The organism is Priestia sp. TRM10 (assembly GCF_057808375.1).
Genome location: NZ_JBJZOT010000015.1, coordinates 515,850 through 746,535 on the forward strand (window position 1 = coordinate 515,850; position 230,686 = coordinate 746,535).

Annotated in this window: 233 protein-coding genes (2 of these 233 only partly in view); 21 read left to right on the forward strand and 212 right to left on the reverse strand. The window is 37.9% G+C overall.

The annotated features are described in order from the left end of the window. The 10 genes from ACK3CR_RS19395 to ACK3CR_RS19440 form a co-directional block, all read right to left on the reverse strand. On the reverse strand, positions 1-103 hold the start of the coding sequence (locus ACK3CR_RS19395) for a nucleotidyltransferase domain-containing protein (protein WP_488975968.1). The gene continues 1,139 nt to the left of window position 1, outside the view; the window shows 103 of its 1,242 coding nt (coding positions 1-103); it begins with the start codon at positions 101-103; the stop codon falls past the left edge of the window. 16 nt (positions 104-119) lie between these two features. After that, positions 120-1,916, reverse strand: a complete 1,797-nt coding sequence (locus ACK3CR_RS19400) for an ABC transporter ATP-binding protein (protein ID WP_488975969.1) — start codon at positions 1,914-1,916, stop codon at positions 120-122. Positions 1,917-2,020: 104 nt separating this feature from the next. Continuing rightward, complete coding sequence (locus ACK3CR_RS19405) at positions 2,021-2,476, reverse strand: lasso peptide biosynthesis B2 protein (RefSeq protein WP_061805271.1); 456 nt, start codon at positions 2,474-2,476, stop codon at positions 2,021-2,023. A gap of 13 nt (positions 2,477-2,489) precedes the next feature. Beyond that, entirely contained in the window at positions 2,490-2,771 is a 282-nt protein-coding gene (locus ACK3CR_RS19410; protein WP_488975970.1) for a lasso peptide biosynthesis PqqD family chaperone, read from the reverse strand. Beyond that, positions 2,768-3,697, reverse strand: coding sequence for an aldolase (locus ACK3CR_RS19415; protein WP_430107449.1), 930 nt, complete (start codon positions 3,695-3,697; stop codon positions 2,768-2,770). Before ACK3CR_RS19415 ends, ACK3CR_RS19410 begins: the two co-directional genes overlap by 4 nt. 87 nt (positions 3,698-3,784) lie before the next feature. Further along, complete coding sequence (locus ACK3CR_RS19420; protein ID WP_019392002.1) at positions 3,785-3,922, reverse strand: paeninodin family lasso peptide; 138 nt, start codon at positions 3,920-3,922, stop codon at positions 3,785-3,787. A gap of 14 nt (positions 3,923-3,936) precedes the next feature. Further along, a complete protein-coding gene (locus ACK3CR_RS19425; RefSeq protein WP_488975971.1) occupies positions 3,937-5,874 on the reverse strand; it encodes an asparagine synthase-related protein in 1,938 nt (645 codons plus the stop codon). A 630-nt stretch (positions 5,875-6,504) separates the two neighbouring features. Continuing rightward, on the reverse strand, positions 6,505-8,010 hold the full coding sequence (gene galT, locus ACK3CR_RS19430) for a UDP-glucose--hexose-1-phosphate uridylyltransferase (RefSeq protein WP_488975972.1): 1,506 nt from the start codon (positions 8,008-8,010) through the stop codon (positions 6,505-6,507). A 33-nt stretch (positions 8,011-8,043) separates the two neighbouring features. Then, positions 8,044-9,225: a galactokinase gene (locus tag ACK3CR_RS19435; protein ID WP_410914687.1), complete on the reverse strand. Its 1,182-nt coding sequence runs from the start codon at positions 9,223-9,225 to the stop codon at positions 8,044-8,046. A 184-nt stretch (positions 9,226-9,409) separates the two neighbouring features. After that, a complete protein-coding gene (locus ACK3CR_RS19440) occupies positions 9,410-10,396 on the reverse strand; it encodes a LacI family DNA-binding transcriptional regulator (protein WP_488975973.1) in 987 nt (328 codons plus the stop codon). A gap of 315 nt (positions 10,397-10,711) precedes the next feature. Between ACK3CR_RS19440 and melB the strand changes: the two genes are divergently transcribed. Both melB and ACK3CR_RS19450 read left to right on the forward strand, forming a co-directional pair. After that, positions 10,712-12,109: a melibiose:sodium transporter MelB gene (gene melB / locus ACK3CR_RS19445; protein ID WP_488975974.1), complete on the forward strand. Its 1,398-nt coding sequence runs from the start codon at positions 10,712-10,714 to the stop codon at positions 12,107-12,109. Positions 12,110-12,140: 31 nt separating this feature from the next. Continuing rightward, entirely contained in the window at positions 12,141-14,363 is a 2,223-nt protein-coding gene (locus tag ACK3CR_RS19450) for an alpha-galactosidase (RefSeq protein WP_488976209.1), read from the forward strand. Between the two features lie 21 nt (positions 14,364-14,384). On the opposite strand, the gene ACK3CR_RS19455 is transcribed toward ACK3CR_RS19450, so the two are convergent. From ACK3CR_RS19455 to ACK3CR_RS19545, 19 genes are all read right to left on the reverse strand, one after another. After that, positions 14,385-15,251, reverse strand: a complete 867-nt coding sequence (locus ACK3CR_RS19455; RefSeq protein ID WP_410914690.1) for an AraC family transcriptional regulator — start codon at positions 15,249-15,251, stop codon at positions 14,385-14,387. 109 nt (positions 15,252-15,360) lie between these two features. Then, positions 15,361-16,275, reverse strand: a complete 915-nt coding sequence (locus ACK3CR_RS19460) for an endonuclease I family protein (protein WP_488975975.1) — start codon at positions 16,273-16,275, stop codon at positions 15,361-15,363. Between the two features lie 148 nt (positions 16,276-16,423). After that, positions 16,424-17,686: a SulP family inorganic anion transporter gene (locus ACK3CR_RS19465; RefSeq protein WP_488975976.1), complete on the reverse strand. Its 1,263-nt coding sequence runs from the start codon at positions 17,684-17,686 to the stop codon at positions 16,424-16,426. Between the two features lie 653 nt (positions 17,687-18,339). Further along, the gene (locus ACK3CR_RS19470; protein ID WP_488975977.1) at positions 18,340-19,671 is read right to left on the reverse strand and encodes a WD40/YVTN/BNR-like repeat-containing protein; all 1,332 of its coding nucleotides are present in this window, start codon (positions 19,669-19,671) and stop codon (positions 18,340-18,342) included. A 135-nt stretch (positions 19,672-19,806) separates the two neighbouring features. After that, entirely contained in the window at positions 19,807-20,262 is a 456-nt protein-coding gene (locus ACK3CR_RS19475; RefSeq protein ID WP_488975978.1) for an SMI1/KNR4 family protein, read from the reverse strand. 28 nt (positions 20,263-20,290) lie between these two features. Beyond that, positions 20,291-21,100: a hypothetical protein gene (locus ACK3CR_RS19480; protein WP_488975979.1), complete on the reverse strand. Its 810-nt coding sequence runs from the start codon at positions 21,098-21,100 to the stop codon at positions 20,291-20,293. Between the two features lie 14 nt (positions 21,101-21,114). Then, positions 21,115-21,360, reverse strand: coding sequence for a hypothetical protein (locus ACK3CR_RS19485; RefSeq protein ID WP_488975980.1), 246 nt, complete (start codon positions 21,358-21,360; stop codon positions 21,115-21,117). 250 nt (positions 21,361-21,610) lie between these two features. Continuing rightward, the gene (locus ACK3CR_RS19490; protein WP_488975981.1) at positions 21,611-21,871 is read right to left on the reverse strand and encodes a hypothetical protein; all 261 of its coding nucleotides are present in this window, start codon (positions 21,869-21,871) and stop codon (positions 21,611-21,613) included. A gap of 55 nt (positions 21,872-21,926) precedes the next feature. Beyond that, complete coding sequence (locus ACK3CR_RS19495; RefSeq protein ID WP_488976211.1) at positions 21,927-22,442, reverse strand: SecY-interacting protein Syd; 516 nt, start codon at positions 22,440-22,442, stop codon at positions 21,927-21,929. Between the two features lie 100 nt (positions 22,443-22,542). After that, positions 22,543-23,031: a YxiF family protein gene (locus tag ACK3CR_RS19500; protein ID WP_488975982.1), complete on the reverse strand. Its 489-nt coding sequence runs from the start codon at positions 23,029-23,031 to the stop codon at positions 22,543-22,545. A 50-nt stretch (positions 23,032-23,081) separates the two neighbouring features. Then, on the reverse strand, positions 23,082-23,630 hold the full coding sequence (locus tag ACK3CR_RS19505; RefSeq protein WP_488975983.1) for a SecY-interacting protein Syd: 549 nt from the start codon (positions 23,628-23,630) through the stop codon (positions 23,082-23,084). Between the two features lie 247 nt (positions 23,631-23,877). Further along, positions 23,878-24,528: an SMI1/KNR4 family protein gene (locus ACK3CR_RS19510; protein ID WP_488975984.1), complete on the reverse strand. Its 651-nt coding sequence runs from the start codon at positions 24,526-24,528 to the stop codon at positions 23,878-23,880. Between the two features lie 107 nt (positions 24,529-24,635). After that, on the reverse strand, positions 24,636-25,001 hold the full coding sequence (locus ACK3CR_RS19515) for a suppressor of fused domain protein (RefSeq protein ID WP_488975985.1): 366 nt from the start codon (positions 24,999-25,001) through the stop codon (positions 24,636-24,638). Beyond that, complete coding sequence (locus tag ACK3CR_RS19520) at positions 25,002-25,205, reverse strand: hypothetical protein (protein WP_488975987.1); 204 nt, start codon at positions 25,203-25,205, stop codon at positions 25,002-25,004. A 178-nt stretch (positions 25,206-25,383) separates the two neighbouring features. Continuing rightward, positions 25,384-25,806, reverse strand: coding sequence for a hypothetical protein (locus ACK3CR_RS19525; RefSeq protein WP_488975988.1), 423 nt, complete (start codon positions 25,804-25,806; stop codon positions 25,384-25,386). Between the two features lie 11 nt (positions 25,807-25,817). Continuing rightward, positions 25,818-26,234, reverse strand: a complete 417-nt coding sequence (locus ACK3CR_RS19530; RefSeq protein ID WP_488975989.1) for a tetratricopeptide repeat protein — start codon at positions 26,232-26,234, stop codon at positions 25,818-25,820. A gap of 867 nt (positions 26,235-27,101) precedes the next feature. Beyond that, positions 27,102-27,575, reverse strand: coding sequence for an SMI1/KNR4 family protein (locus ACK3CR_RS19535; protein WP_488975990.1), 474 nt, complete (start codon positions 27,573-27,575; stop codon positions 27,102-27,104). 23 nt (positions 27,576-27,598) lie between these two features. Beyond that, positions 27,599-28,936 (reverse strand): HNH endonuclease, encoded by a 1,338-nt coding sequence (locus ACK3CR_RS19540; protein WP_488975991.1) that lies wholly within the window; start codon positions 28,934-28,936, stop codon positions 27,599-27,601. After that, complete coding sequence (locus ACK3CR_RS19545) at positions 28,933-29,337, reverse strand: hypothetical protein (protein WP_111925326.1); 405 nt, start codon at positions 29,335-29,337, stop codon at positions 28,933-28,935. The genes ACK3CR_RS19540 and ACK3CR_RS19545 overlap by 4 nt, the downstream gene beginning before the upstream one ends. Positions 29,338-29,872: 535 nt before the next feature. Here ACK3CR_RS19545 and ACK3CR_RS19550 point away from each other — a divergent pair. Both ACK3CR_RS19550 and ACK3CR_RS19555 read left to right on the forward strand, forming a co-directional pair. Then, a complete protein-coding gene (locus tag ACK3CR_RS19550) occupies positions 29,873-30,349 on the forward strand; it encodes a DUF2975 domain-containing protein (RefSeq protein WP_488975992.1) in 477 nt (158 codons plus the stop codon). Between the two features lie 10 nt (positions 30,350-30,359). After that, the gene (locus tag ACK3CR_RS19555; protein WP_111925324.1) at positions 30,360-30,581 is read left to right on the forward strand and encodes a helix-turn-helix domain-containing protein; all 222 of its coding nucleotides are present in this window, start codon (positions 30,360-30,362) and stop codon (positions 30,579-30,581) included. Positions 30,582-30,630: 49 nt separating this feature from the next. On the opposite strand, the gene ACK3CR_RS19560 is transcribed toward ACK3CR_RS19555, so the two are convergent. The 6 genes from ACK3CR_RS19560 to ACK3CR_RS19585 all read right to left on the reverse strand — a co-directional run bounded on the left by ACK3CR_RS19560 (position 30,631) and on the right by ACK3CR_RS19585 (position 34,238). Further along, a complete protein-coding gene (locus ACK3CR_RS19560) occupies positions 30,631-30,876 on the reverse strand; it encodes a hypothetical protein (protein ID WP_488975993.1) in 246 nt (81 codons plus the stop codon). Between the two features lie 101 nt (positions 30,877-30,977). Further along, positions 30,978-31,271, reverse strand: coding sequence for a hypothetical protein (locus ACK3CR_RS19565; protein WP_410915160.1), 294 nt, complete (start codon positions 31,269-31,271; stop codon positions 30,978-30,980). Between the two features lie 169 nt (positions 31,272-31,440). Beyond that, entirely contained in the window at positions 31,441-32,412 is a 972-nt protein-coding gene (gene rfbB / locus ACK3CR_RS19570) for a dTDP-glucose 4,6-dehydratase (protein WP_488975994.1), read from the reverse strand. A gap of 48 nt (positions 32,413-32,460) precedes the next feature. After that, positions 32,461-33,255 carry an Imm47 family immunity protein gene (imm47, locus tag ACK3CR_RS19575; protein WP_488975995.1) on the reverse strand — a complete coding sequence of 265 codons (795 nt, stop codon included), beginning with the start codon at positions 33,253-33,255 and terminating at the stop codon, positions 32,461-32,463. An 86-nt stretch (positions 33,256-33,341) separates the two neighbouring features. Then, positions 33,342-33,794: an SMI1/KNR4 family protein gene (locus ACK3CR_RS19580; protein WP_488975996.1), complete on the reverse strand. Its 453-nt coding sequence runs from the start codon at positions 33,792-33,794 to the stop codon at positions 33,342-33,344. An 18-nt stretch (positions 33,795-33,812) separates the two neighbouring features. Continuing rightward, positions 33,813-34,238: an SMI1/KNR4 family protein gene (locus ACK3CR_RS19585; protein WP_488976212.1), complete on the reverse strand. Its 426-nt coding sequence runs from the start codon at positions 34,236-34,238 to the stop codon at positions 33,813-33,815. A 227-nt stretch (positions 34,239-34,465) separates the two neighbouring features. On the opposite strand from ACK3CR_RS19585, the gene ACK3CR_RS19590 reads away from it, so the two are divergent. Next, positions 34,466-35,818 carry a glycosyltransferase family 2 protein gene (locus ACK3CR_RS19590; protein WP_488975997.1) on the forward strand — a complete coding sequence of 451 codons (1,353 nt, stop codon included), beginning with the start codon at positions 34,466-34,468 and terminating at the stop codon, positions 35,816-35,818. A gap of 344 nt (positions 35,819-36,162) precedes the next feature. Further along, entirely contained in the window at positions 36,163-37,314 is a 1,152-nt protein-coding gene (locus tag ACK3CR_RS19595; RefSeq protein ID WP_488975998.1) for a flagellin N-terminal helical domain-containing protein, read from the forward strand. A gap of 88 nt (positions 37,315-37,402) precedes the next feature. On the opposite strand, the gene wecB (ACK3CR_RS19600) is transcribed toward ACK3CR_RS19595, so the two are convergent. Continuing rightward, entirely contained in the window at positions 37,403-38,494 is a 1,092-nt protein-coding gene (gene wecB / locus ACK3CR_RS19600; RefSeq protein ID WP_488975999.1) for a non-hydrolyzing UDP-N-acetylglucosamine 2-epimerase, read from the reverse strand. A gap of 288 nt (positions 38,495-38,782) precedes the next feature. On the opposite strand from wecB (ACK3CR_RS19600), the gene ACK3CR_RS19605 reads away from it, so the two are divergent. After that, positions 38,783-39,982, forward strand: coding sequence for an O-antigen ligase family protein (locus ACK3CR_RS19605; protein WP_488976000.1), 1,200 nt, complete (start codon positions 38,783-38,785; stop codon positions 39,980-39,982). Between the two features lie 440 nt (positions 39,983-40,422). Here ACK3CR_RS19605 and ACK3CR_RS19610 read toward each other — a convergent pair whose 3' ends face one another. The 25 genes from ACK3CR_RS19610 to ACK3CR_RS19730 all read right to left on the reverse strand — a co-directional run bounded on the left by ACK3CR_RS19610 (position 40,423) and on the right by ACK3CR_RS19730 (position 65,314). Beyond that, positions 40,423-41,649, reverse strand: coding sequence for a nucleotide sugar dehydrogenase (locus ACK3CR_RS19610; protein WP_488976001.1), 1,227 nt, complete (start codon positions 41,647-41,649; stop codon positions 40,423-40,425). Beyond that, positions 41,636-42,877 carry a lipopolysaccharide biosynthesis protein gene (locus tag ACK3CR_RS19615; RefSeq protein ID WP_488976002.1) on the reverse strand — a complete coding sequence of 414 codons (1,242 nt, stop codon included), beginning with the start codon at positions 42,875-42,877 and terminating at the stop codon, positions 41,636-41,638. The genes ACK3CR_RS19610 and ACK3CR_RS19615 overlap by 14 nt, the downstream gene beginning before the upstream one ends. A gap of 119 nt (positions 42,878-42,996) precedes the next feature. Further along, positions 42,997-44,208: a glycosyltransferase family 4 protein gene (locus tag ACK3CR_RS19620; protein ID WP_488976003.1), complete on the reverse strand. Its 1,212-nt coding sequence runs from the start codon at positions 44,206-44,208 to the stop codon at positions 42,997-42,999. Between the two features lie 48 nt (positions 44,209-44,256). Further along, positions 44,257-45,333, reverse strand: coding sequence for a glycosyltransferase family protein (locus ACK3CR_RS19625; protein WP_488976004.1), 1,077 nt, complete (start codon positions 45,331-45,333; stop codon positions 44,257-44,259). Next, the gene (gene wecB / locus ACK3CR_RS19630) at positions 45,323-46,459 is read right to left on the reverse strand and encodes a non-hydrolyzing UDP-N-acetylglucosamine 2-epimerase (RefSeq protein ID WP_488976005.1); all 1,137 of its coding nucleotides are present in this window, start codon (positions 46,457-46,459) and stop codon (positions 45,323-45,325) included. Before wecB (ACK3CR_RS19630) ends, ACK3CR_RS19625 begins: the two co-directional genes overlap by 11 nt. Positions 46,460-46,467: 8 nt before the next feature. Beyond that, positions 46,468-47,577 (reverse strand): capsular polysaccharide biosynthesis protein CapF, encoded by a 1,110-nt coding sequence (locus ACK3CR_RS19635; RefSeq protein ID WP_488976006.1) that lies wholly within the window; start codon positions 47,575-47,577, stop codon positions 46,468-46,470. Continuing rightward, positions 47,577-48,596, reverse strand: a complete 1,020-nt coding sequence (locus ACK3CR_RS19640; RefSeq protein ID WP_488976007.1) for a polysaccharide biosynthesis protein — start codon at positions 48,594-48,596, stop codon at positions 47,577-47,579. The genes ACK3CR_RS19635 and ACK3CR_RS19640 overlap by 1 nt, the downstream gene beginning before the upstream one ends. Before the next feature lie 4 nt (positions 48,597-48,600). After that, a complete protein-coding gene (locus ACK3CR_RS19645) occupies positions 48,601-49,836 on the reverse strand; it encodes a glycosyltransferase family 4 protein (protein ID WP_488976008.1) in 1,236 nt (411 codons plus the stop codon). Beyond that, positions 49,836-50,717: an NAD-dependent epimerase/dehydratase family protein gene (locus ACK3CR_RS19650; protein ID WP_488976009.1), complete on the reverse strand. Its 882-nt coding sequence runs from the start codon at positions 50,715-50,717 to the stop codon at positions 49,836-49,838. The genes ACK3CR_RS19645 and ACK3CR_RS19650 overlap by 1 nt, the downstream gene beginning before the upstream one ends. Then, positions 50,714-51,373 (reverse strand): sugar transferase, encoded by a 660-nt coding sequence (locus ACK3CR_RS19655; protein ID WP_488976010.1) that lies wholly within the window; start codon positions 51,371-51,373, stop codon positions 50,714-50,716. Before ACK3CR_RS19655 ends, ACK3CR_RS19650 begins: the two co-directional genes overlap by 4 nt. Continuing rightward, complete coding sequence (locus ACK3CR_RS19660) at positions 51,363-52,193, reverse strand: formyltransferase family protein (protein ID WP_488976011.1); 831 nt, start codon at positions 52,191-52,193, stop codon at positions 51,363-51,365. The genes ACK3CR_RS19655 and ACK3CR_RS19660 overlap by 11 nt, the downstream gene beginning before the upstream one ends. A 24-nt stretch (positions 52,194-52,217) precedes the next feature. Beyond that, positions 52,218-52,898 carry a PIG-L deacetylase family protein gene (locus tag ACK3CR_RS19665; RefSeq protein ID WP_488976012.1) on the reverse strand — a complete coding sequence of 227 codons (681 nt, stop codon included), beginning with the start codon at positions 52,896-52,898 and terminating at the stop codon, positions 52,218-52,220. Positions 52,899-52,998: 100 nt separating this feature from the next. Further along, positions 52,999-54,819 (reverse strand): polysaccharide biosynthesis protein, encoded by a 1,821-nt coding sequence (locus ACK3CR_RS19670; protein ID WP_488976013.1) that lies wholly within the window; start codon positions 54,817-54,819, stop codon positions 52,999-53,001. 31 nt (positions 54,820-54,850) lie between these two features. Further along, a complete protein-coding gene (locus ACK3CR_RS19675) occupies positions 54,851-54,994 on the reverse strand; it encodes a hypothetical protein (protein ID WP_192800079.1) in 144 nt (47 codons plus the stop codon). Positions 54,995-55,029: 35 nt separating this feature from the next. Then, positions 55,030-55,794: a tyrosine-protein phosphatase gene (locus ACK3CR_RS19680; protein WP_488976014.1), complete on the reverse strand. Its 765-nt coding sequence runs from the start codon at positions 55,792-55,794 to the stop codon at positions 55,030-55,032. A 584-nt stretch (positions 55,795-56,378) separates the two neighbouring features. After that, positions 56,379-56,873, reverse strand: a complete 495-nt coding sequence (locus tag ACK3CR_RS19685; RefSeq protein ID WP_488976015.1) for a competence protein ComK — start codon at positions 56,871-56,873, stop codon at positions 56,379-56,381. Positions 56,874-57,019: 146 nt separating this feature from the next. After that, a complete protein-coding gene (locus ACK3CR_RS19690) occupies positions 57,020-57,265 on the reverse strand; it encodes a hypothetical protein (RefSeq protein ID WP_488976016.1) in 246 nt (81 codons plus the stop codon). A 166-nt stretch (positions 57,266-57,431) separates the two neighbouring features. Beyond that, positions 57,432-58,535 (reverse strand): ABC transporter ATP-binding protein, encoded by a 1,104-nt coding sequence (locus ACK3CR_RS19695; protein ID WP_488976017.1) that lies wholly within the window; start codon positions 58,533-58,535, stop codon positions 57,432-57,434. A gap of 32 nt (positions 58,536-58,567) precedes the next feature. Next, positions 58,568-59,386, reverse strand: a complete 819-nt coding sequence (locus tag ACK3CR_RS19700; protein WP_488976213.1) for a carbohydrate ABC transporter permease — start codon at positions 59,384-59,386, stop codon at positions 58,568-58,570. Positions 59,387-59,388: 2 nt separating this feature from the next. Further along, complete coding sequence (locus ACK3CR_RS19705; protein WP_328122546.1) at positions 59,389-60,252, reverse strand: carbohydrate ABC transporter permease; 864 nt, start codon at positions 60,250-60,252, stop codon at positions 59,389-59,391. Between the two features lie 14 nt (positions 60,253-60,266). After that, positions 60,267-61,499 (reverse strand): ABC transporter substrate-binding protein, encoded by a 1,233-nt coding sequence (locus ACK3CR_RS19710; RefSeq protein WP_488976018.1) that lies wholly within the window; start codon positions 61,497-61,499, stop codon positions 60,267-60,269. Positions 61,500-61,531: 32 nt separating this feature from the next. Continuing rightward, on the reverse strand, positions 61,532-62,500 hold the full coding sequence (locus ACK3CR_RS19715) for a sugar phosphate isomerase/epimerase family protein (RefSeq protein ID WP_488976019.1): 969 nt from the start codon (positions 62,498-62,500) through the stop codon (positions 61,532-61,534). A 1-nt stretch (position 62,501) separates the two neighbouring features. Then, positions 62,502-63,515: a Gfo/Idh/MocA family protein gene (locus ACK3CR_RS19720; RefSeq protein WP_488976020.1), complete on the reverse strand. Its 1,014-nt coding sequence runs from the start codon at positions 63,513-63,515 to the stop codon at positions 62,502-62,504. Between the two features lie 12 nt (positions 63,516-63,527). Then, complete coding sequence (locus tag ACK3CR_RS19725) at positions 63,528-64,553, reverse strand: Gfo/Idh/MocA family protein (RefSeq protein ID WP_488976214.1); 1,026 nt, start codon at positions 64,551-64,553, stop codon at positions 63,528-63,530. A gap of 35 nt (positions 64,554-64,588) precedes the next feature. Continuing rightward, positions 64,589-65,314, reverse strand: a complete 726-nt coding sequence (locus tag ACK3CR_RS19730) for a ThuA domain-containing protein (RefSeq protein WP_488976021.1) — start codon at positions 65,312-65,314, stop codon at positions 64,589-64,591. A 186-nt stretch (positions 65,315-65,500) separates the two neighbouring features. Here ACK3CR_RS19730 and ACK3CR_RS19735 point away from each other — a divergent pair, with 186 nt between their 5' ends. Beyond that, complete coding sequence (locus ACK3CR_RS19735) at positions 65,501-66,415, forward strand: helix-turn-helix domain-containing protein (protein WP_488976022.1); 915 nt, start codon at positions 65,501-65,503, stop codon at positions 66,413-66,415. 67 nt (positions 66,416-66,482) lie between these two features. Here the strand turns inward: ACK3CR_RS19735 and ACK3CR_RS19740 are convergent, their stop codons facing one another. Both ACK3CR_RS19740 and ACK3CR_RS19745 read right to left on the reverse strand, forming a co-directional pair. Continuing rightward, complete coding sequence (locus ACK3CR_RS19740) at positions 66,483-66,641, reverse strand: YjcZ family sporulation protein (RefSeq protein WP_488976023.1); 159 nt, start codon at positions 66,639-66,641, stop codon at positions 66,483-66,485. 148 nt (positions 66,642-66,789) lie between these two features. Continuing rightward, positions 66,790-67,611: an SGNH/GDSL hydrolase family protein gene (locus tag ACK3CR_RS19745; RefSeq protein WP_243518425.1), complete on the reverse strand. Its 822-nt coding sequence runs from the start codon at positions 67,609-67,611 to the stop codon at positions 66,790-66,792. A gap of 293 nt (positions 67,612-67,904) precedes the next feature. On the opposite strand from ACK3CR_RS19745, the gene ACK3CR_RS19750 reads away from it, so the two are divergent. Continuing rightward, a complete protein-coding gene (locus ACK3CR_RS19750; RefSeq protein ID WP_328122538.1) occupies positions 67,905-68,588 on the forward strand; it encodes a glycoside hydrolase family 25 protein in 684 nt (227 codons plus the stop codon). Between the two features lie 42 nt (positions 68,589-68,630). Here ACK3CR_RS19750 and ACK3CR_RS19755 read toward each other — a convergent pair whose 3' ends face one another. The 6 genes from ACK3CR_RS19755 to ACK3CR_RS19780 form a co-directional block, all read right to left on the reverse strand. Then, complete coding sequence (locus ACK3CR_RS19755; RefSeq protein ID WP_488976024.1) at positions 68,631-68,894, reverse strand: hypothetical protein; 264 nt, start codon at positions 68,892-68,894, stop codon at positions 68,631-68,633. A gap of 239 nt (positions 68,895-69,133) precedes the next feature. Beyond that, positions 69,134-69,895 carry a class II aldolase/adducin family protein gene (locus ACK3CR_RS19760; protein ID WP_430107555.1) on the reverse strand — a complete coding sequence of 254 codons (762 nt, stop codon included), beginning with the start codon at positions 69,893-69,895 and terminating at the stop codon, positions 69,134-69,136. Between the two features lie 76 nt (positions 69,896-69,971). Further along, a complete protein-coding gene (gene speB, locus ACK3CR_RS19765; RefSeq protein ID WP_488976025.1) occupies positions 69,972-70,976 on the reverse strand; it encodes an agmatinase in 1,005 nt (334 codons plus the stop codon). A gap of 92 nt (positions 70,977-71,068) precedes the next feature. Beyond that, a complete protein-coding gene (locus ACK3CR_RS19770; protein ID WP_328122206.1) occupies positions 71,069-72,460 on the reverse strand; it encodes a sodium:solute symporter family protein in 1,392 nt (463 codons plus the stop codon). A 135-nt stretch (positions 72,461-72,595) separates the two neighbouring features. Beyond that, complete coding sequence (locus ACK3CR_RS19775; protein ID WP_410914419.1) at positions 72,596-73,924, reverse strand: aspartate aminotransferase family protein; 1,329 nt, start codon at positions 73,922-73,924, stop codon at positions 72,596-72,598. 91 nt (positions 73,925-74,015) lie between these two features. Further along, on the reverse strand, positions 74,016-75,422 hold the full coding sequence (locus ACK3CR_RS19780; RefSeq protein WP_410914420.1) for a sigma-54 interaction domain-containing protein: 1,407 nt from the start codon (positions 75,420-75,422) through the stop codon (positions 74,016-74,018). Positions 75,423-75,803: 381 nt separating this feature from the next. On the opposite strand from ACK3CR_RS19780, the gene ACK3CR_RS19785 reads away from it, so the two are divergent. Next, entirely contained in the window at positions 75,804-76,337 is a 534-nt protein-coding gene (locus ACK3CR_RS19785) for a DinB family protein (protein WP_410914426.1), read from the forward strand. Between the two features lie 93 nt (positions 76,338-76,430). On the opposite strand, the gene glnA is transcribed toward ACK3CR_RS19785, so the two are convergent. From glnA to hflX, 4 genes are all read right to left on the reverse strand, one after another. Further along, positions 76,431-77,765 carry a type I glutamate--ammonia ligase gene (gene glnA, locus ACK3CR_RS19790; protein ID WP_243518400.1) on the reverse strand — a complete coding sequence of 445 codons (1,335 nt, stop codon included), beginning with the start codon at positions 77,763-77,765 and terminating at the stop codon, positions 76,431-76,433. A gap of 74 nt (positions 77,766-77,839) precedes the next feature. Continuing rightward, on the reverse strand, positions 77,840-78,241 hold the full coding sequence (locus ACK3CR_RS19795; RefSeq protein WP_019391935.1) for a MerR family transcriptional regulator: 402 nt from the start codon (positions 78,239-78,241) through the stop codon (positions 77,840-77,842). A 221-nt stretch (positions 78,242-78,462) separates the two neighbouring features. Continuing rightward, positions 78,463-79,731, reverse strand: a complete 1,269-nt coding sequence (locus ACK3CR_RS19800) for a methionine gamma-lyase family protein (RefSeq protein ID WP_488976026.1) — start codon at positions 79,729-79,731, stop codon at positions 78,463-78,465. Between the two features lies 1 nt (position 79,732). After that, on the reverse strand, positions 79,733-80,995 hold the full coding sequence (hflX, locus tag ACK3CR_RS19805; RefSeq protein ID WP_488976027.1) for a GTPase HflX: 1,263 nt from the start codon (positions 80,993-80,995) through the stop codon (positions 79,733-79,735). A 185-nt stretch (positions 80,996-81,180) separates the two neighbouring features. Here hflX and ACK3CR_RS19810 point away from each other — a divergent pair, with 185 nt between their 5' ends. Beyond that, on the forward strand, positions 81,181-81,801 hold the full coding sequence (locus ACK3CR_RS19810; protein ID WP_243518390.1) for a trimeric intracellular cation channel family protein: 621 nt from the start codon (positions 81,181-81,183) through the stop codon (positions 81,799-81,801). A gap of 14 nt (positions 81,802-81,815) precedes the next feature. Here the strand turns inward: ACK3CR_RS19810 and spoVK are convergent, their stop codons facing one another. Further along, positions 81,816-82,775 (reverse strand): stage V sporulation protein K, encoded by a 960-nt coding sequence (spoVK, locus tag ACK3CR_RS19815; protein ID WP_019391931.1) that lies wholly within the window; start codon positions 82,773-82,775, stop codon positions 81,816-81,818. 180 nt (positions 82,776-82,955) lie between these two features. On the opposite strand from spoVK, the gene ACK3CR_RS19820 reads away from it, so the two are divergent. Further along, positions 82,956-83,129 carry a Fur-regulated basic protein FbpA gene (locus tag ACK3CR_RS19820; RefSeq protein ID WP_328122211.1) on the forward strand — a complete coding sequence of 58 codons (174 nt, stop codon included), beginning with the start codon at positions 82,956-82,958 and terminating at the stop codon, positions 83,127-83,129. A 70-nt stretch (positions 83,130-83,199) separates the two neighbouring features. Here ACK3CR_RS19820 and hfq read toward each other — a convergent pair whose 3' ends face one another. The 3 genes from hfq to ACK3CR_RS19835 form a co-directional block, all read right to left on the reverse strand. Next, positions 83,200-83,424: an RNA chaperone Hfq gene (hfq, locus tag ACK3CR_RS19825; RefSeq protein ID WP_019391929.1), complete on the reverse strand. Its 225-nt coding sequence runs from the start codon at positions 83,422-83,424 to the stop codon at positions 83,200-83,202. A gap of 50 nt (positions 83,425-83,474) precedes the next feature. Further along, entirely contained in the window at positions 83,475-84,407 is a 933-nt protein-coding gene (gene miaA / locus ACK3CR_RS19830) for a tRNA (adenosine(37)-N6)-dimethylallyltransferase MiaA (RefSeq protein WP_488976215.1), read from the reverse strand. Between the two features lie 135 nt (positions 84,408-84,542). Continuing rightward, positions 84,543-85,598: a DctP family TRAP transporter solute-binding subunit gene (locus ACK3CR_RS19835; RefSeq protein WP_243518385.1), complete on the reverse strand. Its 1,056-nt coding sequence runs from the start codon at positions 85,596-85,598 to the stop codon at positions 84,543-84,545. Between the two features lie 98 nt (positions 85,599-85,696). On the opposite strand from ACK3CR_RS19835, the gene ACK3CR_RS19840 reads away from it, so the two are divergent. From ACK3CR_RS19840 to dctP, 3 genes are all read left to right on the forward strand, one after another. After that, complete coding sequence (locus ACK3CR_RS19840) at positions 85,697-87,274, forward strand: ATP-binding protein (protein ID WP_488976028.1); 1,578 nt, start codon at positions 85,697-85,699, stop codon at positions 87,272-87,274. A 15-nt stretch (positions 87,275-87,289) separates the two neighbouring features. Next, the gene (locus ACK3CR_RS19845) at positions 87,290-87,988 is read left to right on the forward strand and encodes a response regulator (protein ID WP_488976030.1); all 699 of its coding nucleotides are present in this window, start codon (positions 87,290-87,292) and stop codon (positions 87,986-87,988) included. Positions 87,989-88,278: 290 nt separating this feature from the next. After that, positions 88,279-89,556: a C4-dicarboxylate transporter DctP gene (gene dctP, locus ACK3CR_RS19850; protein WP_268584048.1), complete on the forward strand. Its 1,278-nt coding sequence runs from the start codon at positions 88,279-88,281 to the stop codon at positions 89,554-89,556. A 37-nt stretch (positions 89,557-89,593) separates the two neighbouring features. Here dctP and ACK3CR_RS19855 read toward each other — a convergent pair whose 3' ends face one another. The 20 genes from ACK3CR_RS19855 to ACK3CR_RS19950 all read right to left on the reverse strand — a co-directional run bounded on the left by ACK3CR_RS19855 (position 89,594) and on the right by ACK3CR_RS19950 (position 108,707). Continuing rightward, positions 89,594-89,803 (reverse strand): hypothetical protein, encoded by a 210-nt coding sequence (locus tag ACK3CR_RS19855; protein ID WP_328122215.1) that lies wholly within the window; start codon positions 89,801-89,803, stop codon positions 89,594-89,596. Between the two features lie 129 nt (positions 89,804-89,932). Next, a complete protein-coding gene (locus tag ACK3CR_RS19860; protein WP_419182608.1) occupies positions 89,933-91,249 on the reverse strand; it encodes an MFS transporter in 1,317 nt (438 codons plus the stop codon). A 446-nt stretch (positions 91,250-91,695) separates the two neighbouring features. Then, a complete protein-coding gene (locus tag ACK3CR_RS19865; RefSeq protein WP_328122217.1) occupies positions 91,696-92,136 on the reverse strand; it encodes a Fur family transcriptional regulator in 441 nt (146 codons plus the stop codon). Positions 92,137-92,204: 68 nt separating this feature from the next. After that, positions 92,205-92,507, reverse strand: coding sequence for a cytochrome aa3 quinol oxidase subunit IV (qoxD, locus tag ACK3CR_RS19870; protein WP_243518378.1), 303 nt, complete (start codon positions 92,505-92,507; stop codon positions 92,205-92,207). Further along, positions 92,507-93,121, reverse strand: coding sequence for a cytochrome aa3 quinol oxidase subunit III (gene qoxC / locus ACK3CR_RS19875; protein ID WP_061801629.1), 615 nt, complete (start codon positions 93,119-93,121; stop codon positions 92,507-92,509). Before qoxC ends, qoxD begins: the two co-directional genes overlap by 1 nt. Before the next feature lie 4 nt (positions 93,122-93,125). Next, positions 93,126-95,099 (reverse strand): cytochrome aa3 quinol oxidase subunit I, encoded by a 1,974-nt coding sequence (gene qoxB / locus ACK3CR_RS19880; protein ID WP_488976216.1) that lies wholly within the window; start codon positions 95,097-95,099, stop codon positions 93,126-93,128. 17 nt (positions 95,100-95,116) lie between these two features. Then, positions 95,117-96,079 carry a cytochrome aa3 quinol oxidase subunit II gene (gene qoxA, locus ACK3CR_RS19885; RefSeq protein WP_243518375.1) on the reverse strand — a complete coding sequence of 321 codons (963 nt, stop codon included), beginning with the start codon at positions 96,077-96,079 and terminating at the stop codon, positions 95,117-95,119. A 302-nt stretch (positions 96,080-96,381) separates the two neighbouring features. Continuing rightward, positions 96,382-96,849 carry a VOC family protein gene (locus ACK3CR_RS19890; protein ID WP_328122218.1) on the reverse strand — a complete coding sequence of 156 codons (468 nt, stop codon included), beginning with the start codon at positions 96,847-96,849 and terminating at the stop codon, positions 96,382-96,384. A 388-nt stretch (positions 96,850-97,237) separates the two neighbouring features. Then, on the reverse strand, positions 97,238-97,462 hold the full coding sequence (locus ACK3CR_RS19895; protein ID WP_061801634.1) for a hypothetical protein: 225 nt from the start codon (positions 97,460-97,462) through the stop codon (positions 97,238-97,240). 211 nt (positions 97,463-97,673) lie between these two features. After that, positions 97,674-99,050: an LLM class flavin-dependent oxidoreductase gene (locus ACK3CR_RS19900; protein ID WP_488976033.1), complete on the reverse strand. Its 1,377-nt coding sequence runs from the start codon at positions 99,048-99,050 to the stop codon at positions 97,674-97,676. Positions 99,051-99,082: 32 nt separating this feature from the next. Then, entirely contained in the window at positions 99,083-99,622 is a 540-nt protein-coding gene (resA, locus tag ACK3CR_RS19905; protein ID WP_488976034.1) for a thiol-disulfide oxidoreductase ResA, read from the reverse strand. An 8-nt stretch (positions 99,623-99,630) separates the two neighbouring features. Continuing rightward, positions 99,631-100,029 (reverse strand): hypothetical protein, encoded by a 399-nt coding sequence (locus tag ACK3CR_RS19910; RefSeq protein ID WP_488976035.1) that lies wholly within the window; start codon positions 100,027-100,029, stop codon positions 99,631-99,633. A gap of 49 nt (positions 100,030-100,078) precedes the next feature. Continuing rightward, on the reverse strand, positions 100,079-100,849 hold the full coding sequence (locus ACK3CR_RS19915; RefSeq protein WP_488976036.1) for an ABC transporter permease: 771 nt from the start codon (positions 100,847-100,849) through the stop codon (positions 100,079-100,081). A gap of 17 nt (positions 100,850-100,866) precedes the next feature. After that, entirely contained in the window at positions 100,867-101,925 is a 1,059-nt protein-coding gene (locus tag ACK3CR_RS19920) for an ABC transporter substrate-binding protein (RefSeq protein WP_488976037.1), read from the reverse strand. 27 nt (positions 101,926-101,952) lie between these two features. Continuing rightward, entirely contained in the window at positions 101,953-102,819 is an 867-nt protein-coding gene (locus ACK3CR_RS19925) for an ABC transporter ATP-binding protein (protein ID WP_488976038.1), read from the reverse strand. Positions 102,820-102,983: 164 nt separating this feature from the next. Continuing rightward, positions 102,984-104,177 (reverse strand): acyl-CoA dehydrogenase family protein, encoded by a 1,194-nt coding sequence (locus tag ACK3CR_RS19930; RefSeq protein WP_328122225.1) that lies wholly within the window; start codon positions 104,175-104,177, stop codon positions 102,984-102,986. 28 nt (positions 104,178-104,205) lie between these two features. Beyond that, on the reverse strand, positions 104,206-105,465 hold the full coding sequence (locus ACK3CR_RS19935) for an acyl-CoA dehydrogenase family protein (RefSeq protein WP_488976039.1): 1,260 nt from the start codon (positions 105,463-105,465) through the stop codon (positions 104,206-104,208). Positions 105,466-105,654: 189 nt separating this feature from the next. Then, a complete protein-coding gene (locus tag ACK3CR_RS19940; protein ID WP_488976040.1) occupies positions 105,655-107,037 on the reverse strand; it encodes an LLM class flavin-dependent oxidoreductase in 1,383 nt (460 codons plus the stop codon). Between the two features lie 98 nt (positions 107,038-107,135). Further along, complete coding sequence (gene ssuD / locus ACK3CR_RS19945; protein WP_488976041.1) at positions 107,136-108,287, reverse strand: FMNH2-dependent alkanesulfonate monooxygenase; 1,152 nt, start codon at positions 108,285-108,287, stop codon at positions 107,136-107,138. Positions 108,288-108,584: 297 nt separating this feature from the next. Next, a complete protein-coding gene (locus ACK3CR_RS19950) occupies positions 108,585-108,707 on the reverse strand; it encodes a hypothetical protein (RefSeq protein ID WP_276517233.1) in 123 nt (40 codons plus the stop codon). 148 nt (positions 108,708-108,855) lie between these two features. Here ACK3CR_RS19950 and ACK3CR_RS19955 point away from each other — a divergent pair, with 148 nt between their 5' ends. Next, positions 108,856-109,476 (forward strand): LysE family translocator, encoded by a 621-nt coding sequence (locus ACK3CR_RS19955; protein WP_243518350.1) that lies wholly within the window; start codon positions 108,856-108,858, stop codon positions 109,474-109,476. Positions 109,477-109,539: 63 nt separating this feature from the next. Here the strand turns inward: ACK3CR_RS19955 and ACK3CR_RS19960 are convergent, their stop codons facing one another. Both ACK3CR_RS19960 and ACK3CR_RS19965 read right to left on the reverse strand, forming a co-directional pair. Next, positions 109,540-110,277, reverse strand: a complete 738-nt coding sequence (locus ACK3CR_RS19960) for a hypothetical protein (protein ID WP_430237473.1) — start codon at positions 110,275-110,277, stop codon at positions 109,540-109,542. Positions 110,278-110,390: 113 nt separating this feature from the next. Beyond that, positions 110,391-111,491, reverse strand: a complete 1,101-nt coding sequence (locus ACK3CR_RS19965) for a peptidoglycan-binding protein (protein ID WP_488976044.1) — start codon at positions 111,489-111,491, stop codon at positions 110,391-110,393. A gap of 695 nt (positions 111,492-112,186) precedes the next feature. On the opposite strand from ACK3CR_RS19965, the gene ACK3CR_RS19970 reads away from it, so the two are divergent. Continuing rightward, the gene (locus tag ACK3CR_RS19970; protein WP_243518344.1) at positions 112,187-113,557 is read left to right on the forward strand and encodes an amino acid permease; all 1,371 of its coding nucleotides are present in this window, start codon (positions 112,187-112,189) and stop codon (positions 113,555-113,557) included. A gap of 44 nt (positions 113,558-113,601) precedes the next feature. Here ACK3CR_RS19970 and mutL read toward each other — a convergent pair whose 3' ends face one another. Together mutL and mutS are read right to left on the reverse strand one after the other, a co-directional pair. Continuing rightward, a complete protein-coding gene (gene mutL, locus ACK3CR_RS19975; protein ID WP_488976045.1) occupies positions 113,602-115,476 on the reverse strand; it encodes a DNA mismatch repair endonuclease MutL in 1,875 nt (624 codons plus the stop codon). 43 nt (positions 115,477-115,519) lie between these two features. Continuing rightward, complete coding sequence (gene mutS, locus ACK3CR_RS19980; protein ID WP_488976217.1) at positions 115,520-118,204, reverse strand: DNA mismatch repair protein MutS; 2,685 nt, start codon at positions 118,202-118,204, stop codon at positions 115,520-115,522. 238 nt (positions 118,205-118,442) lie between these two features. Between mutS and ACK3CR_RS19985 the strand changes: the two genes are divergently transcribed. Both ACK3CR_RS19985 and ACK3CR_RS19990 read left to right on the forward strand, forming a co-directional pair. After that, positions 118,443-118,985 (forward strand): outer spore coat protein CotE, encoded by a 543-nt coding sequence (locus ACK3CR_RS19985; RefSeq protein WP_243518340.1) that lies wholly within the window; start codon positions 118,443-118,445, stop codon positions 118,983-118,985. Between the two features lie 407 nt (positions 118,986-119,392). Further along, complete coding sequence (locus ACK3CR_RS19990) at positions 119,393-119,884, forward strand: hypothetical protein (protein ID WP_243518338.1); 492 nt, start codon at positions 119,393-119,395, stop codon at positions 119,882-119,884. Between the two features lie 124 nt (positions 119,885-120,008). Here the strand turns inward: ACK3CR_RS19990 and ACK3CR_RS19995 are convergent, their stop codons facing one another. Beyond that, the gene (locus ACK3CR_RS19995) at positions 120,009-121,514 is read right to left on the reverse strand and encodes a DHA2 family efflux MFS transporter permease subunit (RefSeq protein ID WP_430237486.1); all 1,506 of its coding nucleotides are present in this window, start codon (positions 121,512-121,514) and stop codon (positions 120,009-120,011) included. A gap of 222 nt (positions 121,515-121,736) precedes the next feature. On the opposite strand from ACK3CR_RS19995, the gene ACK3CR_RS20000 reads away from it, so the two are divergent. After that, complete coding sequence (locus ACK3CR_RS20000; RefSeq protein ID WP_243518333.1) at positions 121,737-122,327, forward strand: TetR/AcrR family transcriptional regulator; 591 nt, start codon at positions 121,737-121,739, stop codon at positions 122,325-122,327. Positions 122,328-122,477: 150 nt separating this feature from the next. On the opposite strand, the gene ACK3CR_RS20005 is transcribed toward ACK3CR_RS20000, so the two are convergent. The 6 genes from ACK3CR_RS20005 to ACK3CR_RS20030 form a co-directional block, all read right to left on the reverse strand. Further along, on the reverse strand, positions 122,478-122,807 hold the full coding sequence (locus tag ACK3CR_RS20005; protein ID WP_019391898.1) for a hypothetical protein: 330 nt from the start codon (positions 122,805-122,807) through the stop codon (positions 122,478-122,480). A gap of 146 nt (positions 122,808-122,953) precedes the next feature. After that, positions 122,954-123,763 carry a VLRF1 family aeRF1-type release factor gene (locus ACK3CR_RS20010; protein ID WP_243518331.1) on the reverse strand — a complete coding sequence of 270 codons (810 nt, stop codon included), beginning with the start codon at positions 123,761-123,763 and terminating at the stop codon, positions 122,954-122,956. A gap of 133 nt (positions 123,764-123,896) precedes the next feature. Beyond that, on the reverse strand, positions 123,897-125,330 hold the full coding sequence (locus ACK3CR_RS20015) for a GntP family permease (RefSeq protein WP_243518329.1): 1,434 nt from the start codon (positions 125,328-125,330) through the stop codon (positions 123,897-123,899). 76 nt (positions 125,331-125,406) lie between these two features. Next, the gene (locus ACK3CR_RS20020; RefSeq protein WP_268583528.1) at positions 125,407-126,498 is read right to left on the reverse strand and encodes a citrate synthase/methylcitrate synthase; all 1,092 of its coding nucleotides are present in this window, start codon (positions 126,496-126,498) and stop codon (positions 125,407-125,409) included. A gap of 55 nt (positions 126,499-126,553) precedes the next feature. Continuing rightward, positions 126,554-127,231: a 3-oxoacid CoA-transferase subunit B gene (locus tag ACK3CR_RS20025; protein WP_243518325.1), complete on the reverse strand. Its 678-nt coding sequence runs from the start codon at positions 127,229-127,231 to the stop codon at positions 126,554-126,556. Continuing rightward, positions 127,232-127,933: a CoA transferase subunit A gene (locus ACK3CR_RS20030; RefSeq protein ID WP_488976046.1), complete on the reverse strand. Its 702-nt coding sequence runs from the start codon at positions 127,931-127,933 to the stop codon at positions 127,232-127,234. It lies immediately after the preceding gene. Between the two features lie 204 nt (positions 127,934-128,137). On the opposite strand from ACK3CR_RS20030, the gene ACK3CR_RS20035 reads away from it, so the two are divergent. Then, positions 128,138-129,061 (forward strand): LysR family transcriptional regulator, encoded by a 924-nt coding sequence (locus ACK3CR_RS20035; RefSeq protein ID WP_419182609.1) that lies wholly within the window; start codon positions 128,138-128,140, stop codon positions 129,059-129,061. A gap of 88 nt (positions 129,062-129,149) precedes the next feature. Here the strand turns inward: ACK3CR_RS20035 and ACK3CR_RS20040 are convergent, their stop codons facing one another. The 104 genes from ACK3CR_RS20040 to smc all read right to left on the reverse strand — a co-directional run. Continuing rightward, positions 129,150-129,374, reverse strand: a complete 225-nt coding sequence (locus ACK3CR_RS20040) for a hypothetical protein (RefSeq protein ID WP_328122235.1) — start codon at positions 129,372-129,374, stop codon at positions 129,150-129,152. Between the two features lie 178 nt (positions 129,375-129,552). Continuing rightward, positions 129,553-130,752 carry a NupC/NupG family nucleoside CNT transporter gene (locus tag ACK3CR_RS20045; protein WP_243518319.1) on the reverse strand — a complete coding sequence of 400 codons (1,200 nt, stop codon included), beginning with the start codon at positions 130,750-130,752 and terminating at the stop codon, positions 129,553-129,555. 235 nt (positions 130,753-130,987) lie between these two features. Beyond that, positions 130,988-132,391, reverse strand: coding sequence for a branched-chain amino acid transporter BcaP (gene bcaP, locus ACK3CR_RS20050; protein ID WP_328122236.1), 1,404 nt, complete (start codon positions 132,389-132,391; stop codon positions 130,988-130,990). 280 nt (positions 132,392-132,671) lie between these two features. Then, positions 132,672-133,100 carry a YlbF/YmcA family competence regulator gene (locus ACK3CR_RS20055; protein ID WP_040056629.1) on the reverse strand — a complete coding sequence of 143 codons (429 nt, stop codon included), beginning with the start codon at positions 133,098-133,100 and terminating at the stop codon, positions 132,672-132,674. 1 nt (position 133,101) lies between these two features. Beyond that, positions 133,102-134,646, reverse strand: a complete 1,545-nt coding sequence (miaB, locus tag ACK3CR_RS20060; RefSeq protein WP_488976048.1) for a tRNA (N6-isopentenyl adenosine(37)-C2)-methylthiotransferase MiaB — start codon at positions 134,644-134,646, stop codon at positions 133,102-133,104. 179 nt (positions 134,647-134,825) lie between these two features. Next, entirely contained in the window at positions 134,826-135,749 is a 924-nt protein-coding gene (locus ACK3CR_RS20065) for a dipeptidase (protein WP_488976049.1), read from the reverse strand. Between the two features lie 109 nt (positions 135,750-135,858). Further along, a complete protein-coding gene (spoVS, locus tag ACK3CR_RS20070) occupies positions 135,859-136,119 on the reverse strand; it encodes a stage V sporulation protein SpoVS (RefSeq protein ID WP_019391885.1) in 261 nt (86 codons plus the stop codon). 176 nt (positions 136,120-136,295) lie between these two features. Beyond that, a complete protein-coding gene (locus tag ACK3CR_RS20075; RefSeq protein ID WP_019391884.1) occupies positions 136,296-137,090 on the reverse strand; it encodes a TIGR00282 family metallophosphoesterase in 795 nt (264 codons plus the stop codon). Positions 137,091-137,182: 92 nt separating this feature from the next. Next, complete coding sequence (gene rny / locus ACK3CR_RS20080) at positions 137,183-138,742, reverse strand: ribonuclease Y (protein ID WP_061801667.1); 1,560 nt, start codon at positions 138,740-138,742, stop codon at positions 137,183-137,185. A 470-nt stretch (positions 138,743-139,212) separates the two neighbouring features. Then, entirely contained in the window at positions 139,213-140,250 is a 1,038-nt protein-coding gene (gene recA / locus ACK3CR_RS20085) for a recombinase RecA (RefSeq protein WP_276517232.1), read from the reverse strand. 205 nt (positions 140,251-140,455) lie between these two features. Further along, entirely contained in the window at positions 140,456-141,697 is a 1,242-nt protein-coding gene (locus tag ACK3CR_RS20090) for a competence/damage-inducible protein A (RefSeq protein ID WP_488976050.1), read from the reverse strand. A 67-nt stretch (positions 141,698-141,764) separates the two neighbouring features. Beyond that, positions 141,765-142,343, reverse strand: coding sequence for a CDP-diacylglycerol--glycerol-3-phosphate 3-phosphatidyltransferase (pgsA, locus tag ACK3CR_RS20095; protein ID WP_019391880.1), 579 nt, complete (start codon positions 142,341-142,343; stop codon positions 141,765-141,767). A gap of 49 nt (positions 142,344-142,392) precedes the next feature. Further along, a complete protein-coding gene (locus tag ACK3CR_RS20100; RefSeq protein WP_488976051.1) occupies positions 142,393-143,343 on the reverse strand; it encodes a helix-turn-helix domain-containing protein in 951 nt (316 codons plus the stop codon). 12 nt (positions 143,344-143,355) lie between these two features. Beyond that, positions 143,356-144,147, reverse strand: a complete 792-nt coding sequence (locus tag ACK3CR_RS20105) for a YmfK family protein (RefSeq protein ID WP_019391878.1) — start codon at positions 144,145-144,147, stop codon at positions 143,356-143,358. A 163-nt stretch (positions 144,148-144,310) separates the two neighbouring features. Further along, positions 144,311-144,571, reverse strand: coding sequence for a DUF3243 domain-containing protein (locus ACK3CR_RS20110; RefSeq protein ID WP_243518301.1), 261 nt, complete (start codon positions 144,569-144,571; stop codon positions 144,311-144,313). A gap of 55 nt (positions 144,572-144,626) precedes the next feature. Then, complete coding sequence (ymfI, locus tag ACK3CR_RS20115) at positions 144,627-145,343, reverse strand: elongation factor P 5-aminopentanone reductase (RefSeq protein WP_276517231.1); 717 nt, start codon at positions 145,341-145,343, stop codon at positions 144,627-144,629. A 64-nt stretch (positions 145,344-145,407) separates the two neighbouring features. Next, positions 145,408-146,691: an EF-P 5-aminopentanol modification-associated protein YfmH gene (yfmH, locus tag ACK3CR_RS20120; protein ID WP_328122239.1), complete on the reverse strand. Its 1,284-nt coding sequence runs from the start codon at positions 146,689-146,691 to the stop codon at positions 145,408-145,410. 1 nt (position 146,692) lies between these two features. After that, entirely contained in the window at positions 146,693-147,964 is a 1,272-nt protein-coding gene (gene yfmF / locus ACK3CR_RS20125) for an EF-P 5-aminopentanol modification-associated protein YfmF (protein WP_410914222.1), read from the reverse strand. A 171-nt stretch (positions 147,965-148,135) separates the two neighbouring features. Then, entirely contained in the window at positions 148,136-148,861 is a 726-nt protein-coding gene (locus ACK3CR_RS20130; RefSeq protein WP_061801674.1) for a GntR family transcriptional regulator, read from the reverse strand. Between the two features lie 101 nt (positions 148,862-148,962). Further along, entirely contained in the window at positions 148,963-151,323 is a 2,361-nt protein-coding gene (locus ACK3CR_RS20135; protein ID WP_488976052.1) for a DNA translocase FtsK, read from the reverse strand. Positions 151,324-151,505: 182 nt separating this feature from the next. Then, positions 151,506-151,721 (reverse strand): YlzJ-like family protein, encoded by a 216-nt coding sequence (locus ACK3CR_RS20140; RefSeq protein WP_328122241.1) that lies wholly within the window; start codon positions 151,719-151,721, stop codon positions 151,506-151,508. Continuing rightward, positions 151,718-152,455 carry a ClpP family protease gene (locus ACK3CR_RS20145; protein WP_243518284.1) on the reverse strand — a complete coding sequence of 246 codons (738 nt, stop codon included), beginning with the start codon at positions 152,453-152,455 and terminating at the stop codon, positions 151,718-151,720. Before ACK3CR_RS20145 ends, ACK3CR_RS20140 begins: the two co-directional genes overlap by 4 nt. Before the next feature lie 123 nt (positions 152,456-152,578). Then, on the reverse strand, positions 152,579-153,454 hold the full coding sequence (dapA, locus tag ACK3CR_RS20150) for a 4-hydroxy-tetrahydrodipicolinate synthase (RefSeq protein ID WP_243518282.1): 876 nt from the start codon (positions 153,452-153,454) through the stop codon (positions 152,579-152,581). Next, positions 153,451-154,701, reverse strand: coding sequence for an aspartate kinase (gene dapG / locus ACK3CR_RS20155; RefSeq protein WP_328122242.1), 1,251 nt, complete (start codon positions 154,699-154,701; stop codon positions 153,451-153,453). Before dapG ends, dapA begins: the two co-directional genes overlap by 4 nt. Positions 154,702-154,733: 32 nt before the next feature. Next, complete coding sequence (asd, locus tag ACK3CR_RS20160; protein WP_243518280.1) at positions 154,734-155,777, reverse strand: aspartate-semialdehyde dehydrogenase; 1,044 nt, start codon at positions 155,775-155,777, stop codon at positions 154,734-154,736. A 186-nt stretch (positions 155,778-155,963) separates the two neighbouring features. Continuing rightward, positions 155,964-156,560 carry a dipicolinate synthase subunit B gene (locus ACK3CR_RS20165; RefSeq protein WP_019391866.1) on the reverse strand — a complete coding sequence of 199 codons (597 nt, stop codon included), beginning with the start codon at positions 156,558-156,560 and terminating at the stop codon, positions 155,964-155,966. After that, positions 156,557-157,459, reverse strand: a complete 903-nt coding sequence (gene dpaA, locus ACK3CR_RS20170) for a dipicolinic acid synthetase subunit A (protein ID WP_019391865.1) — start codon at positions 157,457-157,459, stop codon at positions 156,557-156,559. Before dpaA ends, ACK3CR_RS20165 begins: the two co-directional genes overlap by 4 nt. Positions 157,460-157,572: 113 nt before the next feature. Beyond that, positions 157,573-157,839 (reverse strand): YlmC/YmxH family sporulation protein, encoded by a 267-nt coding sequence (locus ACK3CR_RS20175; RefSeq protein ID WP_019391864.1) that lies wholly within the window; start codon positions 157,837-157,839, stop codon positions 157,573-157,575. Positions 157,840-157,908: 69 nt separating this feature from the next. Further along, positions 157,909-159,147 carry a M16 family metallopeptidase gene (locus ACK3CR_RS20180; RefSeq protein ID WP_040056637.1) on the reverse strand — a complete coding sequence of 413 codons (1,239 nt, stop codon included), beginning with the start codon at positions 159,145-159,147 and terminating at the stop codon, positions 157,909-157,911. A gap of 13 nt (positions 159,148-159,160) precedes the next feature. Further along, positions 159,161-160,150 (reverse strand): polysaccharide deacetylase family protein, encoded by a 990-nt coding sequence (locus tag ACK3CR_RS20185; RefSeq protein ID WP_328122244.1) that lies wholly within the window; start codon positions 160,148-160,150, stop codon positions 159,161-159,163. A 129-nt stretch (positions 160,151-160,279) separates the two neighbouring features. Then, on the reverse strand, positions 160,280-162,400 hold the full coding sequence (gene pnp, locus ACK3CR_RS20190; RefSeq protein WP_243518278.1) for a polyribonucleotide nucleotidyltransferase: 2,121 nt from the start codon (positions 162,398-162,400) through the stop codon (positions 160,280-160,282). 152 nt (positions 162,401-162,552) lie between these two features. After that, positions 162,553-162,822, reverse strand: coding sequence for a 30S ribosomal protein S15 (gene rpsO / locus ACK3CR_RS20195; protein WP_019391860.1), 270 nt, complete (start codon positions 162,820-162,822; stop codon positions 162,553-162,555). 137 nt (positions 162,823-162,959) lie between these two features. Next, positions 162,960-163,916 (reverse strand): bifunctional riboflavin kinase/FAD synthetase, encoded by a 957-nt coding sequence (gene ribF, locus ACK3CR_RS20200; RefSeq protein ID WP_048896865.1) that lies wholly within the window; start codon positions 163,914-163,916, stop codon positions 162,960-162,962. 28 nt (positions 163,917-163,944) lie between these two features. After that, positions 163,945-164,853: a tRNA pseudouridine(55) synthase TruB gene (gene truB, locus ACK3CR_RS20205; protein WP_243518277.1), complete on the reverse strand. Its 909-nt coding sequence runs from the start codon at positions 164,851-164,853 to the stop codon at positions 163,945-163,947. 62 nt (positions 164,854-164,915) lie between these two features. Further along, positions 164,916-165,275, reverse strand: coding sequence for a 30S ribosome-binding factor RbfA (gene rbfA / locus ACK3CR_RS20210; protein ID WP_019391857.1), 360 nt, complete (start codon positions 165,273-165,275; stop codon positions 164,916-164,918). A gap of 17 nt (positions 165,276-165,292) precedes the next feature. Next, a complete protein-coding gene (locus tag ACK3CR_RS20215) occupies positions 165,293-165,571 on the reverse strand; it encodes a DUF503 domain-containing protein (RefSeq protein ID WP_243518275.1) in 279 nt (92 codons plus the stop codon). Beyond that, positions 165,568-167,634, reverse strand: a complete 2,067-nt coding sequence (gene infB, locus ACK3CR_RS20220; protein ID WP_243518273.1) for a translation initiation factor IF-2 — start codon at positions 167,632-167,634, stop codon at positions 165,568-165,570. The genes ACK3CR_RS20215 and infB overlap by 4 nt, the downstream gene beginning before the upstream one ends. Positions 167,635-167,654: 20 nt before the next feature. Next, positions 167,655-167,957: a YlxQ family RNA-binding protein gene (locus ACK3CR_RS20225; protein ID WP_488976053.1), complete on the reverse strand. Its 303-nt coding sequence runs from the start codon at positions 167,955-167,957 to the stop codon at positions 167,655-167,657. Next, entirely contained in the window at positions 167,954-168,235 is a 282-nt protein-coding gene (gene rnpM, locus ACK3CR_RS20230; RefSeq protein ID WP_243518267.1) for an RNase P modulator RnpM, read from the reverse strand. The genes ACK3CR_RS20225 and rnpM overlap by 4 nt, the downstream gene beginning before the upstream one ends. A 15-nt stretch (positions 168,236-168,250) precedes the next feature. Beyond that, positions 168,251-169,360, reverse strand: coding sequence for a transcription termination factor NusA (gene nusA, locus ACK3CR_RS20235; protein ID WP_019391852.1), 1,110 nt, complete (start codon positions 169,358-169,360; stop codon positions 168,251-168,253). A gap of 39 nt (positions 169,361-169,399) precedes the next feature. Continuing rightward, complete coding sequence (gene rimP, locus ACK3CR_RS20240; protein WP_019391851.1) at positions 169,400-169,870, reverse strand: ribosome maturation factor RimP; 471 nt, start codon at positions 169,868-169,870, stop codon at positions 169,400-169,402. A 317-nt stretch (positions 169,871-170,187) separates the two neighbouring features. After that, positions 170,188-174,501, reverse strand: coding sequence for a PolC-type DNA polymerase III (locus tag ACK3CR_RS20245; protein WP_488976054.1), 4,314 nt, complete (start codon positions 174,499-174,501; stop codon positions 170,188-170,190). A 96-nt stretch (positions 174,502-174,597) separates the two neighbouring features. Next, positions 174,598-176,295 (reverse strand): proline--tRNA ligase, encoded by a 1,698-nt coding sequence (locus tag ACK3CR_RS20250; protein WP_488976055.1) that lies wholly within the window; start codon positions 176,293-176,295, stop codon positions 174,598-174,600. An 84-nt stretch (positions 176,296-176,379) separates the two neighbouring features. Further along, a complete protein-coding gene (gene rseP, locus ACK3CR_RS20255; protein ID WP_243518259.1) occupies positions 176,380-177,645 on the reverse strand; it encodes an RIP metalloprotease RseP in 1,266 nt (421 codons plus the stop codon). A 15-nt stretch (positions 177,646-177,660) separates the two neighbouring features. Further along, positions 177,661-178,803, reverse strand: coding sequence for a 1-deoxy-D-xylulose-5-phosphate reductoisomerase (gene dxr, locus ACK3CR_RS20260; RefSeq protein ID WP_243518257.1), 1,143 nt, complete (start codon positions 178,801-178,803; stop codon positions 177,661-177,663). A gap of 18 nt (positions 178,804-178,821) precedes the next feature. Continuing rightward, a complete protein-coding gene (locus ACK3CR_RS20265; RefSeq protein ID WP_488976056.1) occupies positions 178,822-179,604 on the reverse strand; it encodes a phosphatidate cytidylyltransferase in 783 nt (260 codons plus the stop codon). Continuing rightward, the gene (gene uppS / locus ACK3CR_RS20270; protein WP_243520742.1) at positions 179,601-180,311 is read right to left on the reverse strand and encodes an undecaprenyl pyrophosphate synthase; all 711 of its coding nucleotides are present in this window, start codon (positions 180,309-180,311) and stop codon (positions 179,601-179,603) included. Before uppS ends, ACK3CR_RS20265 begins: the two co-directional genes overlap by 4 nt. A 237-nt stretch (positions 180,312-180,548) precedes the next feature. Then, on the reverse strand, positions 180,549-181,106 hold the full coding sequence (gene frr / locus ACK3CR_RS20275) for a ribosome recycling factor (RefSeq protein ID WP_061801696.1): 558 nt from the start codon (positions 181,104-181,106) through the stop codon (positions 180,549-180,551). Beyond that, positions 181,106-181,831 carry a UMP kinase gene (pyrH, locus tag ACK3CR_RS20280; RefSeq protein WP_061801697.1) on the reverse strand — a complete coding sequence of 242 codons (726 nt, stop codon included), beginning with the start codon at positions 181,829-181,831 and terminating at the stop codon, positions 181,106-181,108. The genes frr and pyrH overlap by 1 nt, the downstream gene beginning before the upstream one ends. 113 nt (positions 181,832-181,944) lie before the next feature. Further along, positions 181,945-182,826 carry a translation elongation factor Ts gene (gene tsf, locus ACK3CR_RS20285; protein WP_111925221.1) on the reverse strand — a complete coding sequence of 294 codons (882 nt, stop codon included), beginning with the start codon at positions 182,824-182,826 and terminating at the stop codon, positions 181,945-181,947. An 88-nt stretch (positions 182,827-182,914) separates the two neighbouring features. After that, complete coding sequence (rpsB, locus tag ACK3CR_RS20290; protein ID WP_019391841.1) at positions 182,915-183,634, reverse strand: 30S ribosomal protein S2; 720 nt, start codon at positions 183,632-183,634, stop codon at positions 182,915-182,917. A 148-nt stretch (positions 183,635-183,782) separates the two neighbouring features. Then, the gene (locus ACK3CR_RS20295) at positions 183,783-184,268 is read right to left on the reverse strand and encodes a hypothetical protein (protein ID WP_243518255.1); all 486 of its coding nucleotides are present in this window, start codon (positions 184,266-184,268) and stop codon (positions 183,783-183,785) included. Between the two features lie 55 nt (positions 184,269-184,323). Further along, positions 184,324-185,091 carry a FliA/WhiG family RNA polymerase sigma factor gene (locus tag ACK3CR_RS20300; protein WP_243518253.1) on the reverse strand — a complete coding sequence of 256 codons (768 nt, stop codon included), beginning with the start codon at positions 185,089-185,091 and terminating at the stop codon, positions 184,324-184,326. A 111-nt stretch (positions 185,092-185,202) separates the two neighbouring features. Next, the gene (locus ACK3CR_RS20305) at positions 185,203-185,658 is read right to left on the reverse strand and encodes a chemotaxis protein CheD (RefSeq protein WP_430238035.1); all 456 of its coding nucleotides are present in this window, start codon (positions 185,656-185,658) and stop codon (positions 185,203-185,205) included. A 166-nt stretch (positions 185,659-185,824) separates the two neighbouring features. After that, positions 185,825-186,226 carry a chemotaxis protein CheW gene (locus ACK3CR_RS20310; protein ID WP_488976057.1) on the reverse strand — a complete coding sequence of 134 codons (402 nt, stop codon included), beginning with the start codon at positions 186,224-186,226 and terminating at the stop codon, positions 185,825-185,827. Continuing rightward, on the reverse strand, positions 186,223-188,118 hold the full coding sequence (locus ACK3CR_RS20315; RefSeq protein ID WP_488976058.1) for a chemotaxis protein CheA: 1,896 nt from the start codon (positions 188,116-188,118) through the stop codon (positions 186,223-186,225). Before ACK3CR_RS20315 ends, ACK3CR_RS20310 begins: the two co-directional genes overlap by 4 nt. A 53-nt stretch (positions 188,119-188,171) precedes the next feature. Further along, the gene (locus tag ACK3CR_RS20320) at positions 188,172-189,032 is read right to left on the reverse strand and encodes a MinD/ParA family protein (protein ID WP_488976059.1); all 861 of its coding nucleotides are present in this window, start codon (positions 189,030-189,032) and stop codon (positions 188,172-188,174) included. Positions 189,033-189,034: 2 nt separating this feature from the next. After that, the gene (gene flhF, locus ACK3CR_RS20325; protein ID WP_243518247.1) at positions 189,035-190,120 is read right to left on the reverse strand and encodes a flagellar biosynthesis GTPase FlhF; all 1,086 of its coding nucleotides are present in this window, start codon (positions 190,118-190,120) and stop codon (positions 189,035-189,037) included. Then, positions 190,120-192,156, reverse strand: coding sequence for a flagellar biosynthesis protein FlhA (gene flhA, locus ACK3CR_RS20330; protein ID WP_243518245.1), 2,037 nt, complete (start codon positions 192,154-192,156; stop codon positions 190,120-190,122). The genes flhF and flhA overlap by 1 nt, the downstream gene beginning before the upstream one ends. A gap of 29 nt (positions 192,157-192,185) precedes the next feature. Continuing rightward, complete coding sequence (gene flhB, locus ACK3CR_RS20335; protein ID WP_243518243.1) at positions 192,186-193,262, reverse strand: flagellar biosynthesis protein FlhB; 1,077 nt, start codon at positions 193,260-193,262, stop codon at positions 192,186-192,188. Continuing rightward, a complete protein-coding gene (gene fliR / locus ACK3CR_RS20340) occupies positions 193,262-194,038 on the reverse strand; it encodes a flagellar biosynthetic protein FliR (RefSeq protein ID WP_243518241.1) in 777 nt (258 codons plus the stop codon). Before fliR ends, flhB begins: the two co-directional genes overlap by 1 nt. Positions 194,039-194,043: 5 nt before the next feature. Next, positions 194,044-194,313 carry a flagellar biosynthesis protein FliQ gene (fliQ, locus tag ACK3CR_RS20345; RefSeq protein WP_019391829.1) on the reverse strand — a complete coding sequence of 90 codons (270 nt, stop codon included), beginning with the start codon at positions 194,311-194,313 and terminating at the stop codon, positions 194,044-194,046. Positions 194,314-194,322: 9 nt separating this feature from the next. After that, entirely contained in the window at positions 194,323-194,991 is a 669-nt protein-coding gene (gene fliP / locus ACK3CR_RS20350; RefSeq protein ID WP_243518239.1) for a flagellar type III secretion system pore protein FliP, read from the reverse strand. Further along, the gene (locus tag ACK3CR_RS20355) at positions 194,984-195,604 is read right to left on the reverse strand and encodes a flagellar biosynthetic protein FliO (RefSeq protein WP_243520737.1); all 621 of its coding nucleotides are present in this window, start codon (positions 195,602-195,604) and stop codon (positions 194,984-194,986) included. The genes fliP and ACK3CR_RS20355 overlap by 8 nt, the downstream gene beginning before the upstream one ends. A gap of 69 nt (positions 195,605-195,673) precedes the next feature. Beyond that, positions 195,674-196,036: a response regulator gene (locus ACK3CR_RS20360; protein WP_061801711.1), complete on the reverse strand. Its 363-nt coding sequence runs from the start codon at positions 196,034-196,036 to the stop codon at positions 195,674-195,676. A 29-nt stretch (positions 196,037-196,065) separates the two neighbouring features. Beyond that, positions 196,066-197,232: a flagellar motor switch phosphatase FliY gene (gene fliY / locus ACK3CR_RS20365; protein WP_243518237.1), complete on the reverse strand. Its 1,167-nt coding sequence runs from the start codon at positions 197,230-197,232 to the stop codon at positions 196,066-196,068. Further along, positions 197,222-198,220: a flagellar motor switch protein FliM gene (gene fliM, locus ACK3CR_RS20370; RefSeq protein WP_480380499.1), complete on the reverse strand. Its 999-nt coding sequence runs from the start codon at positions 198,218-198,220 to the stop codon at positions 197,222-197,224. The genes fliY and fliM overlap by 11 nt, the downstream gene beginning before the upstream one ends. 32 nt (positions 198,221-198,252) lie before the next feature. Beyond that, positions 198,253-198,678 (reverse strand): flagellar basal body-associated protein FliL, encoded by a 426-nt coding sequence (gene fliL / locus ACK3CR_RS20375; protein WP_480380500.1) that lies wholly within the window; start codon positions 198,676-198,678, stop codon positions 198,253-198,255. Next, a complete protein-coding gene (locus ACK3CR_RS20380) occupies positions 198,678-198,893 on the reverse strand; it encodes a flagellar FlbD family protein (protein ID WP_243518229.1) in 216 nt (71 codons plus the stop codon). Before ACK3CR_RS20380 ends, fliL begins: the two co-directional genes overlap by 1 nt. Before the next feature lie 24 nt (positions 198,894-198,917). After that, complete coding sequence (gene flgG / locus ACK3CR_RS20385; RefSeq protein WP_488976060.1) at positions 198,918-199,721, reverse strand: flagellar basal body rod protein FlgG; 804 nt, start codon at positions 199,719-199,721, stop codon at positions 198,918-198,920. A gap of 21 nt (positions 199,722-199,742) precedes the next feature. After that, entirely contained in the window at positions 199,743-200,369 is a 627-nt protein-coding gene (locus ACK3CR_RS20390) for a flagellar hook capping FlgD N-terminal domain-containing protein (protein ID WP_488976061.1), read from the reverse strand. Then, positions 200,370-201,596: a flagellar hook-length control protein FliK gene (locus tag ACK3CR_RS20395; protein WP_488976062.1), complete on the reverse strand. Its 1,227-nt coding sequence runs from the start codon at positions 201,594-201,596 to the stop codon at positions 200,370-200,372. 12 nt (positions 201,597-201,608) lie between these two features. Then, positions 201,609-202,202 (reverse strand): MotE family protein, encoded by a 594-nt coding sequence (locus ACK3CR_RS20400; protein ID WP_430237541.1) that lies wholly within the window; start codon positions 202,200-202,202, stop codon positions 201,609-201,611. 10 nt (positions 202,203-202,212) lie between these two features. Continuing rightward, positions 202,213-202,659, reverse strand: a complete 447-nt coding sequence (fliJ, locus tag ACK3CR_RS20405) for a flagellar export protein FliJ (RefSeq protein WP_243518215.1) — start codon at positions 202,657-202,659, stop codon at positions 202,213-202,215. Between the two features lie 14 nt (positions 202,660-202,673). Beyond that, complete coding sequence (gene fliI, locus ACK3CR_RS20410) at positions 202,674-203,975, reverse strand: flagellar protein export ATPase FliI (protein ID WP_243518212.1); 1,302 nt, start codon at positions 203,973-203,975, stop codon at positions 202,674-202,676. After that, positions 203,972-204,748 carry a flagellar assembly protein FliH gene (gene fliH, locus ACK3CR_RS20415; protein ID WP_410914220.1) on the reverse strand — a complete coding sequence of 259 codons (777 nt, stop codon included), beginning with the start codon at positions 204,746-204,748 and terminating at the stop codon, positions 203,972-203,974. The genes fliI and fliH overlap by 4 nt, the downstream gene beginning before the upstream one ends. After that, positions 204,741-205,751: a flagellar motor switch protein FliG gene (gene fliG / locus ACK3CR_RS20420; protein WP_372440002.1), complete on the reverse strand. Its 1,011-nt coding sequence runs from the start codon at positions 205,749-205,751 to the stop codon at positions 204,741-204,743. Before fliG ends, fliH begins: the two co-directional genes overlap by 8 nt. Positions 205,752-205,772: 21 nt before the next feature. After that, complete coding sequence (gene fliF, locus ACK3CR_RS20425; protein WP_488976063.1) at positions 205,773-207,377, reverse strand: flagellar basal-body MS-ring/collar protein FliF; 1,605 nt, start codon at positions 207,375-207,377, stop codon at positions 205,773-205,775. 71 nt (positions 207,378-207,448) lie between these two features. After that, the gene (fliE, locus tag ACK3CR_RS20430; protein WP_243518206.1) at positions 207,449-207,742 is read right to left on the reverse strand and encodes a flagellar hook-basal body complex protein FliE; all 294 of its coding nucleotides are present in this window, start codon (positions 207,740-207,742) and stop codon (positions 207,449-207,451) included. A 9-nt stretch (positions 207,743-207,751) separates the two neighbouring features. After that, positions 207,752-208,198 carry a flagellar basal body rod protein FlgC gene (flgC, locus tag ACK3CR_RS20435; protein WP_243518204.1) on the reverse strand — a complete coding sequence of 149 codons (447 nt, stop codon included), beginning with the start codon at positions 208,196-208,198 and terminating at the stop codon, positions 207,752-207,754. A gap of 2 nt (positions 208,199-208,200) precedes the next feature. After that, on the reverse strand, positions 208,201-208,590 hold the full coding sequence (gene flgB / locus ACK3CR_RS20440; protein ID WP_488976064.1) for a flagellar basal body rod protein FlgB: 390 nt from the start codon (positions 208,588-208,590) through the stop codon (positions 208,201-208,203). A 330-nt stretch (positions 208,591-208,920) separates the two neighbouring features. Beyond that, positions 208,921-209,700, reverse strand: coding sequence for a GTP-sensing pleiotropic transcriptional regulator CodY (codY, locus tag ACK3CR_RS20445; protein WP_243518200.1), 780 nt, complete (start codon positions 209,698-209,700; stop codon positions 208,921-208,923). Between the two features lie 99 nt (positions 209,701-209,799). Further along, positions 209,800-211,203: an ATP-dependent protease ATPase subunit HslU gene (gene hslU / locus ACK3CR_RS20450; protein ID WP_243518196.1), complete on the reverse strand. Its 1,404-nt coding sequence runs from the start codon at positions 211,201-211,203 to the stop codon at positions 209,800-209,802. Positions 211,204-211,218: 15 nt separating this feature from the next. Further along, positions 211,219-211,761, reverse strand: a complete 543-nt coding sequence (gene hslV / locus ACK3CR_RS20455) for an ATP-dependent protease subunit HslV (RefSeq protein WP_019391807.1) — start codon at positions 211,759-211,761, stop codon at positions 211,219-211,221. 64 nt (positions 211,762-211,825) lie between these two features. Next, positions 211,826-212,728, reverse strand: a complete 903-nt coding sequence (xerC, locus tag ACK3CR_RS20460; protein ID WP_243518193.1) for a tyrosine recombinase XerC — start codon at positions 212,726-212,728, stop codon at positions 211,826-211,828. Between the two features lie 60 nt (positions 212,729-212,788). After that, on the reverse strand, positions 212,789-214,096 hold the full coding sequence (trmFO, locus tag ACK3CR_RS20465; RefSeq protein ID WP_243518190.1) for an FADH(2)-oxidizing methylenetetrahydrofolate--tRNA-(uracil(54)-C(5))-methyltransferase TrmFO: 1,308 nt from the start codon (positions 214,094-214,096) through the stop codon (positions 212,789-212,791). A gap of 81 nt (positions 214,097-214,177) precedes the next feature. Further along, positions 214,178-216,256, reverse strand: a complete 2,079-nt coding sequence (topA, locus tag ACK3CR_RS20470; RefSeq protein ID WP_243518187.1) for a type I DNA topoisomerase — start codon at positions 216,254-216,256, stop codon at positions 214,178-214,180. 67 nt (positions 216,257-216,323) lie between these two features. Continuing rightward, on the reverse strand, positions 216,324-217,211 hold the full coding sequence (dprA, locus tag ACK3CR_RS20475; RefSeq protein WP_488976065.1) for a DNA-processing protein DprA: 888 nt from the start codon (positions 217,209-217,211) through the stop codon (positions 216,324-216,326). 78 nt (positions 217,212-217,289) lie between these two features. Beyond that, positions 217,290-218,219 (reverse strand): succinate--CoA ligase subunit alpha, encoded by a 930-nt coding sequence (gene sucD, locus ACK3CR_RS20480; RefSeq protein WP_019391802.1) that lies wholly within the window; start codon positions 218,217-218,219, stop codon positions 217,290-217,292. An 18-nt stretch (positions 218,220-218,237) separates the two neighbouring features. Beyond that, entirely contained in the window at positions 218,238-219,398 is a 1,161-nt protein-coding gene (sucC, locus tag ACK3CR_RS20485; RefSeq protein WP_019391801.1) for an ADP-forming succinate--CoA ligase subunit beta, read from the reverse strand. A 134-nt stretch (positions 219,399-219,532) separates the two neighbouring features. Beyond that, positions 219,533-219,805, reverse strand: a complete 273-nt coding sequence (locus ACK3CR_RS20490; RefSeq protein ID WP_243520735.1) for an EscU/YscU/HrcU family type III secretion system export apparatus switch protein — start codon at positions 219,803-219,805, stop codon at positions 219,533-219,535. Then, the gene (locus tag ACK3CR_RS20495) at positions 219,805-221,349 is read right to left on the reverse strand and encodes a hypothetical protein (RefSeq protein WP_488976066.1); all 1,545 of its coding nucleotides are present in this window, start codon (positions 221,347-221,349) and stop codon (positions 219,805-219,807) included. The genes ACK3CR_RS20490 and ACK3CR_RS20495 overlap by 1 nt, the downstream gene beginning before the upstream one ends. 9 nt (positions 221,350-221,358) lie before the next feature. Then, complete coding sequence (rnhB, locus tag ACK3CR_RS20500; RefSeq protein WP_480380507.1) at positions 221,359-222,132, reverse strand: ribonuclease HII; 774 nt, start codon at positions 222,130-222,132, stop codon at positions 221,359-221,361. Positions 222,133-222,198: 66 nt separating this feature from the next. Beyond that, positions 222,199-223,071 (reverse strand): ribosome biogenesis GTPase YlqF, encoded by an 873-nt coding sequence (ylqF, locus tag ACK3CR_RS20505; RefSeq protein ID WP_243518175.1) that lies wholly within the window; start codon positions 223,069-223,071, stop codon positions 222,199-222,201. Between the two features lie 16 nt (positions 223,072-223,087). Continuing rightward, entirely contained in the window at positions 223,088-223,645 is a 558-nt protein-coding gene (lepB, locus tag ACK3CR_RS20510; RefSeq protein WP_040056674.1) for a signal peptidase I, read from the reverse strand. 149 nt (positions 223,646-223,794) lie between these two features. Beyond that, positions 223,795-224,139, reverse strand: coding sequence for a 50S ribosomal protein L19 (rplS, locus tag ACK3CR_RS20515; RefSeq protein ID WP_019391795.1), 345 nt, complete (start codon positions 224,137-224,139; stop codon positions 223,795-223,797). Between the two features lie 139 nt (positions 224,140-224,278). After that, entirely contained in the window at positions 224,279-225,022 is a 744-nt protein-coding gene (trmD, locus tag ACK3CR_RS20520) for a tRNA (guanosine(37)-N1)-methyltransferase TrmD (RefSeq protein WP_061801740.1), read from the reverse strand. Continuing rightward, positions 225,022-225,534 carry a ribosome maturation factor RimM gene (rimM, locus tag ACK3CR_RS20525; protein WP_243518168.1) on the reverse strand — a complete coding sequence of 171 codons (513 nt, stop codon included), beginning with the start codon at positions 225,532-225,534 and terminating at the stop codon, positions 225,022-225,024. The genes trmD and rimM overlap by 1 nt, the downstream gene beginning before the upstream one ends. A 12-nt stretch (positions 225,535-225,546) precedes the next feature. After that, on the reverse strand, positions 225,547-225,933 hold the full coding sequence (locus ACK3CR_RS20530) for a YlqD family protein (RefSeq protein WP_040056676.1): 387 nt from the start codon (positions 225,931-225,933) through the stop codon (positions 225,547-225,549). A gap of 74 nt (positions 225,934-226,007) precedes the next feature. Next, the gene (gene rpsP, locus ACK3CR_RS20535; RefSeq protein ID WP_019391791.1) at positions 226,008-226,280 is read right to left on the reverse strand and encodes a 30S ribosomal protein S16; all 273 of its coding nucleotides are present in this window, start codon (positions 226,278-226,280) and stop codon (positions 226,008-226,010) included. Between the two features lie 83 nt (positions 226,281-226,363). After that, the gene (gene ffh, locus ACK3CR_RS20540; RefSeq protein ID WP_061801742.1) at positions 226,364-227,704 is read right to left on the reverse strand and encodes a signal recognition particle protein; all 1,341 of its coding nucleotides are present in this window, start codon (positions 227,702-227,704) and stop codon (positions 226,364-226,366) included. A 13-nt stretch (positions 227,705-227,717) separates the two neighbouring features. Then, entirely contained in the window at positions 227,718-228,044 is a 327-nt protein-coding gene (locus ACK3CR_RS20545; protein WP_026009511.1) for a putative DNA-binding protein, read from the reverse strand. Positions 228,045-228,138: 94 nt separating this feature from the next. Beyond that, positions 228,139-229,137 carry a signal recognition particle-docking protein FtsY gene (ftsY, locus tag ACK3CR_RS20550; RefSeq protein ID WP_488976067.1) on the reverse strand — a complete coding sequence of 333 codons (999 nt, stop codon included), beginning with the start codon at positions 229,135-229,137 and terminating at the stop codon, positions 228,139-228,141. Between the two features lie 20 nt (positions 229,138-229,157). Next, positions 229,158-230,686, reverse strand: partial view of a chromosome segregation protein SMC gene (smc, locus tag ACK3CR_RS20555; protein WP_488976068.1) — the 3' portion only. The gene runs 2,032 nt beyond the window's last position; 1,529 of the gene's 3,561 nt are visible here — the last part of the coding sequence; its start codon lies off the right edge, out of view — the gene reads right to left on this strand; it ends in the stop codon at positions 229,158-229,160.

The following is a 230,686-nucleotide window of genomic DNA, read 5'->3' on the forward strand; positions in this document are numbered from 1 at the left end:
TTTGTTCTAGAACTAGACTTTCTTCTCGATGATTTAAAATAGTTAACATCACTTTTAGTTCTCTTGGCAGCAATGATAAATCAAGCTCACCGTTTCTTTGCATACCTTTCACCATCCCTTTATTGAACAGCTTGCGCCTGACTTTGAAGAAGCTCACTAAATAAATGTCCCCTCTCCTTTGACAGCTGTGTGTAACTTCCTTGCTGAACAAGTTTTCCTTTTTCTAAGACAACAACAGCATCTGCATTACGAATCGTTGATAAACGATGGGCAATAATAATGACGGTCATCCTCCCTTTTAATTCTTCAACTGCTTTGCTTACTTTTGCTTCATTTCGCACATCGAGCGCACTTGTTGCCTCATCAAGAATAAGAATAGATGGTTTCTTTAACAAGGCCCTTGCTAGGACTAGGCGCTGTCGTTCTCCACCTGAAAGTCTTACCCCTCTGTCTCCAATCACTGTATCAAGCCCATAAGGCAATTCTTTCACAAACTCATACCCTTGCGAAAATTGAAGTGCTTCCCACATTTCTTCATCACTTGCTGTATTTTTTACCATGAGCAAGTTTTCCCGGATTGACGTATTAAATAAAAACGGATCTTGTGAAACATAGCTAATCGAGTTGCGAAGTGCAAAAAGATTCTCTTCTGTAAGAGGAGATCCATCAATTAATACTTCTCCCTTTTCTGGAATGTTCAGCCCCATTAACAAATCAATTAACGTACTCTTCCCTGCCCCCGAAGGTCCTACAATAGCCGTAATTTGGTTTTGTAGGATATGTAAATTGATATTATCTAACACAAATTCTTCTTTTGTTTTGTTATAACGAAATGACACGTTCCGACATTGAAATGAGCCCTTGATGATAGCTTTACCTGCTCTTTCATCGCTAACCGCTACTTCTTCTTGTTCTTTTTTGCATTCCTGTAAAAGCTCTCGAATTAAACGACAGGAAGGAATACTTGCTGCAATTTGCTCTATGTTTGACTGAATGCTTGTAAACTTTGGCCAAAGGCGTGAGAAAATTAAAATAAGAAGTAACACCTGATCCTGCTGAGCACCAAAAGACTTTAAAGAAACAAAGATAAAGAGGGCGATAAGACAGGCTGATGATAGTTTATAAATAAGCTGTGAATCAGATTTTAATTTCATATAGTTGATTTGTTCTTCACTCATTTTCTCCGTTAAAGACTGAAGCCAGTTCACATGATTACGTTCTAATGTATTGCTTTTAATATCTTTGATTCCGTTGATTTGATCCGTAATGCCCGCCATATAACTTTCACCAAGCTTTGATGTTTGCTTGCCAAGCTTGTTTGATCGTTTAATTAAGCTTTTTGAGCAGTATCCAATCATAAGACCGCACGCTAAAATAAACAAAGTTAATCCAGCAGAGAGCCAGAGCGCAATACAAATTTGAATAACGGTAAAAATAAGATGAGATAAAAGCTGAAGAAAATAATTAATCGCCCCAAGTACACGGGCAAGCTCTGCCGTTAGTAAATTAATTAAGTCCGATTTCCGTTTTCGTAAGAAAAAACTCCATTTTGAATTTAACAGAGAACTGTAAATGTCCAATCGCAAATGCCTGCTAAAATTTTCACGAATGCGAGCATCACGAATTGACAAATAACGCTGTAAAAAAGTTTGTCCCACAACAATAAAAAGATATAGACCTAACACAAGGGGCAAATAAAACGATTCGGGAATACGAGTAAGAAAATGAAAAAGCTCCATAATCTTCCCTGAGACATTTTCAACTTGCACGAAGCCTCCAAGACTAATAAGTGGAATAAGGAGCAATATTCCTGCTCCTTCAAGCAAGCTAACAAGCGCACGCCCCACAACATTCACATACAAACCTTTTCCTGAGAAATGATGCATTCTTTTAATATAGTAAAGAAAGGCATTCACTTTGTTCACCTCACCATTTTCTAGAGGTTTTTTTATTTTTTATAAAAAAATGCTAAACATTGTTTAACATGTTCCGATACTTATAAATGCAGCAGGAATTTTCACTATTCACTAATGATTCTTGAAAACTTTCCAACAATCGTGAAATTCTCCATTGTTTCTGCTCCTGTTACATATTTTGGACCGCTGCGCAGCCACGCATGAGCAATTAAGCGTCCATCTTTGTCTTTTCCCGTACCTAAATATAGCGTACTTTCAATCTTTCGTCGCTGGAGCATTTTCATTGCGGCAATTGCTTTCACTAAGCATTCACTTTCCCAAAAAGTATACTTGCTCATTTTATGAACAGCATAGGAAATATCGCGTAGCATAGGCTCATTTGAGGGATTTTCAATCATTCCCGTTTCTTCCATGTACTCACCTAGCGTTGGAGCTACTTTAGCAAATGGCCGGCTCTTTAAAAACCGTCCATAGCCTAAATAAAAGAAAGCTTCTAAAAGTAAAAGCTGCTGCTCCCATTCTAGCTTTGAGAATGTTTTTAATTTATGGATTAGTTTCACTCTCTTCACTCCTTTACATGACTTTAATCAGGTTTTCGTTCTGTAAATGTGAAAGAAAAGATAAAACATGATTTTCGCACTGCTCTCTTTGCACGTCATATTTATTTAGAAGTTTTTCAATAAGCTCTTCAACTAAGATTGCTTCACTTATTTCATCCCAGATGGCTCCACCAATGTTACCTAAGTTATAGTACTTGCCGTTTTCAATATTTAGCATGACTTTTTCTTGATCCATATCACTTTCGATATTTCCTTCACCTTGAACAACATGATGTTTTAGAGATAATGTGCTCACTCTTTTTCCTCCTCTTGGATCACTTTTAAAATTTCATCTACAAGCCTTGGTGCTGTAAATCCTTCTGATGGTCGCCTAAGTTCAAAAATCGGTGTTCTTTTCCCTACTTCCATCGAATGTTTGAAATGCCATTCGGCTAACTTAAGTCTGTCAATTAAGAAATCACGATACGTATGCTGAAGTAAAACGCGGAACTTCTCCAACGTTCCAATTTTTTCAAACCTGATTTTACTTGTGTTTCCTTTTGCAAGTTCAAAAACGCCACCGAGTGGGATGGGCTTATCGTAAAAACTTTCTTTTACAGGGACTGCATACTTTGTCTCCCTTTCAAACAGGGATTGATAGCCACTTGAATTGATTCCAAATCCAACTAAACTTTCTTCCCAAAGTTTCTGATGTGGATAAGAAGGATAAGCGATTGGCACTCGCTCTTTTGATAGGCGTACAGGAATGACATCATCGCTTAGTAACTTGTAGCCTTTTTGGATAAAAGCTGCTGCTAAAGTTGACTTCCCTGCTCCGGAATGTCCAACAAATGCATAAGCTTTCCCATTAATCTCTATTGCACTTCCATGAAGAGGCATGACTTTACGCTGCATAAGTAAGATGCCCATACACGAACCAAGAAGATAAAGCCTTACTTTACGTTCATCAACCCCTTCAAAAGGCACAACCGTAATTTCTCTTCCCTTCGTAATACAAAAGAAAGCGTTTTTTTGTGACTCAAATATAACAGAATCCCCATCAACAACAACTCGGCTCCGATCTTCTCGTTGCACCCATGTTTCTGGTAAAGAACCTTTTTTAATCCATATATCTATTGAATCTTCCCCAAACTCTCCAGAAGGTAATTCAGGAAGATGAACTTCACTCCATATGTTTAGTCCAAAAGCGTTATAAGCATAAACTGTTTGCGTTATACTCATTATCTTCACTCCGCTCATCACAAATTTTGAAAACCCTTATACACCTTACAGTGTATAAGGGTAATGAACGTATAATTTCATATCCAATTAACTATCATGATGCATTGCGTCCTCTGGATCTGGATCTGGTTGCACTGCATCAGGATAGCTTAGCCCAGGTCCTGCCATTGTTTTGTTTACATCCAACACTTCTACTTCAGGCTTTTCCCATTGTTTTTTCTCCACGATGTCACCCCCTTTCAAAAGTTTTTTTGAAGGAATCGATAGAGAATCAAGCTTCTCATTAAAATTCGAAAATCATTTCGAAATACTTGGTCAGCTGAAGGTTCATGGCGTATGTTTTCTAACGATTCCTTTAAAAGGTCTATATTTAAATACTCTGATAGATAGTCGTCCTTTAAAGCTCTTTCTAATTCTCCTATAAACACATTCCACTGTGGAAGCATCCTTTGAATTCCATCTGCACCTTGAATCCCTCGCGTTCGTTGGTTTAGTCGAACATCATCTGGAAGATAGCCTTTCATTGCTCTTCTAATGAGTGACCGATCTTGTCCATTTTGAACAAATTGACTTTCTGGAACTGATAAGCAAAAACGTACAACGCGTAGATCATTTGTTGGATCTCTATCCCATATGCCGTATCGAAGTGATAGCTTTGTTGTATATGCTCCGTTGAGAGCCCAATAGTATGGACGCTGAAATTGAATTTTTCGTATTTCATATGGAGTTTTTTGAATTAACCCATTTTTTTGAATATCATGTGAAGCTAATTTATTATAAACGTTAAACCGACTCGCTAATTTTTCATTAATCATTCCTCGAAAAGGTACTTCTTTGTTTTTAGATAAAGCTCCGCTTAGCTTTGGAAACACTTTACGCCCAACAACACGAAGTACTCTTGACCTTTTTGCCCCAAGATTTTTACTATACATCCGAACTTCTTGGCTGAATTTTCTTAATTGAAGTTTTCGTAATAGCATTGCTTGATAATCAAGAGCATGTCCCCACGAAACCGTCCAGTTTCCACGCTGTCCATTCAATATCACACCTATTCCTTGCTGTGATGCTTGTTCAAAAATCCCCTTCGCCCAAAAGCTATTTTCATAGAATTTATACGGCGTTTCTAACACGTCAAGCCAATCATCAATTTCAGAAAAAGAGCTTTTCTCTGGAAAGCTTAAGTAGTTGTCTCTAATGTTGCCAACATAGTTCACTGTTGACTTTATGGAAGGCCTTTCATCAGCTATTCGGCTTTTCGGTGACCAGTCTTCAAAATCATCGATAGGGACATAGCTATATGTATGCAATGATTTGTTTTGTACTCGTAGCTCTCGTGCTGCGATACTTGCAACAGAACCTGAATCCAATCCTCCACTCAGATGAGCTCCAACGTTAAGATGTGTTCGCAATCGGGATTTTACTGCTCCCTTAAAAACCTCAAGAAAAGCTTCTTCATATTCCTCATTTGATGAGAGCTTTAATTTCTTCCCCATGTCAAGCGTGTAATATGGGGTAAGCTTCACTCTTCCTTTTTCTACTGTTATGCTATGTGAAGGAGGAAGCTGTCTAATATTTTCATAGACGCTTGAAGAAGAATCTGTTGACTCAAACGTAACCGGTATAGCCAAAAACTCGGCTAGCCACGCTTCATTTAACCTTTTTGAAACAAAAGGAAGCGTAAAAAGCGGGTTAATAGCGGTACAAAAGGCGAAAGTTTTCTCATTATTGAAAAAATAAAGTGTGCGACACCCCGAAAAATCGCGAGCCCCAAACAGTTTTCCTTTTTTCTCATCCCAAATCATAAACGTAAAATCACCAACGAGAAACTTTGGCATCTCTTCTCCCCACTTAGAATAAGCATGTAGAAGAAGTTCGCTATCTTTCATAGAAACTCTATATTTTATATCTATTCCTAATCTATTAAATAATTCGTCTCGATTGTCGATGATAGCATCTGCTGTAATAGCGAGCTTTCGTTCACTATCATAAAATGGTAGTTTCTCTCCAATAGATTCCTCTGTAATCCATTGAGCATGACAACCAAAGAAAAGACTATCTTTTTTCCATGTTCCAATGTCATCAGCACGATATCTTTTTAACTCTTCCATCATTGCCTGACAGTGTTCTACACGAATTTCACTTTGATTCCATTCATATATGCCTACTATCGCGCTCATGTTTTCTCCTCTCGCAGTGCTAAAAACTTCTACTAGCTCTACTTCTTGTCTACCTTTTCACAATAAGGGTATAAAGTCTTAATAAAAAACAGAAATCACCTATGTATATGGATATATTAGCACAATTTTTCGTTTTTGAGTTAAATAAATGTAAGAATTATTCAATAAAATCCATTTTATGTAATTTATTACCTTTAATTAACTTTCTTTAAATATCTTTTTTCTTTCCCAGACAATGTAAATTACTATTTTTTCAGATAATATGTTATATTAACTAACATAATGTTAATATTATTAATAAACAGATACATCTCCTTGTTTATTCGACAAATAAAGGAGAATAAAAAATCATTTTTTGTTATTTTATAAACCTTTAGAACTATAAATAAGTCTATTTTTTTACAAATTACGACATTTCTTATTTTTCCGTATTTCCTTACTCTTTCATAATCGTTTATATATATTAAAATTGTAATGAAAGCGATATCAATATACATTTCATAAAAACGCTATTTTTATATAATATTTTCAAAGCACCTTTCTTTTATTTTTTGTAGAAAAAGCGATTATTCTTTTTCTCTCCCATTAATTCTTAATGCAAGCTGTAAACGACAAAAAAGACTTCGCTCATCACGAAGTCTTTTCCTCTAAAAGTCCAATAAAATTCCCGAATGCCTCTCTTCCTTCTCTCTCTTGTTTAAATACCCCTGCATCTTCAAGAACACGCAGAAACTTCATGCCAACCTCTTTTTGAAGGACTTCTGTTATGTTCTCTTTTGTTAGTTGATCTTTATACGTTTCTTTAATTTCCTCTGCCCAGTGAAGGTGATAAGTAGCAATTTTATTTTGTTCACCTAGTAAAAACTGAGCTACTTCTTGAAGCTCTTTTTCAAGACGAGCGGGTAACACCGCAAGGCCCATTACTTCAATTAAGCCAATATTCTCTTTTTTGATATGATGAACATCTTCATGGGGATGAAAGATGCCAAGTGGGTAATCTTCTGTTGTTCGATTGTTCCGTAAAACAAGATCTATTTCAAACTGACCGTCTCTCATTCTCGCAATTGGTGTAACCGTATTATGTGGAGTGTCTCCTGTATAGGCTTCTATGCTAACCCTAGGATCACTATAATTTTTCCATGTTTCGAGAACAAGGGAAGAAGCTCGAACAAGCTCTTCTCGCTCTTTGCTTCGAAGACGAATGACAGACATTGGCCAGTTCACAATTGCTCCGTGAACGTTCGGAAACTCTTTTAGTGTAAATACATGATTTTCTTTCGCTTTTGCCATTGAGAATTCATAGTTTCCACCTTGATAATGATCATGCGTTAGGATAGAACCCCCTACAATCGGAAGATCTGCATTTGATCCGATAAAATAGTGAGGAAACTTTTCCACAAATTCTAGCAATCTTGTAAATGTGCTCTTGCTTATTTTCATATCACGATGCTCACTTGATAGAACAATGCAGTGTTCGTTGTAGTACACGTATGGTGAATATTGAAGTAACCATTCTTCATTCCTTAAATTCATTCGAATCATTCGGTGATTCGAACGTGCTGGATGACCAATTCTTCCTTCATATCCTTCATTTTCAATACAAAGCAGGCATTTTGGATACGGATATTCCGTTTGTTTTTTTTGTTTTTCAGCAGCAATTTGCTTTGGATCTTTTTCTGGCTTAGACAAGTTAATGGTAATGTCTAACTCTCCATAATCTGTGCCCACTTTATAAGCGATATTTTTGGCAATTCGCTTTGTTTGAATATAGTTGCTGTTTTGACTAAGTGTATAAAAGTAGTTTGTAGCGTGTTCTGGATCGTTTTTATAGTGTTCATAAAAAGTACGATTAACGTCTGAAGGTCTTGGCAAGAACACGTTCATAATGTCACTGCTTAACATTTCTTTTTGGTCTAACATGTCTGAAATGATCCTATTTTCAACAGCATATCCTACAAGTTTTTCGACTAAGTCTGGAATCTCTCCTTCCTCTGTCTCTTGTACATGCTCGGGGAACATATCAAAACCTAAAAGGGACAGTACCCTATTTCTTGCATAGATACGGTCTTCAGATTCGATTAAGTTTACCGTGAATGCTTTTTCAACTAGGCTTTGTATGACGCTAAAAATATTCACTTTTTTCACTCCTGTCTTCATAAATTACAGCACTTAGTGCAGCACTTCTTGCGTAATTTCCTTTGTTCCTTCTCCGATATTCGCCACATAAAAAGTTGCCTCATATCCTATTTTCCTGGCATATTCTTCGCCTACTACTCTAATAAATTCTTCTGTCTTATCTTCTGCGACAATCGCAATTGCACAGCCGCCAAACCCTGCTCCAGTCATTCTTGCTCCAACTGTTCCGTCTCTTTTCCACGCAGCTTCTACTAATGTATCAAGCTCAATTCCTGTTACTTCATAGTCATCACGCAAAGAGCGGTGTGATTCATTCATATAAGATCCAAACGAGGCTAATCCATCATGTTCTAACGCTTGAAAAGCGCGTAAAATTCGTTGATTTTCATACACAGCATGTTTGGCTCTTTTCTCTAACACCCTATCATTTATAAGATGACGATGTTGTTCAAACTCAGTTTCCATTAAATCGCCAAGCGACCCAATTGAAAGACTTTTCTGCAGCCTATAGAGAGCGCTTTCACATTCACTCCGACGTTCATTATATTTAGAATCCGCAAGCTCTCTTCGTTTGTTTGTGTTCATAATAATAATTTGATGATTTTCTAGATTTAAAGGCATGTATTTGTATGTTAATGTACTGCAGTCAAGCAAAATGCCGCAGTCCTTCTTTCCCATTCCAACCGCAAACTGATCCATAATTCCACTTTGAACACCAATAAACTCGTTTTCTACTTTTTTCCCAAGTGACACAAGTTCTAGGCGTTCTATATGAAGCTGAAACATTTCGCTTACAATAACGCCAATAAGCATTTCAAGCGAAGCTGAAGAAGACAAACCTGCTCCATTTGGAATATTTCCGTAAATCATAATATCTAAGCCAGACGGAAGCGTCCATCCTCCTTGCCTGATATAGTGAATCATTCCTTTAGGGTAGTTCCCCCACCCATCGCTCTCTTCATAATGAAGCTCATCAAGCGAAAAAGTAATGGTTCCTTGTTCCGGAAAGTTAAGCGAATACAATCTCACTTCACGATCCTCTCTCTTTCTAGCAACTCCATAAGTACCAAACGTAATGGCACACGGAAAAACGTGCCCACCATTGTAGTCTGTATGTTCACCAATTAAATTAATTCTTCCTGGTGAAAAAAATAGACGCCCATCTCTTCCTTGAAAAAGCTCATCAAATTTATTTAATAGCTCCTCTGTTTTCACTTTTTCTCCCCCCAATAGCTCTTCCCTTTATCATCTAGCATTTTCACTATTATTCTTACCAGCATTTTATAATGTCAGAATTCTCCTTCATTTTAAGTTAAAAAGTAAAAAAGAGCAATATTTTTACTAAAAGTTTTACTAAAAACATAGAAAAAAGCTTGGAATATTTCTATTCCAAGCTTTTTTACTTTGTGCTTTCACGAATGTTTAATGCGGTTGAGAGCACGTCCTTTTTCGGGACCTCTCTTCCTTCAAGTCTTTCCATTAATGAATCGACGGCTGTTTCGCCCATAAGTTCTGTAAAGACTTTAACAGTGCTTAATGGAGGATAAACATGTTTGGATACGCTAAAATCATTCACTCCAATGATACTAACGGTTCCCGGAACTGGAATTCCCTCTTCATGCAGTGCCTTTAATGCTCCAAATGCCATTGAATCATTTCCAAGGAAAAAGGCTGTTGGGAGATTTTCTTTATGGTCTCTAATCGCTTTTTTCATGAGAGCATAACCATCATTTACAGAGAAGTTTCCAATGTAAACAAATGATGAATCATAATGACCTTTCTCTGTTAAAAAACGCTCGAAACTGAGAGTTCTTGGGTCTTGAATAAGCGCTGTTTGATCTCGATATGATTCCATTCCACCAATATAACCGATACGTGTATGTCCATGATCTAAAAAATACTGCAAAGCCTTCTCAGTTGCTCTTTCAAGATTGCTTATCACTGAATCAAACATATCCTCATCTGGTGAGCAGTCCACAAAAACAAGATGTGATGATCTCTCCTTAAGCTTTTCGGCTTGAGATAAACTAAACTTCCCAATCGCAATAATACCGTCTATCTCTTCTGATTCTTTCAGGTTGTCCATTGACACTTTCATAAGCTCAATATTGTGAACCTCACACGCTTTTTCTACACCTAAGTTTATCGCGTGATAATAAAGGTCATCAAGCTCCTCTTCTTCTGTATACCAGCTTACAACCGCAAATTTGTATGCTTGAGCGAGCTTGCGTCCGCCTTTCTTTTTGTACTGAAGTTCTTTTGCTGCTTGAAATACCTTTTCTTTCGTTTCTTCACTAACAGAGAGAGATTTATCATAGTTCAATACGCGTGAAACGGTGGCAATGGAAACACCTACTCGTTTCGCTATGTCTTTGATCGTCGCCATTTTTTGCTCCTTTTGTCTTGGTTAAAATAAACGCTACACTTCTTCTTCATTTATCATACCACATTGCTATTTTAACTAATTTTTTTACTTTAAAAAAAGAAAAATTTTCTATATAGCTGTTAAAAAATGCAGAAAAAAAATCTTCTCTTTTTCCCTTTTCCTCTACTATTCCCTCTATATATCTAACATTTTGACTGATAGTTAAAACATAATACCCTACTTTTCTACTTCTTCTGCACCTATACTAAATGCACGCACTACAATTCTCTCTCACATATGACACGTTATGTAAGGGATTACAAAGGGGTATGGGGAATGGAAAAACTATCTGCAAAAGCAAAGTATTCATTTGGGGTAGGAGCAATCGGAAAAGATGCTGTTGTAAACTTAGTCGGAATTTATCTCATGTTTTACATTACAGACGTATTAGGGCTTTCGCCTGCATTTGTTGGAACGCTATTTTTCATTGCTCGGATATGGTATGCAACAAACGATCCTGTCATGGGAATGATTGTTGACAATACGCACTCACGCTTCGGAAAATTCCGGCCATGGATTGTGATTGGAACGCTTGTCAACTCCGTTATTTTTGTTCTCTTATTTACAAACTTCGGCCTCTCTACAACAGAGCTTTATGTGTATATTTCAATTGCCTACCTCCTCTACGGCATGACATATACCATCATGGACATTCCGTATTGGTCGTGGTTACCAAGCTTAACAAATGATCCTCGCGAACGAGAGGAAGTCTCTGTCATTCCACGATTTTTTGCGAGTCTTGCTGGTATGTTAATTGGAACGTTTGGCCTTTATATGATTGATTTCTTTGATCGCTCCTTCGGCGGCAGTGGAGATCGTCAAACAGGTTTTACTGTTTCTGCAATTGTAATCGCTATCATCTTTATTGTAACAATTGCCGTTACTGTTTTTAACGTTCCTGAAAAACCAACGAATAGGAATGCACCACGAATTAAATTCAAACAGATTGGAAAGCTTCTTGCCAAAAATGATCAGCTTGTCGCTTTTATTGGGATCTTACTTTCTTTTAATCTCGCCATGCAAATTGTAAACGGTGTCACTATTTACTATTTTAAATATGTTACAGGAGCAGAACACTTATTTTCCATTTTCAACTTTATGATTACAGCAGAAATGCTCTCTCTCCTGCTCTTCCCAAGGCTTGTGAAAGCATTCAATCGTACCAAAGTGTTTACACTCGCATGCAGTCTTGTTGGAATAGGACTCGTCACCATTTTAGCTGGTGGATACATTGCACCGCAAAGTCCAGCATTCATTATTGTTGGCAGCTTTCTTTTAAAATTTGGTTCAGGTCTTTCCCTTGGGATTACAACCGTTTCAATTGCAGATGTGATTGACTATGGTGAGCTTAAATTTGGAATTCGCTCAGAAAGTATTATTGTCTCTACCCAAACATTTCTGATGAAAGCCGCTCAAGCAGTCTCAGGACTTCTTACTGGTGTTGGTCTTTCTCTTGTTGGCTATGTGCCAGACGCTGTCCAAACTCCTGGAACTGTAATGGGACTTCGCATTTTAATGATTGCGATTCCGCTCATTTTTGCTGCTCTTAGTCTCTTTATTTATCTTAAAGCTTATAAGCTAAAAGGCTCTTACTTAAACCTGATTGTGAGCGATCTAAAAGAAAAAAACGCAAATAATGAGAAAAATGAAGAAAACATTCAAAACATTCATTAAAAATCACGCTTAATAGGAAAGGATGATTATGATGACGATTATTTATAATGAAGAAAAGAAAGAGTTTCACCTTTACAATAACGAAATGAGCTATATTATGAAAGTGCTTCAAAACAACCAGCTTGGGCAGCTTTATTTTGGGAAAAGAGTACCGCACAGAGATTCTTTTGACTATTTAGTCGAAATGCAGCATCGCCCAATGTCCGCTTATCCGTTCCAAGGCAACTTATATTTCTCTCTTGATCATCTTAAACAAGAGTATCCATCTTACGGAACGTCTGATTTTAGGCACCCTGCTGTTGAAATTCAGCAAAGAAACGGCAGCTGCATTACGAACTTTGAATATAAAACACATGAAATCTATCGCGGGAAACCAAAACTAGCAAATTTGCCTGCGACGTATACAGAACATGATGATGAAGCAACAACGCTTCAAATCACACTACTAGATTCCGTGGTTTCCGTTGAATTAGTTTTGCTTTATACGATTTTTGAAGGAGAAAATGCGATTGCGAGAAGCGCTCGTTTTAAAAATATCGGAACAGAAAGCGTTGACCTTACAACAGCGATGAGCGCCAATCTTGATTTGCCAGATGATGACTATGAATGGATTCAGCTTTCAGGTGCTTGGGGACGCGAGCGTCATATTAAAAATCGAAAGCTTCAGCAAGGAATACAGTCTGTTGGGAGCATCAGAGGAAACTCAAGCCTTCAACATAACCCGTTTATAGCACTCAAACGTCCACACTCAGATGAATTTCAAGGAGAAGTGATAGGATTTAGCTTAGTTTATAGCGGCAACTTTTTAGCACAAGCAGAAGTTGATACACATGGACAAACAAGAGTTATGATGGGCATTCACCCGCATGGTTTTACATGGCACTTAGAAAAAGACGAAGAGTTTCAAACACCAGAAGCCGTAATCGTCTATAGTGATAAAGGGATAAACGGCATGAGTCAAACTTATCACCGTTTGTACAGAACCCGTCTTGTGCGCGGAGAGTGGCGTGATAAAACGAGACCTGTTCTTATTAACAATTGGGAAGCTACTTATTTTGATTTTGATGAAGAGAAAATTTTAGAGTTTGCGGAGGCTGCAAAAGAAGACGGAATCGAGCTTTTTGTGCTTGATGACGGCTGGTTTGGGGAACGAAATGATGACAAACGAGGACTTGGGGACTGGGTTGAAAACCGCGAAAAGCTACCAAGTGGGATTTCTGGATTAGCCAAAAGAATTGAAGAGATTGGCATGAAGTTTGGACTGTGGTTTGAGCCTGAAATGGTTAATAAAAACAGCAACTTATACAGAGAACATCCAGAGTGGATCATTGAAACTCCAGAGCGCAGAGCTTCTCACGGACGAAATCAGTTTGTGCTTGATTTTTCTCGGAAAGAAGTTGTCGATCATATTTATGAGATGATGGCAAACATTCTTAAAGAAGGATCTGTCTCATATGTAAAATGGGATATGAACCGTTCAATGACTGAAGTATATTCAAAAGCGTATGACTCTAAAAGACAAGGTGAGATTTTCCACCGCTATATTTTAGGCGTGTATGATTTATATGAGCGATTAACATCCTCATTTCCACACGTTTTATTTGAATCATGCGCAAGCGGTGGCGGACGATTTGATCCAGGTATGCTTTACTATGCTCCGCAAACATGGACAAGTGATGATACAGATGCCATTGAACGGTTAAAAATTCAATATGGAACATCGCTTGTTTATCCATTATCAAGCATGGGCGCTCACGTTTCTGCTGTGCCAAATGAGCAAGCATTCCGCACAACACCTCTTGAAACAAGAGCAAATGTGGCCTACTTTGGCTCGTTTGGATATGAATTAGATGTTACAAAGCTGTCAGAAGAAGAGCGAGATGAAATGAAAAAGCAAGTTGCCTTTTTCAAACAATATCGTCATCTTCTCTCACAAGGAACGTTTTATCGCTTGCTTAGCCCGTTTGAAGGCAATTTCACAGCTTGGATGGTTGTGTCAGAGGATAAGAAAGAAGCAATTGTTGGCTATTATAAAATATTAAATGAAGTAAACGGCAGATTCCGCAGACTTCCTTTAAAAGGACTAGATCCTCATAAGATTTATGAGATCGAAAAACTGAACGAGAACTTTAGCGGCTCCGAATTGATGAATATCGGACTCGTCACCTCGGATGCTTCGGCTGGTCAAGATCTCCAAGGAAATGAACCGCCAAGCGATTTTAGTTCGGTCCTCTATGTATTAAAAGCTGAATAATAAAAAAGGACTACGCACTTTTTAGCGTAGTCCTTCTCTTTTCTCCCTTGTGTTCATCCCTTCCAGCCGCTCACGCTCTCTGTACTTTGTAGGTGAAACACCTTTCTCTCTTTTAAACGCTTTTGAAAAAACTAGCGGATCACTATAGCCGCATGACTCTGCAATCTGCTCGATGGATAAATCCGTAAGCGCTAGAAGCTCAACGGCTCTTGTTAGACGAAACTGTGCTAAATATTGTTGAATCGACACTCCCGTTCTTTTACGAAACAGCGTTGTTAAGTAGCTTCTATTTAAGGAAACATAATGCGCAATGTCTGTTACTTTAATTTTCTCGTTATAGTGCGTTTGAATAAATTCAATTGACTTTGTAATATAGTCATTTTCCTTTGACGTTTCTTCTTTATAGAAGTCTGATGAACTGTTTGCAATAAGAGAGAAAAATAGATAAAGTAAACTTTGAATCCGATACTCATCCCTCACATCGAGCTTCTTGTACTGAAGCATATCCATCACAACTTCTTCTAATTCTATGAGACTAGAGGATTGAAAAAACAGCTTGTCAGCGCCAAGTCCAATATTGCGCAGATGTTCCATACTGTTTGTTCCATCAAATCCAATCCATATATATGTCCAAGGATCTTTCTCATCTGCTTCATATCTTGTTAACACATCAGGCAATATTAAAAAACCTTGCCCTTTTCCAAGCGTATACTTCTCTTCGCCAACATAGTAATAGCCTTTTCCTGATAGAATAAAATGAATAATATAGTTCGGACGTACAGCAGGACCAAAATGATGAAGAGGCTCACATACCCCATAGCCGCAAAAAAGAAGATGAAAATCTTGAAATTTCTTATCCGGTATTTTTAACACGTACGATGTCTCCATTTCCAGCACCTCTTACTACTCATTATACTTTTCGTTATAAAAAAGATAGCATAGCATTCTCACAATCTCCTACCTTTTTTTAAAAGTATAAAGGGTGCCATCACCCTCCTTACATCAAGCCCAATGCAAAATCGATCTTACTCACATATTGCGGGAAATCAATTAAAGGATTACGATTTCCTTGTTTCTCCCAAATCGCTCGATTGCGGTGTTTTTCGTATAGAGAGACTTCATCATCTCTATGCCATTTTACGAGCATCGTAATATCTTCTCCTTTGTAGTTACGAATCTCTCCTGGATATCTTAATAAGAAATAAAGAGTAGCTCTGGCAGCTTCTCCTTTGCCGCTCTCAGGCTCAAATTTGTTTTCTTCATACTTTCCGCACGTTTCTCTAATGGTTTTCGTGCTTGCTTCTGGAGAATAGTCAGCAAAATCGTAAAAAGGATGGTTCGATCTTGAGGAGTTACACTTAGGCTCGCATGCAAAAAGATGATGCAAATCTCCTCTCATTGGATTTCCTTTATCAAACCATGATTGTGGCACAACATGCTCACAATTGTATTTGTTCTCTTTTTCAATCGACTCTTTCATCACCTCAAGCGTCTTTTCGTCTTTTTTATCGTTTGTTACCAGTGTGTTATATGCCTTTTCTCTTCTTAAGAAAGTCTTATAATCTTCTTTTATCACTTCTTCTGGATTTTGCTGTTGGCCGGAATAGATACTTTTAAGCTTTCCGTTTTCTTGAAGGTCTGCCCATGAATAAAGATAATTTCTCGTCTCCGTGCTGTACGGAAGCTTAGTATGATGCGTACGTGTCACAAGATCGTTTAACTTTGTAAAAAGCTCTTTACTACTCGTTTGCTCAAAATCGATTCCGCTATAATAGCTCTGGATGTCCTCACGGTCTTTCGCTTCATCATAATACTCGTTTTTGTCTTCTATTTTTCTTTGATTTTCTTTTAATTCGGCGATAAAAGCATTCATCTCTACACTTTTATCCATATCTTCCATTTTTCTATTCATTACAGCATCTCTCCTTTTATATTGAAATCTTCTTTACTAATTCATTCTTGGAAACAACTCTTTTCTCCTTTCTTCAACACTATAAAGTGAAGAATTACCCATATTTAAAAAAAGCCTGAATTCAACATGTGAATTCAGGCTTTTTCTCTTATAGAGCATTGTTTACTTGTTTTTGATACGCTTTTACTTTGCTTATGAGATAAAACAAGAGTGATAATCCTAACCCTGCCCCAATTCCGATTGTTAAGTTTGTAAACACTGTTAGAAGAAACGTTACGACGAGCACAAGGGAATGACTTGATTTTTCTTTGACAATCTCTGTAAACTGTTCTTTTTTACTAATACTCCATGCTACAACCATTAAGACAGGTGCCAAACTAGCAAGAGAAACAAATGAAGCATATGGAGCAAGTAACACCACAACAATTAAAACGAACACTGCGTGTGTTGCCCCTGCAATTGGAGAAGATGCACCATTTTTAATATTTGTTACGGTTCGAGCAATCTCTCCCGCTGCTGGAATGCCTTGAAATATCGGCGCAACCATGTTTACTACGCCTTGACCAATTAACTCTTTTCGACTATTATGCTTCACGCCTGTCATCTCGTCTGCTACGCGAGCCGTTAATAACGACTGCAGTCCAACAAGAACCGCGATAATAAAAGAAGATGGAAGAAGCATCATCACTTTGTCAACTGTAATCTCAGGCAGCTGTGGCATCGGAATCTGACTCGGAATTTTTCCGTAGATTGACCCAATTGTTTCAACTTTTCCAGAAAAGAAGAGAGATGAAACAACGCTTGAAATAATAATCGCTAACAGATACGAAAGCTTCCCAACCTTAGGGAACAAGCGTGGTATTGCTAACACAATCCCTAAGCAAATGAGCGCTGTTAAAATGCTGTAAGAACTTAAAAACTGGAGGTTCCCTACTATTTCTTTCATATTTAAATGAAAATACTCAGATTTCTCAATGTCGTGTAGTCCTAAAAAGTTTGGAATTTGACCGGCGAAGATAATGACCGCGATTCCTGATTGAAACCCGATGATGGTGGCTTTCGGGAAATATTGAATTAAGCTACCAACTTTACATAGCCCAAAGATGATGAGCAAGATTCCTGACATAAACCCCGCAATAAGCAAATTCTCAAACCCAAACTGCAACACGATTCCTAGTAAAACTGGAACAAAAGCACCAGTGGGTCCTCCAATTTGGAATCTACATCCCCCTAAAAGAGCGATCAGTATTCCTGCTACAATTGTTGTATAAAGGCCTGTGGCAGGATCTGTCCCAGATGCAATCGCAAATCCTAATCCTAAAGGAATAGCAATAATACCAACAACAATTCCTGATAGCACATCTTTTTGTAAGTTGCGTAAGGAATATCCTCTGAATGCTTTTAAATTCATGAACTCACATAACCTCCGTTTTTAAGTATCGATTATTTTCCTTTTCATCAAAATCTAGTTTTCTATGTCAAGATGGGACTCTGTGGGCATCTAATCTTCTTTTTTTATGATTTATTCCTTAGATGCTCCCCATACTAAATTTCGTTCTCCAAGCAAATGGTGTATATAAACGGCGATGTTCTGATCTTTGTTATTTCATTAACAGTAATTTTAAATTCTTTTAACATTATCAACATAAAATTTACAAAATTTTTAAAAAACTTAAGAAACAGCAAACTTTCGCTTCTTTTGAAGTTACCTCTATCTTAAATGAGCTAAATTATAATGAAATGACATAAAGATGAGAATTTGATGAGGATTTTTTAACCTATTTCTTATTTTTTAATTTTAAAAATGAGGGAAAAGGAAAAGAGATTATGTTTATTTTTGTTAATTTAATTAAAAATAAAGTAATGATAAATAATAAACTTAAATAAATCCTTTTAATGGAACGCTTCATTTTTATTCTAAGAAGAATATAAAAAAACCAGTAGCTCTAATGTGAGAGCTACTGGTTTTAACGTATCTATAGTAGATGTAATTCTTATCCTACAGTTCAGTTTTTAGACTAAATTTACGTATCAAATGTATAAAAGATAAGTGACTATCTCATGCTATTTCTCTTCTGATGATAATCTTGATTTTTCACTATCAAGGACTTGATCAGGATCTACTAGATTAGCAAAGCTCCATGTCTTCCCTTTGTCGATTGAAATAAACCTCGCTAGAACGTTCCCTCCTTGATAATCTCCACTCGGCCCTTGATTCACAAGTAACGTTCCTTGTGAGCCGTCAAAAGTTGGTGGCTCAGCAACAACGAAGATACCTTGATACTCGGGAGGCATTGGCAATTCAACTTCACTCCATGTTTTTCCTCCGTCCCCTGTTCGAAATAGATAAGGACTTCCCTCTTTGTTCAATTCATTTTTTGTACCAAATGAAAGGAATCCTAGCTTATCATTAATAAATGTTCCATCTGTTACATGATTGCTGACGTCAGGAACAGAGCCAGCTTTTTTCCACGTTGCTCCACCATCATTTGTTTTAAAAACCGTATGTGCTTCAAACCCCATTGTTCTGTCATAGGTAAGGATCAGATAGCCATCCTTTTTAGACGTAAAGCCAATTGTTCTAAGTCGTACAGACGCAAACTCTTCTGAAATGCGGCTCGTCTTCCACGTCTTTCCTTTATTATTAGAGTAGAGAATACTTACTTGTTCAGCTTCCATACCATCTTCTACAAAAACAAAGGCTGTTTTCTCTGATGAAATAACAAAACTTCCTTCAATCAACGTATCCTTTGAACCACTGTAGTCCCCTTGAAATAATTGATCAACCTCAAGCGGAACCTTCACCCAACTTTTTCCGCCATTATAGGTAACTTGTAATTTGTCCTGCTCAAGCGTATAGTTCATATCACTGTTTTCTACCTTTATGCCTGCTTCCTTTTGATACTGTTTTTCTACTACAGGGAGTCCTGCTACAGCGCCTGAGGTTTCTTCAATTTTTGTAAGCTCGTATGTGTTGTCTCCCCTTTTCTTAAGTCTCATCGTCCAGTGAATATCCCGAATCGTTCCATCCTTCTCCATGCCGCCCCAATTATGAAAAATACTCCACGTTTTATTTTTTGGTTTAATCCAAAAGGTAACCGCTACGGCTGCCTCCTCATTGTCACCTGCAAGCAGTTGAAATTCATCAAAACGTACATCTTCAAGCTTTTTCCATGAAGGAGCTTTACTTTCTTTGTACGGATTAAGAAGATCTGACAGGAACATGTAAGCAGCATCTTCTGCACCTAATTCTTTACTTTCATGATCAATCGAAATTGACATCGGAAGGTCTTTGTTGAAGTCTGGTTCGGACAACTTTAAGAAAAGAAAGAGTCCTATTGCTAAAAGAAGTATGCATGTTGTAATGGCTATGAGCCACTTTTTGCTTTTTATCATGTTAGAGCTCCTTTACTACATTTCCCATCTCATTCTAACACTTATTTCCACTTTAGTAATCTATTAAAAAATCATCGGCTGTTAGATTATAAAAAAAGAGTATTGAAAGCTAATTTCAATACTCTTTCTATCAAGCTAATCTTTCTCAAATTCCGATCCTATAATATCTTCAAAATAATCCGTATCCTTATTCATCTTCTCAAGAAACTCTCCAAAAGAATCGGCTATTTTTGTTCCTAAATAATATACGGGAGATTGCTTCTTATTCCCAAGATCAATTGTTAAATAAACGCCTTCATTCACTTCATAAAAAACAAGCTCGTCTTCTTCCTCATATATATCATCTAAATCTGGATCATACTCATAAATTCCTTCCCGAAATCGAATATCTGCTACAGAATGAGGATCTAGCATTCTATTGAATGAATTTTTATTATTTACATCCAAGAAGCCGTATCCAACTTTCTGATAAAAAGCTCTTAGCTCGGCTGGAAAAGCAAAGCCTAATCGTTCTTCCGCTTCTTTAATATCATTTTCTGTTAGCTTATAAAATTTGTGATTGCCATTTTTTAATATCGAAAAATCAAACATCCTGTTCCCTACCTTTAAAATAACCTTCTTATAAAAGTTCTGTTTCCAACCTATAAATTATCAACTCACTTCGGACCTCAAACTGATGATGACTTAGCACAAAGATGAAGAAATTAGAGTGTTTTTTTACTATTCGACATCTCGCAAATATCATATTTAAATGCGAGTGCAGCATAAAAGATTGCGTTTGATGCTGAATTAAGAGATCAGCTTCTCGAACAAAAACAACTACATTCTCTAAGGTTATTACTTCATGAGGATTAGATGCTGACCATATGATTTTTTCACCATTATTGGGGTTGTATAAAGCATATTCCTTTTCCCTCCACCCCTTGTAAATAACTTCATGATTATTATGGTTATATGTTACAATTCGAGCCTCCTTTGTTTCAAACCATAGTTGATAAAGATCAGCATAATGTTGTTTAACTTCAGATCTATCCGTGTGCTTAAGAATATTACTTTCAGTATCGAAAATAAAAAAGTCACCACTAAGCGTGACAAATATCACCTTTTCCCCTTCCCACTCATAAAGTTTCAAGAAATTCGGTAAATCTCTAACGTGTGTGTATATCTTAACTTTAAAAGAGTTCAACTCAATATGTATCAATGCATTGTTGTAAGAATCATACAAAATTAGCTCATTTGTTTTTAAATTTTTATAAGAAGAATATATCTCCATATTATCAACTATGGGGATTTCTTTTAATGGATTCAGATTATGATCAAACACCGTTATTCCCTCACTATGGTTGTTCACTACAATTTTTTCTTGGAAAACATCGATATAGTAAATATCCTCATCGAAAGTATGCTTTCTTACTTCACTTATATTCATTCTGTTTCTCCTATTTATTCAAAATCATCAAATGTAAAATTATCGATTCTCTCCCAATCTGATTTAATTCCTTCTATTGATTCTATTAAATTTTTGACCATTTCAATTGAGATACTTCTGCCCTCTTCATATATGGCTAGTTTTGCTCCCATTGAAAGCAGTTTTTCGTAACATTGCACTAAAAACATTAATTCATCTCTATCGTAATAATCACATTGGATTACAGGCTTTCCTAAACTTATACATTGTTTAATTTCCATTATTGATTTAGATGTCTTCTCCCTCAAGAATGGAATATATGTATTTACGTTTGAATCATGACAAACTACTAGATTAATTGTTGTAATGGCAATCAGTCCTTTCTATTATTACATTACAAATTCAATACTACCTTTATTTTGACAAATCATATTCCAAATACTCCTCATCCCAAAAGAGTACATGGTCATCGATATGCACATGCCATTCTGCATCCCAAATCACACAGCGTATTTGTGAAAGTAATGAAGACTAATGTTGAACACCTTCCCACATAGCCTCTTCACTGTTATCAGGGAGCTGGGTTGAACCTTCGAAAATAACGTTCTCTTCTGTTGGATTTTCCGGCTCATAAACGTAAAAGTTTGTCCAATTATATCTTTCACCTGTACTGATATATTTTTCAATTTCCTGATCAACCGAATAATCCAAAATTAATTTATGGATAGCTTCTTGCTCATCATCTGTGAGTTTTTGTTTACGTTGTGCAGTGTAATAAATGGATACACTCATTTTGTGACCTCCTTTTTAGAGAATCCCTATATTCTAGTCTCTTATATACAAGATACTACTTTTTCAACCTTAAGTTCCTTATTAATTCTTCAATATTGCTTGCAATATTGGAGAATGTCCCTCGCTCATAGTCTTCTAATTGCACAAGTCCACTGCTATTTTCAATTACAACGAGTAGCCCATTCCCCTCAATTCCAATCGGGACTTTCTCTAGACAATCTTCATGGTTTTTCTTATATCCTTTCACAGACTCTCCAAAGGAAACCATTTCAGCATCTGGTAGCACTGCTTCTAAGCAAATATAGTAGTCTTTGAAAAAACCATCTAAGTCCACAAACCAATAGGAATTAAAATACTCAACAAGTGATGGATGAAACTTTATATTTAATTCATCTTCTAATTTCTTAAAGTCTTGTGTAACAGTCATTTCTATAGGTTTCCATGAAATATACCCTTCATCATCTATTTCACCTTTATAAATGATTAAATCGTTATTCGTAACAGGTGTTTTCCTTAAAAAGTCCAAACCTTTATCAGCTGCTTCTCTTCTCATTTCAAAATATGTCTTCATCGCTTCTTTTATTGACAAAGTTAACATCCTTTACTAGAACCTCTTAAAAGTAACAAGTCTAACGGCTTATAGCCAATCAGAATCCTCATATCTCTTATTTTCATGATAGCCCCCAAGTGCTAAATTCATAAAAGTATTCCGTTCGTTCTATACACAAACCAAAACTGAAGTCTTCTGCAACTAGTATGAAATCTCCATATCCAATCGAAAACTTTGTTGACTCAAGAATCATGTGTAAGTTACTAAATATTTCGTTCATACTAATTAGTACTGCTTCTATTTCGTTTTCTCTAAAAAATAAGAGCCTGCCTCTTTTTGGGATTACTCTAATAGTATGAATAGTTTCATTTAACAAGTCGATTAATTTTTGAATGTTTTCTTTATAGTCATCTCCTTGCAATTTGATTTTATTTTTCTTTGTCTTAAGCAAAGAAAATACTTTCTTACAAAAGGCATCATTATGTTCAACGTCTAAAAAAGGTTCCTCTGTAAACGTTATGTAGCTCAACTCTTGGAGTAAATTCTTCCGTCTGCTTTTTCTTTTTAGCAACTCCATTTTTGTTGTTTTTTCATTACTCAAATTAATCACCTTTCCTATAATTCTCCTATTTAGATTTGTTTTCTATTGTCTTGTCCCTCTCATTCTAATAGTGCCTCCCCCTTTAGTTGCATGCCACAGATAAGCTGATCAAGACTATCTGCTATGACTTCATACTTTCCTGTCTCACAATCTTCTATCTTAACGTTTCCGTTACTATTATCAATCACTATTAAGAAACCATTTTCACAGTCCAAGCCCAATGGAATATACTGCAGTTTATCTTCGTGAGCTTCTTTATAACTTATTAGTTGCGAAACAAAATCTTCTAGTTCAATGCCGGGCAAAACAGGTTCTAATATAATATTATATTTTTTATAAAATCCTGCTAATTCTGCAAACCAGTACGAATTAAAGTAACGTTTTATAGACTCATGCAAACTACCATCTAGCACTTTCTCTATATCGGCAAAGTCATGGCCTATATCCTTTTCGACTGGTTTCCAGCATATATACTCATCTTGATCCATTTCTCCTTCATATATAAAGGGAATAACCCTATCATCCCAAGGCACTTTTGGAAGTGAATGGTTAAAATCATGCCAGACATTAATGAGTTGAGTGAAGTACCTTTTCAGTTCATCTTTCACTGTAATTCTCCTTTTTCTATTTGCTTTGTTATAAAAAGTTGGGTAATTATTCTCTTATTACTAATTATAAATTTATTTTAAAACATCGTAACCATCTAAAGGGATTTACTTATTAGTAATTAAAAAAGCACTTGTTGTCTTTAATAAACAATTAAGTGCTTGCAATTCGCTCATATGTTAAATTTAATAATCTCCTTAAGTTTTCATAAGCTCTATATACCTTTGGACAATTATGATTTGCTTTTAACTATTTTTCATCGTTAGGCTCTATATTTAGCACTCTACCAATGGGTCCTAATTTCTCAATTCGTTTCTTTGCCTTACCATATGGGAATTTCTCTGCTAATATATAAGGAGTTTTTTTTGAACCCTTTAATAGATTTAATGCTGAAATCTCTAGTCCTAATACGTTCTTTATTTCTATTAAATCTTTTAAGCCTCCATTAGGAGTTTTTGCTAACACTATGTTACAAGTATCAGGTGGCTCAATTATTACTTCCTGCTCTGTTTCACTCACACAACCATTATTCACCCATTTGTTAAAATCCAGAGTAACTATAGTTGCATGACTCGGGTTCATATCCCCAGAATCACTAACTAACACCTCTTCTTCGTCTTCATTTTGAAGCATTAAGAAAACATTCCCTCCACCATCATCACCGATAGAGATATATCCAGTTGCACATTCATCTACTTCCCAAGTCTCGTTTCTCTCCTCCAGATCTTCTGTTCCATAAATAAACAAGCTATCATCCGTTAAAAAGCCATTTGTATATCTTAATAAATCTTTATAGACGTTTGGTAAGGTAATTTTCATAAGATTTTCTACTTCTCGAATTTCAGCCTCACTTGCTGCTTTATTTTTAATCAAGCCTGCAACCGTGGATAAATTAATCATTTTATAAATCTCCTTACAGCTCTCGTTAAATTTATAATGGATATCAGTATCGTAACCTTCAGTTCTTTTTCTAGAGATTATGGCGAGCTTTATATCAGTATTATTCCTCAAACAGAAGATATCCTTGTAACATTAAATGGATCAACATCTCTTTCTTCTAACAAATCCTCAAATTTCTCCGCTCCATACTTTATAAAATATTCATACTCTGATTGGGAAATGAAAAATGCTAACAGGATTCTACCATCCTTATTCTCGGTCTCAATATGAACGTCGCTATATTCTTTTGGGAAAGCAAAGGGTTCTGTGAAGTAAACTGCGCTTTTATTATACTTTTGGACAAAGTCTTTATCCACGCTTTCAATGCCACCTATAGCTACTCCTCTTCCCATTCCTACTTGGTTACTGATACAGTAAAATAATGCATTGGTCAGAATATATCCTGTACGATTAAATGCTCCATTAATCACCATTTAAACCTCAATATTATTTCCTACTATATCTTCGTAATTACTAAATCCAAGTGTATTATAAACCAAGCATTCTTCAAATACATTTTCATACTTCAAAACTTGAATACCTGGCATTTGTCCATTACTTTTAAATATTTCTCGGTCAATCGGCTCTCCTAAAAATTTTTCATAATGGTTGTAGTAGAGTTCTCCGTAGTTAATCATTCTTTTTTACTCCTTTATAGGTTCCTCTTTCATTTTGAAGTATCTACATTATCTAGTAGGTTTTAATATTTAAAAATAAAAAGCACTTAATATCTATTATAGATAATTAAGTGCTGCTACTAACACGATGAATAGGTTACTGACAAACCTCTCCATTTTATTCAACTAACCTATATTATTAGCTTTTAAAAAATTGGAGATATTTGGTGTGCTTTGGACTCCCAAAACATCTTCCTTCCGATTTTCTATTGGCAATGCTAAAAAATTCTTTTGCCGTCTCTAAATCACCTAATTCAAAAGCAACTCTTCCTGAAATAAATTCCTTACCACCTGAATCTATACGGTCAAATCCAGTTAAAAATATTTTTTCTGCCCATTCCTTTGCTTTTTCAAAATCATTTACTATAAAATAAGTATGAATAATATCCTTTACTAAATGATAACTTTCTTCACTATAAATACCTTTGGGTTCAGGTATTAAGTCCCAAGCTTTTTCTAGCGACAAAATAGAATCCATATGGTTACCATTATTAAATTGTTCATTACTCTGATTCACAAGACTTTCAAACTTTTCTTTTATAGGGGGTTGTAAAACAGCCATCTTTATCCTCCTCAAATCATATCTATTATCAATTGAAAATACTTGTCGTCTTCATCAAAAAACAGCTTATAGCCTTCTAACATGTAAGCTCTTAATAGATACTCTTTAGCTTTATCAAGCTCTCCACATTCAAACAAACTTTCTCCAAGTCTTAGTAAAATAAATGGATTTGAAGGTCCATCTGGACAGTTTAGGGCATTATAAAGGTGATTTTTTGCTAATTCATAGTCACCGTTATAAAAATAACTGTCGCCTAATGCTGTATAAATCCATGTACTTGTTTCCCATTCGTTTTTCGGCAATGGGACCAAATTCAAAGCCTCTGTATAGCTCTCTATTGCTTTATCAACTTGACCTTTTTCAATAAGAGAGTTTCCAACATTACATAATTGTACAATTTGATCATATAACTGATCGTCCAGTTCCACTATTAATTCCCTCCAATGATTACTTAGTAGGTGGCAAGTAAGTCTCCTTTAACTTTGCACCCGCAGATCTGTTCAACCTATAATGGTCTAATACATAATTATTAGAGTCTAACATCCCTTCCCTTACCTCTGGAGACTTTGCTCCATAATATTCTCCTGGATTGTTCCACTTATAGATTTATTTTGATCTATCCTAACCATTAAAGCTATTTACTTATTTAGTAATCAAAAAAAGCACTTGTTGTCTTGGATAAACAATCAAGTACTTTAAGTTCGTACATATTCTAAATTTAATAATATCCTTAATTTTATATAACTTTAATACATTTTTTAATAGTACAATATATTGTTAACTTGCTAATATTAATTATATTTCACTAATTGGTTCTATATTTAACACTGTAACAATGGACCCTAAATTTCCAATTAGTCCCTTTATCTTACTGGAAGCTTTATTGGAAGGGAAATCCCCTTATTAATATATAAGGAGGATTCCTTAAACCTTCTAGTAAATCTGTTGCTGAAGTCTCCAGCTTTAATTACGCTCTTTATGATTTGTCATACCAGTTTTAAGAGATATTCTCTTGTAATCGATGTCTAAACTCATAACCTCTTTTATTCATATAAATAAAATGCAGAACTCTGTATTTTGTCTTACAAAGCTCTCCACTATTACATTACAATGTACAAACAAAGTAGTAATGCTAGTCATACATTTGAGTTATTATTATTATTTTTATCTTTTTACTTATTATCCACGTTTATCTTACACATGGAATTTAAGAAGATATAGATAAAATTTGAATATATATTTAAAAGAAGGCATTATTTTTATCTTGAGGAAACAGTATGTTCTAATTAGATATATTACTCTTCTAGCATAGTCACAAATTCGTCTACACTATTTGCAATCTTTTCTGTGACAGGTTCAAACTCCCCTGAACCCTCATTATACCAAATACAAATTGTTGGACTTTTTTCATTATCCCTATAATCTAGACACACAAAGTTTCCAGCAAACAAAGCGGCAAATGGGACTAATTCAGCTCCTGTAGAATCTTCATCTGAAATAATTCTTTCATCTAATTGACTAAATACAACTTTTATGTCGTACATACCTCTGTCATTTTCACGAGGATTATCTAGTAAACATAAAAAACGATCAACTACATATTCATTAGACTTATATTTAAAAAATCTAGTTATTGGAATAGCACCATTATTTTTTGATAAAAAATGTATAAAGTCTGCTGGAAATTTAATTTCAAAATTATCTTCTACCCGTGTAATCAATTTCTCATCTGGAATAGGGAGAACTACACTATCATTTTGAATTTTCATAGTCATTTCACCTCTAGATTAATTTAATGTCGCGGAGCATCTGCCCAATGTCCTTTGGTTCTTCCTCCATTATGTTTAGTAATATTATGAATACCAAATGGGACAAGTTCCATTTCTCCATCTTTTTCTTTATGATGCCATGTTGTGCCTTCAGGCTGTATTTTATTAGGTAATCTCTCATTTAACCAGTTAAACTGTTCTCTGTCTGTTGCTAACCATAATCTCTCTGGAAGAACATCTTTAGATAATACCACACCTGCTCCTTTAAAATCGGCATATCCAAATTTTAATCCCTTTACTTTTTGTACCTCAATAGTAGGTATATCAGGATATAGCCCTAAAGCCCTCTCTTTTATTATCTTTCTTCGTCCTGCTGATATTTTACCAATAAAGTCATCTTGCCAAGACCAGGGTTTATTTGATTTAACTAATTCTCCATAAATAAGAGCATAATCATCAAGAACATCTTCAAATTTCTTGTTACCTTTAACAAACTCTTCTATACTCTCTAAATCTGGCTTTCTCGCTCTATCAATTCCTTTGGTACCTTCCCTAGTTCCTTTACTACCAGATTCTCTAACTTTCACCGCAAACTGCTGCCCAAGCTCCTTCAACGATCTCTTCTCAGGAACTATCATTCTAGCACCCATTCCCGTATCCGCAACACGCACACCTACAGGAACTTTTACATTACCAATATTCTCTCGAACTCGCTTAACCGCTTCTTTCCCTTTAACTATGTACTCCTTAGCCGACCGAAATCGCCCCTTCATACTATTCCACGCACCAGAAAAGAAGTCCTTAAAAACAGCAGGGTTAACGGCTTTTCTTCCACTTTTTATTTTACCAAGGGCTGAAGCTTCCTGTCCAATCTTTGCCGTTTTGGCCATCTTTCCGCCTTTAGCAACAACGCCAATGGCTTTTCCTGGCGAGAAGTTGAGGATTGTCATAACCCCAGCTTCAGCACGCTGGCCTCCTGTAATTTTTTCACCTGTTTGTGGGTCATACTCGCCGAACGTGCGCTGAAGATCGTACCAGCCTGAGAATTCTCCAACTGTCCGTCCTAGCTTTGCTTGCCATGATTGATCAAGCTGTCTTACGTCTGCCGCTGTTTTCTTTACAAATGCTTGAGAGTCATCTAATAAATCTTTATATTTTTTAATAGAGCCTTCAAACTTCTCTTGAAGATGATTAATATTACCGCCGCCAACACCGGCAATATCAGCGGCTATGCTTCCCATCCCCCACTTTAATTTACTTAGGGCAAAGCTACATTTCATTTCTGCTGTCCCAATTCCACTTGCTAATTCATCAAGCTTGTCTGGATCAACTTCAATTGTATATCCACCATTTTGTGTCATGCAAGATTACCTGCCTTTTCTCTGAGCTGAGCGGCTTTCCTCTCGATTTCAATGATAAGATTTTGGCCATCAACACGGGCTTCACCAGCCACTGTGCGAAGCTGATTTTGATAATCATCATAGGCTTCTTTTTTCTTTCCTTGCCAATCAACCGCATGCGCATTATAAGCTTTCGCATTTTCTTGAGGAGCTTGGTTAAAGTCTTCAAGCGCTTTTCTTACATTATTCGCATAGCTATCTAATGCTTCTGCTTGAGCCAAATATTTAGCCCGAAGAAGTTGACGCTCCGCTTCTTCCTTTGCGTCTTCCAATTTATCTTTGACATCATTAGCTGTGTCTTTAGTCTTATCCCAAGCATCACTCGCTACATTTTTCACGCCGCCCCATACATCGTAGCCCAATCGATCCTCTCCTTCCTTTTTCCTCAAATCCTTTTCTTTTCCAACTACTATTTTAAAGGAATATATGGAAAATTTGGATAGGAAGAAGGATTGCTTTTTTCAAGCCATGAAGACCTTTATACCTAATAAGAACAAACGTTCCAAGATTCAAAAGAACTAGTTTCTACTTCTCTATTAAAACTTCTGTTATATCTTATAGGAGAGATATGTATGTCACTTATAGCTATTAACGAACAAAGTCCCACTCTCTAATCCCCTTACCATTATTGATAAAGGGGCTTAACAAACATTATTAAAAAGATATAAAAACTCAAAATCTCAGACAGATTAGTTTTTTCGCAAAATGAACTAATAAGTTAATGTAATAGTTTTATAAAGCATTTCTTTATAATAAAAAATACTTTTTATCTTTAGCTAAAACCACAGATGAATATAAACAGCAATAAAAATATAATCATAATCATTAATTATTTATTGTATTTCGATAAATAATATGTTAAATTCAAATGGATAATAAATCAGTGAGGTGTTTTTTATGAAACGAGGTTCAACCATCTTTTTAAAAATAGCTGTTTTTCTGATTGGAACTCCAGCTCTTTCCCTATGTATATTTGGCTTATATTACTTAGCTAAGCATCCAGCAAATCCAGAGTATGCTCATATACTCTATCCCATTGTAATTATTATGTATGTATCAGCGATTCCATTTTTCGTTGCGTTGTATCAGGCATTCCGACTTCTAAACTACATTGATAAGAATAAGGCATTTTCTGAGATTTCGGTAAGAGCCCTACAGAGAATAAAATACTGTGCCATCACAATTAGTATCTTGTATGTAGTAATGCTGCCATTTGTTTATTTCGTAGCAGAGCTAGACGATGCCCCAGGTCTTATCCTAATTGGAATGGTCCCTATCTTTGCTTCACTAGTCATCGCATTCTTTGCGGCTGTTCTTCAAAAGCTTTTACAAGAAGCCATCGATATAAAATCAGAAAATGACTTAACGGTCTGAGGTGAACATAATGGCGATTATAATCAATATTGATGTAATGTTAGCGAAAAGAAAAATGAGTGTAACAGAACTTTCAGAGCGGGTTGGCATCACGATGGCTAACCTTTCTATCTTGAAAAATGGAAAGGCAAAAGCGGTTCGATTATCAACCTTAGAGGCGATTTGTAAGGCTCTAGATTGTCAGCCTGGAGACCTTTTGGAATACAGAGCTGACGAAGACACTGAGGGATAAGAACTTGCCCACCATAAAAAAAGAACACCTATCAAAGGGTGTTCTTTTTTTATTCTTCTTTCTCATCTTCTTTTGGCTTTTGGATCTTTTTTCTCTTTACCTTTGGTTTATTTACATACGCTTCGACTTGCTCTTGCAAACCTCCAAAAAGCTCTTGAAGCATTCTTTTTTGATCACCGGATAAGTGTTCCTTCACTTTTCTTGGATCAAGGTTGTTTTTCCTTAATACATCATTAACTAACGAATCCACTAGTGAGTCAGGAATGCCTTTCTGTTCGTCAGATGAGTTATCCATTCTACGTGCCCTCCTTCCACCATAACCTTTAATATTAGTCTATGTGGAAGGCTTGGCATATGAGCTAGCCCTAACATAAGAATACTAGAGCATTCCATTCATTAGTCTAGATGTTGAATTTCTCGTGGAGCACCGTTCTTTCCATACCGTCTATCTTTCTCTTTAAGTTCCGCAGCGTGAGATGTACGCTCATGACGAAAATGAACGAGAACAAGCGCGATTAACAAAATTAAAAATACAAAAAATCCATAAAGAAGCGAACGCTCTAACCAGTGAATCATAAAATTTGTTTTATTGATGTGAGCTGGGAGCTTCACCGCAAAAGATAAAGAAAATGAAAATAAGGATGCTATAAAACCGACCATAACGGGAACAAGCAGGATTGACTTTTTCATGATGCCCTCATTTCTATAAAGTATTTTATTTCTATATCGACCAATCTTTTTTCTTTTATAGATTTTAATAACAAAATATCTTTCCAATATATTTACGAATTTGAGGACAACATAGTTTCAGGGCTAATTGTTCTATGAAATCTTTACCATGCAGTTGTAAACCACCCTGCTAGTTATTTTTAATCTTTCGCCACCACTTTTCATTCTCTACATACCACTCGATTGTTTCTTCCAATCCTTTCTCAAAGATGTATGTAGATTCCCACCCCAATTCTCTTTCCATTTTTGTTGCATCAATTGCATAGCGGCGATCATGACCAAGTCTGTCTTCCACAAACAGAATAAGTTCTCTTGAAACGCCTAGTTTCTCCAGGATAAAATGCACAATTTCGTTATTCGTTTTTTCATTACCTCCGCCAATATTATAAACTTCCCCATCCACCCCTTTATGGATAACAAGATCAATTGCCCTGCAATGGTCTCGAACGTGTAACCAATCTCGAACATTCTTTCCATCTCCATAGACTGGTAGCCGTTCTCCTTTCATTGCATTTGTAATCATCAATGGAATAAGTTTTTCCGGAAACTGATATGGCCCATAATTATTTGAACACCTTGTAATATTTACATTCAGTCCATATGTTTTATGATAAGCACTTACAAGCATATCCGCCCCTGCTTTACTAGCCGCATACGGACTGTTTGGAGCAAGTGGCGTTTCTTCTGTGAAGTAACCCGTTTCTCCTAATGATCCATACACTTCATCTGTAGAAATTTGAACGTATTTTTTAATCCTGTTCTCTCTTGCAATGTCTAACAGCGTTTGAGTTCCTAAGACATTGCTTTTGATAAAAACATCTGACTCTGTAATACTACGATCAACGTGTGATTCTGCTACGAAATTTACGATAACATCAATTTCATGTCCTTTTACAACTTTACCAAGAAGTTCCCGATTATTGATATCTCCCTTTATAAATGTGTAATGCTCATGATGATGAACTTCTTTTAAGTTATCTAAATTCCCCGCATATGTAAGAGCATCATAATTAACAATGAAATACGCTGGATAAGTTTCTATCATATAATGAATAAAGTTACTGCCAATAAATCCTGCTCCGCCTGTGACTAAAATGTTCATGAGGACCTAACTCCTTTTTTAAATTCTTTATATAAATTTTTTCATAAGCTAAAGGGTTCCCTCCACACTATGCCCGTAGAAATATTTCCGACCTCTTTCCCAGCTTCTTTTTGATAGCGCATCTATGTAATCTGTAAGCTGTTGAAATACTCCTTCATCTATTAATGTTTTGTATTGAACAGGACATTTCGTACCGCTCCACACTGATAACAAAATGGGGATACTCTCCATCTTTACCGGTGTATTCTGTTCTCTAACAGTAAATGCTCTTTGGATAAGATTCTTTGTTAGGTCTCCTAGAAAAACAGGTTCTCTATTATAATAGTAGAAAGTCGGTAAAAGAGTGTTCATCCACTCCGTATAATAAGAGCCAGTTTCATCAACAGTAGCGTTCCAATCAAGATTCTGAGTGTAGTCCATCATATGATCTAAACTATCTCGAATCACTTCTTCCACAACTGTATCATCCCACTCTTCTAGGAGAGCTAAAAGATACGGAACAACTCCAGGAGATAGCGTCTCTCTTGCACATGAGGCAAAAACATAAGCATTATCCTCTGACACTCGGGAGAGAAAGTTCAAGTTCTCTACTTTTTGTAAATCCTCATGAGTACAAACGGAACAGAACACATGGATACATAAGTTTAAAACCTCTTCATTTTTAGTGCTGTTCATAAGATGAATTAAGGCATGTTTTAAAGAAAAATCTCCGCTCTTAAATAATTGGATTAAAGAAATTAATCCCTCTTCTTCTGTTAAGGACGCTCTAATATTTTGAGCCTCTTCAGCAGAAGGAGCTGGCCCATACCATATGCTTTTAATTAATTCATTAACCGTTACCAAGATTTCTTCCCCTCACTTCTAATTTCTTTGATTACTTCTATTATACTAATAAAAAAGCTCAGCAATCTCCTGCTGAACTTTCCCCGTCAATCTTCATGTGTATACAAGCCCTCTACAAAGCTTTTAAAATCCGGAGCTAATTCTAAAATAAAAGGATCCACAGCTGCTTCTAAATCAATGTAGATGATTGGTGGATTTTCATTTCTCTCTCTGTAATCCATCGCAATCCACCAGTGTCCGTCACCTTCTAACAACACGATGTTTTCCGGCAACTCCCACTCTTCGATATAGTAAGAACTTGATAAAATCCCTTCTTCATCAATCCCCGCAATCGATGTTACACTTACATGATCGTCCGCCCATCCTGTTGGTACTGATGTTGGAAAAGAATCATAAATGATGGAACCTCCATTGTGGATTTTACATAGCTCAATATAAGAATCCGGAAGTTTTATGCCGATCTTTTTCTCAGCTTCTATTACTTCTCTGTCTGTGACAGGTGCTTTTGTTTCGTATTCTGTATCCCAAATGTTTTTCATGTTGGTCCTCCCTAATGTTTACTCGGATAAATTAAGGCAAAATGCAGAAAAGTTATCAGAGAGAAAAAACAAGTTCTCTTTTTCTCTATCATGAACCCAAAAGTAAACTTTCCCAAAATACTCCCCACTAACTCCTAATAGAATCTCATTCCCACCTGGATCATTCGTAATCGAAAGAAACTCATCTGGAATTTCTCCTTCTAATATTTCAAACACCCTGCCTAAATCATTCAAATGATAACATTTATTAACCAAGCTTTCTCCTTCATCATCTGAAATTTTAAAGGTAGATCTTTTAGGATATCCTCCATTGTATTGTAGCAAAAAGTCCACATATTGTTGTGGCAGTATTATGTTACAGGTTCCCGCAAATTTCTCTATATCTCGTAAAGCTATTTTTGGACCTTGATGATTTATAACATATAAGAGCTTTCTAATTAAAATAAGGCTATACGCTCTATCTCTCCCCTTATTTTAATGTTTCCACTCTTAAAAACTGTTCTATTATTTGTGGATAAATTGACGTTCCTTGATGAGATTACCCCTTATAGTATAAATGTTTTGTTTTACCTAAAAATAACATGATTTTAGAACTATAAAAAGATAGTCTTTCACCTTCAATAAAGGTACAATACTGTTTATGCAAATCTATAGATAGTTGAGGAAACCATATGCAACCGAATTTAACGCCTATAAGGTCTAGTTTTAATCCAAAGAAAAATCGGTTTTATTTGACGGTGAATACAAAGTTTTGGGTCAGCCATGTGATATCAATCGCATGGACTATTTTTGCTGTTTATCTTTCATTGCCATGGGTAAAAGACTTATCACATATTGTGTCTCTCCCTGTAGCTATTTTTGTAATTGGAGGGATTGCTTATGTACCAGGTTATATGAATGCCTTTCTTATTGTTAGTTTATTATTAGATCGGCAACCCCGGTTAAGAAATGAATCTCCATCTGACGCAGTAACCTTACTTGTAGCCGCATATAATGAAGAAAAGTCTATTTTTAATACTTTACGATATGTCGCAAATCAAGATTATCAAGGGAGAATTCATGTTATTGTTATCAATAACAATTCAACAGACCATACAGATGAAGAAATTATGAGAGCCCAAAAGGAATTAAAGATGGATATTACTATCCTTCATGAAGCAAAGCCTGGTAAATTTCATGCTTTAAACAGAGGGTTAGAAGAAGTTCAAACACCGTATGTTATTACATTAGATGCGGATACACTGCTTCATCCGTCATCTGTTCGATACTTGGTAGCACGCATCAAAAGCAGTCCTTCTGAAGTTTGTGCTGTAGCAGGCTCAATGCTTGTCCGCAACAGCCGTGAAACCATTTGGACAAGATTACAAGAATGGGACTACTTTTTAGGAATTGCTTCAATTAAGAGATTACAAGGTTTATATCAAGGAACCCTTGTTGCACAAGGGGCTTTTAGTTTGTACAAAACAGAGGCCGTACGGGAAGTTCATGGCTGGCCTGACGCAATTGGCGAAGATATTGTCTTAACATGGAGACTTCTACATAAGCGTTGGAAAGTATACTTCGAGCCGTTTGCTGTCGCTTTTACAGATGCTCCTACTACTCTTGGTCATTTCGCAAAACAGCGCTCAAGATGGGCAAGAGGAATGATTGAAGGGTTAAAGGAAATTAAACCATGGAGTCAACCACAAATTTATACAAAGTATCTTACAGGAATTAACTTCACCATGCCGTATTTGGACTTTGTGTACACATTTTGCTGGATTCCAGGACTAGTTCTGGCGCTCTTTGGCCTCTTTTGGATTGTAGGTCCGCTTACCCTATTAGTCCTCCCCCTAACGCTGGTTAGTTATAGTTTACTTTATATCTACCAGAAGAATTATGTCTTCAAACATCTTAATTTAAGAGTAAGAAAAAATAAACTTGCTTTCATTTTATTTGTTCTTTTCTATCAAATGATCATGTCTCCAGTATCTGTCTGGGGATATATGCAGGAAGTGTTTAAGTTGAAGCGAGTGTGGAAGTAGCTTTTCTTTCATCTCTCATTGTATAGACTAAAACAAAAAGTAATTGCTATTATAACTTTTAACTATAAAAAAGTAAGAACCCACGAAGCCTTCTCTAAAAATGTGAGAAGGCTTTTTTATGCTTTTTAAAATAAAGTAAGGCAGGGTTTTAAAAAATTCTCAATGAAAATATGGATTTTCTTTCAAAAAAAGCTTAACATCTTCCTTTTCCTTCCGATATAAATAATGAAAAGATAGTACATAATTACTATCATTTTATCCTTTCTCTATAACCAAAAGAGCTATATATGGGCACAAGGACGTGCCCGCCAAAATAATAGATCTATTACATGGAGGTAGTAGTAATGAGAATTAATCACAATATCGCAGCACTTAACACGTACAACAAATTAGGTGTAAACAACAACGCAATGTCTAAAAACATGGAGAAACTTTCTTCTGGTCTTCGCATCAACCGTGCAGGAGATGACGCAGCAGGTCTTTCTATTTCCGAAAAAATGCGTGCTCAAATCCGTGGTTTAGATCAAGCATCTAAAAATGCACAAGATGGAATTTCTCTTATTCAAACTGCTGAAGGTGGAATGAACGAAACTCATGACATTCTTCAACGTATGAATGAATTAGCTACACAAGCAGCTAATGGTACACTTGAGCCAGATGATAGAAAAGCAATCAGTGATGAGTTAGGTCAATTAACTGAAGAAGTAGACCGTATTGCAAGTTCTGCTAACTTCAATGGTAAACATCTTCTTGATGGAAACTTTGGTTCTCAATTAGATACAGCATCTACTCTTAAGTTAGACAATAATACTACTGTTAACAATGGTGTAACAAGTATTGATGTTAGTGGTGCAGCAGCAAACTCTACGTTTACATTAAATCAAGATGTAGATGGAGGAGGGGCTGCAATACCTGGAACTTATGTATTGAGTGATGACAAGGGTAACACTCAGAAGTTAACGTTAGAAGATGGAAAAGCTGGAACTCTAAACTTTGATCATTTCGGAGTTAAAGTATCGCTAGATGGCACTCAAGATCCTGACAGCGCAACTGCTGCAGATGCACTAGAAGGTATGACAATTAAAACTACAGATAGCCAACAAATTAGTATTCAAATTGGAGCTAATACTAGTGATGGTGAAAGATTAGGAATTTCAATTGGTGATATGACTTCTAAAGGTTTAGGAATTGATAACCTTAGCGTAAATACAGAAGATGATGCTAGAAATGCAATGGATACAATTAAAAAAGCAGTTACGACAGTATCTTCTGAACGTTCTAAACTAGGTGCATACCAAAACCGTCTAGAGCATTCTATCAATAACTTAAACACAACTTCTGAAAACTTAACGTCTGCAGAATCTCGCATCCGTGATGTTGACATGGCGAAAGAAATGATGGAGCAAACAAAGAACTCTATCCTTGCTCAAGCTTCTCAAGCAATGCTTACACAAGCGAATCAACAGCCACAGAACGTACTTCAAATGCTTCGATAAAACAGAAAGGTATCCTTTTACGGATACCTTTTTTATGTTTGGACCACAAAAAAGACCTACTTTTGTAAAATAGGTCTCTTTGTTTCAATCAGTTTTCTAAAATATCAGCTATACGCTTACTTGCAAATCCATCACCATAAGGATTGCTTGCTTGACTCATCTTCTTATATTCTTCTTCATCTTCAAGGAGTAATTTGAAGTGACTATAAATATTTTCTTCATTTGTGCCAACTAATTTAAGAGTACCAGCAGCAACACCTTCAGGACGTTCTGTTGTATCACGCATAACTAATACTGGCTTCCCTAGACTAGGCGCTTCCTCTTGGATACCACCACTATCGGTTAAAATCAAATAAGATTGAGCAAGGAAGTTATGGAAGTCTAAGACTTCTAAAGGCTCAATAATCCTTACTCTGTTGCTTTCTCCAAGAATCTCCTTAGCAGCTTCTCGTACTACAGGATTCATATGAATTGGATAGATTACTTTAATATCTTCATGCTCATCTACAATTCTCTTAATTGCTTTAAACATGTTTCTCATAGGTTCTCCAAGGTTCTCTCTTCTATGAGCAGTTATCATAATTAGTCTACCATCTTTAGCCCATTGGAGTTGTTCATGAGAGTACGCCTCATTTACCGTTGTTCTGAGGGCATCAATTGCCGTATTTCCTGTCACAAAGATACTTGATGGGTCTTTACCTTCTTTAAGAAGATTTTCTTTTGACATTTCTGTTGGTGCAAAGTTGTATTTTGCAACAATTCCTACTGCTTGACGATTGAACTCTTCAGGATATGGTGAGTAAATATTATAAGTACGCAAACCAGCTTCTACATGACCAACTGGAATTTGCAGATAGAAACATGCTAGAGACGTAACAAATGTAGTTGATGTATCCCCGTGAACCAATACTACATCTGGTTTTACCTCTTCTAATATCTCTTTCATTTTTTCTAAGATGTTGATTGTTACATCAAATAGTGTTTGCTTTTGTTTCATAATAGAAAGATCATAGTCAGGTACTACGTCAAAGGCATTTAACACTTGGTCTAACATCTCTCTATGTTGACCTGTCACACAGACAATAGTTTCTAAACTATCTCTTGTTTTTAGTTCTTTAACTAGAGGACACATCTTTATCGCTTCGGGGCGTGTGCCGAAGACTAGCATTACTTTTTTCATAATAATTCACCAATCCTATCAATTACTTATATTAATTTCTATATAGAAGTTTAATCGTAATATACTATATAAAAAACTTTTCTATCGTAGCTTGTTTACATATTACCTAAAAAATCTTTTGTAAATCTTGTAAGAAAAGTAATGATCTTAATTTATTCATAATAATCTGTATATAGATTACATATTTTAAATCAAAAATTCGTAAAAACCTAAACTTTAGACGTAATTATCTGGTATAATTTATCTGACATAATTCATGTTTTAAAATTTATTTAGGTGGTTAAAGAAATGAAAGCCTGGTTGTTAGTGATTTACTTTTTTTCGGAAGGTTTATATTTTGGTACAAGAGCCTTAATGAATAATAACCTTTCTACTTCTTCTAATTTTGCATATATTAACCTTGTCTTTACATGTATATCTATTAGTTTATTAATTATTCAACTAGCTAATAGAAAAAAGCAGCATCTTTATGAGTTCACAGTCTCCAGCCTTATTATGTTTTCTACTATTGCTTCTCTATCAATTGGATTACTGATTAGCCTGTTGAGATATAACTTTGCTTCTTTTTCTACTCAACAATCCCTATACTTTCTAATGTTCACTATCCCTGCAGTAATTATAGGAGGGATAGTGAAGAGAGAAGATTTATTAGAAGCATTTTCTAAGGTGAAATACCTCAATATTTACTTATCAATATGTTTTATAATAGCCTTGAGACATAACCTAGGTGGAGAATCACAAATGTTTCATAACTTTGGGGGAGCCTCTCATCTTACTATAGGGTATACAATGTCTTCCCTCTTTGCATTTAATATGATTTGTTTTATGATTTACAAAAGGTTGTTAATTAAACTTTTCTATCTGCTTCTTATGATTTTTAATGTTTCGATAATATTATTCTCTGGCTCTCGAGGGGCTTTAGTAAGTGTATCAGTCATACTGTTAATTATTTTCGTCTACTACGTGATTAAAAAGAGAAAACTATTTCAAGGAATAATATTAATTGTTGCCTCTTGGTCAGTAATTCCTGTAATCATTACCAATCAAAATTTCTATTCAGCAATTGAAAGAATTGGAGTAGGTTTCAGTTCTGAAGGGGATCAATCTACTGATGAGAGAAAGTCCTTCTATAAAATAGTGCTAGATGATTTTTCAACTAGTCCTTTATTTGGAAACGGTATAGGATCTTTCTCTGAACATCTTGGTAAATACTACTACCCCCATAATATTTTTCTTGAATTATTAAATGACTTTGGAATCTTAGGAGTAATAATTGGAATTGTTCTATTACTTATTATACTAAGAAAAGCTATCTCACTTTTTACAGAAGATTATAGACTTCATCTAATAACGCTATTATTCCTTGGTATGATTACTCAACTTCTATTTTCAGGAAGTTATCTTGTTTCCTCACAGTTATGGGTACTCATTAGTATACTTTTAACCACTCAATTTAAAGCCTGGCAAGCCAATTCAAAAACCTCATAAGAAGAACTGTATTATTTTTTAAAAATTAATTTATATTGTGCCCTTAGTTAACATATCCAAGGTTATTATATTGAGACATAAATGCCTCTTAATATGGATTTACGATTTCATTGCTCACTTCACTTTATAAGGTTCTCCTATTTGTAATTAAGAGATAACTAAACAAATAAGTGAACCTTATACAATTATCCTGAAGCTTCTGAATCTAAAGAAGGACTTGAACTCAAGTATAGAAAGAAATATATAGTATATAAAGGGTATAGTTAAATAAAAAGCAAGATTATTATCTCATCCTAATTCAACCTTACTAATTTCCTTATTTATAGAAAGTTAGTAACTATACCCTTGTTCTTCTTACATACGATAACTAAATTTATTATCCAGTAAAGCTGTAGAAATTCCCTTTATACTCTCTCTATCCTTTTAAATATAAGTAAAGCCTAAAGCTTATATACCCCTTCTAGATTACATACATTTTTTGTATCAAGTATAAATTTATTTCCAATCATATCTATATTATCCTTAATATGACTATGTCCTACCATAATGACTAAGATTTCTATATCGTTTAAAAACTCTAAGAAATCCATATACTGCTGTGGCAATATCTCTTTTCTTACATGAGGATCATATACTTTTATATCATTTACTAAGTGGTTATTTAACTCTTCCACTAATTGCAAAGTAGGACTCTCTCTTATATCATCTACATCTTCTTTATATGTTAAACCATATAAACCAATCTTAGAAATATCTTTTATATGCTTCTCTTGCATTAAATCTTTAATACGTTTTATTACATGAGTAGGCATTGAATCATTAACGGACCTTGCTGTTAAAATTAACTTTGTTAAATCCGGATAATCTCCTACTAGAAACCATGGGTCTACAGAGATACAATGCCCCCCTACTCCAGGCCCAGGTTGCATTATATTTACACGTGGATGTTTATTGGCTAATTTAATAACTTCGTATACATCTATATTATCCTCTCTACAAATCTTCGCTAGTTCATTTGCAAAAGCAATATTAATATCCCTGTAAGTATTTTCAACAACTTTAGACATCTCTGCAGAACGTATATCTGTTACGGAAATCTCAGATTTGCAAAAGTTAGAGTATAATCCTTTTATTTTATTCCCAACCTCTTTACTATCCGCCCCAATAGTTCTTGCATTATGTTGTAATTCATAGATCATATTACCTGGGATAATTCGTTCTGGAGCATGTAAGATATGAATGTCTTTTCCAATAGTATATCCTCGTTCTTCGACTGCCGGGCGAATATACTTATTAATCGTACCTGGTGAAATAGTAGACTCAATAATTAGGAATGATTCCTTTTCACATACGTCCAATATATTACTTATAGCAGCAATTACATATTGAGGATCTAGCTTTTTATCATTCTTATTATAAGGAGTTGGGACTGCTATGATATAAGTATTGGTTCTCTGATATTGTGTAGTGAACTCAATACCATTTGAAATAGCATCTTGGAATAATTCTTCCAATCCTTCCTCCTCAAATGAAAGTACTCCTTCATTTAATTTCTTTACTAAATTGTCATCATAATCTGTTCCTATTACTCTCATTCCTGATTTTGCAAACATAAGAGCTGTAGGCAAACCTATATAGCCAAGCCCTATTACGTTAATTACTTGCATAATTTTCATCCTTTGCTTTATATTGTTTTAAACTAGTTGTTGTTATCCATATCATTAATAAAATTCTCGTGAAATTAACAATTACTAGAGAATAACAAAAACCTAATAATCCATAGCTTGACATACCTAGTAATCCGAGGATTATATATTGCACGAAGTATATACCCTGTATAATTAATTGCCATTTCTCATCACAAAACTTTAACAGGGTAGGCTGGATAGTGTTCCCTAACATAAAAAGCGCCGCTGCTAAGTTTGCAATGTAGAAATACTTTATAGCACTATCTACCAATGATGGGTAGAGAAATCTAGTCACAGGGATACCTACAAGGAGTATACATATATAACACAGGACAGTGAGGAGAGAAAAAAAACCGACTCTACTATAAAACTGTTTAATGGTTAACTCACTTTCTTTTGAATAATATGTAAGTAAAACCCCGGTTACTGGTATAGTTATAATTCCTACTGTTTTACCTAGAAAAGATGCTACATTATAAATAGCAACTTCCTCTGCCCCTAAAACTGGATATATGTAGAACCTATCCATATAAGTTATAATCGTAGATAATATAGCTGCTGAGAATATATAGAGATACTTCCTTAGAGTTTTCTTAAATAAAGGAGTGATTTTAAAATTATCCCTCAGTATCGAGGCAGTAAACAAAATATAGATACAAGGGAGCAATTCTCCTAGAATAAAAGTAAATACCCATATTCCTGTTAAATTAGTGATAAAAAGACCAACTACATACCCAATAACACCTAGTATACTTACAATTAGATTCTTTTTATAATCTATCAATATCCTATAACTAACAGAGTAATATGCTCTAAATAGTAAAAAAACAGTTATTAACACACAGCCTACAGTTAAGATATTAAATGTTTTATAAATTATAACAGCTAAAGTAGATACCATTAGTATGTTGATGACTAATAAAACAGAGAATATAACATTATAATCCCCGGTAATTTCCTTCTTCTGATATTCAGAATCCAGTAGAATACGTGTATTGTTTAAAGGGTTTCCTAAAGATACCCCTACGACATTAACGATTCCCATCATTATTAGTAGCAATCCATAGTCTCTATGTGAAAGAAACGTACTTAAGTACGGATAAACAAAGATTTGGGTAGTTATAGTTAAAATCATGGTAGCTATAATATTTAATGCAAAATCTTTAAATATACTACCTTTTATATTACTGATATATTTCTTAATCATGGATTTGCTCCCATTTCACTTCTTTAATTTCATTCTTACAGTCGTAACCTAGTAACTTATCCTTTATATAAATCTGATAATCTTACTTCCAAGAATATCTTATTACTAGACAATGAAGTCTAATAGGATAATTTTGATTCCTCTTTCTGTTTAAATCTATTTACTTGTTCTTCAATAACGTCGAGATATTTTTGGGCAATATTGCTATAGTTATAGTTTTCTTTGACATATTTAGAGGCATTATCTCTATATACTCTATACTTCTCATCAGAAGTTTCCGCGTAGTCTATTATCTTTTTTCTAAAATCCTCCACATTACCAGCTATAAAAGTTTCTCCATTACCGTATCTTAATCTATCTATATTAATGTTATTATCTTCAGATATTACAGGGAGCCCGCAGGCTTGTGCATCATAAAAGCTGAGACTACATTGTTTAGGGAATATAGATAAGTCAGCGGATTGATAAAATTGAGCAAGATTTGTATATTTTTGAGTTGGAAAACGTATTATTGTGTTTTCTGACTTGGATAGAATTTCCTCAACTCTCTCTCCATACTCTCCATTAGTATTTCCTACTATCATTACTACTATATTTTTATTAGTATCAAATCTCTTTCTAAGTGTCTCCGCTAGAAATATTCCTCCTTTCTCTTCATCAAGCTTGCCAGTATATAAGACTACAAAATCTCCTTCCTTTATGCCTTGTTCCTTTCTAAATCTTTTTCTTACTGTTTCACTAGGATGAAACAACAACACGTCCGATCCTACTGAAATCCAGGGCGATTGCTTTAATGGAATATTTAAAAACTTCTCCACATAAGAATCATCTTGTGTTCTAATAACTGGTATATTATTTTTAACAATTGTAGGAGTAAATGCATTTCTATATATAAGTCTAAATATATTACTAAATCTATTTTTTGAGGCCATTGCAAGCATATGACTATCCATTACAAGAGGATAGGTTAGGCGTTTAAATCTTAACAAATACCTCATTGCTGTAAGTGTATCATTACCATGAAGATATAAGACATCGGGTTTTAATCTATCTACTACTCTAAATATTTCTCTAGTAAAAATGGCTCTACCACTAAAGAATCCTTTGTTATCTATCCTTAGAATATCTACTCCTGTATCTTCCTTATATTTTTTATCTCGTTTATCTATGTCTTCTTTCCCGAAGAAACTTGTTAAGCTTGCTGGGGAACTCTCCATCTTTGAAGTTACAATGGTAACTTTATGTCCTTGTTGTACCATATATTTAGGTAAAATATTTATCTGATATCCAGCGTCTGGATGAAAGAAATCTTCTATATGAACAATATTCATTCCCTGATACCTGCCTTAAAAATATTAGTCTTGATTACAATGCGTATCCTATAACTTATTGATAAAATCTTTTATCCTAGCATTAAATACCTTATTGTCTTCCTTAACTGTTCTTACAAATCTACTACAATTATTTCTAAACTCATTCCAATCTATCGATTTAAAATAATTAAATAATTTAGTACATGCATCCTTATCTTCTAAATCTAAAGTATAACCAAAGCCATATTCAGAAGTGATTTTTTCCATGTATGTATTTGAACATACAATAATAGGCATATTTAATTTAGCAGCATAATAGAGCTTATTAGAAAGAGCATAATCCAGTAACGGTGAATTATTTCCGTAAAAGTTATAAATAATATCCGTATCGTAATAATACTCTAAGGTCTTTTCAGGAGGAAAATGATCAATTAACTTGACATTATGCACATTATTATCTTCACAAAACTTTCTTAAACTTAAAGCATCTGTACCAATAAATTGAAGAATGAATCTTGGATCATTTTTAAATTTTAGTATCATCTTTTTATTTTGTTCATGAAACCTTATTAACCCTATATAAGATATAGTAATCTCTTCTTGATTCCTGTCTCTATCTCGAAATTTTTTCAAGATGTCTTCATGAATCTTTATATCATTATGCACCATGGTATAATTATAATTAGGAAGAAAGTTTTGGTATCCTCGTGATGATATAATTGAATTTGCTGAATACTTAACCAACTTCTTTACAAGGGAAAAAAACAACCAATTTTTTTCCCTTGTATAGTCCCTTATATCTACAATATATCGATTTTTATAGATACTTAGTAAAGTATTTTGCAATAAAATACCTCCAATAGTTTGTAAAACCACTATACCATCATAATTATTCTCTTTAATAATTCTTGAAGCATATTTACGAAATTTCAGATACCCTATTGCTTTTTTTACCTTTCCTTGTTGTTCGTCCATACTATATCTAAAAGCATAAACTTTATTAGCATCTATATTCTCTTCAATCCCATGTCTATCCCAATATATTATGTCGTAGTCACAATCCATCAATTCTGTGTATTTCGAGATATATGGACACAAATAAAGATTCCCTAGCGTAATGAAACATATTCTCTTATTTCTCATATTGCTTATTCCACACTACTCTGTTTACATAATCAGTATAAGATAAGATAATTCTTAACACCTTTTCAGACACATTAGGCATACTATAATCGTTTACTAACCTAAAAAACTTACTCTTCTGTTCCTCTAATATATGTAAACCTTGCAATATTCTATCCTCACTAACCCCTACTAACATGACTGATGCTTCTTCCATGGCTTCTGGTCTTTCATGAGCTTGTCTAATATTAAGAGCATTTAGCCCCAATATAGAAGACTCTTCACTAATTGTTCCACTATCACTTAATACTGCTTTAGCATTTAATTGAAGTTTTATATAATCGTTAAAACCTAAAGGATTAAGTATTTTTATAAGTGGATGAAATTTTACTTTCTGTGAACTAATCATATTTCTTGTTCTCGGATGTGTGCTTACAATTACAGGCATTTCATATTTCTGAGCTACTTTGTTTAAACTTTCCACTAAACTTAAAAAATTATCTAATGAATTAATATTCTCTTCACGATGAGCAGACACCACAAAGTATTCTTTACTGTTTAGGTTTAATTGATGTAATATCTTCGATTTCTCAATGTCTTCCTTTCTTGAATTAAGTACCTCGTACATCGGACTTCCTGTTTTAATAACTCTATCAGCAGGTATCCCTTCTTTAAGAAGATATTCCCTTGCGATATCACTATATGTTAGATTGATATCTGCAATATGATCTACAATCTTCCTATTTGTCTCCTCCGGCACTCTTTGATCGAAGCATCTATTTCCAGCTTCCATATGAAAGATCGGGATCTGGCGTCTCTTAGCAGCAATTGCACATAAGCAACTGTTAGTATCACCCAACACTAGAAATGCTTCAGGTTGTACCTTTTCCATTATCGGATCAATTTTAACTAATATATTACCAATAGTTTCAACTGCAGAACCTGTTGCTGCATTCAAAAAGTAATCTGGCTTCTTCAACTTAAAATCATTAAAAAATACTTCATTTAGTTCATAATCGTAATTCTGTCCAGTATGAACCAAAACATGTTCAATAGCATCTGATTCTTCCAGTTTATTTATTACAGCTGAAAGTCGAATGATTTCTGGTCTAGTCCCAACAACTGTCATTACCTTTAATCTCTTCATAACTTTATTTATACCTCCAAATAATAAGTATCAGGTTTTTCTGGATCAAATAGTTCGTTAGCCCACATAACTGTGACCATATCCGTATCTCCAAGATTTTCTATGTTATGGGTATAGCCAGTTGGTATATCAAGAACTTCCAATTTATCCCCACTAACAAAATACTTAATCACTTTATCTGAATCAATCTTTCTAAAACGAATAACACCTTTCCCACTCACCACTAAAAATTTCTCCGTCTTAGTATGATGCCAATGATTACCTTTATTGATACCAGGCTTAGATATATTGATAGATACTTGTCCTCTATCTATTGTTTTAATAAACTCCGTAAATGACCCTCTATTATCCTCATTCATCTTCAATTCATAACTAAATTGGTCTTCAGGTAAATAACTCAGATAAGTGCTATATAGATTCTTTACAAATGGTTCAGAGACATCTGGTATAGTACGTTCTAAACGACTTTCTTTAAATGAATAAATTAAATTAGCAATCTCCCCAAGGGTAGCGCTATACACTTTACTTACTTCGCAAAACTTACCTGACTCATTTTCTTTACCTCTTAAAGCATTAATTAATTCTCCAATTACATCATCAATATAAATTAAGTTTAATTTAACTTCTGGGTCATTTACGTGAATTGGTAAGTCATTTGCTATATTATGACAAAAAGTTGCCACTACACTATTATAATTAGGTTTACACCATTTCCCAAAGACATTTGGGAAACGATAAATAAGAATTTTAGAGGATGTATCCTTATTATGTTTAAAAATAAGATCTTCGCTCATTTTTTTACTGTGACCATATGGATTATCTAACCCCGCTTGAATAGACGAGGACAACATTATCGGACAATTATTATTATGTTTGTTTAATGTATCCAACAATAAAGAAGTGAAATTAGTATTGCCCTCAATGAATTCCTTCTCATCCTTTGGACGATTTACCCCAGCAAGGTGAAATACAAAATCAGCTTTCATACAATACTTATCTAATAAGGACTTGTCTGTTTCTCTATTATACTCAAAAATCTCTGTGTAACCCTGATTTCTCAATTCTGCTATAAGGTTTCTACCAATAAATCCTTTAGAACCCGTAACTAGTATGTTCATTATTGATTCCAACCTTTCAATTCTTCCCTTACATAATCAAGCATTAGTAATTTATCCTTAATTTGTTCTATATTTAGGATTTGGGTATTATGGGAATTATATTCATCTTCTGAAGACAGCTTTTGGTCACCTTCTACAAAATATTTATCATAATTTAAATCCCTTTTATCAGCAGGCACTCTATAGAATCCTCCTAAGTCTTTCGCTACTACATGCTCTTCCCTAGTTAACAGTGTTTCATACAACTTTTCTCCATGCCTTGTCCCAATAACCTTTATCTCATTATTAGCATTGAATAACTCTTTAATTGCCTGAGCCAAGTCTCCAATAGTTGAGGCAGGAGATTTTTGAACCATAATATCTCCTGCTTCTGCATTTTCAAATGCAAATACTACTAGTTCTACTGCTTCCTCAAGGCTCATTAAAAACCTAGTCATATGTGGATCAGTTACTGTTAAAGGTTGACCACTTTTTATTTGTTCAATAAACAAGGGAATTACAGATCCACGAGATGCCATAACATTTCCATAACGAGTTCCACAGATAAGAGTTCGATTTGAGTCTGTTGTTTTCGACTTAGCGACAAAAACTTTTTCCATCATTGCTTTGGATATCCCCATTGCGTTAATTGGATAAGCTGCTTTGTCGGTAGAGAGACAAATTACCTTCTCTACGCTACTCTCTATAGCCGCTGTCAAAACGTTCTCCGTTCCTAATACATTTGTTTTTACAGCTTCTAGTGGAAAGAACTCACATGATGGAACCTGTTTAAGCGCAGCTGCATGAAAAATATAATCCACGCCATACATAGCATTTTTAACACTTGCTAAATCCCTTACATCTCCTAAATAGAATTTAAGTTTCTCACTCTTATATGTTTTCCGCATGTCATCCTGCTTCTTTTCATCCCGTGAGAAAATTCTAATTTCTTTTATATCCGTATCTAAAAATCGTTTCATTACTGCATTCCCAAAGGAACCAGTACCACCCGTAATTAGTAGAGTTTTATCTTTAAACATTATTTCAGTCCTCCAATATTCTTTGCATCATATCTACGTATTTTTTGGTACACTGATCCCTTGTGTACTTTTCAAGAAATACATCCCTGCAATTTTGACCCATTATCTTCCTTTTATTTTCATCATGATAAAGGTCCTCAATAACTTCAACTAATCTTTCTACATCTCCTGATTCTAGTGAATATCCTGCCTTATTCTCCTCTAAGTCTCTAGCTATATCAGAATTCCCCCCTATAATACTAATTACAGGTTTTCCTGCCATCATATAGCTATAAGTTTTACTTGGTACAGCTAATCCAGTTAATCCTTCTGCTAAACTGACAATAAAAGAATCACTAATATTCAGGGCATATTGAAAGTCCATTCCATGTAAAAAATCAAAAATTTTCACATTGGTAAGGTTCTCATTTTCTACAATATTTTTAAGATTGTCCATTTTATTACCATGACCAGCAAAGATAAACTTTATATGTTTATTTTTTTTGAATCTTCTTATAGAGTCAATTATAGTCTCTAAATCCTGACAAACACCCATATTTCCAAAATAAGATACTATTAAGTCTCCTTCCTTTTTAAGAGACTTTAATACTTTATTTTCTGGGAATACTGTTTCATTATTTTCCCCTTTATCTTCGTACCAATTAGGGATAACTTCAACTTGTTCACTAGATAAAGCTTCTCTATGTGTCAGTAAGTACTGCTTCATTTCAGTAGAAAGGGAAACAACCTTATTAACATGTTTGAAAACCCTTTTGTTTATGAAATTCATAACTTTACCTATAATGCTACCTCTAGAAATAGTATTGGTAACGTAGGCCATTTCAGGATAAACATCATAACTTACAAAAATGACCTTCACTCTAAAAAATTTCATAGCCATTGCTGCAATAAAGGGGAGGATAGGTGGGTTTGAATAAACAATTATTGATTTATACTGTCTCAACCTTCCAAAACGTAGTGCCACAGCAAAGGTGAAAGAAAAATAATTTATTAATCTTCCTATAAAGTTACTACGCTTTAATTGAAGATACTTTAAACGTTTAATTTTAACATCTTTATACGTCTCTTCCTTCGGTATTTCCCTATCTATATTATACTCTTGAGGATAACCTACTAATGCCTCTACTTTAAATCCTGCTTTACTAAGAGCCACAGCTGTATCAAAAGGTAGTGTAGCAGATGATACATACTCAGGATAGAAATATTGACATAAAAATAAAATATCCTTTTGCTTTTTCATCAATAAAGCTCCCTACCTTCAGTTTGCGTAATTGATTCTTTAAACGATGATGTTTCATAATTTAATGATTTACCGTTTATTAAAGTGCTTGGTCCTCCATTCATATCCTTGCTGTATACGAATGTTCCAAATACCTTTCCAAATGTCCCAGATACTTTTATTGCCAATGAGATACACCAATTAAATATTGGAATAATCAAAATGTATTTATTGTATACTTGTGCTACATTTTTCACTAGTTCAGTTGTATTCACATATTCCTGATTTTGAGGAAAGAACAAACCCTCAGCATCATAATCAATTAATAACCTTATAAATTCTGATAAATTGTTAATAAAAATCATACTACGTTCATTTTTCAATCTAGGAAACAGAGGAATCTTCCGAGCAACAGCAGCCAGTCTCTCATAATTCCCTGGACATTCTTTCCCATACACAATCGGAGGACGAAGAATAGCTACACGAAACATATCACTTGAGACATGTTCTAGAAGAAGTTCCTCAGCTTCATATTTTGATTTGGCATAAGGAGTTTTTGGATTTGGCAGAGTATTCTCATCTATATATCCAACTCCCCCTCCATATACACCCATGGTGCTTAGAAATATGAATTGTTTAACTCCCTCTTTTTTCGCTTTAATTGCTAGCTCTAAAGTTAAATCACGATTAATAGAAAAATATCTATCTGTATCACTTTCTCTAACATGAACAATAGCTGCAGCATGGAAGACTACATCATATCGTGAGAAATCTTTCTTTTTCCATTCCTCATCCCGTACACTCACCGTATCTACAGCATACTTTTCAGGAAATTTTGAAATCCACTTTTGAAAAGAAGTACCTATGTATCCTCTAGTTCCCGTCACAAGTATTTTTTTCATTTTGAGCTATTCTCCTCTTTAGTTGCAGCCACCTCTGTAACCTTTTTATTGATATTGATCATATGGTTATTTAAATACTTATCTTCTCCAAACAGTATAACTCCCACAGTTCTTAAAATAATTCTAATATCAAGCCACAAACTAAAATTCCCCACATAATAGACGTCAAATTTGTATCTAGTATTTAGAGAGATATGAATATTTCCACTGACTTGGGCTAGGCCTGTTAAACCAGGTCGCATGTTTAACCTTTTCTCTATCTCACTTGTGTAATCAGCAAGAGATGCAATTCTTTCAGGTCTTGGTCCAACTAAACTCATTTCCCCTTTTAGTACATTGAGTAGCTGCGGAATTTCATCTAGTTTACTTCTTCTAAGAAATCTCCCTACTCCGGTAACTCTATCATCATCTTTCATAACTTCTTTTCCCTTTATCATCGTTTCAGATCCTGGCTTCATAGTACGAAACTTATACACCTTAAATATTTTCTTATGAAGGCCTGGTCTTTCTTGTAAGAAGAAGATTGGACCTGGAGAGGTAACTTTTACTATAACAGCAATTACAATCCACAAAGGTAAGAAGGTTATAATTACGAATAATGAAATCATAATATCGATTAGTCGTTTAATTCCTAATTGAAGTTCTTTAACATTCATTTTTTTCTTCTACCTCATATTTAATAGGAGTTAAATATCCATCTTTTAATTTGATTTCGCCTTGGTCCTTATCTACCTTTGCCGACCATATCCTAATAATGTTATTATCTTTACTATAAAATGCTCCAGGATAAGGACTAGTAACAGCTCTTACCATTCTATCCGCTTCTATCATACTCATACTCTCCAATATTTCCCCATCGGCTTCTTTTCTTCCCGGCCATTCAGTAGCCTTTGTATTATCTTGTTTAATAAGTTTAACTTCATTATTTACAATACTATTCCAATGTTCCTCTATAAGTTCCACGTGCATATTATTCACTTTATAATAAAGATCTGTAGCATTAATATCATTGGGTAGATTAATAGTCCCTTGCCCAATAATATCTCCTGTATCTACACCTTGGTCTAGTTTAAACATAGTAACACCAGTTTTCTCTAATCCTTTAATAATAGCCCATGGAATTGCAGCTCTTCCTCTACCTACAGGTAATAGAGTAGGGTGCATACCAATACATCCATACTTAGGTGCCTCAAGAACCTGTTTCTTAGCAATTTGAGACCAACCAATAATGAACAACCAATCTATCTCTTTCTCTTTCAAAGCGTTTATAACTTCTGAGTCATTAATATTATTAATCTTTAATAACGGTACATTATGCTCAGAAGAAATGTCGTCTAGATAAATTCTCCCCGATTTATTTTTTGCTTTTTCATCTTTAAGGGTAATTAAAAGTTCTAAAGTTCCATCGATTCTAAAAATTTCTTCAATACAACTTAACCCTAATTGAACACACGTAGCAAAAGCTATTTTTTTCATTCTCAGTTTCTCCCCTTCAGATGACTATAGACCTCGTCTAAATGCACTTTCAAATGCTTCTGCATACATCATTCCGGCTTCGCCACCTCTATACGCTGCTAGTCCTTTAATTGCCTCATAACTTCTAGGATGTGGATAGTCTCGCATAACTCCTCGGTACTGGGATAAGGCATCAATTTTCTTTCCAACACCTATTTCCCCAACTTCTACAAACACATTTGGCGAAAACTGATTCATTGCTTTATTTAATCCCCATTCTGTTGAGGAAGGAACCTCCATAAATAAGAGTTCCTTTAAAGGTTTAACATCATCTCTACGTTGAAAAAGTCTTGATGCTGCCTGACAAGCCAACGATGTATGCAAATGGTCATTATTTAAATCTGCTGGATGATGTGTAAATACTACTTCTGCTTGAGTTTCTACCATCGCCTGTTCAATGAACTTTACTACCTCCAAATGAGGTACTGTATTAAATTCAATATTAGGAAATTGCCCTGTAATAATTTTATCTACCCCAAGAATATCTAAAGAATTATTTACATCTTCATTCAACTCTTCTGTACTTGGACGATAATTTCTAGCATTAACATCCCCTGATAATATACATACATTTACAGAGTGACCCTCCTGAGCAAGCTTATACATAGTAGCACCTGCTCCTAATACTTCATCGTCTGGGTGCGCAATAACAATTAAATATGACATATGTCTTACCTCTCTTGTATTAGTCTTATATTAATTAACTTTTTATTATTTCTAGTAACATTTCTAATGAAATTAAACTATTAAAAAATGAAGTTTTCTCTTAAGTAGCACTCTTAACCAATTCAGCCTCTGTTCTATTAGCTAAGTTAAGTACATATTCTCGAATATAATTTGACTCATAACTGTCATGTTCCTGAATTAGTATTCTCACCTTGGAATAGTCAAAATCGACTGACTTACCAACAAATATTTTTGGAAAAACAGCCTCGCTATGAACTTCATTCTCTCCAAGAAGCTCTTCATACATCTTTTCCCCAGGTCGAATCCCTGCATATTTAATTCCAATCTCTTCTTCTGTATAACCAGAAAGCTTAATCAAGTTCTTTGCCAAATCCACAATCTTAACAGGCTCACCCATATCAAGGACGAAGATTTCTCCACCATAAGCTAAAGCTCCTGCCTGCATGACAAGTCTTGATGCTTCCGGAATTGTCATAAAGTAACGCGTCATATCTGGATGTGTTACAGTAACTGGACCACCAGCACGAATTTGCTTTTTGAAGAGCGGAATCACGCTACCGCGACTTCCAAGCACGTTCCCAAAGCGCACTGCAACGAACTTCGTTTCACTACGTTTATCAAGATTTTGAATAATCATTTCAGCAATCCGTTTTGTTGAACCCATTACGTTTGTTGGGTTTACGGCTTTGTCAGATGAAATTAAGACGAACGTTTTTACTCCTGCCATATCTGCAGATTCAGCTACATTCTTTGTCCCAATTACGTTATTTTTCACAGCTTCTTTTGGGTTGTACTCCATTAATGGAACATGTTTATGTGCTGCAGCATGATAGACAACATCAGGACGATGTTCTTGCATGACTTGCATAATACGCTCACGATCTTGTATATCAGCAATAACTGGAATAATTTCAAATTCTCGCCCATGTTTATTTCGTAATTCCATATCAATTGCGTAAATGGAGTTCTCACCATGACCAAGAAGAAGAAGTTTTTTCGGGCCAAATTTACAAACTTGTCTGCAGATTTCAGAACCGATGGAACCGCCAGCACCAGTGACAAGAATTGTTTTACCTTTAATTTTTTTCGAAATACTATTAATATCAAGCTCAACAGGGTCTCGTCCTAGTAAGTCCTCTACTTGGACATCACGGAACTGATTAACAGAGACTTTTCCTGTAATAATATCTTCGATCATTGGCATAACTTTTGTTTTTGCTTTTGTTTTGATGCATTCTTGATATATCTTTTGAACTTCGCTTTTCCCTAAGGACGGAATAGCCAGGACAATATGTTTAATATTGTTCTTTTCCACGATTGCTGGAATATCTTCTGTTGTTCCTGCAACAGGAACTCCGTAAATATCGAGTTTTTGTTTTGCAAGATCGTCATCAACAAAGGCAACTGGGTGAAGCTCGCTTTCTGGATTTTTCAAGAGCTGTCGAACAAGCATTGTTCCTGCTGCTCCCGCCCCAACAATTAGTGCACTTTCTTGTAATGCGTTTGCTTTAATAAGCCGATGTCTTGTGACACGCCAAGAAAGTCTTGATCCCCCAATAAGACAAATATGTAGTAACCACGTGATGAATAAAACACGAACATAAATATTTCCGTTCACGACAAGCTGCACAACCGCTGCTGTTGCCACAGATAACGTTACTGATTTAAAAATCGTCATTACTTCTCCAATGCTCGCATATTCCCATACTTTATGATATAAGCGGTAAATAAATGCGAAAACATGGTGACTAATAAGAAGTGCTAAAGAACTGACAAGCAATACTTTTAATGTAAAAATGCTGAAATAAGGATTTAAAATATAATAGCCAATGTAAATCGAAAACAACACAATTAAGGAATCTAATCCAATTAACAGCGCCAGTCTTTTAGAATAACTCAAAATATCCCCTTCTTTTCTGTTTTTTGTTCAATTAACTCTGTTTTTCTTGTAATCTCTTTTCTATAACTTCATTAATAATTTTCTGAATATCCATTAGTTTGTCTACTGGCGCATCTTGATAGATATAGCGTACCGTCTTTTTTACTGTCTTTGGTAAACTATTAAAGTTTGGCATCGTTCTCTCCACTTTCATCATAAAATGTTTTATTACTAGAATATCCCTAAAAACCTCTTCCTCTTAACCTCTCTCGGCTCGTCCCCATAAATAGTCTTTCCTTCTAATAAAAGCTCTGTATTTTCTCTAAAGAAATAAAGAAGGTCATGACTAAATTCCCTCTCAATCACATCTAGTGACTCCTGTAATCGGAAGGATCTTGTTGTTGTGTTATGGGCATCTGACGCAATGAAGTGTGTTAAGTTCGCTTCTATTAAACTCTTAGAAAATTTCTGAATCTTTTTACCAAAATGACCTGTAGTGCTTCCTGCTGTGACTTGTGTTAATGTACCCTTTTTCACAAGGTTATGTAGTAAATTTGGATTTTCGATGATCTCTGCATTCCGTTCTGGGTGAACAATAATCGGAGTAAAGCCTTTAACATGAATATCAAACAATAACTTTTCCGTATACCGAGGAACATGACTAGATGGTAGTTCAATGAACAGATATTTCCCTTCATTTAAAGGAAGAATCTCATCTTTTTCAATATCTTCAAGTATTTCACCATAAATACGGGTTTCTTGTCCTGGTAAGATTGTTAGAGGAACATCTTCCTGTTGAAGTAAATCGTTTAGTTTCTTTACTTTTAAAAGTATGTCTTCTTTAGGGTTATGATATCTTCCATTTTTGTGATGTGGAGTTGCGATGATTCTCGTGATGCCTTCACGAATGGCTTCTCGCGCCATTTCGAGTGATGCCGCTTCGTTTTCTGCTCCATCGTCAACGCCATATAAAATATGACAATGAATGTCTAACAATAAATTCACTCCTCTGGCGTTTTTTGACATAAAAAAGGAATATTTATACCGTCATTTCCAACTTTAATCATTATAGCATTACAAAATCCCCAGAGAAAGAGGTAATTTTTGTCGAAAATTCACCATTTTTTCTGGGGTAGTTCTTTTAATCTATTCTATTTTTTAAAAATATTAATTCCTTTTCTCTCTATTATAATTCTTATTAATCTTTATGGATAGCGCTTTCTTTATCTCTATGGATAGGGTTGTAGGCTTTTTTACGTTACTAAAAATAACTAGTGAACAATATGTTAAAAATGTTCATATAGTTCTTATCGACTATTCTCTTTTATTTTTCACAGAACTTTAAAACTTTTTTATTTTGTTTCACTTTTTTTAATTATAAAATTTAAAAGGTGCCATTTTTCTTATCAAAAGTGTACATATCTTTTACAAAAGACTTATACTTTACTATTTTTAGTCCTAGTCTCCGTCTATAAAAAAAGGAAGACTCTCCCGAAGTCTTCCGCCACATTTTCTACTCTTAACAACTACCTTACACTTTCTTCACTCCTACTGTGCTACACTCCCTAGAAAGAAACGTTTTAAGGTGAAAAGTATCCAGAATCGTTCCCCCGTTCTGTGAAAAAGTTCAAACAGGTTTGTGCTCGCTCGAACTGCTGCCGAAGCACAATGTATGAATTTGGAACGGAGATGTAGACACCGCTTTTTAACTGAATTGCTGGATGATTTGTTCCTTCATAGTTGTTAATAATTTTAGCAATATGTAAAACCGAGAACCAAGAACAGTCCATAAATCGTTCAGGAGCTCCTGTTGGCATTAAGCATATTCTTCGATGCGGACAAACAAGGATTGGTGTTTTGCGTTGATACCCTAATAATTTGGTTGCAGCGATTCTTCTCCCCGCATACGTTGATCCTGCAAAAAGACAAGCATCTTCAATAATCTTCTTCGGCGTATCATGACATTTATACGCTTCACCTCCTTCATATACGATAGACTGATACGACGAATTTGCGTAAGGCAGTATCGCTTGGGTATTTTGATTCACAAAACTATCAATCTTGTTAAAAACCATTGTTTATTCCCCCTTTAAATTAACATTTCAAGGAAATTATACCTAATAAACTGGTAATTTAAAAGTTAAGTTTTTACGGAGGATTTTTACAATACTTTAACGAGAATCTGTTGAAGTTACACGTTCCTTATGTTATTTATGACTCTCTAGGAGATAGCTCCTTCCGTCAGAAAAAGCACGAGAGCAACGACAAGTCCGCCTCCATTTAGCACTGCCCCACTCACTACAGATGGCCACTTTTGCGAAAGAACAGCAAACACAAGTCCAAGCACCGAAAGCGCTCCAAATATCCCAACCACAAGACCTATGTTTACGCCTGGACCTCGCAGTAGAAGAAATAATGTGATATTAAAAAGAGAAACAGCAATTGAAGCGACTCCAAGCTTATTCATCTTTCCTTCTCCTTTCTTTTTTCCCTTCACCTATCCTTTCCCTTCACAGAAAGTTAACAATCGTCTTTCCGAAATTCCATTTTAAAAATTAGGAAGAATGGAGCATAGACACGCCATCAATAAAAAAGAAGCTTTTACTCCTCTAAGAGTAAAAGCTTCTTTTTTGTTATGGAAGGGAAATCCGAAGTTCAGTTTCCGCGTCAAAGAAATGGGCTTTGTTCATGTCTAGAGCTAATTTGATCAATTGTCCATGTTTCACTTCTGTTCTAGCATCAACACGTGCTACAAACCTTTGCTCATCGATGTGTGAATAGACCATTGTTTCCGCTCCCATCAATTCTGCTACTTCTACTGTGCTATTAATCACTGTATCTTGTGAAGATTCGATAAAGAGAGGCTCGTCATGAAAGTCTTCGGGACGCACGCCTAAGATCATTTCCTTGCCAACATACGCTTTCTCACGCAACGTTTTCATCTTTCCTTCTGTTACGCCAATACGGGTTGTACCAACGTGGAAGACGCCTTCTTCTAATGTCCCTCTAAAGAAGTTCATCGCAGGAGAACCAATAAATCCTCCCACAAAAACATTAGCGGGATTCTCATACACTTCTTTTGGTGCCCCAACTTGCTGAATAATGCCGTCTTTCATGACAACAAGACGAGTTGCCATTGTCATGGCTTCTGTTTGGTCATGTGTTACATAAATCGTTGTGGTTTGTAAGCGCTGATGCAGCTTGGCAATTTCAGAACGCATTTGAACACGCAGTTTGGCATCTAAGTTGGATAGTGGCTCGTCCATCAAGAATACTTTAGCATCTCGAACAATAGCACGTCCCAATGCAACCCGTTGCCGCTGTCCTCCTGAAAGAGCTTTTGGTTTACGATCTAAATATTCTTCTAATCCAAGAATACGAGCCGCTTCCTTTACACGACAATCAATCTCTGTTTTCGAGAACTTGCGCAGTTTTAAACCAAATGCCATATTGCCGTAAACGCTCATATGTGGATATAAAGCATAATTTTGAAAAACCATTGCAATGTCACGGTCTTTTGGCGCTACGTCGTTGACACGTTTTCCATCAATATAAAAATCACCTTTTGAGATTTCTTCAAGCCCTGCAATCATGCGAAGCGTTGTTGACTTTCCACATCCAGATGGGCCAACAAAGACAATAAATTCTTTATCACCAATCTCAAGATTGAAGTCCTCTACTGCTGTAATGTTTTTATCGTACATTTTATAAATATGATTCAAACTTAACTTAGCCATATTTTTCTCCTTCCTAAATCAAGATCGTTCCTTTACTTTATCGCTCCTCTTGTGACACCGTTGATAATCCACTTTTGCGCAACTAGATAAACAATCAACATCGGCAGGAGCGCTAATAAATAGGAAGCAAAAGCTAAATTGTAATTTGTGCTGAATTCAGACTGAAAGATATATTGAGCGAGCGGCAGTGTTGCATCGCTTGGATCTGATAGTATAACGAGCGGCAACATAAAATCGTTCCACGCAGCTAAACAAGTTAGGATCGCAACTGTTGCATTCATTGGCGCTAATAGGGGGAATACAACTTTCCAAAAGACGCCCCATGAACTTGCTCCATCGATAATTGCTGCTTCTTCTAGAGCAATCGGAATGGACTTGATATACCCAACATACAAGAATACATTAAATGAAAGCTGATACACAATATAAAGAAAAATTAAGCCAACTAAGTTGTCCATATTCCAAATTGCTGTTTGCCTTACAATCGGCAGCATAATGATTGGAAAGGGAACAAACATTGCGCTAATAAAATAGTAGAAAAGCGCTTTAAAATACTTTTTATGCATGTTCCGAGCAATTGCGTAGGAAACAAGTGAGTTTGTTAGAACTGTAAACACAACAACGAAAAAGGTAACAAGAAAACTGTTTTTAAAAGCTTGAAAAAAGTTCGTTGCTTCTATGGCATCAGCGAAGTTTTGAAATCTCCATTCTTGCGGCAGAGATAGTAATGGGTTAGACATCTCCCCTGGTGATTTCAAAGCAATATTGATTGTTAAATACAGGGGTAGAAAGATAGCAAATGTTCCGATAATAAGCAGTATCGTAACCAATACATTTTTCTTTTTCTTAATCACTACAAGTCAACCTCCCTTTTCTGAAGGACACGTAGTTGGAAAACGGATATCGCAACAATAATAATGAAGTAAATCACTGCATTCGCTGATTGGTAGGCAAATTCTCCTCCGCCAAATCCACCTCGGTAAATAAGCAGAGAGATTGATTCCGTCGATTGCCCAGGCCCTCCTCCTGTTAATGCAACAATATGATCAAACACCATTAGAAATCCTTTCATGGAAAGAACCATATTGATTGTGAAGAAAGGAGCGATTAATGGAAACGTGATGCTAAAAAATCTTCTCCACGGACCTGTCCCATCAATTGCGGCTGCTTCATAAATATCGCCTGGTACTGTTTGTAAGCCCGCTAGATATAAGATCGTATTAAAAGCAGTTGCTTGCCAAACCGCCATAAAGACAATGCCAAGCCATGCCGTCGTTGGATTTCCTAAGATGCTTTGTGATAGAGATTCGATTCCCGTGAACGTAGCAATCTGAGGCAAAAATTGTGTAAAGATGAACTTAAAAATAAAACCGACAATAAGAATGCTTAAAATGTTAGGAATAAAGTAGATCGCTCTAAGTGTTTTTTGAAAGTAAACATTTGCATTAAGACCTAGGGCAATAATGAGACTTAAGATATTGACTAAAATGGTCCCAACAATGGCAAATTGAAAAGTGAAGCCGTAGGCGTGTAGGGCACGAAAGTCTTGGAATACGTTGAAGTAATTTTTCAACCCAACAAACTCCCACTCCCCATATCCTCTCCAATTCGTAAAGCTATAAAAGATTCCTTGAAGTGCTGGATACGTATGAAATACGAAAAACAGCAGCAACGCTGGTATTGTCATAAAGTAAAAAATGCGGCCTCGATGGAGCATAACTCTCCCTCCCTTTATCGTCTACGTTCAATTTTGTTCCACTCGTTGTCCATCTTCTTCAAAAATACTTCGATATTTTTGCGGTAATAAAACTCCTGAATTAAATTCTCAGCGCCCATTCCGACTGGATAATAGTGATCTGGAAAGCTTGTAATCTTTCCCTTTTCAAAGTTTTCTCGAAAACCTGCTAGCTTAGGATCACTCGGATATAGTCCTTCGAGTACTGAAAAAGCAAATTGCTCTTCCATGTATTGTTCTGATTGCGCTTCTTCTGTCATAAATTCAAGGAACATTCGAGCTTCTTTCGGATGTTTTGAGTCTTTTAAGGTTGAGAGAAGAACATCAACGCCTGAAACGAGTTCGTTTTCTTCCGGGTTGTTACTTACTGGAAGAGGGAAAACGCCTAAATTTGCTTCGGGATTTACTTTGAGCAACTCAGGGATCGCCCAGTTTCCTTGCAGATAAAATAGACCTTGACCATTTGCAAAAGCGTTATTTCCCTCGTTGTACGCCATTCCGTACATGTGCTTATGACCATAGTTTAATAGTTGCTTCGTCTTTTCTGCTGTTTCTTCGTAATCGCTTTCAAAACTTGCATCTCTGTTAGACTTTTTCTCTGCAAAAGAATCCGGCTGCAAGTTCCCGCCAACAGCATTCCATGGAATTAACCCTGTCCATGCGTCTTTTAACGTGAAGTAAATTGGAATTTCACCTTCAGCTTTCGCTTTTTCTAACAAGGCGATAAATTCATCCCATGTTTGAGGGACTTCCCCATTTAGCTCCTTCATTTTATCTTTGTTATAAATAACAGCATTTGCATTTGCAGCATACGGAATTCCGTGAATTCCTTTTGTTTCTGACCCTTCCAACTCTTCTAGCATCTCAATGTAAGCTGGCTGAACTCCGTTTAGTAAAGAACTATTTTCATAGTTTGTCAGAATACCAGCTTGAGCTAATTCACTATAAAGAGCATTCCCCCCTAGAGAGACAATGTCTGGCAGATCATTTTTGACAAGACGCGTTCTCAAAACAGTCTCAGCTTCTGGTGGAGCATAAAGAGAGACATCAATGTTCGGATGTTCCTTTTCAAATTTCTCAATCATCCCTTCATACGTACCGATGCTCTCTGATTTGTTTGAAAAGAACTCTAAGTGTACGACATCGTCTTCCTTTGCCCCACTGCTGCCGCACCCTGTTAAGAGCAGGGTGCAGGCTATGGTGGACATTCCTACTAAAAGTCGCTTCATCCGTCGTTCCTCCTTTTATCAAGCGATAAAAACTACGTCCACCACAATTCAGAAGGGGTTTCTTCAATTAAAATGCTCTTTAAGTTCGCAACAGCCCGCTGGAATCCTTCTTCAACAGACATAATTGGATCTTCATGTTCAATGCTCACAACATAATCATATCCATACGTGCGTAAGGCACTCATCATATCTGACCATTCTTTCACATCATGCCCACATCCAACAGATCTGAATGTCCAAGCACGCGACCGAACTTCACCATATGGCTGCATGTCTGTTAATCCATACATATTGATGTTGTCTTGATCCAAATATGTGTCTTTGGCATGGAAATGGTGAATCGCGTTTTCTTTAGCTAAAATTTTAATCGCTGCTACAGGATCAATTCCTTGCCACCAAAGATGACTCGGATCTAAGTTAGCTCCAATCGCCTTGTTCGTTTCCTCACGTAACTTTAATAATGTATATGGCGTATGAACCAAAAACCCGCCGTGAAGCTCTAAGCCAATTTTCACTCCATGCTCTTCAGCATATTCTCCAATTTCTTTCCAGTATGGAATCAGCTTGTTTTCCCATTGCCACTTTAATACATCTCCATATTCATTTGGCCACGGCGTAACAGGCCAGTTCGGATATTTTGCATCTTCATGATCGCCTGCTGTTCCTGAAAAGCAGTTAACAACCGGAACATCTAGTAATGATGCTAGTTTAATAGTCTTACGAAGCGTTTCATCGGACTCTTTTGCAAAGCCTTTCTCCGGTGAAATCGGATTGCCATGGCAGCTGAACGCACTGATGATGAGATTACGCTCTCTTACTTTCTGGAGATAGTCTTTTCTCTTCCCTTCATCTTCGAGCAGTTCATCTAATGGACAATGATGATTTCCCGGATAATTTCCTGTTCCAATCTCAACAGCGTGAAGTCCCGCTTCTTTTACTTTATCTAGCATCTCTTCGAATGAGAGATGAGCAAACAGTACCGTAAATACACCAAGTTTCATGTTATCTTCCCTCCACTGTACTTTTTTGATAGATTTCATCAATGATAGCTGAGACTTGCAGAGCTCCTTCTGGCTTCACGACGAGCTCTGCCTCTCCCCCGCATGCCTCAATGAAATTTTTAGCCTGACTGAAACTATAATCGTCTTCTCCTTCGATCCAAGGAGAAGTGCTGTTTAGTAACATCCCATTTTTAGAGGTGTAGAGTTCAAATGGAAACACGTTTAATCCTCCATCAACACCTGAGATGCTAACATGTTCTTCATCACTTTTAATATTTGCAGCCCATGACGCTTCTAAGAGTAGTGAAGCTCCGTTTTCAAACTTAAGATAAGCTGTCACATGATCATCAACATCAAATGTCTTATAATCGAATGTCCCCCACTCGTTTAGTCCATTTGGTGTTCTACTAAGTTTGTTGTATACGCTTCCATTAACAGCGATATGCTTTGGATTTCCCATAAGCCAAAGAGCTAAGTCAAGTAGATGGCAGCCATAATCAATTAAGCTTCCTCCGCCTTGCAACTCCTTGTTCGTAAATACGCCCCACCCCGGAACTTTGCGACGACGCATTGCCCTCACGCGAGCTACAAGCGGAGTTCCTACTTCTGACATCATCCGCTTCGCTGCCTGCGCTTCTTTCATAAAGCGGTAATGATAAGCAATAGCAAGCTTCTTTCCAGACTTTTCCCCTGCTTCGATCATGTCCTCACACTCTTTTTTAGAGAGGGCCATTGGCTTTTCACAAAACACATGAACACCGCTATTTAATGCTTCAATCGCATATTGGGCATGAAATTTATTTGGTGTACAAATGCAGACAGCATCAACTTCTTTTAATAAATCCCTATGATCGATAAAGACGTGGGGAATACCATGCTCGTTCGCTACTTCTGTAGCTCTTTCACTGTTAATATCACTTAATCCCCAAATGGTACATTTATCACCTAACGCTTTAAATGCGGGAATATGCCTGTTAACTGCAATTCCTCCTGCACCAATTATGCCTATTTTCAAATCTCTCACCTCTTATATTTCTGTAATCTTCTTTGTTCGACTTGATTTTAGAGCAGCGAGAACAACAGAAAGTGACTTTAATCCTTCTTCTCCTGAGACAGGTGATGATTCGTCTTCTACAATACAATGAATAAAGGCATCAATAACACCAGTACTGCGTTGGCCGCCTTCCTCATTTGTCTGGATTTTTCCTAACTGGTAATTGACCGTTTCTCCATTTGCATATTGAGCAATTAGGGAGTATGTTGGGTCTTCTTCTAGGCGGAGAATGGCTTTTTCACCGTAAATAATTGTTGAGTTGTCTTCTTTCCCCATGTAAGCCCAGCTTGCAGCGAGCGTGCCGATAATGCCGCTCTTTGTTTTTAATACACATACCGCATTGTCATCCGTATCTCCATAGTCTTTTGCATGGTCTTCTACAAATGCTCCAACTTCCGCGAATTCTTCATCTAAAAGATAGCGAAGCAAATCTGTTTTATGAACGCCAAGATCGCCCATCGCTCCAATAATTGCTTCCTCTTTTTTAAAGAACCAGCTTTCTTTTCCCTCGACACTCCATTGAGCTGGTCCACCATGGCCAAAAGCTGTTCGGAAGCTATAAACACGACCAATTTCACCGTTTTTAATAAGCTCGCGCGCTTTTTGATGCGAAGACACAAAACGTTGGTTATGACCAATCATCAGTTTCTTACCGCTTCTCTTCTCTGCTTGGATCATCTCTTCCGCTTCTTCTATAGAAGTTGCCATCGGTTTTTCGCATAGAACATGAAGACCTTGATTTAAAGCAAATATGGAGATTTCCGCGTGTAAATAGTTCGGTGTACAAACGCTTACAGCATCAACAGTGCCGCTTTCAATAAGCTCTTTGTAATCCGTATATGGTTTTGCTCCGTATTCTTCGGCCACTCTATGAACACGTTCTTCATTTTTGTCACAAAGGGCTACAATTTCTACGTTTTTGTTCATTTTATATTCAGGTAAATGACGATGCTGAGCAATACTTCCACATCCAATAACGCCTACTCTTATTTTCTCCATCATTTTAGTCCCCTTTCGTTTTTAAGAATGCTTTGTTAATTTTTAATTGTAATATGTTCAAGCGGTTTCGCGTTCCCGTATAGGGGTCTTTTTCTGTCAACTGGCTTTGCCCACTGAACAGCATTTTTGATCACACGCTGAATTTCTTTATTGTAGTAAGTTGGGTATGTTTCATGTCCTGGTCTAAAGTAAAATACTTTTCCATTTCCGCGTTTATATGTACATCCGCTTCTGAATACTTCGCCGCCTTCAAACCAGCTTGTGAAAATAAGCTCATCTGGTGCTGGAATATCAAAATGCTCTCCGTACATTTCTTCACGCTCGAGCTCAATAAATTCAGAAATTCCTTCTGTAATTGGATGGCTAGGCTCTACTACCCATAAGCGCTCTTTATCATCCGCTTCACGCCATTTTAAGTCGCAGCTTGTGCCCATTAATGTTTTGAAGATTTTAGAGAAATGACCTGAATGGAGAACAATGAGTCCCATTCCATCTAGGACACGCTCTTTTACTTTTTCAACGATTTCATCCTTTACTTCGTCATGCGCTAAATGCCCCCACCATACTAAAACATCTGTCTCTTGTAAGACTTCCTCTGTAAGACCATGTTCCTCCTGATCTAATGTTGCTGTTCTAGTAGGGAATCCTTCTTTTTCTAAAAACGCTGCAATTGTGCCATGAATTCCTTGGGGATAGATTTCCTTTACAACCGGATTTTTCTGTTCATGGCGATTTTCATTCCATACTGTAACTCTTACCATTACGACAACCCCTCTCTTATTGATTTGTCATTAGTATAAAAAAAAGCAGCAGGGAAAAATATGCTGAATCTGGCTCTCTTTATATTCAAAAGTGCTATTGTGTTTCTTTCTTCAAGAAAATCCAACGTAAAAAGCCTGTCCCCTCCCTCTCCAAATGTGTTATATTCTAAAAAAGGAGGAGGTAGCGTGTCTCTAGTACAAAGCAATGATGTTCAAGATTTAGAAGCGGTGAATGAGGAAGTTGTGTATCAAAATCCGCTGCTTTATTTAAAAATATGGGAAATTTATAATCGCACAAGAGATATGAGAACGTTAGAAGAGCACCGCTGGCATTATCATAAAGAAGTCGAACTGCTCGCGATTATAGATGGCTATTTAGGCATTCAAAGTAAAGACCATTATACTGTGCTCGGCCCTGGGGATGTTAGAATTTTTGGAGCCTCTCAACTGCACCGCACCCACCAGCTTTATACGGATAAATTGCGTTACATTGTATTCCAAATTGATCTCCAAAAACACTTTGATCAAAGTACAATGCCTTATCTCTACTGCTTCTCTGAACTTACTCAGCCTTTAGATGTGATGAATTATATTTTTGAAGGAAACGACATGGTAAAAACGGAGTTTCATACTTTAATAACGGAAATTTTCACGGAATCTCAGTCAAAGCTGAACGGTTATGAAATCGCTATCAGTTCAATGATTAAACGAATCATGCTCTTACTTCTTAGACATGATACACGCAACCTTTTAAGCTATACAGAAAAAGCTGCCCTACACCGCCTGCAGCCTGTGCTCTCCTATATAGATCAAAACTTAGAAAACAAGATTACCGTAGAAGAAGCATGTTCACTATTAAACTTAAGCTATCACTATTTCATTAAGTACTTTAAGAAAACGATGGGCAAATCATTTATTGATTATGTAAATTACAAGCGCATCAAAAAAGCAGAACGTTTACTAGTGACAAGTGATCTTAGCATTGAAAATATCGGCTATGACGTTGGTATCCCTAATATGGCTCAATTTTATAAATTGTTCAGAAGATACAATAACTGTTCACCGAAAGAATTTAAAGAACGAATGAGAAATGAAGGATAAAAGATTGTAAATACGTACAAGAACAGACAAACCAGCCTGTTCTCGTGCGTATTTAACATCTAATTTGTTAACAGAAGCCGCCGCCACCACAGCTGCCGCCGCCGTAGCCGCCACCGCCATAGCCACCACCATAGCCATCGCCAACATAAGCAGTACCTACAATGATGAGTAGAATGAATAAAACAACAACTAAAGCAAAGCCTTTTCCAGATCCACCTGAGCTCATTACTTCCACCACCTTCTGTGTTAATGTATGATATCTTATGAAAGCAGTAGTGAAAGTGGACTAGACGATGGCCTTTTCTATTCTTTATTTATTTTCAAAGAATGATATTTAACACCATAAAAAAAAGCTGTCCTGGGACAGCTTACACTTAACTTTCAGTGACCTTTAAACCTCTCTCTTTCAACGGTCCTTCCACTTCTTCAAAAATCTTGCCTGCGATTACTTCCATTCCTTGATCATTTGGATAAAGGTTATCACTAACTCCGTTATACGTTTGAACACCTTTTCTTCCTACATTTGAACTGTTGCTCCATACTTCAGAAAGATCAACAACAGGAAAATCATGCTCTTCCCCAACTGTTTTTACGGCTTCATCAAAAGCTTGGCAACGTTCTCCGGCACTCCACGTTGTTAGAAGGACAACTTGAGGTTTTGAAGTTCCTTCTCCTGTTAGGTCATCAACAAGAAGGTCTAGCTGCTTTTGAAATGTATCAAGGGGGATATTGTTTTTGGCACTGCAGTCGCTTGTCCCAAATTCAATTGAAACAAGATCAGGCTCTTGCTTATTGATCTCTGGAACAGCATCGAGCCCGTGCATAAGCAATGCTTCATGTGCACTATGTCCTTCTAGTGATACTTTGTAGTTCATCTCTTCTTGGATATAATTACTTAACACACTTGCAAACTTTTTGTCTTCTTTTGAAGCATAGTAGCCTGCTGTTAAGCTAGACCCAAGCGGTGAGTATGTAAATTCTTCTCCTTTAAAATCCACTTTCTCATTTTTGTAAGGATGTTCCCCTTCTGTATCTTGCTCAACAAGCGCTGCCATTGCCTTGTCAATCTCTTCTTGACTACTTCCTGCACTTGCTTCTCTTGCAATATTTCTCTCTTTCATTTGCCCTGCCACCATTACACCAATAAAAGCTAGTAAAAGAACAAAAATCAACAGGTTTGTTTTTGAGCTCCCCACTATAAGATCCTCCATTTTTTATAAAATTAAGTTTAATTATACACTATTTTCATAATAATGGATGTTTTTCTCTTATTTTGGAAGGAGGGAATTTTAATAGAGCAAGGATCATTCTAGCAATTGGTATAGCAAGAAAATTAGTATAGTGGTAATATCTTACTTAGCATTCATTACCAAAAGAAAGTAAATAGAGCATTCAGGGATTGGAGTGAAAAACAATAGTTGAAGATATAAACGCAAAAAAACGAAAACGGTTCTTTTCCCCTCTACTTTTTATCATCATTGCAGCACTAGTGCTCGTTTTTTTATGGTATCAAGGGATCTTCATTCCTAACGCTCGTGTCGCAAAGGATTATCCTGTAAGGGGTGTTGATATCTCCGCTTATCAAGGAGAAATCAATTGGAATACATTAGCGAAGCAAGACGTGGACTTTGCTTTCATTAAGTCGACTGAAGGAAGCAGTCATGTTGATCAGTATTTTGAAGATAATTGGAAAGAAGCGAAAGGAACATCATTACGAACTGGCGCTTACCACTTTTTCAGCTTTGACAGTCCTGGTGTAACGCAAGCTCAAAATTTTATTAAGACAGTGCCTCGTGAGGAAGGGTCCTTGCCTCCTGTTATTGATGTTGAGTTTTATGCTGACAAAAAAAAGAATCCTCCAAAGCGCAGTGAAGTCGAAAAAGAACTTCAAACAATGGTAAAAAAACTCGAGGAGCATTATAAACAGCCTGTTATTCTTTATACAACAAAAGAAGCTTATGATTTGTATATTAAGGATAGTTTCAAACAGTGTGATATATGGATAAGAGATGTTTTTACAAAACCTTCGTTATCTGATAAGAGAACGTGGGCGTTTTGGCAATATACAGATCGAGAAAAGTTAGAGGGATATGACGGGGAAGAAAAGTTTATTGATGTTAATGTTTTCAATGGTAGTGAAAAAGAGTTTGAGAAATACGGATTAATAAAATAAAAAAGGACACTGACGAATAAGTATCCTTTAATATTAGAGGTTTTATTTAGATAGTTGATTGATCTTCTCATGTAAATCTTGAATTTGCTTTTCTAACCTTCTTATACGCGCGTCTTCTTCGTCTATTTCTTGTTGTTGTGTAATTTGAACTTCTATTTCCTCTTCAATAGCAAGTTTTGCTGCATATGTGGCAAGGGCATCTCCTACAGTTGAGAAGAGACCTGCAAGTAATTCTATCTTAAGGCTAGAAGCTAGTTTAATTTCTTCCGTCTCTAGCGTAGAACCCGTAGACTGATTATTTATCATACCAAACCTACCCCATCTATAAATTATTAATTATTACTCCTAATGTATTCTAAATGAAGGCAAATGGTTAACTTTCACTTCTACTGGATAACTTACTCTTGTTCCCATAGAAAAAACACCTTTTCGTTATCGTTCGGTCATTTGTATACGATCTTTAACAAAAAGGTGTTTTTTATTTGTCTCACGTCATGGGGGCAGTCCCACTCTTCATATCAAAAGGAATGGGGATAGATTTGATATTAATCCAAGAAATCAGGCTGTTCCTTTTGAAGTTTCTCCCAAAGAGGTTGAAAGCTTAGCCATCCTTCATATTCGGTTCCCGTCTGTTCAGCGGTTAGCATTGCATGTTTTTTGTCAATAGGAATTGGTTTTCCAGCCGCTTCAGCCATTAACTGTGCCTGGCACGAACGTTCCATCGTAATAAACCACCAAGCAGCGGAATCAACGGATTGTCCTACTGTTAATAATCCATGGTTACGCAAAATAACCGCTTTATAATGACCGAGAGCTTTTGCGATCCGTTGTCCCTCTTCAGTCGCATAAACTACACCCGTAAAATCATCGAATAATCCATGGTCATTATAAAATTGACAAGCATCCTGGGTAATCGGATCGAGTAATCGACCTAATGTAGACCATGTTTTTCCGTATACCGAATGAGCATGTGCCGCTGCCACTACATCCGGTCGAGCATTATGGATTTCTGAATGAATAGCAAAGGCGGCTCCATTAAGAGGCTGATCGCCTTCTACAATTTCTCCTTTATGGTTGACAAGCAAAAGGTCGGATACGCGAACTTGACTGAAATGTTTTCCGTACGGATTGACCCAGAAATGATCTGTATATTCTGGATCCCGTACTGTAATATGACCTGCTATCCCCTCATCGAAACCGAATTTGGAAAAGAGACGGAAAGCAGCAACCAGCCGTTCTTTGCGATGTCTGCGCTCTTCTGCTACTGTTTCAAACGTTGGGATCTTTAAATAAGTTGTATTATTCATTATTTTTCTCCTCCTAGAAATAAGTAAAATTTCCATTAGGTGAAGCTCCTGAAGGTTCGTTGAATCAATTGGGCGTTTACCGGTCGCTGGAACGGGATAGTTGACCAGTGGAATACGGCGATATTCCGTCCTGCTGTAAGTGCTCGTTTCGTTTCTTTAAAGCAATCAACGTAATCATTTCATAAATAATTGAAGATGCAGCAACAGCGGTAATTTCGCCGCTGTCGTAAGAAGGTAGAACTTCAACTAAATCAAACCCAACCAAGTTAAGGCCATCTAACCCTCTTACAAACTCTAATCCTTCATAACTAGTAGGACCTCCAACTTCCGGTGTCCCCGTCCCCGGAGCATAAGCGGGGTCGAGAAAATCAATATCATATGAGACAAACACCGGTTTGTCCCCTACCCTTTCGTGAATTCGCTTCATCACATTGTCGAAACCGATTTTCCTTACTTCGTTCATCGTAATCACTTCAAAGCCAAGATCTTTTGCATCTTCAATGTCTTCTGGTCCATATAGCGGTCCCCGCATCCCTACTTGGATTGAATGGGCTACATCAAGCAGTCCTTCTTCAACAGCTCTGCGAAACGGCGTCCCGTGCATATATTTTTCCCCATAATAGTTGTCCCACGTATCACCGTGAGAATCAAAGTGAACAAGGGCAACAGGGCCATACTTTTTAGCAAATGCTCTTAAATGACCGAGTGATATTGAATGATCACCGCCCATCAAAATTGGCGTAATCCTTTTTTCAAGAATTTTGTCTAGTTCTAATTCAATATTTTCATAGGTTCTATGAATGTTGCCAGGAATGACATCAATATCGCCGTAGTCGACTCCCGAACAATAATCGAAGATATTGATATCCTGATCAGGATTGTACGGGCGTAGCAATACTGAAAAATTCCGGATATGCTGCGGTCCAAGACGCTGACCAGTCCTATTAGAGGCTGCAGTATCGAATGGTACTCCTGCAACAATAAAATCAACATCTTCAGTTGTTCTTATTGGTTCTAATCTCATAAATGTACGTGTGCCGCAAAAACGCGGTGATTTAGATGAATCTTTAGGTTTATACATGGTTGTCCTCCTTATTAATATAATTGACTATCAATCATGCATGTTCTGTAACAATATCTGTGTTTCATCTTGAACTAAAAATTTGTAGAGCATCATTTATTTACTTGTTGATAAGATTTTTTATTCACTGTCACCAATGTAAACCCAGCAATTACGATAATGCCGCTAACCATGCCGTATATAATCGGGTTTTTAGATGAAAGACCTTCTATCATTAGCCCTGCCATGACGACAATAGTGCTGACGATAATGGCATAAAACCCTGATTTTGGTTTGACATTTTTTAAAAATAGCGCCGCTACAAAGGGTACAAAAATAGCTCCGGATAGAATCGCATAGGCGACATCTAGTGCTACTAATACGTCTTGTATCCAAATAGCAAGAGTAATGGCTACCACACCAACGCATAAAGTCGTCATCCTGGAAATAAATATGATTTCCTTTTCTGATTTATTTTTATATACAACTTTAATAAAATCATTTGTAATAAGCGTTGAAGATGCAAGTAAGGTTCCGGATGCGGTTGACATCAAAGCTGAACAAACACTTGCCAGAACGAATCCTAATACCCCTGGAGGAAGTACTTCGATAGCGAAGTTCGCAAAGGTGTTTTGAGTATTTCCCATGTTTGGTAATAAAACCATTGCACACATCCCGATAATGCTTCCAGCAATGGCATAAATAATACTGTAAAGTCCGGCATAGACCGATCCTTTCCTAGCGATGGACTGAGAACGAGCCGTAAAGATGCGTTGCCATATATCCTGAGAGACTACCATTCCTAACGTAAATAGTAAAAAGTATTGAAATATATCTCCAAATCCGATAGATAATAAATTAAAATGTGAGGCTGGAAGTTCCGAAAAAAGCTTTCCCATCCCTCCAGCTTCCGAAAGACTGATTGGTAACATAAAAACGAATATTCCGATAGTCATAACAACAAATTGAATAATGTCCGTCAATGTTACACTCCACATGCCTCCAAGGATGGTATAAAGCAAAACAATGCTGCCCCCGACAAGCATAGAAAGAATAAAATTCCAATCCAACAATACACTGATGATGGATCCAATACCAATCACTTGAGTTACGGTTATCATTAAGGTGTAAATGGTAGCAATTAAGGCACTGACATATCTCGTTTCTTTATTGTACTTTTTTCCTAGCAGTTCACTTATGGTCGTAACTTTTATTGAGGAAATCCGTTTGTTGAAAATTGTTCCCAGAGCAATGATACCCAGACCGATCATCGTCACGAACCAAATACCGGAAATTCCGTGTTCATACCCGAGTTGAGCTGTTCCAATGGTCGAAGCTCCCCCAAGAATAACTGCAGATAAACATCCCAGATACATAAACATTCCTAAATTTCTTCCTGCAAGCATAAAGTCTTCTGAAGATTTCGCCTTAATGGAGCCAATAAATCCAGCGATAATCAAAACCGCAAAATACATGAGCATAACACCCGTATCCAATAAATTCATAATTTGCCCCCTTCCATTTAAATTAATGACATTCATTCACATTTTAAAAGCGCTCACAAACTATCACTGCCAACGTTCGTTCGTGATTCTAGTTTCACTGCTGGCATACGAGTAGAGCCCCAACATGTTAACGCTTCAAAAGTTTGTAGGTTGAATGTTCGCCGCTTTTTCGACTTCTATTATGGCCTCACTCAACACTTGGATACCCGTATCAATTTCCTCTTTGGTTACCGTTAATGGAGGAATCATACGAATGACCTCTCCGCTGTTGCCACATAAATAGAATAAAACTCCTTTTTCCAAGCATTTGTTAAGAATCTCCAACAGTGTATGTCCATCTGGTTCTCCTGTATATGAATCAACAATTTCAATACCAATCATAAGACCAACTGAACGAATGCTGCCTATTATAGGATGCTGAGCTTTTAATTCAGTAAGCTTCCTAGTTGCATAATCGCCCATTATTTTGGAGTTAGCGATCAGGTTTTCTTCTTTTAACACTTCAATCGTAGCTAGTGCAGCTGAACAAGCAATTGGGTTTCCGCCAAAGGTTGTTCCATGGCTCCCAATTGGCCACTTTTCCATAAGTTCCTTAGAGGCAACAGTTGCGCTCAGCGGCAGCCCCGATGCTATTCCTTTTGCAATTGCCATAATATCAGGGGTTACGCCAAATGTTTGAGATGCAAACCAATCTCCCGTTCTTCCAAATCCCGTTTGGACCTCATCAAAAATTAACAGGATGCCATGCTCATCACAAACTTCCCGGATTTTTTCCAACCACCCTTTTGGAGGGATAATATATCCCCCTTCTCCAAGTACGGGTTCAATAATCATGCAGGCGACTTCTTCTGGGGTTACTTGGTGCTTAAAAAGTACGTCAAAGTCATTTTCTAGTTTTTTCTTGAAGTATTCTTCCGGATCTTCATGAACTGGACATGCCGTCGGATTGGCATAAGGAACTTGATAAACAAGCCCTGTAGGCTGCAAAAATTTGCGATATTTACTTTTCGAAGTTGTCACGCTCAATGCGCCTAGTGAGCGACCGTGAAAACAACCCATGAATGAAACAACATACGGTCTTTTCGTCACATGTTTTGCTAATTTAATGGCGCCTTCGATCGCTTCTGTTCCGCTATTAGCAAAGAAAAAGCAGTCAAGACCTTTAGGGAGTATCGTTTTTAATTCTTCTGCCAATCTAAGGATAGACTCATACATAATTACTCCAGACGGCCCGTGCATCAAATGATCAGCCGCCTCTTTAATCGCATGTATCACTTTGGGGTGTCGATGTCCTGTGTTTGCTGTCGCGATACCCGAAGTAAAATCTAAATATTTTCTTCCGTCCAGTCCGTAATAATAGCAACCTTCCGCTTTAACAACTGGGAGATTCGGATGATCCTTTGCCATACTTGGAGCAAGCAGATCGGATAAATGATCCATTAAGTGATTCCATGGTTCAGTCATAAAAGGCCTCCTTAAACAAATGTAGGGTAGGTGAATTTTTTTAAAAACACCTACCCTTCCTAATTGCAAGTTTCATGCCAAAGAGGAGTTATTAAATGTTATATTTTTTTAATTTTCTTACAACTGAAGGCTGACTGATCCCTAAAGCATTTGCCATTTCAATGGTGGTTCTATTTTGCTTTTTGGCTTTTAATAACATTTCTTTTTCCACATATTCTAACGCATCCTTAAGCATTAGACCGTCTGCCCGTTGAAAGATTCCTTGTGTCTCTTGATTTCTTATCGATTGCGGCAAGTGTTCTGCAGTAACTAACGTGGTAGGAGAAGTTACCACTAAACGTTCAATCATATTAATTAATTCTCGGATATTTCCTTTCCATTCATATGTCAATAAGCTATGAGTAACAGCTTCATCAAGCTCTTTTGTTCTGTTGTACTTTTTTTCAAATTGCTGAAGAAAATAGGTAATGATAGGGAAAATGTCTTCTGGCCGATCGCGCAACGGAGGGATTGTGATGGGAACGACACTTAAACGAAAATAAAGGTCTTCCCTAAACTCTTTTTCCCTCACTCCTTTTTCCAAGTCTTTGTTCGTTGCTGCAATAAGCCGGCAATCAACCTTTCTCAGCTTTCTACCTCCGACTCGGTAAAATTGTTTCTCCTGAATGAATTTTAATACTTTCACTTGATGGGTGAGAGAAAGTTCCCCTATTTCATCTAAAAATAACGTTCCCCTATCAGCTAGCTCTACCAACCCGACTTTTCCATTACGCGAAGCGCCTGTAAAAGCCCCTGCTTCATAGCCGAAAAATTCAGCTTCAAACAAATGATCGGGAATAGCCCCACAGTTGACTTCTATAAAAGCTCCGTTGTTTCTAGGACTCTTATTATGTATAAATTTAGCTAAATGAGACTTTCCAACCCCAGATTCACCAAGGAGTAGCACATTTACATCAACATCTGAAACTTGTACAGCTGTCGAAAGAACGTTTTGCATTTTTTCACTTTTTGCCACTAGTCCTTCTGTCAGCAGATGTTTGTTTCTGAGCATTTCCAATTCCGTTTTTACGCGTCCCATTTCATCTTCCATGGAATCTAAATATTTCTTAACCTCTATTAACTCCGTGATATCGTGAGAATAGCTGACGACTCGTACGATCTCTCCTTTCGCATCCTTGACAGGGATTCCGGTGACTAATAATTTCTTCCCTTGTTTGGTCGTTTGCACCAATGTTACTTTCTTTTTATCCCGCAAAATAATCGACGTCACATTAGGCGTGAATAAACCTTGTAATTCTAACTCATAAACCGACTGTCCTACCAGTTTTTCCGAATTAACATTATAAATGTCACCCGAACCTTTACTGGCTCTTACAATGATTCCATCCCGATTTGTTACCAGCAAATCATCTTTTAAAGAATTAAGAATTAATTCATTTTCGTTCCAGTCTTTTTGTTTCATGGTCAACACCTTTTCAAATTGATTATAATTATTCATTTTTGAAATATACTCCCTTCAATGCTTATAAACAAAGGGTATTCAAAAATAAATAATTATTTATTTTTGAATAATATTAGCATGCCTACGTGACCTCAACAAGCATTTCTTCAAATAGCTTCAATTATGACTCGTTACAGATCGACTTTTCCTTTACCAGTCCGTTTGTTTCATATTTAACATCGTTCCATTAAAGGGTCAGGAATTTATATGCATTGATAATAATATTAAGCATGAATTTGCGTTTACACCTTCATTTTATTGAAAAAAATAAAAGGTATTATTTGTAAGGTAATCGAAGTTTATTCAGAAGATGTTATTTCATTTAGCATTGTAACGTACTATAAGAAGAAAAAAATTATCAAGAAAGTGGGAGATCAATTGGATACAAAAGAGATATTGAAGCGATTCGAACAGGTGGTTACATATTATATTGAAGAGTTAAGTAAATATTCGCTAGATGAGTTTAGGAGAAAGCCTTCTGAGGATGAATGGTCATTAGGACAAATGTACAATCATTTAATAAAGTGCACTCTTGATCTTCATTTGAAAGCAATTGAGCAATGTGCTAATGGCAATGCTTCCGATGGGGGCCAAAAAACAGAAATAGGCGAATCGATTTTTAAAGAAGGAACGTTTCCTCCAATCAGAGTAAAAGGTCCGGATACACCGGATTTCACGCCGCCAAATCCTACAGGAAAAGAAGAGGTAAAGGAAGGACTTCTTCAAACCAATGAGAAAATGCGGGAGATCGAAAGAAAGCTCTCTGACATCCCGGCAAGCCAGAAAGTTCAGCACCGGGCAATGGGATATTTAAATGCGGAGGAATATTTTCAGCTAATCGAAATGCATTTCCGACACCACTTCCGGCAAAAAGAGCGAATCGATCAGTTTCTTTCAAAAGTAAGTAAGTAAGGTATATAAGATGTTTCATTACACGTTGAGCAATCCATAAAAGAAGCCCTTGATACTCTTCGTATCAAGGGCTTCTATCACTTTATTAATCTCTTAATAAAGCGTCATATATTGGTCACGTTCCCATGGATGTACTTGCGTACGGAACATATCCCACTCGATTTCTTTCGCTTCGATGAAGTGTTCGAATAGGTGTTTTCCTAGGGCATTAACCATTACTTCGTTTGATTTAAGCTCTTCAAGCGCTGCAGCAAGTGTTGCTGGAAGGTCTGAGATGCCTTCTTGTTCACGCTCTGGCTTGTTCATAACGTAGATGTTGCGGTCAATTGGTTTTGGCGGAGTTAGTTTGTTTTTAATTCCGTCAAGACCTGCTGCAAGCATAACAGCGATTGCTAAGTATGGGTTTGCTGCAGGGTCAACGCTACGTACTTCAACACGTGTGCTAAGACCGCGTGATGCTGGGATACGAATTAACGGGCTGCGGTTTTGTGCAGACCAAGCAACATAACATGGTGCTTCATATCCAGGTACAAGACGTTTGTATGAGTTAACTGTTGGGTTTGTTACAGCTGTAAAGCTTGTTGCGTGCTTAACAATTCCTGCGATAAACTGGCGAGCTGTGTCGCTTAGCTGAAGGTCAGCGTCTTTATCGAAGAATGAGTTTTGTCCATTATTAAATAGAGATAAGTTACAGTGCATACCAGAACCGTTAACACCGAAAAGTGGTTTTGGCATAAATGTTGCATGTAGTCCGTGTTTGCGTGCGATTGTTTTGACAACAAGCTTGAACGTTTGGATGTCATCGCATGCTCTTAGGGCATTTGCATATTTGAAGTCGATTTCGTGCTGACCAGGAGCAACCTCATGGTGAGATGCTTCAACCTCAAAGCCCATTTCTTCAAGCTCAAGCACGATATCACGACGGCAGTTTTCACCTAAGTCTGTTGGTGCTAGGTCAAAATATCCGCCTTTATCGTTTAGTTCAAGAGTTGGCTCTCCCTTTTCATCTAACTTGAATAAGAAGAATTCTGGCTCAGGTCCAAGATTGAAATCTGTGAAGCCTAGTTCTTCCATCTCTTTTAAGATGCGCTTCAAGTTGTTACGAGGGTCCCCTTCGAATGGAGTGCCGTCTGGATTGTAGATGTCACAAATAAGACGAGCTACTTTTCCTTTTTCAGATGTCCATGGGAACACTACCCATGTGTCAAGATCCGGATATAAGTACATATCAGATTCTTCAATACGAACAAAGCCTTCAATTGAAGATCCGTCAAACATCATTTTATTATCAAGCGCTTTTTCAAGCTGACTTGAAGGAATTTCAACGTTTTTAATCGTTCCTAGGATATCCGTAAACTGCAAGCGGATATATTTTACGTTCTCTTCGTTCGCCATTTTGAAAATGTCTTCTTTTGTGTACTTTGCCATCATTTATCCTCCCCTGAATAACTAACACTAGTAATTTATTTAGAATACTTCAAAATGAAGTAACCCTTACATTATTAATGGAAAAAGCGTGACATATCCCCTTGATTTAACGCTGTGCGGTTTTGTCTTCCCGCTTGGTGCGTAATTTCAGAGCGCCATAGTTTGCGAAGTTCTTCTTCGCTCATCTCTTGGTCTGGCGTCTTTACTTCTGTTTTTGTATACTTGCCTTTTTCCTTTTGAACTTCGAAAATTTGCTTGATTCCAGCTAAATTGACGCCTCTTTCAATTAGTTCCTTGATTTCAAGAAGCTTATCAACGTCGTTAAATGTGAAAAGACGTCGATTTCCTTCTGTTCTCGCAGGAGCAATAAGATCGTGTTCCTCATAGTAACGAACCTGCCTTGCTGATAGTTCTGTCAATTTCATAACGATACTCATTGGAAATAAAGGCATGTTTCGACGAATATTATCACCCATATTTCGTTCCTCCTTTACTTAACTACCCTTATTGTAGAACATGTGAATTCCTGTGTCAATTATATGTTAGTTTTTCTAACATTATTTTTTATGAATTTTCAGACGCACTGTTTTTCCCCTTTGTTCTAGAGCCCTAGAGCAGCTGAGAACAAAGAGTTATCATCAGCAATTCACGTTATTTTTCTTTTGTATATATTAACTAAATCTTTTTTATGAAAGCGTTACAGAGCTAACAACTCTTTTTCGATTAATGACGTTACAGCGGAAAGAATCGCAATCTTTACGTGCTCATACGTTAGTCCGCCTTGTACATATGCTACAAATGGAGGACGAATCGGTCCGTCCGCCGTTAATTCAAGGCTTGCTCCTTGGATGAACGTACCTGCTGCCATAATCACGTCATCTTCATAGCCAGGCATATAGCTTGGATACGGAGTAACGTGGGAATTAATTGGTGAAGCATATTGAATAGCTTGGCAAAAAGCAACCATTTTGTCTCGCTCATCAAACTGAACAGATTGAATAAGGTCTGTCCGGCTTTCATGCCATTTTGGACTTGTATTCATGCCAAGACGTTCTAGAAGCGCAGATGTGAAAATCGCGCCTTTTAACGCTTGCGCCACAGTGTGTGGCGCCATAAAGAAACCTTGATACATTTCTTGAAGGCTGTATAGTGATGCACCTGCTTCACTGCCAAGTCCTGGTGCTGTCATACGGTATGAGCAAAGCTCAACAAGGTCACAACGACCCGCAATATAGCCACCGATTTTCGCCAAGCCGCCGCCCGGGTTTTTAATAAGCGAGCCTGCCATAAGATCTGCGCCAACATGTGATGGCTCCATTGTTTCAACAAATTCACCGTAACAGTTATCAACAAAAACAATAACATCTGGGTTAATGTTTTTGACGAAAGTAATCATTTCCCGAATTTGTTCTACAGTAAACGACGGACGAATGCCATAACCTTTTGAACGCTGAATGCCAATCATTTTCGTATGTTCATTCATGCTTTCTTTTACAGCTTCGAAATCGACGTTTCCGTCTTCCCCTAGCGGAACGGCATGATAGCCAATATTAAAGTCTTTTAACGAGCCAATGCCTTCTTTGCCTCTGATGCCCACAATTTCTTCAAGTGTATCGTACGGCTTTCCTGTAATATATAAAAGCTCGTCCCCTGGGCGAAGCACACCAAATAGGGCTGTTGAAATGGCATGCGTCCCTGAAATAATTTGCGGACGTACAAGAGCTGCATCTGTTCCGAACACGTCAGCATAAACACGTTCAAGCGCATCTCTTCCAATATCGTCATAACCATATCCTGTTGATGGTGTAAAGTGCACGTCACCAATTTGATGCTCACGGAAACTTTTTAACACGCGATGCTGGTTGTATTGAGCAATTACATCTACTTCCCCGTGTCTTTCCTTAATGAGTGCTTCTACTTCTTCTGCAATGCGTGCTAATTTTGTTCCGTACAACTTTTCTAACATATTACTTTTCTCGCTCCCTCAATGATTCATACAGCGGATGTGTTTTAGCTATATAGCCGCTGCATTCATATACTTCTTTTTCTTCATTAAAATGAAAACCTTCTAAAATACTGTCGCGTTTTAGAGTTGACAGCCACTCTCCTTCACCTGGCGAAAGCTCTACATTGTAGTGCTCCATCGAAGATTTGATAAGATCAAGCGTTTTAGTTTTAAGCTCTTCAATATCCTTAGCGTCAAGCGCTGAGATTAATAAGGACTCTGTTGTAGACGGGATAAATTCCGGATCCACTTCATCCTTCTTATTATAAACGGTTAACATCGGTACGTCTGTAACATTTAACTCTTCTAAGAGTTTATGTACCGTTTTTTCATGTGTTGTGTAATCCGGATTTGAGCTGTCAACAACATGTAAGATAAAATCGGCTTCTGTTACTTCTTCAAGCGTTGAACGGAAAGCAGCAACAAGCGTTGTTGGCAAGTCTTGAATAAATCCAACCGTATCTGTTAGCAAAATATCAAGTCCTGATGGAAGCTGCGTTTTGCGCGTTAGCGGATCAAGCGTTGCAAAAAGCTGGTTCTCCTCAAATGTTCCTGCATTTGTCAACTTGTTAAAAAGCGTTGATTTCCCTGCGTTTGTATAGCCAACAAGTGATACTTGAATCGACTGATTTTCCTTACGACGCGCTCTATAGCGTTTGCGGTGTTCAACAACTGTTTTAAGCTGCTGTTTTAAATCATGAATTCTGCCGCGAATGTGACGTCGGTCTGTTTCAAGCTTTGTTTCCCCAGGTCCGCGCGTTCCGATTCCGGCTCCAAGACGAGATAAATTCACACCTTGCCCTGACAAGCGAGGTAATAAATAGTTGAGCTGTGCAAGCTCAACTTGCAGGTGTCCTTCTTTGGTTGCAGCGCGCTGTGCAAAGATATCTAAAATAAGCTGCGTTCTGTCAATAATCCGAACGCTTAGCATGTCTGTTAAGTTGCGAAGCTGACTTGGTGAAAGCTCGTCATTGAATACAACAAGATCAGGCTCTGTTTCTTCAACAGCTGCGAGCAGTTCTTCAAGCTTTCCTTTTCCAATATATGTAGCAGGATGGACTCGTTCACGCTTTTGCGTTAGCGTCAAAATTACTTCTCCACCAGCCGTTTCTGTTAACGACTCGAGCTCATCTAACGAATGGCCGAAGCGAACTTCGTCATCCCCTGGAAGCTGACAGCCAACAAGTACAGTTTTTTCCTTTTCGTTTCGTTGTAAAGTATGCAAACTTTTTCCTACTTTCTTCTCATATATTCACCTAATTGCTAAATCAATCCTATCATAGCAAAAAGATGCGGGAGTTTACAAAATTTTTAAAGCTTTTATTTTAAAATGCCCGATATCCTCTTGAATAAATAGAGAAATCGGCATACAATTTGAATGATTTCGTATTTATGGGGGTTGAGTCTGGCGTGACGTGGGAAGTGTTAAGCATCATTGGAACAATTGCGTTCGCAATCAGCGGCGCGATTATCGCCATGGAAGAAGAATATGATATTTTAGGCGTTTATATTTTAGGGATTGTTACCGCATTTGGTGGAGGTGCCATCCGAAATGTGCTAATCGGCGTTCCGGTTTCCACGCTTTGGGATCAAAGCATGTATTTCCACATTGCGCTTATTTCGATTACACTGGTCTTTTTATTTCCTAATCATTTATTAAAACACTGGCACAAGTGGGGAAACTTAACGGACGCAATTGGGCTTGCCGCATTTGCCATTCAAGGCGCGCTTTATGCAACAGAGATGAACCACCCTCTTAGCGCGGTTATCGTAGCCGCTGTTTTAACAGGATGTGGTGGCGGACTTGTGCGTGACTTGCTTGCAAGACGAAAGCCGCTTGTACTGCATGATGAGATTTATGCGGTGTGGGCTGTGATGGCTGCGCTTTTCATCGGGCTTAACATTGCAACAACGCCCATCAGCCTCTATGTTCTTCTTGTTGGAATTGTTGGGCTTCGGATGTGCTCTCTTTTTTATAAATGGCGCTTGCCTTTCAGATCGCTTCGCCAAGAAAGAGGAACAGAAATGTAAGAAAAGGTGTCGTCTCAAAACGACACCTTTTCTCCGTCTGATAAAATTAAATCAATACTCTTTAACGTCATCAATTCTTCACGATCGAACTTATTTGTTGTGAGGAGCCGCATGGCTTGTGAGCGAATCGACTTCTCAATCACGTTCCTGACATAGCGTCCATTGCTGAAAGTTTGAAGGCTTGACTGTCCTGTTACGTCGTTTAAATGCTGACGAAGTTTATACAGCGCTTCTTTTGTCAGCTCGTATTGACGTTCTTTTAACATTTTATCCGCAATTTGCAAAAGCTCACTTACTGTATAATCTTTAAAATCAATCACAAGTGGAAATCTCGATTTTAAGCCTGGATTCAGCATTAAGAAGTTATCCATCTCGCGGGAATACCCCGCTAAGATCAGCACAAACTCTTGATGTCTGTCTTCCATATGTTTTACAAGCGTGTCGATGGCTTCTTTTCCAAAGTCTTTCTCTCCGCCTCTGCCAAGTGAATAAGCTTCATCAATAAACAAAATGCCGCCCATTGCTTTTTTTATGAGATCACGCGTCTTTTGCGCCGTATGTCCGATATATTCCCCAACTAAATCTGCCCGCTCTGCTTCAATTAAATGCCCTTTTGAGAGCACCTTCATTTCAAGAAACAGTTTGGCTAGAAGTCTCGCAACTGTTGTTTTCCCTGTGCCTGGATTTCCTTTGAACATCATATGAAGCGCCTGTTTTTCAGCTTTCAAACCGATTTCTTCGCGCCTTTTGCTCACGTAAAGCCATGCGTACACTTCTTTCACGATGCGCTTCATTTCTTCCATACCAACAAGCTTTGCCATCTCTCTTTCGATATCGCGAAGGGCTTCATGTTTTACCTCTTGCTTTACAACAGGGATAAAGGAGGAAGTTTGAGTTCCATGTGTTTTTTGCGTTTCATTATTTAAAACGATGTTAATTTGACCGTTATTTTTTAGCGTAACTGGTCTCTCCAAGAACGTTCACCTCTTTACTTCTTGTGCTGATTCTCACATCTTCAAAAAACCTCTCTTTCTTTCACTTTATGTTAAAAGAAAAAAATCCATGTTAAAAATCTAAAGCTGTTTAGAAATTTGTTAATGTGGGAATAACCTTTTTAGAGAAAATGCTTTCAAGTTGTGAAAGGAATGTCAAATATGAACAAAGTGAAACAAAAAGCGGCAGAAGACCGCAAAAATCAACTAATCACAAAACTATTAAACGTTGGGTTATATAAAAAGTATGGAAAACATCTTTACGAGTTTTCGCTTCAAGAACTTGAAAAAGAGTATCTCAACCAAACGAACCAAAAAATAATCTCTCGCACATAAATAGAAAAAGAGGCAACCTCATGATGAGGTTGCCTCTTTTATGTAAAACATAGGCATGAGCGCCTTGTATTTATTCAAATTCCATTGAAACAGGTTTGTTTGGCGCAAACGTCGAGATCGCATGCTTATAGATAAGCTGCTGTTTGCCTTCCGTTTCTAATAAAACGGTAAAATTATCGAACCCTTTTACAAGGCCGCGAAGTTGAAAACCGTTTAGTAGGAATACTGTTACAAATACGTTGTCTTTGCGAAGCTGATTTAAAAACTGATCTTGAATGTTGATTGACTGTTTCATGATATTGCCTCCTCTTTATCTCTATAAGCTAACTATTTCTCGATTATATCCTATTTTCCTTCTATATAAGCAAAAATTTCAGCAAACTTTTCAGAAGGACGAGCATCTGTCATGTCAAACCACTGTATAGGCAAACGATTGCGGAACCATGTGAGCTGACGTTTTGCATATCGTCTTGAATTGCGCTTTAAGAGCTCAACAGCTTCCTCTAAGCTTGTGCGCCCTTCCGCAAAATCGTACAGCTCTTTATAGCCGATTGCTTGAACAGACTGCGCCTCTTTATTAATTCCTCTTTGGATTAAATCTGAAACCTCTTTTAAAAGTCCCTTACTCATCATAATATCAACGCGCTCGTTGATTCTCGCATATAGTTTCTCTCGCTCCATTGTAAGTCCAATAAAGACTACATCATAAAGAAGCTCATGCTTTTCTTCGTCAACATGCTCACTAAACGGCGTTCCTGTTGTTTCGTATACTTCAAGCGCGCGGATGACCCGTCTTGTGTTATTCATATGAATGCGCTCTGCGCTTAGCGGATCCACTTTTTGGAGCTCACTGTGAAGCACTTCTGCTCCTACGCGACCTAGACGCTCTTCTAGACTCGTGCGAACTGCACTGTTTGCTTTTTCTTTTGTAAACTCGTAGTCGTAAAGTGCCGCTTGAATATAAAGCCCTGTTCCACCTACAATCATCGGCAGCTTTCCTCTACTTGTAATATCGCGCATTTTGTCGCGCACAAGCTTTTGAAATTCGGCAACAGAGAAACTTTCGTCCGGATCCTTAATGTCAATAAGATGATGCACAACACCATCCATCTCCCCTTCCGTAATTTTCGCTGTGCCAATATCCATTCCTCGGTAAATTTGCATCGAGTCTCCTGATATAATCTCAGCGTTCAGCTTTTTTGCGAGCTTTATGCTTAGCTCGGTTTTTCCAACGGCCGTTGGACCGATAATTACGACCACTTTTTCTTTCGCTGTCAAACTCTCACCACTTTTCTGTTCTTCAACCCTTATATCCAATATGACAAGATTTATACGTACATTCACGTTTTTTGTCTCATTTTGTATTCTACGCGGAACGCTCCCCTATATTCAAGAGCCGTTTGGTCCTATGAACTAAAAATTGCCGTCTCTAAGCTTTATCGCTTCCTTTATGAGTGATGGACCGAATTCTTCTTCATATTTCTTATAAAGAGGAGATAGCGCTTTAAGCCATTCTTTGCGCTCTTTTTTCGTTAATGTATGAATCTTCATTGACGAGTTTTTGCGGATATACTGAAGCTGCTCTTTGTTTTTTTCAAGTGCCTCTTTTTCATTCCACGCTGTCGCTTCTTTCATGGCTTCTAAAATAATGTTCTTCGTTTCCTCATCTTGTTCATCCCAAAATGAACGATTAATCATTACTGCGTAAGCAAGATAGCCATGATTTGTGATTGTCATGTTTTGCTGAACATTATAAAATCCTTTTGAATAAATGTTAGACACCGTATTTTCTTCCCCATCAATTTCCTTCCTATTAAGCAAAGAATAGGTATCGTTGAACTGGTGCTGAATACCGTCTGCTCCAAGCATTGTAAACTGAGCATCTAAGACAGGACTTTGCATAATCCGAAATTTTTGTCCGCTCACATCTTCAGGTTTTTTAATCACTTTCTCATTTGTTGTAAGCTGCTTAAAACCGTTAGACCATAGAGCAAGCCCTTTGATATCTGTTCCATCTAATGTTTGTAACAGCTCTTTTCCAATGGGTCCTTCAAGTCCATGTCGAACGGCTTCCTCATTCGGAAAAATGAACGGCAAGTCAAGTACGCCCCATTTTGGTGACAGCATTTGGAGCTTTGAAGTGGCGGGTGCAATCATCTGTACTTTTCCTTCTTCTAATGCTGAGACTTCTTCAATATCTGAATAAAGACTTCCATTTGGAAAAACAGCCACTTTGATTTTACCGTCTGACTTTTCTTCTACAAGTCTAGCAAACCTGTCTACTGCGAGCCCTTTTGGTGTATTTTCGGCAACAACGTGGCTGAACTTAATTAAAACTTGATCCCTTAATCCTTTCTGATCATCATCATAAGGAAGTTCCTTAAAAGGAAAAAGATGATGGAATCCAAACACGATAGCGGTTACAATACCAGTAAACAAAAAAAGGATGAGAAGAATTGTTTTTTTCACATCATCCCTACCTTTCTTTTTAAAGCTTTTTCATACTATTATTATAGGATAAGTTAGCTTATAAAACATATTTATTTTCTACTTGAGAGGATCCTGCCATGCTCAAAAAACTATCAATAAGCTGGAAAATTACAACTCTATCATACGCAATTGTTCTTTTCTCACTTTTAATTGCCGGGATTTTTTTAGTCGGGATTGTTGGTCAAACAAAAGAACAGGAAATTGGGATGCGCTCAATGAACACAGCGAGAACGGTCGCAGAGCTCACAGATGTCGAGGAAATGCTCCGGGAAAAAGAAGGCTGGAAGAAACTGAATCCGATTATTGAACGGCTCAGAATCATCAACGGAGCAGACTATATCGTTGTGATGAATATGGAGCATATCCGCTACTCTCATCCGGCAAATGAGTTGCTAGGAAAAGTATCCAAGGGACGAGATGAAGACGCAGCATTTGCTGAACATATTTATCTATCAAAAGCACGCGGAGAATTAGGAACGTCCTTGAGAGCTTTTGTTCCTATTAAAGACGAGGAGCTTAATCAAATTGGCGTTGTCCTTGTTGGCAAAACACTCCCTAGCACATGGGATATTTTGATGAACTTAAAAAAAGAAATTTTCATTGTTTTATTCATTACCCTACTTTTTGGCGTCATTGGCTCTTTTATGCTTGCACGACATATTAAAAATCAAATGTTCAAGCTTGAGCCACATGAAATTGTCCGCATTCTTGAAGAGCGGACAGCCACATTTCATGCGTTGAATGAAGGGGTAATTGCGATTGATAATAAGGAAGAGATTACGATTTTTAACGAGAAAGCACGCTCCATCTTTAATGTCCAAGGCGAGGTAGTCGGCAAGCTGATTCGTTCAGTATTAAAAGACACTCACCTTCCTGAGATTCTTTATTCAAATCGTCACGTGCATAATCAGGAAATTCAAATGAGCGGCAAGCGGATTTTTAGTAATCGCTTTCCGATTAAAGTAAATGATGAGCGCATTGGAGCTGTGGCAATTTTTCAAGATCGCACAGAAGTGGCCGCGCTTGCTGAAGAATTAACAGGCGTAAAAAACTTCGTCGATGCCCTACGTGTACAAAATCATGAGCATATGAACAAGCTTCATAGCATTGCAGGCCTTATTCAGCTTGGACGTACAGCAGAAGCTCTTCAGTTTGTTTTTCAAATTTCAAAAGAGCAGGAAAAGCTTACAAACTTCCTTAATGAGCATATTCACCATCCTGCTGTGTCAGGGCTGCTCTTAAGCAAAGTAAGCCGCGGCAAAGAGCTTGATATTGACGTTGTGATTGATCCTAACTCATCGCTTACAGACTTTCCCCCAGGTCTTGATTATCACGATTTCGTTATTCTGCTTGGCAACTTAATTGAAAATGCGTTTGATGCTCTTGAAAAAAGCTCACACACCGAGAAGCGAATTGATGTGAGCATTGATGAATCAGAAGGAGTATGCGCGATTCTTGTTGAGGATAATGGAATTGGCATTGAAGATCATGATGTGCCGCTTCTTTTCCACCGACATTTTACAAAAGGAAAAGAAAGCGGTCAAGGCATTGGCTTATACCTTGTAAAACAAGTTGTTGATAAAGGTGACGGAGAGATTACCGTTACTTCAGATGTTGGCTATGGTACAACCTTTTTAATTACCTTTCCACTCTAGGATGGAGGAACAGCAATGACTAAAAATGACGTTTCAGTTCTTATTATTGAAGATGATCCAATGGTACAAGAACTCAATAAAACATTTATTAATAAAGTGCAAGGATTTACAGTCGTTGGAACAGCAAGCAATGGTGAGGAAGGGTTAGAAAAGCTAAAGGAACTGGATCCAGAGCTTGCCCTTCTTGATATTTTTATGCCAAAGCTAAACGGTGTTGCAACACTACAAAAACTGCGAAGCGAAAATTTCACAACAGATATTATCGTTGTTTCTGCTGCAAAAGATGGTGAAACGATCAAAAAAGTGCTCCAAAACGGAGCCATTGATTATATTATGAAGCCATTCACGTTTGAACGCCTTCAGCAAGCGCTTGAAAAATATCGAAACTATCAAAAGCGAATAAACACGGAAAGCACGTTATCACAAGAGCAGCTTGATTCTATTTTATATTCATCATCGAAAAAGGAAAACTTTTCTTCTCTTTTGCCAAAAGGACTTAATGAATTTACGCTCACTGTTATTGTCGATTATTTAAAAAAGCAAAGGGAGCCACACTCAGCTGAAGAAGTTGCCAACGGTGTCGGTATTGCCCGGGTAACAGCCCGACGCTACTTAGATTATTTAGAAAAAACAAAAGCCGTTAAAATTGATATTCAGTACGGAGGCGTTGGTCGCCCTATTAACCGCTACCTTTATGATGAAAATCATTACTAGAAGACGGACCTGTAAGAAAAGAGCTTCAGCATGCTGAAGCTCTTTTGGTTTACCTCAAAGCCATTTCTGTTAGTCTATTTCTCGACAATCTTTCGGGAGATTTCCTTCTCTTATTCATTCTTCGATCATTCGAAAAAAAGAGCGTTTTGCTTTTTTAAGTTTTAAAAGAAAAGGTTAAGACCAAAAAGACCAAAATGTCCGATAAGTTCATAAAATGTTCAAAATTATTTGAAAGCGATATCATTTATTTATAGAGTTGTTGATTAAGGGGACAAAGGGGATGAAAGACGATGAAGAGACTTTTTAAAAATTTAACGTTTCAAGTGCTAACAGCCATCGCGCTGGGTGTGCTTGTTGGGCTTATTTGGCCAAACATCGGAAAAGAACTAAAGCCGCTCGGCGACACGTTCATTAATGCTGTTAAAATGGTTATTGCTCCTATTATCTTTTTAACGATTGTGCTTGGTATCGCAAAAATGGGCGATATGAAGAAAGTTGGAAAAGTTGGCGGAAAAGCATTCATTTATTTTGAAGTTGTCACAACGCTCGCACTTGTAATTGGACTCGTTGTAGTAAACCTTGTAAAGCCTGGAGCAGGTCTTGATTATGATTCACTTGATAAAGGAGACGTTTCAGCATACACAACAGAAAGTGGAGAAGCAAAAGGCATCGACTGGATTGAATTTGTGACTCATATTGTTCCTTCTAATATGGTTGATGCATTTGCAAAAGGTGATATTTTACAAGTTCTCTTCTTCTCTATTCTATTCGGAGTAGGTTTAGCTGCAATTGGAGATAAAGGAAAAGGCATTATTGACTCATTAGATAAACTTTCACTCGTATTCTTTAAAATTATTGGTTATGTGATGCGCGCTGCCCCGATTGGAGCGTTTGGAGCTATTGGTTATACGATCGGGCATTTCGGATTAACATCCCTTCTGCCGCTTGCAAAGCTTATGCTCTCTGTTTACATTACAATGTTCTTATTTATTTTTGTTGTTCTTAATATTATTTGTAAAATGTACGGCTTTAGCTTATGGAATTACTTACGCTTCATTAAAGATGAAATTTTAATTGTACTTGGTACGAGCTCTTCTGAATCTGTGCTTCCTCGTATGATGAATAAAATGGAGCGCTATGGCTGTTCAAAATCTGTTGTTGGTCTTGTTATTCCAACAGGGTATTCTTTTAACCTTGACGGAACGTCGATTTATCTTTCAATGGCTGTTGTCTTTTTAGCGCAAGTGTTTGGTGTGGACTTAACGATTGGTCAACAGCTTATGATTATCCTTATTCTTATGCTAACATCAAAAGGCGCTGCAGGAGTAACAGGAAGTGGATTTATCGTGTTGGCCTCAACACTTGCAGCACTGCAAGTTATTCCACTTGAAGGTCTTGCTCTTCTTCTAGGCGTTGACCGCTTTATGAGTGAAGGACGCGCAATTGTAAACTTAATCGGAAATGGAATTGCAACAATTGTCGTAGCGAAAAGCGAAAATGAGTTTGATCGTGAGAAAAACGTTGAAGCCATTAAAGAAATCGGCAATAAAATTAAGCCAGCAAGCTAAAAAAACCCCCGTTGCTCTTAAAAGCGACGGGGATTTTTTAGCTGCTATAGCTTCCGCTACGGTAGCGACCTTTATAATGGCGATGGCCATATTTTGAATGTCCTCTTTTATAATCACTGCTTGAGTACGAACGTCCTCTGTAGCGATCACTGCTTGAATAACGTCGGCTTGGTCTACGGTGACGACGATCGCTGCTTGAATAGCGACGGTCGCTTCCCATCATACTTTTCAAAAACTTTTTAAACATACTTTTCCCCCCAATTATATGAGATTGTATATCATCATATGCTAAATTCTCTAAATGAACAAGGGGTTTACACGTTAAGTTTTTGTAAAGATTATTTCAATTTTCTTATAAACAAAACACTTCAGCTTTTTAAGCTCTATATTTGCGAACAAATTGGTGAAAAAATAAGCCAAAGAGCACAAGAATAATAAGAGAACCAAGCGCAACTCGGCTTGCTAGGTTTCCGTAATCCGCTAACAGGAGCGTAATTGTCCCATATAAAAATGGACCGATAACAGACGACACTTTTCCTGAAAAAGCGAAAAGACCAAAAAACTGACCGCGTTTTTCTTGAGGCGTAAGTTCAATAATAAACGTGCGCGTTGTTACCCATAGCGAACCAAGTGACACCCCAAAAAGGCTTCCCGCCACCCAAAATAGCGCAGAATTTGTTGCGACAACTGCAAAGGATAGAGCCACGATTAAAATGATACCAACTGCTACAATTGACTTCCATGCTCCCCACTTTTTGCAAATAAATCCGAAGACAAATGAGCCGATAATGCTAGCAACTGTTGAAACAAGATAAAGTAAAATAAATTCCCCTGCTCCAAAACCAACAATTGCGGTTGAGTAAACAGACATCATCGCAACAGCAGTCGCAATTGCATCATTTAAAAAGAAGTACGCAATCATAAAATAAAAGATTGCTTTATAACTTTTCATTTCTTTGAATGTTGCGATGATATCACGGTATCCGCTCCAAAATGAAGCTTTTTCTACCTTTTTCTCCACTTCTTTTTCTTTTGTAAAAAAGATAAAGGGAAGAGAAAACAATAAAAATAAGAGCGCTGTTGGAATGAATGCTTCATGATAATTCCCGCTGCTCACAAATGGATAAATGGATAAGCCAACTAGTGTACCAATATAGCCAACAGCAGTTCCAAATCCGGAAACAACCGCCATGTTTTCTTTTGTACTAATATCAGCTAAAATCGGATCGTAAAACACAAGGCTTGAGTTATAAAAGAACTTGGCAATCACAAAACAAATGATTACAAGAATTAATGAAAGCGGCAGTCCCCCAACCGTTCCACCCCCATCTCCCATAGCTAAAAATCCCATCATCATCGTAAAAAAGACGGAAATAAGTGTAAATGCCGTCACATACTTTTTCTTTTTGCCCGTTCTGTCAATAAGCACCCCGAAAAGCGGGGCAAAAATGACAAGAAAAAAACTAGACACAGCATTTGCATAAGAAATGAACGTGCTTGCAATCTGGTTCATTCGTTCACTGTCTCCCACAACTTCCTGCAGATAAAATGGAAAGAAAATGGTTGTAATATTGGAAGAGAAAATCGTGTTTGCAAAATCGTAAAGCGCCCATGACAAAATCGGCAGCATCATAAAAAGCTTGAAGTTGCTTTTTGGCATCATTTCACTTCGCTTTTTTTCTTCTTGTAGCATACTTCTACCTCTTTCGATTTTTTATAATATATTCGAATTTCTCCCCTTAATTCCCCTTTTGATTCTCATTACTTTGACAATGCTCAACGCAAAAAACTGCTGAGAACATATGCCTCAACAGCCAATAGCTGAAAAAAAACCTAATATATGTATTATATCTTAAATATTCCAAAATGAATATTTAAGTTTCAATTTAGAACATATAGACCTATTTGTTATAAGTCATCTAGTTCTTTAGACTTCCTCCTCCAATTATGAAGTGTATAATAGTGTTTATTCTATGGAAAATATGAGAGAGGATAACTTGTGGATTGTTTTTTACAAAAGAGGTGTTGTTCAATAGCTTTTTGTTTCTTTTTCCTTTTACATACCATAACTATCGTATTTTCATTTAGCTTAACGAAAGCTTCTCTCCTCCTTCTGATGAGAAATAGATATAAACTATACTAGATTACTTTATGCTGTTCACAGTCAGCACAAAGCCCTTCAATTGTAAGGCTAAGGTTTAATGGTGTAAAACCGGCAAACATGTCCGCACATTTCGCAAACATTTCTTCTTCTTTGCTGCTAAAATCAAGGGTAATGCCGCACCTTATACAAGATATTCCATAGCGATACAATTGCCTCGTTACAATCTCATAGCGGGACTGACCAGCCTCTTCTTTAATTTCCCTTACAACGCTAACGTCCTTTAAAAGAGCTAAATTAGTATTAATCGTTTTTTTCGTCACGTTTGGAAACTTTACCGCCATATTTTGAAAAAGACGCTCTGCTGTTATCGGCAGTTTTGTCTGCAACAAATGCCTAATGATGGCTGCTCGCTGAGGCGTTAGTTTGACTCCTTTTTCCTTTAGCTTGTTTTTGTAAAAATTCAGTTCTCCGTTCATTTTCTTCATCATCTCCTTTTTTTAGAGGGGCAAGTAAGGAGATCCCCTACTTGCCTCCCTTTCTATTTTTAGTGCATAGACGTTAAGACCCACACACTTCCCACTACAATAATAATGGCAATGAGACCTGATGCAATCATTTTCCCAATTTGCCAAAGCTTGTGCTCTCCTTCTGAAATATGCATAAACATAAACAACTGAATGGCTGCTTGAATAAACGCAAGCAGGAACACGAGTGCAACAATGGTTTGGACTGATAAATTTGTGTACAACCCAACCCAAACGGCTAGAAACGTTAGCGCAATCGATAATAGAAAACCTAATACGTGTGACCACGGAAAGTGACTATGTTTTTCTGTTTTTTGTTCCATTATTTCACCATCCCTAATAGATAAACGCTTGTGAAAACGAAAATCCATACAAAGTCTAAGAAATGCCAGTACAAGCTTGAAACAAATACTTTTTTCGCTGTATGCGGTGTTAGCCCTCGCTTCATCACTTCAGCGATGATCAGGATCATCCACCCTATTCCAAGCGTTACGTGAAGCCCATGCGTTCCTGTTAACACATAAAAGGAAGACCAGTAGGCATTTGTCCCAATTGTCGCACCTTCATGAACAAGATGGATAAATTCCATCACTTCCATGTATAAAAATCCTCCACCAAATAGAAGTGTCACAAGGAGCCAAATGAGCATTCCTTTCCTATTTCCTTTACGCATTTCATGAATCGCCAATCCACATGTGAAACTGCTTGTTAATAGAATAAGCGTCATCGCGATTGTATTATTAAGATCAAAAAGGTCGCTAGGCAGAGGTCCTCCTGCTGTTCCACCTTCTAACACAAAATAGGCGGAAAAAATCGTAGCAAAAAGCGCAACTTCTGCTCCTAAAAAGATCCAAAATCCAAATATATTTAATCTCCCAATTCCCGATTTATATTCTAAAGGGACGTTTTCTTCTCCAGCGTTACTAACCTGTGCCATTTTCTCACCCTTCCTTATGGAACGGCTGTTCCGCTTCCGTAATTTCTTCAACACTTACATAGTAGCCTTTATCTTCTTCAAAGGAACGAACTGAGCGAACGAGCATACAACCGAGTATTCCCACTGCGCCTAATATTGCCATCCACCATAGTTCAAAAACAAGAGCAAAACCAGCTACAAAGAAAAATCCACACATAATAGGAGCTGTTCCTGTATTGCTCGGCATATGAATAGGCTCATAGTTTCCTTCTTCTTTTTGCCTTCTCTTTGTTTGCTTTTTCGCTCTTTGCTTCATATCCCAGAACGTATCAATATTTTGGACATGAGGGATCTTCGCAAAGTTGTAGTGAGGCGGAATAGACGTTGTTGTTGCCCACTCAAGCGTTCTTCCGTCCCATACGTCTCCTTCTGTTTCTCTAATCGCATAGCGGTGGCTGTAATAAATGTTGTATACAAATACAACGAATCCAAGTCCCATTGCAGCGGCACCAACGCTTGATGCAACGTTTAGACCTGTCCAACCATCTTCAGGAGCGTACGTATACACGCGGCGCGGCATACCATCAAACCCTAGAATGAATTGTGGAAGGAAACATACGTTAAAGCCGATTGTAAACAACCAAAACGCCCATTTTCCAATTCTTTCGTTCATTTTGTAGCCAACCATTTTCGGATACCAGTAAATTAGACCAGCAAAACAAGCAAAGGCAACACCTGCAATTAATGTGTAATGGAAATGTGCAACAAGGAAATACGAGTTATGATACTGAAAATCCGCTGCTGCCATGCCAAGCATAACGCCTGTTACGCCTCCGATTACAAACGTTGGAATAAACGCAAGTGACCAAAGCATTGGTGTTGTAAACTCGATCTTACTTTTATAAAGCGTTCCAAGCCAGTTAAACAGCTTAATTCCGGTTGGAATCGCAATGGCCATTGTTGTAATAGAGAAAATATTGTTAACAGCTGCGCTTCCTCCCATTGTGAAGAAGTGATGCACCCATACAATAAAGCTTAAAAACGAGATGACTACAAGCGAGACAATCATCGTTTTATATCCAAATAGCGTTTTACGTGCGAACGTGGCAATAATCTCTGAGAAAATTCCGAATGCAGGCAACACAACAATGTATACTTCAGGATGTCCCCACATCCAGAACATGTTTGACCAAAGCATCGGATTTCCGCCGTCTGTTAAAGTGAAAAAGTGCGTACCAAACAGGCGGTCAAACGTCATCAATGCAAGCGTAACCGTTAAAATCGGAAATGCGAACACGATAATAAATGACGTAATTAATGTTGTCCATGTAAACATCGGCATGCGAAGCAGCGTCATGCCAGGAGCACGCATTTTAATGATTGTTACGACAAAGTTAATTCCCGTTAAAAGCGTACCAATTCCTGAAACTTGCAGACCGAGTAAATAATAGTTAATACCAGGTCCTGGGCTTCCTTCAATTGCTAGTGGCGCATAGTTTGTCCATCCAGCATCAGGAGAACCTCCAAAAACAAAGGAAATGTTAAACAAAATCGCTCCGCTAAAGAAAGACCAGAAGCTTAAGTTATTCAAAAACGGAAAGGCAACATCTCTTGCCCCAATTTGTAGGGGAACCGCAAAGTTCATTAGCCCAAGTAAAAAAGGCATGGCCATAAATAAAATCATAATGGTTCCATGAGTTGTAAAAATCTCGTTGTAGTGGTGAGATGATAAAAAATCATTGTTTGGAACTGTAAGCTGCGCTCTCATTAATAAAGCGTCAACTCCGCCGCGGAAAAGCATAAGTAAAGCGGCTAAAATGTACATAATTCCAATTCGTTTATGATCAACGGTTGTGATCCACTCTGTCCAAAGCCACTTCCATTTTTTAAAATATGTAAGAACAAACAAAATCCCAATCGTTGTCAGCAAAATCGAAATGTTCGCTCCGAGAATGAGCGGATCATCAAGAATTAAGTGCTCTTTAATAAAATCAAACATCATCTGTTCCTCCTTTCCTAGTGATGAGCGTGCGATCCATGGTTCGAATGCTCATGTTCGTGTGAACCTTCTTCCCTGTCTTCAATCGGTTCTTCAATAAGTCCGTGATCCGCTCTTACTTTCAACGCATATGTTGAGTTAAGACCATGATCAACGAAATCTAAGTGCGTTGATGAAAAAGTGGTTCTCTCTGCTGTATCAGGAAGCATGAGCTTTTGATACGTTTCCTCAGTTAGCTTTGGAGCCGTTTCTTTTGTTTCCTCCACCCAACTGCTATACTCTTCTTCATTCAGCGCCACAAAGTCGAACTGCTGATGAGCCATTCCCTCTCCCGTAAAGTTCGAGTTTCGGCCTTCATATGTACCAACTTCGTCAGCTTGTAGATAAAGGTCATTGACCATGCCAGGCATTCCGTACACTTGCCCGCCAATTTGCGGCACCCAAAAAGAAGCCATTGAATCAGCTGCCGTTATTTTGAATAAAACCGGATGATTTTCAGGTACGTTTACGTAATTGATTGTTTCGATTTCTTCTTCTGGATAGCTAAAAATCCACTTCCAGTCAACGGCCGTTGCATGGATAACAATCGGCTCTTTATGCGCTGTAGATTTCGGTGCTTCTTTTAAATCATAAAGAGCTTTCGCATTTGGAATCGAAAGAGCAATAACAATTAAAAGAGGAATAAGGGTCCAAATGATTTCAAGCTTCGTGCTGCCGTGCAAATTTGGATCATAATCGCGGTCATTGAAGTTTTTTCGATTACGATACTTTATAATCACAAACGTAAATACAGCAAAAATGATGACAACAATAGCAAGCATAAAATAAAGGGAAAAGATAATAAGGTCTTTTTGAATCTCCCCAACCGGTCCCTTAGGATCTAACACGATAAGATCACTGCGAACTCCAAGTACAGTAATAATAACGAGTGAGATTAAACTACTTATTACAATCAACCATGCTTTACGATTTTTGAACATGGAATTTCACCTTCCTTTCTAATGTCTCGAATGAAACAAGCTCGGATTCCATCAAATTGTATAAAAAAAGAAAAGTAAGTGATAGCGATTAAAAGGCCTTTTTTCACTTTTCAATAATTCGACAAACTTCATTCATAAATCGGTAACAACTCTGGATTTAACCCCCATTTAAATCCCTCTAGGGGGGGATATTATTTTCATCTCCACTCTTAAAAACACCTATAAAATGAACTATAAATTTAATTTATCTTTCACTTTATAAATTAAAAAAACTAAGCTTTTTTCATCAAAAAAGATGCCTCTTAAAAAGGCATCTTTTTGGTTTCCTTCCATTCTTTTAAACTCATCATTTTAAAGTTCTCTTTAACGTTATGACTTAGTGGTGAAATCAACTCAATTGAATTTCCATCAGGGTCACTAAAATAAAGAGCGGCATGTGCTTGCGGACTGTTCGGTAAAACGAGCGGCTGTCTGTCTGACCCAAATCCAAACGCTGTTCTTACTTGAATTCCCCTCTCTTTCAGCCAATCTTTAGCAGAATCCATATCTTCCTGATCAATGTGGAGAGCAATGTGGCGAAGGGATGCGTGATATGGAATGTGAACTTGCTCGGTTTCCCAAAGTCCAAGCCAGCTTTCTCCTTTTTTGATCCAAAAGAAAGCTAGTTTCTCTTCACGAAAGGCAATCTCTAAGTCCAGTTTTTTATAAAACTCAATCGATTTTTCAAGATTTGAAACAGGTAAATGTGCTTCATACAATCCTTTAATCATTCAAAACTCCTCCCTTTTATAAAATAGACAGTAAGATTAGCCATACTTAGCACAGCTATGATTAAAAAAAGAGAAAAGATCTCCTGCCCCGTTTAGTTCATCAGCTAATACGCCCATTCTATACAAAAAAAGAACGGATATTGTAATAGAGAGAACGGAAAAAACGGCAACTAAAAAGCCGCTAACACGCCGAGAACGCTTAATCACAGTAAGAAAAAAGAGCACTCCAACTAGCGCAACGATGAGGAAAATCAACAGGGGGCGAAAGAGCGTAATTGTTTCAAATTAAGCTATCATAAAGCACCTCACTTTTTTCAATATGTTAACACAAATTGAAAATTATCACTTTTAAAGAGCTCAAAAAAAGACCTCCAGCAAAACTAGAGGCTTATCGTGCTAATCCATATCTTTTTCTTTCCTTGAACGCACAGGAAAGAATATTATCTATTTTAAATGTCCGCTTTTCATGGCGAAGCAAACACCAAGCTTTTACTTTTGTTTCGTTTATCTCATATACAATGATGGAGCGCTGTGTAATTGAGCCGTTATCCGCCATATAAATAATCTCAAGTGGTTTCTTCGACTCTGAACTTTGTTGTAATAACCGCAGCATAATTGTTCAACTCCTTATGCTTCAATTATAACGAACAAATGTTCTATTATCAACAAAAAGACCTTTTCTCATATAACAGAAGGATGGTGTAAAAAGTCCGCTCTTAAAGAATGGACTTTTTACACCTTCTATTTAAAGAGAACCCTAGGAACTTAGCCTTTTTTCTTATTTATTCATTCTATATAGAGGAAGGCTAGCACAACTTAATTTCTTACTTTGTAGCATTTGGTTGAGTAAAAGCTCCTCTGTACTTTGCAGCAGGATGACGTTCACTAAGGCGATTTTCCCCAAAAAGTTGATGGCGTAAGGTTTCCGGCTGTACGTGTTGTTCACGAGCTAGACCTCTTTTACGAAGAACAGGCATCACAGAACTGATAAATTCCTCATATGACCCTGGGATTGTTACATTAATCACATTCACTCCGTCCACTCCTGCTTCTTGCCAAAGCTCAAGCTGATCTGCAATCGTTTCTGGCGTTCCGACGATGCGTGAATTTCGACTTCGTAATTTGGCTAAGTCTCTTACAGTGGGAGTCCGTCCCTGTGTACTTTGCTTGAGCCATTGAAATGTGCTTTGAACTCCTTCTGTTTTCACATTTTCAAGAGGTGTATCTAAACTGACGTTTCCTAAATCAATGCCCATTCCGCCTGCCATATGAGCAATCATCATGTCATAGTCTATCTTTTGTTCTAATTCTATTTCTTTTTGTCGCGCTTCTTCTTCGGTTTCCCCAATAACAAAAGAAAGGCCCTGATAGAAGCGAATATCATAAGGATCGCGACCATACTGAACGGTAAGGTTTCTTGTCTCTTCAATTAGCATTCGAGCATTGGCAGGATCAGGGGATACAATGAAGACGGCTTCTGCATGTTGAGCCGCAAAATCCCTGCCAGCTGCTGAAGATCCCGCTTGAAAAAGGACGGGCGTGCGCTGGGGCGATGGTGAAACAAGGTGAGGACCTTCTACGTTATAACGTTCGCTAACATGATTAATCTTATGAATTTTCTGCGGATCAGCGTGAATTCCGCTGTCTCTATCTTGTAAAAGAGCGTCCTCCTCCCACGAACCTTCCCATAGCTTATACAGAACATCTACATATTCATCGGCCCATTGATAGCGGTCATCGTGTGAAACCAATCCATCATATCCGAAATTTCGAAAGGCGTTTTCAAGCGAACTTGTGACGATATTCCACGCAATTCTTCCTTTTGAAATATGATCAAGGGTAGAAACACGCCTCGCAAAGTTAAATGGAGGCTCTTGAAGCGGTGCTGCAGTGAAAGCTAGGCCAATCTTCTTCGTATTCACAGCCAAAGCGGATAAAAGAACCATTGGATCGTTGCTTGGAATTTGCAAACCGTTGCTTGCATGGTATTCCCACCCTCCTCGGTGATTCCCATATAATCCAACAACATCTGCAAAAAAGATGGTATCAAACCCACCGTTTTCAAGCTTTTGTGCTAGTGAAACCCATAGCTCTACATCATTAAAGTTTAATTGATGACCTTCCTTATCCCGCCATAAGCCGTGAATAATATGAGAAGCCGTATTCATCACAAAGGCAGAAAACGAAAGTGGTTTAGACATTATTTATCATCTCCATTGTTTAACTTATCGATTTATTTTGGAATAATGTGCTTTACGGAGCTGCGAATACTCTCCACTGTTAGTTCACCAGAAGATTTTTCAACAATTTCTCCCTCTTCGTTGATAAAGAAGGTTACCGGAATATTTAGAATGTCGTACTGATCCACAACTGAACCTGTTCTGTCTAGCAAAATAGGAAAATGCAGTCCGTATTCCTGAACAAAAGGTTTAATAATGACTCTTGGTTCATTTGCGTTAACAGCAAGTACTTCAATTCCCTTATCCTTGTACTCTTTGTAAATATTATTTAAATGAGGCATTTCTTTTTTACAAGGAGGACAGTATGTTGCCCAAAAGTTAAGAATAACTCCTTTTCCTCTAAAATCTGAAAGACTCACTTCGTTACCGTGCAAATCTTGAAGCGTAAAATCAAAAGCTATGTCATTAAGATCCGCACCTTTAGCAACGTTGTGTTCATTCTTAAAAAAATTAACATAAACCGTGTAACCTAGGCCTAGTAATAAAACTAGAATCACCAGACTCATGAGGAGAGAACTACTGAACTTTTTCATTCTATATTTTAAGATACTTCTCCCTCCTCTCCGTTTGTAACAGATAAAAATATCCCTTTCATTTCATGCTGTTCTTTATAATCTACATGTACAATCACTTGTTTTTCTCCTGGTTCTAAAAACTTAGTGTCTAACACATACTTTCCTTCCTCTAGAACATTTGGTGAAACCATACCTAAAGATGCGCCGTTTTCAATAATTTCAAACTGTACATAGGCATCATCAATTTTTTCAGCTCCGTATGTGACAGAGGCTGTTAAACTAGCTGTATTATTAATTGTTAGTTTTGTAGTATCGCTGTTTAAGGAGACCTTTAGTGCTGGAGTCTCTCCCGGACTGTGAGCAATACTAGACTGTGAGCAGCCTACTAATAATAGTGATATAAATAGAATTAGAGTTGTTCTCACATCATAACTCCTTGTCTCACGTACTTTTTCGATTAAGAACATTACCTGTTTATCCTGCTTCATTTTTTAAATTCGTCCAAAATAGAATACGTTTCTTAATTCGCTCAAACGTAATCATAATGATTAAAATAACAAGACTATTAAAAATCAAACCTGATATAACTAAATCATACTGAGTGAAATCGGTATAATACTGAATAAAATACCCCATGCCTGCTTTTGCACCAAACATTTCGGCCGTCATTAAAACTAAAAAACATAAGCTGAGTGACTGTCCGATGCCGTTTAAAATGAGCGGTGAACTTGCTGGAATAATGACTTTAAAAATTAAATCACGTTTTTCAAGACCAATCGTCTTAGCATTGTCCCAATAGTGATTATCGATTAATAACACACCTTGAATCGTTCCTAAAAAGATGGGCCAAAAGGCAGCTATAAATAAAATTGACATAGAAGCCAGTTCAAACGTTGGTAATAACGCGATTGCATAAGGAATAAACAAAGTAAGCGGCAGTGGACTAAATGCATTGAAAAAAGGCGTTAAAATTTTTCTCGGCTTTGGACGCGTTCCAAAAAACAAGCCTCCACTGATTCCTAACACTAGAGCTAATAAAACACTTGGCACTAGTAGTTTCATTGAACTTAAAAATCCTTGAAAAAGTTCAAATATCGCTCTAAAAAAAGCAGCGGCCACAAGATGAGGAGACGGAAAAATAAGTGGACTTAGCCAATCTGTAAAGTTAGTGATATAAATCCATAATCCGATTAAAGCGAAAGCAATGGCTATCGAGTAACTATACGTACTTAAAAACTTTTTCATAGAATGCCTCCTTTAAATTAAGACTGTAAATTCTGCTTATTAAACCGGTTAAGAACCTTTTTATAATAATCATCATTAGGGTTTTCTTTAATAAGTTCATCTATAGCTTCTTCATACATAGACAAATTAAAGTGATCATCTAAATCAATGTTACCCACGTTTTTTATATAGCCAATGTCTTGCATTTTCCCCCATGTATTCACAACTTCCTTTTTATTTGGATCTGCTGAGTTGATCAAATGCTTTTCGTTGACGATTTCGTTCACTCTTTCTTCAGGCAGTTGCTTAAACGTTGGCTTTGATGCTTCTAAGTTTTTCTTCGGATCTTCTAATTTTACTCGCTCTGCTTTTATAAGAGCTTTCATAAACTTTTTGTATGCTACAGCTTTATCACTTGAAATATTTCCTCTGACCGTAACGCGGCAGCAAAGATCATTTTGACTTAAATCATTGCTCCAAAAAATAGGTTTCAGCCCGATTTGTTCTGTTTTAGTCAAATGTCCCGTATTGGAAAGACCAACATCTACCTTCCCAGATTGGACCGCCTCAAGCACATCTGCTACGCTTTTCACTTCAACAAAATCTACATCTTTATGAATATCAATTCCGGCATCATCAAGCGCTGATTTGAAAATAACATCAAGAGTTCCTAGTCTAACCGTCGCTATTTTCTTTCCTTTGAAATCTTCTAATGTTTTATATTTGTTGGCATTTTCTTCTTTCGTTACAACAGGTTGTCCACCTTCCATATGTCCTCCAATGAATGTAAAATCCGCTCCTTGGGCAATGTAGTTCAGCGGTCCTGCTGTACCAAAAGTGAGAGCAATATCAATTTTTTCAGAGTTTAGAGCATCTAACCCTCCACTTGTAAAGGAAATCATTTCAACTTTTAAGTTTTCATCTTTAAAAAACCCTTCAGCTCGAGCAATATCTGCTAAAGGTGCTCCGTATAGCTGACCGTATCCGACTCTTAGTGTGGAACTTTCCTTACCTGACGCTGCATTTTTTTCTCCGCACGCCGCTAACGCTAAAACAGAAATCATCAAAAGCCCTATTATCCAACGTCTGCTTCGCAATCCCTTACCTCCCCTTCTCCTCCTCATTTAAATTCCTGCTCCATACGGCTGAACCGTCTCGTTTTGTTCGAGTTTCTTAAATATTCCATTGTTCATCACGTGTAAAATTTCATTTCTAAATTTAATAAATTCCTGGCTCTCGATTAACATCTTTCGGTCTCTTGGCTTCTTAAAAGGTACGTCAATAACTTCTGCTATTTTGCCCGGAGGACCAGGCGTAAACATAACAATACGATCGGCTAAAATGATGGCTTCCTCTGCGTCATGTGTAACAAATACTACAGTGCGCTGCTGATCGCGATTTACTTGCAGAATAATATCTTGTAATTGAATTCGTGTTACGGGATCTAATGCACCAAAGGGCTCATCCATAAACATTAAATCTGCTCCTAATGATAGAGCCCTTGCAATTGCTGCCCTTTGTCTCATCCCTCCTGACATTTCACCAGGATATTTTTTCCCGGCATGCCCTAACTGTACTAATTCAAGGTATTGCCCAGCTAAGTGTGCCAGTTCTTTTTTAGATTTGGATTTTTTCATCGTTCTTTTCATTGCAAGAATAATATTTTCTTCTGCTGTCAGCCAAGGAAATAGCGAATAGTCTTGAAATACAACCGCACTATCTGGCAACGAAGTTTTCGTTGATACAGAATCAACGAAAACTTCACCACTCTTCGGCTGTGCTAATCCCGTTAACAATCGAAGCAGAGTACTCTTCCCAGAACCGCTAGGACCCATTAATGTAATAAACTCTCCTTTTCTAATAGTGAGATTAATATCTTGTAAAATATCAACTCCTTCATAACTAAAAGAAAGAGATTTAGCTTCAATTTTGGTTTGAAATGCCTTCTGTTTTTCTCTTACCTTGTAAACTTCTTGAATTACTTTTGCCATATTCATCCTCCAACCTTTTTTTATATTTCACGTCATAAAAAAGAACCAGGAACATTACTCTTTACAGCAATGTTTCTGGTTGACCAGTCAACAAAAACCTATAACCCTATCAAAATAGTAGGTTTAATATAATTAATTTTGCTTTGCTTACATTAATCTAATGATCATTTCCCTTCTTCCCAAAGTTCTAGAGGTAAACCTAGCAACTCTTTTCCAATTTGCTCTCGAGCAATGTTATTAGAAGGGGCCATAGGAATTCCTCCGCGTGCATCTCGGTAAATGCGTTCAAAAGTTCCTTCTATATATCCAAAGCCTCCTGCGACATCCATCGCAACTCGTGCTGCAAAATCGGCTAATTCTGTTGCTTGTACTTTTTGCTCTTTTATTTCGGAAGCAAGGGAAAGGGAAGACTCATTTAACGCACGTAATTCATCCAACCGCCTTGCCAAATCGAATTGCCATGCTCTCAAACCTGTAATGCGAATTTTTACTTCAGCTAATTTTTGCCGAATGACTCCATAATCGGCTAGACTCTTGTTGAAATCTCGATGAATTGTTCTTGTTGTGTGGGCAACTGCAGCGTCAAGCGCCCCTTCGGCTACACCTAGCCAAACAGCATTTAATCCTATTGCTACTCCTGTCCCATTTAATACATCTAACCCGTCTGCTGGCAATAGATCTTGGTAACTTACTCTTACATTCTCAAACGTTAATGGACCACTATGATTTCCTCTTACACCAAGTGCTTTCCATGGCTTTGCTATGATTCCGTCCTTGTGGCCGTCTACAATGAATGAGCTATGCTCCTTAGGATCACGGCTACCCGCAGTACGGGTTTGCACAATATAAAAATCTGCCTGCCCTCCACTTGTTGTAAAGGACTTTTGAGCATTAATAATATACTCTGTTCCATTGTCTTTCGCTTGGCTCCTGTTATACCAAACATGACCTCCTGTTGCTTTTTCACTAATGGACAGAGTACCTAAATATCCTCCCCTGATTTTAGGTAACCATCGCTCTTTTTGACTTTGACTACCAAAAATATTAATAGCTTGAACAGCACCAACATGCATAGCATACACGAGACCTGTTGACGCATCTACTTTTCCTATTTCTTCAGCCGCAACCGATAATCCCACATAGCCAAAGTCTAATCCTCCCCACTCTCTAGGAATAGTTACAGAATTCCACCCTTCACGAGCTAAGTAAAGTAAGTTTTCACGAGGAAATTGACCTGTTTTATCAATCATTTCAGCATTAGGTTTTATTTTTTCTTCAATAATAGGCTTTATCATGGCTCTCATTTTCTCAATCGATGATGGTGAATAAACAGGTCTATCTTTTGATATGTTGGTCATTTTTATATCCCTCTGTTTCTATTAGATATTAAAAATACACTTGTTTGATCGGAAGCTCATTACCATTCACTACATAATCACCGATTGCTCGTGCTTTGTAGACCGTTGGATTATGAGAAGCAATCGTACGAATATTGCGCCAGTGGCGGTCAAGATTTGCTGACTGTCTTGTGGCAGAGGCTCCTCCAACTTCAAATAGTCTTGTCGCTGCTTGCAAAGCAATATTGTCTATCATTACTTTCGCTTGTGCAGCTTTTACTGAAGCTTCATGACTTAAAGCATAATCAATATCACCTTCAACAGCTGAAGCTACCGCCTGATCTAATGCTTCAGCAGCTGTAAGTACAATTGCTGAAGCTCCAAAAGCACTGCTCGCTATTTCCCCAATGATTTGCTGAAGCTGTGGATCTTCTGACGGCGTATTCGCAGTTGCAAAACTGAATGTTCTTTTTCTGTTTTGAACCAAAGCTGCCGCATCTGTCACTACGTTTTGCATAATTCCTGTAATAACCGCATGCAAATACAGCTGTAAATAGGAATTAAATGGCGTTTTCTTATCGTACGTGCCGGCGATTTCTTCTTGTTTAACTAAAACGTTGTTGAAACAGGTTGTTCCACTTCCCGTGAGTTTTTGACCAATACCGTCCCAATCATCCTCAAGAATGACGCCCTCACGATTTGTTGGAATAACAACGGATAGAGCCGTTTTATCTATAGCCGAAGCTGTAACAAGAACAAAATCAGCATACAGCGTGCCTGTACTAAAATACTTTGTACCATTTAAGCGATAATCACCTCCATCTCGAGATAATTTTGTTTCAAATACTTTTGTTCCTACATTTTTGGAGGAAAGCTCAGTTGTTGCATTTCCAACAATGTGACCCTGAGCTATTTTTTGTAGCCAGTAATCTCGCTGCTCATCTCTAGGGGCGATAAGTAAATTTTCCACAAAGGAATAGTGGGCGCGAAGACTATGAGCAACGTCTGGATCAGCTTCTGCTAATTTGATAATCACTTCAAAGAGTTCGCGAATACTCGCCCCTCCTCCACCATGTTCAATCGGTAACCGTAAGGCACCTAATCGTGATTGTCTAATAACATCCCATGCAAGATATGGATGTTCTTCACTGTTAGCATCTCTTCGGTCTTTCGCATCTTGAGCAATTATAGAAATTAACTCATTAAGTGCGGGTGTATGAAATCTAACAGGTTCAGTAAACAGATATGAAGATTTTTCACTACTTTTTCCGGCATCAACACTGACGTTTAAATTTCTATAGTTCGTCATATTCTATTTCTCCCTTAGCTTTGATTTACATAGATAGCATATTACTCCAATATGCATTGTTGATCATATAAAAAAACACCCTTTTCCCCCTATCAACAGTGAGAGAACAGATGCCTTTAGTTGCCTAATCGGACCACTATTTAATTTTAAGTTGAAAACTACATTTCACACGCTACTAGCTTCTTAAGCTTATAATTGATAGTTCATATTTCTATATTGAGAACCTACGTGTTCTTCTGACAAGCGTGCCCTTCCTTTACCAAATAATTTCTCCCTTAGCGTTCCTTCTTCGTACTCTGTTTTTACTAACCCACGCTCTTGTAGTTCGGGAATAACAAGCTCAACGAAATCCGCAAATGAACCAGGTGTCACTGTATAAGCTAAGTTAAAGCCGTCAATATCTGTTTCATCAATCCATTCTTCAAATATGTTAGCAATTTGCTGTGGTGTACCAACAGCAATAGGTCCCATTCCACCAATACCAGCGAACTTAGCCAGCTCCTGGACGGTCCACGTTTTATTTGAACTATATTTCGTAAGCGATTCTAACATTGATTGAACAGCTTTTGTTTCTATATACTCAATTTCTTGATGTGAATCCCATTTTGAAAAGTCGACTCCAGACCACCCGCTTAGTAATGAAAGAGCGCCTTCATAGCTTATATAGCTTGAAAGTTCTTCGTACTTCTTCCAAGCTTCTTCTTCTGTTCTTCCAACAATAACGGTAAACAAGGCAAAGACTTTTAAGCTTTGTGGATCTCTTCCTTGCAAGCGGGCTTGTGATCTCAAATCTTTTACATAAGCGGCAATAGAGCTTTTTTCAGGTCCAGAAATAAATGTGCATTCAGCATGCTTAGCAGCAAATTTTCGTCCTTTTGATGATCCCCCTGCTTGATATAAAACAGGAGTTCGTTGCGACGAAGGCTCACATAAATGAATACCAGGAACATTGAAGTATTTACCATGATGGTTAATGGCATGGACTTTGTCGGGATTTGTAAAGACTTTCTTTTCTTTATCCTTGATAACGGCGTTCTCTTCCCAACTGCCTTCCCATAATTTATAGCAAACTTCAACATATTCATCAGCAATGTTATAACGCTCTTCATGCTGAATTTTATGACCTGCATCAATGTTTTTCATTCCACTTTCTAAATAAGAGGTCACAATATTCCAGGCAATTCGCCCATTTGTTAAATGATCCAGCGTTTTCATTCTTCTGGCGAATGTATAGGGATGTTCAAATGTTGTAGAACAAGTAATTCCAAAGCCTAAATGCTCTGTTGCATGTGCCATTGCAGAGACAAGCATCATTGGATCATTGACAGGAACTTGTGTTGCTTCTCGAACGGTGACTGTCTTATCTGCCCCGTAGACGTCATATATTCCAATTACATCCGCTATAAACAGGCCATCAAAACGTCCCTTCTCTAATAATTGTGCTAGCTCGATCCAGTAATTAATATCGTTATATCGATGTGATTCGTCATCTGGATGTGTCCACAGACCAGGAGATTGATGAACAACACAATTCATATCAAAAGCATTTAAATATATTCTACTTTTTTTCATATTTCGGCCCCTTTACTTTTCAATTCTTTACGAATTTGAACCTTTCTCAGTAAAATCATTTAAACAATGTAAAAGTAAATATCACCTGTTTATTTTTTCTATTTACCCACATTTGTTGTTTGCTTCTCTATACTTTCTTTATTTGCAGCAACTCCACCAAATGGACTAATAAAGGTCCGCTCATTTTCATCATAATGATGATTTAGCGATAGTTTTGGAAAGAGCAGCTCTGCCGTACGATACGCTTCTTCTAGGTGAGGGTATCCTGATAAAATGAACGTTTCAATTCCTAAATCAGCATATTCTTTCATTCTCTCAGCTACTGTATCAGCATCTCCTACTAGAGCTGTACCTGCTCCTCCCCTCACTAGACCAACTCCTGCCCACAGATTCGGGCTTACTTCAAGCGAAGATCGATCCCCTTTATGAAGGTCGCTCATTCGTTTTTGACCTTCTGAATCCATTCTTGAAAATGCTCTCTGTGCAGCTTGAATCGTGGCTTCATCTACATGTTCAATGAGCTCTTCAGCAGATTTCCACGCTTCTTCTTCGGTTTTTCTTACAATAACGTGCAGGCGAATGCCAAATCGCAACGTTCTGCCCTTTTTGGCTGCTTTGCTTTTCATCGTTTCAATTTTTTCTTTCACTTTCTCAGGAGGTTCTCCCCATGTTAAATACACATCTACATGATTAGAGGCAACATCCATTGCAGCGGGAGAAGATCCTCCAAAATAAAGAGGCGGATATGGCTTTTGCACCGGAGGATATAGCACTTCTCCGCCTTTGACATTAAGGTAGTTTCCATCAAAATCTACATCTGATCCGTTTAACGCTTCTCTCCAAATTGATAAAAATTCATCTGTTAATTCATAGCGCTCATCATGATTTAAAAACAATCCATCTCCAGCTAGTTCAACAGGGTCTCCTCCTGCGACAACGTTGACTAGCAATCTTCCTTTTGAGAAGCGATCAAATGTAGCAGCCATTCGGGCAGATAAAGTAGGCGATGTTAGTCCTGGACGAACTGCAACAAGAAACTTCAGTTTTTCGGTGACAGGTGCTAGCATTGACGCTGCAATCCATGCGTCTTCACATGATTTTCCTGTTGGTAATAGCACCCCGCTGTATCCTAACGTATCTGCAGCTTGGGCAATCTGTTTGCAGTATGAATAGTTGACTGGACGCGTTCCCTCAGATGTGCCCAGATAACGCCCATCTCCGTGTGTTGGAATAAACCAAAAAATCTCCATTTCCCTCTTCCTTTCTTCTATTAATTTAAGAAATTAGTATGTAAAAAACAAAAGAGGCTCACCAAGCGAACGATATGTTCTTCGCTTAATGAGCCTCTGGATGACCAGACGGAATATTTGTATTAAATGTTATGACCATGATAAGCTAATTATTCCCATTTGTAAAGTATGAATTGAAACTAAATTTTCTTTATCAATTTATGTTCCGTAAGAAGGCTAAGAAGCATTTTCGCTAGCTTACCTTCCTTTCGCAAGCGGAGTGCATCTTTTAACGTATGTTTCATACCCTTTTCTCCATCAAGAACTTTTCGTTTCATCCTCTAGTTCCTTTACTCGTTTTTCGAGCTTCTTCACTTTAGACTGTAGTTCTGTAACAAATATAAAGGCTGCGATGGCAAGTGCAAAACCTGCATACTCCATTTTTATTCCTCCTTAATCCTTATGCTTCGTAATATTTACGGGTAAGAAAAGAAAGGGTTTCAAAATAACCCTTTCCTTCCACCCCTTTGGTATCTAAAATCTGTTATACTATGCTATAAAATAATAACGCGAAAGCGAGGTTACGAGGTTGGACTTATTATCTTTACTTTCATTTCTAGGCGTTGCTGTGCTTCTTACCCTTATGCCTGGGCCTGATAACTTATTTGTGCTTGCCCAAAGCATTGCCAAAGGAAAAAATGCCGGCATTTTTACAACGCTTGGTCTTTGCACAGGACTGCTCGTTCATATTACGGCCGCAACGATTGGACTTTCAGCACTTGTTTATCAATCTTCTCTGGCTTTTTCAATTGTAAAATATGCAGGAGCCGCTTATTTACTTTATTTAGCTTATAAATCGTTCCGTGATAAAAGTACGCATGTGACAATGAATAGCGAGGATTCATTAGAAAACAAATCGCTCTACAAAAAAGGCATCATTATGAACGTTTTGAACCCAAAAGTATCGCTGTTCTTCTTAGCACTTTTTCCGCAGTTTATTAACTACGATAGTTCTGTTACACTGCAAATGCTTCTGTACGGATTTACGTTTTTAGTTCAAGCGTTCGTTATTTTTGCGCTTGTTAGCTTTTTTGCTGAAAGAGTTGGACGCTTTTTACGTAAAAGCCCAAAAATTTCTCGGAAAATTAATGCTTTGCAAGGCTCTTTGTTTACAATCATTGGAGTGAAAATAGCGTTTACTGAAAAATAACACCTTACTAAAAAGCGCCATTCGTTTGTACGAACGGCGCTTTTTATAATCAGCAGCATGCCATTATTTCATCCTATTTAATAGATTAATAGCGATAATTCCCCTCGTATTTTTCTTATCTTTAATAATAAGCGATGCGTGATCTTCATCTTGCCAATAGACGTTAAAAGTGTCTGGCTTTACGTTTTTTCCTTCATTATCTATGTTTATACGAAATGAATAGCGAGGACTCCCTTCTTTCTCATAGTAAACTTTAATACCTTGCTCACCGAAGAAAGAGAGTAGTTTTCCTTCTTGCACAATTTCCACCTTGCTCATATTCATGAGAGATTGACTTATAATAATTGATCTTTCTTTTATATAACGAGGATACACAAAGGCAATAAAGGGAATTGAAAGAACGAGAACAATTGTCAGCGTCACGATAAGGATTTTGTCTCTCTTTCCTTTTTTTACAGCTCGCTCAAGAGGTAGGTCTTCTTTTTTAAGAAAATCGAACTCTTTCTTTTCCCTACTTCTTCTATGTAAAAAAGCACTCCACCAATATATTAAATAGAGATAGCCTATTAAAAGAAAAACAGCGGCGAAAGAACCCTCATGCAGTCTTTCTATAAGGTTTTCTATGTTTTGTCCATTTCCATTCATATGACAAAGTAGAAAAACAGCAATCATAAGAGCGATAAACGAGCGTTTTCTACTTTTTCTCCTAACAAAACTTACGATAACACCCAAAAGTGTAAGAAAAGGTAAGTAGGTTGTAAGCAAGATAACGAGTATCCATAAAAAATGAATGTAGGTCATAATATGTCCCCTCTTTTAAACGATGCAAATAGACACGTGTTCAATCTTATCTTGCCATACTTTATTCTTATAGAACTAAGACGTGAATTTCATATGAAATTCACGTCTTAGTTCTATCCAAATGAACGAAGTGTAAGCTGAGCGATCAAATATAGCATTTCTTGCTGTGACACATCGCCATTTTCAAGCTTTTCTTCCCATACTTCCGGCTTTTGAAGAGGTAGTTTATCTTTTACTTGTTGGAATGTTGTATATAAGTTTTGAATTTGATAGTCTTGGAAATCTCCTGCTCTTTTTGCCATGACCATTGCATCTTGACGTTTGGCTTCATCTTGTGGACGTGCTCCGTTGGTAATTCCACGTTCAATCGCTTCATTCACTTCTTCGCGTGCAGCAGGATCTGCTGGTAACTTACTTTTATCCACTTTTGGTTCCTCCTTTGCCGGGTCTTGTGCTGGCGGTGTTGTTGGTTTTGGCGCCGGTTTCGGTGCTGGGGTTGGCTTTGGTTTTTGAGAAGCTTTATATACTTCATCAAGCTTTGCTAATGTAAGTGCTCCTGCAATACCGTCAGCTGTTAAACCGTATTTTTTTTGAAATGCTTTTACCGCTTGTTCTGTTCCCGCTCCATAATCTCCGTCAACCCCACCTGAACCCACACTAAATCCAAGTGCCTGCAGTTTTCCTTGCAACCCTTTTACGAGCGTCCCGCTATCTCCTCTTTCAAGATAGTTTTTCGGAAGTGGTTGTGAAGGAGCAACAGCTCCACCTGATGGAGGTCTTCTTCCTGCTTGAAGCTGCGAAAGTGTTAATCCAAAGGTATACTGAAAGTGTGGAAGATCTTTAAAAGATCGCCATGCTCCTCCCCATTCAAGTCCAAGCTGCTGACCTAATTTTCCGACTCTATTATAATCATTTCCTGTCCATACCGCGTTTTGGTTTTCATCAAAAATGGCAATATCAAACGCTAACCCATAGTTATGGATCGACTGACCTCCTCTTGCATTTGTGACGATTTTCCCTGGCTTTGTCCGCCCTTGTTCATATAGAGCATTTTGTTCTGTAAAAGTACGAAGTCCTTGTGTAACAGCAATATTAATTCCGTTTCTATATGCAAGTTTGATAAGCTCAATGGCTTTTGCTGCCACTGTAGCATTTACCCCTACTAGCCGCTTTTCCGAGCGCTCTAGCAGATATTCCAAAGTAGTGGCTGGCATATGATTCACTCCCTAGTTGTTTGACAATGTTGCCTTCTCTCTTTCCTACTTAAAAAAGAATGAAGGAAATAGAGCTCTCTATAGCTCAATTCTCATGTCTATTACTACATTCTATTCAAAAATGAGAGAGTCGTGTTATCTAATTTTGGAATATAGTTTTTTAAAAAGAATGAGGAAAATACTATAGGAATAAAAGATTTATAGGCTATAAATGAAAATCCTTTTAAAATTTGTCGAAGAAGAAGGCTTTAGAAAGAGGAAAGTGAATATTTGTAAGGAAAATGTAAAGATGATACGCTATAATAAGTTTATTGAAAGGAGGACAGCATCATCTTTATAAAATAGATGAGAAATCAGAAAGAGACAGATAAATACTATTTCTCATTATCTACCATACATACCTTTACAGCTTCACATCTAATAGATTTACAAAACTTAAATTTTTAGATTATTCAAAATAATCATTCCTTTTACTTAAAACGAAACATTATACCTAGAAATGTAAAAATTGTCATCTTTCAATATCGATTATGATAATGGTATAATATTTTATTGCAGCCATTGATAACTTAATGAGAAAACGAGTGAAATGCACATTAAAAAAGCCAGTAAAAAGGAATCAAACAAATGTAATTAAGATTACGGCGTGCTGACATGGTCAAACGCTATGATGTTACGAGAAAGAGGGGAAACAGATGCAAGAACAGAAACTGGCGAGAGGTTTAAAAAACCGACACGTACAACTAATAGCAATTGGTGGAGCGATTGGAACAGGGCTTTTCCTTGGAGCTGGAAAGTCCATTCACCTTGCAGGTCCATCAATTTTATTTGCTTATATTATTACAGGAATAATCTGCTTTTTAATTATGCGCTCGCTTGGAGAATTACTTCTAACAAATTTAGAGTATCATTCTTTTGTTGATTTTGTACAAGATTATCTAGGAAATATGGCAGCCTTTATTACCGGCTGGACCTACTGGTTTTGCTGGATTTCCATTGCAATGGCAGACTTAACGGCAATTGGACTTTATACACAATATTGGTTCCCAAGCGTTCCGCAATGGGTTCCAGGATTAATTGCGCTTGTGATTTTACTAATTATGAACCTTGCCACTGTCAAACTTTTCGGTGAGATGGAGTTTTGGTTTGCTTTAATTAAAGTTATCGCAATTTTAGCTCTTATTGTGATTGGGCTTTTCATGATTTTAAAAGGCTTCTCTACTGACTCAGGGCCAGCTACATTTGCAAACTTATGGAATCACGGCGGCATGTTCCCTAATGGAATGAGCGGCTTTATCCTTTCTTTCCAAATGGTTGTCTTTGCCTTCGTTGGAATTGAACTTGTTGGTCTTACAGCAGGTGAAACAGAAAACCCGGAAAAAGTTCTTCCAAAAGCTATTAATAATATCCCGCTTCGTATATTAATTTTCTATATTGGAGCACTTATTGTGATTATGAGTATTTATCCATGGAATGCTATTAATCCAGCGGAAAGTCCGTTCGTACAAGTTTTTGTTGCTGTTGGAATTGTAGCAGCTGCAACTATTATTAACTTTGTTGTGTTAACATCTGCTGCTTCTGCATGTAACAGTGCTATCTTCAGTACAAGCCGTATGATGTACTCACTCGCTAAAGATAAAAACGCACCAGAAGCATTAGCAAAACTTACAGCAAATAAAGTTCCTTCAAATGCGCTGTTTTTCTCAGCTATTGTTGTTTTAATTGGCGTTGTTTTGAACTATACAATGCCTGAAGGCGTCTTTACGCTTATTACAAGTATTTCAACTGTTTGCTTTATTTTCATTTGGGGAATCACGGTTATTTGTCATTTGAAATATCGCAAAACAAAACCAGATTTAGCGAAAGTGAATAAATTTAAGCTTCCGCTTTATCCATTTTCAAACTATTTAATTCTTGCTTTTCTTGCCTTTATTATTGTCGTATTGGCACTTGCAGAAGATACAAGAGTCTCGTTATTTGTTACACCTGTTTGGTTTATTTTGCTTATTGTAATTTACAAAGTTCAAGAGGCAAAAATAAAGAAAGATGTAGCAGCGAAAAAATAAAAAGAAAAGGCGTAACCTACTTTAATAGGTTACGCCTTTTTCTTTTACATCACACGCTTAAACATTTTTTCCATCTCATATGTTGAATAATGAACAATAATCGGGCGACCGTGCGGACATGTGAATGGATCACTTGATGCTCTTAAAGACTGTAAAAGCGCAAAAATCTCATCATGACGAAGATGATGATTTGCTTTAATAGATCCTTTACAGCTCATCATAATGGCTGCTTCTTCACGAAGCTTGATGATATCCACTTTTCGCATTGAAAGTACTTGTTCAATCATTTCTTCAATGGTTTCTTTTTCTTCTCCCTTTGGAAACCATTGCGGATGTGAGCGAACGATAAAGCTGTTGTGACCAAACGACTCAATAAAAACGCCAACGCTAGCTAGCGCTTCCCGGTGCTCCTCAATTACAATGGCTTCATTTGCTGAATACTCAAGCGTAATCGGAACAAGCATTTCCTGTACTTCTGGCTCTACTTCACCAAGCTTGTCACGAAAGTATTCGTATTTGATTCGCTCTTGTGCCGCATGCTGGTCAATAATATAAAGACCGTTCTCATTTTGGGCTAAAATGTATGTTCCATGCATTTGACCAATGGGATAAAGTGTTGGAACACGAGAAGAGGATTCTTCTTCCTCTGCTCTTTCTTCCTCTACACGCTCTTTTTCCTCAACAAGATTCTCTTGCTGTGGCTTGAGTGCTTCATTAAACTTTCTTTCTTCCTCCTGTTCAAGCTCGTTTAGCCATGCTAAATCTTCTTTTACAGGCTCTTCGGCTGGAGGCGGCTCTGGTGCTTTTTCGTACGTTACTATCCCCTCTTCTTTTACAGAAGGCGACTCGCTGTAGTCAAATGACATAACGCTTTGTTCACTTTGCGGTTTGGCTTTTGTAACAGGCGCTTTTGTGGCCACTTCTGGGATAAGCTGCTCTTTTTTAAACGCTTTTTTAATGCTCCCCTCAACAAGAGAAAATAGCTCGTCTTCTTTACTTAAGCGAACTTCAAGCTTTGTTGGGTGTACGTTAACATCGACTAAAAGCGGGTCCATCTTAATATTTAAAAATACAATGGGATAGCGACCAATTGGCAAAAGCGTATGATATCCAGCCGTTATGGCTTTTAACAAACCAAAGTTTTTAATATGTCGGCCGTTAATAACCGTCGACATATATGCTCTTGAAGCTCTTGTCACTTCAGGAAGGGCAATATAGCCGTCAACTTCATAATCAAGTGAAGAAGCTTTAATAGGAATCATGTTTTTGGCAATTCGGATTCCGTAAATCGAAGCAAGCACTTGACGTACATCTCCATTTCCATTTGTATGAAGCAGTTTACGATCATGATGCAGGAGTTTAAATGAAATGTGTGGATTCGCAAGAGCAAGACGGTTCATAATATCCGTAATATTGCCAAGCTCTGTGTTGATGGTTTTCATATATTTTAAACGTGCTGGCGTATTAAAAAAGAGATTTGTAATTGTAATATCTGTTCCTTTGCGACTTGAATAGAGCTCATGTGTCACAACTTCCCCACCTCTTAAGTAAAGGTGAGTACCAGCTTCATCTCCACAGCTTGTTTTTAAATCCACTTCTGAAACAGAGGCGATACTTGGTAATGCTTCACCTCGGAAACCTAGCGTTCTAATGCGAAAAAGATCTCCTTCATTTTTAATTTTACTTGTTGCATGACGACGAAAAGCGGTTAAGCAGTCTTCATTTTCAATGCCATCCCCGTTATCAACAATCCGAATTTTTGTTAATCCTGCTTCAACAAGCTCTACTTCAATGACAGTGCTGTTAGCATCAATGGCATTTTCCACAAGCTCTTTTACAACCGACGCTGGCCGTTCGACAACTTCCCCTGCGGCAATTTTATTTGATAGCTCATCAGAGAGCTGCACAATTTGTGCCATCTTTCTCCCTCCTAATATAGAAAAAGAGAGGAAAAGCCCTCTCTTATTTTTTCTTCAGCTGCTTTTGCAGACTATATACCGTATTTAGCGCCTGAAGCGGCGTCATTTCTAGAATATCAAGGTCTTTTAGCTTTCTCAAAATATCTTGCTCTTTTTTCGAAAGTTTTTCTTCTGGTACACTTGCTTTTTCTTCTTGGAAGAATGAAAGCTGTGACGCTTCTTCTTTAATTTCTTCTACTTCTTCCCTTGCTGCACTCACTTCTTTATGTGCAGGTTGTGTATCTTCTATACTTTTTACAGGTGCTTTTGGAACTTCTATACTTTTTACAGGTGCTTTTGGAACTTCAAAGCTGCCTTCTTCAAGATCTTTTAAAATAACTCGAGCTCTGTCTAACAATGGTGCTGGAAGTTCAGCAAGCTCTGCAACATGAATACCATAGCTTTGATCAGCAGCTCCGTCTTTGATTTTATGAAGGAAAACAACTTTTCCATCCTTTTCAATTGCGCTTACATGTACATTATAAAGCTTTTTCAGCTCGTCTTCTAGAACTGTAAGCTCGTGGTAGTGTGTTGAAAACAGCGTTGTTGCGCCAATATATTCATGAATATATTCAACAATCGCTTGAGCGAGCGCCATTCCGTCATATGTAGACGTTCCGCGCCCAATTTCATCAAGTAAAATCAAGCTGTTTTGCGTTGCATTTACGAGTGCATTGCGAGCTTCAAGCATCTCTACCATAAATGTACTTTGACCTGAAATTAAGTCATCTGCTGCTCCAATTCTTGTGAACACTTGGTCAAAGATTGGTAACACTGCTTTATCCGCTGGTACAAAGCAGCCAATTTGAGCCAAAATAGATGTTAACGCAATTTGACGCATATACGTACTTTTACCAGACATATTTGGTCCTGTAATAAGTAAAATAGAGCGGTCATCAGACATATTACAGCTGTTTGGCACATATTCTTGAGAGTTCATCACTTTCTCGACAACAGGGTGACGACCATTTTCAAGCTCTAATGATTGTGAACCAGAAAAGGACGGCTGTACATAATGACGTTCTTCACTCACTTTCGCAAAAGCTTGTAAAACATCAAGTTCGCTCAACGCTTTCGCAAGCTTTTGCAAGCGTGGAATATATTCTTTTACACGTTCGCGAATCTCAAGAAACAGCGTATATTCTAGTTCAACGCTCTTCTCCTGTGCTTCTAGAATTAATGTTTCTTTTTCTTTTAGTTCAGGCGTAATAAAACGCTCCGCATTTGTTAAGGTTTGTTTGCGCTCGTACTGCCCTTCTTTTAAAAGATGCAGATTTGCACGCGTTACTTCAATATAATAGCCAAAAACGCGGTTATAGCCGATTTTTAACGATTTGATGCCTGTTTTTTCACGCTCTCTTCGTTCAAGCGCTGCAATCCATGACTTTCCGTTTTTGCTTGCATCTCGGTATTGATCAAGATCAGCGTTGTAACCGTCAGAAATAATATCTCCGTCTTTAATGGAAAGAGGCGGTTGCTCGACAATGCTTTCTTCGAGCAGAGAAGCTAAATCTTCACAGCGATCTAAGCCATTTAACAGCTCTTCTGCATATGGCTGATCAAGGCGTTTTATCACTTCTTCAATGGCTGGAACGTTGTTTAACGATTTTTTTAACTGTACAAGGTCCCGAGCATTAACGTTTCCAAAGGCAACTCGTCCTGCTAAACGCTCAAGATCGTAAACGTCTTTTAGCAAGTCACGAAGTTCTTCTTTTTCGAAAAACTGTTCCATAAGTGTTGCAACCATTGTATGACGACGCTCAATGTCTGCTTTTTTTAGAAGCGGTCTGTCAATCCACTGTTTTAATAAGCGCCCTCCCATTGCTGTTACTGTTTCATCTAAAAGCCATAGAAGTGAACCTTTCTTACCTTTAGAACGAATCGTCTCTGTTAGCTCTAAATTACGCTTAGAGTAAAAGTCAATTTTCATAAATTGATCAATTTGGTAAAAGAGTGGACGCTGTAAGTGATCAAGTGATCTATTTTGTGTTTTACGCAAGTAGTGGAAAAGACGTGCGCTCGTTTTTACAAGCTTGTCTTGTTGAAGGTGTGATGTTAGTTTCTCAATTTCTTCGTCTGATTCGGTTTCTTCTGAATAGGAAATCGTCACTGTCATACTTTCTTTCAGACGTGCTAAAACACTGCCTGAAAAGTTTTCAGACACGACAATTTCACGAACCATTCTCGTATAAAGTTCACCAACAACCGTATCAACATCTTTTGATAAAAGAGTGACATAGCTTTCACCTGTTGATAAATCTGCAAATGAAAGACCAAACGTCCCGTCCTCAAATTCTGTTAAACTTCCAATATAATTATTTTCTTTCTCACGCAATCCGCTCTCATTCATAAGCGTTCCTGGTGAAATTACTTGCACAACTTCTCGCTTTACAACGCCTTTAGCTGTTTTAGGGTCTTCCACTTGTTCACAAATAGCTACTTTATAGCCTTTTTCAATAAGTCTTTCAATATAGCCGTTTGAAGAATGGTATGGAATGCCACACATTGGAATGCGTTCACTTCCGCCTCCATCGCGGCTTGTTAATGTAATTTCAAGTTCACGAGACGCAGTGAGCGCGTCGTTGAAGAACATTTCATAAAAATCTCCAAGGCGAAAAAATAAAAAGGCATCTTCATGCTCTGCCTTGATTTTTAAATATTGCTGTATCATTGGCGTATACCCTGCCATTGTTATCCCCACATTTCATCTCTTCATTTATTATTATCAAGCCGTATTATAACATAAAAAGCTGAACTTTTTAAAAAGGTATAAACTCCCTAGAATCTATAGAAAGAGACATAACGTTACTTTGTCCTCGCATACAATCTGATGTAGCGCTTTTTTGCTTTCTCTAAAAAAAGTTAGCAAAAGCGTCTCATATAGCGCATAAGCTAGAATGAAAATAGTTGAGGAGGGTTCGCTGAATATGGCAAACTATAGAGAGATTATTACAAAAGCTGTTACAGGCAAAGGCCGAAAGTTTACGCAGTCATCTCATACGTTAACACCACCAAATCGACCAACAAGTATTCTCGGTTGCTGGGTTATCAATCACCAATATAAAGCGAGAAAGCGTGGAAACCTTGTTGAAGTTGATGGAACGTATGATATTAACACATGGTATTCTTATGATGACAATACAAAAACAGAAGTTGTGACAGAGGAAACATCGTATAAAGATACAATTCGTCTTCGCTACCGAGATGCCGAACAAATTAATGATGAAGAGTGCGATGTAATTGTGCGCGTACTTCAGCAGCCAAACTGCCTTGAAGCAACAATCTCACCAAAAGGCCATAAAGTGCTTGTCCAAGTGGAAAGAGAGCTGTTAGCTGAAGTTGTTGGAGAAACAAAGCTCGTTGTTGCTGTGAATCCAGACGGCCTTGAAGATGACGACTTTGATTTAGATGTTGATGATGAAGAGTTTGAAGATTTAGATCCAGATTTCATCCTAGGTGATGAAGAATAAAAAGCAATAAAAGAGCCCGCACATTGCGAGCTCTTTTTTTATTAAGGGGAAATTTTTTAGTTCCTTAAACAAAAGACATCAAAAAAGTAAAGATGATGTTTTAGATTATTTACATACAGTCTTTTTCTAGTTATTTTTCCTCATCCATTCATGAATAAAATCAACCATTTTATCTACAGATGGTGTTTGTGCCCCCCTCTTTGTATTCAGTAAAACTCCAATTTGTCTAAAAACCTGGCTTTTTAACGGTTTAATGGCTATATCTGCAGAACACCTTCTTAATAGTAATTTTGGAAGTAAACTGATTCCTAAATTACTACGTACCCCTCTTTTTCTTAAATTCAATTGCTTCCTAAATATTTATATATAGTATAATATTTACATATTATTGTTTAGGAAGTGATTTTTTGTTTATTGCCATCGTTTTAGCAATCCTTTTTTCCATTCTTTCCGTTGTAAACACGAATAAACTCATTAGTCTAAAAGGTGATTTATCTCTAAAAGGCTTAGCCTTTCAAACGAGAATATTAATGATAACACCTATTGCTGCTCTTATTATTCTTTCCGCTGTGATTTTTAACTTTCATTCCTTATACGGAGAAAGAATTCCTCATGCCCTCCTTGTACTGAGTATGTGGATGTTAATGACGAATACCCTTTTTATTTATAGAAATATAAAAAGTAAAAACTTAAATTTAATAACAACAGTTGTATTAGGAGCTATGAGCCTTTGTGCGGCCATCTACCTTACTCCTTTAGATCGCTATAATACATTATTTAACCGTCACTACTATATAGTCCCATTAACTATTAGTGTAGTATTTATAGCTATTACGTACCTAAATTTAATGAGAATCAGAAAAGTATGTTTACCAAGGAAAATAAAGCAGATTGCTTAGAAAAACATATGTATAATTTTAATGATAAATTAAAAAAAGCTCTCCTCATAGAAGGAGAGCTTTTTGTGTAATTTTCATTTCTAACTGTGGATTGCTTCATATTTATCCAGAAAGTCAAATCACCTTAATTTGTGCTTAACTTCTCTGCTACTGCTTGTTCTGAAGGATTATTAGATTCTACTTCAGAGGCCTGTTTCACTTTCTTAATAAAGAAGGACATTAGCAGGCCAATAATACCAATCCCAATAATCACAAGATAAGCGTCATTCACCCCTTGTATAGAAGCTTCTGTAATAAGCTCTCTTTGAGACAAACCTTTAGTAACAACAGTAGGCATCATATCCTGTAGATGTGACTCTGTACGGGTTGTCATCACTGTTACAAGAAGCGAAGTACCGACAGCACCGGCAACTTGACGAATTGTATTACTTATTGCTGTTCCATGAGCATTTAATTGTTGTGGAAGCTGATTTAAGCCTGCAGTTTGTATCGGCATCATCATTAAAGCCATTCCAATGCGTCGCCCTGTTGACATGAGGATCAAATAAGTATAACTAGTTGAATCCGTTAAGTTGATAAAACCAAGAGTTGTCACAATGGTTACAATCATGCCAATAATAGCTAACCATTTCGCACCAAAGCGATCGAACAGCTTTCCAGTCACTGGCATAAGGAAGCCCATTATAAGCGCACCTGGAAGAAGAAGAAGACCAGACTCAACAGCTGTGTAACCACGCATATCCTGTAGATATAATGGAAGTAACATCATATCTGCATACATAATCATCGTAACTGCAATATTAATGATGGTTGTTAAAGAGAACATATTGTATTTGAACACACGCAAATCAAGCAATGGATTTTGAGATCTTAATTCTTTCCATGAAAAGAGGACAAGAGACAAAATTCCGACAGTTATTGTACTTAGCACTTCTATATGTGACCATCCAAGACTTCCAGCTTGGCTAAACCCATAAAGTAAGGCCCCAAAGCCTATCGTAGAAAGAGCAACACTTAAGATATCAAATTTTGTTTTAATTCGATCAGATACATTACGGAGATAAATGAATCCTAATATGATAACAACAACAGCAAACGGAATCATTCCATAAAACATTGTTTCCCATTTGTAGTTTTCAATAATATATCCAGCAATTGTTGGTCCAATTGCTGGAGCAAAAATAACAGCAAGACCGACCATTCCCATGGCCGCTCCTCTCTTTTCGCGAGGGAAGATCGTCAAAATAACATGTGTAAGCAACGGCATAATGATCCCTGCACCTGCTGCTTGAATCATACGTCCCGTTAACAGGACAGAAAATCCTGATGCTACAGCTGAAACAATTGTCCCGGCTAGAAAGATGAACATGGAAGCTTGAAAAAGCTCGCGTGTTGTAAAACGTTGCATTAAGTATGCAGTAATAGGAATCAAGACACCATTTACTAACATATAACCTGTCGTTAACCACTGAGCTGTTGTAGCTGAAATTTTGAATTCAACCATTAGTTCAGGAGTAGCGACGCTCATGAGTGTTTGGTTTAAGGTGGCAAGAAAAGCACCTAAAACCATAATGAACATAATAGGTCCTTTTTTTATCGAATCGGAAACTATTTTCGTTTGATTATTCAATCCTATCTTATCCTTTCTCATTTTAATATAGACTTTTTTTACAAAGTGTTGAATAATTTACACTGTATAAATTACATTATGAAAAGTAATTATGACAACAGACAATTTTTCAAGAACTGTATATTAGTTATCAGTTCGTTCACTTTGTGTTAATAAACTCCAGAATAATAGACAGAACTTAGCAAAATGTAAATTCCATTTAATAGAGAAAGGTGATTATCGATGAAAGACCATTCAAAAGCCCGGATAGATCCACGAGTTATTCGTACACGTCAGTTAATAAAGGATGCTTTAATTGATCTTCTACAGGAGATGGAAGTTAGCAAAATTAGTGTAAATCGACTTGCAGAACGCGCAACAATTAATCGTGTTACATTTTATCTCCATTATCGTGATATTCAAGACATGTTAGAGAAGATGGCACAGGAAATGGTAGAGGATATTGAGGAAATCATGATGAGTACTGAAAGCTCCCGGGATAACTCTAAAGAAATAGAAGAGTTGAAGCTCCTAGACCTACTAGAGTATATTGCTGACAATGCTAAATTTTATAAAGTCGTTCTTGGTTCTAGACGAACCCCGATTTTTACGGAGCGTTTGTTAAATACCCTTTCAGATATCATAACAAAGCGAACGGAAAATGCTCCCTTCCTTGCTACGAAAGACATTCCTGTAGATATTGCGATCTGGTACAGTTCTTCAGCTCTAATCGGAACCATTGTAAAATGGCTGCATCGAGATATGCCTTATACACCGCAGTTTCTTGCCAAAAAGTTATATATGCTTTTTAAATTAAGAATGGAAGAGATTTGATTGAAAGTTGGTGAGGCAACAAGAGATTGAAAATCAACCATAATATGAATTTAGATATAAAAAAAGAGTTCGCGCACTTAAGTGCACGAACTCTTTTTCACTGTACTTTGAAACTTTACTTCCCTACCCTTTCAGAAGCAATGCTTCTCATTATGAAGATTTGTCATGAAGCTTACGCTGACCAGTTTCACTATGTCCTGTTGGCTTAATAATTAAGCAGATAATGAAAGCAATAAGGGCTGCAACACCTAGAGGAATCACAAAGTATAAATAGGTTCCCCCTCCTTGACTTAATGTCTCATTGTTTGAATAAAAGCGAATCGTAATAATAGCGGATCCTATCAAGCAAACCCCTGGTAAAAGCAAGCGTGAAAAGAACATTTTAAATGGGTTTAGTCGTGCTAGAATATATGAAACAACAATCAAAATAATCCCGCTAACAATTCCTGAAATTAAAAAAGTAAGTGCTGATCCACTCATGGCGCCTCCTCCTTTATCTTTTCGTCGTTTTATTTCTTTTAAAAAATCTAGTTAGACAAGTTCTATGGTTATCTATTCCACCGTTCCATCAAAGTGAAACTTTTTAAGGCATAAATAAAAAAAGGAGGGAAACTCCCTCCTCCTTTTTAAGACGTTTTTAAAAGCTCTTGAACGACTTTATTTTCTTCTTCATTCAGTAAGTTTTTCTCAATCATCTCATCTATTCTCTTATTCATATTTCCTTCAATTGTTTTTGCAATCTCCTTATCTCCTACAAGAAGAATTAAAGACCATTTATTGTCTGCGGCAATTTTGTCGAGTTTGCTTCCCATGCTCTTCCAAAAGCGCTTCTGATTGGCGTTAACACGCTCTTGAAACTCGTCTTTCTGACTTGCTACATTAGCTCCTCCACCCATGTTTATATCCGCTTTTGAAGGTCCTTCATGTAGGCGCCAATCATCTATATCAAGATCGTACTGATAATGCTTAACTCCTTGAACTTTAGAAAGCTTTGTATCAATAATTTTTACTTCTGTTTGCTGAAGCAGCACAATTCCTGTATTTGGGTATGTTTCATAAAGACGCTGAAGCGGCTCTAAGACAGGATGTTCTTCCCAATAAAAGTTTGTTTCAACAGGAATCTGAAGAGACATAACCTCCCAAATCTCGCTGTCGCATGATGCAAAAATCACAAAACTGCGCGGCATCTTCCGTTCTTGATCTCTTATATATCCTTCTACTTTCTCACGGAGAGCACACACTCTTTTTTGCTCTTCTTCATCACTTCTTTTCATGTACTCTTCTAGTCTTTTAAATCCTGTTTTAAGCGCTATTTTATATTCACCGCCTTGCTGATCTTGATCGCGCCGATCTGTGTTAATATACAGCGTGAGGATTTTGTCTGGTGCCTGAGTTTTCACGTGCTCTAGCTTATTAAAAATCTCGTTTAGACTCATCTATCAAAAAACCTCCTTTAATTCAAGACTTAGTATATATATTGCTTTTTTGAGAGAGAGATAAACGTAAAAAAAGGAAATTCCAGTGTGAGAAAAGTCCTGTTTTTACTCACGCTAAATTTCCCTTTTTCGTTTAAACTAGACCTGTTAGCATATAAACTGCAATAATTAAAAACGCAGCAAGTGTTTTAACAACTGTGATTACAAAAATGTCTCCATATGACTGTTTGTGGGTCATTCCTGTTACAGCTAAAAGCGTAATAATTGCTCCGTTGTGTGGAAGAGTATCCATCCCGCCTGAAGCCATTGAGATAACTCTGTGCATAACTTCTAAATCAATATTAGCAGCTTGAGCAACTTGATAATATTTCTCCCCCATAACGCCAAGAACAATACTCATCCCACCTGAGGCAGATCCTGTAACCCCTGCTAAAACGTTTGTTGTTACAGCGCTGTTTACAAGCGGATTTGTGAATGCTTGTGAAATACCGTCACGGATAACTAAAAAGCCAGGAAGAGCAGCAATAACGGCCCCAAATCCATATTCAGAAGCTGTGTTCATTACAGCTAAAAGCGAGCCACTAATTCCTTCTGTAAGACCTTTTTTCATATTTTGGACAACAGGCGTCCAGTTTAGCGCAATTGTTGCAATAATTCCAAGCGCTAACGCAATTTCTACTGACCAAATACCGGTTACTTTTGATAAATCAACTTCGTTATAAGTAGGAAGTCCAATTTTTGAGAAATCAAAACCACCGCTATACCATTTAGGAATCATTTCTGTAAAAAACTTGTTCGATACTCCAACAAGGACAAGTGGTACAAAAGCTAAAACCTTCTTTGCCGTTGTAACAGACTCAACGCTTACTTTGCTTTCTTCTTTTGCAAGCTCAGAGGATGCTGCAAGCTGCTCTTCTGTCAAAGACCCTGAATAGCCCTCTCCACGCTTTGCAGCCTGCTTGCGGCGCCATTCAAGATAAAATAGTGTTGTGAACAAAACGAAAGCGGTTCCAATAAATCCTAAAATAGGAGCAGCATAAATATCTGTTTTGAAGAAGGTTGTTGGAATAACGTTTTGAATTTGCGGTGTTCCAGGGAGCGCGTCCATTGTGAATGTAACGGCTCCAAGCGCAATTGCCGCTGGCAGAAGACGCTTCGGAATATTCGCTTCTCTGAACATGTTGTTTGCAAATGGATAAACAGCAAACACAACTACAAACAAGCTAACGCCGCTGTAAGTAAGAATAGCTCCAAGAAGAACTGTTGCTAAAATGGCTCGCTTTGCTCCAACAAGACTTATAATGGTTTGAGCGATAATGCGCGCAAGCCCTGACATTTCAACTACTTTTCCAAATACGGCTCCAAGTAAGAATACAGGAAAATACTGCTTAATAAAGTCCACCATCTTGACCATAAATACTTCACTAAAAAACGGGAGCACGTAAGTTGGGTTTGTTAAGGCTACTGCTAAAAGAGCAGCAATAGGAGCAAATAAAATAACGCTGTATCCCCTATAAGCCATAAACATGAGTAACCCGAGTGAAAATAGAATGATGACGACATCCATCTCTTTCCCTCCAATACTTTAGAATCTATTATATGAGAGCCGGCAGAGAACGCCTCTGCCGGCTCTTTTCATCCTTTTAAACTGGAACAGGTCCTTTATAAACAGACTGTGGTCGATAAATTCTATTTGATGCCGACTGTTCGAGAATATGTGCTGTCCATCCCACAAATCGGCTTGCTGTGAACGTTGGCGTAAAAAGAGAAGAATGTAGGTCAATGGACTTCATAACAGCGGCTGCAAAGTATTCAACATTTGTGTAAATGCCGCGTCCTGGCTTATATTCCTCTAAAAGAGCAATCGTTGTTTTTTCAACTTCAAGCACAAGATCAAACCAGTTATTTTTACTTGCAACGCTTTGAAGAACGGTTTTCAGAGCTTCAGAACGAGGATCTCTTGTTCTGTAGACACGGTGACCAAATCCCATAATTTTTTCACCTTTATCTAAGCGTGCTCTCACCCATGGTTCAATTTCTTCTTTGCTTGAAATTTCGTCAAGCATTGAAATAACGCCAGAAGGAGCTCCGCCGTGAAGCGGTCCTTTCATTGCACCAATAGCGGCGCAAAGAGCTGACACCATATCAGACTCTGTTGATGTAACAACCCGACTTGAGAACGTTGAGGCATTCATTCCATGCTCAATTGTGAGGATAAAGTAAGCGCTCAATGCTTTAACAAGATCCTCACGCGGCTTTTCTCCTTTAATCATATAAAGGTAGTTCGCTACATGATCAAGTTCGTTGTTCGGATTGATGATTGATAAGTTATTTTGCTTGCGATACCAGTACGCAATAATTGTTGGTGTAATGGCCGTTAGCTTCATTGCCTGATCAATTTTTGGAGGCCACGCATAGTCTTTTGTGCCGAGCGCTGAAATACACGTTCTTAGCACGCTCATAATCTCTGTTTCTTTTGGCAATACTCGTAAAATATTTAAAACGTAATCTGGAATACTTCGATTCTCTTTTAACGCTTTTTTAAATTCGTTCAGCTCTTTTTCATTTGGAAGTGCGTCATTCCAAACAAGGTAAGCTACCTCTTCAAACGAGTAGTTTACAGCTAAATCCTTAGCCATATAGCCTCTGTAGATTAGTTTGCCATTTTCTCCATCAACATGACCAACATACGTTTCAGCTGCCACTACGCCTTCTAACCCCTTTGAATAACTCATGCTTTCATCCCCCTTATATATCAACAAAAGAACTTCCCCTTAAAATTCTCTTGTTTTAATAAGCATCAAGTTTTACTTCATCACTAACTGTTAAGCGGCCTTCTGTGGAATTCACAACCTCTTCAACTGTGTAGCCTTTTGCTACTTCAACAAGTAAAAGCCCAGAGTCTACAACATCAATAACGGCTCTTTCTGTGATAATGCGATCTACAACGCCTTCCCCCGTTAGCGGTAGCTCACATTGAGACAAAATTTTTGATTCGCCGGCTTTATTGACGTGATCCATAATGACAATTGTTTTACGGGCACCGTGCACAAGATCCATTGCGCCTCCCATGCCTTTAATCATTTTCCCTGGAATCATCCAGTTGGCAAGATCTCCTTTTTCAGATACTTCCATACCTCCCAGGATCGCTACGTCAATATGACCACCGCGAATCATAGCAAACGATTCAGCGCTGTTAAAATAAGAAGAACCTGGTATAGCTGTAACTGTTTCTTTACCAGCATTAATTAAATCTGCGTCAACTTCTTCTTCTAAAGGATATGGTCCAATACCTAAAAGGCCGTTTTCAGACTGAAGCACAACTTGTTTGTTATCGCTAATATAATTTGCTACGAGCGTTGGCATCCCAATTCCAAGGTTTACGTAAGAACCATCTGCAATTTCTTTTTCAGCGCGTCTCGCAATCTTCTCACGGACTGCTTTTTTATCTTGAATTCCTTTGCTCATTTAGTTCACCCCCGCTTCTCGTTTTGTTAAGCGTTCAATTCGTTTTTCTTGCTTACCTTGAATAAGTCCTTGAACATAAATGCTCGGTGTATGAATAAAGTTTGGATTTAAAGAGCCAACTTCGCTTAATTTCTCAACTTCAGCAATCGTAACTTTTCCTGCTGCTGCCATTATTGGACTAAAGTTTTGAGCTGTTTTGTTATACACAAGATTTCCCCACTTGTCGCCTTCCTCTGCTCTGACTAAAGTAAAATCTGCTGTGAGCGCTTCTTCAAGCACGTACTTTTTGCCGTTAAACTCACGTATTTCTTTTCCTTCTGCAATTGGGGTACCAACGCCAGCTGGTGTGAAGAAAGCTGGAATACCTGCCCCACCTGCCCGAATCTTTTCAGCAAGCGTTCCTTGTGGTGTTAACTCTACTTCAAGCTCTCCTTGAAGAACTTGGCGCTCAAATTCTTTATTTTCTCCAACATATGAACTAATCATCTTTTTAATTTGTTTATTTTTTAAAAGAACTCCAAGACCATAGTCATCAACACCACAGTTATTCGAAATTACTGTCAAATCTTTTGCTCCTGTTTCAGCAAGAGCTAATATTAGATTTTCAGGAATACCACATAATCCAAATCCGCCCACCATCAGAGTATCTCCATCTTTGATGTCAGAAACGGCTTCTATAAAGGATGAGTAAATCGTTTTCATCACCATCGTTCCTTTCTATAATCTTTTCATATTCAGCGTTTTGGTAGCGCATACATATTTATTTTTTATGGCAGAGAACTCTCAACTTCTTCTTTGTCCAACGTAGGAAATTTTACCTTTCCTTATGTAAGAGTTTACAATTTTCCGATTAATAAGTAAAATAAATAAATGGAATGAATAGTATGAAAATAAAGAATAGGAAGGATGATGGCCGTGGATATCCGCCAGCTGGAGTATTTTGTAGCGGTTGCTGAGCAGGAAAGTTTCACAAAAGCTGCTGCAAACGTACACCTTTCACAGCCTGCTTTAAGTAAAATTGTTAAAAACCTTGAAGAAGAGCTCAAAGTCGAGCTTTTTGATCGCTCGACCCGCAAGCTTAAACTTACAGATGCAGGAGAAATTGTCTATCAAGAAGCGCTCAAACTAACAGCTTCCCTCACAGATTTAACGCTTCGTCTTGATAACCTCATGAATTCCCCAACAGGTACAATCCGCATCGGTATTCCTCCTTTGATTGGCACTCTTTTCTTTCCATCAATCGCAAGGAGCTTTCATAACCAATATCCGAAGATTTCACTTGAACTTGTCGAATTTGGGGCAAAAAAACTTGTCGAATTTGTAGAAGAAGAGAAAGTGGATATTGCCATCATTGTACTGCCTGTAAACAACCCAAAATTTGAAATTCATCCTTTTATCCAAGAAGAGTTTGCTTTCTTTTGTGCTAAAACGCACAAATTCGCCAATAGAACATCCCTCTCTTTAAAGGAGCTATCAGAAGAAAAATTTATTTTGTTCAGCAAACAGTTTACGCTTCATGACCGCATCATATGGGAATGTGTGAATGCAGGTTTTACACCAAGTGTTCCATATGAAAGCTCACAGTGGGATTTAATTAGTGAACTTGTAGCAGAAGAGTTTGGAATTGCCATTCTTCCGCAGTCTATTTATAGTAAGATGAATCATGACAAAATCACGATGGTTCCACTTGTTAACCCCACTCCACTATGGGAACTTGGTTTTGCTGTAAAAAAGAACAGCTACATTTCGTTTGCTAATCGAAAGCTCATTGATTTTCTTGTAAGTTATTCTGAAGATCATAAACTTATCAAAAAAAATCAGCCCATATAATGCTAACAAGTTCTATTGAAATAAAGAAAACAATAAATAAAGTTAGAAGATCAACCAAAGACAAGTCCCTCTATAGAAGGACTTGTCTTTAATATAATGGTTGTTGGTTCTGACAAGGTGGAAATCCATTTATATCTTGAATCATATAAAAATCGTATTGCTTTAAGGCAAATTGCGCTTGATATAAATATTCAATTACAAGAAGCTTATTTCCAGATGTACCGCACAAAACACCTGCAGTCCCTTGCCCATTTGTTAATGAAATCCCAACAGGCTGCCCAATTAAATACCTAATTTTTTGTTGCCATGGCATTGTCACCACTCCTTCAAATACATCGTATTGCATTAGAAAAAATGGGTGCCTGTATATCTAAAATGGGTGAACGAAAAAATCTAGCAATTCGAACTAAACGTACATAAAAAACAAAGCAGTGGCGTAAATTCACGCCACTGCTTTTTATCGTGCTCTATTACTATCAATTTCTCTGGTTTTAATGTACAAATAAACCAACAACCATTGCTGTAAGACAAGAAACAAGAATACCTGCTAAAAGTAAACGCCATGTATATTTCGCAACATATGCTGATTTTTCAGAACCAAATAAAGCTTGTACGCTTCCTAGAATGATTCCGATTGTTGAGAAGTTACAGAATGACACAAGGAACGTTGAAATAACGGCTTGTGAATGCGGTTTTAATGTACCTAATACTTCTTTTAAGTTTGTCATTGCTACAAATTCGTTTGTTGCTAATTTCTCTCCCATAAAGCGAGCGATTTTCAACGCTTCTGTCCATTCTACTCCCATTAAGAAAGCAAGTGGAGCAAAGATAAGTGAGAATAAATATTCAAGTGTAAGACTATCATTGAAAATACCTAGAATTCCGTTGATGCAGGCAATAAGAGCTGTAAAACCAACGAGCATTGCTGCAATGATTAATGCCATCTTTCCACCTGTTAGCATACTAGTTGAGATCACATCAAAGAAGTTTTTACGCTCTGCTTTTGAAGGCTTGTACACAACGTCTTCTTCTTTTGAAACCGTATACGGTACAATTAAGGATGACATGATAAGAGCACCAAGCGCGTTAAGCGGGATTGCAGTTAATACATATTTCGGATCAAGAAGCGTCATGTACGCTCCAAGAACACTTGCACTAACACAAGACATTCCCATCATACACATAGATAGGAGACGTTTGTCACTCATTTTGCTAATTTGGTCACGTGTAACAGCAAGCGCTTCATTGTTGCCCAAGAACATAACTTGTGCAGCGAAAAAGCTTTCAAAACGAGGCGTTCCTGTTAGCTTAGATAGAATCCAACCAATAACATTAATAAGAAGCGGCATAATTCCGAAATACGTTAGAATATCGAAAAATGCAACAATAAAGATAATAGGAAGCAATACACCAATAAAGAACATTGTGCCTGAACCATCTTGTGGCACAAGATCAGGGACGATGAAAGCTACGCCCTCTAGAGCGGAGTCAATAAGGAAAACAAAGAAAGCTGCGACTCCTTTAATGATTGTTCCTCCAATTGTTGTTGTAAGCATAAGCCATGTTACGATGAACTGTAGTACAACCATAACGGCAATTGGCCATAATTTAATCTTTTTACGATCAAGGGAACTAATGTAAGCAAGTGCAAGTACAACTAGAATCCCAATGATGTTAATAAGAACATACATGTTTTTCACTCCTACCTATTTCCTAACGCTGAGACGCGCTATATTTCACATACCCTCTAATAGTAACTAATATCGACTCATTTCGCCATACTAAATTCGGGATATTTCAACTTTTTTAAACTTTTTGCTCCTAATTAGCTATTCTTATTCTTCCGTTCTTTCTTAATATGTTTTTTATTCCTTTTTTTATGAATAAAAAAAGAAGAGGAAACGCTCTCCTCTTCTTTTTTGTGCCTTATTTTTCATTTAGTTTTGAGTTACGGCGTGAATATGCAAAGTAAATGACAACGCCAATTGCAAGCCAGATTAAGAAACGAATGAACGTTTGAGATCCAAGCTGAGAGATTAAAAATCCGCAGAATAGGATAGCTAAAATTGGCACTAAAGGAACAGCTGGGCAGCGGAATCCTCTTGGCATATCTGGACGCGTTTTGCGTAATACAAGAACAGCGATAGAAATTAGGATAAAGGCTGCTAACGTTCCGATATTTACAAGTTTTGCAAGCTCATCAAGTGGAATAAGAGCACCAACTAAAGCTGCAACTGTCCCAAAGAACCAAGTTCCGAAAAATGGTGTTTTATATTTCGGGTGAACTTTAGATAGTTTGGCTGGCATAAGACCATCTCTTGACATTGAAAACATAACGCGCGTTTGACCATAGAGCATAACAAGCATAACCGTTGTCATTCCAAGAACAGCTCCAACGTCGATAATCCCTGCTACCCAGTTTTGTCCTGACATTTGCAATACAAGTGAGATAGGATGATCAATTGCACCTTCAAATCTCATAAACGGTACAACACCTGTCATAATCGCTGTTACGATAACGTAAAGGATTGTACAAACGAAAAGTGACGCCATAATACCTCGTGGTAAGTTTTTCTTTGGGTTCTTTGTTTCTTCTGCTGCAGATGCTACGGCATCGAACCCAATAAAGGCGAAGAAAACAAGTGCTGCTGCTTGGAAAATACCACTAAAACCAAATGGTGCAAATGGCGCCCAGTTTGATGGCTTTACATAGAAGCAAGCAACTGCAATAAATAAGACAACAACTAATACTTTCAGAATTACCATAATGTTGTTAACACGTTTTGATTCTTTTACACCAAGTGAAATTAACAAAGTAATTGCCATAATGATAATAAAAGCAGGAAGATTAAAAAATGTTGTTGCTCCTTCAACAGAGCCAGGTGCTGCTGTTAAAGCAGTCGGTAAATTAATCCCAATTCCACTTAAAAACGATTGAAAGTAGCCTGACCAACCAACAGAAACGGCACTAACCGCAAGCAAATATTCCAAAATTAAATCCCAACCGATAATAAAGGCTAAAAATTCGCCCAATGTTGCATAAGTGTATGTGTATACAGACCCTGATACAGGCACTGTTGATGCAAATTCTGCATATGCTAAAGCAGCAAACAAACATGCAAGTCCCGCAATAACGAACGAAAGCATAAGTCCTGGTCCTGCTGTAAGAGCTCCTGTTCCTGTTAAAACAAAAATTCCTGTTCCAATAATAGCTCCGATTCCAAGCATCGTAAGGTCAAATGCGCCAAGCTCACGCTTTAATCCTTTTCCACTACTCGATGCAGCAATCATATCTTCTATATTCTTTTTTCTTGCTAAACCATTGCCCATCTTTTTTCCCCCTTCTGTTCTCTACAAATGATGAATTCTAATTATTCTATATTTTCTGTAAATTCTGACTCCTTTCGTTTCACCTATCCAAATGAATAGGTCTGAGTAGATTTTAAAATATTTTTTGGGAAAAGTCTATAATTTTCTGAAAAATACTTTTTAAGATTATCTCTTTTTTACATCTATTTCTCTATTTTTGTAAGATACTCTTACACATTTTTTGATTCTTTTTGACAAAAACAAAGGACTCAAGACCTATAAAGGCTTGAGTCCTTCTATTTTAATGACACGTTCCTTTTGAAGATTTCACTTGTGACCCTGTTTCACCGCTAAGTAAATTGCCGTCTGTAGAAATAATGATTTCGTCTGTTACCTTTTTAGAAATCGTTGTCGCAACAAGTTGAAGAAGATCATTTACATCTCCTTGAGAATCTTTAAACTGCTGAATGATCGGCAAGTTATCAAGTTCTTCTTGAAGTGCGTCAATTTTAGCTTCTGTTTTGCGCAATGCTTCTGTTTTTCCGTAGTGTTGGAAATTGACAGCCTGCTTTTGAAGCTGCTTAATTTCGTTAATGGTAAGACGAACTTTCTCATTTTCATTGAGTTTCGCTTCCGCTCGCTTGAAAAAATCTACTTCTTCCGTTTCGGAAATCATTCCAGCAAGCTCGCGCGCACGCAAAAGAATGTCTTCTTTTGAATACTTTTTCATCTTATTTCACCTCAACAATCTCCTCTGCCATCACACCGTCAAGAGACCAAGTTTTCGCTTTTGTAATTTCTACTTTTACAATGCTGCCAATCGTTGACTTTGGTCCTTTAAAGTTAACAAGCTTACTTTTCTCTGTGTAACCAGCTAGAATTTCAGGATTATTTTTACTTTCCCCTTCTACTAATACTTCGACAACCTTGCCTTCATATTCCTTCATTTTCGCTGCAGAAGTTTCATTTACAAGCGCATTTAGACGTTGCAAACGCTCCTTTTTCACACGCATTGGTACGTTATCTTTCATTTTCGCTGCTGGCGTACCTTCACGTGGTGAGTAGATAAATGTATAAGCACTATCAAAGCCTACTTCACGATAGAGAGACATTGTTTCTTCAAACTGCTCGTCTGTTTCATTTGGGAAGCCAACGATAATGTCTGTTGTAAGCGATGCGTTTGGCATTGCTTCTTTAATTTTGCGAACAAGCTCCAAATAGCGCTCGCGGTCGTATTTACGTGCCATTAGTTTCAATACGGCACTGCTTCCAGACTGTACAGGAAGGTGAATATGATCTAGAAGGTTACCGCCTTTGGCAAGTACTTCAATTAAATAATCATCAAAGTCACGAGGATGACTTGTTGTAAAACGAATACGTGGAATATCAATTTTGCGAAGCTCATCCATTAAGTGTCCTAAGCCATATTCCATATCTTCAAAGTCTTTACCATACGCATTTACATTTTGGCCAAGAAGCGTAATTTCTTTATATCCTTGAGCTGCTAACTGACGTACTTCTGCAATAATTTCTTCTGGACGACGACTGCGCTCTTTTCCTCGTGTATATGGCACAATACAGTACGTACAGAACTTATCACAGCCGTACATGATGTTTACCCAACCTTTAATTTGGCCTTTACGTACGCGTGGAAGGTTTTCAATTACATCTCCTTCTTTTGACCATACTTCAACAACCATTGCTTTTGACATATATGCTTCTTTTAAAAGCTGTGGAAGGCGGTGAATGTTGTGTGTTCCGAAAATAAGGTCCATATGTGGGAACGTTTTTAGGATTTTATTTACAACAGATTCTTCTTGTGACATACAGCCACAAACTCCAAGAATAAGATCTGGATTTTGGCGCTTCAGATGCTTCAAATGACCGATTTCACCGAACACTTTGTTTTCTGCGTTTTCACGGATTGCACAGGTGTTCAGTAAAATAACGTCTGCATCTACTTGTTCTTCCGTCGGCTCATAACCTAAAGCCATGAAAATCCCAGCCATCACTTCTGTATCATGTTCGTTCATTTGACAGCCGTACGTGCGGATGTAAAATTTACGTCCCTCACCCATGCCTCTAAATTCTTCTTCAATTTTAAAGTCGTTCTCATATTTAATTTCTTCTTTTCCGCGTTTTTTTGCATCTTTTAAAGATGGCGGAGCATAAACAGATTCAAAGTATTTTGCAAAGTCTGCCGACGTTTTTTCCTTTACGGATTTTTTGTCCGCTGGCGTCGCTTGTTTTCCTTCAAGACGTTGTTGTTCGTTCATAAGTATTCTCCTTTCAAGATAAAGCACGCATCCCTTATAGACACGCGAAAAAGAGAGGCTTCCCTCTCTTTTAAGAAACATGAAAAAGTGGTTAAATTCCTAACATGCTATTAAAAAAGATACCATATTTCATAGGTGTTTACAAAATTTCTTTCTTAGAAAAGGCAATTTCCGTTCTCTTAATATGGAAGATGATCGAAGAAATTTTGATACAAAAAGCGATGAACATGTTCTTCTTTATAATAACGCAAAAGCGTGTTTGCGAGATGATCATACTTTCCTGCTCTGTCTAGGCCTTCTACCGTTTCATCAATACCGTCAAAGTCAGAACCAAATCCTACATTTCGTTCTCCTCCTAAACTGCACACATAATCAAGATGACGGAGCACATCGCTTACTGTTGCCCTTCCTCCTTGGCGCAAAAAATCGGGAACAAAAGTGATGCCAATCATGCTGTTTTTTGAAATAAGCGCTCTAATTTGACTATCATCTAAATTTCGCGGATGTCTACAAAGCGAATAAGCATTAGAATGAGAAGCAATTGGATATGAAGAAAGCTCCATCACGTCCCAAAATCCTTTTTTAGAAAGATGTGATACGTCTGTCCATACTTTATTTTTGTCAAGAAGATTCACAATACGGCAACCAAATGATGACAAACCTGCTCCACGCTCTTCTAGAACGCCGTCTGCAACGGCATTTGAATGGTTCCACGTTAAGCCAACAGAAGAAACACCGAGCCGCAACAAGGTTTTTAGATATGTTTCTTCTACTCCAATTGCATCACATCCTTCAAGCGTTAGCATTGCTCCTATTTCACTTTCTTTTAAAGCTTCAATATCCCTCTTGTTTCGCACATGCTTCATCTTCTCCTGAGCCAAAACTCGCTCATGAAAGATTTCAACCATCTTAAGGGCTACTGTGAAGCGAGCAGACGGCGCGACCCGTTCAGGAATGTAAATTGCAAAAAGTTGCACTTTTACTCCACCTTGCCACAGATCTTTTACGGTAACGTGCAGACTTTTTTCATCTTGGAAAAAAGAAATTTTTTCGTCGCTCCATAGTTTTAATAAAGCGTCGCAATGTGCGTCAAAAACGAGCATTTGATCACTTCCCTTTTCAACTAGAATAACCTGTTGAATATTCAACAGGTTATTTTATATTCCATTATCTATGTTATGGAATGAACGTTTATGAAAAAAATCCATTGTTTTAGCGAGGTTCCACAATAAGCTTAATGGCTGTCCGTTCTTCGCCATCGATTTGAATGTCAGTAAATGCCGGAATACAGATGAGATCAACGCCACTTGGTGCTACAAATCCTCTCGCAATCGCCACGGCTTTTACAGCTTGATTGAGCGCTCCTGCACCAATTGCTTGAATCTCGGCTCCGCCTCGTTCACGCAAAACGCCAGCAAGTGCTCCTGCCACTGAGTTTGGATTTGATTTTGCTGATACTTTTAAGATTTCCATCTTTGAATCCTCCTCATCTTTTACAGTGTATATTGAAGGTTTAGTAGAAAAACTTTAATTTCATTGATACTATATTCACGGTAGCGCATACATATTCCTGCCTATTTCTTTATTTTTTCTAAAAATTTCGAAAACAATTAATGTAAAAAAGTCACAGAAATTCTGCGACTCTTCTTTTATACGAAAAACGGATGATCGTCGTTAATTAAAATGCGCTCAATCTTTTTTGCTTTACCTGTTTTATCTTCAATATCAATTAGAACGGCACTAAGCTGTTTGCGCCCTTCCTCTACTTCAAAGCGAACTGGTAAAGCTGTTTGAAAACGACGTAGAACAGCTTCACGGCTCATTCCTAAAATTCCATCATATGGACCTGTCATTCCAACATCTGAAATATAAGCCGTTCCTTTTGGAAGAACACGGTTATCTGCTGTTTGAACGTGTGTATGTGTACCAACCACAGCTGAAACACGGCCATCTACGTACCAACCAAGCGCTTGCTTTTCACTTGTTGCTTCTCCATGAAAATCAACAAAAATAAGGGACGTACGCTTGCGAGCTTCTTCGATAAGTTCATCGATTTTTTTAAATGGACAATCAATTGGAGGCAAGAACGCGCGACCTTGCAAGTTAATAACCGCGACTTCTGTATTTCGATATGGATAGAAAACAAGCCCTTTTCCTGGCGTTCCTTCTGGAAAGTTTGCAGGACGAACAAGCTGTTTTGCATTGTCAATGAAATCAAAAATCTCGCGCTTATCCCATGCATGGTTTCCTAGTGTAACAACGTGTGCTCCACTATTTAGAAAGCCTCGGTAAATTTTCTCTGTAATTCCTTTACCATGTGCGGCATTTTCTCCGTTTACAATAATCATATTTGGAGAAAACTTTTGCTTTAAGCGCGGCAAATAGTCTTCTATCATTTCTCTTCCTGGAGAGCCTACAACATCTCCGACAAATAAAATCTTCATAATTAAATCCCTTCTACGTTCAAATTCTCATTTTAAGCTGATAGAAATAAGATAGTCTCGGAAACGATGTTTCCGAGACTATCTGGCGTTATTTATTTTGCATATTCAACGGCTCTTGTTTCACGAATAACCGTGACTTTAATGTGACCAGGGTAATCGAGCTCCTCTTCAATTCGCTTGCGAATATCTCGAGCTAAACGATGCGCCTGTAGGTCATCAATCGTATCTGGTTTCACCATGATTCGAACTTCACGACCTGCTTGAATTGCAAATGATTTTTCGACGCCTTCGTAACCTTCTGAAATCTCTTCAAGTCTTTCTAAGCGACGAATATAGTTTTCAAGCGTTTCACTTCTTGCTCCAGGGCGTGCAGCCGAAAGCGCATCAGCAGCTGCTACAAGCACAGCGATAATCGATGTTGGTTCAGCGTCACCGTGGTGAGAAGCGATGGCATTAATGACAACAGGGTGCTCTTTATATTTTGTTGCGAGCTCAACCCCAATCTCAACGTGACTTCCTTCCACTTCATGATCAATCGCTTTTCCAATATCATGAAGCAACCCTGCACGGCGTGCAAGAACGGCATCTTCCCCAAGCTCTGCTGCCATAAGGCCTGCTAGGAAAGCCACTTCCATTGAGTGTTTTAAGACGTTTTGACCATAGCTTGTACGGAACTTCAAGCGTCCTAAAATTTTAATTAAATCTGGATGGAGTCCGTGAACACCAACTTCGAATGTTGTTTGTTCTCCAACTTCTCGAATGTACTCATCAACCTCACGACGAGATTTTTCGACCATTTCCTCAATACGAGCTGGATGGATACGTCCATCTTGAACAAGTTTATCAAGTGCAATTCTTGCTGTTTCACGACGAATAGGATCAAAACCTGATAAAATGACTGCTTCTGGTGTATCATCAATAATAAGATCAATACCTGTTAATGTTTCTAGTGTTCGAATGTTTCGGCCTTCACGTCCGATAATTCGTCCTTTCATTTCGTCGTTTGGCAAGTTAACAACTGATACTGTTGTTTCAGCAACGTGGTCTGCTGCACATCTTTGGAGAGCAAGCGACAGGATTTCTTTTGCTTTCTTGTCCGCTTCTTCTTTTGCTCGATGTTCACTTTCTTTAATCATCACGGCCGCATCATGTGAGAGTTCATTCTCTACGCGGTCAAGAATAATTTGCTTCGCTTCTTCACGCGTTAAGCCTGAAATTCGTTCAAGCTCTGTTTGGTGAGCGGCTAGCATTTCTTCCGCTTTGCTTTCCATTTCTTCTATTTGTTGTTGTCTCTGTGTAAGAGAATGTTCTTTCCCTTCAAGTGCCGTTTCACGCTTGTCTAGCGTCTCGTCTTTTCGGTCAAGGTTCTCTTCTTTTTGCATTAAGCGATTATCTTGTTTTTGAAGCTCTGTTCGGCGAGTTCGAATTTCTTGCTCAGCTTCTGTACGAAGCTTGTGAATTTCGTCTTTCGCTTCTAGCAATGCTTCTTTTTTCAAGGATTCTGCTTCGCGTTTTCCTTCGTCCACAATCTGTTCCGCAGCACTTTTCGCGCCTGCGATCTTCGCCTCTGCAATAGATCTGCGAATAAAATACCCAACAACAATACCGACGATTAAGGTAAGCAAAGCGGAGATGATTGTAATAGTTTCCATCCTTTTCACCTCCTCTTGCTATAAGTAAATTGTCTTGTCGGCATGTACATTTTTCATGTTTCCATATACATACAAAGGCTTGTAAAAAAAAGCCGTCGCTATAAAAAAAGCGACCCGATTTTTGAGTCTTATATCAAAGCGAGCCGAACGGTAAGCAAAGCTTTTGACTCATGTTAACACATGCTCATTGAGTACGTGTCCGTTCTCCTATTCCATTGTAACATCAATTCGCTTTTTTACATAGCAACTGATTCATTACATTAATATAAGATATACATATTAATTGTAAAGGTGGCAAAATTTATTGTCAAGCCTTCCAATTTGTTCAAATTCTTTTCTTTGAAGGGATAAGAGTAATTTTCCACCTAGTTCCATTTTCTCCACTACTCTCTCTTTTTATGCTTAAAAGCTTTTCTACTCTATGTATATCAATATTTTATTATAAAAAAAAGGCTGAAAAAATCAGCCTTTTATTCTGGAACTTCTACTTTTTCTTGCTCTTCTGCCGGTTGTACCATCTCTTCATCTAAACCATGGTGAAGACGAATTTGGTTACGAATCTCAGCAGCAATCTCTTTATTTTCTTTTAAGAACTGTTTCGCATTCTCGCGACCTTGTCCAAGACGTTCTTCGTTGTAAGAGTACCAAGCACCGCTTTTTTGAACGATATCAAGTTCAGAACCGATATCTAAAAGTTCGCCTTCTCTTGACACACCTTCCCCATACATGATATCTACTTCAGCTGTACGGAATGGTGGTGCTACTTTATTTTTTACAACTTTAACTCTTGTTTTGTTTCCGACAACGTCGTTACCTTGTTTAAGCTGTTCTGCACGACGAATTTCAAGACGAACAGAAGAATAGAATTTAAGCGCGCGTCCACCAGGAGTTGTTTCTGGGTTACCGAACATTACGCCCACTTTTTCACGAATTTGGTTGATGAACAAAGCAATTGTGTTAGACTTGTTGATTGCACCTGAAAGCTTACGAAGAGCTTGTGACATTAGACGAGCTTGTAAACCAACGTGTGAGTCACCCATTTCCCCTTCAATCTCTGCTTTTGGTACAAGAGCTGCAACAGAGTCGACAACAACAATATCAACAGCACCGCTTCGTACAAGAGCTTCTGCGATTTCTAACGCTTGCTCACCTGTATCTGGCTGTGATAAAAGAAGTTCATCTACTTTTACACCTAAGTTTCTTGCATAAACTGGATCAAGAGCATGCTCTGCATCGATAAAAGCAGCTTGTCCACCTTCTGCTTGTACTTCTGCAATGGCATGTAGAGCAAACGTTGTTTTACCAGAGCTTTCTGGGCCGTATACTTCTACAATACGTCCACGTGGGTATCCACCTATTCCAAGTGCCACATCCAGCGCAAGTGAACCACTTGGAACGCTGGAAATCTTACGTTCAGTGTCTTCTCCTAATTTCATAATAGAACCTTTACCAAACTGTTTCTCAATTTGCTTTAAAGCCATATCTAATGCAGCTTGACGATCGCTCAATTGATTTCCTCCTTTAGCGCTTTGAAAGCACAATGTATTAAAACTATTGCTAGTATAATAGTCTGTTTTAAAAGCGAGTATCTCCTCTCCCACACGTTATTTTTCGGTGGGAGCTTCTATTACTACTATACATCTTTTTGAGTCATTTGCCAAGGAAAAAGTCGAACATTCATTCGATTTTTTCTCTGTAAAAAACAGCGAGCTTTTATAGCTCACTGTCTTCTTTTAATAAGTAATATGCTCCATAGTTGACGGTTCTTTTGCGAATCCCTTCTCTTGTTCCTTGAAGGTTCAGTTCGTGAACAACCGTTTCTTTCCCTTCGATGGCAAGTCCAACAAAAACATGTCCAACAGGATGCCCTTCAGCTGTGTTTGGACCCGCAACTCCTGTGAAACTAATTCCTACTGATGTATTAAACTTTTCTTTTATTTTCTCAGCCATTTGGCGCGCACATTGTTCACTAATTGCGCCATGTTTTTGAAGAACGTCAGTGTCCACTCCTAAAACATGTTCTTTAATATTATCATGATATGTGACAATGCTGCCTCTCATATGCTCACCAGAACCTGAGATACTTGTCATTCTTTCACTAAACAAGCCGCCTGTTAAGCTTTCAGCACTTGCTAATGTCCAGTTCTTTTCACTAAGCTTTTTGAGCGCTTCAGAAAACAATGTTGTTTGGTCATATCCATAGAAGTATTCGCCAACGCGCTCTTGAATTTTATCTTCAATTTCTTTTAGTAAAGCTAATGCCCCTTCTTCTGTCTCATGCTTAGCTGTTAAGCGAAGCGTAACTTCCCCATCTCCTGCAAGCGGTGCAATTGTTGGATTGCTTTGAGCTTCTAAAAGATCTTCAATTTCCGTCTCGAGCTGTGATTCACCAATCGCAAAAAAGCGCAGCACGCGAGAAATAATTTGATCTTTTACACCAAGGCGGTCTAAGATGTGAGGTTTTGCATAATTTTCAAACATTGGCTTCATTTCTTTTGGTGGTCCTGGGAGCATAATGTACGTTTTACCGTCAGCTTCAATGTACATTCCGGGCGCCATGCCGTGATCATTTAATAACACATCTGAGCCTTCTACAACAAGTGCCTGCTTTTCATTATTCGGTGTCATCACTCGCTTTGTTTTTACAAAATAGTCTTTGATAGAGGCAAGTGACTCCTCGTGTGATACAAGCGATCTTCCTAGTGATTTTGCAACGGTTTCTTTTGTTAAGTCGTCTTTTGTAGGCCCTAATCCGCCTGTGAAAATAAGAAGATCTGCGCGTTCCTTAGCTGCTTCAATCGCAGTTTCTAGACGTTTTGGATTATCTCCTACAACTGTGTGATAATATACATTCACACCTAGTGATGCAAGCTGTTTTGATAAAAATTGAGCGTTTGTGTTTGCGATTTGTCCAAGCAAAAGCTCAGACCCTACACCAATAATTTCTGCATTCATCAAAATCGTCTCCTTTAAATATATGTAAAAGGGATTTTAAACAAATTGTCTAAAATCCCTTTTCCTCTTATTTAGAGTTAATAAACACGTGCTTTCCTTTTACAAAGTAGTCCCATCCTGAAATAACGGTGAAAATAACCGCTATCCAAAGGGCAATCTCTCCAAACGGAATAGAAAGAAGAGAAAACGGTACATTGTGTAGAAGGAGCGCAGCAATTGCTACAATTTGAGCCCATGTTTTAATTTTGCCAAGCTGTCCAGCAGCAGATACTTCTCCTTCACCTGCTAGTAAAAGACGAAGACCTGTTACAGCAAATTCTCGGCTAATGATAACAATAACCATCCACGCCGGAGCAAGCTCAATATCTACAAGAACAATAAGAGCTGCTGAAACGAGGAGTTTATCTGCTAACGGATCTAGAAATTTCCCTAAGTTTGTGACCATGTTAAGCTTACGGGCATAGTAGCCGTCAATCCAATCCGTTGTTGAAGCAATGATAAAAATAATGGCTCCAACAAGATCTACAACAGGTAAGCTTGTCTCCCCAACATGTAGCGTGCCCCAATCAAAGCCCGCTAACATAATAATAAGAAAAATAGGGATTAAAAATATTCGTGCTACAGTAATCTTATTTGGTAAATTCACAGTTGATTCCTCCAGTTATTCGGTACATACCAAGCTCGTATAGAAACGATTATGATTCGCTATTCGCTTCAGATCCATCATATTGAATGAAAACGTTCTGCGTTACGTTTTGCTTCGGATCGCTTGGATATTGAACAACTTCACCATTTACTTTCACTTCAACACCAGGAGCAAAACCAACTCGGATTTTCACCTCTTGTTCATTCGTTAAATCAATGGTTTCTGTTTTGCCCTTTTGAAGCATACTGCTAAAGAAAGAGTTGCCTTTGCCATTTGTTACGCCTACCCATGAAGGAGTTGTAGCCGTAGCCGTTAATTCAAGCTTAAACTCGTCTGCTCCTTCAAGCTTGTATGTGCCTGCATTTGCTGCACCTTCTACAGCTGTAAGCTTGGATTTAGATTCATCTTTATCCGACTCTTTTTCCTCTTCTTTTTTAGCGTCTTCTTTCTTTTCTGCTTCCTTATTATCATCCGTTTTTGTTGATGTTTGCTCACTGTCATCGTTACTATCTTCTTTTTGTGCATCTAATGACTGCTCTGACTGTGATTCGACTTGCGAATCAGTGCTGTTTGCCTGCTCTTTATCGTCTTTGTTGATGTAAAGAGCAATCACCCATCCTAAGACAAGGACACCAACTACAACAGCCGCAATGATGGCTTTTGGCAAGGCATCAAGCACTTTTGAATTTTTAGGAGCTACTTCCTTTGTTCTTGTTTTTACACGAGAAAGCTCTTCTGGAGCGACTTGGTGCTGTGCGGACGGTATGTCAGCCTGATACTGTTCAAACGTCTGTTCAACGTTTAACCCAACAGCTTCACAATACTGCTTAATAAACGCGCGCACGTAAAATTTCCCCGGCATTAAATCATAATTTCCTTCTTCAATTCCTGCCAAGTAACGCTTTTGGATTTTTGTTTCCTTTTGTAAATCTTCAAGCGATAAGCCTTTTTCAATACGTGCTTCTTTTAACCTTTTTCCTAACTCTGTCAATGCTAACACCTACCAATTATGCTAAAAATCAAACATAGAAAAACCATTCCCATCAATGAGGGATGGACCTTCAACGGGTTCGTATGTAATTTCCTCTTCTGGAGAGTTGCGTAATTCAATAATATAGGAAAAATCATCGAGTGTATACTCACTATTTTGCACAAAAATATCTGGATGTTCGATAATTTTTGTCGCATCAAGTCTCATCACTTCTCGCACAAGCTGCCAATGTTTTTCACTTGCCCGTTTTGTTGAAACAATACCGTCTAGAATAAACAAGTTATTTGGACTATATTCATCTTCAATAAGCTGACTTCGAATCGTTTGTTTTAAAAGCGTTGAGGAAACAAAAAGCCATCTCTTGTTCGCACAAACACTTGCAGCTACAATAGATTCTGTTTTCCCTACCCTAGGCATGCCTCTAATCCCAATAAGCTTATGACCTTCTTTTTTAAAAAGCTCTGCCATAAAATCAACAAGCAAACCGAGCTCATCACGCACAAACCGAAACGTTTTCTTATCATCCGCATCGCGCTGAATATAGCGACCATGACGGACAGCAAGTCTATCGCGAAGTTTTGGCTCACGAAGCTTTGTTACCACTATATTATCCATCGTCTTTAAAATAGATTCAAGTCTTTTAATTTGGTCGTTAGAATCACAGCGAAGCAAAAGACCACGGCGCTGATCGTCTACTCCGTTTATCGTCACGATATTTATCGCTAACATCCCTAAAAGAGAGGAAATATCTCCGAGTAAACCAGGACGGTTCTTTTGGATCTGATATTCTAAATACCATTCAATCTTTTCCATTGTCCGTGCTCCTATCTCCATTAATTCTTTCCATTCCTGCCTGTTTCTTTTCTACGTTTATGTATTCTAATATAAATGATTTTGTGGAAATAATAAACCATGAGTATGAATTTATGAACAATATTTTCAAAAATACACAAAAAAAGAGAGGATTACTCCTCTCTTATTTTTGTGACCCGTTATTTTGCACAAGTTTTACCATCATGTTAGCAATTGCGTGTTGCTCATCTTTAGAAGCAACGCTCCAAAGATCTGCTAAAATCTTTTCTTGCTCTGTTTTTGCTTCTACTTGGTTTGCTAAGTAATCGCCAATTTTATAAGCAAATTCTGAGACAACTTCATTATCCATACCTTGGTTTTGAGCATGGTGAAGACGATCTCCTAAAAAGTTTTTCCACGTATCCCAGTTTTCTAAAACAGACATGAGGAACCCTCCTTGTTTGTAGTTTCGTTCCTTAGTTTGTCTGTTTTCTTGGCTTTTATGTATACCATCCACCATTTGCTGAAATAATTTGTCCTGTAATATAGGACGCTTTCTCTGATAATAAAAACTCAGCAACATTTGCCACTTCATCTGGACGGCCCATTCTGCCAAGAGGAATTTCTTCTTCCATCATTCTTTTTTCTTCTTCGTTAAAGTCAGCAACCATTGGTGTATCGATCACACCAGGAGCGATCGCATTAACGCGAATGCCGCTTAGTCCTACTTCTTTTGCCAGCGCCTTTACAAATGCATTTTGAGCTCCTTTTACAGTTGAATAAACGGTTTCACACGAAGCACCTGTTAATCCCCAAATCGATGAAACAAGCACAATGGATCCTTCACGCTTACGAACCATAGAAGGTAGAAGCTCTCGCACAAGACGAAGGGGAGATTGAACGTGAAGCATAAGCATATCGCTTAGTTCTTCATTACTAACATCTGTTAACAAACCATACTGACTTTTCCCGCAGTTGTAGACAAGCGCATCGACTGGAACAACAATTTGTTGTAAAATCTCTGTTACGCCATCTTCTTTACTTAAGTCTCCCCTTACAACGAACACTTCTGTTTTTTTTTCAAGCTCTAAAGCTAAAGCTCGTATACTTTCTTCATTCCGATGATAGTGAAGAACAAGCCGATAATGGTTAGCAAGTGTACGCGCTATTTCTTTTCCTATTCCTCCACTTGCTCCTGTGATAAGTACTGTTTTCACTTTTCTCCTCTTCCTTTCTGTTTGACCTATGAAAGCCCCCATTGAGTATCAATGGGGGCCGTTTTTATGACGGAACAACTTGACAAACGGTAAAGCACTTTTCATCAATTAAATCTTCCGCTACCTTTGTCATATCTTCTGTTGTTAATGCTTCAAGCGTCTCCACAACACGGAATAAATCCATATCATTAAAAGCATAGCGTGTGAACTGATTTGCAATAAATTCAGGTGAATTGAGTGCCTGAAGAAATCCACCAATCTTTTTCTTACAAATGCGCTCAAACTGTTTTTTCTCTATTTCTTCATCTTTAAAGGAAAGCAAAACACTTTGGATTTCTTCAGTCAAGCGATCAGGGTCTTCTGTATCTCCCCCAATAATCGCAAACCCAAATCCGCCCTCTTCTGTGTAGTCATATGAGAAAGTTTCATCGATAAGACCTTCATCATACATTTTCTCATAGTGTGAAGAGCTCTTTCCAAAAAGATAATCAAGAAGCACATTTACGCTTAGTTCATATTTTAAAAGCTCTTCTCCACTTCTATGCGGATTTTTCGCTTTAATTCCAACGAGACATTTAGAAGACTGAACAGACATTTTTAACACTTGTTTCTTCTCTGCTACCTCTTCTGGCTCATTGTCAAAATAACGTTTGATTTCATCTTGATCTTGATAATCTTTTTTAGCTTGATTTTCTCGAACAAACTCCATCACTTTTTCCGGATTTTGTGGACCTACAACAAAAAGAAGCATGTTGCTTGGGTGATAGAACGTATTGTAGCACGTATAAAGGTCATCCTTTGTTATATGGCTAATCGATTCAATTGTTCCTGCGATATCAATTTTAACAGGATGGTTATGATACATGTTTTGGATAACACCGAAATATGCACGCCAGTCTGGATTGTCGTCATACATTGTAATTTCTTGTCCAATGATTCCTTTTTCTTTCTCAACCGTTTTTTCCGTAAAGTATGGTTCTTGCACAAAATCAATTAATGTTTCAAAATTTTCTTCGAAATTATTTGTGCTTGAAAACAAATAAGCTGTTCTTGTGAATGATGTAAATGCATTCGCTGAAGCCCCCTGTTTACTAAAGTTTTGGAAAACATCGCCATCTTCTTTTTCAAAAAGTTTGTGCTCTAGAAAATGAGCAATTCCGTCCGGCACCGTAATTTTTTCGCTCTCTCCTAGCGGTACAAACGTATTGTCAATTGAGCCGTATTTTGTTGTAAACGTTGCAAATGTTTTATTGAACCCTTCTTTTGGAAGAACATACACATCTAATCCACTATCCATTTTTTCGTAGTAAAGTTTTTCATTTAAATTTTCGAATGTAATTTCCTTCATTTTATTCACCACCCTCTCCTTTTAAGAAATAAATTGTATCAAGCTGAACTTTCTGGGCAACAGCAACAACTTCCTCTTTAGTGACAGCTTCAATTCTTTTTAAATATTCATCAATACTAACCTTATTTTCCGTCAGCTCGTTATGATACATAACTTCAACAAGGCCTCTTGCTGTGTCAACTGTTTCTAAGAGTTGGTTGCGTATTACGGCTTTTGTTTGACTTAATGTGTTTTCATCAAAGTCGCCATTTTTCATTGCGTCACTTTGCTCTTTAATAATGGAAACCGCTTTGTCATAGTTTTTCATATCAATTCCTGACATGACCATTAAAAGTCCTTTATGACTCTCAACACGAGACGCTGCATAATAAGCAAGACTTTCTTTTTCCCTTACGTTTGCAAAAAGTTTGGAATGAGAAAAGCCACCGTAAATACCGTTGTATACTTGCAGCGCAAAATAGTCCTCGTCTCCATAAACGATATTTGTTCGATACCCCATGTTTAATTTCCCTTGTTTAACAGGCTGCTTCTCTTCTACAACATTTTCTTTCTCTACAGACATTTGAGCTGGAGGTGAGATTTTACGCGCGCCTCTTTTTTCAAACGAAAAAATATCTTTTGTATACTGAACAACTTCGTCTTCCTGAATATCTCCAATCACATAAAGATCAGCACTATTTTCAGTTAGCATTTTTTTATAGTAGTCGTAAAGACTTCGAGCCGTAATTCCCTCAATATCTTCAAGTCTGCCGTTTACATGAAGATGATATGGTTCATTTTTGCACATTTCTTCTACGAGGCGCAGATTAGCATAGCGCATTTTATCATCAAAAACAGCTTGAATACGCTGTTTTAAAGCACGTTTTTCTTTTGCTACGATATCCTCTTTAAATACTCCATTTTCTAAAAGAGGGGATGTAAGTACATCTCCTAGCAAACGCAGCGATTTTTCAAGCAATGGTGTTTGATCTCTTAAATATTTTTCATTTGCTACATCAACGCGAAACGTCATAACATGATGTTCACCTTTTTTCATCAAATCCACCTGTAAAGAAGCTCCGTACAAGTCTTCTAGATATCCTTGAAGCTCTTTTGAAGATGAAAGGCTAGCTGTTGCACTTTGAAGTACATATGGAAGCAATGCGCGATGTGTAACCGTTTCTTCTTCAAGGGGTGCGCTCAGCTTTAAAAGAATTGTATTTGTTTTATATTTTTCAGTTTTGATTGTATGTAACACTAAGCCGTCAAGCTCATGTTTGTTTTCTGATAAAATTTTCAAATCGTATCCTCCTTCAAAATAAGCAGTCTTTTTTGCTATAGTTCTATTGTGCATCTTGTTTGCCTTTTTTAATCTTCCTTTTAATATAGCGAAAAGAAGACCTCTTTTTCAAGAAAAAAAGCCCTTCCTACCCAAATGTAGGAAGAGCTTCTATTTATGTTATGCCTATACACGTTTTCGCAAAACATGAAAATCAAATTGATCTGCTTTAAAATAGTTGACAGAGTACAAAATCGGCTCGTCATTTTGATCATAATGCATTTGTTTCAAAACAAGCAGCGCCGTTTCTGGATCACACTGCAAAATAGGTGACACTTTGTCGTGATAGCCAAGCGGGACAATTTTAGTAACCGCATAGGAAATAAATTTCCCTGCTCTTTCATGAAGCGCATCTAGCAGCGATTCTCTATTATATACAAACGGCTCTTTAAAATGCTTTTGAAGCACTTTATCAATACAGTAAATAACAGGCTGTCCATCTGCTGTACGAACACGTTCAACTTGAAGAACTTCTTCATCTTCCTCACAGTTAAATCGCTTCATATCATTGTCTGTTAATGCTTGAGTTGTTGAGGAAATAAAAATCGTGCCTGGCGTCATGCCTCCTTGAAGAATCATGTCTGTTACGCTTGAAAGTTGCTCAATTCCAGCGCTAAAAGCTGGTTTTGTATTTACAAACGTTCCAACGCCGTGTCGTCTTGTAATTACGTTTTCTTCCTCTAAAATACGGAGTGCTTCACGAAGCGTTGCTCGGCTTACTCCGAGCTTTTTAGCCAAACTAAACTCTGAAGGAAGCTTTTCTCTCTCTCTATAGGTGCCATCTTCAATTTGGTTTTTTAACTGCTCAATCACTTGCAGATATAGATGCTGACCTTCCGTCTTTATCGACATACTGACGTTCCCCCACTATGTTTACTAAAGAGTGCATGAGTAATTTCCATAACTATAACATTTTTCGACAAAATTATGAATACTTTTTATCCTAATTCTTCTTATCCTAATTCTTCGTCTTGCTCTTTTGAAATCAGAACAGAGCGGGGTTTGCTTCCCTCATAAGGCCCTACAACGCCTCTCACTTCCATTTCATCAATAAGCCTTGCTGCCCTGTTATAGCCAATGCGGAAGCGCCGCTGAAGCATAGAAACGGAAGCCGTTTGCATTTGAGCTACAAGATCGACAGCTTCTGCATAGAGCTCATCTGATGCTTCTTCTTTTACTTCTGCTTCATCGCTTGGAATCATTTCTTCCTGATATTGTGCTTTTTGCTGTTCAATCACAAAGTTCACAACAGATTCAACTTCACTATCAGATAAAAAGGCGCCTTGAACACGTACAGGTTTGGAAGCCCCAACAGGCAAGAATAGCATGTCACCTCGTCCAAGCAATTTCTCCGCTCCGCCTCCATCTAAAATTGTACGTGAGTCTGTTTGAGAAGAAACGCTAAAAGCAATACGGGATGGGATATTCGCTTTAATAACTCCTGTAATAACGTCAACAGACGGACGCTGTGTTGCAATAATAAGATGAATACCAGCAGCACGCGCCATTTGAGCAAGACGTGTAATCGCATCTTCTACATCTGAAGAAGCGACCATCATTAAGTCGGCAAGCTCGTCTACAATAACAACGATATATGGAAGTGTTGGTTGTTTTCCATCTTCATTTTCATTATAACGAAGAATGTGCTCATTATATCCTTCAATATTACGTGTTCCTGTATGAGAGAAAAGCTCATATCTTCTTTCCATTTCACTTACGACCCGTTTCAAAGCTTGAGAAGCTTTCTTAGGATCTGTTACAACTGGGGCTAATAAGTGTGGAATGCCGTTATACACATTAAGCTCTACCATTTTTGGATCAATCATCATCATTTTTACTTCATGTGGTTTTGTACGCATAAGCAAGCTAATGATAATGCCGTTAATACACACACTTTTTCCGCTTCCTGTTGCACCTGCTACAAGTAAGTGAGGCATTTTATTCAGCTCTGCTAGCATCGCTTCACCTGAAATATCACGACCAAGTGCAATCAGCAGCTTAGCTTTTTCATTTTGGTCTGTTGCTTGCAGTACTTCACGAAGAGAAACCATTGAAATTTCATCGTTTGGTACCTCAATACCGACTGCTGATTTCCCTGGAATTGGAGCCTCAATTCGGATGTCTTTTGCTGCTAATGCAAGCGCTAAGTCATCACTTAAGTTCACAATTTTACTTACTTTCACCCCAACGTCTGGATATACTTCATACCGTGTTACCGCTGGTCCAAGGTGAACTTTTGCCACTTTTGCTTTTACTCCAAAGCTTTGGAAAGTTTCCTCAAGCTTACGCGCATTTTTGTAAATTCCTTTATGCTCTTTCTTCTGGCTGCTGTTTTTCGGCATTGTAAGTAAATTGATAGAAGGAAGCTTATAATCTTCATTTTCAACTTCTGTAAACGTCATTGGCACAGGAGATGAGTTTCCTTCTGATTTCTCTTCCTTTTCCTCCCGCTGCTGACCGACGGGCTGTGTTTGTTGTGTTGGTTGTGTTGGTTTTTCTTCTTGTTGTTCTGCTACAGACTGTGTCTGATGATCAAAGTGAGCGATAATTGGGGTTGTTTCTTCCTCAACAGCCGCTGCTTCATTACTTTCAGACTCATCTTCCTCTTCTTTTTCCTTTTTCTTTGCACGAGACGAGCGCGTTCCTTGTGAAGACGTTTTTTTCTTCTTTGGACGCTTCAACCAATCTTTGAAATCTTCCACCATTTCCTTGCATTCGCGTACAACAAATGTAAAAAGGGGATGAAAGATTTTAAACAATGTTTCCTGAAGCGACTTTCCTGTAATTAAAATAATACTTGCTAAAATCATAATAATCGCAAAAAGCTCTGTTCCTAAGTCATCGAACAGAAAATGCGTGATAGCAAACATAATGGCTCCAGCCATCCCGCCGCCAAGATCACTTGTTCCTTCATTCCCACTTGCTTCTAGCATAAAAAGCTGCCATGTATTCAATAAAACAGATGGATTTGCAAATCGTCCATCTCGCGTTAAATTTTCAAAAAGCGTAACATGACTGAATAAAAGAAGTGCCAACAACAGTAAATAAATGCCAAAAAGCTGGCGATTTATAAGGATTGGCCATCTTCTCTTCCAAATTAAATATCCAGCGACAATAATTAAGCCGAGAAGAAGAACCATATACCATTCTCCTGCTACAAAACGAACGAGTAAAACAAGAGAACGACCTACAATGCCAAGCTTCGCCATGGCAAGCAGAGCAAGCGCAATGAGCGCAATCCCAATAAGCTCACTTTTAATAACATGCTTCCAATCCGCTTTTTTGGTCTTTCCTCGCTTTTTTTGTTTAGCCATTTTGTCACTCCAATCTTGTCCCTCATTTTCTTCTATCTTTAAACACGCTTCTCGCTATTGATGAAAAAGGCCTTCATATGTATTGTCAGAACAACGTTGCACAAAAAAGCAGCCAATATGGCTGCTTTTCTATGGCTATGCTCCTCATTATACCATAATCATGTTTTAATAGCGGAACAATTTTATTGTAATGTGGGGATAATAGCTCCTGGAGTATAGCGTGAATCAAGGTAGTGGCTCGGGTCTGTACTTAGATTGCGAACAACCTCATAATCGCTGTTAGCATTTTTTGATACAACGAGCGGACATCCATTTACATTTACCATTTGTTGTGTTGTGAATGTGCTATTTTCTCCTCCAAAAACAAGTTCATTAGGAAGCATTGTATAATGAATCATTGTAGAAGCTGTTGATTCTCCTTTCCTCTTGCGTCAATAAGCTCATTTAACTTATTCATCGCATGTCCAACTCCGCCTACTTCGTCAATGAGACCGTATTCAACCGCGTCACGTCCCACGACGTTTGTTCCGATATCTCGGGTTAAGTTTCCTTTTGACATCATAAGCTCTTTAAATTTTTCTTCTGAGATGTTTGAATGTTTGGTTACAAATTGAACAACTCTGTCCTGCATCTTATCCAAATATTCAAATGTTTGAGGCACACCAATAACAAGTCCTGTTAACCTTACAGGATGAATTGTCATTGTAGCTGTTTCTGTGATGAATGAATAATCTGTTGCAACTGCAATTGGTACACCGATAGAATGCCCCCCACCAAGTACAATTGAAACGGCTGGTTTAGAAAGTGAAGCAAGCATTTCAGAAATAGCAAGACCTGCTTCAACATCCCCTCCTACCGTGTTTAAAATAATTAGAAGTCCTTCAATATTTGGGTTTTGCTCAATTGCTACAATTTGAGGAATAACGTGTTCATACTTTGTTGTTTTATTTTGGGGTGGAAGCTGCATATGCCCTTCAATTTGACCAACAATCGTCAAACAGTGAATTTTTGAATCAGGAGCTTGTGGTATATTTGTTTGGCCAAGCTGCTGAATTTTCTCCAATAACTCACTTTTTTGTTCTTGTCCTCCCTGTTCATTCTCTCTTGCAGGCTGTTGATTTTGATCGGTCATAATGAAACTCCTTTCACACTCAGTAATACTGTTATTATGAACGTTTCCTCTAAAATCATGCTTCTTCATCTCAAAAAATGACCAAACAAAAAGCTCTACGCCTTATAGACGTAGAGCTTTTTACTATTCAATGCTTTCTAATGTTTTTGTTAAAAACACGCGCTCTTGCTCTGTTAGAGGAACAAGTGGTAAGCGTACGCCCCCTACATCAAGTCCTTTAACTTGAAGAGCTGTTTTCACTGCCGTTGGGTTTGGAGCCATGAAAAGGGCTTTCATAACAGGCAGCAGACGCTGATGAAGAAGAGCCGCTTTTTGCGGATGTCCTTCTTGAAGCGACGTGATCATTTCTTGCATTTCACTGCCGATAATATGAGAAGCAACGGAAACAACTCCATCTCCACCAATAGAAACCGTTGGTAAAGTTAAACCGTCATCTCCCGTGTAAAGTTTGAAATCGTCCGGCGTGTTAGCAATGATTGCTGTCATTGCATCAAGATCACCGCTTGCTTCTTTAACAGCTACAATGTTTGGAAGCTGCGCAAGCTTCACAATAAGTGGAACGCTCATATTAATAACAGAGCGACCTGGGATATTATAAAGCATAACCGGAAGTTTTGTATTTTCAGCAATTGTTTTAAAATGCTGATACATCCCTTCTTCGTTTGGCTTATTATAGTAAGGCGCAACAAGCATAATTCCATCTACGCCTTCTTCTTCTGCTTTTTCTGTTAGTTCTAATGAACCGTGTGTACTGTTACTTCCTGTTCCCGCAATAACTGGAACTCGCTTGTCTACTACTTTTACAACGTGACGGAACAATGCAATTTTCTCTTCTTTTGAAAGAGTTGGTGATTCTCCTGTTGTTCCTGCTACAACAAGTGCATCAGATCCATTCTCAATAAGGTGATTCACAAGCTGTGTTGTTTTTTGAAAATCAACGTTTCCTTTGTTGTCAAACGGGGTTACCATGGCCGTAACCACTTTCCCAAATTCAATCATGGTTTCACTCCTTGACTTCTTCCCTGTGGATTTGATTTAGAAAGCTCGAACGCCTCATGAAGCGCATTTACAGCTTCTTTTAAATCATCTTGCTTGACTAACACCCAAATGGTTGTATGGCTGTCAGCAGATTGTAAAATTTGAATTCCTTTATCTGATAGAGCACCGACAATTTTAGCTGTTACACCTGGTACGCCTGCGATTCCTGCACCAACCGTTGAGACTTTTGCACAGTTTTTCGTAATCGAAGGATCATATCCAAGCGCTTGTAGAACAGAAACAGCTTTGGCTGTCATCTCGTCTGGCACTGTATAAGCAACACCGCGTGGCGAAATGTTAATAAAATCGACGCTGATGCTCTCCTGTGCCATTGCACGAAACACTTCAGATTGAAGATTGTAATTGCCCTCTTTGCTTAGCACTTTAATTTGGGTAACATCAGACACGTGAGCAATTCCTGTGACAAGGCGTTCTTTGACATCGCTGCCTTTCTGGTGTGCCTCACCGTGTGACGTAACGAGCGTTCCTTCTGAATCTAAATATGTCGAACGAACGCGCATTGGGACTTTTGCCTGCATCGCAATTTCAACTGCTCTTGGATGAATCACTTTTGCTCCCTGATATGCCATATTACAAATTTCGTTATACGTCACAATAGAAAGAGGACGAGCATTTTCGACAATGCGTGGATCTGCCGTCATTACGCCTTCCACATCTGTAAAAATATCGACGAATTCTGCATCGATGGCAGCACCAAGGGCAGACGCAGACGTATCACTACCTCCACGCCCAAGCGTTGTTGTATCGCCTTTTTCATCAGCACCTTGGAAGCCTGTCACAACGACAACATCATGGTCTTGAAGCTCTTCTTTTAAGCGATCGCACTTCATTTCGATAATTTTTGCATTCGTAAAATCACTATTTGTTAAAAAGCCTGCCTGTGCTCCTGTTAGAGACGTAGCTTTAATGCCTTTTTCATTTAACATATTTGAAAATACGATGGAGGAAATGACCTCTCCACAAGACATAAGCAAGTCAACTTCACGCTTACTTACATGTCTATTGTTGTCGATTAGCGAAAGAAGAGTGTCTGTTGCATATGGTTCACCTTTGCGCCCCATTGCGGACACAACGACAACTACTTTATATCCGTCTTCTAATGCAGACTGAATATGATAGCTTGCTCGCTCTCTTCCGTTAGCATCGCGAACAGAAGTCCCCCCAAATTTTTGGACAATAATTTTCATTCTTACACCTCATAACGTTGACAATCCTGTTGTTATTTAACAAGGTTCAATTTTATCAAAGATTCAGCGATTTGGACAGAATTCCATGCCGCTCCTTTTAACAAGTTATCAGAAACAACCCAAAGATGGAAGCCACGAGCTTCATCCAAATCTTGGCGAATACGTCCAACGAAGACGTCATTTTTGCCAACGCAATCAGCAGGCATTGGGTATACTTGATTTGCAGGATCATCTTGAAGCGTAACGCCTGGTGCATCCTGTAAAAGAGCTTTTAAGTCTGAGACTGTTACATCGCTATTGTCAATTTCAATATATACAGATTCAGCATGACCTGTTGCAACTGGCAGACGCACGCAAGTAGCTGCTACAGATAGATCTTTCATATGCATAATTTTCTTCGTTTCGTTGATCATTTTCATTTCCTCAAACGTAAAGCCGTTGTCTTGGAATTTATCAATTTGTGGCACTGCATTAAAAGCAATTTGGTAATGTTTTTTATCGCTTTTTACCGGTAATACAGATGGTGTAAACTCTTTTCCTTCTAAAATAGCCTTTGTTTGCTCATGAAGTTCATCAACAGCAGCAACTCCAGCACCTGAAACAGCTTGGTATGTTGAAACAATGACTTTGTTTAAACCGTATTTTTCACGAATTGGTTCTAGTGCAACAAGCATTTGAATTGTTGAACAGTTCGGATTTGCAATAATTCCGTTATGTTCTTTTAAGTCTTGCTCATTCACTTCAGGCACAACTAAAGGCACGTTTTCGTCCATGCGAAACGCACTTGTATTATCAACAACAATTGCTCCATGTTTTACAGCATGAGGCGCTAGCTCTTGTGAGACGCTTCCACCTGCGCTAAATAGTGCAATATCAATTCCTTTGAAGCTATCTGGTGTTGCTTCTTGAACTGTTAGCTCTTCACCTTTGAACGTTACTTTTTTTCCAGCAGATCGTGCTGAAGAAAGAAGCGTTAATGTCTCAATTGGAAAATTGCGCTCCTCTAATGTTTTGATCATTTGCTGTCCAACAGCTCCTGTTGCTCCTACAACTGCTACTTGTAAATTTCTTGCCATGATAATCTCCCTCCAACCATTCTTCTACTGCTATTTCTGTTTATTAGAAAATACTGATGGTTTAACTATTTTATTGTACTATCTTACCATACTATGCTATGAAAGGATAAAGGAATTTTTCTCATAATTTCAAAAACAAGCAATAGGGCCCCTATACTTTTATTTCGTATAGGCACCCGATGAGATTTACTCGTCTCTGAATCTTTCAACAATAACAGGTTGAAGCTGACGTCCTTCAATCGCTAGCATAACTGTTTCTGTAAGAAGACTCATACGTGCTACCATTGAGTTTGGTTTCTTTTCAGGATCATCTTGCCCAAAGGGAATAAAATAAAGATTACGGCTCGCCATAAGCCTCATTAAGTTGACCCCATTTAATCCAAGAGCATCATTTGTAGAAATCCCAAGCACAACAGGCCCGTTGTTTCTCATCGTTGCTTTTGCAGCCATTAGAACAGGCGAATCTGTCATTGCATTTGCAAGCTTGCTCATTGTGTTGCCTGTAATTGGAGCTACTACCATACAATCAAGCGGAATTTTTGGCCCTAACGGCTCTGCTCCAACAATTGAGTTGATTGCTTTATTCCCTGTGATCTCTTCGATGCGCTTCACCCAATCTTCGCCTTTTCCAAAGCGAGTTGTTGTATGTTCCACAGTATGAGAAACAACAGGGAGAACTTCAGCTCCTAGTTCTACAAGCTTCTCAATTTGGGGCATAACCGCTTCGTACGTGCAGTGTGATCCTGTTAAACCAAATCCAATTTTCTTTCCTTTTAATGTCATGATGTGCTCTCTCCTCTCTTTTGTGCATCTTCCATTAGAAGCTGTGAAAGAACATTAGCAACAATCTTACCGGCGGTTTTTGGAGCAACTATCCCCGGAAGTCCTGGAGTGAGCATCGCTTTGATGCCGCGCTTCTCTGCATAGCGAAAATCAGTTCCACCTGGTTTGGAAGCCAAGTCAATAATAAGGCTATGTGAAGGCATTTTTGAAATTGCTCCCGCTGTTAAAACAGGATATGGAATTGTGTTGATGCAAATATCCACATTGCTCATCTCAGTTTCAAGATTTGAAAGGTGAAAAGGAGTAAGTCCCATTTCAGATACGCGTGCTAAATGCTCAGAGCGCCTTGCCCCAACTTTTACTTTTGCTCCTAAAACACCAAAAGATCTCGCAACACTCATCCCTACACGCCCAAGTCCCAAAACAGCAACATTGGAATTATGAATGGTGAAATCCGTATGTTGGATAACAAGCATAATAGCTCCTTCAACAGTAGGAATAGAATTATAAATCGCAATATCATCACGTTCAAAAAGCTGAACAAGCTCTCTGCCTGCACTTTTTGTAATCGCGTTCAAATAATCATTACTAATTCCTGAATAGAGCTTACAGTGTTCTTTTGTTTCTTTTAAAATATCTTCTGTTAAAATAACTTTCTCATTTGAGAAAATTGTTTCAACTTGCCCTTCTAGATTTGTGCCTGGAACAGGTAAAACAATTGCATCAACGTCTTCAAACGCTACTTCATGAAGCTGATATTTCGTTGCACCTGTAAAGCCGTGGTCAAGCTGATCAAAACCAACGAGCGATACTTTTGCATCAAACTCAATTAGCTTACGGATGACCTCAAGCTGCCTTGCATCACCGCCAATGACCGCTACATGTACATCTGTTAACATCCCTCATCCACCTTCTTTAAACAATAGTCCCCGCTCACTAGAGCAGCTTCCTCTTATCTCTTAAACAGTTTATGTTAGATGCATGAAAGAGGTGAATCATAAAAAAAAGCATCCTACTTTTCCGTAGGATGCTTTTGCCCATGAATTGTATCAATATCAACCATAATCATATCTGTACCGATTTTTTCGATGTGACTCCATGGCACGCGAGTTTCGTAATTTTGTCTTTTTAAACTAAACCACTTTCCGGTTGAAATGAGTAAGGCTTTAATTTCGCCTGTTTCTTCGTCAATCTCTAGATCGGTTTGTCCAAGCAGACCAAGGCGCTCCGCTTTTTTCATATCAACAATTTCTTTTCCACTCAGTTCACTTAATCTCACATGCATTCTCCTCTTTTCTCTTCTTTATTCTATATATAAGAAGAGACAACGCGAAACATGCTTATTAATTTACTGAAGTGCTTTTGGAAGCTCACCTTTTGGTCCAATTAAAGAAAGAGATGTTGTGCCGCCAAAGATATCCCCAGCAAGCTGAAGGACTTTTTTATGATTCACTTCATCTACCGCCTGAATAATATCGTCTAATGAGCGATGTTTGCGGAGCATAAGCTCGTTCTTACCATTACGACTCATACGGCTGTTTGTACTTTCTAAGCTTAGCATTAGGTTTCCTTTTAATTGCTCTTTGCTGTTTTCTAGCTCTTTATCTGTGATGCCGTTTTCTTTTATATCATTTAACGTATCTTGAATTGTTTCATAAAGAACATCAAGCTGATGACCGCCTGTACCGCCATAGATTGTTAAAAGGCCGCTATCACGGAATGAAGAATGATAAGAGAAAATAGAATACGCAAGACCGCGCTTTTCCCGAACTTCCTGGAATAAACGACTGCTCATACTACCGCCTAGTACATTGTTTAAGACAATTAAATTGTATGTATCACGATGTCCAATCGGCAATCCGTTGTATCCTAGGCAAAGGTGAACTTGCTCTGTGTCTTTTTGACGAAGGATACGCTCCCCATGAAATTCTGGTGCTTTGTAAGAAATTTCATCTTTTCCACCTTCGAACGTCCCAAAGTATTCTTCAATTTTCTTAATGAAGCTCTCATCAACATTTCCTGCAACAGAGACAACCACATTTTCAGGAATATACGTTTCTTTCATATAGTTACGAAGCGTATCTCCTGTAAACGTGTTCAACATCTCTTCTTCTCCAAGAATCGGATAACCGAGCGCATGATTTCCGTAAGATGCTTTGCCTAATAAATCATGAACAATGTCATCAGGTGTATCTTCATACATCTTAATTTCTTCAAGCACAACATTTTTCTCGCGCTTTAGTTCTTCTTCATCAAACACAGAATTAAAGAACATATCTGCTAAAACATCAAGAGCTTTATCTGCATGATCATCAAGAACTTTTGCATAAAAGCACGTATACTCTTTTGACGTGAATGCGTTCACTTGCCCGCCAATACGATCAAAGCTTTCCGCGATTTCACGCGCGCTTCTCGTTTTTGTTCCTTTAAAAAACATGTGTTCTAAAAAGTGAGAAACGCCATTAAGCTCCTTCGTTTCATTACGTGATCCCGTTCCAATCCAAATACCAAGCGCAACGGAACGCACCGTTGGAATATTTTCTAATACAATTCTTAGTCCATTTTTACACGTATGTTTAACAACCAAAACATGACCTCCTCTAGTGCTCATTCTTCATTTTTTTGTTTTGTAGCTGCTCTGTTTTAATTGGTCTTTCTTCATTAAGAAGTGTTGAAACATCTCTAACGTCATACCCTTTTTCCTTCACTTCGCGTATGAGGCGATCAAGAGATGAGGCTGTTGATTTTGTGGGGTGCATTAACACAATAGCACCAGGATGAACTTTTTCCATCACCCGAGAAACGAGAACGTCCTCACTTGGTTTTTGCCAATCAATTGTATCAACGCTCCACATAATTGTATGCATATCAAGATCATGAGCAATTTTCACCACATCATCGCGATAGCTTCCGCTCGGTGGTGCAAAAAGTTTCACTTCACGGTCTGTTACCGATTCTATCACATCGTTTGTTTTCGTCAATTCTTCCTTGATTCGTTCATTGCTTAAAGTTTTCATGTCTGGATGAGAATAGGAATGATTTCCAATCTCTTGCCCTGCATCTACAATCATTTTAGCCATCTCTGTATTTTCCTTTGCCCAGCGTCCTTCAAGGAAAAAAGTTGCTTTGACACGATGCTTTTTTAATACTTCTAACATTGTTGGAATATATTCATTTCCCCATGCTACATTTACCGCGAAAGCAACAGTTGGTTTATCAGGGTGCCCTCTATAAATGGGAGAAGCCCCGAGGTCTTCCAAATGGACTTTCGGCGCGTTTTGCTTATAGATGAGCTTGTTTTCGTCAAACTCACCTTTTTTCTTCATATTCCGGTAAGAAGCATCAACATCAACCTCTAAACCATTATAGCCAGGTGTCAGCTTCCATACAGGATCAATTTTAGCATCCTGTGGAGCTCGTTCATACTTTTCTGCTTTCTCCTCAATCTCTTCATAGAGAGCATCTTTTACAGCTCCTGCAAAATGAATTTCCCTTGGCATATAAACTGTATAATGTGTTGTATTGTATGTAATAGCTAAAAGAATACAAAAAACAATAAATGGCATAAAACGAAGCAATTGCTTTTTCATTATCTTCCCCCCTCTTCACAAAATTATGTAAAAGAAGGACAAGGTAGAACTAACACCACTTATCATTTCATAAAAAGAAGCTGGGTTCTCCCAGCTTGTTCTTTTGCATTCTTCAGCTTTCAATCTTTATTAAGACTGCGCTTCTTTTTCCTTCTCTTTTTCTTCGCGAAGGATCACTTTACGTGATAAGTTAACGCGTCCTTGTTTATCAATTTCAATAACACGAACTAGAATTTCATCACCAATTGCTAGTACGTCTTCCACTTTTCCGATACGCTCTTCCGCGATTTCAGAAATGTGAACAAGACCGTCTTTCCCAGGGAATAGCTCAACAAATGCTCCAAATTTCTCGATGCGTTTTACTTTTCCTAAATACGTTTGGCCTTTTTCAACTTCACGCACAAGGTCTTCGATAATTTTCTTTGCATTGCTGTTCATTTCTTCCTCTGTAGAAGAAATAAAGATTGTACCATCTTGTTCAATATCAATTTTAACGCCTGTTTCTTCAATAATTTTATTGATTTGTTTACCGCTTGGTCCAATAACGTCGCGGATTTTATCAGGGTTAATTGTCATTGTTAAGATTTTTGGTGCATATCTAGATAGATTTTGACGTGGATCCTCAATCGTGCTTAGCATATGTTCTAGAATTTGCATACGGCCGTGTTTTGCTTGCTCTAATGCTTCTTCTAAAATTTCACGAGATAAACCTTCGATTTTAATGTCCATTTGAAGTGCTGTAACACCTTTAGCTGTTCCAGCTACTTTAAAGTCCATATCTCCTAAATGGTCTTCCATCCCTTGAATGTCTGTTAATACAGAATAGTGCTCGCCAGACTTGATAAGTCCCATTGCAATCCCAGCTACAGGGGCTTTGATTGGCACACCAGCATCCATCATTGCAAGCGTACTTGCACAAATACTTGCTTGTGATGTTGAACCGTTTGATTCCAATACTTCAGAAACAAGACGAATCGTATATGGGAAGTCTTTTTCAGATGGAATAACAGGCTCTAATGCACGCTCTCCAAGAGCTCCGTGACCAATTTCACGACGACCAGGTCCGCGAATTGGACGTGTTTCACCAACGCTGAAAGAAGGGAAATTATAGTGATGCATAAAGCGCTTAGATTCTTCAATTCCAAGACCATCTAAAATTTGCACGTCACCAAGTGCTCCTAACGTACAAATGCTTAGCGCTTGCGTTTGCCCACGCGTAAACAGTCCTGAACCATGCGTACGAGGAAGCTTGCTAACTTCAGAAGAAAGTGGACGAATTTCGTCTACGTTACGACCATCTGGGCGCACTTTTTCTTCTGTAATAAGGCGGCGCACTTCTGTTTTCACCATTTTGCTTAAAATTTCTTTTACTTGTGAAATGGTGCTTTCATCCGCTTCTTTTTCTTCAAACTTCTCAATTACGCTGTTTTTCACTGCTGTAATTGCTTCTTCACGCGCATGCTTTTCTTGGACTTGAATTGCTGGAATCAAGTCTGCTTCAGCAAGCTCGCGTACTTCCTCTTGAAGTTCTTCATCTAGTGTATGAAGCTTTACTTCCATTTTCTCTTTTCCAACTGCTGCAACGATTTCTTCTTGGAATGCAACTAATGTCTTAATATGCTCATGCCCAAACATAATGGCTTCAAGCATGATTTCTTCAGGCACTTCATTAGCTCCTGCTTCTACCATGTTAATAGCATCTTTTGTTCCTGCAACAGTTAATTCAATATCACTTTTCTCTAGCTCTTCAACTGTTGGGTTTAGAACAAACTCTCCGTCAATACGACCAACAATAACACCTGCGATTGGTCCTTCAAACGGAATGTCTGAAACAGATAAAGAAAGAGATGAACCAAACATTGCCGCAACTTCTGATGAGCAGTTTTGCTCAACGCTCATAACAATGCTAATAACTTGTACTTCATTACGGAAACCATCAGCAAAAAGCGGACGAATTGGACGGTCGATAAGACGACTTGTTAAAATCGCTTTTTCACTTGGACGACCTTCACGCTTAATAAATCCTCCTGGAATCTTCCCTACTGCGTATAAACGCTCTTCATAGTTTACTGTTAATGGGAAGAAATCAACATCTTTTGGTTCCTTAGACGCTGTTGCTGTACTTAGTATTACTGTATCTCCATAACGAACTAAAGCAGCTCCGTTTGCTTGCTTTGCAAGCTGACCAACTTCAACGGTCAATTTTCGGCCTGCTAATTCGATCGAAAACTCGCGTTTTTCTTGTTCCATTCTTTGTACTCCTCTCTGAATGCATGCACTATTTGCTGTTTATACTTATTAGTATAGACGAAAGCATTAAATCCATAACTTTTTATGTAAAACAACGACTCACAATAATTGTACATACGAAAAAAGCGGGAGCATTCTCCCGCTTTCTACTATTATCGACGTAAACCAAGCTTGTTAATTAACTCACGGTAGCGAGTAATGTCATTGTTACGTAGGTAGTTAAGTAAGTTACGACGTTTACCTACCATTTTTAATAGACCACGACGTGAATGGTGATCTTTCTTGTGTGTACGTAAATGATCATTTAAGTTTGTAATTTGCTCAGTTAGGACAGCAATTTGAACTTCTGGTGATCCTGTGTCAGTATCATGAGTTTTGTACTCAGCAATAAGTTCATTCTTGCGCTCTTGTGTGATAGCCATCCTATTCACCTCCTCTTAATAATCCCCAATTCCCTAGCAATACGTTGGTGAATCGTAATGCCAAGCAATGGTTAATTTCTGTTCAATGTTCATATTACTATTTTTCGCCTAGAATTGCAAGGATTCTAATGAAAGTTTTATGCGTCGCTCTTCAAGGAAGCAAAATAAGCAGCTGCTTCTCGCTTATCTTGATTGATTTGAGAGACAAGAGCTTCGATTCCAGAAAACTTTCGCTCTTTGCGAATAAGCTTATGCCATTTTACAACGACTTTTTCATTGTAAATCATGTTCTTGAAGTCAAAGATATGTACTTCAATTGTTGGCTTCTCTGGCTTTTTATCGTGAAATGTCGGCTTATAGCCAATGTTACACACACCTTCATAGAACTGACCATTAATGCCAAGCTCAACAGCATAAACGCCTGTTCGAGGAATAATATAACCGTCAACTTCTCCAACGTTTGCTGTTGGAAACCCGATCTCTCTTCCTCGTTTTTCGCCATGTACAACTCGACCTGTTATTGTGTAGCATCTTCCAAGAAGCTTTTGGATATTTTCGACCCTTCCTTCTTGTAAGAACTTCCGAATAAGCGTTGAACTTACCTTTTCCCCTTCGTCCTCAAGCTTTTCGACAACAGTGTACTCACATTTATCCTTTGCATGCTCTTTCATTGTCTCCATTGTGCCACTTCCAAACTTTCCATATGAAAAATCAAATCCCGCTACAACGTGCTTGACATTCAAGTTTACAATATATTGTTCAACAAACTCTTCTGGATTCAAGTTAGAAAAGTCACGATCAAAGCGAACAACGTAAAGAAAATCAATGCCGCGCTCTTTAAGCAAACGTGCTTTTTCTTCAAGCGGCGTTATCATATCAACGTGTGCTGCTTTCTTCCCTAATACAACAGAAGGGTGAGGGTCAAAGGTCATCACGGCACTTTTCACCCCAAGCTCATCAGCAATACGCTTTGCAGTCATAATTACTTTTTGATGTCCTAAATGCATGCCATCAAAGTATCCTAACGCCATTGAAAGCGGTGGAAGTTGTTCACGCACTAGGTGATGTGGATGTTGCAGATGTATGATTTCCAAAACACAATTCACCTTTTTCTACCTTAGATTAAGAAATATCAATAATTTTTGCGGGTTTTATTTTACCTTCTTTTGTTTCATGATGTTTATAAAGAGCAAGAAGCTTCCCCTCCTCGTTCAAAACGAGCCAAAGGGGCGTATCTATGCTAATTTCTTCAGGTCTTGATAAAACCGCTCCGTTTTTCACTTTCTTTGCTAATGTATCATTTATCGTCCATTTCGGCAAATGAGAAAGAGCTTTTTCAATGCTTAGGAAGTATTTATCTACCGTTCCTTCTTCGGCAGCCTTGCTAAGCTCTTCTAGTGTCACACAGTCCTCTTCTGTGAAAGCTCCAGATCCAATGCGACGCAAATAGGACATATGTGCTGGATAACCAAGCGCTTCCCCCATCATAACGGCAAGCGTTCTCACATACGTTCCTTTACTACAAGTAACACGAAAACGCACAGTTGGAAACGCTCCTGTCAAGTTTTCTTCAATGATCTCTAATTTTTCAATTGTTACTTCTCTGCTTGGTCTTTCAACACTTTCTCCATTTCTTGCATATTCGTAAAGACGTTTGCCGTTTACTTTTACAGCAGAATACATAGGTGGAGTTTGAACGATTGTGCCTGTTAAGCTTTCAAAAACGGTTTCAATTCTCTCTTTTGTGAATGTTTCTGTTACTTCTCGTTCTTCGACAACTTCTCCCCACACATCTTCCGTTGTTGTAGAACGCCCAAACGTTACTTCTCCTTCATATGTTTTAGATGAAGCTGTTAAATATTCCACAACTTTTGTTGCACGCCCAACGCACATTGGCAGTACGCCTGTTACTTCAGGATCGAGCGTACCTGTATGACCGATTTTTTTCGTTCGCAATATTTTGCGGAGCTTAAACACACAGTCATGTGACGTCATGCCTTTTGGTTTATCAATAACAATAATCCCTTCCACGTCCACTACTCCTTTTACTCAAAAAATAAAGCCTGCCGCTTGGGCAGGCTTCTCATCATTATTTATTCATGATCATCTTTACGGTCTCTGTGAAGCTCGCCAATTAGTGTTTCAATGCGATTTCCGTAATCGATTGACTCATCAAATTCAAAAAGAATTTCAGGAGTTTTACGAAGGCGAATACGCTGACCAATCTCGCTGCGGATAAATCCTTTTGCTTTTGCAAGACCTTTTAGCGTATTTTGCTTTTGTTCTTCATCACCAAGCACTGAAATGTACACTTTTGCTTGCTGAAGATCCCCTGTAACTTGAACATCTGTTACCGTTACAAATCCGATGCGCGGATCTTTAATCTTACGGCTAATGATGTCACTCATTTCTTTTTTCATTTGTTCACCAATTCTAGTTGGTCTGAGTTTCATAAAATTTCACCTCGTTTTTATAACCACTCAATATTTGTGAGCGTTCTTTCTATCTCTGGAAACGAGTCTACAAACTCTAAAAGCTTGTAGAGCTCCCTTTCCGATATGTTTTTAGCAGATGAAATGGTCACGATACCAATCGACGTTCGTTGCCAAACATCCTGATGATCAATTTCGGCTATTGACACGTTGAACTTACCTTTAATACGAGTTATGATGCGCTGCAAAACAGCTCGCTTCTCCTTAAGAGAAGCGGCATCATAAATCATCGCCTCAAATGTTAAGTATCCTATCACTTACGCTCAATTTCCTCCATTACGTATGCTTCAATAACATCGCCTTCTTTGATATCATTAAAGTTTTTCACCGTAATACCGCACTCATATCCTTGTGCAACTTCTTTAGCATCGTCTTTGAAACGTTTAAGAGCGTCTAGCTCTCCTTCAAAGATAACAATGCCATCACGGATGACACGTACACCGCTGTCGCGTACGATTTTACCGTCTGTTACATAGCTTCCTGCGATTGTTCCAACTTTTGATACTTTGAACGTTTGACGAACTTCCGCTTGTCCGATTACTTTTTCTTCGTACTCAGGATCAAGCATTCCTTTCATCGCTGCTTCAATTTCTTCAATCGCTTTGTAGATGATACGGTGAAGACGGATATCAACATTTTCTGCGTCTGCAGTACGTTTTGCGTTAGCATCAGGACGAACGTTAAATCCAATAACAATAGCATTTGAAGCTGTTGCTAATACGATGTCTGATTCGTTGATTGCTCCTACACCAGTGTGAATGATGCGAACATTTACACCTTCAACATCAATCTTTTGAAGTGATGCTGCAACAGCTTCAACGGAACCTTGTACATCTGCTTTTACAATAATATTAAGATCTTTCATTTCACCTTGTTTGATTTGTTCGAATAAATCATCAAGGCTTACGCGTGATTTTTCGCTTCGCTGTGCTTCAAGCTGTTTTGTTGCACGAGCTTCCCCAATTTGACGCGCTTTCTTCTCGTCTTCAAATACCATGAAGCGATCACCCGCTTGTGGTACATCATTAAGACCTGTAATTTCAACAGGTGTAGAAGGACCCGCTACTTTTACGCGACGACCTAAATCATTCACCATTGCACGAACGCGACCGAACGTGTTTCCGACAACAATCGGATCCCCAACATGAAGCGTACCGTTTTGAACAAGAAGTGTTGCAACACTTCCGCGCCCTTTATCAAGCTCTGCTTCAACAACAGTACCTAACGCACGGCGTTTTGGATTTGCTTTTAACTCTTCCACTTCTGTAACAAGAACGATCATTTCTAAAAGATTGTCGATTCCTTCTCCAGATAGAGCAGATAAGTGACAGAAGATTGTGTCCCCACCCCATGCTTCAGATACAAGCTCATGCTCTGTTAGCTCTTGCATCACGCGGTCTGGGTTTGCTCCTTCTTTATCCATTTTATTCACGGCAACGATAATTGGCACTCCAGCAGCTTTAGCATGGTTAATGGCTTCAACTGTTTGTGGCATAACACCATCATCTGCTGCAACAACAAGAATTGTAATATCTGTTACTTGTGCACCACGAGCACGCATTGTTGTAAACGCGGCGTGTCCAGGTGTATCAAGGAACGTAATTTTCTTGCCTTGTGCTTCAATTTGGTATGCACCGATATGCTGTGTGATTCCACCAGCTTCGCCTGCTGTTACTTTTGTATTACGGATTGAGTCAAGAAGCGTTGTTTTACCATGGTCAACGTGTCCCATGATTGTTACAACTGCAGGACGTTCTACTAGATCCTCTTCATTGTCTTCGATTTCAAGCGTTTCAAATTCTGCTTCATCGATAATAATTTCTTCTTCTACTTCAACACCGTAGTCTGCTCCAATTAACTCAATTGCATCTTTATCAAGCACTTGGTTAATTGTTGCCATAACACCAAGTCCGAAAAGCTTTTTAATGATTTCAGATGGCTCGCGATGAAGCTTCTTAGCAAGCTCAGCAACTGACAAGCTTTCTTGGAACGTAATTTTTTCAGGAAGTGGCTTTGGAGCCGCTTTTTGCTGTGGTGCATGTGATTGCTGATGATTTGGCTTCTTACCTTTTTTCCCTTTATTGCCTTTATTAAACTGATTTTGTCCACCTTGTTTCTTATTATCTGGACGTTTGTTACGGGAATCTCCTTGATTGCCTGTGTTCTTTGCGAACTTTTTGTTTAGTTCTGTTTCTGCATTAGGCTCAATTGTAGCCATATGGTTTGATACTTCAATATTCATTTCTTTCAGTTTATCGATAACATTTTTACTTGAGACATTGTGTTTTTTAGCATATTCATAAACACGAATTTTACTCATAAACTTCACCCCCACAAAAATTAATCAAGCAGCGTTTTCATCTTTTTTGCAAACCCAGCATCTGTTATACCAACAACAACGCGGCTATCTTTCCCAATTGCTTTCCCTAAGAGGAACCGATCCTCAACAAGCTTGACTGGAACGTTATAGTAGCTGCATTTGTCCATAACTTTTTTTGCGGTGTTTGCTGATGCATCGCGAGATAATATAACAAGACTAATTGCATTTTTGCGCACGTCTTTAATTACAAGCTCTTCACCAGAAATTACTTTTCGCGCTCGATTAGCTAACCCTAAAAATGATTGCCATTGTTCTTGATTCAACTGCGCTTCTCCTTTTGAGCAAGCTCTAATAGTTCGCTGTAAACTTCCTCAGGTACGTCAGCTTTTAGATGTGTACCAAGCAAATTTTTCTTTTGAGCTAATAACACAGCGTCTTCATCTTTTGAGATGTAAGCGCCACGCCCGTTTTTTTTGCCTGTTACATCAAGCTCTACGTTTCCTTCCGTTGTTCTTACAACTCGAACGAGCTCTTTTTTGGGAAGCATTGTTTGCGTTGCTACGCATTTTCTCATTGGTACTTTTCTTTTATTACTAGACATCTATCTTAACACCTCTTATTCCATCTCAGAATGGTCTAAGTCAAATGCTTCTGGAGAAGATGGCTCCTCTTTTGTTACTAAAATGCCTTCAGCTTCTGCTTCTGATTGGCTCTTAATATCGATTTTCCAGTTTGTTAGCTTCGCTGCTAAACGAGCATTTTGCCCGCGTTTTCCAATTGCTAAAGAAAGCTGATAATCTGGTACAATGACCGTTGTTGCTTTGTCGCCTTCATTCACAAGAACTTCAAGCACTTTAGCAGGACTTAGTGCGTTTGCTACAAATTCCACTGGATCTTCTGACCAGCGAACAATATCAATTTTTTCGCCTTTTAATTCGTTGACAACTGCTTGTACACGCTGCCCTTTTGGACCTACACATGAGCCAACTGGATCGATTTCATCATACTCAGCATGAACAGAGATTTTTGAACGATCTCCAGCTTCACGCGCAACTGAGCGAATTTCAACAGCACCATCATAAATTTCAGGCACTTCTTTTTCAAACAGGCGTTTTAAGAGACCTGGATGTGTACGAGACACATAAATTTGTGGACCTTTTGTTGTACGCTCCACTTTTGTTACGTATACTTTAATACGATCATGTGGATGATATTGCTCATTTGGCATTTGTTCATTTACAGGAAGAAGAGCTTCAATTTTACCTAAGCTTACATAAATAAAGCGAGAATCTTGGCGCTGTACAATTCCCGTCATAATATCTTCTTCACGGTCAATGAATTCAGAATAAATAACGCCACGCTCTGCTTCACGCACGCGCTGTGTTACAACTTGTTTCGCTGTTTGAGCTGCGATGCGTCCAAAGTCTTTTGGCGTTACTTCCATTTCTACAACATCGTCAATTTCGAAGTTTGGATTCACTTGTTTTGCTTCTTCAAGTGAAATCTCAAGACGTGGATCAAAAACTGCGTCTACAACGTCTTTACGAGCAAAAACGCGCATTGTTCCTTTTTCAAGGTTTAAATCAACACGCACGTTTTGAGCTTGGTTGAAATTTCGTTTATAAGCTGAAATTAATGCGGCTTCAATTGCCTCAATAATCACATTTTTACTAATACCTTTTTCTTTTTCAAGAACTTCTAAAGCATCTAATAGATCGATACTCATGGTAAACCTGGTCCCCCTTTTTCAATTATCGCACTCCATTTAGAAAGTAACAGCCAAGCGAGCTTGTGCTACTTTTTCATATGGAATTTCGATTTCTTTCACTCTTGTTTTGATTTTGATAAGGAGGGTAATATACTCTCCATCAAAGCTTTTTAACTCACCTTCGAATTCTTTTGAATCTTCGATCGGCTCGTATGTTTTGACATAAACGTTTTTGCCAATATTTTTTTCAAAGTCATCTGCTTTTTTAAGCGGACGCTCTGCTCCTGGAGAAGAGACTTCTAAAAAGTAGTTGTGGGTAATTGGATCAAGCTCATCCATTTTTTCGCTAAGACGCTCGCTGACAACGCCACAATCTTCAATGTCTACGCCTTTCTCAGAGTCAATAAACACTCGCAAAAACCAGTCTTTTCCTTCTTTCACATATTCAACGTCCACTAGTTCAAGTCCTAAGTCTTCAAGAATAGGTGTCGCAAGCTGTTCTACGATTTCTGTCACTTTCTCACCCATCATATTCCTCCTTTTAAAAGAGACCGTTGTTCAAGTTTTATCTTTTTTCCTACCCAAGTCATGCGGTATGCTCTTATAGTTTTACAATTGTAAGGATAAAAATTCCCTGCTTACATAAGAAAGCAGGGATAAAAAACAAGTACATAATCATCGTGCTTGTTACTAACCATAAAATCATGAAATGAATAGAAAACTTATCCAACGTCTATCCAATAATAAAGAGTGGGTTTCCCCACTCTTTTACGACCGTTATGTCTAGCATTACCATACCTACTATACCATAACCATAATTTTGTTGCAAACCCACTAATCACAACTTAAAACAGTGAAAGCTGGTTTTGGTCTGGCAGTGATTCTAAGCAGCCGTGGTTGTCTAAATACTCAAGAATTGTTTTAGATACACGACCCCTTTGCTGAAGATCTTCTTTTGACAAGAATTCTCCATCTTCACGTGCTTTTACGATGTTAAGTGCAGCATTTGTACCAAGACCCGGAATCGAGTTGAACGGTGGAATAAGCGACGTACCGTCAATAACGAACTCTGAGGCGCTTGATCGATAAAGATCGACTTTCTGGAAAGAGAAGCCACGTTCACACATCTCAAGTGAAATTTCTAACACCGTTAGTAAGTTTTTCTCTTTCGGTGATGCTTCAAGTCCTTTAGCTAAAATTTCTTCAATTTTTGCTTTGATTGCTGCAGATCCCTTAATCATCGTATCAATATCAAAGTCATCAGCACGAACAGTAAAGTATGTTGCGTAATAAAGAATAGGATGATGCACTTTAAAATACGCAATACGAACAGCCATTAGAACGTATGCAGCTGCATGGGCTTTCGGGAACATGTACTTAATTTTTTTACATGAATCAACATACCAGTCAGGTACGCCATTTTTCGCCATTTCCTCTTCCCACTCATCCTGAAGACCTTTTCCTTTACGTACAAACTCCATAATTTTGAATGCAAGCGATGGATCTAGCCCTTGATAAATGAGATATACCATAATATCATCACGACATCCAATTACTTCACTTAGCGTACATACATTATTATGAATAAGCTCTTGTGCATTTCCAAGCCATACATCCGTTCCGTGAGAAAGTCCCGAGATTTGGACGAGCTCAGAGAAAGTGGTTGGCTTTGTATCTTCAAGCATTTGACGAACGAATCTTGTCCCAAACTCAGGAATGCCGAGCGTTCCTGTTTTACACATAATTTGCTCTGACGTTACACCGAGCGATTCTGTACCGCTAAAGATTTTCATGACTTCAGGATCATCTGTTGGAATTGTTTTTGGATCAATTCCGCTTAAATCTTGAAGCATACGAATAGCAGTTGGATCATCGTGTCCGAGAATATCAAGCTTTAACACGTTATCGTGAATAGAATGGAAGTCAAAGTGAGTTGTTTTCCATTCTGAATTTCGATCGTCTGCCGGAAATTGAACTGGCGAGAAATCATAAATATCCATATAATCTGGAACAACAATAATTCCCCCTGGATGCTGACCTGTTGTTCGTTTTACGCCCGTACAACCCGCGACAAGGCGATCAACTTCAGCTCCTCTATAGTGTATATCATGATCTCCTGCATAACCTTTTACATATCCATATGCCGTTTTTTCAGCAACTGTACCAATCGTTCCTGCTCTATATACGTAATCTTCACCGAAAAGCTCTTTTGTATAGTTATGGGCTTTTGGCTGGTATTCTCCTGAGAAGTTCAAATCGATATCAGGAACTTTATCTCCTTTAAATCCAAGGAAGGTTTCAAACGGAATATCATGGCCGTCTTTTGTATACGGAATATTACATTTTGGACAGTCTTTATCAGGTAAATCAAACCCAGATCCAACAGATCCGTCATCAAAGAACTCAGACGTTTGACACTGTGGACAAACGTAGTGCGGTGGCAGTGGATTCACTTCGGTAATTTCAGTCATCGTTGCGACAAAAGACGAGCCAACAGACCCACGGGAACCTACAAGATATCCATCGTTCAACGATTTTTTAACAAGCTTATGTGAGATAAGATAAATTACGGCGAATCCGTGACCAATAATACTTTTTAATTCTTTTTCAAGACGAGCTTCCACAATTTCTGGAAGGTTTTCTCCGTAGATGGAACGAGCTCTGTCATAACTCATTTTTTTCATCTCATCTTCGGCACCTTCAATTTTTGGTGTATATAAGTCATCTTTAATTGGCTTGACTTCTTCAATTAAATCGGCCACTTTTTGGGTGTTTGTGACTACAATTTCTTTCGCCTTTTCTTCCCCAAGGAAAGAAAAGCAGTCAAGCATTTCGTTTGTAGAGCGGAAATGCACATCAGGAAGCTCATGACGATTTAACGGATTTGCTCCACCCTGAGAGCTGATTAAAATTTTACGATAAATTTTGTCTTCTGGATTTAGATAGTGAACGTTTCCTGTTGCCACAACTGTTTTGCCAATTTTTTCACCAATTTTAACGATATTTGAAATAATCTCAAGCAGCGCTTTTTCTGTATGAACCAAATCAAGCTCAATTAAATGCTTGTAGTTGCTTGGCGGCTGCACTTCAATATAATCATAAAACTCCGCTGCTTTTTCCACTTCTTCTGCGGATTTTTGCATCATTGCCTCAAAAACTTCACCTTTATCACAGGCCGTTCCTACGAGTATACCTTCTCGATATTTCTCCAATTTTGAGCGCGGAATACGCGGTACCCGGTAGAAATACTCTAAGTGTGCAATGGATACAAGTTTAAATAGATTTTTTAATCCTGTGGCATTTTGCGCTAATAGCACCGCGTGATATGGACGTGCTCTTTGATAAGCATTTCCTTGCCCCATATAATCGTTAAGCTGATGATGTGATATTATTTCTTTTTCAATTGCTTCTTTTAAAAGTCTTACAAGAATATATCCTGTTGCTTCAGCATCATAGATTGCTCTATGGTGCTGAACGAGCTCAACATCAAACTTTTTCGCAAGCGTATTTAAACGATGATTCTTCATTGTCGGGTAAAGCAAACGGGCAAGTTCAAGCGTATCTATGACAGGATTTTGTGCTTTACCAAGTCCAATGCGGCCAAATCCCATATTTAAGAAGCCCATATCAAAGCTTGCATTATGTGCAACAAGGGTATCATCGCCAATCCATTCATGAAACTCTTTTAATACATCTTCGATTTCTGGCGCATTTTCAACCATATCATCGGTAATCCCCGTTAATTCAATCGTTGTTGCTGAAAGAGGATGGTGTGGATTTGCAAAACGCTCAAACTTATCAATGATTTCCCCTTCACGCATTTTAACGGCTGCAAGCTCAATGATTTTATCGTATGTTGCTGAAAGACCTGTTGTTTCAACGTCAAAAACAATATATGTTTCAGAAGCTAAATCCCGTTTTTGAGGATTATAGGCAATCGGCACCCCATCATCTACAAGATTCACTTCAACCCCGTAAATCATCTTTAAGCCATTTTTCTTTGCTGCTCCATATGCTTCTGGAAATGATTGAGCAACAGCATGGTCTGTTACAGCAATTGCTTTATGTCCCCATTTTGCTGCTTGTTGTACAAGTGAGCTAACAGACGTGACAGCATCCATTTGGCTCATTGGCGTATGAAGATGAAGCTCAACGCGCTTTTCATCTTCCCCTGCTGTATCTTGACGTTCTCTAGCAGGAATTTCATTTACGTCGTTTCCAATCATAACAAGATCGCGTACAAACGTATCATTCTGCACGCTACCGCGCACTTTTAGCCACATACCTTTTTTAAGAGACTGAAACATTGGTACATCTTCTTTATCACGTGAAAACATCTTCACAAGAATCGAATCTGTGTAGTCTGTAATCTTGAAAGTAAGAAGCGTACGACCGCTGCGCAGCTCTTTTGTTTCAGCGTGAAACACATACCCTTGAATTGTAATACGTTTTTCCTCATCAATAATTTGGCTAATTGAAACAGGATCGTCTTTAATTGTATAACCGAGCGTAAGCGGACCTGAAATAGATCCTGCTTCATTATCGTGCTGTTCTGCTTTTGCCTTCATTTCAGTTAAAGCTGCAAGAGCCTTTTGTTCGTCTTCTTGCTTTTTCTTTTCTACAAACTCATCATATTCTTTCTTCGCTTCAACAACATCTGTCTCAATTTGAAAAGCAGGAAAGCCGTAAGTTGTATATTGAGCTGACAAAAGCTCTCCGTATTTCCGTTTTAATGCTGCTGCTTCAGCAATATTTCGTCCGTGAAGACAAAGCTTACGTCCTTGTACTTTTGGATGCTGTTCATTTAATAGAGAAAGAAACATAGGTGAAATTCCTTGAAGCTCACTTAAACAGTGGTTCCAATAATTTTTCACTTCTTCCTCTTCATATTCTTCATTTTTCGCTTTGATTGTAAAAGAAGTTGTCGCAATATGTGAAAACTGTTTGTTCATTCTCATTAATAGTTCATTATATATGTTAAATGGTAAAACACGATTAAGCACAAACTGAAAGTGCCAGCGCTTTTGTTCTTTGTGAACTGTAACTTTTTCAAGCTCTCCGCCCTCAAAATAACGGACAATCATATCATCCGTAAGCTCAAGCTGCTGAAGAAGAATGGAAAAGCGTTCACGCTGTTTTATCACTGCTTCTTCGCTCATTTTTCCCCTCCGTTATTTTTATTCGATTTCTATTTTAGCATAAAGAAAGGCACCTTTTCTTCAAAAGGCACCTTCCTTTTCTTTCTTTAAAAATTCTTATTGTTCAAGAAGTTTTTCAATAAGCCCTGGAATCTCCTCTACTTTTGCTTCAAAAGATTCACCTGTTTTACGTACTTTCACTTCAACAATACCTTCGCCAGCTTGTTTACCAACTGTAACGCGGATTGGTAGACCAATAAGATCAGAGTCAGCGAATTTTACGCCAGCTCTCTCTGCACGATCATCGTATAGAACTTCATAACCTTGATCTTGAAGTGTGTTATAAAGAGCTGAAGCCACTTCTGTTTGCTCTTCTTTTTTCACGTTAACTGCAATAACATGAACATCATATGGAGCAACTTGTTTTGGCCATACTAAACCATTTTCATCATTATACTGTTCTGCAATAGCTGCCATTGTACGAGACACTCCGATACCATAGCATCCCATAATCATTGGCTGTGCTCGTCCATTTTCATCAAGGAACGTACCGTTCATTGCTTCACTATAACGTGTTCCAAGTTTAAAGACGTGACCAACTTCAATTCCACGAGCAAATTGAATAATTCCTTTTCCATCTGGAGAAGCATCTCCTTCTTGAATAAAGCGAAGGTCTGCATAGTCTGTTTGGAAATCTCGGCCTGGGTTTACTCCTGTAAAATGGAAGCCTTCTTCATTAGCCCCACATACACCGTTAACAATATATTCAACAGCATTGTCAGCAATTACTTTTACATTCTTCACATTGATTGGTCCAACTGAACCAACTTCGCATTGAACGATATCTTTTACTTCGTTTGCAGGAGCGAGCATAATGTCTCTTGCTTCAAGATAGTTTTTCACTTTAATGTCGTTGATTTCATGATCGCCACGTGCCAATACAAGCACATACTCGTCATCAACTTTAAAAAGAAGAGATTTAATGCATTTTTCTTTTTCAATGTTCAATGATTTTGATACATCTTCAATTGTTTTGCTGTCTGGTGTTGCTACTTTTTCAAGTTCGACAGCACTTTCTGAACTTTTTTCATAATTAGCAACAACTGGAGCCATTTCGATGTTTGCCGCAAATTCGGATTTGTCTGAGTAGGCAATTGTATCTTCACCAATGTCTGATAACACCATGAATTCATGCGTATCTTTACCACCCATTGCTCCAGAGTCTGCGATTACGGCACGGAAGTCTAGGCCACAGCGTGAAAAGATGCGGCGATATCCTTCAAACATGTCTTCGTACGTTTCATCTAAGCTTTCTTTTGTTGCATGAAATGAGTAAGCATCTTTCATAATAAATTCACGACCTCGTAAAAGCCCAAAGCGTGGACGCTTCTCATCACGGAATTTTGTTTGAATTTGATACACATTTAACGGAAGTTTTTTGTATGATTTTACCTCATCGCGAAGCAGGCTTGTCACAACTTCTTCATGTGTTGGTCCTAGAGCAAACTCACGACCGTGACGATCGTTAAAGCGCATAAGTTCAGGACCGTAAGAACTCCAGCGTCCTGATTCTTGCCAAAGTTCAGCAAGCTGAAGCGTTGGCATTAGCATTTCTGATGAACCTGCTCTGTCCATTTCTTCACGAACAATTTTTTCTACTTTTGCAAGCACGCGCTTACCAAGAGGTAAAATGCTGTAAATACCGCTTGCATTTTGTCTCATAAATCCTGCACGAATTAAAAGCTGGTGACTTCTAATTTCAGCATCTGCTGGCACTTCACGCAGCGTTGGGATAAACATTGCACTTTGTTTCATGGTTTCTCCACCTTTATCCATAATCAATTAAAAATATGAGAAGCGGCGTCCTTTTTGTTCAAAAAGGAAACGCCGCTTTTTATCTTATTGTACAAAAAAGCGTTGAATATCGTTCCATGTGACAACAAGCATAAGGAGCATCAGAAGCGCAAATCCAATAAAGTGGACAATACCTTCTTTTTGGCGATCAATTGGTTTTCCTCTTAACGCTTCAACTAAGAAGAACAGAAGACGTCCTCCATCAAGAGCCGGCAGCGGTAAAAGGTTCACAATTCCAAGGTTAATGCTCAGTGCAGCAGCCCATTTCATCAAGTAGTAGAATCCTGACTGTGCGACTTGTTCTGTTGAAACATAAATTCCAACTGGTCCTGAAAGCATATCAATTGAGAACTGTCCTGTCACTAGTTTTCCAAGTGTTAGAACGATTTCTTTCGTCCATGTTAGCGTTTCAGTTACTCCGTTGGCAATCGCACCGAAAAAGGATTTTTCAACAGGCTGATAGACACCAATAACCCCTACTGTTTCCTCGCCTCGTTTTTCACTTTTTGGCGTAACGTTAATTTCTTCGGCCTGCCCATTACGTTCCACATCAAACGTTACTTCTTCCCCTGGATGTTTTACGACTTTACTTACAACGTCTGTCCACGACGATACACTTTCCCCGTCAATTGCTTTTACAACGTCACCTTCTTGTAAGCCTGCTTCTTGGGCAGCTCCATCTGATGTGATTTCTCCCATAATTGGTTTATCTACCGTGTAGCCTTGAAAAACGCCGATAATCGCAAAAAGGAAGAAAGCAAGCACAAAGTTCATCATTGGACCAGCAAAAATTGCCATTGCACGCTGACCAAGCGTTTTTGAACCAAACTGACGCTTGTACGGGGCAATTTGTACTTCTTCTCCGTCATTAACGAAAAATGATGTATCACTAACGGTAAAGCGCTCAAGACGACCTTCTTCTGAAGAAGATTCATATCCTTCTACAAACATTTTATGTTCTAAGTCGATACGTTCAACTTCAACGACCGTTGCATCTGGATGCTCGTCTTTATTGTTAATAATGATTTTATTAACCTCGTCTTTATCATTGAACTTTAGTCCAATCATTTGACCTGGTTTTACTTCAATCATTTCTGGATCTTCTCCAGCCATGCGGACAAACCCACCAAGTGGCAAGAGACGAATTGTATATACAGTTTCATTCTTTGTGAATGAAAAAACTTTTGGACCGAAGCCAATGGCAAATTCGCGGCAAAGAATGCCAGCACGTTTTGCAAAAATAAGATGCCCTAGCTCGTGAACAAAAACTAGTAACCCAAAAATGAGTACAAACGCTATAGGTGTCGGCAAAAGCTATTACCTCCTTTAAGAAATTAAAGACAATACGTAAGACCTTGTTTCTAAATCTACTTCTTTTATTGTCTGAAGACAAGGATTTTGCTGGACAGTATGCCAGTTTAATGCCTTCTCAATCACGTCTTCAATTTGCAGGAAGGAAATTTTCCCTTCAAGGAATAACGCAACGGCTTGTTCATTTGCTGCATTCAATACAGTTGGCATTGTACCTCCTGTTTTCCCTGCTTCAAAAGCAAAAGAAAGACAGCGATAACGTTCGAAATCCATTTTAGCAAAATCCAATGTACCAATCTCAGCGAGGTTAAGAGGCGTAGAAGGAAGCACCATCCGATTTGGATATGTAAGAGCGTATTGAATAGGTACGCGCATATCAGGTGTTCCAAGCTGAGCCATCACGCTACGGTCATGAAATTCAACCATAGAATGAATGATACTTTGTTTATGGAGAAGCACATCTATTTTCTCATATGGCATGTTAAAAAGCCAATGCGCTTCAATAACTTCTAATCCTTTGTTCATCATTGTTGCTGAATCAATGGTAATCTTTGCGCCCATTGACCAGTTTGGATGGTTTAAGGCTTCCTCAACGGTTACTCCTTCTAGCTCTTGTCTTGTTTTGTCTCGAAAACTTCCTCCAGAAGCCGTAATAATGAGACGATTAATCTCTTTCATATTTTCGCCTTGCAAACATTGATAAATAGCAGAATGTTCACTATCAACCGGAAGGATGCTTACTCCATATTCCTGAGCTTCCTTCATAACAAGATGGCCTGCTGTTACAAGCGTTTCCTTATTTGCAAGGGCAATAGTTTTACGCGCTCTAATAGCTTCTATTGTTGGAAAGAGACCAACGCTCCCCATTACAGCCGTAACAACAACATCTGCTTCAGAACATGTAGCAACTTCTATCAAACCTTCTTCTCCATATACAATAGTAATATTGAGAAACTCGTCTTTTAATACCTCATAGTCTTCTTTTTTTGAAACTGATAAAATCCTAGGCTGAAATTCTGCTACAATTTCTCGTGCTTTATCAATATTTTGTCCTACTGACATGGAAACGAGTGAGAATTCGTCACGATGCGTTCGAATGACATCTAGCGTTTGTGTTCCAATTGAACCCGTTGCACCTAGTAAGGCAATTTTCTTCACGTATGTCACCCCGTTCAATTATATTAAAAAGTAAAGAATAGGGAAAACAAACAGCCAGCTGTCTGTTCGGTCAAGCACTCCCCCGTGTCCAGGTAAAATATTGCCTGAATCTTTCACACCATAATGGCGTTTAAACGCTGATTCTACAAGATCTCCAACTTGTCCAAATATAGAAAGAACAAGACCGATCACCATAAGATGAAGAGGGGACTCTGTAAGCGGCGATAAAAACGCAAAAAGAAGCGCTACAATTACTCCACAAACAATTCCTCCAACTGAGCCTTCAATTGTCTTGTTTGGACTAATGTCAGGCCATAGTTTTCGTTTCCCCATACTTTTCCCAATAAAATATGCTCCAGAATCACTTGCCCATGTTACAAAAAGAGCAAGAAATACATAAGAAAGCTGTTCTTCGCGAATCGCAATAAAATAATAAAAACCCATTCCAATATAGATGGTTGCTAAAAGAACAAAACCAACATCATCGAATGTAAAACGGTTTTTAATTAATACAGTATACGTTAGCAGCAATAAAACAGCGAGCAAAACAACTTCTACTTTATGATTAAATATCGTATTAGCAAGCGACCCATTTGCCTCTGAAAGCAAAAACGTCCAAATAAGTAAGACACTCATAAACGTTGGGAAAGATAGAAGCGAAATTTTTCGCATTTTTAATAATTCAAAAACTCCAACCGTTGCTAACAAATAAACAAGCAGTGTAAAAGGCAACCCGCCAACTAAGACAAGGGGTACAAAGATAGCGGCTGCAATGACTCCTGTAATGATTCGTTGCCTCATTTTTTATCAACATCCTTCACGCCACCGAAACGGCGTCCTCTATTTTGGTAATCCTCTAAAGCTGACAGAAAATGTTCTCCTCTAAAGTCAGGCCATAGAACATCTGTAAACCAAAATTCAGCATAAGCAAGCTGCCATAGCATAAAATTACTTAAGCGAATTTCCCCGCTTGTGCGAATAAGCAAATCAGGGTCTTTAAGGTCTCCGCTCATCAAATGCTTCTGAATATCAGCTTCTGTTACAGCCTTGTTTGGATCAGCTTCTTCCATCAGTTTATTCACCGCATAAACAAGCTCATCACGGGATCCATAGTTTAACGCAAAGTTTAAAATAAGGCCCGTATTTTCCTTCGTTCTTTCGATTGCATTGTTTACGGCATTGAGCGTATGGGCTGGAAGTCTTTCTTTCTTTCCCATCACCCTTACTTGGACATTTTCTTCAATCAGCTCTGGTAAAAATGTGTTTAAAAACTCTTCTGGAAGCTTCATAAGAAATTCAACTTCCATTTTTGGCCTTTTCCAATTTTCTGTTGAAAATGCGTAGAGAGTTAATACTTTAACATTTAACTCATTGGCAGCACGAGTAATTTTCCGCACAACTTTCATTCCTTCATGGTGACCCATAATGCGCGGCATGGCTCGTTTCTGAGCCCAGCGTCCGTTTCCGTCCATGATGATGGCTACATGCTCTGGAATAGATCCTTTCATCACTTGTTTCTTACGCTGTTCATACGTACCTGTATTTGACTTTTGCTCCTTTAAAAGCTGTTGAAATTTCTTTATCATGTCAAAAGTCCCCCGTTATGCAAACATCATCTTTTTTTCTGTAATTTTTGTATAAAAAGGCTCGGTCCCCTTTTATATTTTTCATACTACCATTATTAACAAAAAAACCCCCTGTAAACAATAGAGGGTCTTTTACAATATATTTTACAGCGAAAAAGATTATACTTCCATAATTTCTTTTTCTTTATCTTTTGCAATACCATCCACTTTTTCGATGTACGAGTCTGTAAGCTTTTGAATGTCTTCTGTGTAGCTACGGAGATCATCCTCTGTAATCTCTCCATTTTTCTCAAGCTTTTTAAGATCTTCGTTTCCGTCACGACGAATATTACGTACGGCTACCTTGCTATCCTCGCTGTATTTCTTCACAAGTTTTACAAGTTCACGACGACGCTCTTCTGTTAAAGCAGGAATTGTAATACGGATGATTGTGCCGTCATTTGATGGAGTAAGACCAAGGTCTGCTTTCATGATTGCTTTTTCAATTTCAGCAAGCTGTGTTTTGTCATATGGTTGGATAACAAGCATACGAGCTTCAGGTACACTGATTGTTGCAAGCTGGTTTAATGGTGTTTGAACACCATAATATTCAATCATTACTTTATCAAGTAGAGATGGATTAGCACGTCCAGCACGAACTGTTGCTAATTCTCTTGTTAAAGCTCCTGTCGCTTTTTCCATTCTTTCTTTTGTTTCATTTAATACTGTTTTTGGCATTATTCTTTCCCCCTTACAATTGTTCCAATGTTCTCTCCTACAACAACACGTTTAATGTTGCCTTCTTCCATAACAGAGAATACGATAAGTGGAATATCGTTATCCATACATAGTGAAGAAGCTGTAGAATCCATGACTGCTAAACCTTGTTGAAGCACTTCAATATAAGAAAGTGTTTCGTATTTTACAGCATCAGGTACTAAAGTTGGGTCTGCGCTATATACTCCGTCTACGTTGTTTTTAGCCATTAAAATAACGTCTGCTTCAATTTCTGCAGCACGCAGAGCAGCCGTTGTATCTGTTGAGAAGTACGGATTCCCTGTTCCTGCCGCAAAAATGACAACGCGTTTCTTTTCAAGATGGCGAATCGCTTTTCGTCTTATGTACGGTTCAGCTACTTGGCGCATTTCAATTGACGTTTGCACGCGTGTTTGTACTCCAAGATTCTCTAAGCTATCTTGTAATGAAAGAGAATTCATTACCGTTGCAAGCATTCCCATGTAGTCTGCATTTGCACGATCCATCCCCATCTCACTACCAATTTTACCACGCCAGATGTTCCCACCGCCAACAACAATGGCAATTTCAACACCTAAATCGTAAATTTCTTTTACTTGAGCAGCAACAGACTTGATGATTTCAGGTTTGATTCCAAATCCTTGTGATCCTGCTAATGCTTCACCGCTCAGCTTTAATACAATTCGATTATATTTTGCACTACTCATATTAAACCTCCATCGTCCCAAGTGTACGATATCATTTTTTAGGAAAGGGGAACACAACGTGTTCCCCCCTTCTTTGCTTTATAATTTGCCCATTTATAAAGAATATAATGGTCTTATTTTTTAACTTGGTTCATTACTTCTTCAGCGAAGTTTTCTTCACGTTTTTCCATACCTTCGCCAACTTCATAACGAGTGAAGTCTGCAACAGTAGCACCTTTAGAGGAAACGAATTTACCTACTTTTTGATCAGAATCTTTAACAAATGCTTGATCTAGTAAGCAAATTTCTTCAAAGTATTTGCCAAGACGGCCTTCAACCATTTTTGCAACGATTTTTTCTGGTTTACCTTCGTTAAGAGCTTGTTGAGTTAATACTTCACGCTCACGAGCTACTTCTTCTTCAGAAACAGCGTCACGAGAGATGTATTTAGGATTGATTGCAGCGATGTGCATAGCAACGTCTTTTGCAACAGCTTCGTCAGTAGTTCCTTCAAGAACTGTTAGTACACCAATGCGTCCACCCATATGAAGGTAAGCACCAAATGCATCATTGTCGCCTTTTGTTTTAAGAGCGAAACGACGAAGAGAAAGTTTTTCACCAATTTTAGCAATAGCGTTGTTGATATGACCTTGAAGAGTTTCACCGTTCTCCATTTTGCTTTCTAATGCTTCTTCAAGACTAGCTGGTTTAGCAGCTAAAAGGTGTGCACTAATTTCTTTAGTAAGGTTTTGGAAACCTTCGTTTTTCGCAACAAAGTCAGTTTCAGAGTTCACTTCGATAATAACAGCTTCATTACCTTGAACCTCGATTTGTGTTAGACCTTCAGCAGCGATACGGTCAGCTTTTTTAGCAGCTTTTGCGATCCCTTTTTCACGAAGGAAATCAATTGCTTTTTCCATATCCCCTTCAGTTTGAGTTAGTGCTTTTTTGCAGTCCATCATACCTGCGCCTGTTTTTTCACGTAGTTCTTTTACCATTTGTGCTGTAATCGCCATAATATTGCCTCCTTAGTTTTGGTATGTATCAAGTAATCATCTGTAAAAAAAGGTGATAAAAGGCTACCCCTTTATCACCTTTCCTTCATTAAGCAGTTGTTGTTTCAGTTTCAGTTGCTGCTTCTTCACCTTGTTTAGCTTCAAGAACAGCATCAGCCATTTTAGAAGTTAGAAGTTTAACAGCGCGGATTGCATCATCGTTTGCAGGGATAACATAGTCGATTTCGTCTGGATCACAGTTTGTATCTACGATACCAACGATCGGAATATTTAATTTTCTTGCTTCAGCCACTGCGATACGCTCTTTACGAGGGTCGATGATGAATAGTGCATCTGGAAGTTGCTTCATGTCTTTGATTCCGCCTAGGAATTTTTCAAGACGCTCAAGCTCTTTACGTAAGCCTACAACTTCTTTCTTAGGAAGAACTTCGAAAGTTCCGTCTTCTGCCATACGCTCGATGTCTTTAAGACGCTTAACGCGTTTTTGGATTGTTTGGAAGTTTGTTAAAGTACCACCTAACCAACGTTGGTTAACGAAGTACATACCAGCACGTGCTGCTTCTTCTTTAACAGAATCTTGTGCTTGTTTTTTAGTACCAACGAAAAGGATTTTTCCACCTTCTGCTGCTACGTCTTTAACGAAGTGGAATGCTTCGTCAACTTTTTTCACAGTTTTTTGAAGATCGATGATATAGATCCCGTTACGCTCTGTGAAAATATATTTCTTCATTTTTGGGTTCCAACGGCGAGTTTGGTGACCGAAGTGAACACCTGCTTCAAGTAATTGTTTCATTGAAATTACTGACATTAATTTTTCCTCCTAACGGTTTTTGGGTTCCTCCGCTTAAGTCATCTTTAGATAAAACTGACGTTGAGCCAGCACCGTTATCTAAATCTTTAAGCGTGTGTATTAACACCAGAAATAAATATAGCACATTCACTATTCACAAGCAAGTTCAAATTCTATTTTCTTGTCGAAATTGTAAGAATAGGCGAATTTCCGCATCCCCTCTATGTAGATGTTTGGCAATTTCTTCACTTGTTAAACCTCTATCATGTAAAAAATAAACTGTTTTCCGCAATTGCTCCCCTTCCAGCTCGTCTATCTTTAGTTTTGAAAGATATATTTCAACAATGTCTTCTTGCATTTGAAAAGCTGGAAGAAGATCAGAGAGATTTTCAGGTTTGCTAACTGCATTAAATTTTGCGCAATTTGTTTTTTTTGTATTATTTTCTCTCGACTTTTTTAAACTCTCAATGAGATTATGATGCTCTTCTTGAAGCTCAAGTAAATAAGCAGCCATTGTTTCTTCGAGTTCTTTTGCCGAGCGTTTTTGTTCTTGCTCTATTCTCTTCATTTCACCTCTTTTCATATAAAGAAGCGTAATACAAAAGAAAGATATGACGTGTAAAATGAGAGAAATCACAATAAAGAACGCCATTTTTCTCCTCCTTCCTTTTCATAGAAAAAGACGAGCATTAAAGAGCTCGTCTTCTTTAGGCCTGCTCCATTATCTTTGTAAGCATGTGACGCATTTTATATAATGCTTTTGAATGAATTTGAGAAATGCGCGACGTTGATAACGACATCACATGACCAATCTCTGTAAATGTTAAATCTTCTTTATAAAAAAGAGACACAACAAGCTGTTCTTTTTCGTTTAAGTTTTCAATAACTTTAGCAAGATTTTCATACATTTCTTCTTTCAAAAGCTCTTCTTCAGGAAGAACTGCTTTATCATCACGAATAGAATATGTTTGGTGTTCTTTGTCTTCAGATTCTTTCATATATTCATCCATTGATAATATATTAGCGAAAAAACCTTCATTCATTGTTTGCAACACTTCTTCTTCTGTTACATCTAGACTTGCTGCTATCTCTTTAGGGGCGACCGTTCGTAAATATTCTTGCTCAAGCTCTTCAATTTTTGATTCAATCTTTTTAGCTCGTTCTCTCGCTCCTCTTGAAAGCCAATCTTCTTTTCTTAATCCATCTATAATAGCACCACGCACGCGGAATGATGCATATGTATCAAATTTCAAATCGCGTTTATAATCAAATTTTTCAAGTGCATCATACAACCCTGTAAGGCCAAGGCTGAACAAATCCTCTTTACTTACACTTTTTGGAATACCAATTAAAATGCGTTGAACATGGTAATGGACGAGCGACATATATTTACGAACCAACATGTTTCCGGCATGAGGGTCTCGTGAATGTGTCCATTTTAGCCAATATTGTTCTTCTAGAGATGGTTGTGCCATTCGACTCCTCCTCGTCATGCAAACAGCTTTAATTCAATACCTTATATTTTTAAATGAATTCTGTTATGCTAAACTACCGCTTCAAAAATTTAATGTTCATCGCTCATAGATTTATATTTCTCTAACATTTGTGTTGGCGCTTCGAATGAAAAGAACTTTGCTTACAGGATCAAATTTAATCGTTCTTCCTCTTCGTCCCCCAACGTCCTTCGAAAGGAGAGGGACATTGGCTTCTTGTAAGAATCGTTTAAGAGCCTCAATATTTCTTGGTCCAATCCTCATATCCTGCTCTGTTGAGTAATGTTGAAACATTTGGGCACCACCTGCAATTTTTGCTCGGAAATTCCCTAACTTTCCACCGTTTTGTAACAGTGTTTCGCACAAAGCATACACAGCTGTATCAGCATATTTCGCTCTATTAAAATTTCTACCTCCACTTTTTTCTGCATAAGGTAGCATCACGTGTGCCATAGCAGCCATCTTTTCTTTTTGATCATAAATGACGACCCCTACACAAGAGCCAAGGCCGACGGTATAAATACAGGATGGTGCACGGACAAATCCCATTTCCGCAATGCCTACCTTTACCGCGTCTTTTCGATTATTTCTCACTTGAAATGCTCCTTGTAAGAGAAAAATTTCAAATCAAACTCTCTATCTTTTTCATCATATGCTTCCTGTTCTTCTTTTTCAATAAGGGAAAGACTGCAATGCATTCTACCTCATTTAAAATCTACTGTTCTAAAACTTTATTAATATCAAGAGCTAATAAAAACTTATCTTCCCTTTTTACAGATCCATTCACATAGTAGGAACTTCCATCATCAGGAGAAGCTATTCCTTGTTCATCAAGATCTAAAATATCAACAGCTTCATCTACAATAAGCCCAACTTCTCCTTCTTCACCTTTTACGACAACAATCCGTGTTGCACTATCATATTTTTTTTCTTTCATTCCAACCCTTAGACGAAGATCAATAAGTGGTGTAACAACTCCTCTTAAGTTTGTTACTCCTTTAATGTAGGGAAATGTTCGTGGAACATGTGTGATAGTATGCATTTTTTCAATGGAACAAATATGAGAAATTGGCAAGATATAAGCATTGTTTCCTACGTTAAATTGAAGCATTTTCATCCGTTTATCCCCTTTACTCTGTCTTTAAAAAGCTCATTATGATTTAGAATGAGCACTACCTTGCCATCTCCTAAAATCGTAGCTCCGGAAACAAGACTAACATGTTTTAAATAAGAACTAAGTGGTTTGACAACGATATCTTGTTGATGAAGAAACCCGTCTACAACAAGAGCTACGTATTTTTCTCCTTTTTCTAGAATAACAACATAGTGATGAAGACGTTCCTTTTGTGCTTCATTATATTCAAAAAGCTCATTTAAGAAAAAAAGCGGGATCACTTTATTCCGAAAATGGATAGCATATTCTTCTCCAATATGTAAAATCTCTTCTTTTTCAATAAAAAGCGTTTCTGTAATTGATGAAATAGGAACAGCACAAATATCTTCTTTCATTTTAATGAGCATCGCGCACACGATAGAGAGCGTAGCAGGAATATCAATTGAAAACACTGTTCCTTGTCCACTATTAGAAGTAACACTTGTTGTTCCACCTAATGCTTCAATACTGTTTCGTACTACATCAAGCCCAACACCACGGCCTGATAAATTGGAAACTTCATCTGCTGTAGAAAATCCTGGTGTAAATAAAAGTTGGTAAACATCCTCATCAAGCATTGAGTTTGCTTTTTGATTTGAAACAATGCTTTTACTAATAGCCTTAGCTAATACACTCTGGCGGTTTATTCCACTTCCATCATCTTTAATCTCGATTAGAATGCGGCTTCCTTTATATCGGGCGCTAAGCTCTATTGTTCCTTCTAATTCTTTTCCATTTTCTCTTCTTTGTTCTGGCTGCTCAATGCCGTGATCTATAGAATTTCGAATAAGATGAACGAGCGGATCTCCAATTTTCTCAACAATTGTTCGATCAAGCGCTGTCTCTTGTCCTGTCAATTTCACGCGAATTTTCTTTCCAAGAGTTTTAGCTAAGTTTCTAACCATTGGTGGAAAACGTTTAAACGCAGTTTCAATGGGAACCATTCGCATGTTAATGACAACTTGCTGCAAATCATTTGTTAATCGAAAAAGGTGTTTAACTGTGTCATCAAGATCATGATCAGAAAAAGGCTGAATCATTTGCTGAATACGCGTTCTATCAATCACAAGCTCTTCTACTAAATTCATAAGCACATTCAAATCATCAAGCTTCACTCGAACGGTTTCAGAAGCTGCCGTGTGATCAGAAGAGACTATATCTTCTTTTTTGTTCTCTCTTATATGAAGCTCAACGTTTTTCACATCGGTCATGTGCATTACTTCTTTTTGAATGAGTGAAAAGGGCTCATCTGATCTTATATGAATTATAAAATGTTCTGTGAAATTACCTTCTTTAATCTCTTCAAAGCTTGGAGAAGTTTTAATAACAGTAGCATACTCTTCGATCTTCTGAAGCACCATATAAGCACGCGCTCCCTTTAATAAGCAATCTTCATCAAGATGGATTTTGATTATACTATCAACATCTATAGAAAGAGACGAGGGAGACTTTTCTTCTCCTTCTTTAGAAAGGGATGGGTACGATAGAAATTCATGAAGTTCTGTTAGCGTATCTGTTTTAAATAATTCAGCTCCTTCCCCTTTCATAATCTTATCTATGAATTTGCTAAGCTCTTCCACCGCTTGAAACATTAAATCTATGAGATCATTAGACCAATCTATCTTTTCATTTCTAAGTTCATCGAGAATATTTTCTAATCCGTGCGTAAGCTCTGTTACGTGTTCATAGCCCATTGTTGCCGCCATTCCCTTTAGCGTATGAGCAGATCTAAAAATTTCGTGCACAACTCCGTCTTCTCGCGTACCGTTCTCTACTTTTAGAAGATAATCATACATATTTTGAAGATGCTGTTTACTTTCATCAATAAAAATATCCAAATATTGATTCATCTCCATGCTGTCCACCTCAATACTTTCTAAATTACAAACTACTTCGAGAAACGTATTTTTTATAATCTTTCTCTTTTTTCAAGAAACTGATGTTTTAATCGAGCTAGAAACCCACCTTTTAAAGACTTTGCAGAAGCAGGGTTTACAAAAGATGCTGCAAGCTCTTCCACTGCTTTTGTCGCTTTTCCATTTGGATAGGGAATAGAAAATGGTACTTGTTTCATCGCTGCTTTTGTGACTGCAGAATCGGTCGGAATTCGCCCTAAATAGCTCAGTTGACCGTTTAAAAATTTTTCAGTCACTTTATTTATTCGTCTAAAAACACCCTCCCCTTCTCGTAAGGAAGAAGTCTTATTTATTACAACATTATAAGGACCTTCTAGGGACTCCATCATCATAAACTTCACAGAAGCATATCCATCCATTAATGATGTTGGCTCTGGCGTTATGATCACAACAATTTCGTCAGCTGCCTTTAAGAAGGATAAAACGCTCTTCGACATTCCCGCTCCCATGTCAAAAATAACATAATCATATTGCACAAAAGAGTCGTCAAATTGCGCAAGTAAATGAGTTATGTCTCCCTCATCCATTTCAACAAGCGTATTTAATCCTGTTCCTCCTGAAAGGATATCAATGCCGTAGCTACTTTTTGACACAGCTTCTTGTACTGCTACATTTCCATGTAGAACATCTGCAATTGTATACTGTGTTGATATTCCCATTAAAATTTCTACGTTACCCATCCCAACATCCATATCAAACAAAAGCACTTTATAGCCAAGTTTATGAAGAGAAAGAGCAAAGTTAATGGAAAAATGAGTTTTCCCTACTCCTCCTTTTCCACTTAATACAGCTAATGCTTTCGTTTTTTTGATTCCTTGCATTTTTAGTCTAAGACGTTCTGCCTGATCTTTCATCCTCACTCTTCCTTAAATAAAAAATTTGCAATATTATTTTCTGTAACCGAAAGTAAATCATCAGGCACATCTTGGCCATTTGTTATATAGTAAACTGGTTTTTTATACTTGTGCATCATATTAATAATTGCTCCTAATGACGATGTTTCATCACTTTTTGTGAAAAGAAAAGACTGAATAGGCAATGAAGAAAAGCGGGAAACTATCTCTTCCATATCGTTTTGCTTTGCCGTTAAGGCTAGGACTAAATGGGTATCCATATTATTTTGAAAGGGAATGAAGCTTTGCAATGCTTTTACATACTGTTCATCTCTGTAATTTCGTCCTGCTGTATCAATAATGATATGGTCATAAGAAACAAATTTTTCGAGCGCTTTTTCAAATTCTCCTTTGTTATAACAAACAAGAAGAGGAACATTTAAAATATCAGCATATGTTTTCAACTGCGATATGGCGGATACTCTGTACGTGTCTGTTGTAATAAATGCAACGCTTTTTCCATCTTGTAAAACATACTTTGCCGCAAGTTTAGCAAGAGTTGTTGTTTTCCCGACTCCTGTTGGTCCTACAAGATTAATACATTTTTTAGCTTTTTTTTCGGTATAAAGCGGGATCACAAGATCTTTTATATAATGCTTTGCTTCCTTTACTACGTTTGCTTCTCCAAGAAAATACTTTTCAAGAAGCAATGGCGTCATCTCATCTAAAATTGATTCTTGTATTCCCTGATTCTCTAAATGCACGAAAACTTCTTTAACTGTCTCTGGGTAGCTCGCAAACTTTTTCTCCGCAGAAGAGGACGAAACAGCTTCTTTTAATGACTTGATTTCTAATAAAAGCTCTTCGTATTGAAGAGATCGAGCAGCTTGTTGTTTTGGCTTCTCTTCTCTTTTTTTTACGGAGATAGCAGACTGAGTTCCTCTCTCAACAGCAGCAATGACCTCAAGCTTTTTAGTTTTGAAAAGCCCGAGAAATCCGCCCGTCTTCACTGCTTTTGAGTTTAAAATAACCGCTTCTCTTCCAAGTTCCCCTCGAATCCTGTCCATCGCCTCTTTCATTGTCTTAACTCTATATTTTTTTACTTTCATTAGATATTTACCACTCCAATACTCTGCACCTCAACTGAGGGCTCAAGCTCGTTATACGATAGAACCGCTATTTGTGGAATGTAACGTTCAATAAGCTGACGCACATACATGCGAACGGCTGGTGAACACAAAATAACGGCATGATGTTCGTAAAGGGAAGACTGTTCAACTTCATGAGCAATATTTTGAACAATTGTTTGGGAAACAGTCGGATCAAGCGACAAATAGTTTCCATGCTCTGTTTGATGTACTGCTTCTGCCATTGTTTTTTCCACTTTTCCAGACAGAGTAATCACTTTTAGGCCATTATTCTCTTGTGAATGCTGAGAAGTAATTTGACGAGACAGTGATTGACGTACATACTCTGTAAGCAAATCTGGATCTGAGGAAGTTTTCCCGTAATCTGCTAGCGTTTCGAAAATAACAGGCAAGTTCCGAATAGAAACGTTCTCCCTCAGTAGTTTAGACAGTACTTTTTGAACATCGCCAACACTTAAAATTGCAGGCGTAATTTCTTCAACTAAAATTGGATATGTTTCTTTTACATGATCAATAAGCTGTTTTGTTTCTTGACGTCCTAGCAGTTCATGAGCGTTTTGTCTGATGATTTCTGTAATGTGTGTTGACACAACAGAAGGGGGGTCAACGACCGTGTAGCCATACATTTCTGCTCTTTCCTTCATCTCTTCATTTACCCATTTTGCCTTCATGCCAAATGCAGGCTCCACTGTATCAATTCCTTCGATTCCTTCCTCTTCCTCACCAGGGCTTATTGCCAAGTAATGATCAAGAAGAAGCTCTCCTTTTGCAAGTTCGTTTCCCTTTATTTTCAAGCGATACTCATTTGGTTGTAGTTGAATATTGTCTCTTATTCTAACAACAGGGATTACAAGGCCAAGTTCAAGCGCAAGCTGTCTTCTAATCATAATAACCCGATCTAGAAGATCGCCTCCTTGGTTCGTATCTGCAAGAGGAATCAATCCATAGCCAAATTCAAACTCAATCGGATCTACATTTAATAAGCTAACAACACTTTCAGGACTTTTCATCTCATCAAGCTGCGTTTCTTCACGAGCAAGCTCATCTTCTGTTTCTTCTTCCTTACTCTGCTGTTTTGAGATCATATATCCTCCAAAAGCAATCAATCCACCGAGAGGAAGCGTTAATACATCGCTTATCGGCGTAACAAGTCCTAAGAAAATAATAGTTCCACCTGTAATATACAAAACAGGAGGTAGCCTAAAAAGCTGCTTTGTAATATCTTGACTTAAGTTTCCGTCAGACGCTGCTCTTGTCACGATAATTCCTGTTGCTGTTGAAAGCATTAAGGCTGGGATTTGACTCACAAGCCCGTCCCCAACCGTTAAGAGCGTATACGTTGTCGAAGCTTCGGAAAGAGACATGCCAAGTTGCATCATGCCCACAATCATTCCAACGATAATATTAATGATTGTAATAATCACTCCTGCAATAGCGTCTCCTTTTACAAACTTACTTCCTCCGTCCATTGCTCCATAAAAATCTGCTTCCCGCTGAATTTTTTCGCGGCGCTCAACGGCTTCACGCTCCGAAATCATACCAGCATTTAAGTCAGCATCAATACTCATTTGCTTCCCTGGCATTGCGTCAAGTGTAAAACGTGCCGCTACTTCGGAAACACGCTCCGCTCCTTTTGTAATAACAATAAATTGAATAATAATTAAGATGATAAAAACAACAAATCCAACAAGAGGGTTTCCCCCTACAACAAAGTTCCCAAACGTTTCAACTACTCCCCCAGCTTCCCCTTGGCCTAAAATAGAACGAGTTGTCGAAACGTTTAATCCTAAGCGAAAAAGCGTTAATACAAGAAGAAGTGATGGAAACACGGACATTTCTAATGCCTCTCTCATATTCATCGCCATAAGGAGAACAAGAAGTGAAAGGGAAATGTTGACCATGATCAGGACACTTAACAACCACGTTGGAAGCGGAATAACGAGCATAACGATAATTAAAACAACGCCTAATATAATTGGTAGATCTCTTGCTGTCACGTTCTTTCTTTCCTCCTTTGTTTAGAATACTAAATCTTTTTTTGAATCCGGTATACATAAGCTAAAATCTCAGCCACTGCTTTAAAAAATTCTTCAGGAATGGCTTGTCCTACTTCAGCTTGCTCATATAACCCTCTGGCAAGCGGTCGATTTTCAATCATTGTAATATCATGTTGTGCGGCAACTCCTTTGATCTTTTGAGCAACAAAATCAACTCCGCTTGCCACAATGTAAGGCGCATCTGCTTTTTGTTCATCGTATTTTAGAGCAACAGCATAGTGTGTTGGATTTGTAATAATAACATCTGCTGTAGGTACATCTTGCATCATACGTGACATTGCCATTACCCGCTGTTTTTGCTTAATTTTTGAACGAATCTGCGGGTCTCCTTCCGTGTTTTTATGCTCGTCTTTAATATCTTGCTTTGACATTCGAATGTTTTTTTCATAGTCGTATCGCTGATAAGCATAATCCAAAACCGCCATAAAAAGCAGCACAAGTGACGCCGCAATCCCCATTTGAAAAATAAGTTTTCCAATTGTCGGCATAGCATCTTGAACACCTTTTTGTGCTAACAGAAGAACTTCTTTTAAGTTCGCCCATAAAATAAAAAAAGTGACAAGCCCAATGCATGAAATTTTTAATACAGACTTAAAAAGTTCCACAAGGGCACGCATTGCAAAAATTCGCTTAGCGCCCGTAATGGGATTGATTTTTTTTAGATCAAATTTTAATGTTTCAGTAGAAAACAAAAGTCCTATTTGAGCATAGTTTGTCAAAATCCCACCAATAAGAGCCACTGCCATAATAGGAAGAACGGCGAATGCGATTTTAGGAAGAAGGTCCATAAATACTTTCATGACGTTTTGTTCTGTAATATCAAAGAGCAGATTATGCGAGAATCCTTCTGCTAAAATATCTAAAAACTGTTCTAGCATAAACTTGGCTCCAAACGAAAAATAAAGAAATAAAAACAAGAAAACAAGGGCTGCATTGATATCCTGACTTTTGGCTACTTGTCCTTTTTTTCTTGAATCTTGCCTTTTCTTTGGAGTTGCTTTTTCCGTCTTTTCTCCCGCAAAAAACTGGAGATTAAGCTTTAACATTATTCCCCTCCTAGGCGAGCTGCGAGCTGCATCATTACTTCAAGCATTAAATCAAACACTTCCTTCATAACGGAAAACAAGCTGCCAATGACGATAATTAATAGTAAAAACGTAACCATAATCTTTACAGGAAATCCAACAACAAAAATGTTCAGCTGTGGTACTGTACGGGCTACTATCCCTAAAGCAACATCAACAAGGAAGATTGCAGCTACAATTGGAAGCGATAACTGAAGAGCAATAGCGAACATAGACGAAAACCCATAAATGACTGTCTTAATAAACGACTCTTCTCCAAAGTGAAGTGATAGTTGACTAAGCGGCACAAGCTGAAAACTTTCATAAAGACCATTAATTAATAAATGATGACCATCAATCGATAATAAAAATAACATGGCAAAAATAGATAAGTATTGTCCAACAAGCGGACTTTGAACTCCTGTCTGAGGATCAATAACACTAGCAATTGCAAAGCCCATTTGGAAATCAATAAAACTTCCTGCTGTTTGAATAGCGCTAAAGGCAATATAAGCAATAAGACCAAGGCTAATGCCAACAATGCATTCCTTTAGACTCAAGAGCAAAAATCGTCCGTCAATTGGAATAGCTTCAGCTCCGATAGCACTTGTTAATACAATAGCTAGCAAAGCTGAAAATCCTATTTTGTGCGACGAAGGAATCGTCCTGTAAGAGAAAAATGGAGCCACAATAAAGAACGTTGATATGCGAACAAGCACGAGCAAAAAAGTTGGGAGAATAGAAAGTAAATGGTCCATTTCAATCACCCTATATAATGATGCAAGTTACTGAAAAGTTGATATGTAAACTCAACCATTGTAGATAGCATCCATGGGCCAAATAAAATCATCCCAAGGAACACGGCCACAATTTTGGGAATAAAAGCGAGTGTCTGTTCTTGAATTTGAGTTGTTGCTTGAAAAATACTAACAAGCAAACCAACAACGAGCGCGAGTAAAAGCAATGGTCCACTTACAAGAAGAATGGTCCATATTCCGCGCTCTGCTAACGAGATAATAAATTCACTATTCATAGTAACCACCTATTGAAAACTTAAGAGTAAGGATTTAATAACAAGGTTCCAGCCATCTACAAGAACAAAAAGTAAAATTTTAAATGGTAAAGAAATCATGACAGGCGGAAGCATCATCATCCCCATTGACATCAAAATGCTTGAGACAATCATATCGATAACTAAAAACGGGACAAAAATCATAAAACCAATTTGAAAAGCCGTCTTCAATTCGCTAATCGCAAAAGCAGGCACAAGAGCACGCATTGAGATTTCTTCTATTGACTCAGGCTTTTCTGCTCCTTCATAGTTTAAAAAAAGAGCGAGATCTTTCTCTCTTGTGTACTTGGTCATAAATTCCTTCATAGGCAGTGATGCTTTATCATAAGCCTCATTTAAACTAATTTCGTTGTTAAATAACGGCTGTAGCGCTTCTTTATTCACTTCTGAAAACGTTGGTGCCATGACAAAAAAGCTGATGAATAAAGCGAGCCCAATAAGCACCTGCGTTGGAGGTGTTTGCTGAGTACCAAGTGCTGTTCTTAAAAAAGCGAGTACAACCACAACTCTTGTAAAGCACGTCATTAAAATTAAAATGCCTGGTGCTAAAGAAAAAACGGTCAGCAACAAAAGCAGTTTTATTGTTGTTGATACAGATTCTGTGTCTGTCGTATTGAAAAGATTTACAAACTCATTCATCGTCGCCGTTTTTCCTTTCCATCTTATTTAAAAGCTCTGATCTTTCATTTTTCATTTCTTGTAAACGAGATTGAAATTCAGTCTTAAAATCCTTTTGTGTTCTTTTGCGTTTTTCCAAAAAAGTAGGAAGAAGCGTTTTATATGTTTCGCTACTTCCAAGCTCATTGTATTCGCGCAAAAGCTTTTCTCTTTCTTCGTTATCCGTAATTTGTGTTAAAAGTTCAACGTTTTGTCCCACTCCTACCACAAGTACTCTTTCTCCTACTTTGACCACCTGTACAGAGCGATTGTTTCCTAAGTTTGTTCCACCTAAATTTTGAACAAGTTTATGTGCTTGAAGTCCATGATTCCGCTTGTTTACAAATTTTAAAACTCCATATAAAAGGGCAATAACAAAAATAAAAGCTATTACTACTTTGACGTAGTCCCAAGCGGACACAAAATTATGGGCGCTCTCACTTTGATTTTTAGAATCTTTGGTTGTTTGAGCCGTTTCTCCACACTTTTCCTTGTTTTCTAGACAATCACTAACAGATGGCTCGCTGGCTGCAAATGCTATGGATGGAGATAATAAAAACAACACGCAGATGATACCAGCTATCGTTTTTAACACTTTCAACAAAAGCCACCTCTTCTATGAAATTTCATAGCCAAGGTGTAGAGAACACCTTGGCTCTATATCTTATCCTAATGTTTTAGAAATTGCTTCAATAACTCGATCTGCTTGAAACGGTTTAACAATAAAGTCCTTTGCACCAGCTTGGATAGCATCGATAACCATCGCTTGCTGTCCCATTGCTGAGCACATAATTACCTTGGCATTTGGATTCACTTTCTTAATTTCCTTCAGCGAGTGAATGCCGTCCATTTCAGGCATTGTAATATCCATTGTTACAAGATCTGGTTTATGCTCTTTATATTGTTCAATAGCTTGCAGTCCATCTGCAGCTTCAGCTACAACTTCGTAGCCATTCTTCGTTAAAATATCTTTAATCATCATTCTCATAAACGCAGCATCGTCAACAACTAAAATCCGCTTTGACATTCCCTTGCCTCCTCATCAATCTTACTTTCTTATCTTAATTTGTTTAAACGATCTCGTTGACTTACGATATCTGTAACACGCACCCCAAAGTTTTCATCAATAACGACAACTTCTCCTTGAGCTACAAGCTTGTTATTTACTAATATATCAACAGGCTCACCTGCTAATTTATCAAGCTCAATAATAGATCCTGATGAAAGAGTTAAAATTTCTCTAACAGACCTTCTTGTTCTTCCAAGCTCAACTGTTACATCTAAAGGAACATCCAATAACATATCTAAGTTTTTCGTATCCGCTTTTTGAATTGGAGATGGCTCAAATTCAGAAAAAGTAGCCTGCTGAACATCTGTTTGAGAAGGACGGGACTCGTAAGGAGTATCTTGCTTTTTTGTATTCATCGAATGGTCTTGCTCATAATCAAAGTATTGTTTTTCATCCTTCATCATTTTCTGTTCCTCTGCCATTTTTTCTTCCGTTATTTTTATCGGTTCATTTGAATCATTTTTACGTGCTACATCTCGATGAGTTAAACTGCCAACCATTTGCTTTGCAACACGAAGAGGCATAAGCTGCATAATGTCTGAGTCCATAAGCTCGCCAATTTTCAGTTTGAAGGCCACTTTTACAAGCGTTTCTTCTGGTGGTACGACTTTTGTACCTTCTCCTTCAATGATATTTAATAGCTCTAGACTTGGAGGAGAAATATCTACCTTTTTCTGAAATACTTTTGACATAGATGTCGCAGATGTTCCCATCATCTGATTCATTGCTTCTTCGACAGCACTTGTCTGAATATCGTTTAGCTCAGGTGCAGCATCTTTCCCTGTTCCTCCAAGCATAAGATCAGCAATAATTGTGGCATCCTTCTGGGAAATAATAAATAAGTTCACTCCGCTTAATCCGTTTACATACTCTACTTGAAGAGCAACACAAGGATGCGGAAATTCTCTTGCTAAATCATGATGATATATAAGGGAAATACCAGGGGTTGTAATCTCTACTTTTTGATTTAATAAAGTAGACAAAGTGGTGGCAGAGCTCCCAAAAGAGATATTTCCGATTTCACCTAAAATATCGCGTTCTTCTTCTGTTAAGAGCTGATCAACGTTTTCCTGCTCTAGGCTCTCATAGTCATCGTCACTTCCCTGAAGGAGAGCATCTATTTCATCTTGTGAAAGCATGTTGTCATTGTTCATCGCTTTCCCCTCCCGTCACTTTTTCTAAGATTTGTACAGCCATTTTACGTCCCATTTTCCCTGGCTGTGCTTTAAATTTAGGTATATGATTTACTTTAATTGTTAACGATTGACCAATCGATTGGTCCAAACAAATCACGTCTTCATTTCCAAGTGATAAAAAGTCTTCAATTGTAATTTTCGCTTGACCGAGCTCTGCTACAATAGGAAGCTCTGCGGTATACACACGTTTTTTTAGGAGCTCTGTTTCTTCAGAAGTCGGCTCTTTTTTTGTTGACTGCATCCAATAGTGCATGGAAAGCTTTGAGACGATAGGTTCAAGTACAACGTGTGGTAAACAAATGTTAATCATTCCCTTTACATCTCCAATTTGAGTTGTAAGCGAAACAACGACAACTGTTTCATTTGGTGAAACCATTTGAAGGAATTGAGGGTTTACTTCAAAGTCAGAAAGCTGTGGTTTCATTTTAGCAACGCTGCTCCAAGCTTCTTCAAATGAATCTAGCGATTTCTCTACAAGATCTGTAATTAACTTTGTTTCAATTTCTGTTAGTGTGTCAACTTTGTTTACACTAGAGCCTGTCCCACCTAAACGTCTATCAAGCATGGCATAGGCAACCTGTGGATTTAATTCAAAAAGCACTCTCCCAGCAAGAGGAGGAACTTCAATAATGTTCAAAAATGTCATATTAGGGATTGACCGTATAAATTCTTCATATGGAATTTGATCAACAGATGCTACTGAAATTTGCACATATGTACGTAGCTGTGCTGAAAGATGCGTTGTTAAAAGACGAGCAAAGTTTTCGTGAATGCGCGTTAAGCTTCGAATTTGATCTTTTGAAAAGCGAAGCGCTCGTTTGAAATCATATACTTTTACTTTTTTAGCCCGATCTTCTTTGCGAAGTTGTTCTGCATCCATCTCACCAGCTGAAATGGCTGAAAGTAATGCATCTATTTCACTTTGTGATAATACTTCATTAGACAAGCTATACGCACCTCCTTGAGACGCTTTATCATTTATTGTAGTATTTTGGAGGTTGTATAAATTTTTACAACTTTTCCTTCTTGCATCAAACTATTAATCTCTTCTTTCAACATTTGTTCAAGTGAAGAAATCCCTTCTTTGCCTTGAAATTGTTCTACTTTCATATTCGAAAGCTGTTTAATCATAAGATCTCTTACTTGAAATTCACGTTTTGTTAGTTCTTCTTTTGCTTCCTTACTATTCGTTTGAAGAGTAAACGACATCTTTATATAATTTTCACTTGATAAGTTCGTTGTAACGTCATCAATATTTACAGAAGCCTCCACAATTTCATCAATAGATGGCTCTTTCACTTCTTCTGCTTTTCCTTCCTTTTCAAACAGGAAAAACCAAGTACTACCTCCAGCAAGCAGTAAAAGAAAAATAATAATCGTTATAATTCTCACTTTTTTCCCCATCAATCTTCTTCTCCCTGCACATTCTTTTTACCTAAAATATGAACTTCTCCGTAAAAAGCGCTCACTTTAGCGGAAACAGATTCGACCGTTTCTCTTACAACAAACTTCTTCCCATTTGTTAACGTAATCGTTGTATCTGGAAATGCCTCCACCTGTTCAATATATAAAGCATTCAAAGTAAATTCTTTGCCATTTAGACGCGTCAGCATAATCATTCCAAATGCTCAACTCCTATGATTCTATCGTTTAAGGTTTAATAGCTCTTGCAATACTTCATCAGATGTTGTAATTACTTTTGTATTAGCTTGAAAACCGCGCTGGGCTACAATCATATCCGTAAATTCCTCTGACAAGTCAACATTTGACATTTCAAGAGTTCCTGACATTACTTCACCATATCCATCCGCGCCAGGTGTACCATTCAAAGGTATTCCTGAGTTCGCAGAAGATTGGAATAATGACCCTCCTGCTTTCTCTAATCCTTCTGGGTTAGAAAAACGAGTAAGTCCGAGTGTTGCTACAACGTTCCAGTTACCATTTACTTTCACATTGATTCTTCCTGAAGTATCAATAGCGATATCTTCAGCATTTGTTCCAATCGTAATGGCTTGATTATTCGTATTTAAAACTCTATAGCCGTCTCCGTTAACAAGGGCACCACTAGCATCTACATAAAAATTGCCTGCTCTTGTATAAAATTCTTCACCGTTTCCTGATTGAACTCGGAAATATCCATCTCCGGCAATAGACAAATCAAGCGTTCGACCTGTTGACTGTGTACTTCCTTCTGTATGAAGAGTATCAATAGACTGAATTTGTGAACCTAAGCCAATTTGTTTTGCATTTATCCCGCCTAAATTCACACCATTTTGGTTCGTTGGAGCATTTGCGCTTCCAACTTGCTGACTTATCATATCTTTAAAAAGAACTCTTCCTTTTTTGAATCCAGCCGTGTTTACATTAGCAACGTTATTTCCAATCACATCAAGCTTTGTTTGAAAGTTTTTCATTCCACTAATCCCAGAATACATCGAACGTAACATATACATTCTCCTCCTAAACTTTTATGATAAAACTCTTGTAATTTGACTTTGTTTAATCGTATTTCCATTCTCCATTTCAAAAAGAAGAATTCCATTTTTTAAAGACACCGCTGTAACAGCAGCTTCTTTTTCAGCCCCATCTTCCTGCCACCCTATTGTTCGTCCAATAAGATTGCTTGCATTTCCTAAAACATCAGCATTTTGCACCCCTATTTTATCAAGGTCCGCTGTGTTCCCTTTTAATCCTTCAGTTGTTTCAAACATCATTTGATTATCATCCATATAAACACTTTTAATGATGCCTTTTTGCCCTTTTTTTGTTTGACCATTCTCTTCTGTTGAGCTCCAGGTCACATTTTGATCTATTAAACTCTGCAGTTGTAAAAGCGTGTTCGGTTTTTGTTCTTCAATAAAACTTTGAACCGTTGTATTCAAATTTGTGATTTGTTCAAGCGTCGAAAAAGTTGCCAATTGAGCAATGAATTCCTTATCATCAACAGGATTTGATGGATCTTGGTTCTGAAGTTGAGTCATTAAAATATTTAGAAAATCATCTTTTCCAAGTTCACTTCCTGAAGAAGACGTTTTCCGCTTCTCAGCTTGCATTGTTTCATAAGAAAAGCGATTATTAATTTCCACTTTTAGCACCTACATTTCTTCTATCATTTCAAGCTCTTTTAAAATATCTTCAAAGCGATTCTCTTCTTTTTGCTCTTTTGATTGTTGTTCTTTTTGTTTTCCTTCTTCATCACGAGAATCTCTTTTTAACTCAGCATCTGAACCCTCAGAAGCTGAAAACTGGTGAAGCACTTCCATTTTTTCAACCTGTACACCTTGATGGGTTAGAGCACTTTTCAAATGATGAAGATGATGTTCAAGCATTTCCTTTGTAGCTGGTGTGCTTGTTACAATTGTAGCAGTGAGCTTATTCTGTTGTTTTACAAGCTGAACGGTTATAGTACCAAGCTCTTGTGGATTAAGCTTAATGAGAATCTTTGTTTGATTTCCATGAACAAAGAGAGAACTACGCTGAAAAGCTTGCTGAAGCTGCCGTACAAGCCCATCTTCCTGTGAAGAACCGTTATTGCCAATATAAAAAACAAGCTGGTGGACTTTACTCATTGTCCCACTTGGAATAGTAGACAAAAAGTTATGTTGAGTATCTAACATTCCCTTTCCTTCTTCTCCTTTTTTAAAGGAGGAAAAAAGAAAAGAAGCAAACGGAGAAGAGAACTCTTTTTTCTGAGAAAGAGTAGTTAATTTCTGATCAATGTGAGAAAGCATGCGCTCTAATTCTTCTCTTGAGGGTAGTTTAGATGATCCCTTTAAAATCTCATCTTTCGCGTTTGGTGGAACGACCTCTAACAGCTTTGAAAAAACTTTTAAAGCTCTCATTTCATCGTGTGTTAATGTCTCCTTCATATCTGCAAATAAAGGGCTTTTTTGCATTAAAAAAACCAATTCAGCATCATGAGCGTTCCCCTGAATTAATTCTTTTTGAAGTATTTGAACAATCTGCAGCATTTCTTGAATCTCTTTTCCTGTTCCCTTTTCATCAATAGGAAAGAGGTTATTTAACCCAATCTTCTCTGTGAAGATTTTCTCAAGTTTTTGCACCCTTGATTCCAAGGGATTATCTTCCGAGGACTCTGACGTTATATGTTGATAAAAAAGAAGACTTATTAAATCTTCTGATGCCGCTATATTATCATCATTTATGCTTTCCTTTTCTTCTAGCTGTTGACTTTGTTGTTCCTGTTCTATACCTGCTTGAAGAAGCAAACCTTGAAAAAGAGGAGAAGCCATCTTCTGCTCTTTTTCAAAAGATGTTTTTAAAGAATGTAGTGGTGCTATTTCGGATGTAGTAAGTTTCATTCCTTTTTCTCCTTATTGAACGTTCGCTTCTTCTGCCAAAAGTTCAGTATACTTAGCAGCCACGTCAGGCTCCATTTTTGCTAAAATGTTTGCGAGCGCTTCTGTTTTTAGTTGTCCTAGTAAATCTAGAGCTTGATCTTCTTTCAATTCGCTTATAATAAGGGCCGCATTTTTAGGTGACATCGATTCATATGAACGAACAAGGTTCTTCATCTCCGCTGTTTGAGAGTCTTCCTCTTCCCCTGTGCTTGCTTCCGTTTCTTCACTATTTTCCTCAGTTGGCATTTCTGCTTTTGCGCGCTCAAGCTTCACTTGAAGATTTTCAATTTCAAGATCTTTCTCTTTTATCTTTTTTTGCAATGCTTCCATTTCTTGATTTTGCGTGTTAGATGAGTTCGTTGACTGAGATGATGCTTCTTGATCGCTTTCTTCATTTAAAAAAGGAAGGGCTGAGAATACTTTTCCTCTAACATCAACTCCACTAGCGCTTAACAGAAAGTATCCTGCTCCGCCTATAATAAGAAGAAAGAGTAAGAAAATAATAAAAAGGAGAGGCCCTTTCTTACGCTTTGGCTCTTTTTCTGTCTCTGCCTTTTGTTTTTTCATAAGCTTTCCCTCACCTAATTCCTTTCAATAAGTATTGCTGAATAGATACTTCATCCATTTGTTTTGCTTCGCTCTCTCGTTGGAGGTTTTGATAATGGATAAGCGCTTTTGTTTCCATCTTTTCATACTTCTTCACTTCGATGTTTTTCTCACGTAGCTTAACTTCTTTAATTCTCATTGTCTGTCGAGCGATGTTCATCTTTTGTTGAAGAACTTCAATTTCACGTTCTAGATAATCCATATAGTTTTGAGACTGTTTTAACTTCTCAACAGAAACACCTATGCTCATTTCTTCATTATATTCATCAATAAAATTCTCTTTATGTTTCAAACATTGATAAAGACGCTGACCAACTTCTTCAAACTGCCTGACAGCTTCATTGTATTCATTCAGCATCCGATCTTTTTCAGATTGTTTAATTGCCATAACTTTAGAAAATTTAAACTGAAAACTCACATTTTTCATTCCTTTTATACTAGGTTGTTCAGCTCTTCAATGCTTTCTTCTAAACGCATTTTTTCATCTGTTCCTTGTTTTAAGAAACTAATAATTTCAGGATATAAAGTCATTGCTTCATCGATTTTCTGAGAAGATCCTCTTTTGTACGCCCCTATATTTATTAAGTCTTCCGCCTCTAAATATGTTGAGAGAAGAACTCTTAATCGATTTGCCTTCTCTTTATGTTCTTCGGTAACGATGCTGCTCATCACCCGACTTATACTTTTTAAAACATTGATAGCTGGATACTGGCCTTTATTTGCAAGAGCTCGATCAAGCACGATATGACCGTCTACAATTCCTCTTACTGTATCAGCAATAGGCTCGTTCATATCATCCCCATCAACAAGAACTGTATAAAAAGCTGTAATAGATCCCCTTTTGTTTCTTCCTGTTCTCTCTAAAAGTCTTGGAAGAGTAGCAAACACAGAGGGAGTATAACCTTTTGTTGTTGGAGGCTCACCAACCGCAAGCCCAATCTCACGCTGTGCCATTGCAACACGAGTTACAGAGTCCATCATAAACATAACGTTCTTTCCTTGGTTTCTAAAATATTCTGCAATAGATGTTGCTGTATAAGCTCCTTTAATACGCATTAGGGCAGGTTGATCTGATGTTGCAACAATGACGATGGAATTTTTTAATCCTTCTTCACCTAAATCATGTTCAATAAATTCGCGAACTTCTCGACCTCGTTCACCAATTAACGCTATGACGTTTAAATCCGCGTTTGTATTTCGGGCAATCATTCCCATAAGGGTACTTTTTCCAACTCCGCTTCCCGCAAAAATTCCTAGCCGCTGACCGTTTCCAACAGTTAATAGCGTATCAATTGTTTTAACTCCAACTTCAATTGGTTCGCAAATTGTTGGGCGCTCAAGCGGATTTGGTGGATCTTCTTCAGCTGAAACGTTAAAAAGACCTTTTGGAAGTTCTTCACCATTTAACGGCTGACCAAGCGGATCTAACACACGTCCAATAAGAGCTTCTCCAACTTTGATTTGGAGTGGCTTTGATGTTGTTTCAACAATACAGCCTGGCGAAATATCGCGTACATCTTTATAAGGCATAAGAATAACAAACTCTTCTTTGAAACCTACTACTTCTGCTTTAATATGTGCTGCTCCATTGCGCAAGTGGATGTAGCATATGTCTCCAATAGAAGTGCTTGGCCCTCTTGCTTCAATCATTAACCCTACTACTCTCGTAACTTTCCCGTATCGTTTGAATGAAGAGATGTCTTCTATCCTATCTAAAATTTCTTTTACTTTCATATCGTTTCCTCATCCTTTATCATTTCGACGAGGCTTTTCTTAATTTCAGCAAGCTGGCTGTCGATGCTTGCATTTACTTTTCCAAATGAAGATTCAATCATACAATCTGTTTCACCAAGATCCTCACTTGGATAAAAGAACAAGGAAGTATCAGAGCTTAAAAGCAGGCTAAGCTCCTCTTTGCGCTGAGAAACAAGCGTATAGTATTTTGGTGATATATATATATGAACATTCTTATGATCACGAACTTCTTTAACTGCTTTTTGAACAACATGAATATACTTCTCTTCATTTTCCTCAAGCTCAATATTCAAAATCTTTTTCGCGACCTTCATCCCAAGCTCTAAAATCACCATCTCTGATTGTTCAATATACTGATAATAAGAGTCTTGAACATGATGAACTGTTGCTTCTGCTTCCTTTAAAAGCTCTTTATATTGATTTTCAGCTTCCTGCTTTCCTTGAAAAAAACCTTTTTCAAAACCTTCTTGCTTTGCTCTTTCCAAAATCTGTTCATATTCTACTTGCCATTCTTTACGCTTTTCTTCAACCGTTTTTTCTGCTTCTTGAAGCAGTTTTTGTGCTCTAAAACGTATTCTTTCCGCCTCTGTTTGAGCTTGCTTAACTTCACTTTCAGCTTGCTCTCGCATTCGCTGCTTTTGAACTTCGCATTCTTCTACTGTTTCAATCTTGAATTGAACAGGCTGTATCCCTATCTTTTTTCCATCTTGAGCATGTTGGAATCCATGATGTTTTTTAATAATATTAGACAATCATATCATCCCCTCCGCCACGCGCGATCACAATTTCTTCTGATTCTTCGAGCTGACGAATAACTCCTACAATTCTTGATTGTGCTTCTTCTACGTCTTTTAATCGAACAGGTCCCATGAATTCCATTTCTTCTTTAAAAGTAGCAACCATACGCTGTGACATATTTCGGTAAACAACTTCTTTTACTTCATCACTTGATACTTTTAAGCTAAGAAGCAAGTCTTCGTTACCCACCTCTCGAATAATACGTTGAATTGCTCTGTTATCCAAAATGACGATATCTTCGAAAACAAACATGCGTTTTTTAATTTCTTCTGCAAGTTCTGGATCTTGAATTTCAAGCGTATCTAAAATGGTTCTCTCTGTTGAACGATCAACACCATTGAGCACTTCCACAACAGCTTCAACACCGCCTGTTTGTGTATAATCTTGAGTAACTGTTGTAGAAAGCTTTCTTTCGAGGACTTTCTCAACTTCATTAATAACCTCAGGTGATGTGCTATCCATAACAGCCATTCTTCTTGCAATATCTGCCTGCTGTTCTTGCGGAAGTGAAGATAAAATCTGGCCTGCTTGTGAGGGCTCCAAGTAAGAAAGAACAAGGGCAATTGTTTGCGGATGTTCATTTTGGATAAAATTAAAGATTTGAGTTGGATTTGCTTTACGAGCAAAATCAAATGGGCGGACTTGTAGAGACGATGTCAAACGCTTAATAATAAGCGCAGCTTGATCTGCTCCAAGTGCCTTCTCAAGAACGGTTTTGGCATAGCCAATTCCGCCTTGAGAAATATAGTCTTGAGCAACAGCTAGGCGTTCAAATTCTTCTAACACTTTATCTTTTGTTTCTAAATTTACTTTTTTAAGAGCTGAGATTTCTAATGTTAAACTTTCAATCTCTTCTTCTGTTAAATGTTTATAAACCGATGCTGAAACGTCTGGTCCAAGCGTAATTAAAAGGATGGCTGCCTTCTGCTTTCCTGTTAACGCACCTTTTTGTTCCACTCTTGCCACAATGTCTTCCTCCTAATCTTCTGTTAACCACGAACGTAGAAGTTTGACAAACTCATCAGGTTTGCTCTGTGCTAAGTCTTCAAGTCGCTGTCTTCTTTGCTGTTCTTCTGTTAGAAGCTGTTCTTCCTCTTCCTCTACCTCTTCTTCTAATGTATATGCTTCTTCCCATTCTTCCTCTTCCCACTCTGGTTCTTTTCTTCTTCTACGAATGAGTAGGAAAGCTAGAATAATAACAGCTAGAAGCAATATTCCTCCAACAATGTACATCCATAGTGGAATAGAAGAAGCTGCCTCTTGTGCCATAGACATTTTTCCATTAAAAGGTTGAACAGATACAGCAATTTTGTCTTCGATTTGTTCATCTGTTAATGCTTGTTCATCATCATCTTGTTGAATTGTTGTTTTAACAATTGTGCCAAGAATTTGTTGAATATCATCAACACTTCCAGTTGGAAGTGAATTTGGATCATTTTTCTTTGGTGGTTCCACCATAACTTGGATACCAAGATCCTTTACCTTATAAGGACTTTCCACAATCTGACGACGGATACGGTTCACTTCATTATTGATTTTTTCTTCTTTTCGTTCATAGTCACCGTCTCCGTTTTCTTCACTGCTCTCATAGTTAGGGACTTCACCGTCTCCGGTCCCAGCAGTTCCCCCTTGCGCAGCATTCTCTCCTGTATATGTTTCTGTTAAACGTTCAGCACTTACCGCAATTCCTTCCATATTCTCTTTATCAACAGGTTCCACAAGGTTTTCTTCTCTTGTTTCTTGAGTGAAATCAATATCTGTTGAAACAGAGACAACGACTTTATCTTGACCAATCATCGCGCCAAGCATCTTCTGAACTTCTCTTTGTATATCTCGTTCAACCTGCTTTTTCATTGCATACTGAGACTGTATAGAAGCGATCCCACCCTCAGGATTTTTTCCATCGTTATTTGCCAGATCATAGTACTCAAAATATTGATTCATAATAGCGATATTATCTGTTGGCAAATTCGGAACGCTTTTAGACACAAGGTGATAGAGAGACTGAATCTGCTGATCGTCAAATTGATAGCCAGGCTTTGTTGTAAGAACAATAGAAGCTTGAGCTTCTTCGCCTTTATCCCTCACCCATACGCTATCTTTTGGTAAAGAAATCATTACGTTTGCATCTTGTACTCCGTCAATTCCTTTAATAAGATTTGCAAGCTCCGTTTGCATTGCATCTACCTTTAGGACGCTAAACTCGTTATCTGTCATTCCAAATCCTGAGCTCTCACTAAAAAAGGAATAATCAATGCTGCCGTTTTTCGGAATGCCTTGAGACGCAAGCTCTACTTTCAATGAATCTACATTTTCTTTTGGGACAGAAATGGTTGTCCCACCGTTACGTAACTCTGAGGATACCCCTTTTGCATCGAGCTCCGTTTTAATTTGTCCAGCTTCTTGAGCTGAAAGATTACTATAAAGAGGAACAAATTTTTCACGGGTAGCAAGCATAGACCCAACAATAATTGCCATTAAAATAATGACTAATCCTGTAATCAAGAACCATCTTTGCTTTTTACTTCGCTCTCTCCAAAATCCAGTACTCCAATCTTTAATTCTTGTTAATCTTTCTTTCATTTTCTTCCCCCGGTTATGTTTCTTGTCTATTTATTTAGAGTCCAATAACCGCTAAACTTTGGAAAATAAATTTAGATCTGCATTCTCATGATTTCTTGGTAAGCTTCAATTCCTTTATTGCGGAATTGAATAGCAGCTTGCAGGGCAACGCTTGCTTTTTGAGACGAAATCATCACATTATGTAAATCTACATCTTCCCCATTCACAAGTTTTGTTGTCATAGCATCTGACTCATTTTGAGCTTCATTAACTTTATTTACTGCGTCTTTTAAAAAACTAGAAAAACTTTGGTTTGTGCTAGCCGATTCATTTTTAGGCTGAAGCGCTTCAGTCTGCAATGATATGTTTGTAATTCCATTAATCATCGTTACACCCTACTTTCCAATCTCTAATGCTTTTACTAACATCCCTTTTGTTGCATTAAGTGCTGTAACGTTTGCTTCGTACGAACGAGAAGCACTCATAAGGTCCGTCATTTCCTTTAATGGATCAACATTTGGTAGCTGTATATATCCCTGATCATTAGCATCTGGGTGACTTGGATCATACACAAGTTTAAAAGGTTCAGAATCTTCCTCAATTCCTGTGACTTTTACACCTGTACTATTTGTATTTAAAGCTTTTTGAAAAACAGTTGAAAACTGTTTTTCACTATCCGGTGCTATATTTATCATCTTGCGCCGATATGGTTGCCATTCTCCGTTTACATATTGCGCTCTTGTTGTATTCGCATTAGCGATATTTGAAGCCGTAACATCCATTCTTAAACGATTTGCTGTTAAGGCTGAAGCGCTGGCATTTAGCCCGCTAAAAATTGACAAAATTAATTCCCTCCTCTTAAAACCGTGTTAAGCGAGTTAAATTTCCCGCTCATTCTGTCTACTAAAGCTTGATAATAAAGCTGATTTTGAGCCATATCTGTCATCTCCTTATCAACGTCAACTCCATTGCCGTTTGATTGATAAGCATTATGTGCAGTTGTAACTCCTAGAGAAGAAGACGACGTTGAAAATTCAAAATGACGAGGGTCCGTGCGAGTAGCTTTCAGAAGATTATCTTGCTCAGCTTGAAGCATACTTTTAAAAGATACCGTTTTTGCTTTATATCCAGAAGTATCTAAGTTAGCAATATTGTTTGAAATTGTTTTCTGTTTCAACGAAGCATAGTTTAATCCATTTTGGATTGAACTCATCGTCTGTGAAAAAAGTTCCATAAATTTCTCTCCTTGCCTCTTTTCGACATTTTTTCCGTGCCGATATTATCCATTTTAGGAAAAAGGACATGATATGTCTATGATTTCTTAAGTTTCTTTACTTTTTTTTTTGAAATCTTAAAAGAAAATTAACAATTTATATATAAAATATTAATATTTGTTAAATATATAAGTTATTTGTTTATTATGTTAAAATTGGTTACCCCGCTTTTCTTTAACATTATAAGATCTTTCGACAAAAAAAGATACGATTAAAGCACAAAAAAATAGCACTTTAGTAAGTGCTATTTCTAATGAAGGTTTATTGACCTAAGTCTTTATAACTATTATTTAGTTTGCTTTTAGTTTTGAAAGCTCAAGCAAGAACTTGTTGTTTAGAACTTTGATGTACGTTCCTTTCATACCTAGTGAACGAGACTCAATTACACCTGCACTCTCAAGTTTACGAAGTGCATTTACAATTACTGAACGCGTAATACCAACACGGTCTGCAATCTTACTTGCTACAAGAAGGCCTTCGTTTCCATTTAACTCATCAAAGATATGTTCAATTGCTTCTAATTCACTGTAAGATAGTGAACTAATTGCCATTTGAACAACCGCTTTGCTACGAGCTTCTTCTTCAATTTCTTCAGCTTTCTCATGTAGAATCTCCATGCCAACAACTGTTGCCCCATATTCAGCTAAAATAAGATCATCATCTGTGAACTTCTCTTCTAAACGTGCTAATACAAGAGTTCCTAGGCGATCTCCTCCACCGTTAATTGGTACAATTGTTGTTAAACCGCTCATAAATAAATCTTTGTTTTCATTAGGAAAAGCGCTATGCTCGCTGTTTACATCTAGATTAGAAGATGTTTCTCTAATATTGAAAAGGTTTTTAGTGTACTCTTCTGGAAATTGGCGTGTTTCAAACATTTCTTTCATACGCTCATTTTCAATTTGCTGATTAATTGCAACACCCAAAAGCTTACCGCGACGACTTACAACATAAATGTTTGCTTCGATTACTTCACGAAGTGTTTCAGCCATCTCTTTGAAGTTAACAGGTTTCCCTGCTGCTTTCTGTAACATTGCATTAATTTTTCTTGTTTTATCTAATAAATTCATTATGATTTTGCCTCCTGAAAATTGTAAATAATTCTGTTCTCTGTAAAGTCTATCCGCCTCTTCTTTTAAGAAGCGTTCCCTCTCCCCAAAAGGCTGACTTTATAAAATAAACTGACTTAAGTCTTTGTTTTTAGCAATTGAGCCAAGTTTCTCTTCCACATACTGTGGAGTAATTTCAATCTTCTCCATCGTTACATCCGGTGCTTCAAATGAAAGATCTTCCAAAAGTCTTTCCATAATTGTATGTAAACGACGAGCTCCAATATTATCCGTATCCTGGTTTACATCGAATGCTACTTGAGCTAGCTTTTTAATAGCTTCGTCAGAAAATTCAATTTTTATACCTTCAGTTTCCAATAATGCTGTATATTGTTTAATAATAGCATTATCAGGCTCAACTAAAATACGGACAAAGTCATCTACTGATAATTTGCCAAGCTCAACGCGAATTGGAAATCTTCCTTGAAGCTCTGGAATAAGATCAGATGGTTTTGAAACGTGAAAAGCACCTGCTGAAATAAACAATACGTGGTCTGTTTTTACAGGGCCATACTTTGTCATAATTGTTGAACCCTCAACGATTGGCAAAATATCGCGCTGTACTCCTTCACGTGACACATCTCCTGATGAAGATTGGCTGCTTTTACGAGCGATTTTATCGATTTCATCAATAAAAATAATTCCAAACTGTTCGGCACGCTCTGTTGCTTGTTGCGTTACTTCATCCATATCAATTAACTTCTGTGCTTCTTCATTTGTTAACACTTTGCGAGCTTCGCGTACTGTTAACCGACGCTTTTTCTTTTTCTTTGGCATGAAATTGCCTAGCGCATCTTGAATATTCATTCCCATTTGCTCCATACCCGAACCTTGAAGCATATCAAACATAGAAGCTTGCTGTTCTTCTACTTCAACTGTTACATAATGCTCCTCAAGTTCTCCAAGCGCAAGCTTATGAGCCATTCTCTTACGTTCCATTTCGCTTGATGCATCGTCGTTTGATGTTTCTTGCTGAGGTTTTTCTCCTTCAGCTTGACCACCAAAAATCATTTCAAATGGGTTTTTATATTGAGTATTTTTACGTTTAGAAGGAACGAGAAGATCAACAATGCGTTGGTTTGCATTTTGTTCTGCTTGCCCGCGTACTTCGTTTGTTTTTTCTTCTTTCACAAGTCGAACAGAAGTTTCCACAAGGTCTCGTACCATTGATTCTACATCACGTCCAACATAACCGACTTCCGTGAACTTCGTTGCTTCAACTTTAATAAAAGGAGCTCCCACTAATTTTGCTAGTCGACGAGCAATCTCTGTTTTCCCTACTCCAGTAGGCCCAATCATTAAAATGTTCTTTGGTACAACTTCATCTCGCAGTGATTCACTTAGCTTACTGCGGCGATAACGGTTGCGAAGTGCAACGGCAACGGCCTTTTTTGCTTCCTTTTGTCCAACAATATATTGATCAAGTTTTTCAACAATTTGACGCGGTGTAAGTTCTGTATACATTCTGTTCTTCCCTCCTTAAAGTTCCTCTACAATAATTTGATCGTTTGTATAAACACAAATATCTCCAGCAATCTCTAGAGAGGCCTTAGCAATATCTCGTGCTGACATGTTTTCACCTGAATATCGTTTGAGCGCACGACCTGCAGATAGCGCATAGTTCCCACCAGAACCAATAGCTAAAATTCCATCATCAGGTTCAATAACCTCACCTGTACCTGAAATAAGTAGCATATGCTCCTCGTTTGCTACGATAAGCATTGCTTCTAGCTTGCGTAACACTTTATCGCTGCGCCACTCTTTTGCAAGTTCAACAGCTGCACGCTGCAAATTACCGTTGTACTCTTCAAGGCGATTTTCAAACATTTCAAAAAGAGTAAACGCATCTGCCACAGATCCAGCAAACCCTGCTAGCACTTTTCCATGAAAAAGACGACGTACTTTTTTTGCTGTATGTTTCATTACTACAGCATTTCCGAACGTTACTTGTCCATCTCCTGCCATTGCGCAACCGCCTTTGTGTTGAATCGCAAAAATCGTTGTAGCATGAAAGTCACCCATAATATACATCTCTCCTTCAGCATATGTTCTTGTGTTCTTTTTTCATATTATCCTTTTATGTCGCTTACGCTCTTGGATGATGATTCATATAAATAGAACGAAGGCGATCTTTTGTCACATGTGTATAAATTTGAGTTGTTGACAAATTTTCATGTCCTAGAAGTTCTTGAACAGTTCTCATGTCAGCACCTTCATTTAACATATGCGTTGCGAAAGTATGACGCAAAGAATGAGGAGTAATATGAATGTTCTCTGCCGTTTTCTTAACAATACGGTTTAAAATATAGCGAATGCCTCTAGCTGTTAAAGGCTGACCTCTATGATTCACAAAGAGTGCCTTACAATCAATATTACTCTTTGGGAGCAATTTTAGACGACCTTCATCTCTATATTTTTTTATGGCTTCATATGAGAAATTCCCAAAAGGTACATAGCGTTGCTTCTTTCCCTTTCCATAAACCAAAAGAGTTTTCATTGACATATCGATATCACTCAGCATAATTGAAGCACACTCACTTACCCTTATCCCCGTTGCATATAAAAGTTCTAAGATTGCTTGATCTCTTTGACCAAGCGGTGTAGAAACATCGCTTACTTCAAAAAGCAGTTCAAGTTCTTCCTTATATAAGAACGAAGGGTTGCGGTGCGAACGCTTTGGGAGGGATACCATCGTAAACGGATTTTCTTTTATCGTATGCTCGCGCGATAAAAAGCGATAAAAACTTCGCAAAGCTGATACTTTACGGGCAATCGATCGCTTAGAATAGCTGTGTTCGTGAAGCTTGGTTAAAAAGATACGAACGTTGCTATATGTAACGTCCTCTAATCTTTTAATTCCTTCTTCCTCTAGAAATTCCATAAACAATAAAATGTCTTTCTCGTAACACAGCGTTGTATATTGTGAGTAATTTTTCTCAATTTGTAAATATTCAAGATAGCAATTTAAAGATTCTTTCACATTTATCATTGCTTCACCTCGCAAAGGCTACTAAATATTATCACACTTTTAGTAGCCCGCGCAAATAATTTATATATTTTTCACAAAATTTTGAACTATTTCAAGTGCACGCTTAGCATACTGTTCATTGCGCTCTTGTTTCTTTTTAATGCGAACCGGGAGATCCTTGAATATTCCAAAGTTTGCATTCATCGGTTGGAAGTTTTTATCACTTGTATGTGTAATATAGTGAGCCATGCTTCCAAGAGCCGTTTCTTGAGGGAAAACTAAAAGCTCTTCGCCTAACACATAGCGAGCTGCGTTTAGTCCTGCTAAAAGTCCGCTTGCAGCTGATTCTACGTAACCTTCAACACCTGTCATTTGTCCTGCAAAGAATAAATCTTCACGATCTTTGTATTGATATGTCGGTTTTAGAAGTCTTGGTGAATTAATAAATGTATTTCGATGCATAACACCGTAACGAACAATTTCTGCATTTTCAAGCCCAGGAATTAAGCGAACAATATCTTTTTGAGGTCCCCATTTAATATGTGTTTGGAAACCAACGATATTGTAAAGTGTTCCTGCTGCATCATCTTGACGAAGTTGTACAACAGCATACGGACGTTTTCCTGTTTTCGGATCTTCAAGACCTACTGGTTTTAATGGACCGAAAAGCATTGTTTTCTTTCCTCTTGAAGCCATCACTTCAATTGGCATGCAACCTTCAAAATATACTTCTTTTTCAAATTCTTTTAGCGGTACAACTTCTGCCTCAATAAGCGCATTATAGAAGCGATCAAATTCTTCTTCTGTCATTGGACAGTTCAAATATGCTGCTTCTCCTTTATCATAGCGAGACTTTAAGTATACCTTATCCATGTCAATGCTGTCTTTTTCAAGGATAGGAGCTGCTGCATCATAGAAATAAAGATACTCTTCTCCTGTTAAACGTTTAAGCTGTTCAGATAATGCTTGAGATGTTAATGGACCTGTTGCAATAATAGTAGGTCCGCTTGGAATTTCTGTAATTTCTTCATTAAATACTGTTACATTTTCATGATGCTTTACACGCTCTGTTACATGTGCCGCAAATTCATGACGGTCAACAGCTAGTGCTCCGCCTGCTGGAACAGAGCAAGCATCAGCTGAGGAAATAATAACAGAATCTAGATGACGCATCTCTTCTTTCAGTACTCCAACAGCATTTGTAAGCGTGTTGGCACGAAGCGAGTTACTGCATACAAGCTCCGCAAATTTATCTGTATGATGTGCTGCTGTTTGACGAACAGGACGCATTTCGTAAAGATGCACCTTAATTCCTCTTTTAGCAAGCTGCCAAGCTGCTTCACTTCCAGCAAGTCCAGCTCCTATTACATTAACGATTTTTTCAGACATTTGTTTCCCTCCAGATGTAATTTCTTTTCTCCGTAACAGATAAAGTGGTGAGCACAACGTTGTGCTCACCACGAAAAAGGTCTAGCTTTGCGTTTCTTCTTTGTAATCACATTCAGTGCACGTAACTTGAACACCTTTTTTCTGCTTTTTCTCAACAAGGAGACTTTCACATTTTGGACATTTTCTTGCAATTGGTTTGTCCCAAGATAAGAAGTCACAGCTTGGATAATTTGTGCAACCATAGAAAAGGCGTTTTTTCTTTGATTTTCGTTCCACAACTTGACCGTCTTCACATTTCGGACAATCAACGCCAATTTCTTTTACAATCGGCTTTGTGTTACGACAGTCAGGAAAGTTTGAGCATGCCATGAATTTTCCGTAGCGACCCATTTTAAAGACCATAGGTGAACCACACAGTTCACAATCTTCTCCGGCAGGTTCGTCTTTAATCTCGACTTCGCGCATTTCTTTTTCCGCTTTTTCTAAACGTATTTCGAAGTCGCGATAAAATTCATCGATAACCGATACCCATTGTACTTTACCTTCCTCTATTTCATCAAGGTCTGTTTCCATTTTGGCTGTAAATTCCACATCAATTGTTTCAGGAAAGAACTCAAGGATAAGTTCCAGTACAATTTCACCAAGCTCTGTTGGAACAAATCTTTTGTTATCAAGCGCCACATATCCTCTGCGTTGAATAGTATCAAGCGTTGGAGCATATGTAGAAGGTCTTCCAATACCTAACTCTTCCATCGTTTTCACAAGACGTGCTTCCGTATAGCGAGGCGGCGGCTGAGTGAAATGCTGATTTTGTTCGATATCTTTTGAGTACGCTTGTTCTCCTTCCGTCATGTCTGGAAGAATTTTTTCCTTTTCTTCCACTTTATCATCATTTCCTTCTACGTACACTTTCATAAAGCCAGGAAACTTAATTTTTGAGCCATTCGCTCTAAATGTTACACCGTTGTTTACTAAATCAACAGCCATCGTATCCATAATAGCTGGTGCCATTTGGCTTGCAAGGAATCGTTCCCAAATCAGTTTGTATAAGCGATGTTGATCTCTTGATACATACTGTTTAATCTCAGAAGGTGAACGCAGAATAGATGTTGGGCGAATTGCCTCATGAGCATCTTGAGTGTTAGCATTCTTCTTTTCTTTCCGCTTTTCTTTTGAAAGAAATTCCTCACCAAACGTATCTTTTACATATTCATAAGACTCTGTTTGAGCCGTTTCTGAAATACGAGTTGAATCTGTACGCATGTACGTAATTAAACCAACTGTTCCTTCTTTTTTCCCTAAATCAATTCCTTCGTAAAGCTGTTGAGCAAGCATCATTGTTTTCTTCGCTCTAAAGTTTAGCTTACGAGCTGCTTCCTGTTGAAGAGAAGATGTCGTAAAAGGAAGCGCCGGATTTCGCTTACGCTCTTTCTTTGCTACTTTTTGAATTGAAAATTCATTGCCGTCAAGTCGGGCTAGAACTTTCTCAACATCTTCTTTTGATGAAAGCTTTGTTTTTTTGCCATCCATTTCAGTGAAAGATGCTTGAAATTCTTTTTCACTTTTTAAGAAGTTCGCGTTAATTGACCAGTATTCTTCAGGTTGAAAGCGTGAGATTTCCTGCTCTCGTTCAATAATTAATCGAACTGCAACAGATTGAACGCGTCCAGCGCTTAATCCCTTTTTCACTTTTTTCCAAAGAAGCGGGCTAATGTTATACCCCACTAAACGATCAAGAATACGACGAGCTTGTTGAGAATTAACAAGATCCATATTAATAGATCTTGGATGTTTAAAAGAAGCTTTAATTGCATCTTTTGTAATTTCATTAAATACTACTCGGCAGTCTGACGATGTATCAACACCAAGACTATGAGCTAAATGCCAAGCAATTGCTTCCCCTTCACGATCCGGATCGGCCGCTAGGAAAATCTTTTTTGCTTTTTTAGCTGCTGTCTTAAGTTCTTTTAAAACAGGCCCTTTTCCACGAATAGTGATGTATTTTGGGTCGTAATCATGTTCAGTATCAATTCCCATTTGACTTTTTGGAAGATCTCGAACATGTCCCATTGATGCTTTTACTTTGTATTTTTTCCCTAAATATTTTTCAATTGTTTTCGCCTTTGCTGGCGACTCTACAATAACTAAATAGTCCGACATACTATTGTCCTCCCTTAAAGAGGTAGAATAAAATCTTCATTATTATTAAATACTTATATGCACTTTGTCAAACCTCTTGTTCATTTTTTACTTGAAAATGAATTTCGCTTGTTACATCTTTAGCACTACATACTAATTTTGCGCCAAGCTGAATAAGCTTATTTGTTCCTTTTGAACATTCTTCAAAGATTGAGCCAGGTACAGCAAAAACCTCTCTTCCTTGAGAGAGCGCTTGGTCAGCTGTAATAAAAGAACCGCTTCTTTCCTTCGCTTGAATGACAATCGTTCCAAACGATAAACCGCTAATAATACGGTTCCGTAGCGGAAAATGCGCTCGATGCGGTTTTATAAAAGGGTTGTATTCCGATAATAACAGATGATTGTTAGCGATGTCACTTGCTAAATAACAATTTTCTTTTGGATAAATGTTATAAAACCCGCTTCCTAATACAGCAACGGTTTTGCCTCCATGAAGAATAGCTTCTTTATGTGCAAGCGCATCCACCCCTTTTGCAAGACCGCTTACAATTGTCCATCCTTCTTCCACGAGAGGTTTGCACAAAACCTTTGTAGCCTTTATACCGTAGCTTGTTGGCGTCCTCGTTCCAACGATGCTAACGGATTTGTTATTTAATAACCGGTAATCTCCTTTTGTATAAAGAACCCATGGAGGGTCATAAATATTCTTTAATAACGCAGGATACTCAGGATCCGTAATTGTTATACAACGAATATTTTGAGTGCTATATTTCTTTAGAATATCTTGTATTGGAATAGTTTGCAAATCTTTATAGACAATTTCAGTTGAAGAACTTGGAAGTTGAAGAATGGTTTGAAGAAGAGCAGGAGAAGCTTCTCTTAGAAAAGATAGGGAGGAATCATACTGAAGAAGTTTGAGTATGGATTTCCATCCAACCCTTCTGCAGTGTGATAATAAAATTAACTTTTCTCTCATAATTCACCTCTTTAATTGTTCTAAAAATCGCCATAAAAACCAACCGTTACCTAAATGGTAACGGTTGAACTTCCTATTTTAAGACTGTGATGAACTTACAGGAATATCGTGCGTTTTACACTTATCGTAAATTCCTTCGTCCTTTAGCACTTTAATAAGCGTTTCTCCCATAACAGAAGGGGTTTCAGCAACGCTAATACCGCATGCGTTAAGCGTTTTAATCTTCTCGCTTGCCGTACCCTTACCACCTGAGATAATCGCACCAGCGTGGCCCATACGCTTGCCTGCTGGAGCTGTTTGACCTCCAATAAAGCCAACAACAGGTTTTGTCATATTTTCTTTCACCCATTGTGCTGCTTCTTCTTCTGCCGTACCCCCGATTTCACCAATCATAATAACAGCATATGTGTCTTCATCTTCATTAAAGGCTTTTAACACATCAATGAAGTCCGTGCCATTAACAGGGTCTCCACCAATTCCTACTGCTGTTGACTGGCCAATTCCTGCTTGTGAAAGTTGATGAACAGCTTCATATGTGAGTGTTCCAGAGCGTGACACAACCCCAACATGACCTTTTTTATGAATGTATCCTGGCATAATACCAATTTTACATTCTTCTGGTGTGATAACACCCGGGCAGTTTGGTCCAACAAGTCTTGTGCGCTTTCCTTCCATATAACGCTTTACTTTCACCATATCAATTACTGGAATACCTTCTGTAATTGTGATAACTAAGTCAAGATCTGCATCAACTGCTTCCATAATTGCATCTGCTGCAAAAGCAGGTGGAACATACACAACTGACGCGTTTGCACCTGTTGCTTTTTTTGCGTCTTCAACAGTGTTGAAAACAGGTACTCCTTCGATTGTTGTGCCGCCTTTTCCTGGAGTTACGCCCCCAACAATTTTTGTTCCATACTCAATTGCCTGTTTTGTATGAAACAAACCTGTTGCTCCTGTAATCCCCTGTACAATAACTTTTGTATCCTTGTTAATAAATACGCTCATTTTTACCCCTCCTGTTCTTTATTTCACAAGTGCAACAATTTTTTCAGCGCCGTCAGCCATTGACTCTGCAGCTGTAATGTTAAGACCTGATTCTTTCAAAATCTTTTTGCCAAGTTCAACGTTTGTGCCTTCTAAGCGAACAACAAGTGGCAAATCTAATCCAACTTGTTTTGTTGCTTCAACAACACCTTCAGCAATAACATCACATCTCATAATGCCACCAAAAATATTGACAAAAATTCCTTTTACATTTTGATCGGAGATAATAATCTTGAACGCTTCCGTTACTTTCTCAGCCGTTGCACCGCCCCCTACGTCAAGGAAGTTTGCCGGCTCTCCGCCTGAATATTTAATAATGTCCATTGTCGCCATTGCAAGACCTGCTCCATTTACCATGCAGCCGATGTTACCATCAAGCGCAATGTAACTTAAGTCGTATTTTGATGCTTCAATTTCTTTTACATCTTCTTCTTCTAAATCGCGAAGCTCTAACACATCTTTTTGACGATAAAGAGCGTTTGAATCAAAATTAAGTTTTGCATCAAGCGCCATTACTTTTCCATCCCCTGTTGTTACAAGTGGATTAATCTCAGCGATTGAGCAATCTTTTTCAACAAATACTTTATATAAACCAGCCATAAATTTTACAGCTTGACCTACTAACTCTTTTGGAATATTGATATTAAACGCTAATCGACGCGCTTGGAACCCCTGTAACCCAACCGCTGGATCGATATATTCCTTAAAGATTTTTTCAGGTGTTTTTTCAGCTACTTCTTCAATTTCTGTGCCACCTTCTTCAGAAGCCATAAGCACGACGCGTGAAGAAGCACGATCTAATACGATTCCAACATAATATTCTTTTTGGATATCGCAACCTTCCTCAATAAGTAAACGCTTTACTTCTTTCCCTTGTGGACCTGTTTGATGAGTTACGAGCGTTTTTCCAAGTATCTCATCGGCATATGTACGAACTTCATCCAAGTTTTTCGCAACTTTTACCCCTCCGGCTTTACCGCGGCCACCTGCATGAATCTGTGCTTTTACAACAGAAACATCTGTTCCTAGCTCTTTTGCTGCTTCTACCGCTTCTTCTACCGTAAACGCTACGCGGCCGTTTGGAACAGCTACCCCATATTTTCTAAGGAGCTCTTTTCCTTGATACTCATGAATATTCATATCCCATCCTCCTAACGTCATTTCAAAAAAATAGACTGCGCTTTCATTGTATAAAATGGAAGTCTACTTGTCTACTATTCTTGCGAAATTTATAAAAGATTCAGAAATGATGGCGTTTTCTTTAGAAATTTGTTCTATTTTTTTGCTTTTTCATCCATTTTGTAAATAAAAGCAAAAATCTCTGCTACCGCCTCATAAAGCTCTTCTGGGATACGCTCGTTCAGCTCTAAATTATGAAGCAAGTTTACAAGAGACGGATCTTTTTGAATTGGAACATTGTTTTCCTTTGCTTTTTCAATGATATCCCGCGCAACGTCTCCTCCTCCTTTTGCTACTATCTTTGGTGCTTTCTCATGTTTTAAATAGGCAAGAGCTACCGCTTTTTTTGAGTATGATTTTTTTTTCATCAAATCTTAAGATCCACTCCTTTATATCCACTATGCGATACTTGAGCTAAACTTGATGTTTTATCTTTACTTGCAAAAACTTTTACGTCTGATAGATAATAGTCAAGCTCGCTCAGCCCAAGACGAAGTGATGGTTTTAAAGATTCCATAATAGGTTTAATATCCTGATGCTCATTTATAATATCTATGATAATCGCTCGATTTTGAACACGGGCGCCGACTACCATTTCTTGTAAATAAGAAAGCTTTAAGTGAAAAAGAATATGACAGTAATTTGGATCAATTGTTCCGTCCTCTCTCTTCTTTCCTTTCCACTGAAGGGAGACTTCTGTTAACTTTTCCCTTATGTAGAGGGGGAACTGCACGTACAGAGAAGTAATAGGTCCTTGTCCTTCGTCAGAAGACAAGAGCTGAAGAGCGGTCAATTTATGCACTATCTCTTCAGCTCGTTCTCTTAAAAAAGGTGGTAGGGGTTGTTCAAGCATTTTCAAAAGAGCTCCTTTTAAGCCTGCTCCAGAGCTTTCTCCATTTAGCTCACTCTCATATGTAAGACCTAAAGATGAAAACAAGGTTGATAATATACGTTGAAACTCCCTGGATTGAAAAGAAGTTTGCAGAAGCTTGTTCACCTCTGTTAAAATTTCTTTTCCTTCTTCGTTTATGAACAAGGAGGTTCCTTCTTGATTAAGCTTTCCTCTTAAGTTAGGACTTTTTTCAATGCTCTCTACCATTTGGTGAAAGAACGGCATTTTTTCAATGTCTGGCAAATTGTTCAGAAGCGTTTTTTTCATAGCTGTAATTTCTTCTGCTTCTTCTCGTTTAGGAGATAAGCTCACTAATGACTGCTGTTCTAAAACCCCTTTTTCAATTGCCCCTGTCTGTTGCAGAATACGAAAAGGGATATTTCCTTCTAACCAGCCTTTTACTAAAAGGAAAAGAACTTCTTTTCCTTTTGTTAGCCTAAAAGCACCTTTAAACTTAACAAGTTCTTCCCCATATCCTTCAAGATTGGCGAGAGTTGTGAGTTCGTTAAAAAGTGGAGCAAGAGAAGCGTCTCCTAGCGATTTTAAAGCTTGGAAAATAGATTTAGATGGCGTAAAGTTCCGCGCAATCATCGTCTCTACAGCTTTTTTTTCAGGGGATGGAAAAGAAGGTGATGTTTCCTTAGCGATAGTCGTTAAAAACTCTTTTGAAAAAGGAATACTTTTAGAAAGTAAAAAAGAGGCTAAACTCTCTTCCTTCTTTCCTCTTGCTCCTAGTGCTTGCAATATGTTTTGCATATTTTTATCCTCTGACTCTTCTCCAACAACTTTTAAGCTTGGCAAATCGTCTTTAATATCTATTTCAAAATAATAGGGACGCAAAACAGATAAAGAGCGCTCCAATTTAGCTACAATGCTTTGTCCGTTTACAGAAACAAGCGCTATGTCTCCTTTAAAAAACTTTTGAATGGTTCCTTTCACAATGCTTCCATCTCTAAGAGGTAGCACTGTGGAATGTTGGATTCCTTCTAACAGCGAAGAGCGCAAAAAAGAAATATTCATAATTCACCTCTAGCTTTCAACATACTCTTTAATTGGTGAAAAGGAACGTCTGTGTTCATCAATAATCCCGTGCTTTTCAATTGCATCTAGATGCTCTTTTGTTCCGTACCCCATATGTTTTTCAAACCCATACGCAGGAAACTCTTCACCGAGCTTTTTCATCAGACGATCACGTGTAACCTTAGCTACAATCGAAGCAGCCGCAATTGAAATACTTTTTGCATCTCCGCTGACAATATCAATCTGAGGAATAGAAACGTTAGGAAGCTTCATTGCATCAATAAGCAAATAGTCAGGTTCTTTCTCAAGCTCCCTAATAGAACTTTCCATTGCTTTTCGTGTTGCATGATAAATATTCAATGAGTCAATATCTTTTCGTCCAATAATCCCTACACCAACTGCAAGAGCATTCTCTAAAATGAGCTCATAGTAACTTTCCCGTTTTTTCTCAGAAAGCTTTTTGGAATCTGTTAAACCAAGTGCACGGAAATCATGAGGAAGAATAACAGCTGCTGAAACTACCGGACCTGCAAGAGGTCCCCTGCCAACTTCATCAATCCCTGCAATTAACTCTATACCTTTTGCATAAAGCGTGTTTTCATATTTCATCATCTCTAGAAATTGCTCTTCTAACGCTTCTTGTTTTTCAAACCACTTTTCTTTCTGCAGGACTAGCTTTTGAACTCCTTTACGCTCGTCTGTTGCACACTGCAATAGAAATGGATCACTTTTAGACGTTACCTTTTCTAATTTTGCTTTAATTTCTTTAATGCTTTCACTCATCTTTTATATCGTCCTTTTTTCTTTTTTTTCTATTAAAAAAGGATGCTTTTTAAGCATCCTTTTCATTTATTCTTCTTCACTTTCACGGAGTTCATCAGGATAGTCAAATGTAAGGGGACCAAGACGATCTGCGCGGATTTCACGCAAAACAAGCTCAGCTGTCTTGTCGTAGTCCACAATACCTCCACCCATTAAACAGCCCCGTTTAGTACCGATAAAGTCAAACAGGTCTACAATCTCCTCATAACGCTCTGTCACACCATACCGATCTTCTAAACGTGATTCATAACGCTCTTGCAAAAAGCGCAGTGCATAAACTGCTACATCTTGCAAATTTAAAATTGTATCTTTAATAGCCCCTGTTGTAGCAAGCTTTAATCCAACAAGCTCGTCCTCAAATTTCGGCCAGAGAATCCCAGGCGTATCTAGAAGTTCGAGTTCTTTTCCTACTTTAATCCACTGTTGCGCTTGTGTCACCCCAGGACGATCTCCTGTTTTAGCAATATTTTTTCCCGCTAAACGATTGATAAGTGTTGATTTTCCAACATTCGGAATCCCAACAATCATCGCTCGCATTGCACGTGGGTTTTTAATTCCTTTTTGTCTCATACGATCAAACTTTTCTTTTAAAAGGGTTTTAGAGAGTGCGACAATGCGGTCCATTCCTTTGCCATTCTGTGAGTTAATAGCAAGAGCTGGAATCCCTTTTTCATCGTAGTACTGAATCCACTGTTCCGTCACTTTTGGATCAGCTTTATCCGCTTTATTTAACAGCATGATTCGTGGCTTATTTGCAATAAGCTCGTCAATCATTGGGTTTTGTGAAGATTGAGGGATGCGTGCATCAACAAGCACAAAAACAATATCAATTAGTTTTAATTTCTCGGTAACTTGGCGACGAGCTTTCGCCATATGTCCTGGAAACCATTGAATAGTCATTATTATTCACCTACTTTTAATCAACCGTTCTAATTTCATTAAAAGGCCAGTACACAATGCTTGTTGTGCCAACTACTTTTTTCAAAGAAACCGGTCCAATCGCGCGACTATCTCGGCTATTGCGTCGGTTATCTCCCATAACGAAAATTTCGCCTTCTGGAACGACTTTATCGCCACCTGGAGTATCTTCTAATTTAAAGTCTTCCGTAAGCGGCATACCGTCGTCAAGTTCGCTTTTATATTGATCAAGATACGGTTCTTCGTACGCCTTTCCATTAATATAAAGCGTATCGTTTTTGTACTCTACGTGATCTCCTGGTAAACCAATCACGCGTTTAATGTAATCTTTGCCACCTGGAGCATGAAAGACCACAACATCAAATCGATCAGGCCCACCAATTTTGTAAGATATTTTGTTTACAATCATGCGGTTTTGATCATGTAGAGTTGGCATCATTGATTCTCCATCTACAACAATTGGAGTGAAGAAGAAGAATCGAATAATTGCCGCAATAATGACGGCAATCGAAATGGCCTTGATCCATTCTACTGTTTCATTTTTTTTACGAGCCATAGTTTATCCTCCAAACAGCTAAAATGTACCTCTCTACTATACATAAAAAAATAATGATTATTCAACCTTTATGTAAAAATCGGCGAATCTCGCCTAAAATAGTTTAGAAATTTGAAAAAAGGAGCTTGTCAGACAAGCTCCTTTTTGGATTATCGAATTTCTTTAATACGAGCTGCTTTACCACGAAGGTTACGTAGGTAGTAAAGTTTCGCACGACGTACTTTACCACGGCGTACAACTTCAAGCTTAGCGATTTTTGGTGAATGAAGTGGGAATGCACGTTCAACACCAACACCGTAAGAAATTTTACGAACTGTGAAAGTTTCGCTAATCCCACCACCACGGCGTTTGATTACAACACCTTCGAACACCTGAATACGTTCACGAGTACCCTCAACAACTTTAACGTGTACGCGAACTGTATCTCCAGAACGGAAAGCAGGTAAGTCACCTTTTAATTGTTCTTTTGTGATATCTTGGATTAATTGTTGCATGATTTCATCTCCTTCCAACAGATGCTCTTATCAATGCTTTCGCATCATTGCAGCGGAACATCGTTTTCAAAGCTTGGACAGCACTGCCCAAAGCCACAAACATTATCTTAGCACATCCCACCACTAGATGCAATATCTTTTAAACATCTGAACGATGCGTTTTTTCAATCTGATCGAGCATCTTCTTTTGACTTTCTGAAAGCTCATAGTTTTCGAGCAGATCAGGCCTTCTTAGGAATGTTCTACGCAGTGATTCCTCTTCTCTCCACTCTGCTATACGTTTATGATCGCCAGATGTAAGGACGTCTGGTACCTTCATCCCTCTAAAATCTGATGGTCGAGTATAATGAGGATGCTCTAGAAGGCCTGTACTAAATGAATCTTCAACAGCAGACGCTTTGTTCCCTAAAACGTCAGGAAGAAGGCGTACGACGCTGTCAATGATCACAAGGGCCCCAAGTTCCCCTCCCGTCAACACAAAGTCTCCAATTGAAATCTCATCTGTTACAACGTGTTCACGAATTCGCTCATCATATCCTTCATAGTGACCACAAACAAAGATAAGGTGCTCTTCTTTCGAAAGCTCCTCTGCTTTTTTTTGGGTATAGCGTTCACCCTGTGGACAAAGAAGAACAACGCGCGCTTTTGAGCCTTCTTTATTAAGATCAGCAACAGCATCAAAAATAGGTTGTGGCTTTAATACCATACCAGCACCGCCACCGTATGGATAGTCATCAACTGTCTTATGCTTGTTGTCTGCGTACTCTCTAAAATCTGTAACAGCTACATCAACCGCTCCTTTATCACGTGCCTTTTTTAAAATAGAGCTTTCAAGAACACCATGAAACATCTCAGGAAACAGTGACAAAACATCAATTTTCATTAGTCTAATAACCCTTCCATTTCGTTGATGATTACTTTTTTCTCTTCGATGTTAATGTCTGCTACAACATCTTCAATATACGGAATAAGGATGTCTTTTCTTCCAGATGCTTTTACGACCCAAACATCGTTTGCTCCTGTTGCTAAAATTTCTTTGATTGTACCAACAAGATTTCCTTCCTCTGTGTATACTTCACAACCTACAATTTCGTGAAAGTAATATTCACCTTCTTCTAATTCAACAAGGTCTGAAGATGGTACCTTAAGGAGACAGTTTTTGAACGGCTCCACTTGATTGATATTATGGTACTCTTCAAATGTAAGAAGATCAAAATTTTTATGCTGACGGTGACTTGCTACAACAACTTTGATTTCTTCGTTGTCCTTGAATATGTATAACTCATTTCCAACTTTATAACGTTCTTCTGGAAAATCTGTGCGAGAGATAACGCGGACTTCACCGCGAACTCCGTGCGTGTTCACAATTTTCCCTACGTTCAACCACTTTTCCATTGCTTTTCACCTCTATCGAATTTCAATCACAATTCCATCTTTAACAAGAATCGTTTGTAAACTTTTGAATTCTTCCCAGCTGTCACCTTCTTTTACTTCTACAATAGCATCTAGCTTTGTTTCTTCAAGCTCACTGCCAATTGGAAGCAAGTTAAGCTGTTCTAGCTGAAAATCGATAATGCGGAGTTTTTCTAAACGGGTTTTTTGTTCCTTTTCGAATTGTTTTTCAAGCGATGCCGCTGATGGTTTTTTCATATTTTCAATCTTTTTCAACTGAAAGCGCAACTGCTCAATTTCATTTTGCAGCCCTTTTTGTTCAAGAATAAACTTATTCCTTAACTTCTCCTTGCTTTGTTCAGTTAATACTTGTTTCACAATCACTTTTTGGACAACTTTCACCCGCACTCCCTCCTCTTATCTTTATTATATAAAAGAAGTAAAAAAAAGGGGAGGTTATCCCTCCCCTTTTTTCATTACTTGCTTAATTTTGAATTGTGGAATTTCTCCATGATACCTTCTTTAGAGAAAAGGTTACGTACTGTATCAGATGGTTTAGCACCGTCTGTTAACCATTTAAGAGCAAGCTCTTCATTGATTTTAACTGCTGCTGGTTGCTCAAGTGGATTGTAAGTTCCAACTGTTTCGATGAAACGTCCATCACGTGGTGAACGAGAATCAGCTACTACGATACGATAGAATGGAGACTTTTTAGATCCCATACGTTTTAAACGAATTTTTACTGCCATTATTAAAGCACCTCCGAAATTGTTTCACACAGGATAATATATTATCAATCCTGCATTTGTTTGTAAAGTGTTTTTTCTTAACACTACATAAAAGGAAGTTTAAATCCTTTTTTCTTGCCTTTTGACATGTTTGTCATTTGCTTCATCATCTTCTTCATTTCATCAAACTGCTTAAGAAGTCTATTGACCTCTTGAACAGATCTACCACTACCTCTTGCAATACGCTTTTTACGGCTTGCATTGATGACTTCAGGCTGTTCTTTTTCAAGCTTTGTCATTGAACGAATAATCGCTTCAATATGACCAATTTGCTTATCATCCACTTGAACGTTTTTCAAGCCTTTCATCTTGTTTGCTCCTGGAAGCATTCCAAGAATTTCATCAAGCGGTCCCATCTGTCGCACTTGTCCAAGCTGTTCTAGAAAATCATCAAATGTGAAAGATTGCGTACGTAACTTTTGTTCCAGTTCGCGCGCTTTGTCCTCGTCAACAGACACTTGTGCCTTCTCGATAAGCGTTAGCACGTCACCCATTCCAAGAATACGAGACGCCATACGCTCAGGATGGAAAGTTTCTAAAGCATCTAGCTTTTCACCCATCCCGACAAATTTAATCGGTGTTTCCGTTACAGAACGGATAGAGAGAGCCGCACCACCGCGCGTATCTCCATCAAGTTTTGTAAGAACAACACCTGTTAATCCTAATTGTTCGTTAAAGCTCTCTGCCACATTTACAGCGTCTTGGCCTGTCATCGCATCTACAACAAGTAAAATTTCATCTGGCTTTGCCACTTCTTTTACTTGTTTAAGCTCGTCCATTAACGTCTCATCAACATGAAGACGACCTGCTGTATCAATTAAAACGTAGTCATGATGCTCTTCTTTTGCATGCTCAATGGCCTTACGTGCAATTTCAACAGGGCTTACCTGATCACCAAGTGAGAACACAGGCATGCTAAGCTGTTTTCCTAACGTTTCAAGCTGTTTAATTGCTGCAGGACGATAAATATCCGCAGCAGCTAGCAGAGGTTTACGATTGTATTTTTTGCGAAGAAGATTTGCTAATTTTCCTGTTGTGGTCGTTTTACCGGCCCCCTGCAGACCAACCATCATAACAACGGTTGGCGGACGGTTTGAAGCAGCAATTTTGCTTTCTTCTCCACCCATTAGCTTTGTTAACTCTTCTTTAACAACTTTGATAACTTGCTGTCCAGGCGTTAAGCTTTTCATAACCTCTTGCCCAACAGCGCGTTCATTCACGTTTTTGACGAATTCTTTAACAACTTTAAAGTTAACGTCTGCTTCAAGTAAGGCAAGGCGAACTTCACGCATCATTGCTTTTACGTCTGCTTCTGAAACTTTACCTTTGCCTTTAATCTTTTGAATTGTGCTTTGCAAACGGTCGGCTAATCCTTCAAATGCCATACTATGCCGCCCCCTAATCTAATTTCTCAAGCGAATCAATAAGAGAAAGCGTCTGCTCTTCATCATGCTGTTTTACAGCTTTTTGAAGATCTTGTAAAAGCTGCTTTCTTTGACGAAATCGCTGAAACAAGCCGAGCTTTTCTTCATACTGCTCAAGCATTTGTTCTGTACGTTTTATATTATCATAAACAGCTTGTCGACTCACGCCATATTCTTCAGCGATTTCTCCAAGCGAATAATCATCTAAATAATAAAGCGACATATAACTTTTCTGTTTTGAAGTTAATAATGATTGATAAAAATCATACAGATAGTTTATCCTTGTTGTTTTTTCAAGCACAACCAATCACGCCCTTGTTAAGTGAAAAACCTTTACACTCAAATAGTGTACTTATTTTAAAAACAAATGTCAAGTTTTTTTCTTAACAGTCTTTTTATTCTTCGTTTTCTTCTTCCATAAGCCCTGCAAAAAGGCCGTATACATATTTCTCTGGATCAAATTCCTGAAGATCTTCTACCTTTTCACCAAGGCCTACGAATTTAACTGGAATACTCAATTCGTTACGGATCGCCAGAACGATTCCACCTTTTGCAGTCCCATCAAGCTTTGTTAAAACAATACCTGACACGTCTGTTGCCGCTGAGAACGTTTTAGCTTGGCTCATTGCATTTTGTCCTGTTGTTGCATCAAGAACAAGCAATACTTCATGAGGTGCATCAGGAACTTCGCGAGAAATAACGCGCTTTACTTTTTCAAGCTCATTCATTAAGTTTACTTTATTTTGAAGGCGTCCTGCTGTATCACAAAGCAATACATCCGCTCCTCTTGAACGAGCTGACTGAACTGCATCATACATTACAGCAGCTGGATCTGACCCTGCCGCTTGTTTAATAACATCAACACCAACGCGTTCTCCCCATACTTCAAGCTGTTCGATTGCTCCTGCTCGGAACGTATCGCCTGCTGCAAGCATCACTTTTTTACCTTCTTGCTTAAGCTGATGAGCAAGCTTTCCAATTGTTGTTGTTTTTCCAACTCCGTTTACTCCAACAAAGAGGATAATGCTAAGGCCTGATTGTTGAATATTCAAAGAAGAGAACTGTTCTTCTCCTCCTGAATAAATATCAACAAGTTTCTCTGAAATAACGTCTTTGATTTCTGTTGAATCTTTAATGTTACGGCGTTTTACTTCCATTTTCAACTCGTCAATTAAGTCCATTACTGTACTAACGCCAACATCAGCGCTAATTAGGATTTCTTCTAATTCTTCAAAGAAATCTTCGTCAACTTTACGATAGCGGGCAACAAGGTCATTAAGACGTCCTGTGAACGACTTTCTTGTTTTCTCCATCCCTTTTTCGTATTTCTTTGTTTCTTCTTGCTCTACTTCAGTTCCTGAAAACTTTTGTTTTAGTTTCTTAAAAAAACTCATGTGAACGTTTCACACCTTTCTTAAACATACTGCTTTTCTTCTTCAAGTTTGACAGATACGAGCTTAGATACACCAGATTCCTGCATTGTTATCCCATAAAGAACGTCTGCTTCTTCCATTGTCCCTTTGCGATGTGTAATAACAATAAATTGTGTTTTCTCACTGAATGTCTTGATGAACTTCGCGAAACGCTGTACATTTGCTTCATCAAGTGCTGCTTCTACTTCATCGAGCACACAGAACGGTACAGGTCGCACTTTTAAAATAGCAAAGAGAAGCGCAATAGCTGTTAACGAACGCTCACCACCTGAAAGAAGAGCAAGGTTCTGCAACTTCTTACCTGGCGGCTGTGCCACAATATCAATACCTGTATTTAGAAGGTCTTCTTGATCAGTGAGCTTTAAATCTGCTCGTCCGCCGCCGAAGAGCTTTGTAAACACTTCTTTAAAATGCTCTCTCACACTTGTGAACGTTTCACTGAACCTTTTCTTCATTTCCGTATCCATCTCTTCAATAAGCTGATGAAGTGTATCTTTTGCTTCAACAAGGTCTTCCTTTTGTTCACTTAAAAACGTATATCGCTCAGATACTCGCTCATACTCTTCAATTGCGCCTATATTAACTGTACCAAGTTCATCTAAAGCAAGTTTAATAAGCCTGATTTTTTTGCGCGTTTCCTCAGGAGATAGAGTAAGAGGATATTGCTGTTTCGCAGCTTCAAAGCTCATCATATACTCTTCTCTCAGCATATTTAAATATTGATCAAGCTCAACATCAAAGCGATTAATCTGCACTTCTTCATCTTTCAAAGCTTCCATCATCTGTTCTTGCTGACGCTTAAGTTCCTTTTGTTCAGCCATGAACGTCTCAAGCTCTTCTTGAAGCTCTGTGCGCTGCTTGCGGCGTTCGCTAATAAGCTTAGCCGTTTCTTCTTTATCGTTTGTTCTAGCTAAGAGCGTATCTTCTAAATCATGCTGACTTGTAAAACCTTCTTTCATCTGTTCTTTTAAGAATGAAAGCTGATCTTTTTGTTTAGAAAGAGCTGTAGAAGAAGAGTGTAAATCCTGCTCTGCACGCTCTACTTTTTCACGCTGATAAACAAGACGCTCACTCGCTTCTGCAAGCGCGATTTTCAGATTTGTAAGCTCCCCTTGAACAGTTTCTTTTGAACTCTTTTCCGAGTTTTTCTGCTCTGTAACAAGCTTAATTTCTTCATCAAGATGCTTCATGGCCTTCTGAGAAGCTTGTAGTAATTCCCTTAACTCTGCTTCTCGTTGCTTAAAGCGATCTTGCTCTTCAAAAAGCGGTGTCATGTCATTATTGTACATTTCAAGACGTCGTTTTGTATTTTTTTCTGTTAACAGAAGCTCGCTCATCTTGGCATTTAAAGCTTCGTACTCTTCTTTTAATGTTTGAACTTTCTCTCCTTGTGCAAGGGACTGTTTTTCAGCCTGAGCAAGTGACGTTTTGAGTTCCTTAACCTCTGCTTCAAGCAATCCTGTTTTCCCTTCCATTTCAGCAAGCTTTGCAACAAGGTCTTCTAGCTCAC

What these genes read in the sequence shown, in the direction of transcription:
- ACK3CR_RS19415 (WP_430107449.1), bottom strand. Translation starts at nt 3,697, where the DNA reads ATGAGTATAACGCAAACAGTTTATGCTTATAACGCTTTTGGACTAAAC.
- ACK3CR_RS19425 (WP_488975971.1), bottom strand. Translation starts at nt 5,874, where the DNA reads ATGAGCGCGATAGTAGGCATATATGAATGGAATCAAAGTGAAATTCGT.
- ACK3CR_RS19440 (WP_488975973.1), bottom strand. Translation starts at nt 10,396, where the DNA reads ATGGCGACGATCAAAGACATAGCGAAACGAGTAGGTGTTTCCATTGCC.
- melB (WP_488975974.1), top strand. Translation starts at nt 10,712, where the DNA reads ATGGAAAAACTATCTGCAAAAGCAAAGTATTCATTTGGGGTAGGAGCA.
- ACK3CR_RS19450 (WP_488976209.1), top strand. Translation starts at nt 12,141, where the DNA reads ATGACGATTATTTATAATGAAGAAAAGAAAGAGTTTCACCTTTACAAT.
- ACK3CR_RS19455 (WP_410914690.1), bottom strand. Translation starts at nt 15,251, where the DNA reads ATGGAGACATCGTACGTGTTAAAAATACCGGATAAGAAATTTCAAGAT.
- ACK3CR_RS19460 (WP_488975975.1), bottom strand. Translation starts at nt 16,275, where the DNA reads ATGAATAGAAAAATGGAAGATATGGATAAAAGTGTAGAGATGAATGCT.
- ACK3CR_RS19465 (WP_488975976.1), bottom strand. Translation starts at nt 17,686, where the DNA reads ATGAATTTAAAAGCATTCAGAGGATATTCCTTACGCAACTTACAAAAA.
- ACK3CR_RS19470 (WP_488975977.1), bottom strand. Translation starts at nt 19,671, where the DNA reads ATGATAAAAAGCAAAAAGTGGCTCATAGCCATTACAACATGCATACTT.
- ACK3CR_RS19475 (WP_488975978.1), bottom strand. Translation starts at nt 20,262, where the DNA reads ATGTTTGATTTTTCGATATTAAAAAATGGCAATCACAAATTTTATAAG.
- ACK3CR_RS19480 (WP_488975979.1), bottom strand. Translation starts at nt 21,100, where the DNA reads ATGAATATAAGTGAAGTAAGAAAGCATACTTTCGATGAGGATATTTAC.
- ACK3CR_RS19485 (WP_488975980.1), bottom strand. Translation starts at nt 21,360, where the DNA reads ATGGAAATTAAACAATGTATAAGTTTAGGAAAGCCTGTAATCCAATGT.
- ACK3CR_RS19490 (WP_488975981.1), bottom strand. Translation starts at nt 21,871, where the DNA reads ATGAGTGTATCCATTTATTACACTGCACAACGTAAACAAAAACTCACA.
- ACK3CR_RS19495 (WP_488976211.1), bottom strand. Translation starts at nt 22,442, where the DNA reads ATGAAGACATATTTTGAAATGAGAAGAGAAGCAGCTGATAAAGGTTTG.
- ACK3CR_RS19510 (WP_488975984.1), bottom strand. Translation starts at nt 24,528, where the DNA reads ATGATTAATTTATCCACGGTTGCAGGCTTGATTAAAAATAAAGCAGCA.
- ACK3CR_RS19515 (WP_488975985.1), bottom strand. Translation starts at nt 25,001, where the DNA reads ATGGTGATTAATGGAGCATTTAATCGTACAGGATATATTCTGACCAAT.
- ACK3CR_RS19520 (WP_488975987.1), bottom strand. Translation starts at nt 25,205, where the DNA reads ATGATTAACTACGGAGAACTCTACTACAACCATTATGAAAAATTTTTA.
- ACK3CR_RS19525 (WP_488975988.1), bottom strand. Translation starts at nt 25,806, where the DNA reads ATGGCTGTTTTACAACCCCCTATAAAAGAAAAGTTTGAAAGTCTTGTG.
- ACK3CR_RS19535 (WP_488975990.1), bottom strand. Translation starts at nt 27,575, where the DNA reads ATGAAAATTCAAAATGATAGTGTAGTTCTCCCTATTCCAGATGAGAAA.
- ACK3CR_RS19540 (WP_488975991.1), bottom strand. Translation starts at nt 28,936, where the DNA reads ATGACACAAAATGGTGGATATACAATTGAAGTTGATCCAGACAAGCTT.
- ACK3CR_RS19550 (WP_488975992.1), top strand. Translation starts at nt 29,873, where the DNA reads ATGAAACGAGGTTCAACCATCTTTTTAAAAATAGCTGTTTTTCTGATT.
- ACK3CR_RS19555 (WP_111925324.1), top strand. Translation starts at nt 30,360, where the DNA reads ATGGCGATTATAATCAATATTGATGTAATGTTAGCGAAAAGAAAAATG.
- ACK3CR_RS19560 (WP_488975993.1), bottom strand. Translation starts at nt 30,876, where the DNA reads ATGGATAACTCATCTGACGAACAGAAAGGCATTCCTGACTCACTAGTG.
- ACK3CR_RS19565 (WP_410915160.1), bottom strand. Translation starts at nt 31,271, where the DNA reads ATGAAAAAGTCAATCCTGCTTGTTCCCGTTATGGTCGGTTTTATAGCA.
- rfbB (WP_488975994.1), bottom strand. Translation starts at nt 32,412, where the DNA reads ATGAACATTTTAGTCACAGGCGGAGCAGGATTTATTGGCAGTAACTTT.
- ACK3CR_RS19580 (WP_488975996.1), bottom strand. Translation starts at nt 33,794, where the DNA reads ATGAAAAACATTTGGGATACAGAATACGAAACAAAAGCACCTGTCACA.
- ACK3CR_RS19590 (WP_488975997.1), top strand. Translation starts at nt 34,466, where the DNA reads ATGCAACCGAATTTAACGCCTATAAGGTCTAGTTTTAATCCAAAGAAA.
- ACK3CR_RS19595 (WP_488975998.1), top strand. Translation starts at nt 36,163, where the DNA reads ATGAGAATTAATCACAATATCGCAGCACTTAACACGTACAACAAATTA.
- wecB (WP_488975999.1), bottom strand. Translation starts at nt 38,494, where the DNA reads ATGAAAAAAGTAATGCTAGTCTTCGGCACACGCCCCGAAGCGATAAAG.
- ACK3CR_RS19605 (WP_488976000.1), top strand. Translation starts at nt 38,783, where the DNA reads ATGAAAGCCTGGTTGTTAGTGATTTACTTTTTTTCGGAAGGTTTATAT.
- ACK3CR_RS19610 (WP_488976001.1), bottom strand. Translation starts at nt 41,649, where the DNA reads ATGCAAGTAATTAACGTAATAGGGCTTGGCTATATAGGTTTGCCTACA.
- ACK3CR_RS19615 (WP_488976002.1), bottom strand. Translation starts at nt 42,877, where the DNA reads ATGATTAAGAAATATATCAGTAATATAAAAGGTAGTATATTTAAAGAT.
- ACK3CR_RS19620 (WP_488976003.1), bottom strand. Translation starts at nt 44,208, where the DNA reads ATGAATATTGTTCATATAGAAGATTTCTTTCATCCAGACGCTGGATAT.
- ACK3CR_RS19625 (WP_488976004.1), bottom strand. Translation starts at nt 45,333, where the DNA reads ATGAGAAATAAGAGAATATGTTTCATTACGCTAGGGAATCTTTATTTG.
- wecB (WP_488976005.1), bottom strand. Translation starts at nt 46,459, where the DNA reads ATGAAGAGATTAAAGGTAATGACAGTTGTTGGGACTAGACCAGAAATC.
- ACK3CR_RS19635 (WP_488976006.1), bottom strand. Translation starts at nt 47,577, where the DNA reads ATGAACATACTAGTTACGGGTTCTAAAGGATTTATTGGTAGAAACCTT.
- ACK3CR_RS19640 (WP_488976007.1), bottom strand. Translation starts at nt 48,596, where the DNA reads ATGTTTAAAGATAAAACTCTACTAATTACGGGTGGTACTGGTTCCTTT.
- ACK3CR_RS19645 (WP_488976008.1), bottom strand. Translation starts at nt 49,836, where the DNA reads ATGAAAAAGCAAAAGGATATTTTATTTTTATGTCAATATTTCTATCCT.
- ACK3CR_RS19650 (WP_488976009.1), bottom strand. Translation starts at nt 50,717, where the DNA reads ATGAAAAAAATACTTGTGACGGGAACTAGAGGATACATAGGTACTTCT.
- ACK3CR_RS19655 (WP_488976010.1), bottom strand. Translation starts at nt 51,373, where the DNA reads ATGAATGTTAAAGAACTTCAATTAGGAATTAAACGACTAATCGATATT.
- ACK3CR_RS19660 (WP_488976011.1), bottom strand. Translation starts at nt 52,193, where the DNA reads ATGAAAAAAATAGCTTTTGCTACGTGTGTTCAATTAGGGTTAAGTTGT.
- ACK3CR_RS19665 (WP_488976012.1), bottom strand. Translation starts at nt 52,898, where the DNA reads ATGTCATATTTAATTGTTATTGCGCACCCAGACGATGAAGTATTAGGA.
- ACK3CR_RS19675 (WP_192800079.1), bottom strand. Translation starts at nt 54,994, where the DNA reads ATGCCAAACTTTAATAGTTTACCAAAGACAGTAAAAAAGACGGTACGC.
- ACK3CR_RS19685 (WP_488976015.1), bottom strand. Translation starts at nt 56,873, where the DNA reads ATGGTTTTTAACAAGATTGATAGTTTTGTGAATCAAAATACCCAAGCG.
- ACK3CR_RS19690 (WP_488976016.1), bottom strand. Translation starts at nt 57,265, where the DNA reads ATGAATAAGCTTGGAGTCGCTTCAATTGCTGTTTCTCTTTTTAATATC.
- ACK3CR_RS19695 (WP_488976017.1), bottom strand. Translation starts at nt 58,535, where the DNA reads ATGGCTAAGTTAAGTTTGAATCATATTTATAAAATGTACGATAAAAAC.
- ACK3CR_RS19705 (WP_328122546.1), bottom strand. Translation starts at nt 60,252, where the DNA reads ATGCTCCATCGAGGCCGCATTTTTTACTTTATGACAATACCAGCGTTG.
- ACK3CR_RS19710 (WP_488976018.1), bottom strand. Translation starts at nt 61,499, where the DNA reads ATGAAGCGACTTTTAGTAGGAATGTCCACCATAGCCTGCACCCTGCTC.
- ACK3CR_RS19715 (WP_488976019.1), bottom strand. Translation starts at nt 62,500, where the DNA reads ATGAAACTTGGTGTATTTACGGTACTGTTTGCTCATCTCTCATTCGAA.
- ACK3CR_RS19725 (WP_488976214.1), bottom strand. Translation starts at nt 64,553, where the DNA reads ATGGAGAAAATAAGAGTAGGCGTTATTGGATGTGGAAGTATTGCTCAG.
- ACK3CR_RS19730 (WP_488976021.1), bottom strand. Translation starts at nt 65,314, where the DNA reads ATGGTAAGAGTTACAGTATGGAATGAAAATCGCCATGAACAGAAAAAT.
- ACK3CR_RS19740 (WP_488976023.1), bottom strand. Translation starts at nt 66,641, where the DNA reads ATGAGCTCAGGTGGATCTGGAAAAGGCTTTGCTTTAGTTGTTGTTTTA.
- ACK3CR_RS19755 (WP_488976024.1), bottom strand. Translation starts at nt 68,894, where the DNA reads ATGATAAATAATCAGTCTACGGGTTCTACGCTAGAGACGGAAGAAATT.
- ACK3CR_RS19760 (WP_430107555.1), bottom strand. Translation starts at nt 69,895, where the DNA reads ATGAATAATACAACTTATTTAAAGATCCCAACGTTTGAAACAGTAGCA.
- speB (WP_488976025.1), bottom strand. Translation starts at nt 70,976, where the DNA reads ATGTATAAACCTAAAGATTCATCTAAATCACCGCGTTTTTGCGGCACA.
- ACK3CR_RS19770 (WP_328122206.1), bottom strand. Translation starts at nt 72,460, where the DNA reads ATGAATTTATTGGATACGGGTGTTATGCTCATGTATTTTGCGGTTTTG.
- ACK3CR_RS19775 (WP_410914419.1), bottom strand. Translation starts at nt 73,924, where the DNA reads ATGACTGAACCATGGAATCACTTAATGGATCATTTATCCGATCTGCTT.
- ACK3CR_RS19780 (WP_410914420.1), bottom strand. Translation starts at nt 75,422, where the DNA reads ATGAATAATTATAATCAATTTGAAAAGGTGTTGACCATGAAACAAAAA.
- glnA (WP_243518400.1), bottom strand. Translation starts at nt 77,765, where the DNA reads ATGGCAAAGTACACAAAAGAAGACATTTTCAAAATGGCGAACGAAGAG.
- ACK3CR_RS19795 (WP_019391935.1), bottom strand. Translation starts at nt 78,241, where the DNA reads ATGGGTGATAATATTCGTCGAAACATGCCTTTATTTCCAATGAGTATC.
- ACK3CR_RS19800 (WP_488976026.1), bottom strand. Translation starts at nt 79,731, where the DNA reads ATGTTAGAAAAGTTGTACGGAACAAAATTAGCACGCATTGCAGAAGAA.
- ACK3CR_RS19820 (WP_328122211.1), top strand. Translation starts at nt 82,956, where the DNA reads ATGAACAAAGTGAAACAAAAAGCGGCAGAAGACCGCAAAAATCAACTA.
- hfq (WP_019391929.1), bottom strand. Translation starts at nt 83,424, where the DNA reads ATGAAACAGTCAATCAACATTCAAGATCAGTTTTTAAATCAGCTTCGC.
- ACK3CR_RS19840 (WP_488976028.1), top strand. Translation starts at nt 85,697, where the DNA reads ATGCTCAAAAAACTATCAATAAGCTGGAAAATTACAACTCTATCATAC.
- ACK3CR_RS19845 (WP_488976030.1), top strand. Translation starts at nt 87,290, where the DNA reads ATGACTAAAAATGACGTTTCAGTTCTTATTATTGAAGATGATCCAATG.
- dctP (WP_268584048.1), top strand. Translation starts at nt 88,279, where the DNA reads ATGAAGAGACTTTTTAAAAATTTAACGTTTCAAGTGCTAACAGCCATC.
- ACK3CR_RS19855 (WP_328122215.1), bottom strand. Translation starts at nt 89,803, where the DNA reads ATGTTTAAAAAGTTTTTGAAAAGTATGATGGGAAGCGACCGTCGCTAT.
- ACK3CR_RS19860 (WP_419182608.1), bottom strand. Translation starts at nt 91,249, where the DNA reads ATGCTACAAGAAGAAAAAAAGCGAAGTGAAATGATGCCAAAAAGCAAC.
- ACK3CR_RS19865 (WP_328122217.1), bottom strand. Translation starts at nt 92,136, where the DNA reads ATGAACGGAGAACTGAATTTTTACAAAAACAAGCTAAAGGAAAAAGGA.
- qoxD (WP_243518378.1), bottom strand. Translation starts at nt 92,507, where the DNA reads ATGGAACAAAAAACAGAAAAACATAGTCACTTTCCGTGGTCACACGTA.
- qoxC (WP_061801629.1), bottom strand. Translation starts at nt 93,121, where the DNA reads ATGGCACAGGTTAGTAACGCTGGAGAAGAAAACGTCCCTTTAGAATAT.
- qoxB (WP_488976216.1), bottom strand. Translation starts at nt 95,099, where the DNA reads ATGTTTGATTTTATTAAAGAGCACTTAATTCTTGATGATCCGCTCATT.
- qoxA (WP_243518375.1), bottom strand. Translation starts at nt 96,079, where the DNA reads ATGTTCAAAAATCGTAAAGCATGGTTGATTGTAATAAGTAGTTTAATC.
- ACK3CR_RS19890 (WP_328122218.1), bottom strand. Translation starts at nt 96,849, where the DNA reads ATGATTAAAGGATTGTATGAAGCACATTTACCTGTTTCAAATCTTGAA.
- ACK3CR_RS19895 (WP_061801634.1), bottom strand. Translation starts at nt 97,462, where the DNA reads ATGCTGCGGTTATTACAACAAAGTTCAGAGTCGAAGAAACCACTTGAG.
- ACK3CR_RS19900 (WP_488976033.1), bottom strand. Translation starts at nt 99,050, where the DNA reads ATGTCTAAACCACTTTCGTTTTCTGCCTTTGTGATGAATACGGCTTCT.
- resA (WP_488976034.1), bottom strand. Translation starts at nt 99,622, where the DNA reads ATGAAAAAGTTCAGTAGTTCTCTCCTCATGAGTCTGGTGATTCTAGTT.
- ACK3CR_RS19915 (WP_488976036.1), bottom strand. Translation starts at nt 100,849, where the DNA reads ATGAAAAAGTTTTTAAGTACGTATAGTTACTCGATAGCCATTGCTTTC.
- ACK3CR_RS19925 (WP_488976038.1), bottom strand. Translation starts at nt 102,819, where the DNA reads ATGGCAAAAGTAATTCAAGAAGTTTACAAGGTAAGAGAAAAACAGAAG.
- ACK3CR_RS19930 (WP_328122225.1), bottom strand. Translation starts at nt 104,177, where the DNA reads ATGACCAACATATCAAAAGATAGACCTGTTTATTCACCATCATCGATT.
- ACK3CR_RS19935 (WP_488976039.1), bottom strand. Translation starts at nt 105,465, where the DNA reads ATGACGAACTATAGAAATTTAAACGTCAGTGTTGATGCCGGAAAAAGT.
- ACK3CR_RS19940 (WP_488976040.1), bottom strand. Translation starts at nt 107,037, where the DNA reads ATGAAAAAAAGTAGAATATATTTAAATGCTTTTGATATGAATTGTGTT.
- ssuD (WP_488976041.1), bottom strand. Translation starts at nt 108,287, where the DNA reads ATGGAGATTTTTTGGTTTATTCCAACACACGGAGATGGGCGTTATCTG.
- ACK3CR_RS19950 (WP_276517233.1), bottom strand. Translation starts at nt 108,707, where the DNA reads ATGGAGTATGCAGGTTTTGCACTTGCCATCGCAGCCTTTATATTTGTT.
- ACK3CR_RS19960 (WP_430237473.1), bottom strand. Translation starts at nt 110,277, where the DNA reads ATGACCTACATTCATTTTTTATGGATACTCGTTATCTTGCTTACAACC.
- ACK3CR_RS19965 (WP_488976044.1), bottom strand. Translation starts at nt 111,491, where the DNA reads ATGCCAGCCACTACTTTGGAATATCTGCTAGAGCGCTCGGAAAAGCGG.
- ACK3CR_RS19970 (WP_243518344.1), top strand. Translation starts at nt 112,187, where the DNA reads ATGCAAGAACAGAAACTGGCGAGAGGTTTAAAAAACCGACACGTACAA.
- mutL (WP_488976045.1), bottom strand. Translation starts at nt 115,476, where the DNA reads ATGGCACAAATTGTGCAGCTCTCTGATGAGCTATCAAATAAAATTGCC.
- mutS (WP_488976217.1), bottom strand. Translation starts at nt 118,204, where the DNA reads ATGGCAGGGTATACGCCAATGATACAGCAATATTTAAAAATCAAGGCA.
- ACK3CR_RS19985 (WP_243518340.1), top strand. Translation starts at nt 118,443, where the DNA reads ATGGCAAACTATAGAGAGATTATTACAAAAGCTGTTACAGGCAAAGGC.
- ACK3CR_RS20000 (WP_243518333.1), top strand. Translation starts at nt 121,737, where the DNA reads ATGAAAGACCATTCAAAAGCCCGGATAGATCCACGAGTTATTCGTACA.
- ACK3CR_RS20005 (WP_019391898.1), bottom strand. Translation starts at nt 122,807, where the DNA reads ATGAGTGGATCAGCACTTACTTTTTTAATTTCAGGAATTGTTAGCGGG.
- ACK3CR_RS20010 (WP_243518331.1), bottom strand. Translation starts at nt 123,763, where the DNA reads ATGAGTCTAAACGAGATTTTTAATAAGCTAGAGCACGTGAAAACTCAG.
- ACK3CR_RS20015 (WP_243518329.1), bottom strand. Translation starts at nt 125,330, where the DNA reads ATGGATGTCGTCATCATTCTATTTTCACTCGGGTTACTCATGTTTATG.
- ACK3CR_RS20020 (WP_268583528.1), bottom strand. Translation starts at nt 126,498, where the DNA reads ATGAGTTATTCAAAGGGGTTAGAAGGCGTAGTGGCAGCTGAAACGTAT.
- ACK3CR_RS20025 (WP_243518325.1), bottom strand. Translation starts at nt 127,231, where the DNA reads ATGAGCAAAGGAATTCAAGATAAAAAAGCAGTCCGTGAGAAGATTGCG.
- ACK3CR_RS20030 (WP_488976046.1), bottom strand. Translation starts at nt 127,933, where the DNA reads ATGAAAACGATTTACTCATCCTTTATAGAAGCCGTTTCTGACATCAAA.
- ACK3CR_RS20035 (WP_419182609.1), top strand. Translation starts at nt 128,138, where the DNA reads ATGATGGCCGTGGATATCCGCCAGCTGGAGTATTTTGTAGCGGTTGCT.
- ACK3CR_RS20040 (WP_328122235.1), bottom strand. Translation starts at nt 129,374, where the DNA reads ATGCCATGGCAACAAAAAATTAGGTATTTAATTGGGCAGCCTGTTGGG.
- ACK3CR_RS20045 (WP_243518319.1), bottom strand. Translation starts at nt 130,752, where the DNA reads ATGTATGTTCTTATTAACATCATTGGGATTCTAGTTGTACTTGCACTT.
- bcaP (WP_328122236.1), bottom strand. Translation starts at nt 132,391, where the DNA reads ATGGGCAATGGTTTAGCAAGAAAAAAGAATATAGAAGATATGATTGCT.
- ACK3CR_RS20055 (WP_040056629.1), bottom strand. Translation starts at nt 133,100, where the DNA reads ATGAAAAAGTATTCAAAAGAAGACATTCTTTTGCGTGCGCGCGAGCTT.
- miaB (WP_488976048.1), bottom strand. Translation starts at nt 134,646, where the DNA reads ATGAACGAACAACAACGTCTTGAAGGAAAACAAGCGACGCCAGCGGAC.
- ACK3CR_RS20065 (WP_488976049.1), bottom strand. Translation starts at nt 135,749, where the DNA reads ATGCTCGTTTTTGACGCACATTGCGACGCTTTATTAAAACTATGGAGC.
- spoVS (WP_019391885.1), bottom strand. Translation starts at nt 136,119, where the DNA reads ATGGAAATCTTAAAAGTATCAGCAAAATCAAATCCAAACTCAGTGGCA.
- ACK3CR_RS20075 (WP_019391884.1), bottom strand. Translation starts at nt 137,090, where the DNA reads ATGAAGATTTTATTTGTCGGAGATGTTGTAGGCTCTCCAGGAAGAGAA.
- rny (WP_061801667.1), bottom strand. Translation starts at nt 138,742, where the DNA reads ATGGAAACTATTACAATCATCTCCGCTTTGCTTACCTTAATCGTCGGT.
- ACK3CR_RS20090 (WP_488976050.1), bottom strand. Translation starts at nt 141,697, where the DNA reads ATGAATGCAGAAATTATTGGTGTAGGGTCTGAGCTTTTGCTTGGACAA.
- ACK3CR_RS20105 (WP_019391878.1), bottom strand. Translation starts at nt 144,147, where the DNA reads ATGGAAAAGATTGAATGGTATTTAGAATATCAGATCCAAAAGAACCGT.
- ACK3CR_RS20110 (WP_243518301.1), bottom strand. Translation starts at nt 144,571, where the DNA reads ATGTCTGTTTTAGAAAACTGGGATACGTGGAAAAACTTTTTAGGAGAT.
- yfmH (WP_328122239.1), bottom strand. Translation starts at nt 146,691, where the DNA reads ATGAAGGAAATTACATTCGAAAATTTAAATGAAAAACTTTACTACGAA.
- ACK3CR_RS20130 (WP_061801674.1), bottom strand. Translation starts at nt 148,861, where the DNA reads ATGTCGATAAAGACGGAAGGTCAGCATCTATATCTGCAAGTGATTGAG.
- ACK3CR_RS20135 (WP_488976052.1), bottom strand. Translation starts at nt 151,323, where the DNA reads ATGGCTAAACAAAAAAAGCGAGGAAAGACCAAAAAAGCGGATTGGAAG.
- ACK3CR_RS20140 (WP_328122241.1), bottom strand. Translation starts at nt 151,721, where the DNA reads ATGATTCATTATACAATGCTTCCTAATGAACTTGTTTTTGGAGGAGAA.
- ACK3CR_RS20145 (WP_243518284.1), bottom strand. Translation starts at nt 152,455, where the DNA reads ATGACCGATCAAAATCAACAGCCTGCAAGAGAGAATGAACAGGGAGGA.
- dapA (WP_243518282.1), bottom strand. Translation starts at nt 153,454, where the DNA reads ATGATTGAATTTGGGAAAGTGGTTACGGCCATGGTAACCCCGTTTGAC.
- dapG (WP_328122242.1), bottom strand. Translation starts at nt 154,701, where the DNA reads ATGAAAATTATTGTCCAAAAATTTGGGGGGACTTCTGTTCGCGATGCT.
- asd (WP_243518280.1), bottom strand. Translation starts at nt 155,777, where the DNA reads ATGGCAAGAAATTTACAAGTAGCAGTTGTAGGAGCAACAGGAGCTGTT.
- ACK3CR_RS20165 (WP_019391866.1), bottom strand. Translation starts at nt 156,560, where the DNA reads ATGACATTAAAAGGAAAGAAAATTGGATTTGGTTTAACAGGATCACAC.
- dpaA (WP_019391865.1), bottom strand. Translation starts at nt 157,459, where the DNA reads ATGTTAACAGATGTACATGTAGCGGTCATTGGCGGTGATGCAAGGCAG.
- ACK3CR_RS20185 (WP_328122244.1), bottom strand. Translation starts at nt 160,150, where the DNA reads ATGAAAAAGCAATTGCTTCGTTTTATGCCATTTATTGTTTTTTGTATT.
- pnp (WP_243518278.1), bottom strand. Translation starts at nt 162,400, where the DNA reads ATGGAACAAGAAAAACGCGAGTTTTCGATCGAATTAGCAGGCCGAAAA.
- rpsO (WP_019391860.1), bottom strand. Translation starts at nt 162,822, where the DNA reads ATGGCTATCACACAAGAGCGCAAGAATGAACTTATTGCTGAGTACAAA.
- rbfA (WP_019391857.1), bottom strand. Translation starts at nt 165,275, where the DNA reads ATGAAACTCAGACCAACTAGAATTGGTGAACAAATGAAAAAAGAAATG.
- infB (WP_243518273.1), bottom strand. Translation starts at nt 167,634, where the DNA reads ATGAGTAAAATTCGTGTTTATGAATATGCTAAAAAACACAATGTCTCA.
- rnpM (WP_243518267.1), bottom strand. Translation starts at nt 168,235, where the DNA reads ATGTCTAGTAATAAAAGAAAAGTACCAATGAGAAAATGCGTAGCAACG.
- nusA (WP_019391852.1), bottom strand. Translation starts at nt 169,360, where the DNA reads ATGAGTATCGATCTATTAGATGCTTTAGAAGTTCTTGAAAAAGAAAAA.
- rimP (WP_019391851.1), bottom strand. Translation starts at nt 169,870, where the DNA reads ATGGGTGAGAAAGTGACAGAAATCGTAGAACAGCTTGCGACACCTATT.
- ACK3CR_RS20245 (WP_488976054.1), bottom strand. Translation starts at nt 174,501, where the DNA reads ATGAGCGAAGAAGCAGTGATAAAACAGCGTGAACGCTTTTCCATTCTT.
- ACK3CR_RS20250 (WP_488976055.1), bottom strand. Translation starts at nt 176,295, where the DNA reads ATGAAACAAAGTGCAATGTTTATCCCAACGCTGCGTGAAGTGCCAGCA.
- ACK3CR_RS20265 (WP_488976056.1), bottom strand. Translation starts at nt 179,604, where the DNA reads ATGAGGCAACGAATCATTACAGGAGTCATTGCAGCCGCTATCTTTGTA.
- uppS (WP_243520742.1), bottom strand. Translation starts at nt 180,311, where the DNA reads ATGAAAGGATCTATTCCAGAGCATGTAGCCATCATCATGGACGGAAAC.
- frr (WP_061801696.1), bottom strand. Translation starts at nt 181,106, where the DNA reads ATGCCAAAAACAGTATTAAATGAAACAAAAGAAAGAATGGAAAAAGCG.
- pyrH (WP_061801697.1), bottom strand. Translation starts at nt 181,831, where the DNA reads ATGAGTAGTGCAAAATATAATCGAATTGTATTAAAGCTGAGCGGTGAA.
- tsf (WP_111925221.1), bottom strand. Translation starts at nt 182,826, where the DNA reads ATGGCGATTACAGCACAAATGGTAAAAGAACTACGTGAAAAAACAGGC.
- rpsB (WP_019391841.1), bottom strand. Translation starts at nt 183,634, where the DNA reads ATGTCAGTAATTTCAATGAAACAATTACTTGAAGCAGGTGTTCACTTC.
- ACK3CR_RS20295 (WP_243518255.1), bottom strand. Translation starts at nt 184,268, where the DNA reads ATGGCGTTCTTTATTGTGATTTCTCTCATTTTACACGTCATATCTTTC.
- ACK3CR_RS20300 (WP_243518253.1), bottom strand. Translation starts at nt 185,091, where the DNA reads ATGGCACAACCATCTCTAGAAGAACAATATTGGCTAAAATGGACACAT.
- ACK3CR_RS20305 (WP_430238035.1), bottom strand. Translation starts at nt 185,658, where the DNA reads ATGGGATTTGTCCGTGCACCATCCTGTATTTATACCGTCGGCCTTGGC.
- ACK3CR_RS20310 (WP_488976057.1), bottom strand. Translation starts at nt 186,226, where the DNA reads ATGAAAATGCTTCAATTTAACGTAGGAAACAATGCTTATATCTTGCCA.
- ACK3CR_RS20315 (WP_488976058.1), bottom strand. Translation starts at nt 188,118, where the DNA reads ATGGAGATGAATCAATATTTGGATATTTTTATTGATGAAAGTAAACAG.
- ACK3CR_RS20320 (WP_488976059.1), bottom strand. Translation starts at nt 189,032, where the DNA reads ATGAAAGATCAGGCAGAACGTCTTAGACTAAAAATGCAAGGAATCAAA.
- flhF (WP_243518247.1), bottom strand. Translation starts at nt 190,120, where the DNA reads ATGAAAGTAAAAAAATATAGAGTTAAGACAATGAAAGAGGCGATGGAC.
- flhB (WP_243518243.1), bottom strand. Translation starts at nt 193,262, where the DNA reads ATGTTAAAGCTTAATCTCCAGTTTTTTGCGGGAGAAAAGACGGAAAAA.
- fliR (WP_243518241.1), bottom strand. Translation starts at nt 194,038, where the DNA reads ATGGACCATTTACTTTCTATTCTCCCAACTTTTTTGCTCGTGCTTGTT.
- fliQ (WP_019391829.1), bottom strand. Translation starts at nt 194,313, where the DNA reads ATGAATAGTGAATTTATTATCTCGTTAGCAGAGCGCGGAATATGGACC.
- fliP (WP_243518239.1), bottom strand. Translation starts at nt 194,991, where the DNA reads ATGAATGAGTTTGTAAATCTTTTCAATACGACAGACACAGAATCTGTA.
- ACK3CR_RS20360 (WP_061801711.1), bottom strand. Translation starts at nt 196,036, where the DNA reads ATGTCAAAGCGGATTTTAGTTGTTGACGATGCTGCGTTTATGAGAATG.
- fliY (WP_243518237.1), bottom strand. Translation starts at nt 197,232, where the DNA reads ATGAACAATGACAACATGCTTTCACAAGATGAAATAGATGCTCTCCTT.
- fliL (WP_480380500.1), bottom strand. Translation starts at nt 198,678, where the DNA reads ATGGGGAAAAAAGTGAGAATTATAACGATTATTATTTTTCTTTTACTG.
- ACK3CR_RS20380 (WP_243518229.1), bottom strand. Translation starts at nt 198,893, where the DNA reads ATGATTATGCTGACGCGTCTAAATGGCAAAGAATTTACTTTGAATGCT.
- flgG (WP_488976060.1), bottom strand. Translation starts at nt 199,721, where the DNA reads ATGTTACGTTCGATGTATTCTGGGATTAGTGGAATGAAAAACTTTCAA.
- ACK3CR_RS20395 (WP_488976062.1), bottom strand. Translation starts at nt 201,596, where the DNA reads ATGAAACTTACTACATCCGAAATAGCACCACTACATTCTTTAAAAACA.
- ACK3CR_RS20400 (WP_430237541.1), bottom strand. Translation starts at nt 202,202, where the DNA reads ATGAAAAAACAAAAGGCAGAGACAGAAAAAGAGCCAAAGCGTAAGAAA.
- fliI (WP_243518212.1), bottom strand. Translation starts at nt 203,975, where the DNA reads ATGAAAGTAAAAGAAATTTTAGATAGGATAGAAGACATCTCTTCATTC.
- fliF (WP_488976063.1), bottom strand. Translation starts at nt 207,377, where the DNA reads ATGAAAGAAAGATTAACAAGAATTAAAGATTGGAGTACTGGATTTTGG.
- fliE (WP_243518206.1), bottom strand. Translation starts at nt 207,742, where the DNA reads ATGATTAATGGAATTACAAACATATCATTGCAGACTGAAGCGCTTCAG.
- flgB (WP_488976064.1), bottom strand. Translation starts at nt 208,590, where the DNA reads ATGGAACTTTTTTCACAGACGATGAGTTCAATCCAAAATGGATTAAAC.
- codY (WP_243518200.1), bottom strand. Translation starts at nt 209,700, where the DNA reads ATGAATTTATTAGATAAAACAAGAAAAATTAATGCAATGTTACAGAAA.
- hslU (WP_243518196.1), bottom strand. Translation starts at nt 211,203, where the DNA reads ATGTATACAGAACTTACACCGCGTCAAATTGTTGAAAAACTTGATCAA.
- hslV (WP_019391807.1), bottom strand. Translation starts at nt 211,761, where the DNA reads ATGGGTGACTTTCATGCTACAACGATTTTTGCGATTCAACACAAAGGC.
- xerC (WP_243518193.1), bottom strand. Translation starts at nt 212,728, where the DNA reads ATGATAAATGTGAAAGAATCTTTAAATTGCTATCTTGAATATTTACAA.
- trmFO (WP_243518190.1), bottom strand. Translation starts at nt 214,096, where the DNA reads ATGTCTGAAAAAATCGTTAATGTAATAGGAGCTGGACTTGCTGGAAGT.
- topA (WP_243518187.1), bottom strand. Translation starts at nt 216,256, where the DNA reads ATGTCGGACTATTTAGTTATTGTAGAGTCGCCAGCAAAGGCGAAAACA.
- dprA (WP_488976065.1), bottom strand. Translation starts at nt 217,211, where the DNA reads ATGAGAGAAAAGTTAATTTTATTATCACACTGCAGAAGGGTTGGATGG.
- sucD (WP_019391802.1), bottom strand. Translation starts at nt 218,219, where the DNA reads ATGAGCGTATTTATTAACAAGGATACAAAAGTTATTGTACAGGGGATT.
- sucC (WP_019391801.1), bottom strand. Translation starts at nt 219,398, where the DNA reads ATGAATATTCATGAGTATCAAGGAAAAGAGCTCCTTAGAAAATATGGG.
- ACK3CR_RS20490 (WP_243520735.1), bottom strand. Translation starts at nt 219,805, where the DNA reads ATGAAAAAAAAATCATACTCAAAAAAAGCGGTAGCTCTTGCCTATTTA.
- ACK3CR_RS20495 (WP_488976066.1), bottom strand. Translation starts at nt 221,349, where the DNA reads ATGAATATTTCTTTTTTGCGCTCTTCGCTGTTAGAAGGAATCCAACAT.
- rnhB (WP_480380507.1), bottom strand. Translation starts at nt 222,132, where the DNA reads ATGAGTGAAAGCATTAAAGAAATTAAAGCAAAATTAGAAAAGGTAACG.
- ylqF (WP_243518175.1), bottom strand. Translation starts at nt 223,071, where the DNA reads ATGACTATTCAATGGTTTCCAGGACATATGGCGAAAGCTCGTCGCCAA.
- lepB (WP_040056674.1), bottom strand. Translation starts at nt 223,645, where the DNA reads ATGGCTCGTAAAAAAAATGAAACAGTAGAATGGATCAAGGCCATTTCG.
- rplS (WP_019391795.1), bottom strand. Translation starts at nt 224,139, where the DNA reads ATGCAACAATTAATCCAAGATATCACAAAAGAACAATTAAAAGGTGAC.
- trmD (WP_061801740.1), bottom strand. Translation starts at nt 225,022, where the DNA reads ATGAAAATTGATGTTTTGTCACTGTTTCCTGAGATGTTTCATGGTGTT.
- rimM (WP_243518168.1), bottom strand. Translation starts at nt 225,534, where the DNA reads ATGGAAAAGTGGTTGAACGTAGGGAAAATTGTGAACACGCACGGAGTT.
- rpsP (WP_019391791.1), bottom strand. Translation starts at nt 226,280, where the DNA reads ATGGCAGTAAAAATTCGTTTAAAACGTATGGGATCTAAAAAGTCTCCA.
- ffh (WP_061801742.1), bottom strand. Translation starts at nt 227,704, where the DNA reads ATGGCATTTGAAGGATTAGCCGACCGTTTGCAAAGCACAATTCAAAAG.
- ftsY (WP_488976067.1), bottom strand. Translation starts at nt 229,137, where the DNA reads ATGAGTTTTTTTAAGAAACTAAAACAAAAGTTTTCAGGAACTGAAGTA.